The sequence below is a fragment of the Enterobacter sp. SGAir0187 genome (assembly GCF_002952735.2).
GTDB lineage: Bacteria > Pseudomonadota > Gammaproteobacteria > Enterobacterales > Enterobacteriaceae > Enterobacter > Enterobacter quasiroggenkampii.
In genome coordinates this window covers 3,995,069-4,225,754 of record NZ_CP025034.2, presented here as the reverse complement: position 1 = coordinate 4,225,754, position 230,686 = coordinate 3,995,069, and the positions used below count along the sequence as shown (strand labels likewise).

Here is a 230,686-nt window from a genome sequence, read left to right as displayed (position 1 = left end):
CTCTTTCTGCATCAGCGCGCGGAACTGCTGTCCGTGCGGGATCACCACGAAAGCAAACGACAGCGTGCGCATCAGCGGAGCGAGATCCGGGTTGTGCAGCACGCTGGCGATGGTATCGCTCAGCAGGAACACCAGTACAAACACGAAAATCCCCAGCCCTACGTTCAGCCAGTAGAGCGTGGTCAGCTCCAGATGGCTAATCTCTTTGCGCTGGATAATCGAGTTGGCAATACCAAAGTCAGACAGCGTATCGGCCAGCGCAATGATCACCAGCGAGACGGTCAGCAGGCCGAACTGGTGATTATCGATAATGCGCGCCAGCACCGTCATCTGCACCAGACCGAGGCCAATGATGACGATGGTCGCCATCGCTGACCACTTGGCGCCGCTGATGGTTTTTTCACGTAAGCTCATCTTAGTACGCCGCTTTGTTCACGAAACCTTTGAAGATGGTCAGAAAAACAATCTTGATATCGAACCAGAGGCTCCACTCGCGGATGTACTCCAGATCGAACTCGATGCGTTTTTCCATTTTTTCCAGCGTGTCGGTTTCGCCGCGCCAGCCGTTGATTTGCGCCCAGCCGGTGATGCCCGGCTTCACCTTATGGCGCAACATGTAGCCTTCAATCAGCGAGCGGTACTGCTCGTTATGCGCCACCGCGTGCGGACGCGGGCCAACAATAGACATGCCGCCGGTAAAGACGTTGATAAACTGCGGCAGTTCATCCAGCGAGGTGCGGCGCAGGAAGTTCCCGACGCGGGTGACGCGCGGATCGTTCTGCGTGGCCTGGGTCACGACCTTGTCGTTCTCCATCACCTTCATGGAGCGGAATTTCCACACCATAATCGGCTTACCGTCCATGCCGTAGCGGGTCTGACGGAAGATAACCGGTCCTGGTGAGCTCAGCTTCACCGCGAGGGCAATGCAGCACAGCACCGGGGAGATGAGCAGCAAAATCAGCGAAGAGAGCACGATATCTTCCAGACGCTTCAGCACGCGGTTAATACCGGACAGCGGCGTGTCGTACAGCGGTACGACCGGCACCCCGTTCACCTCTTCAATACGCGAATGAAGGATGTTGAAGGTAAACACGTCCGGGATCAGGATCACTGAACAGGTGGTATCCGCCAGCTCGCGCATCAGCTGCTTAATGCGGGATTCGTCTTTCATCTGCATGGCGATGTAGACGTTGTGAATTTTGCCGGCCTTGGCATCGTCAATCAGCTGATCGTAGTTGCCCGCCCAGTCGGCAGGCACGCCGCCAGGCTTTGCGTCGTGATAAATCCCGACCACTTCAAAGCCTAACCACGGTTCTTTACGGAAGCTGTCGAGCAGCACCCTGCCGACGGGCAGATCGCCTGCTACCGCCACGAAGCGACGATTATAGCCACGGTTGCGCAGCCAGCCTGCGCCAAAGCGGATCAGGGAGCGGCACACCACCATGCCGACGCTGCTCAACAGATACCAGCAGAGATAGGTCACGAGGCGATTGTCAAAATCATGGCTGAACGCCACCAGGCCTGCGCTGAAGATCAGGCTCAGGGTCCAGTTCTGCAGCAGCAGCATCAGTTCGGTGGTCATTTTGACGCCGCGCCACGAGCGGTAGAAATCGGTCATACCGCCGATCATTTGAAACACGACCAGCGCAATCAGGGCCATCAGCAGATGCATATATAAGAACGGCAGCCCGCTGATCCGACACACCGCCCACAATCCACCGACCATGATGGTGATATCAGAAAAACGCTGCACCATAGAGATTAACGATGCATTCGTTCTCGCTCGTTCGCGTTTTTTTAGATTCGTCATCGTTGTTCCTGTATTCGGTTCCCCCTCCCACCGGGAGGGGCAGTTATTACTGATTCAACAGCGCCAGAATGTCCTTCGTTCGGGCTTCCATGAGCGCGGTGTCAGCGCGGGACTCCACGTTCAGGCGCACCACCGGCTCGGTATTGGATGAGCGCAGGTTAAAACGCCACTGCGGGAACGCCATGCTGATGCCGTCGGTACGGTCAATTTCCAGCGCGTGAATCGCAAAGTGCTGCTCCACGCGGGCAATGGCCTCGGCCGGCTGCGCCAGCTTGCTGTTGATCTCCCCGCTCGCCGGGAACGCCGCCATGCGGTCGCGCACCAGCTCGCCCAGCGTCTGCCCCTTCAGGCACAGCAGCTCGGTGACCAGCAGCCACGGGATCATCCCGCTGTCGCAGTAGGCAAAATCACGGAAGTAGTGGTGGGCGCTCATCTCGCCGCCGTAGATGGCGTCTTCTTCGCGCATGCGCTCTTTGATGAAGGCGTGGCCGGTTTTGGACATCACCGGCGTGCCGCCCGCCGCGGACACCACGTCGACGGTGTTCCAGGAAAGGCGCGGGTCATGAATGATTTTCGCGCCCGGGTTTTTCTCGAGGAACGCTTCCGCCAGCAGGCCGACAATGTAGTAGCCCTCGATGAACTGCCCTTTCTCGTCGAACAGGAAGCAGCGGTCGAAATCGCCGTCAAAGGCGATACCCATATCCGCACCGTGCTCAATCACCGCGTTGCGGGTGTCGTCGCGGCACTCCGGCAGCAGCGGGTTAGGAATGCCGTTCGGGAAGTTGCCGTCCGGGGTGTTGTGCACTTTCACGAAGGTCACCGGCACGTTCAGTGCCTTAAAGCGGGCTTCCAGCGCATCCACCACCGGGCCAGCCGCGCCGTTACCGGAGTTGATCACCAGCTTCAGCGGCTTGAGGTTCGCCACGTTAATGTAGCCCAGCAGGTGGTCGATGTACTCTTTCTGCAGGTTGATTTTTTTGTAGCTACCGCGCTTCGCGTCGTTCACCGGCGGGAAGTCGTTGGCTTCCGCCAGACGCTGCACGTCGCGCAGGCCGGTGTCGCCGCTGATAGGGCGTGCGCCCTTGCGCACCAGCTTCATGCCGTTGTAGTCCATCGGGTTGTGGCTGGCCGTCACTTCGATACCGCCGTCCACGCCCAGGTGGAAGGTGGCAAAGTAAATCTCTTCGGTGCCGGAAAGACCGATGTCCAGCACGTCCACGCCCGCGTCCTGCAGCCCTTTCGCCAGCGCCAGCTTCAGGGATTCACTGGTCAGGCGCACGTCGCCGCCCAGCACGATGGTCTGCGGTTTTAAATATTCGCCGTACGCGCGGCCAATGCGCCACGCAATGTCTTCATTCAGCTCTTCGCCCAGCTTGCCGCGAATATCGTAGGCTTTAAAACAGGTTAATTTTTCCATGATGACCCCTTTTTCAGGCAACAGTCGGCCCTGACCACTAAATGGCCAAATTAATTTTTTTGTCATTCGTAGGCCCGGTAAGCGCAGCGCCACCAGGCATAATGCAGAGTGCTACACCCGCCCGTAGCGGTCCTGGAAGCGCACGATATCGTCCTCTTCCAGATACGAGCCGGAACGCACCTCAATTAAGTCGAGAGGAATTTTCCCTGGGTTCTCCAGACAGTGCGTCGCCCCCAGCGGAATATAAATGGACTCGTTTTCACCCAGCAGTTTGACTTCACCGTCGATAGTGACTTTGGCGGTACCCGCCACCACCACCCAGTGCTCGGCGCGGTGATGGTGCATCTGCACCGACAGCCCCTCGCCCGGCTTCACGGTGATGCGTTTCACCTGATAGCGGTCACCGGAATCAATGGAGTCATATTTCCCCCACGGACGGTACACTTCGCGGTGGATATGGTGCTCGTGGCGACCATCCGCCTTGATCTTCTCCACCACTTTTTTAACGTCCTGCACGGCGTTACGGTCGGCAATCAGCACGGCGTCTTTGGTCTGGACCACAACAAGATCTTTCACCCCGACCGTAGTGACCAGGCCAGACTCGGCGTAGACGTAGCTGTTTTCCGTTTTGTGGCTAATGACATCACCGTGATGGACGTTACCCTCCGGGGTATGGGCGCTGATCTCCCACAGGGAGGACCAGGAGCCGACATCGCTCCAGCCCGCATCCATCGGCACCACAACGGCATCTGCCGTACGCTCCATCACCGCATAGTCAATGGACTCTTCCGGACAGGCGAGGAAGGCCTCTTCATCCACGCGGATGAAGTCGAGATCCGGGTCCACCACCGCCATCGCTTTCTCGCAGGCGCTCAGAATATCCGGGCGATATTTGCGCAGCTCTTCCAGATAGCGTCCGGCGCGGAACAGGAACATCCCGCTGTTCCAGTAATACTCCCCACTGGCGACATACGCCTGCGCGGTTTCCAGATTCGGTTTTTCAACGAACTGCGCCACGTCAAACGCCACGCTGTCGCCTTCACCCGGCGTCACGTTGCCGCGACGGATGTAGCCGTAGCCGGTTTCCGGCAGATCCGGCACGATACCGAAGGTCACCAGCTTGCCGCTCTCAGCGTAAGGAATGGCCGCACGCACCGCGTCGCGGAAGGCCTCTTCCTGCTGGATCACATGGTCTGCCGCCAGCACCAGCATCAGCGGGTCACAGTCCGGGCTGCTGCGTTTCGCCGCCAGCGCCGCCAGGGCGATAGCCGGTGCGGTATTGCGTCCGGCAGGCTCCAGGATGATATTTTCTGTGAGTTTGTTCAGCTGGCGCAGCTGTTCGGCAACAATAAAGCGGTGCTGTTCGTTACAGATCACCACCGGGCTTTCACACTCCACGCCGTGGAGACGGTTTACCGTCGTCTGCAGCATGGTGAGATCCCCTTTCAGGCAGAGGAACTGCTTTGGATAGAGCACGCGGGACAGCGGCCACAACCGGCTACCAGAGCCACCAGCCATCACAACCGGATACAAAGTGGTTTGACTCATGATTTATCCCCGTATATCTGCAATAAATTGGCTCAGCACGTTCTCTTTCTCGAGCGTGCGTTCGGCATATTCACGTGCCACCGTGTTCACTTTTGGCATGGCAAGTGCCTGTTCAATGCCGGTGACCAGCGCCGGAACCGATTCCGGCTCTACGCACACGGCAATCCCCGTATAGCTGTCACACAGCTGGCCTAATTCTGTTTCGGCTTCGGCCGTAATCACCGCGTTACCGCCCACTGCCAGAATGTTGGTCAGCTTGGACGGCAGCACCGCATCCGCCGCGCCGCGCTTTTGCACCACCAGATGGCAGTCGCCCATCTTCAGCAGCGCAGGCAATACCTCGTAAGACTGAAGCGGGAAGAATTTCACGTTGGTCAGGCCGCGTTCGCTGACCATTTTTTCCAGCCGCGCTTTTCCACCACCCTGCCCGACAATCACAAACATCCATGGATGTTCGTTCAGCAGTTGAGCCGCTTCGATCACGCTCTCCAGCCCCTGCTTTTCGCCGATGTTGCCTGAGTAAAGAATGATTTTTTGATCTTCAGGCAAACCGAGCTGCGCGCGCAGCGCCTGAGCGTCTTGCTCTGTCACGTCGCGAAAACGCGCCACTTCGGACCAGTTCGGGAAGAAGATCACCTTCTCCGCCGGGACGCCTTTCTCCTGCGCCTTGTTCATCATCGAGCGCGAGATCGTTGAGACGTAATCCACGTTGTGTAAGCCACTGCGCTCAAACGCGCTGGCGAGCTTCGCCACCTTGCCGCCTTTGCTTTTGCCTGCCATCCCCAGGCCCAGCATGGCGTCAACTTCATAATCCTGAATGTGCAGCAGGGTGCGCGCGCCGGAGAGTTTGCCCAGCAGGCGCATGCCCGGCGTGCAAAACAGCGTTGGCACCACGCCGATGATGCGATCCGGCTTCCAGCGGCGCTGCGCCATCAGCGGGAAGAAACTGCTCAGGGCAAAGCTGCCGAGATGAATCAACCGTTTCAGCGTCGAGGGCTGCTTAGGCACATACAGCGGGCAGCGCCAGACGGTCGCTGCACCCTCTTCGCGACGGTAGCGCCAGCTTGAGTAGCGCTCCCCCACTTTCCATTCCGGGTAGTACGGCGGCGCGGTAATGACCCGCACGTCATGTCCCTGGCTCGCCATCCACTCGACCATCTCGCCGGTGTATTTCCCGATGCCGGTCAGCTCCGGCGAGTAGTTGATTCCGTATACAAGGATCTTCATAAGCCCGGCACCCCGGACTGACGTTCAGCGAGGAAATAGGCACGGCTGTTGTCGTGCACATTGTCGCTGTCCAGCAGCGCCTCTGGCGTCTGCCAGCGGTAGTCGTCATGCTGAGAATCAGGCAGACGCAGGTCTGCCTCACTCACCTTCAGGCGGAACCCCAGCACGATGTAGTGCGTGGTGAACCCGGTGCCTGAAAAGTTATCGTCATAGAAGTGCTGCCAGACCCCGTAAAACTGGCCCGCTGCCATCGGCAGTTGCAGACCCAGTTCCGCCAGAGTGAGACGCTCAAACGCATCGGTAAGCGTCTCATCCTTCTGCACGCGCCCGCCGGGCACGAACCAGAAGCCCTGCGCAGGACGGTTGGTTCGTTTCCCCAGCAAGAACTCGCCGCGTTCGTTCTCCACGATCAAGTCAATCGAGATGAGCGGAGTGGAACGCACTACCGTGGCAAAATCTTCCTGACTTAAAAACATCATTACCCCCGGAAGCGGTGCTGGTTTTCCAGGAACCACTGATAGGTGCTTGCCAGCCCCTGCTCCAGTGACACCTCGTGATACCAACCCAGCTGATGCAGACGGGTCACGTCCAGCAGTTTGCGCGGCGTGCCGTCCGGTTTCGTGGCGTCAAACACCACGCGACCTTTGTAGCCCACCACCTGCGCGATGGTCTGCGCCAGCTCGCGAATGGTGCAGTCCACGCCGGTGCCCACGTTGATGTGCGACAGCATCGGCTCGGTGTTCTCCTGCCACACCTCGCGATCCAGCTCCATCACGTGAATGCTGGCCGCAGCCATGTCGTCCACGTGCAGGAATTCACGCATCGGCGTACCGCTGCCCCACACCACCACGTCCGGTGCGTTCTCGGCGGTCGCCTCGTGGAAGCGGCGCAGCAGCGCCGGGATCACGTGCGAGTTGCTCGGATGGAAGTTGTCGTGCGGCCCATACAGGTTGGTCGGCATCACCGAACGATAGTCGCGGTTATACTGACGGTTGTAGGACTCGCACAGCTTGATCCCGGCAATTTTGGCAATCGCGTACGGCTCGTTGGTTGCTTCAAGCGTGCCCTGCAGCAGCTCGCTTTCGGCGATCGGCTGTTTCGCCATTTTCGGGTAAATACAGGATGAGCCGAGGAACAGCAGCTTGTTCACGTTGTGCAGATGCGCCGCGTGAATGATGTTGCTCTCAATCATCATGTTTTCGTAGATGAAATCCGCCGGGTAGGTGTTGTTGGCAACAATGCCGCCCACCTTCGCCGCCGCCAGATACACCTGGTCAATGCGTTCGTTAGCAAAGAAGTCCTGTACCGCACGGCTGTCGAGCAGGTTAAGCTCGTCGCGCGTGCGGACAACCACCTCTACGTCACCGCGCTGTTCGAGCTGGCGAACAATCGCGGAACCCACCATTCCGCGATGACCGGCGACAAAAATACGTTGTTTTGTCATTCTCAGGACTCCAGCGCGATGGCAACCTCGTAGCCATGAGACTTGAGCAGGGAGTGTTTTTTCGCTGCTTCAAGATCTTTGGCTACCATCTCGGAAACCATCTCCTGCAGAGTGGTTTCTGGTTTCCAGCCCAGCTTCTCGTGCGCTTTGGTTGGGTCGCCCAGCAGGGTTTCCACTTCAGCAGGACGGAAGTAGCGCGGGTCAACCTGCACAATCACGTCGCCTGGCTTCACGCCCGGTGCGTCATGGCCGGTCACGGAAACCACGATACCTTTCTCTTCCACGCCGGTACCTTCAAAGCGCAGTTTGATGCCCAGCTGCGCAGCAGCCATTTCAACGAACTGACGAACGGAGTACTGCACGCCGGTGGCGATCACGAAGTCTTCTGGCTGTTCCTGCTGCAGCATCATCCACTGCATTTTCACGTAGTCTTTGGCATGGCCCCAGTCACGCAGGGAGTCCATGTTGCCGAGGTGCAGGCACGATTCCAGACCCTGCGCGATGTTGGCGATAGCGCGGGTGATTTTGCGGGTCACGAAGGTTTCGCCGCGACGTGGAGATTCGTGGTTGAACAGAATGCCGTTACAGGCGTACATACCGTAGGATTCACGGTAGTTCACGGTGATCCAGTAGGCGTACAGTTTTGCTACCGCATACGGAGAGCGCGGGTAGAACGGCGTGGTCTCTTTCTGTGGGATTTCCTGCACCAGACCGTACAGCTCAGAGGTGGATGCCTGGTAGAAGCGAGTTTTCTTCTCAAGGCCGAGGAAGCGAATCGCTTCCAGCAGACGCAGGGTACCCATGGCGTCCACGTCAGCGGTGTATTCCGGAGACTCGAAGGAGACCGCAACGTGGCTCATCGCGCCCAGGTTGTACACTTCATCCGGCTGCACTTCCTGCAGGATACGGGTCAGGTTGGAGGTATCGGTCAGGTCGCCGTAGTGCAGGTGGAATTTCGGGTTCGCCGCGTGAGGATCCTGATAAATATGATCAACACGTTCGGTGTTAAATGAAGACGCACGACGTTTAATACCGTGTACTTCATAACCTTTTTCCAGCAGTAACTCTGCCAGGTAAGAACCATCCTGCCCGGTAACGCCGGTGATGAGAGCGACTTTAGACATGTTTATATTCCTCTACTTATGAATTTAATCAGTTTCAACGCGTTCGCGTATCACCACTGCGGGGTTGCCACGGCAAACTTTATTTGCCGGTAGCGATTTAAAAACGCTGCTGCGGGCACCAACGACCGTGCCATCGCCAACAGAAACACCCGGTGCAACAAAAACATCCGTTGCCAGCCAGCATTTTTCACCAATCACAATAGGCGAAGCGGTAATATCAAAATGCTGACTCATAAAGTCGTGGCTGCCGGTGCACAAATAACATTTCTGTGAAACCACCGAATTCGCCCCAATCGTAATCTCGCCCAGGGTATATAACACCGCGTCATCCCCTACCCAGGCGTAATCCCCAAGCGTTAATTTCCAGGGATAGGTAATTTTCACCGAAGGACGAATGACTACGTTTTTTCCTATTTTTGCGCCAAACAGACGCAATAAAAATGCTCGCCAGCGGTACAGTATTTGCGGTGACCAGGCAAATAAGGTGGCCTGAACCGCCCACCACAGCTGCACTTTAATACCGCCCGCGCCCCGAAAACCTTTCGGTACGGAGAAACCGTTCAGATCCTGCATTACGTTTCCTTATATTCAGGCTTTGTTATATAAGGCTTTCGTTTTACCCGTGGTGCGCACGCGTAATAAATAAGACAATTCCGCCCAGAATGCCGGCACGCGTAATATTTTACGCTGTACGTTTTTGGCATCCTGGCACAATTCCAGATTATTAGACGTTGACACGCCGCCCATTGAGAATTCAGATACCAGCCCTTTAATTCGACGGAACGGGTAACCTGATTTATACAGGCTGGCAGCCAGTGCATAATCGGATGACACTTTATACTGCAAATCGTAAGGCTGTTTTTTCAGGCCTTTTACCGGGAAGAAAATGGCCTGATGGCTGGCCGGTAAGCTATGGTAGATATACCAGCCCGGCTTCGCGCTGCGGCACACTTTATGTCCGTCGCCAAAATCAAGCAGCGCATCGCCAATATACATGGCGTCCTCTTTCTGGCGCGCCAGCTGACGGGCAAACAGCGCCACGTCGTCATGGAAAATATCGCCCGAATTCAGGAAGATGGCATAACGGCCTTGCGCCATGTTAATGCCTTTGTTCATTGCATCGTAGATGCCTTTATCTTTCTCGCTGATGTAGCGTAAGTTGAACTCACCGTTGAGTTTTTCCAGAAACTCTACCGTGCCATCGTTCGAGCCGCCGTCGACCACAATCCACTCAAAGGTGAGGCTTGGATCGCGCGCCAGATTGCGCAGCGAGCGCCAGGTTTTTACCACCCCTTCGTAATTACGAAAAGCGACAGTAATGACGCTAAGAAACATAAATCACCTCATTTCGTCATACGTGCGTAATATTAAGCGCTTTGCGCAGAATAAACGGACAGACAATCAAGAAAGCATATTCCGGGCTAAATATTGACCCGGTAAAAAACAGCGACACCGGCGTAAACAGATAAAGCTGCACGCGAAAGTTCTGGTTATCACCAAACGCGTTAATCATCATTTTGAAAACTTTAAACAGATACCACAGCGTCAACAGTACGGCGAACCACGAAAAATAAATAATTAATAGATACAGACCATTGTCTATGGTTTTACCGACATCCGCACCGTTAAAGATTCCGAATGATGCAACATATTCGTAAAGTGAGCCGAATCTTACTACCCCATCAATATGGGTTAAGGAATAACCCACCATCACCAGTGGTCCAATGATGCGATAATAGGACGAGGATCCTTCCGTTCCCAAATCACCCAGACGTTCTGAGATGTACGGGAAGGCAAATATCACGCCCACCATAAATACCGTCAGGGAGATAATCGCCAGCGGCAGTTTTTTCTTAATCGCATCTTTGTTCAGGTACTGAAACGCCCATTCCAGCAGGTAAAACAGGATAAATGTCATTACCCCTGAGAACGATCCAGACAGAACGATTCCTGCAAGAATCATAGCATCGGTCTTAGGTGTTTTGATACCAAACTGTTTGATACTGAGCCAAATTGAGATTAACGCCAAAGCGAAAAACGCCGGTTCAAAATAGAGGGCCGTGGTACGCTTCCCACCGAACTTGATGAAGTTCAATACATAGCTGTTGCTGTAAATGAGATATTTCGAAATTATCTCCATCAGGCTGCTGCCACCGGTGAGAATAATTTGCGCCATCTCCATAGCAGCAAGCATAACAATTAACGCAACGGCAATATAAAAGAACCTGAGGATTTTCCGATAATTGTGCGGAGAAATCGTTTTGAAGCGAATACTCCAGACCATTCCGATAATAATAACGATATAAACAAACAGCATGGTCGAGGTGACGTATTTACTGGCATCCAGCGACTGGCCAAAGATGTAGTTAAACAGCGTCAGGCCCGTGCCCAACCCTAAGGCAATCATCAGCTTCTTCAGGTTGATTTTATCGACATACAGCAGAAGCAGAACGGGCAAGAAGGTGACGATGGTTATCGGGAAGCTTTCGCCGAGCTGGGCAATTTTGACGTTGACCAGCAGATAGATCAGCGGAAGCAGCAGATAACTACAGATTCTGATAGAACGAGACATACTCCTCCAGCATCTGTTGTCCACTGTAGGCCTTGCGGCTGCGGTTGCGGAACGATTCCAGGTCAGTGCCAAAAACGGCCTGAGCGATCTGCGCCTTCGGCAGCTGCACCAGCGGCAGGACTTCCTGCTCCGCAAAAGTTTTCCCACCCGATTTTTCCAGCACTTCGCGTGCCGCATCGCTGTGGGTGGCAATCACCGGCACGCCGATGGAGAGCGCTTCACAGAGGATCAGCGGGTAGTTATCCACGCGGGAGCTGAATACCAGCGCATCCATTTCATTCAGCGCGCTCATCAGCTTGCGCTTATCGGTTTCAAACCCGTGGTTCACTACGTTAGCCCCTTCGAACGGTGAAAATTTGCCGAAGGTGTGAAGCTCAATTTTGTCACCCAGCGCCATCATGTCGCGCACCAGCTGCTGGTTGGTTTTCCCGTCGTAACGCAGGTCATGCGCAACAATAGCGATTTTCGGTTTGCCCACGGTTTCTGCCACCGGCGTCAGCTCGGCGAGAATGGCTTCCGTCGCCACGTCGATGCCGTTGTTAATAATCTGGCAGCGCCCTGCCCCGTACAGACTGTTGAAGGCATCGGCCACGTGCTGGCTCGGGGAGATAAACGTACAGCCGAGCGAGAGCATGTCGCGGAAAAGCTGGCGCTTGCCAGTCACCAGCGTGTGCGCGCGATCCACCTTCACCGGCGGATAGTTGCTCAGCGTCGGGCATTTCTGGCAATTGTTTTTCCAGCCTTCACAGCCGTCGGTAAACGCGCAACGGCCGGTTACGCTCCAGTGATCGTGCAGCGTCCAGACGAAGCGGGTGTCGGGCTTGTGGGCCTGCACCTTCTCACAAAACGCCACCACCTCTTCCAGATTCAGCCAATAGCTGTGCAACACGTGAAAATGCAGCACAACCGGGCCAGTAGTGCGTGTCACCGTGCGATAAAGCGTATTCAGGTTGCCAAACAGATCGCGGTTAAACAGACGGAACAACGCAATGTTGGCAATCGATGTCAGGCGCGGCGTGTGCTTATGCACCTGCGGGAAGTTATCGTGACTGACGCTTTTCTTGCCGCCCTTGCCATAACCATAAATAAAACGAGACTGAAGTCCTTTTTGCAGCGCGCGCTGGTGCAGATCCAGCGCCACCCCTGCCGCTCCGCCTTCTGCGAGGCGTACGTTAAATTGCAGAATGTTCATTTAATCACCTTCACGCGGGCTTTTTCTCCCACCACCAGCGCGTTATCCGGAATGGTGTCCAGCACCACGCTGCCCGCACCAATCGTGACGTTGTTACCAATCGTAATGTCACCAATGATCACCACGTTCGCGCCCAGCTCGACGTTATTGCCAATGACCGGGCAGGCCAGGCTGTCTGGCCCACGGTTGCCAATGGTCACCCCATGGCGGATGGTGAAATCATCCCCGGCGACCACGAACTTGTTGATCACCACCGCATAGCCGTGATGAATGGTAAAGCGGCGACCAATGGTGGCAGCGGCCTGAATTTCATAGCCAAAAAAGCATTCGGTAATGATGCGGTACAGCACCAGTACGGGGGCCGCCCAGATGTTGTTCAGGATATTTTTCTTACGCCACACCGAGCAAAAATGCGCGATGCGGTACGCCAGAACCATGCAGCACGGACGCAGGCTCCAGCTGTTAGCGCGGCAATCTTCCAGAAACATTATTTCCCCCGAAGTCCATCAGCCAGGCGCTTGCCGTTACGTATGGACAACAGCGTCAGCAGCGTGCGCCAGTTCATGCGCTTATTGCGGATCTGATAGAGGGTAAAGAGCTGATATTTACGGCTGGCACGGTCAAACTTGTCCTTGTGCTTGCGGTAAAAATGGAAGTAGCCCGAGAACTTTTTCGGCGAGGAGGTGATTTGCATCTCCCCGTGGTTGATATGCAGGATCTGCGTGGCCTCTTCCACTTTCCACGGCTCGCCATACTCCACCACCATCCGCAGGAAGATGTCGTAATCCTGCGCGGCCTTGAGTTCGGTATCGAACAGGCACTCTTTAAAACGCCACGCCCAGGTAAAGACCTGGTTACCAATAATGTTGCGCTTGTAGAACAGGCGGCGAGAGTACGGTGATTTCGGATAGAGCGGCAGGCTGGCAGGCTGCGAGTACACCTCGCCCTGACAAACATAGTCGTTGGCATACAGGAACGCGTGCGTGACCAGCTGCTCTTTATGCGACAGGAAGACAGACAGGCGGTTCGGCGTCCATTCGTCGTCGTCGTCGATGCCGGTCAGATACTGCCCTTTGGCCTGCATAATCGCCTGGTTACGCACAGCGCATGCGCCGGAATTAATGGCGTTATGCGTATAGACCACCCGCGGGTCGTTGAGGTCAGTCACAAACTTTTGCAGCTGTTCATACGAGGAAGAGCAGTCATCCACGATGATCAGCTCCCAGTTATCGTAATCCTGACGTAACACCGACTTGATTGCGCGGATCGCCAGCTGCTGACGATTCCATGTCGGCATATAGATTGAAACTAAAGGGCGTTGTGTGGTCATGGTCTTCCCCTTATCCCTCACCCCGCCCCTCTCCCGGGGGGAGAGGAAGAAAGCTGCTCTCCCCTCTGGGAGAGGGTTAGGGTGAGGGGGATTTTTATTTGCTGTCAGATTTATATTCGTACTCGTAATAGCCATAATCCTGGTACCCGGTCGCGCGGCGGAAGATGGAGTTCAGGATCACCCCTTTCACCTCGATCCCGTTTTGCTCGAAGCGGCTCAGGCTGGTTTCCACCTCTTTCAGGGTGTTGACCGCGTAACGCGCCACCATCAGCGTTGTACCCGCATGGCGGCCAACAACGGCCGCGTCGGTCACGGCCAGAATTGGCGGCGTATCGATCAGCACCAGGTCGTAATTTTTGCTCGCCCACTCCACCAGCTCGGTAAAGCGTTCGCTCATCAGCAGCTCGGACGGGTTAGGCGGCACCTGACCGCGTGGGATCAGGTCAAATTTCGGCACCGTTGTAGGTTTCGCGCTCTGGCTAATGTCGCCTTTGCCGAGCAGGATTTCCGACAGACCGTTAACGTTGTTGGTACCCAGTAGTTCGTGGGTATAGCCCTTGCGCATATCGCAGTCGATAAGCAGCACACGCTTGTTGGTCTGGCTGACCACCGCCGCCAGGTTGGCGCAGACGAAGGTTTTACCGATTGACGGGCTAACACCAGTTAACATCAGGACGTTGTTTTTGGCCTGCATCATGGCAAAGTGCAGACTGGTACGCAGGCTGCGGATCGCTTCGATAGCGAGGTCGGTTGGGTTACCCACCGCCAGCAGCTGGCTCTGTTTGTAACGCTTGACGCCTTTGATGGTTTTGACGCTGTCACGGGATTTTTGCCACTCAGACAGCGGAATGCTGGCATAGACGTTGATGCCGCTCTCTTCCAGCACCTGCGGGCTTTCGATACCACGGTTGAACAGCGAACGCAGCAGCACGCCAACGATGGAGAGCATCAGGCCGAGAATAATGCTGCCGAGAATGATCAGCGCTTTCTTCGGCTTCAGCACGCCAGGCTGGGTAATGGCCGGGTCGACGATGCGCACGTCACCCACGGTGCTTGCCTCGGTGATTTTCAGCTCCTGCTGCTTGTTCAGCAGCTGCATATAAACCTGCTGTCCGGACTCCACGTCGCGGGTCAGACGCACGATCTCCTGCTGCGTTTTTGGCATCGCTGTCACGCGGTCATTGAGCTTCGCTTTCTCTTCTTCCAGCGTACGGCGTTTCTCCAGCAGCGTGCGGTAGGCCGGGTGACGTTTGGTATAAAGCTTGGAAATCTCCGCCTCTTTGAAGGTCAACTCGTTAAGCTGCGCATCAATGTTGACCATCGAATCGAGGACCGATTTTGCCTCCAGCGGCAGGTCAACGGAGTCTTTATCCTGACGGTAGGCGTTCAGCTTGTTCTCGGCATCATCCAGACGGCCGCGTACTTCCGGGAGCTGTTTCGCGAGGAAGGCCAGGCTTTTCGCCGCTTCAGCCGACTTACGCTCGACGTTCTGCTCAAGATAGTTGCGGGTAATGCTGTTCAGGATGTCGCGGATCTGATCCTTATCTTCACCGGTAAAGGTCATGCTCAGCACGCCGGTATCCTTACCGTTTTCGGTGACGGTCAGGTTGTTTTGCAGATTGTTGATCATCCCCAGCGTCGAGAATTTCGTGACGGTGAATTCACCGCCCTCCTGGGCATTGATCGCGCTGACCATCATGCTGACGCCATCTTTGGTGAGCATCTGCCCAACTTCACCGCGCGCGCTAAAGCCCGCGTCGCTGGTCAGCTGGTACTGTTTCGGGCCAAGCACCGTCAGGGTAAAGGTCTGATCGGCGGCCCCTTTTGGCAGCACAAAGTCAGTGACCTTGACCGTGTCGTTGTTTCTGCCCATCAACCGATCCCAGCCCGCACCAAAGATCGGGAAGGTATTTTTGGTGACGGAGATATCAAGCCCAAGATCATGAACCGTTTTACCCAGCACCAGACGCGACTGGATCAGCTGAATTTCGGCGTCGGAGGCCGGCGGCTTGTTCGCCAGCGCGGAGCCGATATCCTGCACCAGCGAGTTGCCGGTATTCTGTTCAATCTGCACCAACGCGTCAGCACTGTAGATAGGCGTCGCAAAAAGCGTGTAGACGACGGCCGCCGCGGCGAACACGGCAGTAATGCCCAGCACCCACCACTTTGCTTCGATAACTGTGCCGACCAGGCGACCAATATCAATTTCATCACTGCCCGAAGTCGGGGCGGCAGAAGGTCTTGTTTTTTCTGTCATTGTTATCCCTGCTGAGCTTTCAGTGCCTGCGCCCACTGTTGGGCAGACTGATCAAGTAAGGTGTAAACCGCCTCGAAGGCCTCATGGCTTTTGCGATACGGATCGGGGATTTCGCGTTCATTGTCCCAGTGACCAAACAGCATCACCTTGCCGCGCATCTCCGGAGCGATATCGCACAGCGCATGAATATGGCGTTTTTCCATCGCCAGGATCAGGTCATACTCGCGGCACATGCGGCCAGTGACCTGGCGGGCGACATGCCCGTCGAGAGAGAGGTGATGATCCCGCGCCACGCTGATTGCGCGCTCATCGGCTCCTTTGCCCACCAGCGCCCCCAGCCCTGCGGACTCGACCGTTAACTCAGGCTGGTACTGTTTCAACAGCCGTTCAGCCGTGGGGGAACGGCAAATGTTCCCCACGCATACCACCAGAATTTTGTTAAACATCGCGGATTACCAGGTATGAATGTCGCGCGCCGTATCCGTCATGTAGCGAACGCCACTGATGGTTGGCAGCAACTGGTTGATCAGACGGTTCCAGCGGGCAACCGGTGCGGTGGTGACATACACCACATCGTAAGGCTGGAGACGGAACTCCGTTGCCATCACCAGAGAGGTCGCATCGGACATATCCAGCTGGTAGATGTTGGCAATCTTGCCCTTCGCACTGCCCTCCCCTTTCAGCGGACGGATCACGAAGATGCCGGTTGCGTTAGAGGTCGTCAGATCGATACCTTCAGCATTGCCCAGTGCTTCGGTCAGGGTCATACCGCTGAAGTCCATCTTGAGGGTGCTCTGTTTCTTCACTTCACCCATCACGAAGACTTTCAGATCGTCATTGCGCGGCACGTAGAGAATGTCGCCCGGGTAAAGCAGGCGGTTCTGGGTCAGATCGCCGTTTTGCATCAGCGCCTGCAGCGAAATACGCTGCTCCTTCCCGTTGTGGGTCAGTACCACGTTGCGCCAGTCGGCGCCGTCGGTTAACCCGCCCGCGGCGTTAATGGCATCCAGCACGGTCAGAGGAACGTTGGTGATGGCCTGCTGACCGGATTTGTTCACCTGGCCGGAGATGTAGGCTTTTTGCGAGCGGAATGCGGCGATATTAACGTCCACCTGCGGGTCGGCGATGTACTGCGCTAAGCGGCCGGTAATATCACTACGGATCTCAGCAAGCGTTTTCCCTGCCACATGGACTTTACCAATGTAGGGATAGAACATGGTGCCATCTGACTGCACCCAGTTACCGGTGTCGCTTGAGCTACGGTACTGGCCCGCTGGCGTGGTCAGTTCGGGGTGGTCCCAGACGGTCACGTTAATGACGTCTCCTGGCCCTACGCGATACTGGTAGGACGCAATTTCCTGGTCCAGTGACATATTCGGCTGGGCAACGTTTGGACGTGGGCGTAATTGTTCGACCAGACGAGGCGTAAGTGGATAAACATTCACCATTTTGTCGAGATCAAAATCGGCATCCTGTTGCTTGATCACATCCTTGCCCATTGTTGACATATTGCTGCCGGGAAAGACAGTGCAACCGCTCATCAAGGTCACAGACACCAATAATGGCATCAATTTCATTTTGGAGTTCATCATTGATTATTTATCACTTTGGCAGAGTAATTATCCTGTGCAATTTAAATACGTGTGAATCTAAAATGCATTAAGAATGTAGCTAATTAAATAAAAATATAACTAGCATCATTCCTAAAAAAAACGTTATTTGGCCAGTCACTGTTGACAACGGAATCATGGCTCATCCACACACATCCAGGCACGCTACCGCCCTTGGCTTCCAGCTACCAATACGCTATAACACGATGAATTGCAGGCGAAAAATCGCCAGATTTTTTTGCATTTGAAATAAATGGAGCATTCATAATACGCAGGCACTATTTCGTTAGTCGCTCAAAAAAAAACAACAACTAGTTACAGAAGATATCCTTTTTCAGGCTATTAATCTTGTAACAGCTAATCTCAAAACAGGCAAGAAAACGGGTTCCGAACACCAAATTTTAAGAATTTGTTTAGAAAAGCAGTTTATTTTTAAGAATTTCTTTATATTGACAGCGTTATCATTGAACATCTTTTAATGCGATATTTCTTAATTTTGTTATTTCGGATAAATACAGACTTTCTTGATGAATTAGACTTATTATTCCCGGTATTATTAATTTAATGATTATTGAGATAAATCTCATACTGACATTGCAATTTCCCCCAGCTTTATCCATGATCGAATTGTGTCATTCGTCATGTTACAGAAGGTATTGCTACTACTATGGAATGGATTGCCGATCCCTCAATCTGGGCCGGGCTGGTTACGCTGGTCGTCATCGAGTTAGTGCTCGGGATTGATAATCTGGTTTTTATCGCCATCCTCGCTGAAAAACTGCCCCCTTCCCAGCGCGACCGTGCGCGCGTGACGGGTCTGCTGCTGGCGATGGTGATGCGGTTACTGCTGCTGGCCTCTATCTCCTGGCTGGTCACGCTCACTCAGCCACTGTTCTCCATTCACGGTCTGAGCTTTAGCGCCCGCGATCTGATCATGCTCTTCGGCGGCCTGTTCCTGCTGTTCAAAGCCACCGTGGAACTCAACGAGCGGCTGGAAGGCAAAGACAGCGAGAACCCGACCCAGCGCCGCGAGGCAAAATTCTGGCCGGTGGTCGCGCAAATCGTGGTGCTGGATGCGGTCTTCTCCCTGGACTCGGTGATCACCGCCGTCGGGATGGTGGACCATCTTGCGGTGATGATGGCCGCGGTCATTATTGCCATCACGCTGATGGTCATGGCCAGTAAGGCGCTCACACGGTTTGTGAACAGTCACCCCACTATCGTGATCCTCTGTCTGAGCTTCCTGCTGATGATTGGCTTTAGCCTGGTGGCCGACGGTTTTGGCTTCCATATTCCGAAAGGCTACCTGTATGCCGCCATCGGGTTCTCCGTCATGATTGAAGCGCTTAACCAGCTGGCGATATTCAACCGCCGCCGCTTCCTGTCCGCAAATCAGACGCTGCGTCAGCGTACGGCAGAAACGGTCATGCGCCTGTTAAGCGGTAAGAAAGAGGATGCGGAGCTGGACGCCGAATCCTCCGCCATGCTGGCCGACCACAGTGACGGGCAGATCTTTGACCCGCAGGAACGACGAATGATTGAGCGGGTGCTCAATCTTAACCAGCGAACGGTCAGCAGCATTATGACGTCGCGGCATGATATAGAGCATATTGACCTGACGGCCCCGGAAGCGCACATTCGCGCCCTGCTGGATAAAAACCAGCACACACGCGTGGTGGTGACCGGCGGGGAAGCGGAAGAGGAGCTGCTGGGCGTGGTGCACGTCATTGATCTGCTCCAGCAGCAGCTTCACGGCGAGCCGCTCAATCTCCGCGTTCTGGTTCGCCAGCCGCTGGTCTTCCCTGAGGGGCTACCGCTGCTTTCCGCCCTTGAGCAGTTCCGTAACGCGCGCACGCACTTTGCCTTTGTGGTGGATGAGTTTGGGTCGGTGGAAGGACTGGTCACGCTCAGCGACGTGATGGAAACCATTGCCGGCAACCTGCCAAACGAGGTGGATGAGATTGATGCCCGCCACGACATTCAGAAAAACGCCGACGGCTCGTGGACGGCAAACGGCCATATGCCGCTGGAAGATCTGGTGCAATATGTCCCGCTGCCGCTGGATGAAAAGCGGGAATATCACACCATTGCCGGTCTGCTGATGGAGTATCTGCAGCGTATCCCGCAGCCGGGAGAAGAGGTTCAGGTAGGCGACTATCTGCTTAAAACGCTACAAATTGAAAACCATCGCGTTCAGAAGGTTCAGCTGATACCGCTGCGGGATGAGGAAGAACTGGATTTTGAGGTATAAAAAAGCCGGGTGGCGCAACGGCGTCAGGCTTTGTAGGCCGGGTAAGGCGAAGCCACCACCCGGCGCAACAGGCATCACAGCTTATCCAGCAGCTTCTTCACATCCTTGCCGTCCTGCGAATCTTTATTACGATCCGCCCAGCCGCTCAGCCGACGTTTCGCTTCATCCTGCAGATGCTTGCGCAGGATCTGATCCACCTGAAGGCTATAATTCAGAGCCTGCCATTTGCCGTATACGCTCAATGGGACCGGCGTCTCTTTCAGGAAGTCGATGAGCTTACTTTCTCCCTGCCAGCCGGAAAGTACCCGCACGTTAAAGCGCGTGTCCGCCGTCTCTTTGACCAGATCCAGCTTACCCTCGCCCGTTAATGATAAGAGTGAAGAGGTACCCTGCATTCCGTCGAGAGAGAGTTGTCCGTTGTCCAGCGTCAGGTCCGTGGTGAAGCTGTCGAGTCGCGTGGCGCTGTCATAGTTATCCTGCGCTTTCACATCGCTGCTGCGCTCCACCGCCTGCTGCACCAGCTGCTGGAAGTTGAGCCCTTCCATACGGGAGTTTTTCAGATCAAGATGCGCCTGCCCCTGCCACTCGCGACGGAAGGCGTCGGCATCAATTTTAGTGCCCGAAAAGTCACCGGCCAGCGTCAACTGCCCCGTCAGGGATATCGGGTAGTTAAACGCGGTCAGGATGGTCCCTATCTCAACGTTATCGAGACGCGGCTGGAATTCGGCGCTGGCAACGTCTTTACGGACATCCAGCGTGCCGGGCAGCGAGAGGTTCCCTGCGCCCATCTTACCGCTCAGTTCGGAGATCACCAGCAGACCATTATGGTTAAACATCTGGCTGCTCACGTCGGTAAAATCAATACCGCGCCAGCGCAGGCTATTGGCTTTCAGCAGAATATCTGCCGTGAATCCGCGCAGGGCGTTATAGTCAGGCTGATCGAGATTCGACGAAATAACCGGGCGTGATACCGCTGCCTGGCTTTGCCCCGTCTGCGTGGCATCGCTGTCCGTGGCGCTGGCTGGCAGAGGCGGCAAAAGATTTTCCAGGTTGAGCTTGTCAAACTGCAGATTCAGTACCCACTTCGGCTTTTCTTCGAGCGTGACGCTGGCCTGCCCTTTCAGACTACTGTCATTTGCCTGCAGGTTGAGGTTATCCAGCTCAATCTGCTTTTGTTCCTCGCGCCAAACGGCCTGCAGCGTTCCCTGTCCCGTAATACCCTGCGCAGGAAGATCGGCCCCCGTCAGCTGCCAGTTCAGCTGCTGGATGTCGGCCGTTAGCTGGTGCGGATAGTCAGACGCATTGACGCTGGCATTCAGCGACAGGGTCAGATCGCGCTGATCGCGGTTCACGCGCCCGCTGAACTCCACCGACGCAAGATGGTGCGCATCCTGTTCCATCTGCAGGTTAATGTTGCGAACGGTGACCTGCTCTTCGTGCTCATGCTGGAAAACCAGTACGCTATCGGCGACTTTCAGTTTGCCAATATCAAAGGACCAGCCTGTATCAGACGGTTCATCAGGCAGGGTATTTTCGCGCGGTGCCACCGGCGCGTTAGCATCACGCACGGCCTCGGTTTGCGGGGTGAGCTGAATCACCGCGCCTTTCAGCATCACCTGATTCACCTGCAGCTGATGGGAAATGAGCGGGATGAGCGCCACATCAAGGCGCATGTTGTCTGCGGAAACCAGCGGCTGGGATGCCCCCGGCGCCGTGAGCGACATGCGGCCAGAGAGAATACTGAGCTGCGGCCAGACGTGCCAGCGCAGCGGCCCGTCAAGCTTCAGTTGATAACCACTGCGTGCCTCGACCTGCCGAACCATGTAAGCGCGGAAGTCATTGGGGTTAACCAGCAGAACCAACGCCGAAAGGCCAGCCACCAGCACCACCAGCAAAATCATCAGCGTTGTCAGAACTCTTCTCATGGCATCCTCAATGGACTAACGATCAGTCTTTATCAATACGGCTGGCAACCGCACCCTGCTGGTCGCGATATTTTGCGTCCTGGCGGCGGTTATACGGCCTGTCTGCCGGGCCTGACAGCGGTTCAAAACTCAACGCGCCGATCATCATGCCCGGACGAAGCGCCAGCGGCAATTTACCGGCATTGAAGAATTCCAGCACGATACGTCCTGACCAGCCTGGATCGATACGGTGCGCGGTCACGTGGACCATCAGCCCCAGTCGCGCCAGCGAAGAGCGGCCATCAAGCCAGCCGACGAGGTCCGCAGGCAGGGTGACGGATTCAAATGTGACCGCCAGCGCCAGTTCACCCGGATGCAGATAAAAGGCTTCGCCGTCGTCGATAACGATTTCATCACTCATCACGCGATCGAGCGCGGCGCTGACTTCGTCCTTCGGACCGCTGAGGTCGATGAACGGTGCGGTATGGCCGCTAAAGGTGCGGAATTTATTCCCCAACCGGACATCAACGGTCACCCCATTGATACGTTCAACAGGTGGACGCGGGGTAATAGACAAACGGCCTTCATCCAGCCAGGCTTCTATATCGCGATCACAAAGACGCACGCCTCTTTCTCCTTTCATGCAACGTACCCTGAGTCGGTAAGCGCTCAGGGTAAAACCAGGTTATCTCTGAACGGTACACAATTCACGCGGCTTATTCAAAAAACTGGCTGATTTTCGCTTTTAAGATATCGATCGCAATGCGGTTTTTACCCCCGCGCGGCACGATAATATCGGCGTATTGTTTGGAGGGTTCAATAAACTGCAGGAACATTGGGCGGACCGTTTTCTGGTATTGCGCCATCACGGAGTCCATTGAACGGCCGCGTTCATTAACGTCACGCTTGATGCGGCGCATCAGGCAAATATCCAGCGGGGTATCGACGAAAATCGAGAAGTTCATGGATTCACGCAGGCGGGCATCGGTCAACAGCAGGATGCCTTCAAGGATAATGACCTTTTTCGGCTCGATGCGGATCGTTTCCTGGGTGCGGGTATGTTCGACATAACTGTAAACGGGCAGTTCGATCGCCTGGCCGCTCTTAAGCGCTTCTAAATGCTGGAACAGCAGGCTGTGATCCATTGCATTGGGGTGGTCATAGTTCGTTTTAACGCGCTCTTCCATCGACAGATGGGATTGATCTTTGTAATAGCTGTCTTCGGGAATGACGCCGATATGCTCATCACCTACTTGTTCACGCAGTTCGCGATAAAGCGTACTGGCAATTAGACTTTTACCTGAAGCCGATGCGCCGGCGATGCCTATAATGACGCACTGATGAGACTTATCAGTCATAAATTTAGCGACCTGATTAACCTGGATGTTAAGGAAGGACGACGCCGGAGCGTCAAACGCGGCAATTATAGGGATTTCGCGGGCGTGATACCAGTCGAATGCACAGGTTCTGCGAGACTGGCCGAAAAGTGACAACTTATTCCCTGAATGAAATTTAAATGACCACTTTTTCACCGTTTCACCGTTTTTTTTAACGGAGTAAGTATTTAATAAGTCTGTGGTGTCAAATTCTGAGCGGTCACCATATGAATTGTAAATTGTTTGTACTAGCATAAACCAAATTATCAAATTCACGCGTTCGGACATCTTCCCTGACGGCATGGCGTCTCTGGATAAAGCGGTAATGAATAAACAATACCAGCGGGTTTTGGTGACCACCCCACATCCTTTAACACGACTTGTCTGTCTGGGCCTGGTCACCTTTATCTTTACCTTATTTTCGCTGGAACTCACCCGCTTCGGCACCCTGCTGGCCCCGCTCTGGTTCCCCACCGCCATTATGATGGTGGCGTTTTATCGTCATGCTGGAAAAATGTGGCCGGGCATTGCCCTGGCCTGTTCGTTCGGCAATATTCTGGCCTCGTGGATGCTGTTCTCCTGGGGATCGGTCAGCCTCCTCTACCCTTCTGTTAACATCATTGAGGCCGTTATCGGCGCGCTGTTATTGCGCAGATTGCTCCCGTGGTACAACCCGCTGCAGAATCTGAACGACTGGCTCCGCGTGGCCATCGGCAGCGCGCTGGTGCCGCCGCTGGTAGGCGGTATTCTGGTGACCCTGCTGGCCCCCGGCCCAGAGCCACTGCGTAATTTCTTCGTCTGGGTGTTGTCAGAAGCGATTGGCGCGCTGGCGCTGGTGCCGCTAGGGCTGTTGTTTAAGCCGCATTATCTGCTGCGCCACCGCGATCCGCGATTGCTGCTGGAAACGCTGACCACGCTGGCCGTGACGTTAGCCCTCAGTTGGGCAGCCATCACCTGGCTGCCGTGGCCCTTCACCTGCGTGATCGTTCTGCTGATGTGGAGCGCCGTGCGCCTGCCGCGGATGGAAGCGTTCATGGTGTTTCTGGTCACCGTGATGGTTGTGTCGCTGATGATTGCCCGCAACCCTCTGGCGCTGACCACCCAGCACGCCGGGCCGATGCTGAACGCCCCCTGGCTGCCGTTCCTGATGCTGCTCCTGCCCGCTAACGTGATGACCATGGTGATGTACGCCTTCCGCGCCGAGCGCAAACACATCACCGAAAGCGAAGAGCGTTTTCGTAACGCAATGGAATACTCTGCCATCGGTATGGCGCTGGTCAGCATCGAAGGGAAATGGCTTCAGGCGAACAAGGCGCTGTGCAATTTCCTCGGCTACAGCCAGACGGAGCTCCAGTCGCTGACCTTCCAGCAGCTTACCTGGCCGGAAGATCTGAATACCGACCTGGAGCAGCTCGAACAGCTCATTAACGGCGACATCAATACCTATACCCTCGAAAAGCGCTATTACACGCGCGATGGGGAAGTGGTCTGGGCGCTTCTTGCCGTCTCCGTGGTGCGCCATGCCGACGGCTCGCCGCTCTATTTTATCGCCCAGATTGAAGACATTAACGACCTGAAGCAGACAGAGTGGGTCAATAAACGCCTGATGGAGCGCATCACCCTGGCAAACGAAGCAGGGGGCATCGGCATCTGGGAGTGGGATCTGGAACCCGACGTTATTAGCTGGGATAAGCGGATGTTTGAGCTGTATGAAATTCCGCCGCACATCAAGCCCACCTGGCAGCTATGGCACGACACGATGCTGCCGGAAGATCGCGCCCACGCAGAGAAGGTGCTGCGGGACTCTCTGATTTCCCGTCTGCCGTTTAAGCTGGAATTCCGCATTCGCGTGAAGGAAGGCGTGCGTCATATTCGCTCCCTGGCGAACCGGGTGCTCAATAAGCAGGGGGAAGTCGAACGGCTGCTCGGCATCAACATGGACATGACCGAGGTTAAGCAGCTTAACGAGGCGCTTTTCCAGGAAAAAGAGCGTCTGCACATTACCCTTGACTCCATCGGTGAAGCGGTGCTGTGCACCGATATCAACATGAACGTCACCTTTATGAACCCTGTCGCCGAGAAAATGAGCGGCTGGCTGCAGACCGAAGCTATTGGTCAGCCGATCCTGAAGGTGTTACACATCACCTTTGGTGAAAAAGGGCCGCTGATGGAGAATATTCACAGTGGCGATATGTCCCGTTCCGATATCGATCAGGACGTGGTGCTGAACTGCCGTACCGGCGGCAATTTTGATATCCACTACAGCATTACGCCGCTCAGCACGCTGGATGGACAGAATATCGGCTCGGTGATCGTGATTCAGGACGTGACCGAGTCGCGCAAAATGCTGCGCCAGCTCAGCTACAGCGCCTCCCACGATGCCCTGACCCATCTGGCTAACCGGGTTAGCTTCGAAAACCATCTCAAACGGCTCCTGCAGACCGTTCGCGAAACACGCCAGCGCCATGCCCTGGTGTTTATCGACCTCGATCGCTTCAAAGCCGTCAACGATACGGCAGGCCACGCGGCGGGCGATGCCCTGCTGCGGGAACTGGCTTCCCTGATGTTGACCATGCTTCGCTCCAGCGACGTGCTGGCGCGTCTGGGCGGGGACGAGTTCGGCTTACTGTTGCCGGACTGCAACCTGGAAAGCGCGCGCTATATCGCCGGTCGCCTGATTCATGCCATCAACGACTATCACTTTATGTGGGAAGGCCGCCTGCACCGGATCGGCGCCAGCGCCGGCATCACGCTGATTGATGAAAATAACCATCAGGCCTCGGAGATCATGTCGCAAGCGGACATTGCCTGTTATGCCTCAAAAAACAGCGGGCGCGGCATGGTGACGGTTTACGAACCCCAGCAGGAGCGGGATCACCACACGCGCAGCATGATGTCGCTTGATGAACAGTGGCACATGATTAAAGACAATCATCTGATGATGATTGCCCGCAGCGTCGCCTCACCGCGCATCCCTGAGAGCAGTAATTTCTGGCTGCTGTCGTTACGCCTGTGGACCAGCCAGGGCGAAGTTCAGGAAGAGCATGCCTTCCGCTCGGGCCTGGCCGAGCCAGAGCTTCTTCATGCCCTCGACAGGCGGATCTTTAGCGAGTTTTTCCGCACCTCAGCCGCCCAGATCGCCAGTAAAGGCATGGGTGTGGCGCTGCCGCTCTCAGAGGCCGGTTTAGCCAGCGTGACGCTGGTCGATGAACTGCTCGACCTGCTGGATAAAAGCCCGATGCCGGGCCGTCTGCTGCATCTGGTTATCTCTGCCGATGTGGTGTGCAATCCGGATAAGAACCTGCATCGGGGTCTGCAAAAGCTTCGTCAGGCGGGCTGCCGCGTGATCTTTAGCCAGGTGGGACGCGATATGAACGTCTTTACCCACCTGACCGCGAACATGGCCGACTATCTGATGCTGGATGCGGAGGTAGTAACCAACGTGTACGGCAATCTGATGGATGAGATGATGGTGACCATTGTTCAGGGCCACGCCCAGCGTCTGGGAATGAAAACCATTGCAGGCCCCTGTAACCAGCCCATCATGATGGATACGCTCTCCGGTATCGGCATCGATTTTATCTTTGGTGACACCATCGCCGAGCCGAAGCCATTAGATCTTCTTCTCAACACCAGTTATTTCGCGATCAACTGACGGTGCCCAGCCGTCGGTATACCAGATATGCAGCAGTGCGTAGGAGCGCCACGGCTTCCAGCGTTCGGCATGACGACGAATTTGCGCGGGCGTCATTCCGGCGAAGCGCTGTTTAATCAGGTAATCATCCGGCAGAAACACATCTTTCGCCTGCCAGCCGCGCAGGGCCAGATAATTTGCCGTCCAGCGCCCTATCCCCGGCCGCTGCTGTAACGCCTTCATCCCCTCTTCCATATTCGCGGGCGGGAAAAGCGGAAACGTTCCGTCGATAACCGACTGCGCCAGATGAATCAGCGACTCCGCGCGCTTTACCGGCATGCCCAACGCTTTCAGCGCCAGCGGGTCCACTGCCGCCAGCGCTTCCGGCGTGGGAAAGCAGAGATAGCCAGGGCAATCCGCAACGGGTTCACCGCACAGCGCCACCACGCGCGACGCCAGCTTCGCCGCCATCGCCACGCTCACCAGCTGTCCGAGAATTGCCCGGACGCCCTGCTCGTACGCGTCCATCGCTCCCGGCAAACGCAAGCCCGGCCTTGCAGCACCGAGTTCGCCCAGCGTTTCTGCTATTTGCTGCGGGTTACAGTGGAGATCGAACAGGCGTTCGATGCGCTCAAGGCACGGCTGTGCCACCGGAATTAACCCCGGGCTGAGGGTCACGGTCAGCGTGTGTGTTGCGATATCCGGCGTCACGCGGAAAATCCCCTGATGCCCCTCGTAGGCAAAACTGCGCTCATAGTAATCGTTGGTGACGGTTTCAATGCCCGTTACCGCGCGCGCGCCAAGAAAACCAAACATCCACTGCCAGTCATAAGGGGGAAGCCAGGTGAGGGTATACATCATTGCTCCTTTTTTAGTGTTATCAGCATAAACGTAAAGACCCTGTTTTGCCTTGCTTTCATATTCCTGTTGTCGCCATGCAGACATTTCGTTAAAGTCTCGCCCCTTCTCACCGGCATGGGGATTCATCGTGTTTATTGGATTTGACTACGGTACGGCAAACTGCTCGGTTGCGATTATGCAAAACGGGCAGCCACGGCTCCTGAAAATGGAAAAAGAGAGCACGCTACTGCCGTCAATGCTCTGCGCACCGACGCGTGAAGCGGTGAGCGAATGGCTGTTTCGCCACCATCAGGTTCCGGCCATGGCGGCGGAGACCCAGGCGCTGCTGCGTCGGGCGGTCAGTTTTAACCGCGAGGAAGATATCGACGTTACGCCGTCCAGCGTGCAGTTCGGCCTCTCCTCGCTCGGACACTACATTGAAGATCCCGAAGAGGTCTATTTCGTTAAGTCGCCAAAATCCTTCCTCGGCGCCAGCGGCCTGAAGCCGCAGCAGGTCGCGCTGTTCGAAGACCTGGTGTGTGCGATGATGCTGCACATCCGCAACCAGGCGCAGACGCAGGTCCCAGAGGCGATTACCCAGGCGGTGATTGGCCGTCCGATCAACTTCCAGGGGCTGGGCGGCGACGAGGCCAACCAACAGGCGCAGGGGATCCTGGAACGCGCGGCGCACCGCGCAGGCTTTCGCGACGTGGTATTCCAGTATGAGCCCGTTGCCGCAGGGCTGGACTTCGAAGCCACCCTGACGGAAGAAAAGCGCGTGCTGGTCGTCGACATCGGCGGGGGCACGACGGACTGCTCGCTGCTGCTGATGGGGCCGCAGTGGCATAACCGTCGCGATCGTGAAAACAGCCTGCTCGGGCACAGCGGCTGCCGCGTGGGCGGTAACGATCTGGATATCGCCCTGGCCTTCAAGAGCCTGATGCCGCTGCTCGGCATGGGGGGGCAAACCGAAAAAGGCATCGCCCTGCCGATCCTGCCGTGGTGGAACGCGATTGCCATCAACGATGTGCCTGCGCAGAGTGATTTTTACAGCACCGCGAACGGCCGCTTCCTTAACGATCTGGTGCGTGACGCGCAGGACGCCGAAAAAGTCGCCCTGCTGTATAAAGTGTGGCGTCAGCGCCTGAGCTACCGCGTGGTGCGTACGGCTGAAGAGAGCAAAATAGCCCTTTCCGATCGTACCGAGCATGCGGTCTCCTTGCCGTTTATCAGCGACGATCTGGCCACCGCGATTTCGCAGGACGGGCTGGAGACGGCGCTCGCGCAGCCGCTGCAGCGTATTCTGGAGCAGGTGCAGCTGGCGCTGGAGAACGGCAACGAGAAGCCGGACGTGATTTACCTGACCGGCGGTAGCGCCCGTTCGCCGCTGATCAAGAAAGCGCTGGCGGAACAGCTGCCGGGCATTCCGATTGCGGGTGGTGATGACTTCGGCTCCGTTACCGCAGGGCTGGCGCGCTGGGCGCAGGTGATGTTTAGCTAGTGCGGTTGTGCCGGGTGTCGGCTTCGCCTTTCCCGGCCTACAAAACCCTGGAAAGTAGGCCGGGTAAGCGAAGCGCCTCCCGGCAACACTCAGACAATTCCCGACAGTCTTCCATATTTCCTCCATTTTTCCGCTGTGTTAGCTGCCTAAACTAGTATCATTCCCCGAAGTATTCAGGATGAGAACGTATAACGATGAAAGGCAGTAACAAATCCCGCTGGGCAATCGCCGCTGGCATCATTGTGGTGGCCCTTGCCGCCGCCTGGTACTGGCACAGCCAATCCGCGAATTCCGCCGCACCCGCTGGTGCTACCAGCCAGGCACAGCGCCCGGCAGGCGGAGGGCGCCACGGCATGCGCGGCAGCGCGCTGGCGCCGGTCCAGGCGGCGACGGCGGTGAATAAAACCGTTCCTCGCTATCTCACAGGTCTCGGGACCATTACCGCCGCCAACACCGCCACGGTGCGCAGCCGCGTCGACGGCCAGCTCATCGCGATCCACTTCCAGGAAGGTCAGCAGGTGAAAGCGGGCGACCTGCTGGCGGAAATCGACCCGAGCCAGTTTAAGGTCACCCTCGCCCAGGCGCAGGGTCAGCTCGCGAAAGATAAAGCCACGCTCGCCAATGCCCAGCGTGATTTAGCGCGCTATCAGCAACTGGTGAAAACCAACCTCGTTTCGCGTCAGGAACTGGACACCCAGCAGTCGCTGGTGAGCGAAACGCAGGGCACTATCAAAGCCGACGAAGCCGCGGTGGCCAGCGCCCAGCTGCAGCTGGACTGGAGCCGCATCACCGCGCCGATTGACGGCCGCGTTGGCCTGAAGCAGGTCGATATCGGCAACCAGATCTCCAGCGGCGACACCACGGGCATCGTGGTGATCACCCAAACCCACCCGATTGATTTAGTCTTTACCCTGCCGGAAAGCGATATCGCGACCGTCATGCAGGCGCAAAAAGCCGGTAAAGGCCTGGTCGTGGAAGCCTGGGACCGCACCAACAAGCTGAAGCTGAGCGAAGGTTCGCTGCTCAGTCTGGACAACCAGATCGACACCACCACCGGCACCATCAAGCTGAAGGCGCGCTTTAATAACCAGGACGATGCCCTCTTCCCGAACCAGTTCGTCAATGCGCGCATGCTGGTAGCGACCGAAGAGAACGCGGTGGTGATCCCCACCGCTGCGCTGCAGATGGGCAACGAAGGTAACTTCGTCTGGGTGCTGAACAACGACAATAAGGTCAGCAAGCACCTGGTGAAAACCGGTATTCAGGACAGCCAGACGGTGGTCATCAGCGCAGGCCTTTCCGCAGGCGACCGCGTGGTCACCGACGGCATTGACCGTCTGACCGAAGGGGCCAAAGTGGAAGTGGTTGAACCTGCGAAACAGGGAGAGAAATCCTGATGCAGGTTATGCCCCCAGGCTCTACAGGTGGGCCGTCACGCCTGTTTATCCTCCGTCCTGTCGCCACCACGCTGCTGATGGTGGCGATCCTGCTCGCCGGGATTATCGGCTACCGATTCCTGCCCGTGTCGGCGCTGCCGGAGGTGGATTACCCCACCATTCAGGTGGTGACGCTGTATCCGGGCGCCAGCCCGGACGTGGTGACCTCCGCCATTACCGCCCCGCTGGAGCGCCAGTTCGGCCAGATGTCGGGGCTAAAACAGATGTCCTCCCAGAGTTCTGGCGGGGCATCCGTCGTGACGCTGCAGTTCCAGCTGACGCTGTCGCTGGACGTCGCCGAGCAGGAGGTGCAGGCCGCCATCAACGCCGCTACCAACCTGCTGCCGTCAGACCTGCCTAACCCACCGGTCTACAGCAAGGTGAACCCGGCGGATCCGCCGATCATGACGCTTGCCGTCACCTCCTCCGCCATGCCGATGACCCAGGTCGAAGACATGGTCGAAACGCGCGTGGCGCAGAAAATTTCTCAGGTGTCCGGCGTTGGCCTCGTCACCCTCGCGGGCGGCCAGCGCCCGGCGGTGCGCGTCAAGCTGAACGCGCAGGCCATTGCCGCGCTGGGGCTCACCAGCGAAACCATCCGCAGCGCCATCAGCAATGCCAACGTCAACTCGGCGAAGGGCTCGCTGGACGGCCCAACCCGCGCCGTGACGCTCTCCGCCAACGACCAGATGCAGTCCGCCGACGAATATCGTCAGCTAATTATCGCCTACCAGAACGGCGCGCCAGTGCGTCTGGGCGACGTGGCGACCGTAGAACAAGGCGCGGAGAACAGCTGGCTGGGGGCATGGGCCAACAAGCAGCAGGCGATCGTGATGAACGTGCAGCGCCAGCCGGGTGCCAACATCATCGAAACCGCCGACAGCATCCGCACCATGCTGCCGCAGCTGATCGAAAGCCTGCCGAAATCGGTCAGCGTGAAGGTGCTTTCCGACCGTACCACGAACATTCGCGCGTCGGTCACCGACACCCAGTTCGAGCTGATGCTGGCGATTGCGCTGGTGGTGATGATTATCTATCTGTTCCTGCGTAACGTCCCGGCGACCATCATCCCCGCCGTCGCCGTACCGCTCTCGCTGGTCGGCACCTTTGCGGTGATGGTGTTCATCGATTTTTCGATCAACAACCTGACGCTGATGGCGCTCACCATCGCCACCGGGTTCGTGGTGGATGACGCTATCGTCGTCATCGAGAACATCTCGCGCTATATCGAGAAAGGTGAGAAACCGCTGGCCGCCGCGCTGAAAGGCGCAGGAGAAATCGGCTTTACCATTATCTCGCTGACCTTCTCGCTGATTGCGGTGCTGATCCCGCTGCTGTTTATGGGCGATATCGTCGGGCGTCTTTTCCGCGAGTTTGCCGTGACGCTTGCGGTCGCCATTCTGATCTCCGCCGTGGTGTCGCTGACCCTGACGCCGATGATGTGCGCCCGCATGCTGAGCCATGCGTCACTGCGCAAGCAAAACCGCTTCTCGCGCGCCTCCGAGCGCATGTTCGAGCGCATTATTGCCGCCTACGGTCGCGTGCTGGCGAAAGTCCTCAACCACCCGTGGGCCACGCTCGGCGTGGCGCTCGGCACGCTGGCGCTCAGCGTGATGCTGTGGATTTTCATTCCGAAAGGCTTCTTCCCGATCCAGGACAACGGCATTATTCAGGGCACGCTTCAGGCCCCACAGTCGGTCTCCTTCGCCAATATGGCGCAGCGCCAGCAGCAGGTGTCTGACATCATCATGAAGGATCCGGCGGTCGAGAGCCTGACCGCCTACGTCGGCGTGGACGGTACCAACCCGTCGCTGAACAGCGCGCGTCTGCAGATCAACCTCAAGCCGCTGGATGAGCGTGACGATCGCGTCAACGCCGTCATTGAGCGGCTGCAAAACGCCGTGGCCCGCGTGCCGGGCGTTGAGCTTTACCTGCAGCCGATTCAGGATTTGACCATCGATACCCAGGTCAGCCGCACGCAGTACCAGTTCACGCTGCAGGCCACCACGCTGGATGCCCTCAGCACCTGGGTACCGCAGCTGGTGAATAAGCTTAACACGCTGCCGCAGCTCGCCGACGTCAGCAGCGACTGGCAGGACAAAGGGCTGGCGGCGTATGTGAACGTCAACCGCGATACCGCGAGCCGTCTGGGCATTACCATGTCGGATGTGGACAACGCCCTGTACAACGCCTTCGGTCAGCGCCTGATCTCCACCATCTATACCCAGGCCAACCAGTATCGCGTGGTGCTGGAGCACAACACCGAGAACACGCCCGGCCTGGCGGGGCTGGACTCGGTGCGCCTGACAAGCAAAGACGGCGGCATTGTGCCGCTGAGCGCTATCGCCACGGTGGAAGAACGCTATACCCCGCTGTCGATTAACCATCTGGATCAGTTCCCGTCCACCACCATCTCCTTTAACGTGCCGGACAATTACTCTCTGGGTGAAGCGGTGGAGGCCATTCAGGCGGCTGAAAAAGAGCTCAGCTTCCCGTCCGACATTCAGACCCAGTTCCAGGGCAGCACCCTGGCGTTTCAGGCCGCGCTGGGCAACACCATCTGGTTGATCGTGGCGGCGGTCGTGGCGATGTACATCGTGCTCGGCGTGCTGTATGAAAGCTTTATCCACCCAATCACCATCCTTTCTACCCTGCCGACGGCGGGCGTGGGGGCACTGCTGGCATTAATGCTGGCGGGCAGCGAGCTGGACGTGATTGCCATCATCGGCATCATCCTGCTTATCGGCATCGTGAAGAAAAACGCCATCATGATGATCGACTTTGCCCTGGCCGCCGAGCGCGAGCAGGGCATGTCGCCGCGCGATGCGATTTTCCAGGCCTGCCTGCTGCGTTTTCGTCCGATCCTGATGACCACGCTGGCCGCCCTGCTGGGTGCGCTGCCGCTGATGCTGAGCACTGGCGTCGGCGCGGAGCTGCGCCGTCCGCTGGGTATCGGCATGGTCGGCGGTCTGCTGGTGAGCCAGGTGCTGACGCTGTTCACCACGCCGGTGATCTACCTGCTGTTTGACCGCCTGGCGCTGTGGACCAAAAGCCGCTTCCCGAAACGTGAAGAGGAGGCATAAGTGAAGTTTTTCGCCCTCTTCATTTATCGCCCGGTGGCGACGATTTTAATCTCGCTCGCCATTACCCTCTGCGGCGTTCTGGGCTTCCGGCTGCTGCCGGTGGCGCCGCTGCCGCAGGTGGATTTCCCGGTGATCATGGTCAGCGCCTCGCTGCCGGGCGCCTCGCCGGAAACCATGGCCTCGTCCGTTGCCACGCCGCTGGAGCGTTCGCTCGGGCGGATTGCGGGGGTCAACGAGATGACCTCCAGCAGCTCGCTGGGCAGCACGCGCATCATTCTGGAGTTCAGCTTCGACCGGGATATCAACGGCGCGGCGCGCGACGTGCAGGCGGCCATCAACGCCGCACAGAGCCTGCTGCCGAGCGGGATGCCGAGCCGTCCTACCTACCGCAAGGCCAACCCGTCCGACGCGCCGATCATGATCCTGACGCTGACCTCGGATACGTACTCGCAGGGGCAGCTTTACGACTTTGCGTCTACCCAACTGGCGCAGACAATCTCACAAATTAACGGCGTCGGCGACGTGAGCGTCGGCGGGAGTTCCCTGCCCGCCGTGCGCGTGGGGTTAAACCCGCAGGCGTTATTCAACCAGGGCGTGTCGCTGGACGACGTGCGCTCCGCCATCAGCAACGCCAACGTGCGTAAACCGCAGGGGGCGATTGAGGACAACAGCCACCGCTGGCAGATCCACACCAACGACGAGCTGAAAACCGCGGCGGAATATCAACCGCTCATCATTCACTATAACAACGGCGCGGCGGTGCGCTTAAGCGACGTGGCCAGCGTCACCGACTCGGTGCAGGACGTGCGCAACGCCGGGATGACCAACGCCAAACCGGCGATTCTGCTGATGATCCGCAAGCTGCCGGAGGCCAACATTATTGAGACGGTGAACAGCATTCGCGCCCGTCTTCCGGACCTGCAGGAGACCATTCCGGCAGCAATCGATCTGCAAATTGCCCAGGATCGCTCCCCGACCATTCGCGCCTCGCTGGAAGAGGTGGAGCAAACGCTGGTGATCTCCGTCGCGCTGGTGATCCTGGTGGTCTTCCTGTTCCTGCGCTCTGGCCGCGCGACGCTGATCCCGGCGGTGGCCGTGCCGGTCTCGCTGATCGGTACCTTTGCCGCCATGTATCTGTGCGGGTTTAGCCTCAACAACCTGTCGCTGATGGCCCTGACGATTGCGACGGGCTTCGTAGTGGATGACGCCATCGTGGTGCTGGAGAACATTTCCCGCCATCTGGAAGCGGGCGTGAAGCCGCTGCAGGCTGCGTTGCAGGGCACGCGCGAGGTGGGGTTTACGGTGCTCTCCATGAGCCTGTCGCTGGTGGCGGTGTTCCTGCCGCTGCTGCTGATGGGCGGGCTGCCGGGCCGGTTGCTGCGCGAGTTTGCCGTCACCCTCTCCGTCGCGATCGGCATTTCGCTGGCGATCTCCCTAACGCTGACGCCAATGATGTGCGGCTGGATGCTCAAGCGCAGCAAACCGCACTCGCAGCCGCGGCGCAAAGGCTTTGGCCGTTTCCTGATGGCAATGCAGGAAGGCTACGGTAAATCGCTGAAGTGGGTGCTGAACCATACCCGACTGGTCGGCCTGGTGCTGATAGGCACCATCGTGCTCAACGTGTGGATGTATATCACCATCCCGAAAACTTTCTTCCCGGAGCAGGACACCGGCGTGCTGATGGGCGGCATTCAGGCGGACCAGAGCATTTCATTCCAGGCCATGCGCGGCAAGCTGCAGGACTTTATGAAGATCATTCGTGAAGACAAAGCCGTGGATAACGTGACCGGCTTTACCGGCGGGTCGCGCGTCAACAGCGGGATGATGTTTATTACCCTCAAACCGCGCGGCGAGCGCAACGAAACCGCCCAGCAGGTGATAGACCGCCTGCGGGTGAAGCTCGCCAAAGAGCCGGGGGCCAACCTGTTTTTGATGGCCGTTCAGGATATCCGCGTCGGCGGGCGACAGGCGAACGCCAGCTATCAGTACACGTTGCTCTCGGACGACTTAGCCGCCCTGCGCGAGTGGGAGCCGAAGATCCGCAAGGCGCTGGCCGCCCTTCCCCAACTGGCGGACGTGAACTCCGATCAGCAGGACAACGGCGCCGAGATGGCCCTGACCTACGACCGCGAAACCATGTCGCGTCTGGGCATTAACGTTGAAGCCGCCAATAGCCTGCTGAACAACGCCTTCGGCCAGCGCGAGATCTCCACCATCTACCAGCCGATGAACCAGTATAAGGTGGTGATGGAAGTTGACCCGCGCTACACCCAGGACATCAGCGCCCTGGACAAAATGTTTGTGATTAACAACGACGGCAAGGCGATTCCGCTCTCGTACTTTGCCAGCTGGCAGCCTGCCAACGCGCCGCTGTCGGTGAACCATCAGGGGCTTTCGGCGGCGTCGACCATCTCCTTTAACCTGCCCGCCGGTTCGTCACTGTCTGAGGCCAGCGATGCAATCAATCGCGCGATGACCCAGCTTGGCGTGCCGTCCACCGTGCGCGGCAGCTTCGCCGGGACCGCGCAGGTATTCCAGGAGACAATGAACTCGCAGGTGATTTTGATTCTGGCCGCCATCGCCACGGTCTATATTGTGCTGGGCGTACTGTATGAGAGCTACGTGCACCCGCTGACCATCCTCTCGACGCTGCCGTCGGCGGGCGTGGGGGCGCTGCTGGCGCTGGAGCTGTTCGGCGCGCCGTTCAGCCTTATCGCGCTTATCGGGATCATGCTATTAATCGGCATCGTGAAGAAAAACGCCATCATGATGGTGGACTTCGCGCTGGACGCCCAGCGCAACGGCAACCTCTCGCCGGAAGAGGCCATCTTCCAGGCCTGCCTGCTGCGCTTCCGTCCGATCATGATGACCACCCTGGCGGCGCTGTTTGGCGCGCTGCCGCTGGTGATCTCGGGCGGCGACGGCTCAGAGCTGCGCCAGCCGCTGGGGATCACCATTGTCGGGGGCCTGGTGATGAGCCAGCTGCTGACGCTGTACACCACGCCGGTGGTCTATCTGTTCTTCGACCGCCTGCGGCTGCGCTTTTCGCGTAAAAACAGAACCACGGTGACTGAGTAGATGACAGATCTCCCCGCTAACGTTCGCTGGCAATTATGGATAGTCGCCTTCGGCTTTTTTATGCAGTCGCTGGATACGACCATCGTCAACACCGCCCTCCCCTCCATGGCGAAAAGTCTGGGGGAGAGCCCGCTGCATATGCACATGGTGATTGTCTCCTACGTGCTGACGGTTGCCGTGATGCTGCCCGCCAGCGGCTGGCTGGCCGATAAGGTCGGCGTGCGGAATATCTTTTTTACCGCCATCGTGCTGTTTACCATCGGCTCGCTGTTTTGCGCGCAGGCCAATACCCTCGACCAGCTGGTCATGGCGCGCGTGCTGCAGGGCATCGGCGGGGCGATGATGGTGCCCGTCGGGCGGTTAACGGTGATGAAGATTGTGCCGCGCGAGCAGTACATGGCGGCGATGACCTTTGTCACCCTGCCCGGTCAGGTGGGGCCGCTGCTGGGTCCGGCGCTGGGCGGTATGCTGGTGGAGTACGCCTCCTGGCACTGGATCTTCTTAATCAACCTCCCGGTAGGCATCATCGGCGCGATTGCTACCCTGGCGCTGATGCCGAACTACAAAATGCAGACCCGGCGCTTTGATTTCTTTGGCTTTATCCTGCTGGCGGCGGGTATGGCCACGCTTACCCTGGCGCTCGACGGGCAAAAAGGACTGGGGATTTCGCCCCTGACGCTCGGGCTCCTAATCGCGCTCGGTGTTACCGCCATACTGTGGTATCTGTGGCACGCCAGAGGAAACGACAAGGCGCTGTTCAGCCTGGCGTTGTTTAAAAACCCCACTTACCGTCTGGGCCTGTCTGGCAGCTTCGCCGGACGCATCGGCAGCGGGATGCTGCCGTTTATGACGCCCGTTTTTCTGCAAATTGGCATGGGTTTTTCACCATTCCACGCGGGCCTGATGATGATCCCGATGGTGCTCGGCAGCATGGGAATGAAGCGCATTGTGGTGCAGGTGGTGAACCGCTTTGGCTATCGACGCGTGCTGGTGGCCGCCACGCTAGGGCTGGCGCTGGTGAGCCTGCTGTTTATGGCCGTGGCGCTGATGGGCTGGTACTACGTCCTGCCGCTGGTGCTGTTCTGCCAGGGGATCATCAACTCCATGCGCTTCTCGTCGATGAATACCCTGACCCTGAAAGACCTGCCGGACGATCTGGCGAGCAGCGGCAACAGCCTGCTGTCGATGGTGATGCAGCTCTCCATGAGCGTGGGCGTGACTATTGCGGGGTTACTGCTCGGGATGTACGGTCAGCACCACCTCAGCGTCGACACGCCGGTGGCGCATCAGGTCTTTATGTATACCTACCTCAGCATGGCGATCATCATCGCCCTGCCCGCTTTCATCTTCGCCAGAGTGCCGGATGATACCAGCAAGAACGTCGTGATTAGGCGCGGCAAAAGGAGTGGCTCATGAAATTCTGGCGTCCGGGTATTACCGGCAAGCTCTTTGTAGCGATCTTCGCCACCTGTATCGTCCTGCTGATCACCATGCACTGGGCGGTGCGGGTCAGCTTCGAGCGCGGCTTTATTGATTACATCAAGCATGGCAATGAGCAGCGTTTGCAGGGCCTGAGCGATGCGCTGAGTGAACAGTACGCCCAGCACGGCAACTGGCGTTTTCTGCGCAACAATGATCGCTTTATTTTCCAGATCCTGCGCTCGCTGGAGCACGATACCGGCGACGATCGTCCGGGCCCGGGCATGCCGCCGCACGGCTGGCGCACCCAGTTCTGGGTAATCGACCAGGATATGCGCCCCCTGGTTGGGCCGCGCGCGCCGATACCGCCGGACGGTACCCGGCGGGCGATTAAAGTGAATAACGCCACCGTTGGCTGGGTGATCGCCTCCCCGGTGGAGCGCCTGACGCGCAACACCGACATCAACTTTGACCGCCAGCAGCGTCGCACAAGCTGGCTGATTGTCGCGCTCTCCACGCTGCTCGCCGCGCTCGCCACCTTCCCGCTGGCGCGCGGTCTGCTCGCCCCGGTGAAACGCCTGGTGGAAGGCACGCACAAGCTCGCCGCCGGGGATTTCACCACCCGCGTCGATACCCGCAGCCAGGACGAGCTGGGCAAGCTGGCGCAGGACTTTAACCAGCTCGCCAGCACGCTTGAGAAAAACCAGCAGATGCGCCGCGACTTTATGGCCGATATTTCACACGAGCTGCGTACGCCGCTGGCGGTGCTGCGCGGCGAGCTCGAGGCCATTCAGGACGGCGTGCGCCAGTTTACGCCCGAATCGGTGGCTTCCCTGCAGGCGGAGGTGGGCACGCTCACCAAGCTGGTGGACGATCTCCACCAGCTCTCCATGTCCGACGAAGGCGCGCTGGCCTACCAGAAGGCGCCCGTAGACGTCATTAACGTGCTGGAAGTAGCGAGCGGCGCCTTCCGCGAACGCTTTGCCAGTCGCAACCTGAAAATCGACCTCTCCCTGCCGGACAGTGCGGTGGTGTTTGGCGACAAAGATCGGCTGATGCAGCTGTTCAACAACCTGCTGGAAAACAGCCTGCGCTACACTGACAGCGGCGGCGGGCTGCTGATTTCCGGCAGACAGGAAAACGGGCGCTTTGCCCTTACCTTCGCGGATTCCGCACCCGGCGTGCAGGACGCGCAGCTGGAAAAACTGTTTGAACGTTTTTACCGTACCGAAGGCTCCCGCAATCGCGCCAGTGGCGGATCCGGTCTGGGGCTGGCGATTTGCGTTAACATCGTCGAGGCGCATAATGGCACGATCCGCGCCGCCCATTCGCCTTTTGGCGGGGTAAGCATTACAGTAGAGTTACCTCTGGAACGGGATTTATCGAGAGAAGTATGACCGAGTTACCGATTGACGAAAACACGCCGCGCATTTTGATCGTCGAAGACGAACCCAAGCTGGGACAGCTGCTGATCGACTATTTACGCGCGGCCAGCTATGCCCCGTCACTGATAAGCCACGGCGACCAGGTGCTGCCTTACGTGCGCCAGACCCCGCCGGACCTGATCCTGCTGGATCTGATGCTTCCCGGGACCGATGGCCTGACCCTGTGCCGGGAAATTCGCCGCTTCTCCGACGTCCCGATCGTCATGGTCACCGCCAAAATTGAAGAGATTGACCGCCTGCTGGGGCTCGAAATCGGCGCGGACGACTATATCTGCAAGCCCTACAGTCCGCGCGAGGTGGTTGCCCGCGTGAAAACCATTCTGCGCCGCTGCAGGCCGCAGCGCGAGCTTCAGGTGCTGGACGCTGAAAGCCCGCTGATTGTGGATGAAAGCCGCTTCCAGGCAAGCTGGCGCGGCAAGCTGCTGGACCTGACCCCTGCGGAGTTCCGCCTGCTGAAAACCCTCTCCCACGAGCCGGGCAAAGTCTTCTCCCGCGAACAGCTGCTGAACCACCTGTATGACGATTACCGCGTGGTGACCGATCGCACCATCGACAGCCATATCAAAAACCTGCGCCGCAAGCTGGAGGCGCTGGACGCCGAGCAGTCGTTTATCCGCGCGGTGTATGGCGTGGGGTATCGCTGGGAAGCGGATGCGTGCAGGATTGCCTAGTCATCCGCGGGTCAATCCAGGCCGGGTAAGGCGAAGCCGCCACCCGGCACAATAACTTTACCTCCCTGCCCCGCGGCGCTACAATGCCCGCCCTTAAAGTGGGGGATCTCCCCTTACCGCTGCACCTGGTGCACGCGGATCTGACCTGTCATCAGAACGAGAACAAACATGTTTAAACCGGAACTCCTTTCCCCGGCGGGAACGCTGCAAAATATGCGTTACGCTTTCGCCTATGGCGCCGACGCCGTGTATGCGGGCCAGCCGCGCTACTCGCTGCGCGTACGTAACAACGAATTCAACCACGAGAACCTGCAGCTCGGCATCAACGAGGCGCACGCTCTGGGTAAAAAATTCTACGTGGTGGTCAACATCGCGCCGCACAACGCCAAGCTGAAAACGTTCATCCGTGACCTGAAGCCGGTGGTCGATATGGGGCCGGACGCGCTGATCATGTCGGACCCGGGTTTAATCATGCTGGTTCGGGAGAACTTCCCGGAGATGGATATCCACCTCTCCGTACAGGCTAACGCCGTCAACTGGGCAACGGTGAAGTTCTGGAAGCAGATGGGGCTGACCCGCGTCATCCTGTCTCGCGAGCTTTCGCTGGAAGAGATCGAAGAGATCCGCACCCAGGTGCCGGATATGGAAATCGAAATCTTCGTTCACGGCGCGCTGTGCATGGCCTATTCCGGCCGCTGCCTGCTTTCTGGCTACATCAACAAACGCGACCCGAACCAGGGCACCTGCACCAACGCCTGCCGCTGGGAATATAACGTTCAGGAAGGCAAAGAGGATGACATCGGCAACATCGTCCACAAGCATGAGCCGATCCCGGTAACCAACGTTGAGCCAACGCTGGGCATCGGCGCGCCAACCGACAGCGTGTTTATGATTGAAGAAGCCAAACGTCCGGGCGAGTACATGACCGCCTTTGAAGACGAGCACGGCACCTACATCATGAACTCGAAAGATCTGCGTGCCATCGCCCACGTCGAGCGCCTGACCCAGATGGGCGTGCACTCCCTGAAGATTGAAGGTCGCACCAAATCCTATTACTACTGCGCGCGTACCGCGCAGGTGTACCGCAAAGCCATCGACGATGCGGCCGCCGGTAAACCGTTCGATACCAGCCTTCTGGAAACTCTGGAAGGCCTGGCGCATCGCGGCTATACCGAAGGCTTTCTGCGCCGTCATACCCACGACGACTACCAGAACTACGAGCACGGCTACTCCGTATCCGAGCGCCAGCAGTTTGTCGGTGACTTCACCGGCGAGCGCAAAGGCGCGCTGGCGGCCGTCGCGGTGAAAAACAAGTTCACCAAAGGCGACAGCCTGGAGCTGATGACCCCGCAGGGCAACATGAACTTTACGCTGGAGCATCTGGAAAACGGTAAAGGCGAAGCGATTGAGGTCGCGCCGGGTGACGGGCATACCGTCTGGCTGCCGGTTCCTGAAGAGGTGGAGCTGAAGTTCGCGCTGCTGATGCGTAACTTCAACGGTGAAAGCACCCGTAACCCACACGGCAAATAGTCAATCAGGGAAATTTTTTCGCGCTGGGATAATTCTTAGAATCGGATCACATACCGCTTCGTTCAATACGGGTATTATCCCCCCGCTGAAAAACATAACCCATAAATGCTAGCTGTACCAGGAACCACCTCCTTAGCCTGCGTAATCTCCCTTACGCGGGCTTATTTTTTGCCTTTCATCCTGTTCTTACCCGCTTTTTTCCGCTCTGCTATACACTCTTACTAACGCTAAAAAAGGGAGCAGCGCGGATGGCAACCTATCCAGACAGTTTATTGATTCTCAATGGCAAAAGTGCGGGCAACGATCTACTGCGTCAGGCCATTCAGGATTTGCGTGACGACGGCGCGCGCATCCACGTCAGGGTAACCTGGGAAAAAGGCGATGCCGCAAGGTATATCAATGAAGCCCTCGGGCTTGGCGTCAATACCATCATTTCTGGCGGCGGCGATGGCACCATCAATGAGATCGCGTCAGCGCTGATCGACCTGCCCCCGGCAAACCGCCCGGTGATGGGTATTTTACCACTCGGCACCGCCAATGATTTTGCCACCAGCGCCGGGATCCCGGAGGCGTTAGAAAAAGCGCTCCAGCTGGCGATCCTCGGTAAAGCCACCGCGGTAGATATTGCGCAGGTGAATGACAAAACCTGCTTTATCAATATGGCTACCGGCGGGTTCGGCACGCGCATCACCAGCGAAACGCCGGAAAAACTGAAGGCGGCGCTGGGCGGCGTGTCATATCTGATCCACGGTCTGATGCGCATGGATACCCTCAAGCCTGACCGCTGCGAAATTCGCGGCGAGGAGTTTCAGTGGCAGGGTGACGCGCTGGTCATTGGCATTGGCAATGGTCGACAGGCAGGCGGCGGCCAGCAGCTGTGCCCGGAGGCGCTGATCAATGACGGCCAGCTACAGCTGCGGATTTTCACGGGCGATGGCCTGCTGCCCGCGCTGTTTACCACGCTGACGCAGCCGGAAGAGAGTCCGAATATCATTGACGGGAAATCCGCATGGTTTGAGGTCAATGCCCCGCACGGGATGACGTTTAACCTCGACGGAGAGCCGCTGAGCGGAACACAGTTCCGCATTGAGGTGTTGCCCGGCGCGCTGCAGTGTCGGTTGCCGCCGGACTGTGTGCTTTTGCGCTGATGGTCTTGCCGGGTGGCGGCTACGCCTTACCCGGCCTACGCTTCGCCCTCAGGTCAGGCAATTGTGACTTTACTGTCCAGATAGACGTCCTGCACTGCATTGATCAGCTTCACGCCGTCGGCCATCGATTTCTTAAACGCCTTACGGCCCAGGATCAGTCCCATGCCGCCCGCGCGTTTGTTAATAACCGCCGTACGTACCGCGTCTGACAGGTCAGTATCGCCGCCCGCCGCGCCGCCGGAGTTAATCAGCCCTGCACGGCCCATATAGCAGTTCGCCAGCTGGTAGCGCACCAGGTCGATCGGGTTATCGCTGGTCAGCTTGCTGTAAACGCGGTCATCGGTATAACCAAAGTTCACCGCTTTATAGCCGCCGTTATTCTCGGCCATTTTCTGCTTCACGATGTCTGCGCCAATGGTCGCCGCCAGATGGTTCGCCTGGCCGGTCAGGTCAGCCGACACGTGGTAATCCACGCCGTCTTTTTTGAACGCCGTGTTACGCAGATACGCCCACAGCACGGTTACCATACCCAGCTCGTGTGCGCGCTCAAACGCCGCAGAGATCTCTTCAATCTGACGACGGGACTGTTCAGAGCCAAAGTAAATCGTCGCCCCAACGGCAACCGCCCCCATATTGAACGCCTGCTCGACGCTGGCGTAGAGCGTCTGGTCATATTCGGTGGGGTAGCTCAGGGTTTCATTGTGGTTCAGCTTCACGAGGAACGGAATGCGGTGGGCATAGCGACGCGAGACGGAGGCCAGCACGCCGTAGGTGGAGGCCACGCAGTTACAGCCCGCTTCAATCGCCAGCTCAACAATGTTCTTCGGATCGAAATAGAGCGGATTCGCCGCGAAGGAGGCGCCCGCCGAGTGCTCAACGCCCTGGTCTACCGGCAGAATAGAAAGATATCCGGTGCCACCGAGCCGCCCGGTGTTGTAGAGCGTCTGCATGTTTCGCAAAACCGCAGGCGGACGGTTGTTATCGACCATCACGCGGTCGACGTAGTCGTGACCCGGCAAATAGAGCTGGTCGGCTGGAATGGTCATACAACGATGCTGTAAAAGGCTGTCGGCGTCTTTGCCAAGCAACTGCGCAATATCAGTCATGTGATACTCCCGTAAGTCCGACGTCGTGTCGGTGTGTGTTTATCCAGTCCCATTATTTATGGGCAGACTAAGCCTGGTACCGACTTAACAGATTTTCCACCTTTTGCATTTTTTTTCAGCACAATCTGCTGGCTCGATTCGTGTACAACAAAACTGTTACATTGATCAAACAATCGCCACAAAGGTATTTAAAAGGTATTATAGAATGGTATGTTAAAGGCGTACCCTCTCTGACATGCAGGATTAAAAAATGAAAACGAAAGTCCAACTGTCATTCATGATGTTTGTTGAATGGTTTATCTGGGGCGCGTGGTTTGTGCCGCTGTGGCTGTGGCTGAGCAAAAGCGGTTTTACCGCCGGGGAAATCGGCTGGTCTTATGCCTGTACCGCCATTGCCGCTATCCTCTCCCCCATTCTGGTCGGATCGCTGACGGACCGCTTCTTCGCCGCGCAGAAAGTACTGGCGGTGCTGATGTTTGCCGGCGCGATTCTGATGTACTTCGCCGCACAGCAAACCCAGTTCAGCACCTTCTTCCCGCTGCTGCTGGTTTACTCCCTGACCTATATGCCCACCATCGCGCTGACCAACAGTATTGCCTTCGCGAACGTGGATGACGTCGAGGCCGATTTCCCGCGTATCCGCGTGATGGGCACTATCGGCTGGATCGCCTCCGGGCTGGCGTGCGGCTTCCTGCCGCAGATGCTGGGCTATAGCGATATTTCCGATACCAATATTCCGCTGCTGATGACCGCAGCCAGCTCCGCCCTGCTCGGCGTGTTTGCCCTCTTCCTGCCGAACACACCGCCGAAAAGTACCGGCAAGCTGGACTTCAAAGTAATGCTGGGGCTGGACGCGCTGATCCTGCTGCGCGACAAAAATTTCCTCGTGTTCTTCTTCTGCTCGTTTCTGTTCGCCATGCCACTGGCCTTCTATTACATCTTCGCCAACGGCTATCTCACCGAAGTGGGAATGAAAAACGCCACCGGCTGGATGACGCTCGGCCAGTTCTCTGAAATCTTCTTTATGCTGGCGCTGCCGTTCTTTACCAAACGCTTTGGTATTAAGAAGGTCTTACTGCTGGGTCTGATCACGGCCGCCATCCGCTACGGGTTCTTCGTTTACGGCGGTGCGGAACAGTACTTCACCTACGCCCTGCTGTTCCTCGGCATTCTGCTGCACGGCGTGAGCTACGACTTCTACTACGTTACCGCGTACATCTACGTGGATAAAAAAGCGCCGGTGCACATGCGTACCGCCGCGCAAGGCCTGATTACGCTGTGCTGCCAGGGCTTTGGTAGCCTGCTGGGTTACCGCCTGGGCGGCGTGATGATGGAAAAAATGTTCGCATATAAAGAGCCGGTGAATGGGCTGACCTTCAACTGGGCCGGAATGTGGGCATTTGGCGCAATCATGATTGCCGTGATTGCCGTGCTGTTTATGCTGTTTTTCCGCGAATCGGACAAAGAGATCACTGCTATTGAGGTGGTTGATGGCGATACCGCGCTGACACAAGGGGAAGTTAAATGAAACAAGAACGTGTTCTCGGTGCCCTTTACGGGCAGGCGTTAGGGGATGCGATGGGCATGCCGTCGGAGCTGTGGCCGAGAAAGCGCGTCAAAGCGCACTTCGGCTGGATCGACCGCTTTTTACCCGGCCCGGCAGAAAATAACGCGGCCTGCTATTTCGGGCAGGCAGAGTTCACCGACGATACCTCAATGGCGCTGTGCCTCGCCGATGCGATCATTGAGTGCGACGGGGAGATTAACGCAGACGTTATCGGCAAGCATATCCTGAACTGGGCGCTGGATTTCGACGCGTTCAACAAGAATGTGCTCGGCCCGACCTCAAAAATCGCGCTTAATGCGATTCGTGACGGGAAACCGGTCAGCGAACTGGAAAACAACGGCGTGACGAACGGGGCGGCGATGCGCGCCTCCCCGCTGGGCTGCCTGCTCCCGGCGACGCGGCTGGAACACTTTGTTGAACAGGTGGCGCTGGCCTCCAGCCCGACCCATAAATCGGACCTCGCCATTGCCGGCGCGGTGGTGATTGCCTGGGCGGTTTCCCGCGCCATCGACGGCGAAAGCTGGCAGAACATCGTTGATGCCCTGCCGGGGATCGCCCGCTATGCGCAGGAGATGAAAACCACCACCTTCAGCGCGTCGCTGGCGGCGCGTATTGAGCTGGCGGTTAAGACCGTGCGGGAAGCCAACGGTATTGACTCCGCCAGCGAGCAGGTTTATCAGCTGATTGGCGCGGGAACCAGCACAATCGAGTCCGTTCCGGCGGCCATTGCGATGGTGGAACTGGCGGGAACCGACCCGAACCGCTGCGCCATTTTATGCGCCAATCTGGGCGGCGATACCGACACCATTGGCGCGATGGCGACGGCCATCTGCGGTGCGCTCCACGGCGTGCAGGCGATTGACCCGGCGCTCAAAGCCGAACTCGATGCCGTCAACCAGCTCAACTTCGGCCATTATTGCGAGAAACTGCTGCACTTCAGGGAGCAAAGGGAGGGCGTATGAATGCATTTGCCCAACGTCTCGACAATCTGCACGCCACGCGCCCGGTGACGGTGTTGGGCGCAGCGGTGATTGACGTCATCGCCGACGCCTACGCCCTGCCCTGGCGCGGGTGCGATATCGAGCTCAAACAGCAGGGCGTGAATATCGGCGGCTGCGCGCTGAACATTGCCATCGCCCTGAAACGGCTCGGCATTACGGCGCAAAACGCTTTACCCGTCGGGCACGGCGTGTGGGCGGACATCATTCGCAACGCCATGGCGAAGCAGGATCTGCACAGCGCCGTGGAGGCCGATACGGGCGATAACGGCTGGTGCCTGGCGCTGGTGGAGCCTGACGGAGAACGCACCTTTATGTCCTTTAGCGGCGTGGAGAACCAGTGGCAGCAGCGCTGGCTTGATGTGCTTAATATCCCGTCGAACAGCCTGGTCTATTTGTCCGGCTATCAGTTGGCCTCACCGTGCGGTGAACTGCTGACAGGCTGGCTGGAGGGATTACAGGACGTGACGGCCTTTATCGATTTCGGCCCACGCATCGCGGATGTTCCTGATGCGCTGATGGAGAGAATCATGGCCTGCAGGCCAATCGTGTCGCTCAATCGTCAGGAAGCGGGGCTCGCGGCTGAAAGACTGAGTATGGAGGCTGAAAACCTCGGTGCGGATTGGCAGCAGCGCTTCGGCACCGCGCTGATTGTGCGTCATGATAAAGACGGCGCCGCGTGGTATGACGGTAATACCTCGGGCATTGTTCCGGCGTTTCCGGCTACGGTTGTGGACACCATTGGCGCTGGCGACAGCCACGCGGGCGGCACGCTTGCCGGGCTGGCGGCGGGATGGTCACTGGCAGACGCCGTTCTGCTGGGGAATGCCGTGGCGTCCTGGGTAGTCAGCCACCGCGGCGGGGACTGCGCCCCAACTCGCGACGAATTACTCCTCGCACACAAAGACGTATAGATCGCTACGACAGTAGCTGATGCTGTACTCAATCGGCCGGTGCTGCTGGTCAAGCGCAACCTGCTTGATCACCAGCACCGGTATTTTTTCATCCATCTTAATGTGCGCCTGAAACTCGCTGTCCGGCATGCGGGCGCTCACCCTTGAGCGGGTGCGCTGCGGGAAGATATTCTGGCTGCGGAAGTAGTCGTAGAGCGAAATGCCAATCGCATCCGGGTCGGGAATTAACCCGACCGGGACCCAGGACTCTTCAATCGACACCGCATCGTCATCCACATAGCGAATGCGCTTGAGCAAAAAGACCTCGCTGTCCGGGGAGATCGACAGATGGTTCGCCACCTCTTCCGGGCATTTCACCACTCGCTTGTTAACCCAGAGCGTATTTGGCGTTTGGCCGCGCAGCACCACCTGCTGTGAGAAGCCGCGCGCCTCTTTCAGCGAATATTCGAAGATATTGTTGATTTGCGTCCCGTAGCCACGGACGCGCGTCACCACGCCCTCTTCCTCCAGCGCCTGCATCGCTTTACGCACGGTGATGCGCGACACGCCGGTTAACTGGCTCAGATCGCGCTCGCCGGGCAAAATATTCCCGTGCTCCAGCACCCCGCTGCGCACCGCATTTTTTACCGTTTCGGCAAACTTCAGGTACAGCGGCGTGTTATCGGGCGCGGCGATCCGTTCATTCAGTTGAGCGATTAACCGGGTATGCGCTTGTTCCATCTCTGTTTTCTCAGGCGTGGTGTTTCCTGCCAGTATACTGGCTTACCACCATGCATGAAAATGATGAACCGGCCCAATACCGTGACCGACTTCCAGAGTATCGGCTTTTGCCAGCGCCGCCGAGAGCCAGATTTTCGCCTCGCGCACCGTATCGGCCCAGCTGTCATGCCGTGGACGCAGCGCCGCCAGCGCGGCCGAAAGCGTACAGCCCGTACCGTGGGTGTTTTTGGTCTGCACGCGCGGCGCGGTAAAACGTACTTCGCCATCGCGGGTAAAGAGCCAGTCCGGACTTTCGGCATCATCCAGGTGCCCGCCTTTCATCAGTACCGCGCCGCAGCCCATTGCCAGCAGCGCGTTTCCCTGCGCTTTCATCTCGCGTTCCGTTTGCGCTTGCGATGTGCCTAACAGCGCGGCGGCTTCCGGCAGATTGGGCGTGATCAGCGCTACCTGCGGCAACAGCTTATTGCGCAGCGTCTCGACGGCGGAAGCGGAGAGCAGCGGGTCACCGCTTTTTGCCAGCATGACGGTATCCAGCACCACATTTTGCACCTGATAGCGTTTAAGCCGCTCAGCCACCGCTTCAACGATATCCGTCTCAGCCAGCATGCCGATTTTAGTGGTATCAATGCGCACGTCGCTGAATACCGAATCCAACTGCGCGGCGACAAAATCAGGCTCGATACGGTAGACCGACTGCACGCCACGCGTGTTTTGCGCCACCAGCGCGGTAATGACCGAGCAGCCGTACGCGCCAAGGGCCGAGAAGGTTTTCAGGTCAGCCTGGATCCCCGCGCCGCCGCTGGGATCGGTGCCTGCAATGGTCAGGGCGTTAATCCGCTTCATGCCTGCTCCTCCAGCGTGTAGAGCGCGTCGAGGAACGCGCTGGCAAAACTGCCCGGGCCACGCGACTGCGCAGCGGCGACCGTTCCGGCTCGTTTCAGCCATCCGCAGGCGGCAGCGATGTTATCCAGCCGGTCACCCGGCAGCGAGCAGCTTGCCGCCACAACGGCAGAAAGTGCGCATCCGGTTCCCACTACGCGCGTCATCAGCGGATCGCCGCCCGTAACCGTGCGGGTGCGTTGCCCGTCAGTGATGTAATCCACCTCACCGGTGACGACCACAACGGCATGGGTCTGGCGAGCCAGCGCCTGGGCAGCAGGCACCGCGCTGGCGGCGGTATCGGTCGTATCAACGCCACGCCCGCCGGCGCTCATCCCGGCAAGAGCAAGGATTTCAGAGGCATTGCCGCGAATGGCGGCCGGTTTCAGGGCAAGAATTTGATGGCAAAAGCGGGTGCGGAACGTCAGGGCGCCGACGGCAACCGGGTCCAGCGTCCAGGGCTTGCCTGCCGCCACCGTGCTTTCAATGGCACGACGCATCGCCTGGGCGCGCGGCGAGGTCAGCGTGCCAACGTTAATCAGCAGCGCATCGGCTACCGCGGCAAACTGTTCAGCCTCTTCGGCCTCAATCACCATCGCGGGTGATGCGCCAAGCGCCAACAAAACGTTGGCCGTAAAGGTCTGTACGACATCGTTGGTCATACAGTGGGTTAACGGAGAACAGGTTCGGAAGTGGTGTAAAACGTGTAAATCGAGCAGGTCAGGCTGCATGGGTTCGCTCCTGCCTTGCGTGAAGAAGCGATGACCGGGAAGGCATCTGACTTCCCTACGCTGGCATTATCCAGATCAGGTAATACGGGTATTTCTCAGCCTTCAACGAAGAAGGGCACCCCGAGTCATTTGGTAAGCATTAGCTTACTTTTTGCCAGATTAGGGGAAGTTGCTTGCTGACGCAAGCACGCCCTTCGGATGTTGATTCTTCATGCAAGGCAGGGGCGAAAGCAAAGGTCAGCAGCGCTGAATTTAAATTCTTCAGAATCAACTGAAACGCTCAAGAGGAGTAATATTACACAATCACGTTACAAGCAGAGCAAAACCCACCTTAATTATGTGGCCATTATACCCCTATTCCCGACTTCCCATTTCGTATAACAATCCTTTTACTTAATTATATAAAATTATGCCTATATACATTTCGCTTGAATTTTCAACATAAATATTTTTAGTAAAAAACTACAGGATTTTTGTCAGGCTCAACATTACTTTCATTCAAAGCATAAGAAGGGTTCAATAGCAAAACAGAGAGATATATACATTAACTTACATTAACTATTTCGCATATTTCGTACCTTTTTCGCCCTCTATACTTTAGATAGCTTAATGTATTTTTATTTCACACCTGTCACACAGCCAAATCAACTAAAAACCTATCCTATTGATTAAGTTAATGAAATTATATTTTTTCCCAAAAAACAAAATTAGCTATTAATGCGATACATGATTTAGATCAATAATCATAATTGCACATTCGCAGATAGTTACTACACGTTACGAAATAAGTTATCAAATCAAATTTCCCAGATTATCCAGATATAACAAGAGGTTGTATCTTCCTGCCAGGATAGCACTCTAACTTTAATTTTTTCTTGCATTGATGATGAGAGTTTTCAAATGAAATCTTTAAGTAAATCAGCTATCGTTTTTTTTGTATTTGGTGCTTTCTTTGCCTCGACCGTTAAAGCTGCCCCTGCTGCTTACGATCAATCATGGGGAGAGAGCGTAGAAACAACCGCTGATAGTGCAAAAAATCAAGCGTTATATGCTACTGATAAAGCTATTGATGCTCAGAATCAGGCTGCTCAAAATAGTCAGGATATTACCATCATTGAAGGTGGTTTAATGAATCTTGATACTACCGTGACTAACAATCAAAATGATATTGCTCAATTAAAGGGTAATGCGCAACAAACTTTTAATGAAATCAACGATATCAATAATAAGAACGATCAGCAGGATCAGGAAATTAATCAGCTCTCCGGCGGTATACAGCAAAACTATCAAAATATTCAGGGTTTAACCGATCGTCTGAATAACCTTCCTACGCCTAAAGATGGTGTAGATGGTAAGGATGGCAAAGACGGCGTTAACGGCAAAGATGGAGCTACAGGTGCAACGGGGGCTACCGGAGCGCAAGGTGTACAGGGCTTAGCTGGTGCTGCGGGTAAAGATGGCGCTAACGGCAAAGATGGTAGTAATGGTAAGAACGGTTCAGACGGTGTTACAACCACAATCACGAAAGTAGAAGTAGATCAGGCAACACAAAAGGCTGTAGCAGGTTTACAGCAACAGCAAGCTAAACAGGCTAATGCTTTCAAATCACTGAAAGATACCGTTGATAGTAATCATAAACAGGCTAATGCTGGTATTAGTGGCGCTATGGCTATGGCGGGGCTTCCTCAAGTGCAAACTAATCAGCGTGTAATGTTCTCTGCTGGCGGTGCTACATACAACGGTGAAAGCGCATTAGCTGTAGGTGGCTCTGTTAACTTTAACTCTCATGTAGTCGGTAAAGTGAGCTTCTCTGATGACACAGCAAATAATATGGGGGCTTCAGTCGGCGTGGGGATTGGCTTTTAATAAATAACCAGTATGACAAAATACATTGTTATCTCTGTAATAGTGTACCTGATGCTTATTATCGTTGGCGCATGGTTAGGTATTATGTATCAGGCTTATTATATTTGCGGCCATTAAACCTTCTTCTATAGAATATATTTCACCAAAGGTATCATCGTAATGATAAAGTTACTCTTAGCGGTATTAATAGCTGGTGCTGCCATCCTGCTTTCTGCGTGTACTTCAACTGCTCAGCGCATGGCCGAATGTGAGCGCCAGGGCATTAGCAAAGATACCTGCTACCTGGCTGAGCAAAATCGCCAGAATGCTTATAATGAAGCCGCACAAAATGCAGCATGGGCGAACGCGCGTGATGCCGCATCGGGAACGGGTATCTGGGCTAAAAAAGACGCGAAACAACATGCTCAGGCGGCCAAAGCGGTACACGCCTTTAAATGGGGAGGAATGAAGATCACAATTAAAGGCGAGATCCTGGATGTCGATGGCGTATTGGGCGCGCTGGATGAAAATGAGCCTCAGGCAAAAGTTTATTCACAAGGGCTATACACCTTCATTTACTATCCTGCTAAAGGCAAATTAGCGGTGAGTAAAGAAGGAAAGTTTGAAGGCTACGCAACAAAGATTAAATAGAAAACAGAGGCGACACCTGTCGCCTTTTTAATTTTCAGGCCTTAACGTATTACTCTAGCTGCCACGCCCCGGCCTCAATAAGCGATGCGGTTCCCGTCCAGGCAAACATTGCCAGTTCGCGCGCCCCTTCATCAGGATAAATGCGGCTGCTCAGGCACGCCTCCCCTTCATTGACAAACACTTCCACTGACGAGCTGTCAACGAACAGGCGCAGGCTTAGCGTGTCGTTCAGGTTCAGCGCGACGCTTCGGGTACCGCACAGGCCATACTGTGGATAGTGACGCTCCAGCACCAGGCGCTGCATCTGGGCATCAACATAGAGGCGTAGCCCGTCGCCGAGACGAATGCCGTATTGCTCCGCGCTGCTGTTCGTGCATTCCCATTGCAGAATGACCTCCATCGCATCGCAGCTTTCCACCTGAACGATCTGCTGATTGTTGAGCGTGCTCACCGGCCAGGGGAACCACGCTCCCCGCAAGCTTTCCACTTCTCTGGCTGGCCGCATCTGCAGGCGGTTATCCGCACTCAGCGTCAGCTCGCGCGGTAAAGAAAGCATACCCGCCCAGCCATCCTCCTGTTCCGGCAGCGGGGATTCCCACATGTCCAGCCAGCCGATGACGATGCGTCGGCCATCCGGCGTCAGGAAACTTTGCGGCGCATAGAAATCATGCCCGCGATCCATCTCCACAAATTCCCCTTCAGGCACGAAAGGTTGTCCGGGCTGCCATTCACCTACCAGATAGCCGCTCTGGAAAAGATTGCGATGTTTAAATCCGTCTGCGGTGAGTCCCTGAGGCGAAAACATCAGCACGCGTTTCCCACCGAGAGTGAAGAAGTCCGGGCATTCCCACATATAACCCATCTCTTTTTCAGCCACCGCGAGCACGCCCCTTTCCTGCCACTCGCGCAGATCCGCAGACCGGTACGCACGCACCTGGCCCGTATCACCCTCTCGCGCGCCAACGACCATGTACCACCACTCCCCTTCACGCCATACTTTCGGATCGCGGAAGTGATGCAGTCCAGCCGGTGTGTCAATGACGGTCCCATGCCGGACAAAGTGGATGCCGTCACGGCTGGTTGCCAGGCACTGAACCTGGTAGAGATTAGCTTCATCGCCAGGATCGCCGTGGAATTTGTGGCCGGTGTAGATCAGCGCCAGCGTGTCGCCATCCACCACGGCTGAGCCAGAAAAACAGCCGTCCTTGTCGTCTGGTCCTTCCGGTGCCAGCGCAACCGGGAGGTGCTCCCAGTGAACTAAATCTTTGCTGCGCGCATGGCCCCAGTGCATCGGACCCCATTGGGTCGAATAGGGATGATGTTGATAAAAGGCGTGATACCAGCCGTCAAACCAGACCAGGCCATTCGGGTCGTTCATCCAGCCAGCACGCGCAGCGAGGTGGTAACGGGGATACCAGCGCAGGTTGAGCCCTTCGCGTCTGGACTGAATTTCCTGTTCTGCTTTCGTAATGGAATACGTCATTTCTCTACTCTTTGATCAGATGGTGGAAGGTTGCGGCATAAGCGGGTCAGAAGAGGACTTACCCGAGCGCAACAGGAAGATGGAGATAAACGTGGTGCTGAAGACCAGTAGCCCCATGATGAGATAGGACTGGGCAAAGCCGTATTTCTCATAGCTGTAACCTGCCAGCGGCGACAGCACCGAGGCAATCACCGAGCTTGTACAGGCAAAGCCCACCAGATAGAGGGTGGAAGAGAGTCGCTTATCAAAATGCAGGCTGTTGTATTTGAAGATGGAGACCAGCAAAACGGGCAGCTCAACCGCATGCAATAGCTTGGTAATGGAGATCAATACCGGCCCCTCAACCAGACCCGATGCCACCATACGCATCGCCATCACCATTCCGGCGAAAATCAGGCCGTTTTTCGCACCGAGGCGATTCACCAGCCACGGGGCGCAAAACATGCCCGCCGCCTCCAGGAAAACCTGGAAGGAGTTGAGATAGCCATACATGGCGTTTCCTTCCTGCAGCGTCGGAAACTGTGAGGAGAAAAAGACCGGGAACTGCTGGTCATAAACGCCATAAATACAGGTTCCGATGACGAAAAACACCAGCGCCCAGAAGCGCGGCAGCGTCAGCAGGCGCAATGCATCCTCCAGCGTGACCTTACCGCCGGATACCGCTTCCTGCATGGCGTGCGGGGCGGAAGAGACCCTGAGGCGCGCCAGCAACACAAAAAACACCAGCCCGGCGCAGCTCGCCACCGCGAAGTTCAGCTTCGGATTAATGTTAAACAGGAGCCCCGCAAAAAAGGTTGCCGCCGCCCAGCCCAGCGATCCCCACATCCTCGCCCTGCCAAACTCGAACTGGCTCTGGCGGGCCACGCGCTCGGTGTAGGACTCCAGAACCCCTATTCCGCCGTTAAACGTCAGCCCGATATAAACCCCGCCGAAAATACTGCCGAGTAATACGTTAATTTGCAGCAGATAACCAAACAGCAGGAAGGCCGGACCGGAAAGAATGAGCAGACTGGTCAGAAACCAGAGCAGGTTTTTGCGCAGACCGAGCTTGTCCTGAATAAATCCGTAGCAGATTTGAGCAAAAAGCGCGGAGACGGAAAGCACGGCATAGATAACGCCGGTATCCCCCGCTTTTAAGCCCACTTCCTGATGAAGCCAGATGGAGAGTAACGAGCCGGAAGATGACCAGGTGACAAAAAAGAAAAACAGTAATGCGCTCAGTAAAGGGTAGCTGTGAGAGCGATGCGTTTTCATCATGACATTCTCATATTGGAGTAATGACACAATGGTAACGTTAACATAATTTCTTTCTCATGCTGTTTGGTGAAGATTTAAGATGTTAATCACGAAAGTTAACGTTAACATTAAGAGAGTGAGATCGCGATCAAATATTCATCACTGAGGTAAGCCTGACCTGGCCTGTGCATCAGCCTTCCTTTTACATCAGCGACTTAGTTGTATACCCTTTCACACAGAGCATTAACGGAGTAAAAAAATGGCTTCCCTGAAGGACGTCGCAAAGCTGGCTAACGTATCGCTGATGACGGTCTCCCGTGCGCTGAACAGCCCGGAGCGCCTTAAGCCGGAAACGCTGGCGCGCGTTCAGCGGGCTATTGAGCAGACCAGCTACGTGCCCGATCTTTCCGCCAAGAAAATTCGCGGCGCGCATGCCTCGCCTAAAACCATAGGCGTACTGGCGCTCGATACGGTGACGACGCCTTTCTCGGTGGAGATCACGCTGTCGATTGAAGAGACGGCCAGAATGCACGGCTGGAACAGCTTCGTGATGAATATGTTTACCGATGACAACCCGGACGCCATTGTCGACCTTCTCCTTTCTCATCGGCCTGACGGGATTATCTACACCACCATGGGGTTACGTCAGGTTCCTCTTCCGGCCAAATTACTCACCCTTCCCTGCGTGCTGGCCAACTGCGAAAGTGACGGCGAAAAGGTCGCCAGCTATATTCCCGATGATGAACAGGGGCAATATACCGCCGTGCGGGCGTTACTCGCGGAGGGTTATCGACGCCCTCTCTGCCTGCATTTGCCTGAGGGGCATCTGGCCACAACCCGACGTCGTCAGGGGCTGGAACGTGCATGCCGTGAAGCGGGGCTCGATCCGGACGGCCTGGCGCACAGCTATATGGCGTTCGGAGACGAGCACTATCGTGATATCCCGTCAGTGTTGCTGGCGCACGTGCAGAATGGCATTCCCCGGTTCGACTCCGTTATCTGCGGCAACGACCGTATCGCGTTTATGGTGTACCAGACGCTGCTGGCGCAAGGGCTTCGCATACCGGAAGATGTCGCCGTTATCGGCTATGACAATATGGTGGGCATTGGGGAGTTGTTCCTGCCTCCTCTCTCGACGGTTCAACTGCCGCACTATGAAATTGGTCGCCTGAGCGCCCTGCATATTATTAACGGTGAAGAACATCAGGAAACCACGCGCGTAGAAAGTCCTTTTTTACCGCGTGATTCCGTTGCGCATGCAACGTAACCGCCGTTTTTTGCCCAAGACGCAGAAACGGGAAGCGTCCCCCTCCTTTTATGCCGTGCGATGGCACGATTTGTCACACTCTTTTCTGTGACTTTACACACCGGGTAAACGGCCTGTAACGCGCTGTTTTTATTTGGCATAAAATGCAATTTTCATTTTAAAAATGGGGATATTTCCTCGTTACAGCCCCGTGTCACAAAACAGTAAACAAATTAACCATTGAGCCCCGTGGCAAAAGGCTCTATATTGGCGGCGTTTTTTTCAGGCCCCCATCTGTTTTTTAACTTTTTATTCAATCGTGGCTCATAACGAAGCGGCGGTTGTAGGAGTGATATGATGACGGATAAAGTCCGTATTGACACCGTAGATGCCCACAAAAGCAACGAAACCTATCTGGCCCGTCAGGCCGAGTTTGAATCTAACGTCAGGAGTTATCCGCGCAAACTGCCTTTAGCCATCACTAAAGCAGAAGGCGTGTGGATCACCGATGCAGATAATAAAGAATACCTTGACTGTTTAGCAGGCGCAGGGACCCTTGCGCTTGGCCATAACCATCCTGATGTGCTGAAAAGCATCCAAAATGTCATTACCAGCGGCTTGCCGTTACATACTCTGGATCTGACGACGCCTCTGAAAGACGCGTTTTCCGAATACCTGCTCTCTCTGCTGCCTGGTCAGGGCAAAGAGTACTGCCTGCAGTTCACCGGTCCATCCGGTGCTGACGCCGTTGAAGCGGCGCTGAAGCTGGCGAAAAAAGTGACCGGTCGTAGCGGTATCATCAGCTTCTCTGGTGGTTACCACGGTATGACCCACGGCGCACTGTCCGTGACCGGTAACCTGTCTCCGAAAGAAGCGGTTGACGGTATGATGCCAGAAGTCCAGTTCATGCCTTACCCGCACGAATACCGCTGCCCGCTGGGTATCGGTGGTGAAGCGGGCGTGAAAGCGCTGACGTACTACTTCGATAACCTGATCAACGACGTTGAAAGCGGCGTGCGCAAGCCTGCTGCGGTGATCCTGGAAGCGGTTCAGGGCGAAGGCGGCGTGAACCCGGCTCCGGCTGAGTGGCTGCAGCGCATCCGTAAAGTAACTCAGGAACACGGCATTCTGCTGATCCTCGACGAAGTTCAGGCTGGCTTTGCACGTACCGGTAAATTCTTCGCCTTCGAACACGCTGGCATTGAGCCAGACATCATCGTGATGTCTAAAGCCGTCGGTGGCGGTCTGCCGCTGGCCGTACTCGGTATCAAAAAGCAGTTCGATGCATGGGCACCAGGTCACCACACCGGTACCTTCCGCGGCAACCAGCTGGCAATGGCAACCGGTCTGACGACGCTGAAAATCCTGAAAGACCAGAACATCGCAGGCAAAGTGGCTGCACAGGGCGAATGGCTGAAAGGCCAGCTGAAAGAGATGGCGAAACGTTATCCGGTTATCGGTCACGTTCGCGGTCTGGGCATGATGATCGGTATTGAGATCGTTAAGCCGCACGAAGCCGCTGACCACATGGGCTGCTTCCCGGGCGACGGCGAGCTGTCTGCACTGATTCAGAAGAAGTGCTTCGAAGCCGGTCTGATTCTGGAGCGCGGTGGTCGTAACGGTATCGTTCTGCGTCTGCTGCCTTCTCTGCTGATCAGCGATGAAGAGCTGAAGATCTTCCTGGATAAATTTGAGCAGGCACTGCTTGCTGCGGGCGTTCGCCCGGCGTAACCGGAGTTGTTGATTACGATGTCTGATTCAAACCCAATTTTGTTCTCCTCTGCGCAGAGCATTGAAGCTTACCAGCTGGCGATTGAACAAAGCACTCAGGCTGTGATGCAGTGGCTGAAGCAGCCTGAGATGTACCAGGGCAAAACGGTCGCGGAACTGCGCGACCGTATTAAGCTGGATTTCACCCCGAAAGGGCTGGGCAACGAAGCGGCGATTGAACGCGCTGTCGAGTTCTTCCTGAAAGACAGCCTGTCCGTTCATCACCCGCAGTGTGTGGCGCACCTGCACTGCCCAAGCCTGGTCGTAAGCCAGGCGGCGGAAGTGCTGATCAACGCCACTAACCAGAGTATGGACTCCTGGGATCAAAGCCCGTCCGCAACCATCATTGAGATCAAACTGATCGAGTGGCTGCGTACCCGCGTGGGTTATCAGGCCGGCGACGCAGGTGTTTTCACCAGCGGCGGGACTCAGAGCAACCTGATGGGCCTGATGCTGGCGCGCGATGCGTTCTTTGCGCGTCAGGGTCACTCCGTTCAGCAGGACGGTCTGGTGGGCGATCTGCGTAAGATCCGCGTACTGTGCTCCGAAAACGCGCACTTCTCCGTGCAGAAAAACATGGCGCTGATGGGCCTGGGCTACCAGTCCGTGGTGCAGGTGAAAACGGACGACTTCTCCCGCATGGATCTGACCGATCTGGCGGCGAAAATTGAGCAGTGCAATGCGAACGGCGAGCAGATTCTGGCGATCGTCGCGACGGCAGGTACCACCGATGCCGGTGCTATCGACCCGCTGCGTGCGATTGCTGAGCTGGCGGCGAAGCAGAACATCTGGGTACACGTTGATGCGGCCTGGGGCGGCGCGCTGCTGATGTCTGAGCAGTATCGTCACTACCTGGACGGCATTGAGCTGGTGGATTCCGTCACTCTGGACTTCCACAAGCAGTTCTTCCAGACCATCAGCTGCGGCGCGTTCCTGCTAAAAGAAGCGCGCCACTATGAGCTGATGCGCTATCAGGCGGCTTACCTGAACTCTGAGTTCGACGAAGAAGCAGGCGTGCCTAACCTGGTCTCCAAATCTCTGCAGACTACCCGTCGTTTCGACGCGCTGAAGCTGTGGATGAGCCTGGAAGCGCTGGGTCAGGAGCAATATGCGGCGATCATCGATCACGGCGTGACCCTGGCACAGCAGGTTGCGGCGTACGTGAAAGCGCAGCCTGCGCTGGAACTGGTAATGCAGCCGCAGCTGGCAAGCGTTCTGTTCCGCTTCCGCGGACAGGTGCAGACGGATGAAGCGGGTATCGCCCTGCTGAACCAGAAAATTGGTGACGCGCTGCTGGAATCCGGCCGTGCAAACGTCGGCGTGACCGAGCATAACGGCGTGACCTGCCTGAAGCTGACGCTGCTGAACCCAACCGTGACGCTGGAAGATATTAAAATCCTGCTGTCTCTGGTTGAGCGCACCGCGCAGGAAGTTCTGGCTAAGTAATACAACACCCCTCTTCCGCCGGGAGAGGGGTTATTTTTATACGCCTGCCCACCACATCCTTAATTTTAATCCCCAGTAGCTCGTCCAGCCCGTTGTGGTACTGACCACGTTCCCCTTCGACACAACCACCAGCGTTGGCGTGACGCTCACCTGCCACTGCTGCGACAAAGCACCGTTTGCATCGTTAATGACCGGCATTTTCAGCTGTTTCTTATCAACCCAGCGCTCAAGCTTTGCGTTGTCACCGGAACGCATAGCGATACTCACCACGTTCCCGCCCTCTTCTGCCAGTTGATTAACCGCAGGCGTCGTGTAGCGGCATATGCTGCACCAGGTCGCCCAGACGTAGATCAGCAGCGGACGATCCTGGCTGAGTGCCGCGATATCGTGGATGTTGCCATCGATGCTCTGCATCGGAGTTGCACTAAAACTGGCGGGAAGTGTCGGTTTTCGGTATTGATCCACACCCCAGACGATCGCCAGCGTCAGTAAAAAGAGTATGACGCCTTCCCGCGCCCAGCGGCGCAGGCGACTGACTTTGCGGTTATCCATTGTGACCTCCTGTTTTAATGGAGGTCATCTTAGCGGGCCGCGCGCCGCCGCGCTGTAAAGAAGTGTCGCGCTATCGGGTGCGTAAGGTGTCAACCATCAGCGTAAAGCAGGATTCAATGAGCGGGGGAAGCGCCTGCGGTGCACGCATCAGCGCCACCGTGCGGGACAGTGCCGGCTGCTGAAGATGAACCACCTTAAGCTGCGGATCCTGCAGATGGGTAGTATAGAGCAGAGGCAATATCGCCACGGCCAGTTTCGAACGCACCAGGCCGTAGAGCGTCTCGATATAGTCCAGCTGATAGCGTGTCTGCAGCGAGAGACAATGGCTTTCAGCAAGCGCATTGACCAGCCGCTGGATATTGCCTTTGGAGAAGACGGCAATATCCCGGCCCACCAGCTGTTTCCATGGAACGTGCGCCGACGCGGCCAGCGGATCGTCGCAGTGGAACACCGCCACAAACGGATCCTCCTGCAGCGGGAACACGTCCAGCTCTTCGGGAACAGAGCTATCCAGCGCCCCGATACCAAAATCAATCTGCCGTTTCAGAAGCTGCGCCACCAGCGCGTCATTGGTTTGATCGTGAAACTCTACACGGAGGCGTGGAAAGGCCTGCGCAAGCGTCTGCGGCAGCAACGGAAAAAGCAGCGAGCTGACGGAAGGCACCAGGCCGATACGCACCGTACCGTCGCCGCCGGCCTGCACAATCTGCTGCATATCATCAAACGCTAGCTGCGCCACGCTGAGCACCCGCTGCGCGTGTGGCAAAATGGCGTTCCCCAGCTCGGTCAGCGTCACTGCCGACGCGGTACGGTTGACCAGCTTGCCGCCGAGTACCGTTTCGATTTGCCGCAGGGCGCTGCTGAGAGCAGGCTGGCTGATGGCCAGTTTACTGGCTGTATCCGTAAAATGACGCAGCTGCGCCAGGGTGACAAAATACTGTAGCTGTCGAAGGGAGAGCGCAGGCAAGCGCTGCCAGGGTTCCGTCATGATTATCCATACGCGCGTCAAAGAATAACCCGGAGTTATCGGGTGATAAATTTTATCAGCTGGGCAAACGTTTGCTGAGTGCATAGAGTAACGTCAATATTTCAATGCTGGAACAGTTAATTGCATGACTGCCGAAACCCGACGCCGCGCCATTCAGGCCGCACGAGGCGAAACGCCGTTTGACCTGCTGCTTACCCATACCCGAATTGTCGATATGGCAACCGGTGAGATCCGCGAGGCGGATGTGGGTATCGTCGGCTCGCTTATCGCCAGCGTCCACCCGCGCGGCGGCCGTGACGATGCGCTTCAGACACACGATCTGAACAACCAGTTCCTCTCTCCGGGCCTTATGGATACGCACGTTCACCTTGAAAGCTCGCACCTGCTGCCCGCGCGCTACGCGGAGATCGTGCTGGCCCAGGGCACCACGGCGGTCTTCTGGGATCCACACGAGCTGGCAAACGTGCTCGGGATGAATGGCGTCCGTTTCGCGATTGAGGCCAGCCGCAACCTTCCCCTGCAGGTGATGATCGCGGCGCCCTCAAGCGTACCATCCACTCCGGGGCTGGAGATGTCCGGCGCGGATTTTGCGGGCGAAGAAATGAATACTCTGCTCGGCTGGCCAGAAGTGCGCGGCGTGGCGGAGGTGATGGACATGCACGGGGTGCTGAACGGCAGCCAGCGTATGCTGGAGATCCTGCAGGCGGGCCTGGAAAGCGGGAAGCTCATCGAAGGCCACGCGCGTGGACTCAGCGGCGCCGATTTACAGGCGTATCTGGCGGCGGGCGTCACTTCTGACCATGAGCTCACCTCGGCTGATGACGCGCTGGAAAAGTTGCGCGCCGGGCTGACGCTGGAGATCCGCGGTTCGCATCCCTACCTGCTGCCCGAGATTGTCAGCGCCCTAAAAACGCTACCGCATCTCTCGTCACAAATCACGGTTTGCACCGATGACGTTCCGCCTGACGTGCTGCTGGAAAAAGGCGGTATTATCGCCCTGCTCAACCTCCTGATAGAACACGGTCTTCCGGCGACGGATGCGCTGCGGTTTGCCACCCTGAATGCCTCCCTTCGCCTGCAGCGCAACGATCTTGGGCTGATTGCCGCAGGTCGACGCGCGGACCTGGTGGTGTTCGACTCTCTGGAAAAACTGACGGCTCGCCGGGTGTACGTCGCCGGTAAATGCATTGCCCGCGACGGGGAGATGATCGAGCCGATCGTTGATACGCCGCTGGCGCTGCCGCGTGATACCGTACGCCTGTCGCCCCTGGCCGCCAGAGATTTTTCCATGCGAATCGATAACGCGAAACACGGCGTTGCGCGCCTGCGCCATATCAGCGGCGCACGTTTTACCCGCTGGGGCGAAACTGACGCCCGGGTTCGTCATGGACGCGTTGAAATACCGGCTGGCTTTAGCCTCATCTGGGTTCAGCACCGCCACGCGCGCCATGCGGCAACTCCGCAAATCGCGCTGCTGGAAGGCTGGGGAGAGCTGCGGGGAGCCATAGCCACCAGCTACTCTCACGACTCGCACAATCTGGTGGTGCTGGGTCGCGATCCCGACGATATGGCGCTGGCCGCCAACACGCTGCTCGAGAGCGGCGGCGGCATGGCGCTGGTCCAAAACGGTAGCGTCATCGCACATGTTGAGATGCCGATCGCGGGTATGCTGTCAGAACGTCCCCCTGCCGAGCTGGCCCGCCAGTTCAGGGAATTACGCGAACGCAGCAACCAGATTGCCGACTGGGAGCCGCCGTACCGTGTCTTTAAAGCCATTGAAGGAACCTGCCTTGCGTGTAACGCCGGGCCGCATCTGACCGATCTTGGACTGACCGACGGCAGCACGCGTCAGATTGTCAATCCGCTGATTTCTTACCGGGAAACCCCGGACACCACACAATGATACCGAAGGAGAGCCGGATAATGGCCGACAACACCGTGAATTCCCCAGCGCCAGGGAGCTGGATTGAACGTCGTTTTGCAATGCATACGCGCGGCAGTACCGTGCGTATCGAGTGTCTGGCAGGTCTTACCGGTTTTCTTGCCGCCGCCTACTTGCTGGTGGTCATCCCGGGGCTGCTGGCCGTGGGCGGGATGGATAAAGGGGCGGCGACCACGGGCACGATTTTAGTGTTTGTGGCCGGTACGCTGCTGATGGCGTTTTACGCCAACCTTCCGTTTATCGTCGGGCCGGGTATTGGTGGCTCGGTACTGGTCGGGGTGACGCTGGCCGGGAGTGAAGGCGTCGGCTGGCAAATCGGCCTGGGCATTGCCTGCTGGTCGGGGATTTTGTTCTTCCTTCTCACCCGCTTCGGCATGCGTGAAGTCGTGACCCGGTCCGTGCCGCAGTCCATCAAGCTAGGGCTCACCGCCTCTATCGGTCTGTTCGTCGCCATACTCGGCTTCCGCAATGCCGGGCTGGTGCTGGCCAACGCGAAAACCAACGCGCTGATGCTGGGGGATTTCCTGTCCCCCGGCGCCCTGGTGGCGCTCGCCGGACTGTTCCTGGCCATTGCCCTGCAGGCACGCCGTATTCCGGGTGCCATTTTGTGGGCCATTTTGTTTGCCACCCTCGTGGGCATTCCGATGGGGGTAACAAAACTTCCCGCCAGCTTCATCGATATGCCCCACTCGCTCACGCCGGTGCTGGGCCACATCGACATGCTGGGCGCATTGAATATTGCCTTCCTGCCGTTCCTGTTTGTCTTCTTTGCCTCGGAGTTTTTCTCCACTATGGGCACCACGCTGGCGGTAGGCGGTGAAGCCGGACTGCTGGATGAAGAGGGTAATATGGCCAATATCAATCGTCCGTTTATGGTGGACTCCATTGCCGCCGCGCTCGGCCCGTGGGTCGGCATTCCTGCCGCCACTGCGCTGATTGAATCCTCGGCGGCCGCTGAAGCGGGAGGGAAAACCGGCATGACGGCGCTGGCTGCCGCGTTCATGTTCCTGCTGATGCTGCTGTTTACCCCCGTTGCGCTGATGATCCCGAAAGAAGCCACTGCGCCCGCTCTGATCCTAATCGGCCTGAACATGTTCAGCGGCCTGCGTAAGGTGGATCTGGCGAACTTCACCGACGGGCTGCCAGTGTTGATGATGGTGATGATTACGCTTATTGCCAACAGCTTCGGGACAGGTATTGCAGGGGGACTGCTGTTTTACGTTGTGATTAAAGCAATTGCAGGAAAATGGCGAGAAATCCCTGTTGGGCTTTGGATCCTCGCCATCCCGCTGGTCTATTACTTTGCAACGCTGGTAAAGCATTAATCCTTACGCTGTTACCGTTTAGGGCTTTGACCATACTCGTAATGGCCATAGCCCATACGGTAATAAAGCGCAGCCGATTTCACCACGTCATTCAGCACGATACCGTTGATGCGCGCCCCAGTTTGTTGCAGACGCTTGATGCTGTTTTCCATCTCTTTCAGGCTGGTCTTATCAAAACGGGCAACCAGTATTACGGTTGCCGCCACCCGTGCGGCCACTGCGGAATCGGTAACGGCAAGCACCGGTGGCGTATCAAGGATCACGAGGTCATACTGTTCATCCGCCCATGCCATTACCGCTCTGAAGCGTTCGCTCATCAGCAGTTCTGCAGGCCTCTGCGGAACCGGCCCACAGGTCATTACATCAATATTGCCTTTTTCATAGCGCTGAATGGCCTCCTGACACTCGCACTGTCCCTCAAGTACGCCGGACAGTCCGGTGTGGTTCTTCAGGCCAAACACGTTGTGGACATAACCCTTGCGCATATCTGCATCAATAAACAACACCCGCTGTCCGGCCTGCGCCACAATCGACGCCAGCGAAGAACTCACCAGCGTCTTTCCGCAGTCCTGCGTGGGGCCAGACACCACGACAACCCGGTTTGTGGTATTCATCATGGTAAAATGTAGCCTGGTGCGCAGCCCGCGTATCCCCTCGACAAACGTATCAGTCGGGCACTCAATGGGCAGAAAAGGCACGTTGGTTATCTTGTGCTTCCAGCGGGAAGTAAGCTGGTTTCGCCTGCGCAGCTGCGTTTTTTTCCATAACCATGCCGAGCGCGGAAGCGTCGCCAGCAGCGGCATTCCGAGCTCTTCCAGCTGTTCAGACGACGTAATGCCCCGCTTAAAGGCTGAACGCACTAAAACCGTTCCGGTAGAAAGTATCAACCCCATCAGCATACCAAACACGATAACGAGTGCTTTACGCGGTTCAACCGGAGCAAGCTGCGTCATGGCCTGGTCAATAATCCGCACGTTCCCGATCGCGCTGGAGCGCGAGATGCTCAGCTCTTGCTGACGCGTCAGCAACTGCATGTATACGGTACGCCCGGATTCAACGTCACGACTCAGACGTAATATTTCCTGCTGCGTGGAAGGCATGGATGACACGCGGCTATTCAGACGTGCGCGCTCCCGTTCAAGGGTTTGTTTCTTCTCCCGTAAAGCACGGTAGGTCGGATGCTCTTTTTTGAACAGCTGAGAGACTTCTGCTTCGCGAAATATAAGCTCGTTAAGCTGATTTTCCACGTTAACCACCTGATCAAGCATCGACTTTGCCTCAAGAGATAAATCGACCGAATCGCGCTGCTCTCGGTAAGCATTCAGTCGTGCCTCGGCTTCATTCAGTTCGAGACTGATTTTAGGTAACTGATCCTGTAAGAACGCGAGGCTGCGGGAATCTCTAGCCTCCTGGCGCGCAATGTTCTGGCTGAGAAAATGTTCAGCAATCGAATTAAGTATCGTGGCGGTCTTGTCGGGATCGTCGCCCGTTAGCGTTAAGGCGATCATACCGCTCTGTTTCGCCGACTCTGCAATCGTAAGTCTGCTCTGAAGGGCGTTGATCGCGTCAAGCCTGGTCACGGTGTTGAGGGTAAATTGCGTTCCCGGTACCGCACTGAGGGATGTCACCAGAAGCAATACGCCCTCTTTAACCAGCGCTTTCCCGACAACGCCCTCTGCCTCAAGCGTTTTCCCCTCAAGATGATATCGCCCCTGCTCCTGAACGGTGAGTAAAAGCGTTTGCGGCTCACCTTCCACAAGAGGAATATTCAGCGAGCCAATCGTGATTTCCGCCGGTTTGCGGCCCTGCACGTGCTGCCAAAGCGCCCCGATAACGGGGAACATGCGCTGGCTAACCTCGTAGGTCAACCCTAATTGATCAACGGTCTCGCCGAGGACCATCCGTGACTTGAGGAGTAAAAGTTCTGGGGCAACATCGGGTGAAAGATCGGGCCTGAACGACGTCAGGTTCTTGAGCAGCGCGTTGCCCTGCTTCGCTTCGACCTGCACCAGGGCATCAGCCTGATAAACTGGCGTGGCGCTGAATGCGTAGATCCCCGCACACACCGTAAACAGAAGTGTCGCACACGCGATCGTTACCCAGTGATCGAACATCTCAGCAAGCAGCTGAATAAGATCCATTTCGTTATTCTGCGGCGTCGCAGCACGATAGTTGTCTGATTGAGAAGACGACATTACGGCTTCATTCCTTGTTAACTCAAACGGCAGGTCCATTCCTGACGGGCTTTTCCTGATTGCCCGAAAATAGCCGATCACCAAACGGTGAGCGGCACATATTGCCGGTGCAGACCACTAAGATTGAAGGGAACATTACTGCGGCCACGCTCTGATGTTGCGAACGGTTTCGGTCAGGTCATGTACGCCGCTGATGGTGGGTACCAGCTGGGAGATCACGCGATTCCAGCGTGATAGCGGTGCCGTGGTGACGTAGACAATGTCATACGGCTCAAGCTGAAATTCCGTACCCAGCACCATGGCTGACGCATCTTCCGCATTCAGCTGATAGATATTGGCGATTTTGTCGGTGTCGCCTTTTTTCGATACCTGCCGAATAACAAAAATGCCGGTTGCATCGGCCATATTTTGGTTAAGTCCCCCGGCATTCCCCAGGGCCTCGGCCAGCGTCATGCCGCTACGATCCATCTTAAGCGTGCTCTGTTTAATCACTTCCCCCATCACGAACACCTTCAGCGCGTCGTTCCGGGGCACAAACAGGATATCGCCAGGATAAAGCAGCTTATTTTGAGTCAAATCGCCATGCTGCATCAGGGCATAGAGGGAAAGGTGCGCGTCCTGTCCATTATGTGTGAGCACGACGTTCCGCCAGTCGGCATCCGCCGAGAGCCCACCCGCAGCGTTAACCGCGTCCATCACCGTCAACGGAATATTGGTTATCGGTTGTTGCCCTGATTTTTCCACCTCACCGGTGACGTAGGCTTTTTGTGAACGGAAGGCGGCAATGCTGACGTCCACCTGCGGGCTCTCAATAACGTTATCCAGCCGAGCGGTAATCTCTTCACGTACCTGTGAAACCGTTTTACCCGCCACCCGCAGCTTACCGACGTAGGGATAAAAGAGCGTACCATCGGCGTTGACCCAGTTGCCGGCATCGCTCGCACTACGATACTGTCCCGCGGGCGTCGTTAATTCAGGGTGATCCCAGACGGTGACTGTCAGGATGTCACCTGTGCCAATACGGTATTCCCAGTTTTTGATCTGCTCATCCAGATTAGGATTTGCCTGAGATTTCGATACGGGCGGACGCAGTTTTTCAATCAATTCCGGCGTCAGGGGAAAAATTTCCACGCGCTTTTCGAGCTGATAATTTGCCTCTTCCGGCGAAATAACGTTCTTCCCGGACACAGTTAAGTCCAGGCCTGGTGAAAACATACACCCCGTTAACTGACTCATACTCAGAAATAAGAGCGAAAATGCAGTTGTACTTTTCATTAATATAAATATTTCTTTTCAACGTTGCGTTTATCGTCAAGCCTGTAAAAAGACTTTAGCTAACATCATGAAATTTAATAGATTACCCTTTCCTGGAGTGAAATTGCTGGCATTATAAAACGCACTCCACCCGCTTTCTAAAAAGCAGAGCCTTTGCCTGGTCTTGTTAAAAAATGGAGGTAAGCACGCTGCACTCGAAGGCGATATTAAATGCTCTTCAGGCGGAAAGCATTCGCATCGCTTTCTAACTTTGATATGAAAAGTTATTTTCAGAATTAATAAATGAAATGATAAATATTAAAAATATAAGACACTGGCAATATTCCCGACACTGATAAACATCATGCAATTGGGCTACACAAAACCGTCCACTTTTGTTACATTTTTTTTCAAACATACCCTGCGTTGATACTTAAAATGGACTGTCTGCTTCGCTTTGCACGACCCGCAGACGAAAAGTATCTGTAACGATATCACTGGAGAAAAAATGGCTAAGCGTAAACTGCTGCTTCTGGGTGTATTACTGTCTCTGGCGGGATCTGCATTCTCTGCCCCGCAAACGGCCGCTGCACCCTCCGGCATCAAGGCCTATGAAGAACAAGAGTTCATCGCTGACTTCACGAAATTCAAGATTGGCGACACGGCGCCGGCGCAGTATCAAACGCCGGAGTACACCATCAAACAGTACCAGTTGCGTAATCTGCCGGCGCCGGATGCCGGAACCCACTGGACCTACATGGGCGAGAATTACGTGTTGATTGGCGATGCGGATGGCAAAATCTACAAAGCCTATAATGGAGATATTTTCTATCACCGCTAATACCATCCTGATCCGCCCCTGGCAGGAAAGCGATCGCCCTTTCCTGCGCACGCTCTTCCTCCACGCCCGGCGTGAAGCCTGGCCATGGCTGGACAGTTCAGACTGGCAGCTTGAAGACTTTGACGCGGCCACCCGTGACGAAGTGATTTGGGTTGCCACGCAGAACGGCCATCGCCTGGGTTTTGCCTCCGTCTGGACGAACGATAATTTTCTGCACAACCTCTTTGTTGACCCGCAGTATCAAAGCCACGGCGTCGGGAAAATGCTCCTGGAACAGGTGCAGAAGACGTTTACCAGTACGGGTTCGCTTAAGTGTCTGGTGAAGAATGCGCGGGCTGTCGCGTTTTACCAGCGGCACGGCTGGCACATTGAGGCGACGGGGGATTCTCCGGAGGGAGAGTATTATTTGATGCACTATCGGTTGGGTTAAAGTCGGGTGGCGGCTTCGCCTTACCCGACCTACGTGATAGTGCCAGTTGTAGGCCGGGTAAGCGAAGCGCCACCCGGCAATTCAACGCGAAGGCGTTACACCGCGCGGAACGCGATTTCGCCGGGGATCACTTCGCCCTGCCAGTAAAGCTGCGCCGCAACGCGACCCGCCAGTTGACGATACATCTCTGCAAATTCGCTGTCCGGACGGCTGACCACCGTCGGCTTACCGCTATCCAGATCTTCGCGCAGGGTAATGTGCAGCGGCATCTGTCCCAGCAGTTGGGTGTGATACTTCGCGGCCAGTTTTTCTGCGCCCCCCGTACCGAAGATAGGTTCGTGGTGACCGCAGTTGCTGCAGATGTGCATGCTCATGTTCTCCACGATACCGAGCACCGGCACTTCCACCTTCTCGAACATTACGATGCCTTTTTTGGCGTCGATCAGCGCGATATCCTGCGGCGTGGTCACCACAACGGCTCCCGTCACCGGAATGTTTTGCGCCAGCGTGAGCTGAATATCACCGGTGCCCGGCGGCATGTCCAGAACCAGATAATCCAGATCCGGCCACATCGTCTCCTGCAGCATCTGCAGCAGCGCTTTGCTGGCCATCGGGCCGCGCCAGACCATGGCGTTATCGTCAGTCACCAGGTAACCGATGGAGTTGGTCGCCAGACCGTGCGCCATGATTGGCGCCATGTGGGTGCCGTCCGGTGAGGTTGGACGCTGGTTTTCCGCACCTAACATATTTGGAATAGACGGACCGTAGATGTCGGCATCCAGAATACCGACCTTTGCCCCTTCCGCTGCCAGCGCCAGCGCCAGGTTTACGGCGGTAGAGGATTTTCCCACCCCGCCTTTGCCCGAGCTCACGGCAATGATGTTTTTCACGCCGTTCACGCCAGGCTGGTTTTTCACGCGTTTCAGCGTGGCAATGCTGTGGCTCAGCTTCCAGTCGATCGCCTTCGCGCCGGTCATGCGCAGCAGCTCAGAGCTGGTCTGCTCTTTCAGCGCGTCAAAGGCGCTGGTCCAGACGAACGGCATCTGCAGCTCAATGTGCAGCGTATCATCCAGCCAGGCAACGTGGTGTAACGCTTTCAGCGTAGTGAGATTATGCTTCAGGGTTGGATGCTGAAAGTTAGCCAGCGTCCCGGCGACCATTGCTCGTAAGGCTTCCGGTGATTTGGCCTGGGATTGAGAACTCATCCCGACTCCTTTGTTCTTGTGAATAAGACCTTAGATGAACAAGTTTACCTGAAAGGCCGTGGTTTGTGCTTACTTAATAATGCCCCTTTTGGTAATATCAAAAACCCTTTTCACAGTTAAAAGAAGTAATGCCTACTATGACTCAAGTCGCGAAGAAAATTCTGGTAACGTGCGCACTGCCGTACGCCAACGGCTCAATCCACCTCGGCCACATGCTGGAGCATATCCAGGCTGATGTCTGGGTCCGTTACCAGCGAATGCGCGGCCACGAGGTTAACTTCATCTGTGCGGACGATGCCCACGGCACGCCGATCATGCTGAAAGCGCAGCAGCTGGGGATCTCCCCAGAGCAGATGATTGCCGAAATGAGTCAGGAGCATCAGACCGATTTTGCTGGCTTTGACATCAGCTATGACAACTATCACTCCACGCACAGCGACGAAAACCGCGAGCTGTCGGAGCTGATCTACACCCGTCTGAAAGAGAACGGTTTTATTAAAAACCGCACCATCTCGCAGCTGTACGATCCGGAAAAAGGCATGTTCCTGCCGGACCGTTTCGTCAAAGGCACCTGTCCGAAATGTAAATCCCCGGATCAGTACGGCGATAACTGCGAAGTGTGCGGCGCAACCTACAGCCCGACCGAGCTTATCGAGCCGAAATCCGTGGTTTCCGGCGCCACGCCTGTGATGCGTGACTCCGAGCACTTCTTCTTCGACCTGCCGTCCTTCAGCGAAATGCTGCAGGCGTGGACCCGCAGCGGCGCGCTGCAGGAGCAGGTGGCGAACAAGATGCAGGAGTGGTTCGAATCCGGTCTGCAGCAGTGGGATATCTCCCGCGATGCGCCGTATTTCGGCTTCGAAATCCCGAACGCACCGGGTAAATACTTCTACGTCTGGCTGGACGCGCCAATCGGCTATATGGGCTCCTTTAAGAACCTGTGCGACAAGCGTGGCGATACCGTAAGCTTCGACGATTACTGGAAGAAAGATTCCACTGCCGAGCTGTACCACTTCATCGGTAAAGACATCGTTTACTTCCACAGCCTGTTCTGGCCGGCCATGCTGGAAGGCAGCAACTTCCGCAAGCCAACCAACCTGTTTGTTCACGGCTACGTGACGGTGAACGGCGCCAAGATGTCCAAGTCCCGCGGGACGTTCATCAAGGCCAGCACCTGGCTGAACCACTTCGACGCGGACAGCCTGCGCTATTACTACACCGCGAAGCTCTCTTCCCGCATCGACGATATCGACCTGAACCTGGAAGATTTCGTGCAGCGCGTGAATGCGGACATCGTCAACAAGGTGGTGAACCTGGCGTCCCGTAACGCGGGCTTTATTGCCAAGCGTTTTGACGGCGTGCTTTCTGCCGAACTGGCCGATCCCGAGCTGTATAAAACCTTCACCGATGCCGCCGCTGCGGTTGGCGAAGCCTGGGAAAGCCGTGAATTCGGTAAAGCGATTCGCGAAATCATGGCGCTGGCCGATGTTGCCAACCGCTATGTCGACGAGCAGGCCCCGTGGGTGGTCGCGAAACAGGAAGGCCGTGACGCCGACCTGCAGGCGATCTGCACCATGGGTCTGAACATGTTCCGCGTGCTGATGACCTGGCTGAAGCCGGTTCTGCCACAGCTGGCAGCCCGTGCTGAAGCGTTCCTGAACACCGAACTGACCTGGGATGCTATCCAGCAGCCGCTGCTCGGCCACAAGGTCAACACTTTCAAAGCGCTGTACAACCGCATCGAGATGAAGCAGGTTGAAGCCCTGGTGGAAGCCTCTAAAGAAGAGGTGAAGGCAGCAGCGGCACCGGTCACCGGCCCGCTGGCAGACGACCCGATTCAGGAAACCATTACCTTCGATGATTTCGCCAAAGTCGACCTGCGCGTAGCGCTGATTGAAAACGCGGAGTTCGTGGAAGGCTCTGACAAGCTGCTGCGCCTGACGCTGGATCTGGGCGGTGAGAAGCGCAACGTCTTCTCCGGGATCCGCTCTGCTTACCCGGATCCGCAGGTGCTGATCGGCCGTCAAACCGTGATGGTCGCCAACCTGGCGCCGCGTAAAATGCGCTTCGGCATCTCTGAGGGGATGGTGATGGCTGCAGGCCCTGGCGGGAAAGATATCTTCCTGTTAAGCCCTGACGAAGGCGCGAAGCCGGGTCAGCAGGTGAAATAACAAAAAAGCCGGAGATAATCTCCGGCTTTTTTTTGCCCGGCGGCGCTACGCTTGCACGGGCCTACGGGTTTTGTAGGCCGGGTAAGGCGAAGCCGCCACCCGGCTAAACATCACGCCTTCGGGTGATGCACCCGGTGGGTCAGCCCGCGCAGGAAATTACGCAGGAACTGGTCGCCGCACTCGCGGTAGTTTTTATGATCCGGCGCGCGCATCATGGCGGTCACTTCCGGCACAGATACACGGAATTTTTGCTCGGTCATGATCGCCACGATATCGTCCGTTTTCAGCGAAAACGCGATACGCAGCTTTTTCAGCACCGTGTTGTTGTTCACGCGACGCTCCAGCGCCAGCTCTGGCGCGGCCGGATCTTTGCCACGCTTATCGTAAATCAGGCCGTTCAGGAAACCCGACAGAATAATGTCAGGGCAGCGGACAAACCCCTCTTCGTCTTCTTTGGTCATCCACGTGTCAAAACTCGCAGACGTGGATTCCATATCGGACAGCGCAAGAATGCGCACCATGTCGTTATTGTTCGCTTTCAGGGTGTAGCGCAGGCTACGAAGAATATCGTTACTTAGCATAGAGCCTTCGAATGTCGATGATGCAATGGCGCGCAGTGTACCAGCTTTACAGCCCAATCGCCTCTTTCAAGCTCTTCAGATAGCGACGGCTGACGGGTACCGTTTGCCCGGCGCGCAGCACCAGCTCGGCCTGGCCGTTATCTTCCAGGCGGATCTCCTTCAAATGCGCCATATTCACCAGGTACTGACGGTGACAACGAATCAGCGGCGTGCGGCTCTCCAGCGTGCGCAGAGTCAGCTCGGTAAACCCTTCGTTGCCTTCCGCGCTGGTGACAAACACCCCACTCAGACGGCTGCTGACAAAGGCCACATCATCCATCTGCAGAAGATAAATCCGGCTGTGTCCGGTACAGGGGATAAACTTCAGCGGCTGCTGGTTTTCCGGCAGCAGCGTGACGTCCTGGACCGTGCGCTCCTGGCGTAAACGGGTGAGCGTTTTTTCCAGCCGCTTCTCCTCAATCGGCTTGAGCAGATAGTCAAACGCGTGCTCCTCAAAGGCCTTAACGGCATATTCATCAAACGCCGTCAGAAACACGATGTAGGGACGATGTTCCGGGTCGAGCATGCCGACCATCTCCAGCCCGCTGATGCGGGGCATCTGAATATCGAGGAACAGCACGTCCGGGCGCAGTTTGTGCACCGCGCCGATGGCCTCAATGGCGTTCGCGCACTCCCCCACAATCTCAATATCCGGCTGCTCCTGCAGCAGAACGCGCAGGTTTTCCCGTGCCAGCGGCTCGTCATCCACAATCAGCACTCTTAACATGCGTTTTCCTCCAGCGGCAGTCGTACGGTAATACGGGTAAATCGGTCGGGCTCGCAGGCGACGGTAATGCCACAGTCATCGCCAAAATGGGCGCGCAGGCGTTTATCCACCAGGCTCATCCCTAAACCGCCGGAGGCGGAAGGCTGGTAAAGCCCGGCGTTGTCTTCAATATCCAGCACCAGGTGGTGGTTGAATCGGCTGGCGGCAATGGTTATTTCCCCCGTTCCCAGCAGCTGTGATGTACCGTGCTTAATGGCGTTTTCCACAATCGGCTGCAGGGTAAAGGCCGGAAGATGCTGATACGCCAGCTCATCCGGTACGGAGAGCGACACCTGCAAACGAGACTGGAAACGCGCCTGTTCAATCTGCAGATAGGCATTCACGTGCTCAATCTCATCGGCGAGGGTGACGATCTCAGACGGTCGCTTCAGGTTTTTGCGAAAGAAGGTCGACAGAAACTGCACCAGCTGGGCGGCCTGATCGCTGTCGCGGCGGATCACCGCTTTAAGCGTATTGAGGGCGTTGAACAGGAAATGCGGATTGACCTGGGCATGCAGCAGTTTGATCTCAGACTGCGTCAGCAGGGCTTTCTGCCGCTCATACTGTCCGGCGAGGATTTGCGCGGACAGCAGTTGGGCGATCCCCTCCCCCAGCGTGCGGTTGATCGAGCTGAACAGACGGTTTTTCGCCTCATACAGCTTGATGGTGCCCATCACCCGCTGATTCTCGCCGCGCAGCGGAATCACCAGCGTGGAGCCCAGCTTGCACTGCGGATGCAGCGAACAGCGATAAGGCACTTCGTTGCCGTCAGCATACACCACCTCGCCGGTTTCAATGGCGCGCAGCGTATAGGCTGAGGAGATGGGTTTACCCGGCAGATGGTGATCGTCCCCGGTGCCGGTAAAGGCCAGCAGCCGCTCGCGGTCGGTGATGGCCACCGCGCCGATATCCAGCTCCTTGTAGAGCACCTGCGCCACCTTCATGCTGTTCTCTTCGTTAAACCCCTGGCGCAGGATCCCTTCGGTCGAGGCGGCGACCTTCAGCGCCGTGGCGGAAAACGCCGAGGTGTACTTCTCAAACATGGCGCGCTTGTCGAGCAGAATGCGCATAAACAGCGCCGCGCCCACGGTATTGGTCACCATCATCGGAGCAGCAATGCTGCTGACCAGGTGCAGCGCATCTTCAAACGGACGGGCAATGAGCAGAATGATCGCCATCTGCGCCATTTCGGCCACAAAGGTAATGGCACCGGCGGTGAGCGGGCTGAAGACTTTATCCGGGCGGCCGCGTTTAATCATGTAGCTGTGCACCAGGCCGCCAAGCAGACCTTCCACAATCGTGGAGATCATACAGCTCAGCGCCGTCATCCCACCCATGGAATAGCGATGCAGCCCCCCGGTTAAGCCGACAAGGCCACCGACGACGGGACCGCCCAGCAGCCCCCCCATCACCGCGCCAATCGCGCGCGTGTTGGCAATAGAGTCTTCGATATGGAGACCAAAATAAGTGCCCATGATGCAGAAAATAGAGAAGGTGACGTAGCAGAGCAGCTTATGCGGCAGACGTACGGTGACCTGCATCAGCGGGATAAACAGGCGCGTTTTACTCATCAGCCAGGCAATGACCAGAAACACGCACATCTGCTGAAGCAACAGCAGCACCAGATTAAACTCGTACATACTCAAAACCGCACACGCTAAAAACGCGTAACATACACGGATGCGGCTTAACTTTCTTTGAAGCATCCCATAAAAGCGCAAAATCGTGTCCGTTATCACACCTTTTTCTGAATATCGCGCATGCTTCGCATTGTTTGTTCAAAAATCAATCAATCCTTCCTGGTTCGGAAAAGTGGGTCTACAGTTAAGCTGGGGACGCGTAAGCCAGGGGGCGAATATGGCGCTTTACACGATAGGTGAAGTGGCACTCCTTTGTGATATCAATCCCGTTACCCTACGGGCGTGGCAGCGACGGTATGGATTACTCAAACCGCAGAGAACGGACGGTGGTCATCGCCTTTTCAATGAGGCCGATATCGACCGCATCCGCGAGATTAAGAGCTGGATCGACAACGGCGTGCAGGTCGGCAAAGTGAAGTCCCTTCTGAGCCACGACGACCCGGATACGCACCAACTCTGGCGCGAACAACAGGAAACCCTGCTGCGGCTCCTGCAGGCGGGCAACCTGCAGCGCCTGCGCGCATGGATAAAAGAGCAGGGCCGCGATTACCCGGCACAGACGCTGATCTCCCATCTTTTCATTCCGCTCCGTCGACGCCTGCAGTGCCAGCAGTCTACCCTGCAGGCGCTGCTCAGCATGCTCGACGGGGTGCTAATCAACTACATTGCCGTCTGCCTTGCCTCAGCGAAGAACAAAGCCGGAAAAGATGCGCTGGTTGTCGGCTGGAACGTACACGATACCACCCGCCTGTGGCTGGAAGCGTGGATTGCCACCCAGAAGGGCTGGCGCGTGGATGTCCTGGCGCACTCGCTGGCGCAGCTCAGACCTGAGTTTTTCGACGGCCAGACCCTGCTGGTCTGGTGTGGCGAAGTGCCGTCCGCCACGCAGCAACAGCTGCTGACGGAATGGCGTGAGAATGGTTACCCGGTTTATTCCCTTGGCCCGGATGAGCCATAACGGCATTTAATGGTTCATTAACAGCTGCGCTTCACCGTATAATTGTTCCGTTAACAACAGGAGCACATGATGAAGGCAACCAAACTGGCCATTATTACCCTTTTTGTCCTGATGGCCGTAAGCGGTATCGGCGGCGTGATGCTGGCAGGGTACTCGTTTATTGTTCGCGGCGGTGTCGGCTGAGGTACAGCGCGAGCCGCTCAAAAGCGCGATCGACGACGATTGCCGCCAGCGCGACCAGCACCGCTCCCTGCACAATATAAGCCGTATTAAACCCGCTTAAGCCGATAATGATCGGCGTTCCCAGCGTATTAGCACCGACCGTCGACGCAATGGTCGCCGTCCCGATGTTAATGATGACCGACGTGCGGATCCCGGCAATGATAACCGGTGCCGCAAGCGGCAGTTCAACCTTACGCAGCCGCTGGCCGCGACTCATCCCCACCCCTTCCGCCACGCTCAGCACGGACGCAGGTACCGCCGCGATGCCCGCCAGCGTGCCCTGCAGAACCGGCAGTACGCCGTATAATATCAGCGCAATGATGGCAGGCTGTTGGCCAAAGCCCATCACCGGAACCGCTATCGCCAGCACCGCCACGGGCGGAAACGTCTGTCCGATGGCCGCAATTGTCTCCACCAGCGGACGAAACTCCCGCCCCGCAGGCCGCGTGACCGCGATGCCCGCCCCCACGCCCAGCACAACCGCGATGGCGCTTGAGAGCGCCACCAGCCAGAGATGCGCCAGGGCGAGATTAATGAAGCTCTCCTGCTGATACACCGGCCGCGGCAGTCCGGGAAAGAGGCTGTTAAACAGCGCCGCGCTGTGGGGCATCAGAAACAGTAAAGCGACAAAGAGCGCTACCAGCCAGAGGAGCGGATCACGCAGTGCCTTCACGCGTCACCTCCCCGGCCAGCAGATCGCGAAAATGTAAGGTTCCGCACGGCGTCCCGCGAGCGTCCGAGACGGGCAATACCTCGCACTGGCGCGCGACAAACGCGGAGAGCGCATCCCGCAGGTTCATCTGCGCCTGCAGCGGTTCGCCGCTCACCGACACCGCATCCCGACGCATATAGTCGCTGACCGTTCGCAGGGAGAGCAGCCTGACGCCCAGCTCGCTGCGGCCAAAAAACTCGCGCACAAAGTCGTTCTTCGGCCAGGTTAACAGCTCAAGCGGCGAGCCCTGCTGCACCACTTCGCCATGATCCATCAGCACCAGATGGTCAGCCAGGCGCAGGGCTTCATCAATATCGTGCGTCACGAGTACGATCGTGCGTCCGAGAATGCGGTGAATGCGGGTCATCTCCGCCTGCAGCGCCCCGCGCGTAACCGGATCCAGCGCGCCAAAGGGTTCGTCCATCAGCAACACCTGCGGGTTGGCCGCCAGCGCGCGCGCCACGCCCACGCGCTGCTGCTGCCCGCCGGAAAGCTGGTGCGGATAGCGATCGCGCAGCGCGGGCTCTAACCCCAGCAGAGACATCAGCTCATCAACACGATCGGCGATTTTCACCCGCGACCATTTTTCCAGCTGCAGCACGGTGGCGATGTTCTGCGCCACCGTCCAGTGCGGAAACAGGCCGATAGATTGTATGGCATAGCCCATCCGACGGCGCAGCTCCAGCACCGGCAGACTGCGGATCTCTTCCCCGGCAAAGCGAATCAGCCCGCTGTCATGCTCAACCAGCCGGTTGATCATCTTCAGCGTGGTGGACTTGCCCGACCCCGAGGTGCCTATCAGTACGGAAAACGCCCCCTCGGCAAAGTTCAGGTTCAGGTGGCTCGCCGCCGGGCGACCGGCAAAGGTTTTACTGACATCATGAAATTCAATCATTGGCTCTTCTCCCGAGCAGCGCGAGCCATAAGGCAAACAATGCGTCGACGACCACCGCCAGCGCAATCGTGGGCACCACGCCCAATAACACCAGATCCAGAGCACTGCTCAGCAGCCCCTGGAACACCAGTGCGCCAAAACCACCCGCGCCAATGAGCGCCGCAATCACCGCCATGCCGACGGTCTGGACCGCCACCACCCGCAGGCTGCGCAGCAGCAGGGGCAGCGCCAGCGGGAGCTGAATTTTCCAGAAACACTGCCGCGCGCTCATTCCCATCGCATGGGCGCTTTCCAGCACGTCAGGTGCGACCTGGCCTAAACCTGCGACCACGCCGCGCACCAGCGGCAGCAGGGCATACAGCACCAGCGCGATAAGGGCGGGCGTTAGCCCCGTCCCGGCAACACCGAGCGTTCCGAGCACCGGGAATGACTTCACCAGCCCGGCCAGCGGCGCAATCAGCAGGCCAAACAGCGCAACGGAAGGAATGGTCTGGATCACGTTGAGCACGGCAAAAACCCCGCCCTGGCGTGAAGGATGGCGATAGCACCACATGCCAAGGGGGATCCCAACCAGCAGCGCCGGAACGAGCGTACCGAAGAGGATCGTCAGGTGCTGCGCGAGGGCATCATCAAACACCTCCTGACGGTTGGCGTACTCTTTTAACAGCGAGAGGTTGTTCAGTTCCCCGCTGAACAGCAGGAGTAAAGGAATACACCATATCTGCGCATTGAGCACCCAGCGCCAGACGGCGCTGGCGATGAGTCGACGAATGGCATCGCTGCAGGCCAGCAGGCAGAGCGCCAGCCACAGCCACAGGCCGCTGCCGATAGTGGTTCTCGCCAGCGGACTTTCCGCCGAGGCCATATGCGTCGCCGCCAGCCCGGCGCTCCAGAACAGGAGGATAAACAACCCTTCAGAGAGGAACAGCGTCAGCCACTGCGCTGGGCGTCCCTGCCAGAGCGACAGGATCACCCACGCGCCCAGCGATGCCACAAGCCACCCGGGCGTAAACGACCAGACCTGCCAGAGCGCTTTGCCCTCCCCCGACATCAGACGGTTTGGGGCAACATTGACAAACGGTAACGCGACCGCCGCGATGGCCACACAGGCCAGCAGCAGCAGGACGCGGTTATGACATTTTATTGGCACAGCCTTTTCCCGTTACTTCACAAGCCCTTGTTGCTTCAGGAAGTCGGCGGCCACTTTTTTGGCATCCAGTCCCTCGACGGCAATGCTGGCATTCAGCTGCTGCAGCGTTTTTTCATCCAGCTTTTCGAAGACCGGTTTGAGCCAGTCGGCAATCTCCGGATAGGCTTTCAGCACCGCCTCACGCACGACCGGGGTCGGGGCGTAAATCGGCTGTACGCCTTTAGGATCGGTCAGGGTTTGCAGGCCGAGCGCCGCCACCGGGCCGTCGGTGCCGTAGGCCATTGCCGCGTTAACGCCGGAGGTTTGCTGTGCCGCCGCTTTGATGGTCACCGCGGTATCCCCGCCCGCCAGCGAGAGCAGCTGCGCCTGGTCGAGCTTGAAGTCGTAGGCTTTTTCGAACGCCGGGAGCGCATCAGGACGCTCGATAAACTCCGCGGACGCCGCCAGCTTAAAGTCACCCTTCTCTTCCAGGTAGCGGCTGAGATCCGCCAGGGTGGTCAGCTTCCCTTTCTCCGCCACGTCCTTGCGCACGGCGATAGTCCAGGTATTGTTGGCCGGCGCCGGGGTCAGCCAGACCAGTTTGTTCTGTTCCGCGTCGAGTTTTTTGACTTTCTCATACCCGGCTTTGGCGTTTTTCCAGGCCGGATCGTTTTCATCTTTAAAGAAGAATGCGCCGTTGCCGGTGTATTCCGGGTAGATATCCAGCTCGCCGGAGGTAATCGCGCCGCGCACAACGGGCGTGGTGCCGAGCTGGACTTTATTGACCGTTTTCACGCCGTGGCTTTCCAGCACCTGCAAAATAATATTGCCGAGCAGCGCGCCTTCGGTATCGATCTTTGAGCCCACCTTTACCGGCTCCGCCGCCTGTAACGGCAGGCTCAGCGCCGCCAGTAACACCGCAGATCCCAACATCCCCTTTGCAATCGTCATTCCGCTATCCTCATTTTTTTGCTGCCTTTTTCAGAGGCTTGAGAGAAAAGCGTAGCTTAAAACGGCGGAATTAACCGTCAAAATGCCTTTTTAGCATAAGGTAAGACGCCTCCCCCGCAGGACGGGGGGAGGCAAAGGAGGGAAAGGTTACAGCAGCTCGAACTCGCCTTTATTCACGCGGGCGGAGTCCACACCGATAAAGACGTTAAATTTGCCCGGTTCCGCATCATATTTCATCTGCTGGTTCCAGAACTTCAGCGCATCTACGTCGATCGGGAAGCTGATGGTTTTGGTTTCCCCCGGCTTCAGGTTGACCTTCTCAAAACCGCGCAGCTGTTTCACCGGACGGCTCATCGACGCGGTGACATCCTGAACGTACATCTGAATCACTGTTGCCCCTTCACGCTTGCCGGTGTTGGTCACCTCAACGCTGGCGGTGACGTTGCCGTCACGCTTCAGGCTCGGCGACGACATTTTGACGTCAGAAACCTTGAAGGTGGTGTAGCTCAGGCCGTAACCAAACGGATACAGCGGGCCGTTAGCTTCGTCGAAGTAGCGAGAGGTGTACTTGTTCGGCTTGTCGGCGTTGTACGGGCGACCGGTATTCAGGTGGCTGTAGTAGACCGGGATCTGCCCAACGGAGCGCGGGAAGGACATCGGCAGCTTGCCCGACGGGTTGTAATCGCCAAACAGCACGTCGGCGATGGCGTTACCGCCTTCGGTACCGGCGAACCAGGTTTCCAGGATGGCGTCAGCCTGCTGGTCTTCTTTCACCAGCGCCAGCGGACGACCGTTCATCAGCACCAGCACCAGCGGCTTGCCGGTGGCTTTCAGGGCGGCGATCAGATCGCGCTGGCTCTGTGGAATGGTGATATCGGTCCGGCTGGAGGCCTCGTGTGCCATACCCTGCGCTTCCCCCACGACCGCGACAACGACGTCAGACTGCTTCGCGGCGTTCACCGCCTCGTCAATCATCTCCTTCGGCGTGCGCGGATCGACCTTGACCGCTTCCTCATACTGGTTGAGGAAGGTCACGATGTCTTTATCGTTGGTAACGTTCGCCCCTTTGGCGTAAACCACTTTGGCGTTTTCACCGACGGCACTCTTGATACCGGTCAGCACGGTCACCGACTGGTCCGCCACGCCCGCGGCAGACCAGCTGCCCATCACGTCGCGCTTGCTGTCGGCCAGCGGCCCCACCACGGCAATGGTGCCGGATTTTTTCAGCGGCAGCGTGTCGAGGCGGTTTTTCAGCAGCACCAGGCTTTCGCGCGCCACGTCACGCGCTTCTTTGCGGTGCAGGCGGCTTTCAGCATTGGTATCTGCCGGGTCAGACTCTTTCGGCCCCAGGTGGCTGTACGGATCGTTAAACAGCCCCATGTCGTATTTGACGTTCAGCACGTGACGGGTGGCATCGTCCAGCTCCGCCATCGTCACCTTGCCGCTCTTCACCAGCCCCGGCAGGTATTTGCTGTAATACTCGTCGCTCATGCTCATGTTGATGCCGGACTTGAGCGCGACGCGCACCGCGTCTTCCGGGTCGGAGGCGGTACCGTGTTTGATCAGCTCTTTAATCGCGCCGTGGTCGGAAACGGTGATGCCCTTAAAGCCCCACTGGTCGCGCAGCACGTCTTTCAGCAGCCAGGAATCAGAGGTCGCAGGCGTGCCGTTCAGCGAGTTCAGCGCTACCATCACCGCGCCGCTGCCCGCATCCAGACCGGCCTTGTACGGCGGCATGTAGTCGTTGAACAGGCGCTGCGGGCTCATGTCGACGGTGTTGTACTCTTTACCGCCCTCCACCGCGCCGTAGGCCGCAAAGTGCTTGACGCTGGTCATCACCGAGTAGCGGTCCGCCGGGCTTTTGCCCTGCATCGCTTCCACCATGGTTTTACCCATCGTGGAGGTTAAATACGTATCTTCACCAAAGCCTTCCGAGCCGCGGCCCCAGCGCGGATCGCGCGAGACGTCCACCATAGGCGCCCAGGTCATGTTCAGGCCGTCGTCCGCCGCTTCATAAGCCGACACGCGCCCGACGGTTTTCACCGCGTCGAGGTTAAAGGAGGAGGCTAAGCCGAGGCTGATGGGGAAGACGGTACGCTGGCCGTGCACCACGTCATAGGCAAAGAACAACGGAATTTTCAGGCGGCTGAGATCCATCACCTGGTCCTGCATCTTGCGGATATCCTGACGGGTGACGGTATTAAAGATGGCCCCTACCTGGCCGTCTTTGATCATCTCGCGGATGGCCTCTTTCGGGTTATCCGGGCCGACGCTGATCAGACGCAGCTGGCCGATTTTCTCATCGACCGTCATTTTCTTGAGCAATTCCGTGACAAACGCATCCCGCGCTTCAGGCGTGAGCGGGTGATTGCCAAACAAATCCTCTGCCAGCGCAGGTTGCAGCGCCAGGCTGACGGCGACACCTACAGAACATAGCCATTTCATGTCGTTTTACTCTCTCATCAATAACCGCCGGACGATCTCGGCCATACCGTGCGAAAAGCGCAGTGTGCCACAAACCCTCCGATCGTTGCAGGGTTATTCTCTGATTTTTCTCGTGAATACTCGACCGCTTAACAGTTAATCGCGCTATGCTTTACAGCGAGAAATTTGCCCCACCACAAGGAGTGGAAGATGTCTTCTGTTCGAACTGACGATAACAAAACATTTATTAACGAACTGTCGCGCCTGGTTGGCTCCTCTCACCTGCTTACCGACCCGGCTAAAACCGCCCGCTACCGCAAGGGCTTCCGCTCCGGTCAGGGCGAGGCGCTGGCAGTGGTCTTCCCCGGTACGCTGCTGGAGCTGTGGCGCGTGCTGAGCGCCTGCGTCGCCGCCGACAAGATTATTTTAATGCAGGCCGCCAATACCGGCCTGACCGAAGGCTCCACGCCGAACGGCAACGATTACGATCGCGACATCGTGATTATCAGCACCCTGCGCCTCGACAAGCTGCACCTGCTGGACAAAGGCGAGCAGGTGCTCGCGTTCCCCGGCACCACGCTTTACTCCCTCGAAAAAGCGCTTAAGCCGCTGGGTCGTGAGCCGCACTCTGTGATTGGCTCCTCCTGTATTGGCGCCTCGGTGGTCGGCGGGATCTGCAATAACTCCGGCGGCTCGCTGGTGCAGCGCGGCCCCGCCTACACCGAGATGTCGCTGTTTGCCCGTATTGACGAAAACGGCAAGCTGACGCTGGTGAACCATCTGGGGATCGATCTCGGCGTGACGCCGGAACAGATCCTCAGCAAGCTCGACGACGATCGCGTGAAGGACGAAGACGTTCAGCACGACGGCCGCCATGCGCACGACCATGACTACGTGACCCGGGTGCGGGATATCAACGCTGACACCCCGGCGCGCTATAACGCCGACCCGGATCGCCTGTTTGAATCCTCCGGCTGCGCGGGCAAGCTGGCCGTTTTTGCGGTGCGTCTCGACACGTTCCCGGCAGAGAAAAAGCAGCAGGTATTTTACATCGGCACCAACCAGCCTGAGGTTCTGACGGAGATCCGTCGTCATATTCTGGGCGAATTCACTCATCTGCCGGTGGCGGGCGAGTACATGCACCGGGACATTTACGACATCGCCGAGCGCTACGGCAAAGACACGTTCCTGATGATCGACAAGCTGGGCACCGACAAAATGCCGTTCTTCTTTACCATGAAGGGCCGCACCGACGCGATGCTGGAGAAAGTGTCGCTGTTCAAACCCCACTTCACCGACCGCTTTATGCAGAAGCTGGGCAACGTTTTCCCGGCGCATTTACCGGAGAGGATGAAAACCTGGCGCGACAAGTACGAGCATCACCTGCTGCTGAAAATGGCCGGAGACGGGATCGCCGAAGCGCAGGCCTGGCTGAGCGAGTTCTTCAAAACCGCCGAAGGGGATTTCTTTGCCTGTACGCCTGAAGAGGGCAGCAAAGCGTTTCTGCACCGCTTTGCCGCCGCTGGTGCCGCCATCCGATATCAGGCGGTGCATTCCGAAGAGGTGGAAGATATTCTGGCGCTGGATATCGCCCTGCGGCGTAACGACACCGAGTGGTTTGAACACCTGCCGCCGGAAATCGACAGCAAGCTGGTGCACAAGCTCTATTACGGCCACTTTATGTGCTATGTCTTCCATCAGGATTACATCGTCAAGAAAGGGGTCGATGCACACGAACTGAAAGAGCAGATGCTCGCCCTTCTGCGTGAACGTGGCGCACAATATCCTGCGGAACACAACGTCGGACATCTTTATAAAGCCCCTGACGCACTTAAGCAGTTTTATCGCAAGAATGACCCTACAAACAGCATGAATCCCGGTATCGGTAAAACAACGCGGAAGAAATACTGGAAAGAGAGCGCAGACGCGGAGCAGCGCATAACGCAAACGTCTGATTAATTCCTACAGCCAAATTTGAGAGATTGTTAAGCGCTCCTTAATCGTAATAGAGTAAATGCTCATCGCCGGAGAAACGTTTCTCCGGCATTCGATAACGAGGAGCAGGCACATCATGTCGGCTATTGATGTTTTATCCGAGACCGAGCTGGAAGTGCGCGATGCCCTTCCCGATGATGTGCATGCCATTGCCGCGATCTATGCCTGGCATGTACTTCACGGGCGCGCGTCATTTGAAGAAGTCCCCCCGACCATTGACGAAATGCGCCAACGTATGAAAAACGTGGCTGAGAACGGTTTACCGTGGCTTATCGCGCTGTATCGCGGCATCGTGGTGGGCTACTGCTATGCCACCCCTTACCGACCGCGACATGCCTACCGCTATACCCTGGAAGAGTCGATTTACGTGGATGCCAGCATCACTGGGCGCGGTTTTGGCACGGCACTGATGGATGCGCTGATTGAACGCTGCGAGCAAGGGCCGTGGCGGCAGATGATTGCCGTAGTGGGAGATGGCAATAACAATGCCGGTTCGTTACGCCTGCATAAAAAACATGGTTTCGTGATTGTCGGTCAGCTGCGCAGCGTAGGCTATAAGAAAGGAGACTGGCGGGATACGGTGATTATGCAGCGCCCGCTCAACGACGGTGACTGGACGCTGCCGGAATAAACGCAGTGCGGTCTGGTGCCCTCACCCCGGCCCTCTCCCACAGGGAGAGGGAGAAAACATAAAAAACGGTAACATGCGTTACCGTTTTGCTTTTACCTAATCGTTCTGCGCCGTCGCCATCTGCTCGGCTTTCTGCTTTTTATACGTCAATGCGGCGGCCGGAACGGGCTGCACTTTTCCTGTTTCAATCCAGGTACGCAGGCGGCTCGCATCCGCAAAGTGCGTGTATTTGCCGAAGGCATCCATCACCACCAGCGCCACCGGCTTACCGTTAAACACCGTGCGCATCACCAGACAGTGTCCTGCCGCGTTGGTAAAACCGGTTTTCGTTAACTGAATATTCCAGTTATCGCGGTAAACCAGATGGTTAGTATTGCGGAACGGCAGCGTATAGGCTGGGTTCGCAAAGGTCGCCATCTCTTCACGGGTGGTACTGAGCTGACCAATCAGCGGGTACTGTTTGCTGGCAATCAGCAGTTTCGTCAGATCGCGCGCCGTGGAGACGTTGTTGATCGACAGCCCCGTCGGTTCAACATAGTGCGTATTGTTCATCCCCAGCGCTTTGGCTTTGGCGTTCATCGCGCGGATAAAGGCGTCGTAGCCGCCAGGATAGTGGTGCGCCAGGCTCGCCGCCGCGCGGTTTTCAGACGACATCAGCGCCAGCAGCAGCATATTCTTACGGCTGATCTCACTGTTCAGGCGCACGCGGGAGTAGATCCCCTTCATCTCCGGCGTGTGGCTGATATCCACTTTCAGTTTTTCGTCCAGCGGCAGATGGGCATCAAGCACCACCATCGCGGTCATTAATTTGGTAATTGAGGCGATCGGTCGCACCAGATCCGGATGGCTGGCGTAAATCACCTTATTGGTGTTGAGATCGACAATCATCGCGCTGCCGGAAGCAATTTGCGGCTGAGCAGCGGTAGCAGTCACCGCGGGCGTTTTGGCGACGGCCGGCACGGCAGCGGACGCACCCAGCAACAGCGCCAGGCTAAGTAAAGAGACTCGGAATTTCAGCATGGTGAGACTTCTGATAATTATTCACGCACGTCATGACGTACACCGCCTGGGTCGACGGATAAACTCAGGCTGGCTTCGGCATCATAGCCGTCAGCGGGCGTTGTCGCCAGAGGATAATCGTGAACAGATGCTGCATTGCTGGCATTTACGCCAGCAATGCAGTGTGTTTAGAAGAGACGGTATCCATAACCCCAAAGAATCACCGTCAGCGCCAGTAGCGCCTCCAGCACCAGCACCCCGATGGCAAGCGTTGAACTGGAGAAGCTCAGGCCCTCTTCTTTATTGATATTCAGGAAGGTTGGAACCCCCAGATACAGCAGATAACCGGTGTAAAAGAGGGCAATAGTACCGATCAGCGCGCACAGCCAGACCAGTGGATAGAGCGCAACAATACCGCTTAAGAACAGCGGGGTTGCGACATACCCGGCAAAGACCATACAGTGCGCCAGCGATGGACGTTGCGGATAGTTACGCGCCATCCAGTGAATGACCCGCCCCATGACCGCCACGCCCGCCAGCATCAGGCCATAAAAGACGATGGCCAGATAGAGTCCGGTAAACCAGGAAAGCTGAACCACAGTGCCGTCACCGAAGTTCCAGCCGATTTGTGTCGTTCCGATAAAAGCGCATATTACCGGCACCGCAGCCATCAGCAGCACGTGGTGCGTGTAATGATGCGAGACCGTTTCGTTCTCACTTTTAATGACATGCATTTCACGATCGGGATGGGAGAAAAGTCCCCAGACATGGTTCATAGCGCCCCCTTGTTGTCGGCCCGTCAGCGATACCTTAAGTATAATGCAGGCTTTAGATTATTTTATGTACAGTGGGAAATTTCCGTTGATTTCCCCGCCGTTGATTCAAGGGGTATATGATTAAACGAGGCACGCAGAGGGAGAAAACCGTTACGTAATGGATATTAACGCACTCATTGAGCAATATGGCTATGCCGCGCTGGTGATCGGTAGCGTGGCAGAAGGTGAAACCATCACGCTGTTAGGGGGCGTCGCCGCGCATCAGGGGTTACTGAAGTTCCCGCTGGTTGTTGCCGCGGTCGCGCTGGGCGGGATGATAGGCGATCAGCTGCTCTACTTTCTGGGGCTGCGCTTTGGACCAACGCTGCTTAAGCGTTTCGCAAAGCATCAGAAGAAAATCCGCCGCGCTCAGCGGCTCATTCAACGTCATCCCTATCTGTTCGTCATTGGCACGCGCTTTATGTATGGCTTTCGCATTATCGGGCCGATACTGATTGGCGCAAGCCATCTGCCGCCCAAAATTTTTCTGCCGCTCAATATTGTGGGCGCGATTGCCTGGGCGCTGATCTTTACGACGCTCGGTTATGTAGGGGGCGAAGTGATTGCGCCCTGGCTGCATAATCTCGACCAGCACCTGAAGCACTGGGCATGGTTGATTCTGGTGGTCGTGGCGGTGATTGCGGTCAGGCTGTGGCTGAAGCATCGGGAAAAGACGCGGGATGAGGAGTAGCCGGGTGCGGCCTGATGCCCTCACCCTAACCCTCTCCCACAGGGAGAGGGAACTAAAAACACCCTCTCTCACAGGGAGAGGGGAACCTACCCCTCCGGCTTAAACTGCGGGTTCGCCAGCATAAAGCCCTCGTCGACGATAAACGATTGCCCCGTTGTATAGCTGGCGTCACTGTCACACAGCCACGCCACCAGGCTGGCAATCTCTTTCGTATGGCCCGGCCTTGCCAGCGGGATTTCCGGCATTGAACCCTCCTTCACTTCGCTGTCGTCCATGTCGTTCATCGGCGTGGCAATGGCACCCGGCGCGACGGCGTTCACCAGAATGTTGTGCTTCACCAGCTCCATCGCCATGGATTTGGTTAACCCGCCGAGCGCGTGTTTCGCCGCCGTATAGGCGCTGGCCTCCGGCAGGGGAGTGTGTTCATGTACCGAGGTGATGTTCACAATCCGCCCCCCTTCCCCCTGCTTCACCATCTGCCTTGCGGCTATCTGTGAACAGAGAAACGCCCCGTCCACGTCGACGGTGAAAATGTTTCGCCAGTCGTCAAACGGCATCTCGAGGAACGGCGCTTTGGTCATCGCCCCTGCATTATTAACCAGCACGTCCAGCCGGCCAAAACGCGCAATCAGCGTCTCTATTGCCTCAGCGCCTTCCGGCAGGGTGCTTAAATCAAGATGGACAGCCTCCGCGCGCTGCCCCTGCGCTTCGACTTCACGGCAGGTTTCCAGCGCCCCTTTCTCATCCGAGTGCCAGGTGACGCCAATATCAAACCCGCGCTCAGCCAGCATCAGGGCCGTGGTTTTCCCAATCCCGGAATCCGATGCGGTCACAATCGCTACTCTGGTCATACTCACCTCCTGAAAAACTGCAAAGAGGTAAGTATAGTTAATGACCTTTTTTAGCCATGATGATAGCCACCGCCCAGCGCCGAGGTCAGCTGCAGGGTAGCGTCGACATATTGCCCCTTCAGCAGCACGCCTTCGAGGTGCTCTTTGAGGGCCGGTATTCTGGCTTCACTGACCCGGGAGCCCGCAATAATCCCCGCGCTGAAACGCGCCTGAGCCAGCGCCACGACCCGTGCCGCATCTTTTTCAACCTGCTGCTGATGGCGGTTCTTCGCCATTAGCGTTTCGACTTCGCTGGCCGTGCGTGCCACCTGATTGACGGCCTCCACTACCGCTTTGTTGTAGTTGGCAACCGAGAGATTGTTCTGCGCCTGGGCGATATCCAGGCTGGCGTTCAGCCTGCCGCTGTCAAAAATTGGCAGCGTCAACCCGGCGGTCACGCCCATCTGCTGCGCGGATGAACGGAACAGATCGCTCAGGTGGAGGGCATCCTGCTGTAAGAACGCCATCAGGTTCACGTCAGGATAGAACGCTGCTCTGGCGGCCTCCACCTCGCTCATGGAGGCGTCGATATACCAGTGCGCCTCCTGAAGATCCGGGCGGCGTGCCAGCAGTTCATAGCCGAGCGTCGACGGTAACGAGGCTTCCACCGTCGGCAAGGCGTGCCGCGTCAGCTTCACGGAGGGGGCGTTGGTCAGCGCGACCAGGCGTGCCTCTATGGCTTTCATCTTCCCGTTGACCCCGGCCAACTGCTCTTCGGTTTTGCTGGCGTTGATGTCCGTTTCGACGCCCTCCACGGAGGAGGTGATGCCGTGTTGATAGAGCTCGCGGTCGGCGCCGATAATATTGTCCTGCTCATGTTTGATCTGCGCGAGGACCTCCCCCACGGCGGCCTGCGTTTGCCATTCCCAGTAAAGCCGCGCCACGCTGCTGGCCAGCAGCTGACGGGTCTGCTCCAGCTCCGCTTTTTGCGCATTCACTTTGCCTATCCGGGCTTCGACCTGCGCGCGATTTTTTCCCCACAGATCGAGATCCCAGCCTGCGGTCAGGCCAAAGGTGCCGTTGGTGTACCACGGCCCGGTGGTCCCTGCCGCCGGGTCGGTAATGGCAAAGGGCCCCATCAGCCCTTCGGCGGACATTTTTTGGCGTTCAGCATCCGCTGAAAAATCGATCTGTGGACCGTCGGCAGCCATAGCCGCTTTGGCCTGGGCTTCAGCGAGCGTAATGCGCTGACGGGCAATCTGCATATCCGGCGCATCGCTTAATGCTTTCGCAATAAGCCCGTTAAGTTCCGGATCGTTATATGCTTTCCACCACTCATTTTTCGGCCAGTCCTGATGAGCCAGAACCGTATTTACCGACGCCGCCGTGGTTTGCGTTTTAATGGGAGATACCGTGGCATGTTCAGGCGCGCAGGCAGCCAGAATAAATGCAAAGGGAACACTCAGAGATAAAATAAAAGAACGTTTCATTACGCCATACACTCAAAAAATAAAGGCGCAAATTACGCTTGATTCTCTTTATTTTTTTAGTAATGCGTGGCAATGCGTAAATTGTTATACATTTACATAATCAGAAAATTATTCACCAAATGAATAAATTACTTTGACTGAATAACCCGGGCAATATCAGCCGACGTCTGTAAAGTACGAATCTCCTGAAATAACTCCAGCGCTTCATCGTACTCTTTGCGTAAATAACTCAGCCACTGCTTAATTCGCGCGACGTGATACAAACCGGTGTCGCCCTGCTTTTCCAGACGGCTGTATTTTTGCAGCAGCGTGACGACGTCTGCCCACGGCATCCGCGGTTCGTTATATTTCACCACCCGGCTGAGGTTCGGCACATTCAGCGCGCCGCGGCCGATCATTACCGCATCGCAGCCGGTGGCCTGCAGACAGGCCTGCGCGCTATCGTAGTCCCAGATTTCGCCGTTGGCGATCACCGGAATGGTGAGGCGTTTGCGGATCTCACCGATCGCCTGCCAGTTAATGCGATCGGCTTTGTAGCCATCTTCTTTGGTACGGCCATGCACCACCAGCTCGGTGGCTCCGGCCTGCTGCACCGCATCGGCGATCTCGAACTGGCGGGCATCGCTGTCCCATCCCAGGCGAACCTTAACCGTCACCGGCAAATGCGAAGGCACGGCCTCGCGCATGGCTTTCGCGCCGCGATAAATCAGCTCAGGATCCTTCAGCAACGTCGCTCCGCCGCCGCTGCCGTTCACCAGCTTAGACGGACAGCCGCAGTTGAGATCTACCCCGTAAGAGCCCAGATCAACCGCGCGGGCGGCGTTTTCCGCCAGCCATTCCGGATACTGGCCGAGGAGCTGAATACGCACCAGCGTGCCGGAAGAGGTGCGGCTCTGGTTGTGCAGCTCGGGGCAAAGCCGGAAGAAGGATTTTACCGGCAACAGCATATCGACCACGCGCAGGAACTCCGTCACGCAGAGATCGTAGTCGTTCACCTCGGTCAGAAGCTCGCGCACGAGGGAGTCGAGCACGCCTTCCATTGGGGCCAGTAAAACACGCATAGCAGTACCTGTAAAAAAAGACGCGCTATAGTATCTGCTCTGTCTGTGTGTGGAAAGCACGACGTTCCATTCCGGAATGTCTGGTATGCTCAAAATTCATGATGTGATCCGTGGCACATTTTTAGGTTTAATTGTATGATGAATGCGTTTCAGTAAGGACTATCACCATGAGCAAATCATTGAACATTATCTGGCAATATCTGCGCGCATTCGTCCTGATTTACGCCTGCCTGTATGCCGGGATTTTCATCGCGTCGCTGCTGCCCATCACCATTCCCGGCAGCATTATCGGCATGCTGATCCTCTTCGTGCTGCTGGCGCTGCAAATCCTGCCTGCAAAGTGGGTCAATCCCGGCTGCTTCGTCCTCATTCGCTATATGGCGCTGCTTTTCGTGCCTATCGGCGTGGGTGTCATGCAGTATTTTGATTTGCTCAAAGCCCAGTTCGGCCCGATTGTTGTCTCCTGCGCGGTGAGTACGCTGGTGGTTTTCCTGGTGGTGAGCTGGAGTTCACATCTGGTGCATGGCGAACGTAACGTGATTGGGGAGAAAACAAAAAAATGATGGCCAATATCTGGTGGTCCCTGCCGCTCACCCTGGCAGTGTTCTTCGCCGCACGCAAGCTTGCCGCGCGTTTCAAAATGCCCTTGCTGAACCCCCTGCTGGTGGCAATGGTGGTCATTATTCCGTTCCTGCTGCTCACCGGCATTCCTTACGAACGCTACTTTGCCGGCAGCAAAATCTTAAACGACCTGCTGCAGCCCGCCGTTGTGGCGCTTGCCTTTCCTTTATACGAGCAGCTGCACCAGATCCGCGCCCGCTGGAAATCCATCATTACCATCTGCTTTGTCGGCAGCCTGGTGGCAATGATCACCGGCACGTCGGTGGCGCTGCTGATGGGGGCCTCGCCGCAAATTGCCGCCTCTATTTTGCCTAAATCGGTGACCACGCCTATCGCGATGGCTGTTGGGGGCAGCCTCGGCGGCATTCCGGCCATCAGCGCGATGTGCGTCATTTTCGTCGGTATTCTCGGCGCGGTGTTTGGCCACACCCTGCTGAACGCGATGCGTATTCATACTAAAGCGGCACGCGGGCTGTCGATGGGCACCGCCTCGCACGCGCTGGGCACGGCCCGCTGCGCGGAGCTGGATTATCAGGAAGGAGCGTTTAGCTCCCTGGCGCTGGTGATCTGCGGGATTATCACCTCCCTGCTGGCCCCGTTCATTTTCCCGCTGATTCTGGCAGTGATGGGCTGAAATTTGCGATGCGTCGCGCAAATTTCATTTTGATTTCATAAGTTGCATACATAATGAGAAGTGGATCACATATAAAGCCCTGACGGCTCCGTAAACTACCGATCCATTAACCTTTATGAGGCAAACGCCATGCACCCACGTTTTCAAGCTGCTTTCGCCCAGCTTGCAGAGAATTTGCAGTCAGCCCTTGCTCCCGTTCTGGCAGATGCGCACTTCCCCGCCCTGCTGACCGCGGAGCAGGTCACGATGCTGAAACAGGCAACGGGACTGGACGAAGACGCGCTGGCTTTCGCACTGCTTCCTCTGGCTGCCGCCTGCGCGCGGGCCGATCTCTCCCACTTCAACGTCGGGGCCATTGCACGCGGCGTCAGCGGCACCTGGTACTTCGGCGGCAACATGGAGTTCCTGGGCGCAACCATGCAGCAAACCGTGCACGCCGAGCAGAGCGCCATCAGTCACGCCTGGCTGCGCGGTGAAAAAGCGCTGAGCGCGATTACCGTTAACTACACTCCGTGCGGCCACTGCCGTCAGTTTATGAACGAGCTGAACAGCGGGCTGCAGCTGCGCATCAATCTGCCAGGCCGCGCGCCGCACACGCTGGCAGATTACTTGCCTGACGCGTTTGGCCCAAAAGATCTGGAGATCAAAACCCTGCTGATGGACGAGCAGAACCACGGTTTCGCCCTGTCCGGCGATGACCTGAGCCAGGCGGCGATTGCCGCCGCCAACAAGAGCCACACGCCGTACAGCAAGTCCCCGAGCGGCGTGGCGCTGCAGTGCCGCGATGGCCGAATCTTCACCGGCAGCTATGCGGAAAACGCCGCGTTTAACCCAACGCTGCCGCCGTTGCAGGGCGCACTCAACCTGCTGAGCCTGAACGGCTATGATTATCCTGACATTCAGCGCGCCATTCTGGCTGAAATTGCCGATGCGCCGCTGATTCAGTGGGATGCCACTGCCGCAACGCTCAAAGCGCTGGGCTGTACGACGATTGACCGCGTACTGCTGGCGTGATCCTTCCGGCGGGCAGAAATGCCCGCCAGTTTGCTGAAAAACCCCTCAGTTGAGTCGCTGTTTCTTGCGCTAACCAGGCGGGTAAAGTAGCCTGAGTTAAATTTCACCTTCGGTACGAGCCATCTGCATGTTAAAGCGCGTTTTTTACAGCCTGTCTGTCCTGGTCGGCATACTGCTGTTGATCGTGCTCGGTCTCGACCGCTGGATGAGCTGGAAAACCGCCCCCTACATCTTTGATGACCTGCAGGACCTGCCCTATCGTCAGGTTGGCGTGGTGCTCGGCACCGCCAAGTATTACCGCACCGGCGTCATCAACCAGTATTACCGTTACCGCATCCAGGGCGCGCTGAACGCCTACAACAGCGGCAAGGTGAACTATCTGCTGCTGAGCGGCGATAACGCGCTGCAAAGCTACAATGAACCGGTGACGATGCGTAAGGACCTGATTGCCGCGGGCGTGGATCCTGCCGATATCGTGCTCGACTACGCCGGGTTCCGCACCCTGGACTCCATCGTCCGCACGCGCAAAGTCTTCGACACCAACGACTTCATCATCATCACCCAGCGCTTCCACTGCGAGCGCGCGCTGTTTATTGCCCTGCATATGGGTATTCAGGCGCAGTGTTACGCGGTGCCGTCGCCAAAAGATATGCTGAGCGTGCGCGTGCGCGAGTTCGGCGCCCGCTTTGGTGCCCTGGCCGATCTGTATATCTTTAAGCGCGAACCGCGCTTTTTAGGCCCGCTGGTGCCGATTCCGGCGATGCACGAAGTGCCGGAAGACGCGCAGGGTTACCCGGCCGTCACGCCCGAGCAGCTGCTGGATATGCAGAAAAAAGAGAAATAACAGGGCCGCCTTTATACTTTCTTTACGCCGGGCCTGATGCTTTTTATCTCCCCTTTACGTCGGCTCTTTTAAGCTGAGTTCATTGCCGCTACGGCTTCATTGAAGAATGACTATGAACTCGATAATGAATGCGTTTTTCCTCAAAAGTCTCCGCCCATACTTTAACTTTCCCGGCTTATCACTCCCTGGCGCACTTAATTCTGGTCTCTGGCTGGATGAAAAAATTGACGCCCTGCAGCACAACGTTGCCGTGGAAGTGGCCGATTATCTGGAACGTTACCCGCAAACGAAACATGTAGACGTTTACCTGAACGATATCAACGGCACGATGCGCGGCAAGCGCCTCTCGGTAGAGAGCATGCTGAGCCTGGAAAAAGGCTGTTATTTTCCGCTTTCAGTCTACTCAATGGATCAGAAGGGAAACATCGCCGCCCCGCTTTATGATGAACCCGATCGACTGTGCGTCCCGGTCGCCGGCTCTTTGCGCCCCTGTCCGCAGGATCCGGAGCACAACGCGCAGATCCTGCTGACGATGAAAGACAGCGACGGTTACCCCTGCCCGCTTGAGCCGCGCGTGATACTGCAGAACGTCGTGGCCCGCTTCCACCAGCACGGTCTTTTCCCGGTCATTGCCCCGGAAATTGAGTTCTATCTGACGGGACAGGGCGAACGCGATCCGCAAAATCAGGGCTGTTTTCACATGGATACCTCGTCGGCGCATGCGGCGCTGTTTGACGAGCTGGAACAGCTGGCGCACCTGCAGCGCATCCCGCTGTCAGGGGTCGTAGCGGAAGCCGAGTCCGGTCAGTATGAATTAAACCTGAAGCACAGCCAGCGCGTCGTTGAGGTGTGCGATAACGTGCTGGCGCTGCGTCGCCTGACCCGCTATGTCGCTGAAAAGCACGGTCTTCAGGCCAACTTTATGGCTAAGCCTTTCAGCCAGCTGTCCGGCAGCGGTTTGCACATCCATTTCAGCCTGAACAACAGCCGTGGCGAAAACGTTTTTGCCTCGCCGGTGAACGCGCTGAGCAGCATGATGCGTTTGTGCATCGCGGGCCAGCTGGCGCTAATGCCCGCCTCCGTCGCCATTCTTGCGCCGGGGGTCAACGCGTTTCGTCGCCTGCGTAAAAACCTGACGGAACCCGTCTTTAACTCCTGGGGCTATAACACCCGCTCCGCCGCCTTGCGTATTCCCTGCTCGGATGAGAGTAACCGTCGTATCGAGTACCGGCTGGCCGGGGCCGATGCGAATCCGTATCTGGTGGCGGCCACTATCCTGACAGGCATGCTGTACGGGCTGGAACATATCGACGAGGGGGATCTCCCTGAGCCGCAGCACGACCAACCCGAACTGCCGCTGTTCCAGCAGGAGGCGATTGAGGCCTTTGCCCGCTGTCAGTATCTCACCGACAGCCTGGGCGATGCGTTTTCCGAACAGTGGGTCGCCTGCAAGCTTTCTGAACTCGACTGGTTTGAGCGCATTGTGACGCAGGAGGAGTCCCATCTGGCATAGGGCATAAAAAAGCCCGCTCGGTGAGCGGGCCGGGTATGGCGAGTAACGATTACTTCTTACGGGCGTACTTCAGTGAATCCAGCGCAACCGCGAAGATAATGATGGCGCCCTTGATGATGTACTGCCAGTACGGGTTCACGCCGATGTAGGTCAACCCGTAGTTGATGACGGTGAAGATAATCACACCGGTCACCACACCGAGCACCGTCCCCACACCGCCGCTGAAGGAGACGCCGCCCACCACGCAGGCTGCGATCGCATCCAGCTCGTACATGAAGCCAAGGTTGTTCGTTGCAGAGCCGATACGGCCCGCTTCCAGCATCCCGCCGAAGGCGTAGAACACCCCGGACAGGGCATAGATGATGAGCAGGTTCAGGGCAACGTTTACACCGGAGACTTTCGCCGCTTCCGGGTTACCGCCGATAGCGAAGATGTTTTTGCCAAAGCGCGTTTTGTTCCACAGGATCCATACGAAGGCGACCGCAATCAGCGCATAGAAGGTGATATACGACAGGCGGAAGCTGCCCAGCGCGATAAACCCTTGCGTAAAGGTCGAGAAGCCGCTGTCAAAGCCCGAGATGGGCGAAGCACCGACGAAGTCGTAGTACAGGGAGTTGATACCGTAAACGATGATCATCGTACCCAGGGTGGTGATAAATGGCGTCACGTTCAGGTAGGCGATGATGATACCGTTGATCAGACCAATCACCGCACCGATGGCGCAGACAATCAGGATCACCACGAAAATCGGCATGGTGGCCATTTCCGGGAAGACCTTGTTGGCGTTTTCCATCGACTGCAGCAGGGTTGCCGCGATAACCGCCGCCAGACCTACCTGACGCCCCGCGGAGAGGTCCGTCCCCTGGGTCACGATCAGGCCCGCCACGCCCAGCGCAATGATAATACGCACGGAGGACTGGGTCAGAATGTTACTCAGGTTCAGCAGGCTTAAGAACGTAGGGTCCTGGAAAATGATGATTGCCAGCAAGACTAAAAGAACAACGTAAATACCGCCTTCTTTCAGGTAAGTGAGAAAACTTTTTTTATTTAACGCACTCATGAGGAGCCCCTGATCTTAAAGGTGCAAAGACGCAAGACGCAAAATTTCATTTTGCGTTGTCGTTTTGGTGTCAACAATACCGGCGACGAGACCATTGCTCATAACCAGAATACGGTCCGTGATCCCTAACAATTCCGGCATTTCGGAAGAAATAATAATGATCCCTTTATTCTTTTTCGCCAGCTCGGCAATCAGCTGATAAATTTCAAACTTCGCGCCGACGTCAATACCGCGGGTCGGCTCATCCAGCATCAGAATTTCTGGCTGTGTTAATAACCAACGGCCAATAATGACTTTCTGCTGGTTACCGCCTGACAGCGAACCAATCTGGGTGCGGTGACCTGGCGTTTTCACGCGCATGGAGTCTATTACCCATTGGGTATCGCTCTTCATGCGGGAGTTATCCAGCAGCCCGACTTTGTTTTTGTAATTGCGAATGTTAGAAATTAACGAGTTAAAGTTAATATCCAGATAAGCATAAATACCGGTCGAACGACGTTCTTCCGTCACCAGCGCAAAACCGTTATTAATGGCTTCGTTGGCATTATGGTTGTTAATTTTCTTCCCGTGCAGCGTGATCGTGCCGTCGGCCTTCTCGCGAATGCCAAACAGGGTTTCTACGATGTCGGTACGCTTTGCCCCTACCAGGCCAGCAATGCCAAGAATTTCGCCTTTGTGAAGGTCGAAAGAAACATCGCGGATGGACGGCTGGCGCAGCGAGGTCAGATTGCGCACTTCCAGGATGACTTCACCCGGCTTGTTTTCTTTGTCCGGGAAGCGCTGGTTCAGGGAACGACCGACCATCATGGCGATGATCTTGTCCATGTCCAGCCCTTCCAGCGGCTGCGTGGCAATCCACTGGCCGTCGCGCAGGATGGTGATCTCATCGCACAGCTGGAAGATCTCTTCCATTTTGTGGGAGATGTACACAATGCCGCAGCCGCGTTCTTTCAGCTTACGAATAATGGTAAAAAGGTGGTTAACCTCTTTTTCCGTTAATGACGATGTCGGTTCGTCCATGATGACGATTTTCGCATCATAGGAGAACGCTTTGGCAATTTCGATCATCTGCATCTGGGAGACGGATAATGTTCCCACGCGGGCGCGCGGATCGATATCAATATCCAGCTCGTCGAAAATCGCCTTGGTGTCGCGATACATTTTATCCTGATCGACAAAGACACCTTTGGTGGGATAACGCCCCAACCACATGTTATCCATGACTGAACGCTGCAGCACCAGGTTTAATTCCTGGTGAACCATCGAGATACCGTTTTCCAGTGCTTCTTTCGCTGAATGGAAATCGATCTCTTTCCCCTGAAAAAGAATGCTGCCAGAATCTTTTTGATAGATCCCAAAAAGACATTTTAATAATGTTGATTTACCCGCACCGTTCTCCCCCATTAAGGCATGAATAGAGTGAGGACGCACTTTTAAATTAACATTATCGAGTGCCTTAACGCCGGGAAATGACTTGTTGATACCGCTCATTTCCAACAGGTATTCACCGGATGACTGAGTTGTTGTGCTGACCATAATTATACCTTGTTGGCCTCGCATATCGCGTTATAAAAGGGCGCAACGAATTGCGCCCAGTGGAGACAGTACCGCTTACTTATTTACCGATAAACTCAGCCAGGTTGGACTGGTCTACGCCCACGTAAGGTACGCGAACAATTTTGTTGTCAATTTTCCAGTTGGTGCCATCTGCCGCACCTTTGCCATCGGCCAGGTTTTTCGCCAGATCGAAGGTGGCTTTCGCCTGGTTGTTGGCATCGTTCAGCACGGTACCGGCCATCGCACCGGATTTAACCAGCGCCAGCGCTTCTGGCAGCGCATCCACACCGAATACCGGGATAGAGGATTTGTTGTGTGCTTTCAGCGCTTCTACCGCACCCATTGCCATCGCATCGTTGTTGGCGATAACCACTTCGATTTTGTTGGCGTTAGGGCCGGACAGCCACGCGTCCATCTTATCTTTCGCCTGAGCGGTATCCCACATCGCGGTATCTAACGCCAGCTGCTGGGTTTTCAGGCCCTTGTCGTTCAGCTCTTTGATAACGTAGGTGGTACGCGCTTCAGCATCCGGGTGGCCAGGTTCGCCTTTCAGCAGCACGAACTGAATCTGACCGTCTTTGTTCAGGTCCCAGTTCGGGTTCGCCGCCCAGTGTTTCGCGATCAGATCGCCCTGAATAATGCCGGACTCTTTGGAGTCGGTACCGACGTAATACGCTTTGTCATAGCTGTCCAGCGCTTTACGGGAAGGTTCTTTGTTGAAGAAGACGATTGGCACGTTCTGGCCGCGCGCTTTCTCAATAACCGTGCCTGCTGCAGCCGGGTCAACCAGGTTGATCGCCAGGGCCTTAACGCCTTTCGCCAGCAGAACGTCGATCTGGTCGTTCTGTTTGGACTGGTCATTCTGGGAGTCGTTCATCAGCAGCTGAACGTCTGGCGCTGCTTTCGCATCTTTCTCAATCGCTTTACGCACAACAGACATGAAGTTGTCGTCGTATTTATAGATGGTCACACCAATACGGGTATCCGCAGCGTGCGCTGCTGCACCAAAAAGCATGCTTGCCATTACAGCAGACAGGGTCAACACCTTCTTATTCATGGTATCTCCGGTTTTTTTTATGCAGGGTAGTTCTTGTGAATAACGAGCGGCGGGCAGATGTTAATAAAACGTTACTGACAGCCGAGGTTCACTTATAAAATTTCTCTCTTCCGTGTTCGGTAACGCTCCAGAAATGCGTTTTATTCGTTGTTTGCGGCACATTGGCTATAGTGAAAGTGAATAATCACTGTTACATAGCGTTTCAGCCCCTAAAACGCTGACATCATAGTCAGCGCCTTGTTAAGATACTGTGAATTTACTCACAGATTGAAAACGGTTACATCACCACATGTAATCAGTTAGTGATCGGAACCACAGTTTGCCGTGCCGCGACGGAGTGGCGACGCACTAAAGTCGGCATGAAACAGTGTGTTGCCCCCGGATCCAGCATGCCAGCAGCCCCCTGTAACGCCAGCTCAGTCGCCAGTTTCGCCATAGAGGCAATGGGGTAACGCACGGTTGTCAGCTGCGGGTCGGTGTAACGGGCAATCGGGATATCATCAAAACCAATGAGTGATAAATGCTGTGGCACCGCAATGCCGTTATCCTTCAGCGCCGTCAGGGCGCCTGCCGCCATGCTGTCGTTATAGGCAAACACCGCAGACAGCTGCAGATTGCGGCCCAGCAGCTCCACCATCGCCGCTTCACCGCCCTGCATGTCCGGCGTGCCGGTGCCCACCCAGCTTTCGGATGGCGTAATGCCGTGCTCTTTCAGGGCATTTTGCCACCCCTCGCGCCGCAGTTCGTCATCTTCAATCTGATGGCTGGAGGCCAGATAACCGATCCGCTGATGCCCGTTGTTGATGAGCATTTTCGTGGCCATCATGGCGCCGCTAACGTTATCCAGCCCGACGCAGCGGTGGGCATAGCCGGGGACGATGCGGTTGATCAGCACCATGCCCGGGATCTGCTCCATCAATCCGGTTAGCTCTTCATCGCTTAAGGCTTTTGAATGGACAATCAAGGCGTTACAGCGCTGGCGGATCAGCACTTCAATGGCATGACGTTCTTTTTCCGCCTCATGATAGCTATTGCCGATCAGGACATATTTCTGATGCTGCTGGGCGACCATATCGACCGCTTTCACCAGTGCGCCAAAAAAGGCATCTGAGACATCCATCACCACCACGCCGATGGTGTCGCTGACCTGCGTCGCAAGCGCCTGGGCATTGGCATTTGGCCGGTAACCGAGTTGGGTCACGGCCTTCATTACGGTTTCACGGGTTTCAGGGCTGACCAGCGCGCTATTGTTGAGCACGCGTGAGACGGTAGCCACAGAAACGCCCGCCTGACGGGCGACGTCACGAATGGTGATCATATTCACCATCCTTCAAAGGATTGCAGCAACTCACAGACACCCCCTGTGTTTAGCAAGGTGGCTATTTTGGCAGCGAGAGAAAGGGGACTACGTGAAGAAGCTCACAGTCATGAAAACGCTTACATCCGTTTTGTTAATGATTGTGATCCAGATCGTTATCTGGATGTATTTTTCAATGATATCCCTGAAGCACGTGCAGTTAACTGACGCCATACCCACTCCAGTGGTCCCTGGCGGAAATAGCGTAGCCAGAGCACAGAAAACGCCAGGTTTACTGCCCAGACCGGAATAACAAACGCCAGCAGCGTAAGGCGGTCGAATTTCATAAACAGGCCAAAGCGATAGAAAAGCGTGGTGCAGAGAAGCGTTTGCAGGAGGTAATTGCTTAACGCCATGCGGCCCACGCAGGCGATAGCGCTGACGATCCACAGGCGGGAAAGCGTTGGCCAGAAGCCATAGATCAGCGCCGCGTAGCCGATGGTCTGGAACGGTGCGCTCAGTTCGCGCGGCACCTGGAGCAGGAACGCGCACCAGCGGTAATCCCAGTGGATGTGCCACTGCGTAATGACCGCCGGGAGGTTAATCAACACGCCGAGCAGCACCAGCCCCACACCCGTTCGCCGATAGTGACGCAGGCTGAACTCCCCTTTCAGCCAGCCGGTGCGCATCAGTGACGCGCCCATCAGCATCATACCCGCCAGCTGCCAGCCGTATTGCGCGCCCAGCGCAAGGAGGTTGTCCCCCAGCATATCCGCGCGGTTGCTTATCGCTTCCGTACCGCCTTTTAGCTTCCAGAACTGCTCGTACTGCAGGTTAGCAGCATCCGGGATCCAGGCACGGTTTGTCGTCTCGCCGGAGATCATCCCCAGCAGCAACAGCACTACAAGCCCCATGACATAGAGCATCACCCCGGTGTTGAACAGGCTTTTAACGCTGTGCGCATCGCGAATGAGGCGCCAGCAGATGAGCCCGACTAACCCATAGGCAAGAAGAATATCGCCGTCCCAGAAGAACAGGCCATGGATAAAGCCGAGGATAACCAGCAGCGTCAGGCGCGACTGGATCCAGCGCGTGCCGCGTTTGAGGAGAAGCTGCAGGCCTGCGCCAAACAGCAGGGCAAAGAGCGTGAGGAATTTGACCTGCGCAAAGAGATCGAGGATTGCCCAGGTCCAGGCATCACTGCGGGTGATGTCGCCATACCACGCGGGATTGAGATACGCCGCCTTCGGCAAACCGAAGGCGGCGATATTAAGCAGCAGGATACCGAGAATGGCGACGCCGCGAACAAAATCGAGCGTGACGTTTCGCTCCATGGTCCCTGCCCTGTAAGACTTAGTTGTGGTGACGTACGGCGCGCAGGAACTCCTGGCGGGTATTCTGGCTCGATTTAAACAGACCGCCCAGCGAGGTTGTGGTGGTCGCACTGGTGGCATCGCGCACGCCGCGCGCTTTCACGCAGTAGTGAACCGCGTCGATAGAGACGGCCACGTTATTGGTGCCCAGCAGCGTTTGCAGCGCGGTCAGGATCTGCTGGGTCAGGCGCTCCTGCACCTGCGGACGCTGAGCGAAGAACTGCACGATGCGGTTGATCTTCGACAGGCCAATCACCGTGTCTTTAGGGATATACGCCACGGTCGCTTTACCGTCGATGGTCACGAAATGGTGTTCGCAGGTGCTGGTCAGCGTGATATCGCGAACCGTCACCATCTCATCCACTTTCATCTTGTTTTCAATGACGGTGATTTTCGGGAAGTTGGCGTAATCCAGACCCGAGAAAATTTCGTCGACGTACATTTTCGCGATGCGGTGCGGCGTCTCCATCAGACTGTCGTCACTCAGATCGAGATTCAGCAGCTCCATGATGTCGGTCATATGACCGGCAATCAGACGCTTGCGGGTTTCATTGTCCAAGTCCTGTACGGGCGGACGCAGTGGCGTTTCAAGACCGCGCGCAACCAGGGCTTCGTGGACCAGGGCAGCTTCTTTACTGAGTGATGACATTTTGTTCTCCTGCAGGTGTGGCGTCTTTTGCCCTCGTTGTGGCAAAAGTATGCGTTCATTGTGCGTGAGGCGGCGCACATAATCCAGTATTCACGACGATAATTATTGCAATTGCTGTTGCCTTTCAGCGTGACGATTCCAGACCAGGGCTCCTCCAACGAACAGCGCCACGCCCGCCAGCCCCAGCGCCGGCTCCAGCCGGTGGGTAAGCCAGGTTGATAACGCCGAGGTGACGGGGCCAATCAACTGCCCAATCGCATACCCGGTGGTGAGCAGGCCCGCCATATAGCGCGTGTGGTTTGGCGCCAGCTCGCGACCGTATAAAAGAGAGAGCTGCACGGCACACAAAAAGCCACCGCCCACCAGCAGCCCGCCCGTCAGCAACCCGCCAATCCCCGGCAGCAGCCAGGCCGCCAGCACGCCCGCCCCCTGTAACCACAGTACGATAGCCAGCCTGCGATTAGCCGTTGAGGTATGGCGTAACAGAATACTGAGCGCAATCCCCACCACCGCGGAGAGACCAAAAATCGGCCAGACAAACTGGGCAAACAGGCTGCCGGGAAAACGCACGGCCGCAATTTGCGACAGGAAGGTCGCCGGGAGGATATAGCCAAACCCGGCCAGGCTGTAGCTCCAGACCAGACGCGTTAAATCCGCCGTCAGCACCAGCGGCTCCGGCGCGGTGCCGGGTCGATGGAGCTGCCCGGATCGCGGCAGGTAGCGCGCCACCAGGGCAATCAACACCAGCGCCAGCACGCCGTAGATTTGCCATGCCGCCCCGGCCGACAGGGACTTCGCCTGAATATAGACGGCGAGCAGCCCGCTCAGGGCAATACCCGCCCCCGGTCCGGCAAACACCGCAGCGCTCAGGCCCGGTTTACCCAGCTGTCCCAGCCGTTCGTTAGTCCAGGCGGCAATGAGTACCATCGACCAGCCGCTCATGCAGCCGATGACAAAACGCAGCAGGCCGTGCACGACGGCGTTCTCCGCCGCCGCGGAGAGCAGCGTCAGCGCCACCGCGCCGGTAATGCCAAGCCAGAGGCGCGTTTCAACGAAGCGGTGCGCACGCATCGCATCCCACGCGCCCACCAGATAGCCCAGATAGTTCATCGCCGCCACCAGACCCGCGCTGGTCAGCGTAAGCTGTCCGGCAGCAATCATCAGCGGCACCTGGGGCGTAAAGGCAAAGCGCCCTATCCCCATCGCCACCACCAGCACGACAAACCCACTGAGCGCAATACGCAGCGCCATGACCGCTCCAATTGTTAAAGAAAAGTAAATTTATGATGCAGCATCTCGACGTCTGGCGAAAGTGAAAGTTACTCACAGGTCAATGAAAAGGCTGTATTATGGTCGTTATGAATACGCATTCTCATTAAGGAGCCCTGCATGGAACTGCTCGAAGAGCACCGTTGTTTTGAAGGTCGACAGCAGCGCTGGCGGCACGACTCCACCACCCTGAACTGTGCAATGACGTTCAGCATTTTCCTGCCGCCGACGGAAAATCCACCGGTTCTGTTCTGGCTTTCCGGCCTGACCTGCAACGACGAAAACTTCACCACCAAAGCGGGCGCGCAGCGTATTGCCGCCGAGCTGGGCATTGCGCTGGTGATGCCAGACACCAGCCCGCGTGGCGACGATGTGGCCGACGATGCCGGATACGACCTGGGCAAAGGCGCCGGGTTTTATCTCAATGCGACCGAGCAGCCCTGGGCGCGCCACTACCGCATGTATGATTACCTTCGCGATGAACTTCCTGCGCTGGTGCAGTCGCAGTTTGTGGTCGGCGAGCGCTGCGCAATCAGCGGCCACTCAATGGGCGGACACGGGGCGCTCATCATGGCGCTGAAAAATCCGGAGAAATACGTCAGCGTGTCGGCATTTGCACCGATTGTGAACCCAACACAGGTGCCGTGGGGGCAGAAAGCCTTCACACACTATCTGGGTGAGGATGCGGAAAAATGGCAGGCATGGGACAGCTGCGCGCTGATGCTGGCCAGCAAAGCTGAAGAGGCCATTCCCACCCTTATCGATCAGGGTGATGCGGACCAGTTCCTCGCCGGACAGCTGCAGCCTGCGGTGCTGGCAGAAGCGGCACGCCAGAAGGACTGGCCGCTGACGCTGCGCATTCAGCCGGGATACGATCACAGCTATTACTTCATTGCGTCCTTTATTGAGGATCATCTCCGCTTCCATGCGGAGCATTTGTTCGGATAAGTGCGGCCGATTGCCGGGTGGCGGCTTCGCCTTACCCGGCCTACATTCGCGGATTTTGTAGGCCCGGTAAGCGAAGCGCCACCGGGCATAAAGGTTACATCAGAACTTATAATCCACACCGACAAAGTAGCGACGGCCATCTTCCGTGTAGCTGTAATCGTCGCGGCTCAGATCTTTGTCCAGCAGGTTCTGCACGCCCGCACGCAGCTTCACGCTTTTCGTCGCCTGCCACGCGGCCCCGGTATTCCAGATGACATAGCCCCCCGGCGTTGGGTCGCTGCTGGTCAGCGCGCGTTTCTCACCGGTGTAGTTGCCCTGAACATAGAACGACCAGTCCTGCGTTGCCTTCCAGTCAACGGTCCCGTTGGCGGTGTGGAACGGCAGATCGGACAGCGGCTTGTTGCCGCCGTTGCTGATATCACGACCGTCGTTGTAGGTGTAGTTCAGCGTCACTTTCCAGTCGTCCGCCAGCGGGAATTTCAGCTCGGTCTCCACCCCGCGGATGCGCGCCTTGTTGACGTTGTAGTAGCGGAATATCGGTTCACCGTCCGCATTCAGGCCAACGTAGTTAGGGTAGCTCTGCGCCTGCTTCGCATTGGCCGTACGGCTGATGCTGATGCGGTCATCGACGTTATTCTGGAAGGTGGTGACGCTGGCCTGCACGCCCTCTAACCAGCCCTCTTCCCCGCTGTAGTACAGACCGAACTCGAAGCTCTCGCTGGTCTCCGGTTTCAGATCCGGGTTACCGACAATCTCACAGGCACCGCGGCACGAGCCGGTGACCCAGTCCGGGCTCAGCTGCAGCAGTGACGGCGCTTTAAACGCGGTCGCCCAGCCCCCTTTCACCGTGACGGTATCGGTCGCGTTGTAGACCAGATAGGCGCGCGGGCTCCAGTGGTCGCCGTAGGTATCATGGTCGTCCATACGGATGCCGGTGGTCAGCGCCAGAGGTTCAACAATACGCCACTCGTCCTCCAGGAACAGGGCATACTGGCTTGTCGACGTACTGCTGCTTGAACCGCCCGTCAGGTTGACCGGATCCTTCAGCTTATCGTGACGCCATTCGCCGCCGAAGGTCATCAGCTGGTTGATGTCGCCCAGCGGCAGCACGTATTTTCCGTCCACCGCGTTGCTCTCGGAGGTGATCGTATTGCTGTTGCCCGGGTTTTTGTTATCCACCTTCTCGCCGTACACCTTCAGCTCGCTGTTGCCGACGCCCCAGCGGCCGTTGTGGCTGAGAGAGTAGTTCTGACGCTCAAGGCGGTTTTTGTCGAGGGAATCCGAGTCACGATCCTGACGGTCGAAACCGTAGCCCGCCGTAAAGTCATGATTTTCAGACGGCGTCCAGGCGAACTCCACATTCGCATCGCGGCTGGTGAAGCCTTCAATACGCGGCGTTTCACCGCTCGTCGTGGTAGAGGACTTCTGCTGACCGTCTTTCTCACGCTTAGCGAGGCTACCGTAGGCTTTCAGCCCCAGCAGACCGTCCACCAGCGGACCACTGGTATAGAATTGACCGTTGTAGGTGTCTCCACGGTCGCGATGTTCCTGAATTGTGGAATCGGCGCTCAGGGTACCCGTCCATTTCTGGCCGATTTTTTTGGTGATAATGTTTACCACGCCGCCCAGCGCATCGGAGCCGTAAAGAGAAGACATCGGCCCACGCACCACTTCAATTCGTTCGATGGCGTCAACCGGCACCCAGTTGAGGTCGAAATCATTATGGCGGAACACCGCGTTACGGGAATTGACGCGCTTGCCGTCGATCAGGATCAGCGTGTAGCTGCTGTCCAGTCCGCGAATACTTACCCCTTTACGGTTGTCCCCTTCGCTCGTGAGCTGCACGCCCGGCACATCCCGTAACACATCTTTCAGGTTCTGAACGGGTTTGCGCTGCAAATCTTCCTGGGTGATGACGCTGATGCTTGCCGGTGCGTCTTTCAGGTTTTGCTCGGTCGCGGAAGCCGTGACAACCATTGTGTCGCCGGATTCCGCTGCGATAACAGGCAGGGCCAGGGACATTGCGGACGCGCAAAGTCCTCCCCTGACGAAGGGATTCAACCTAAACATTCCATATCTCCATGAGGTAAATACAACTCAATCAAATCATCATTGCTCACAGCGTCTTCCTGGCCGCCCACATCTCCGGTGGGTCGGTGACACGCTTGTTTTTTGATAACGATAAAGCAAACGATAATTATTATCAATTAAATTGTTAAGAAATATATCTTTGTTTCAGGATGCGGGCATAAAAAAACCCGCTCGAATGAGCGGGTTAAAAGAGAGGAAGTGCGGTTATTGTTTAAATCGTTCCGGGAATTCCATTTCACTGTAGCGAACGAAGTGTGTTCCTTTCGTCAACTTGTAACCAAACCAGATGACGAGGAACAGCGGAATGCCAATGTAGGTTGCCGTGACGGCGCCCCAGTCAATGGTGTCCGCCAGGAACGCTTCATAGTTCTGTCCCAGCGTAATGATCAGGCACAGAATAAAGGCGAAAATGGGCCCCAGCGGGAAGAAGCCGGAGCGATACGGCAGTTGGTTAACGTCATAACCCTGTTTGACGTAGCCACGGCGGAAACGATAGTGGCTAATGGCAATCCCCAGCCAGGCAATAAAGCCCGTCATCCCGGAGGTGTTAAGCAGCCACAGGTACACCGTCTGGTTGCCAAACATAGAAGTCAGGAAGCACAGACCGGCGATCACCGTAGTGGCGTACAGCGCGTTACGCGGTACGCCACCACGGGACAGCTTCGCGAAAATACGCGGTGCTTTACCGTCGCATGCCAGCGTGTAGAGCATACGGGTGGACGCGTACATCCCGGAGTTCCCGGCTGACAGCACGGCGGTCAGTATAACGGCGTTCATCACTGCTGCGGCAGAAAGCAGACCGGCGTGCTGGAAGACCAGCGTGAACGGGCTAACGCTAATGTCTTTCACGTCATTACGCAGCAGGCTTGGATCGGTGTACGGAATGATCAGGCTGATAATCAGGATCGCGAACACATAGAACAGCAGGATACGCCAGAAGACCTGACGAACCGCGCGCGGAATATTCTTCTCCGGGTTCTCTGACTCACCGGCAGCAATGCCAATCAGCTCGGTTCCCTGGAAGGAGAAGCCGACAATCATTGCCACGCCAATCATTGCCGACAGTCCACCGGCAAACGGCGCATCGCCTGTTGTCCAGTTACTCCAGCCCGCAGGTTCTGCGCCTTTGAAAATACCAACGATCATCGCCACACCGACGACGATAAAGATGATGACGGTTGCCACTTTGATCAAAGAGAACCAGTATTCCGCTTCGCCGAAACCGCGCACGGAGATGTAGTTCAGCAGGAAGATGACGGCCAGGAACAGGGCGCTCCAGATCCAGCCCGGCGTATCCGGGAACCACCAGTTCATCACCAGCTGCGCGGCGACAAGGTCAACGGCGATAGTGACCGCCCAGTTGTACCAGTAGTTCCAGCCCAGCGCGAAGCCGAAGCCTTCTTCAACGTATTTTTGACCGTAGGTCGAGAACGAACCGGATACCGGCATGTACGCGGCCAGTTCGCCGAGACTGGTCATCAGGAAGTACACCATCAGGCCAATCAGGATATAAGAGAAAAGTGCCCCACCCGGGCCGGCTGCCGAAATCGTTGCGCCAGAGGCAACGAAAAGACCTGTACCGATTGAGCCGCCAATGGCGATCATCGTCAGGTGACGCGCCTTGAGTTCACGACGTAGCGTGGGCGCTTCTGTGGTTTTAATTTCTGAAACCATATGAAAATGCTGTCCATTTAATAAATGAGGCGCGATTGTAGCAGACGATCCGCGTTCCTTCCGGCAGAAATACTCAGTTATAAGAGAGCTTCATGACGCGGCCAGGATTATAAGTAAAGCATAATTTTTCCCTCTCCCCTTTGGGGTGAGGGACGCTGTCAGATTTCGCAATAGCGCAGAAAACGCTGCAGCGAGCTGGAAAGGTGTTTCTGACGATGATGAATGCACCACAGCGTGCGCACCAGCTTCGGCAGCGGGATGGGGATTTCCACCAGCGATCCGGTTTCCAGCTGTTCGGCAATAACGCGCCGGGAAAGACAGCTGATACCCAGCCCGTGGCGCACCGCGTGCTTAATCGCCTCTGAGTTCCCCAATTCCATCCCCAGCTGGAAATGCGGCAGATGGGAAAGCAGCAGATAATCGACAATTTCACGCGTGCCGGAGCCCTGCTCGCGCAGGATCCACTGCGCCTGCGCCAGCCGTTCCAGCGTCACCTCTCCCTGCAATAACGACGAGGCCGGGGACGCAAACACCACCAGCTCGTCTTCCAGCCAGGGCTCGGCAATGATATCGACGTTATGGCAGGGACCTTCGATGAGGCCGATATCCACGCGGAAGTCGATCACTGCGTTGATGACGTCCTGGCTATTGCCCACGCTCATCTCCAGCGGCAGGCTCGGGAAATCCCGGCGGTAGCGGGCAATCACTTCCGGCAGAATGTAGTTCCCAATGGTGCTGCTGGCGTAAACGCGGATCGCACCGTTGTCTTCGCGGAACAGCTGCTCGATTTCGATTGCCTGCTCGAGCAGCGCCAGCGCGCGCGGATAAAGAAGACGACCGTGCTCGTTGACCACCAGACGCTTCCCTACCCTGTCAAAAAGCTGAACGCCCAGCTGTCCTTCAAGATCGGTTAACGCCGCGCTGACCGCAGACTGTGAGAGCGCCAGCATTTGTGACGCCTGGGTCGTCGAGCCGCTTTTCAGCACCTCGGCAAACACTTCCAGCTGACGCAGAGTAATGTGCATGGTTGCTTACCACTTATATAGATTGATTATAAGTATATAATCAATTTTATTTTTAAGCCAGAGCGCCGTAACCTTTAGCCAGACAAAGGAGAAGGTTATGTCAGAAATCACCTTACAACATCATCGTACAGTGTGGCACTTCGTGCCGGGTCTTGCGCTCAGCGCTGCAGTCACCGCCGTAGCACTATGGGGCGGCAGCATCCCGGCCATCGCAGGCGCAGGTTTCAGCGCGCTGACGCTCGCCATTTTGCTCGGCATGGTCGTGGGTAACACCGTTTACCCGCATATCTGGAAATCCTGCGACGGCGGCGTGATCTTCGCCAAGCAGCATCTGCTGCGTCTTGGGATCATTCTTTACGGATTCCGTCTCACCTTTTCGCAGATTGCGGATGTGGGCGTGAGCGGGATCGCCATCGACGTTCTGACCCTGACCAGCACCTTTTTGCTGGCCTGCTTTATCGGCCAGAAAGTGTTTGGCCTGGACAGGCAAACCAGCTGGCTGATCGGTGCCGGGAGCAGTATCTGTGGCGCAGCGGCGGTGCTGGCCTCAGAACCCGTCGTGAAGGCCGAAGCCAACAAGGTAACGGTGGCGGTAGCGACGGTGGTGATCTTCGGTACGCTGGCGATTTTCCTCTACCCGGCCATGTATCCGCTGGTTGCCCACTGGTTTAGCCCGGAAACCTACGGCATCTATATCGGCTCGACCATGCACGAAGTGGCCCAGGTGGTCGCAGCAGGACACGCCATTAACCCTGACGCTGAAAACGCAGCGGTGATTGCCAAAATGCTGCGCGTGATGATGCTGGCGCCGTTCCTGATTTTCCTGGCCGCACGGGTTAAACAACTGGCTCCGGCGGGCGGCAGCGAGAAAAGTAAAATCACCATTCCGTGGTTTGCGATCCTGTTCATCGTGGTCGCTATCTTTAACTCCTTCCACCTGCTGCCGAAAGCGGTGGTGGAGATGCTGGTGACGCTGGATACGGTGCTGCTGGCGATGGCGATGGCGGCGCTGGGGGTGACCACGCACGTCAGCGCGCTGAAAAAAGCCGGTGCGAAGCCGCTGCTGATGGCGCTGGTGCTCTTCATCTGGCTGATTGTCGGCGGCGGTGCGATTAACCTCGCCGTGCACAGCCTGATGGCATAAACCACTACGTCCTTCTCCTGTTAACCCGCTATCATAAGCGTTTCGGGTTAACAGGAGTTTTTTTATGAAATACGTTGGAGCGCATGTCAGCGCTGCAGGTGGCCTTGCGAATGCCGCCATTCGTGCCGCCGAAATTGAGGCGACCGCTTTCGCCCTGTTCACCAAAAATCAGCGCCAGTGGCGTGCCGCACCGCTCACCGCTGAGGTGATTGATGATTTCAAAGCCGCCTGTGAGAAATACCACTACGGGCCCGGCCAGATCCTCCCCCACGACAGCTACCTGATCAACCTCGGTCACCCGGTTGAAGAGGCGCTGGAAAAATCCCGCGAGGCGTTTCTTGATGAAGTACAGCGCTGCGAACAGCTGGGGCTGACGCTGCTGAACTTCCATCCGGGCAGCCATCTGATGCAGATCGACGAAGATGCCTGCCTGGCGCGTATTGCCGAGTCCATCAACATCACGCTGGACAAGACCAAAGGCGTCACCGCGGTGATTGAGAATACCGCCGGTCAGGGCAGCAACCTCGGCTTTAAGTTCGAACATCTGGCAGCGATTATCGACGGCGTGGAGGACAAATCCCGCGTCGGCGTGTGCATTGATACCTGCCACGCGTTTGCCGCCGGTTATGACCTGCGCACCACCGAGGCAACGAAAAACACGTTTGATGAGTTCGAGCGCATTGTGGGCTTTAAGTACCTGCGCGGAATGCACTTAAACGATGCGAAAAGCGCCTTTGGCAGCCGCGTTGACCGCCACCACAGCCTGGGCGAAGGCAACATTGGCCACGATGCGTTTCGCTTTATCATGCAGGACGCTCGCTTCGACGGTATTCCGATGGTGCTGGAAACCATTAATCCAGATATCTGGGCAGAAGAGATTGCCTGGCTGAAGGCTCAACAAACCGCTGAACAGGCGGCATAAAAAAAGCCGGGTTGCATTAGCACCCGGCTTTTTTATTGCTTACCGCTTACGCTGCTTTCGCCACCACTTCCGCTTCCGGACGTTTCAGCACCGCGTAAGAGAGGCCCGCCACCAGCGTACCGGCAACAATCGCCAGCAGATAGCCCAGTACCGGGGTGATGGCGCCAGGGATCAGCAGCACGAACAGACCGCCGTGTGGTGCCATCAGCTTCGCGCCAATCGCCATGGAGATCGCCCCCGTTACCGCACCACCCACGATACAGCACGGCAGCACACGCATTGGGTCACGCGCCGCGAACGGAATCGCCCCTTCGGTAATGAAGCACAGACCCAGCACCAGCGCGGCTTTACCGCCTTCCTGCTGCGCTTTATCGAACTTACGACGGGCAATAATCGTCGCCAGGCCGAGCGCCAGCGGAGGCACCATTCCAGCTGCCATGATCGCCGCCATCGGCGCGTAAGTCTGGGTACTCAGCAGGCCCACACCAAAGGCGTACGCCGCTTTGTTCACCGGACCACCCATGTCGGTACACATCATGCCGCCGAGGATTGCACCCAGCAGAACCGCATTCGCGGTACCCATGGTTTGCAGCCAGTGGGTCAGACCCGCCAGGATGCCCGCTACCGGCTTACCAATCAGGTAAATCATCGCCAGACCGACCACCAGGCTGGAAATCAGCGGGATGATCAGAATCGGCTTCAGCGCTTCCATACTCTGCGGCAGCTTCAGCTTCGAGCTAATCAGCTTCGCGACGTAACCGGCGAGGAAGCCCGCAATAATACCGCCGATAAAGCCGGAACCGGTGCTCACGGCCAGCATACCGCCGATAAGACCCGGGGTCAGACCCGGACGGTCAGCAATGGAGAAGGCAATAAAGCCCGCCAGTACCGGCACCATCAGAGCGAAGGCTGAGCCACCGCCGATCTGCATTAGCGCAGCCGCCAGCGTGCCTTGTTCTTTAAACGCCGTGATACCAAACGCGAACGAGAGCGCGATACACAGACCGCCCGCGACCACCATCGGCAGCATGTAAGACACACCGGTCAGCAGGTGGCGATAGGCGCCTGCGGACTCTTTCTTCCCTTCCGTCGCGGTCTGACGCGCGCCGGTTGCCTGATACGGCTTAGCTTCTACCAGCGCTTTATCAAACTCCTGCGCGGTCTTTTTCAGCGCCAGGCCGGTGGAGGTACGGTACATTGGCTTACCGGCAAATTTCGCGAGGTCCACTTCGATATCCGCCGCCACAATCACCAGATCGGCCTCCGCCACTTCATCAGGGGTGATCGCGTTGCCGGCACCGACGGAGCCGCGCGTTTCAACTTTTACCCACCAGCCGCGTTTTTTCGCTTCGGTTTCAATAGCTTCAGCCGCCATAAAGGTGTGAGCCACCCCCGTCGGGCAGGCCGTCACCGCCACAATGCGTTTTGGCCCCGTGGCCGCAGCCTGTGCCGTCGCGACAGGCGCGCTGTAGACAGACGCGTGACCTTTCGCTTCGCTCAGGAACAGTTCCGGGTGCGCCACCGCGCGATTAATATCGCCCAGCCACACTTTTTTACCGTTCAGCGCACTGTCAGCCGGGATTTTGTCACCCAGGACAATGGCCAGTTCTGCATCACCTGGATTATCGATAATCTCCAGATGTGCTTTTTGTGCCGCCGCGCCCAGCAAGGTCTTCGCCATATAGGCGCGAGCCTGTCCGAGACCGGAGTCAATGATCAGCAGCGTTTTCATTATTCCTCTCCTGCTGTTAGTTAAAAGGTTTTAAGTCAACGCGCGCCATCATCGCGGCTAACTGGGTACGATCGGTAATACCGACATTGCTCTGGCTGACGGCCAGGGCAGCAACGGCAGTGGCAAGACGTAAGGTATGTTCACTGGATTCCCGCATCAGCAGACCATAAATCAGGCCGCCAACCATGGAATCCCCTGCGCCAACGGTACTCACAACTTCCATTGACGGCGGTTTGGCGATCCATTCGCCAGACGCGTTAACCCACAACGCGCCTTCTGCACCAAGCGAGATCACCACGTGAGCGATACCCTGCTCGCGCAGCGCATGGGCAGCGTCAATCACATCTTTTAATTCTGGCAGCTTACGGCCCGCCCAGATCTCCAGCTCGCGGCGATTCGGCTTCACCAGCCACGGTGAGGCTTTCAGGCCCGCAACCAGCGCGTCACGGCTGCTGTCAAAAATAATGCATGGGCACTGGCTGCGCAGGCGCGTCATCCAGTCGGTAAACGCCTCTGGGCTGACGCCGGACGGCAGGCTGCCGCTGACGCAGACCATGTCAAACTGCCCCAGCCAGGTCAGCGAGTCGTTGACAAAGCGTTCCCAGTCTGACGGCGTCACTTCGAAGCCCGAGAAGTTCAGATCGGTTACTTCACCGTCTTTCTCCGTCAGCTTAACGTTGATACGAGTACGGCCCTGAACAACCTGAAAACGGTTGGCAATGCCCAGCTCGCTGAACAACTGCTGGAACCCATCCTGGTTGTCTTTACCGAGGAATCCGCCCACGGTGACATCAATACCGAGATCCTTGAGCACTTTCGCGACGTTAATCCCTTTGCCCGCAGCATGCAGGCCGGTGGTACGCACGAGGTTGACTTCGCCGCGCTCAATTTCCGGGCAAAATCCTACCAGGTCATAAGCCGGGTTCAGCGTAATAGTCGCAACACGTCTGCTCATTATGCGCCCTCCCCCAGACCCGCCGCGATGGCATCGCCAATCGCTTTCAGTGCCTGTTCAGCATCGGTACCCTGCGCGGTGAAACGCAGACGGTGGCCTTTCTTCACGCCCAGCGCGACCACTTTCATCAGACTACGGCCGTTGGCCGGTTTGCCCGTGCCGTCAAGATTCGCCACGGTAATCTCGCTCTCGAATTGTTTAATGGTATTCACCAACATGGTGCCCGGACGGGCATGCAGGCCGTGTTCGTTACGCACCACGAACTCCGCGGTTTGCACGTCATCCGTCAGCGCATCATCACTGGTCAGCAGTGCCAGTACGGTGGAGGCATCAGCGTTCAGCAGCTTTTCAGCTTTGTTGTTCAGTAGCAGGTCGCCCAGACGCTTCAGCACGGAAACAGGCTGTTCATTAGCCATCGCCACGGTCACCAGCATGGCCGCGCGTTCGCCTTCTACGTCAAATGCATTGGCCGCACGGCTCACGGCAATCGCACTGCGCAGGTTGCCTTCAGCACTGTCGTTCAGCCAGATGCCCTGACCCAGATTCAACGGCTTATCGTTAATCACGCGCGTCACAAAGGTGGCATCCGCCGCGCCGGCTTCTTTCAGGCGGCCCGCGTTCAGCGCCTGCAGCGTCACCAGATCGGAGGCAACCACATCCAGCGTCAGCGTTTCATTATCCAGTTTCAGCGCTTCGCTCTGTTTTTCGCCCATCAGCAACGCACGCAGCTCTTCCGCGGTGGTGGCGGATTTAAGCTGTTCAGCCACCGCGTCATCGCTCAGGACATGCGTCAGCTGACGCAGCAGACCTAAGTGTTCGTCACTGCTGGCCGCGATACCGATGGCCACATAAGCCACCTGACCGTCTCCCCAGAGCACGCCCTGCGGGAACTGGTAAACCTTAACGCCGGTTTTCAACACCTGATCGCGGGTGTCGGTGGTGCCGTGCGGAATGGCGATCCCATTGCCGAGGAAGGTTGAGGTCTGCTGCTCGCGCGCCAGCATGCCGTTGACATAGCCGTCCGCGACGTTACCCGCCTGCACAAGCGCAGCGGCAACCTGGCGAATAGCCTCTTCTTTATCCCCGGCCTGAGCGCCCGGGTGGATATCCTGAACAGATAACTGGAACATGGTTCTCCACTCCTGCTGAACTTGAATCGTTTCAGCTTTAATGAGAAAAAATGCGCTAGCCTGCTCCGTTTGTTAAAACAAGATAGCGCTGAAACGTTTCAAAAAGTCTTGCGCTTTCTGCAATGCCTTGCAAGAAAACTCGTATTTCAGATTGCAGAATTTAGAGATACAGCACATTTCTTCTTCGTTCAGCTGAATTTTGCTGAAGTTCAGCAAGTCAGTTTCAGCTAAGGTCAGCCGATGTGGATGCAAGATGAAATGCCATTTTGATTTTTCGTGGCATCATTGACCGCACCCACTGTTTATTTTTTAGCTGACGGCGTACACTCCGCCCCTCTCTGTTACTCGTTAATTATAAAACATGCATAACACCTCTGCGGCTGCCTCGCCGAAGCCCTTTGATTTGACCTCAGCGGCCTTTCTGATTGTTGCCTTCTTCACAGGCATTGCCGGTGCGTTACAGACGCCGACGCTGAGCTTATTTTTGACCAATGAAGTTCATGTTCGTCCGGCGCTGGTTGGCTTCTTTTTTACCGGAAGCGCCATCATCGGCATCCTGGTCAGTCAGTTCCTGGCGGGGCGATCCGACAGAAAAGGCGATCGTAAAAGCCTGATCGTTTTCTGCTGCCTGCTGGGGGTTTTGGCCTGCGTTCTGTTTGCCTGGAACCGCAACTACTTCATTCTGCTTTTCGTCGGGGTATTCCTGAGCAGCTTTGGTTCGACGGCGAACCCACAGCTGTTCGCGCTTGCCCGCGAACACGCCGACCATACTGGACGTGAAGCGGTGATGTTCAGCTCTGTCCTGCGTGCACAGGTGTCGCTGGCGTGGGTGATTGGCCCGCCGCTGGCTTACGCGCTGGCGATGGGTTTTGGCTTTACGGTGATGTACCTGAGCGCGGCGGTCGCGTTTGTGGCGTGCGGCGCGCTGGTGTGGTTCTTCCTGCCGTCCATGCGCAAAGAGCCCAAAGTGGCAACGGGCGTGCTGGAAGCGCCGCGCCGTAACCGCCGCGATGCCCTGCTCCTGTTCGCGATCTGCACGCTGATGTGGGGCACCAATAGCCTGTATATCATCAATATGCCGCTGTTTATTATTAATGAACTGCACCTGTCGGAGAAGCTGGCGGGCATCATGATGGGTACCGCAGCCGGGCTTGAGATCCCGACCATGCTTATCGCAGGCTATTACGCGAAGCGCTTCGGGAAACGTTTTTTAATGCGCATCGCCGCCGTCGCCGGTCTGCTGTTCTATCTCGGCATGCTGACGGTACATACGCCTGAGCTATTGCTGGCGTTACAGCTGCTGAACGCCATCTATATTGGCATTCTCGCCGGGATAGGCATGCTCTATTTCCAGGACCTGATGCCGGGCCAGGCAGGCTCTGCCACCACCCTTTATACTAATACCACCCGTGTGGGCTGGATTATTGCCGGCTCAATGGCCGGTGTTGTGGCCGAAATCTGGAACTATCACACGGTGTTCTGGATTGCGCTGGCGATGTGTACGCTGACGATGGGCTGCCTGGCGAAGATTAAAGACGTTTAAGGTGCGGTGAGCGATTCAAGCTCAAGAAGGTACGTCATCGCCTGCTCGCGCGTGCTGCCACACATTTCGGCCGTGGGCTGAAGCCCGGAGCAGACCTTCGGACGCAGCGGTGAGCCAAAGATCATGCACAGGTTGGTTTCCGAGAGCTGAACGCAGCGGGTATTGGCAGGCTTGCCCTCGGGCATTCCTGGAATGGGGCTTGAAATGGACGGTGCAGTACAGCACGCGCCACAATCGGGACGGCAATCCATAAATGCTCTCTTTCGCTGGCGGATGCCCGTACAGTCGGGCATCGCGCGCACAGTAACACCTTTTGTGTATTGATAGCAAAAGCCACGAATTCCTCTTGCCTGAAAGGCCGCGCGCGAGTAATTTGGCGCGATATTTTTTACCTCCCGTAAACAGGATTACTGCAATGCCAAGAGCGAACGAAATTAAGAAAGGTATGGTACTGAATTACAACGGCAAACTGCTGATTGTGAAAGATATCGATATTCAGGCACCAAGCGCCCGTGGTGCAGCTACGCTGTACAAAATGCGTTTCGCCGATGTGCGTACCGGCCTGAAGGTGGAAGAGCGCTTTAAAGGTGACGATATCGTCGATACCGTCACCCTGACCCGTCGCTATGTTGATTTCTCCTATATCGACGGCAACGAATATGTGTTCATGGACAAAGAAGATTACACCCCGTACATCTTCACCAAAGATCAGATTGAAGAAGAGCTGCTGTTCATCCCGGAAGGCGGTATGCCAGACATGCAGGTTCTGACCTGGGACGGCGTGCTGCTGGCGCTGGAACTGCCTCAGACGGTCGATCTGGAAATCGTTGAAACGGCACCTGGCATCAAAGGCGCATCCGCAAGTGCCCGCAACAAACCGGCGACCCTGACGACCGGCCTGGTTGTGCAGGTACCGGAATACCTCTCTGCTGGCGAGAAGATCCGCATCCATATCGAAGAAAAACGCTATATGGGCCGCGCTGACTGATTGCGGCATTTGTCGGGTGGCGCTACGCTTACCCGACCCACGAAAAAACCGGCCCTGAAGCCGGTTTTTGTGTTTTCGTAGGCTGGGTAAGGCGAAGCCGCCACCCGGCAATGCCGGTTACAGCAGCTCCGGATACTTCGTCATCTTCAGCGCCAGCTCAACGCCGCGCACTTCCGCCATCCCTTTAAGACGGCCAATCGCCGAATAACCCGGGTTAGTTTTCTTACGCAGATCATCCAGCATCTGATGGCCGTGGTCAGGACGGAACGGAATAGGACGCACATCGCCAATCTGCTTGCGACGCGCCTCTTCCGCCAGAATGGCGTCTACCACCGCCACCATATTCACATCACCGCCCAGGTGCGCCGCCTCATGGAAGGTTTTTGGATTCTCTTCACGGCAGGTCGCACGCAGATGCGTGAAGTGGATACGATCGCCGAAGGTTTCAATCATCCGCACCAGGTCGTTATCCGCCCGCACACCGTAGGAGCCGGTACACATGGTGAAGCCGTTATAGATGCTGTCGACCGTCTCTTTCAGCCACTGCATATCTTCAATCGTGGACACGATACGCGGCAGGCCGAGGATTGGACGCGGTGGATCGTCCGGATGTACGGCCAGGCGAACCCCTACCTCTTCCGCAACCGGCACGATAGCGCGCAGGAAATACGCCATGTTTTCACGCAGCTGCTGCTTATCAATATCGCCGTATTCCGCCAGGCGGGCGCGGAACTGATCCAGCGTATACCCTTCTTCAGCCCCAGGCAGGCCCGCAATAATATTACGGGTCAGCTTTTCGATATCTGCGTCACAGGCGGCGTTAAACCACGCGAGCGCCTGCTGCTGCTCATCCGCGGTGTAATCCGCTTCTGCGCCAGGGCGTTTCAGAATGTGCAGTTCGAATGCCGCAAAGGCAATCTGATCGAAGCGCAGCGCTTTCGAGCCGTCCGGCATCTGATATTCAAGGTCGGTTCGTGTCCAGTCCAGGATAGGCATAAAGTTGTAGCAAACCGTATCAATGCCGCAGGCCGCAAGGTTACGGATGCTCTGCTGGTAGTTAGCAATCCAGGTCTGGTACTCCCCTGAATGGGTTTTGATGTCTTCGTGAACCGGAATGCTTTCTACCACAGACCAGGTTAATCCCTTCTCCGCCAACAGCGCCTGACGCGTCTGTATTTCCTCTACCGGCCAGACCTGACCGTTAGGAATATGATGCAGCGCCGTGACGACACCCGTTGCGCCAGCCTGACGCACATCATCAAGAGAAACCGGATCGTTCGGCCCGTACCACCGCCAGGTTTGTTCCATTGCCTCACCCTCTTAAGTTGTTATACCAATATGTGCTACTGCAATGACGACTACCATACATGTTTGCCGTGAAGGGTCAATACACCGCCACACATTGATTGATCAAACTCACATAACGGGGATATTTACGGCTCACCAATTTAATTTGCTGTCATATAACTTTACACTGACATTGTTAATTAATAGTTAATCAGGTGTGTATCTCATGAAGACAATTGCCTCCACCGCCCTTCCTGCCCAGGTTCAGCAACCTCGCTACGATCGCCAGTCATTACGCTCCCGCATCGTCCACTTTGGCTTTGGCGCGTTTCACCGTGCGCACCAGGCATTGTTAACAAATCGGGTGCTGAATGAAAAAGGCGGCGACTGGGGGATTTGTGAGATTAGCCTTTTCAGCGGCGATGTGCTGATGAGCCAGCTGCGCGCGCAGGATCATCTGTTCACCGTGCTGGAAAAAGGGGCTGAAGGAAATGAGGCCATTATCGTCGGTGCTGTCCATGAATGCCTGAACGCAAAGCTGGACTCCCTGCCCGCCATTATTGAGAAATTTTGCGAGCCTCAGGTTGCGATTGTCTCGCTCACCATCACGGAAAAAGGCTATTGCATCGATCCCGCGACCGGAAAACTCGATCTGAATAACCCCCGGATCGTCCACGACCTTGAAAACCCCTCCGAGCCACATTCGGCCCCTGGCATCCTGGTCGAAGCCCTCCACCGCCGCCGCGAGCGCGGCCTGCCTGCGTTTACCGTGCTGTCCTGCGACAATATCCCTGACAACGGGCACGTGGTGAAAAACGCGGTGCTGGGCATGGCGCAAAAACGTTCCGCCGGGTTATCTGAATGGATTGATAGCCACGTGAGTTTCCCGGGGACGATGGTCGACAGGATTGTGCCCGCCGCGACGGAGGCCTCGCTGGCGGAAATCACCAACGCGCTCGGCGTGGAAGATCCGTGCGCCATCAGCTGCGAGCCGTTCATTCAGTGGGTCATAGAAGATAATTTTGTCGCCGGGCGTCCCGAGTGGGAAGTGGCGGGTGTCCAGATGGTGCAGGATGTGCTGCCGTGGGAGCAGATGAAATTACGCATGCTTAACGGCAGCCACTCTTTCCTGGCGTATCTGGGGTACCTCGCGGGCTACGCTCATATAAATGAATGCATGGAGGACGCGGCATTCCGTGAAGCCGCCCGTCGGCTGATGCTGGACGAACAGGCCCCCACGTTGCGCATTAAGGATGTCGACCTCACCGCATACGCCGATAGCCTGATCGAACGCTTTGCCAACCCGGCCCTCCAGCATCGGACCTGGCAAATCGCGATGGACGGTAGCCAGAAGCTGCCCCAGAGAATGCTGGACGGGATCCGCGTTCATCTTGAGCGAAATACGCCGTGGTCGCTGCTGGCGCTGGGCGTGGCCGGCTGGATACGCTACGTCAGCGGTACCGACGAACGCGGAAACGCGATTGACGTTCGCGATCCCCTCAGCGATAAAATCCGCGCCATCGTCAACGCCAGCAGCGACGCTGACCGCGTCCACGCGCTGCTGGGGCTGAGTGAGGTCTTCGGTCACGATCTTGCGCGTAATCGCGTTTTTGTGGAGGCTGTCAGCCAGGCCTATGAGCGCATTACCCGCCACGGCGCGCGTCAGGCTGTTATCGAAACGTTAAATCTTTAACGATTATTGCGCTTAATGCGAACGGATGAGGCCTCCGTTCGCCCTTCCCCTTCTCACGGGGCCCGTTTTTCGCCAGGATAGAGAACAGTGTTATCGCATCACAATTCTCATCCGGAGCGCACGTGACCAAAACCAACCTCATCACCGGTTTTCTCGGCAGCGGTAAAACGACCTCAATTCTCCACCTGCTGGCGAATAAAGATCCGGCCGAGAAGTGGGCCGTGCTGGTCAATGAATTTGGCGAGGTGGGCATTGACGGCGCGTTGCTGTCATCCAGCGGTGCGATGATTAAAGAGATCCCTGGCGGATGCATGTGCTGCGTTAATGGCCTGCCGATGCAGGTCGGGCTCAATACCCTGCTGCGTCAGGGCAAACCTGACCGCCTGCTGATTGAACCCACCGGGCTGGGTCACCCGAAGCAGATCCTCGATTTATTGACCGCCCCGGTTTACGAGCCGTGGATCGATCTGCGCGCCACCCTGTGCCTGCTCGATCCGCGTCAGCTTCTGGATGACAAGGCGTTGGCCAACGAGAACTTCCGCGATCAGCTCGCCTCGGCGGACGTTATCGTCGCCAACAAGGAAGATCGCGCCACGCCAGAAAGCCAGGCCGCGCTGGAGGCGTGGTGGCACCATTTTGGCGGCAATCGCACGCGGGTGCAGGCCACCCAGGGGAATATTGATAGCGCCCTGCTTGACCTGCCTCGTCTGAATCTCACCGAGCTGCCCGCCAGCGCGGAGCATGCGCACAGTCATCCGGTTAAGCAGGGGCTGGCAGCCCTGAGTCTGCCGGAGCACCAGCGCTGGCGTCGTAATCTGAACAGCGGTCAGGGATATCAGGCCTGCGGATGGATTTTTGATGCTGAAACCGTTTTCGACACCATTGGGATCCTGGAGTGGGCCCGCCTTGCGCCCGTCGATCGCGTGAAAGGGATCATGCGTACGCCGGACGGACTGGTGCGGATCAACCGCCAGGGCGACGATTTCTTTATTGAAACGCAAAACGTGGCGCCGCCCGACAGCCGAATAGAGTTAATTAGTGCGGTTAACGCCGACTGGAATGCCCTCCAGTCCAGCCTGTTGAGGATTCGTTTAAGTTCGGGCGGCTAACGTTGCCCCAGTTTTCACTCAATGCAGAACGTTATGACAACTCGATTTCCCCTGATATTACTGCTTAATGTCGCCGGTCTGGCGCTTTTCTTCTCCTGGTATATCCCGGTGAATCATGGTTTCTGGTTCCCACTGGATTCTGCCCTCTTCCACTTCTTCAACCAGGAGCTGGTAAAGAGCAATGCGTTCCTGTGGCTGGTGGCCATCACCAACAACCGCGCCTTTGACGGCTTCTCGCTGCTGGCGATGGGCTGCCTGATGCTCTCTTTCTGGCTGAAAGAAGATAAAGCAGGACGCCGACGTATTCTGATTATCGGTCTGGTGATGCTGCTGTTTGCTGTCATCATTAACCAGCTGGCCACCGCGATTATTCCGGTTAAGCGTTCCAGCCCAACGCTCTTTTTCACCGATATTTATCGCGTCAGTGAGCTGCTGCATATTCCAACAAAAGACGCGTCGAAGGAGAGTTTCCCTGGCGATCACGGCATGATGCTGCTTATTTTTTCCGCAATTATGCTTCGCTATTTCGGCAGAAAAGCGTTTGCCATAGCCCTGATTATTTTTGTGGTTTTTGCCTTCCCGCGCGTAATGATTGGCGCTCACTGGTTCACCGATATTGCCGTCGGTTCGCTCTCCGTTGCGCTGATTGCGCTGCCGTGGTGTTTGATGACCCCACTGAGCGACAGGATAATAGCGCTGTTCGATCGCTACCTTCCCGATAAAGCGCAACAATAATTGAACAAATAACTAACCTAAATTAACGTGAGCTATCAGGGATCGACATGATCCCCGATAGCCTTCCCGCCACGATCTTTTCCCAGTGTCATATTCTTGTCATCACATTCATGATAAAAATGAAGCAATTGCGCGATAAAGCCTCGGATCTGACCGCATTTTAAGCAATTACGGATTTTTACTTTCTGTATCACATTTTCTTATAAAAAAAAGGCTTTTTTTACTCGCAATACCCCTGGCAATCGGTTAATCTCGAACTCGTTTTGCCCCATAGGGATAATTATTTCGATGGTGAATAATTTTGTGCGCTATGCCACAAATGTGACCAGAAAGAATTGTCTCGATGTGAACAGATAATTAGTCTCGTCACGTTTGGCATTTTTATAACGATATTTGTCGTTAAGGACTTCAAGGGAAAATAAACAAAATGGTCAAATCTCAACCGTTTCTGAGATATATCTTACGGGGGATCCCGGCGATAGCAGTCGCGGTACTGTTATCTGCATGTAGTACATCGAACACCGCGAAGAATATGCATCCTGAGACGCGTGTTGTGGGAATGGAAGATTCCTCTTCACTGCAAGCCTCTCAGGATGAATTTGAAAATATGGTACGTAATCTGGACGTGAAGTCCCGCATTATGGACCAGTATGCTGACTGGAAAGGCGTGCGTTATCGTCTTGGCGGCAGCACGAAAACAGGTATTGATTGTTCCGGTTTTGTACAGCGTACGTTCCGCGAGCAATTTGGGTTAGATCTTCCGCGTTCGACCTATGAACAGCAGGAGATGGGCAAGTCGATTTCACGTACCAAACTGCGCACCGGTGATTTAGTTCTGTTCCGTGCCGGTTCGACAGGTCGACATGTTGGCATCTACATTGGTAATGACCAGTTTGTACATGCCTCCACCAGCAGCGGTGTGACCATTTCCAGCATGAACGAACCGTACTGGAAGAAGCGTTATAACGAAGCGCGCCGCGTACTGACCCGCAGTTAATATGATGATTGTATCGCTGGTTATCCCTTGGCTGGCGATACAATAAAAAAAAAGCACTGCTTCGGCGGTGTTTTTTTTTGCCCGTTACACTGAATACATCCAGCGGCATTTCAGGAATCACGACGTTTATGCTTACCCGCTACTTCTCCAGTCAAAGAAAGATACTGATCCTCAGCATTATTACTGGCCTGGTCACAGCCCTTCTCCTGGGTTCATTGCAGTTTTTCTGGAGCTACCACAAGCGGGAAGTCCGGTTCGATACGCTGATTAAGGACGTGCGCATCTACATGGAGAACTATTTCGAGGAGCTGAAAACCTCTATCGATGTGCTCCAGCCGCTCACGCTAAATAATTGCCAGGACGTTAACGCGGAGCTTACCTCGCGTGCAGCCTTCAGCATCAACGTGCGCGCCTTCCTGCTGGTCAGAAACAAACTGGCCTTCTGCTCGTCAGCCACAGGGCCAATGAATACCCCGATGGAGGAGCTGATACCCGAACTGCACATCAACAAGCCGCTTGATATCGCACTTCTGCCCGGCACGCCCATGTTGCCCCATAGACCTGCCATTGCCATCTGGTATCGTAATCCTTTAGTAAAAGACGGCGGCGTGTTCACCTCTGTGAATCTCAACCTGACGCCGTACCTGCTTTATACCGCACGCCAGGACGAGTTTGCCGGCATCGCGATTATCATCGGCGACAAGGCATTATCCACCTCGTCGAGCAACATTGTCAGGGCGAGTGATTTACATCAAACGCCAGCGCGAACCGCGACGATCAAAGAAGTCCCTCTGACCATCAAACTGTACGCCAGGGAGTGGACAAGCGCGGAGATCCTTTTTGCCCTGTTCTTCGGGCTATTATGCGGCATTGCGGCTGGGTCGCTTAACTTCTATATCCTCACCCTGCGTCTCAACCCGGGTAAAGAAATTTTAAGCGCCATCAAGCGCGGTCAGTTTTATGTGGTTTATCAGCCCGTCGTCGATGCCAAATCGCTCAGGATGACCGGGCTTGAAGTCCTGATGCGCTGGAAACATCCGACAATGGGAGAAATTCCGCCGGACGCGTTTATTAATTTTGCCGAAGCGCAGAAGCTGATTGTCCCGCTGACGCTGCATCTCTTTGATCTTATCATTCACGACGCTCCCGTATTACAAACGCTGTTACCTCCGGGCGCAAAGGTGGGCATCAACATTGCGCCGGGTCATCTGCATGCGGAAAGCTTTAAAGACGATATGCGCACCTTCAAAGCGTTATTGCCGCCGGATTATTTCCAGATCGTGCTGGAAATTACCGAGCGCGATATGCTTAACCATCGGGAAGCCAACAGCCTCTTCGAATGGCTGCATAACGAAGGGTTTGAAATCGCCATCGATGATTTTGGAACCGGCCACAGCGCGCTGATTTACCTTGAGCATTTCACCATGGACTACCTCAAAATCGACCGTGGTTTTGTGAATGCGATCGGCACTGAGACCGTGACGTCGCCGGTGCTGGATGCCGTTCTGACGCTGGCAAGACGACTGAATATGTCGACCGTCGCCGAAGGGGTAGAGACGCCGGAACAGGCGGCCTGGCTGCGCGAACACGGCGTTAACTTCCTGCAGGGATACTGGATTAGCCGTCCGATGCCGCTGGCGCAGTTCCGCGAATGGCGGCCTGATATTTCGCCCGAGGGCGATTAATTTCACATTGTCCGCGACGTCACTTATTATTCAGCTTAACCGAGCCGGTCTGTAAAAGAGGGAGCTGCCGCGAGATGCTTATGCGCTTTATGTTGCTGATGTTGGCATTCACGAGCCTGTCCAGCCAGGCGCAAGCCATCAAAGAAAATATCGCCTTCGCGGTGATTGGCGAGCCGAAATACGCGGTCAATTTTACGCACTTTGATTACGTCAACCCTGCCGCGCCGAAGGGCGGTAAGGTCACGCTTTCCGCCACGGGAACCTTCGACAACTTCAACCGCTACGCCCTGCGCGGCGTGGCGGCCGCGCGGACGGAATCCCTTTACGATACGCTCTTTGTCACCTCCGATGACGAACCTGGCAGCTATTATCCGCTGATTGCCGAGAACGTGCGCTACGCCGATAACTTTGCCTGGGCGGAAATCTCGCTGAACCCGCGAGCACGTTTTCACGATGGCACGCCGGTTAAGGCCAGCGACGTTGCGTTCACCTTCCATAAATTCATGACCGAAGGCGTGCCCCAGTTCCGCATCGTGTATAAAGGCGCATCGGTCAGAGTCATTGCGCCGCTCACCGTGCGCATCGAACTGAGCGACCCCAACAAAGAGAACATGCTGAGCCTGTTCTCGCTGCCGGTGATGCCGGAATCGTTCTGGAAAGATCATAAGCTGAGCGACCCGCTCTCAACGCCACCACTGGCTGGCGGCCCCTACCGCATCACCGACTGGCGCATGGGGCAATATCTCGTCTATTCCCGCGTCAAAGATTACTGGGCGGCCAATCTGCCGGTAAACCGCGGGCGCTGGAACTTCGACACCCTTCGTTATGATTACTACCTCGACGATAACGTGGCGTTTGAGGCGTTCAAAGCCGGGGCATTCGATTTGCGCGTCGAGAATAGCGCCAAAAACTGGGCGACCCGCTACATCGGCAAAAATTTTGCTAAAGGCTATATCGTCAAAGACGAGCACAAAAATGCGTCTGCGCAAGACACGCGCTGGCTGGCGTTTAATATTCAACGTCCGGTATTTAATGACCGCCGGGTGCGGGAAGCCATCTCCCTGGCCTTTGATTTTGAGTGGATGAACAAAGCGCTGTTTTACGGTGCCTACAGCCGCGCCAACAGCTATTTTCAGAATACCGAATACGCCGCGCGCGATTATCCGAAAGCCGACGAACTGGTTCTGCTGGCGCCGCTAAAAGCGGAGGTTCCGCCACAGGTGTTCACCACCGTATTTCAGCCGCCCGCATCGAAGGGTGACGGCTACGACCGTGACAACCTGCTGAAGGCCAGCAAGCTGCTGGATGACGCGGGCTGGCACCTCAAGAATCAAAAACGTGTGGATGCCAAAACGGGCAAGCCGCTCAGCTTTGAGCTGCTGCTCTCATCCGGAGGCAACGATCAGTGGGTGCTGCCGTTTAAGCACAATCTTGAGCGGCTGGGCGTGACCATGAACATTCGCCAGGTGGATAACGCGCAGATCACCAGCCGCATGCGCAGCCGTGATTACGACATGATGCAGCGCCTGTGGCCCGCCCAACCGTGGCCCAGCTCGGACCTGCAAATCTCCTGGGCCTCCAGCTACATCGACTCCTCCTACAATGCGCCGGGGGTAAAAAGCCCGGCGATTGATGCGCTGATTGCGAAAATCGTGGCGGCGCAGGGGGATAAAGAAAAGCTCCTGCCGCTCGGGCGCGCCCTCGACAGGGTCTTAACCTGGAACTACTACATGCTGCCAATGTGGTATATGGGCGAAGATCGCCTTGCGCGCTGGGATAAGTTCTCCGTGCCTGCCGTGCGCCCTGTCTACTCCCTGGGCTTTGATACCTGGTGGTATGACGTTAACAAAGCCGCCAGACTTCCTGCTGAGCGGCGATAAGGAATTATCATGGGTGCCTATCTTCTCCGCCGTCTGCTGCTGGTCATCCCTACCCTGTGGGCCATCATCACGATTAACTTTTTTATCGTGCAAATCGCCCCCGGTGGGCCGGTCGATCAGGCCATTGCCGCCATTGAATTTGGCAACAGCGGCGGCATGCCCGGCGGCGGCGGTGAAGGGATGGGTGCCAGCCATGCGCGAACCGGCGTAGGGAATATCAGTGAAAGCCACTACCGCGGCGGACGCGGGCTGGATCCGGAAGTGATCGCCGAGATCACCCACCGCTACGGCTTTGACAAACCGATTCACGAGCGCTATTTCAAAATGCTCTGGGATTACATCCGCTTTGATTTTGGCGATAGCCTGTTTCGCAGTGCGTCAGTGCTGACGCTGATCAAGCAAAGCCTGCCGGTTTCGATCACGCTGGGGCTGTGGGGTACGCTTATCATCTATCTGGTCTCTATTCCGCTCGGGATCCGCAAAGCGGTGTACAACGGCAGCCGGTTCGATATCTGGAGCAGCACGTTCATCATTATCGGCTATGCCATCCCGGCGTTTCTGTTCGCCGTTCTGCTGATCGTCTTTTTTGCCGGGGGCAGTTATTTTGATCTCTTCCCGCTGCGAGGGCTCGTCTCCGCCGATTTCAGTTCCCTGCCCTGGTACCAGAAAATTACCGACTATCTCTGGCATATTACGCTGCCGGTTCTGGCAACGGTCATTGGCGGGTTTGCGGCCCTCACCATGTTGACCAAAAACGCCTTTCTCGATGAAATTCGTAAACAGTACGTCGTCACGGCCCGCGCCAAGGGCGTGAGCGAGAAGCAGATCATGTGGAAACACGTGTTCCGCAACGCCATGCTGCTGGTGATCGCCGGGTTTCCGGCCACGTTCATCAGTATGTTTTTTACCGGCTCGCTGCTGATAGAGGTGATGTTCTCGCTCAACGGTCTGGGACTGCTGGGCTATGAGGCCACGGTGTCGCGCGATTATCCGGTAATGTTTGGCACACTCTATATATTTACCCTGATTGGCCTGCTGCTGAATATCATCAGCGATATCAGCTATACGCTGGTCGATCCCCGAATCGATTTTGAGGGCCGATGATGCCGCGTTTAAGCCCCGTCAACCAGGCCCGCTGGGCCCGCTTTCGCCACAACCGCCGCGGCTATTGGTCGCTGTGGATTTTTGCCGTGCTGTTTGTCTTAAGTCTGTTTTCAGAACTGATCGCCAACGACAAACCGTTGCTGGTACATTTTAACGATCGCTGGTACGTGCCGGTCATCGCCAATTACAGCGAAAGCGACTTTGGCGGCCCGTTTGCGACACCGGCGGAGTATCAGGATCCGTGGCTTCGCCAGCAGATTGAGCAGCACGGCTGGGCGCTCTGGGCGCCGGTACGTTTTGGCGCAAACAGCATTAACTTCGCCACCACAAGCCCCTTCCCTTCCCCGCCCTCCGCGCAAAACTGGCTGGGAACGGATGCTAACGGTGGCGACGTGCTGGCACGCATCCTGTACGGCACGCGAATCTCGCTTCTCTTTGGACTGATGCTGACGCTCTTCTCAAGCGTGATGGGCGTCGTGGCGGGCGCCGTTCAGGGTTACTACGGCGGGAAGATTGACCTGTGGTGTCAGCGGATTATTGAAGTCTGGTCAGGCATGCCGACGCTGTTTCTTATCATCCTGCTTTCCAGCGTCGTACAGCCCAACTTCTGGTGGCTATTAGGCATCACCGTCCTGTTCGGCTGGATGGCGCTGGTCGGCGTGGTAAGGGCCGAGTTTCTGCGCACCCGTAATTTCGACTATATTCGCGCCGCGCAGGCGCTTGGCGTGAGCGACCGCGGGATCATTTTCCGCCATATGTTGCCCAACGCCGTGGTGGCAACGCTCACCTTCCTGCCGTTTATTCTGTGTAGCTCCATCACCACCCTCACCTCACTGGATTTTCTCGGTTTCGGGTTACCGTTGGGTTCCCCATCGCTTGGTGAACTGCTGCTGCAGGGCAAGAACAACCTGCAGGCGCCGTGGTTAGGCATCGCCGCCTTTCTTTCCGTGGCCGTGCTGCTGTCGCTGCTGATTTTTATTGGCGAAGCCGTGCGCGATGCCTTTGATCCGAACAAGGCGGTATAAGATGACCCAGCCCCTGCTCAGTATTGATAACCTGTCGATTGCCTTTTCCAAACAGGACGAGACGCGCACCGTGGTCAGCGATCTGACGCTGCAGATCCAGCGCGGTGAAACGCTGGCCCTGGTGGGTGAATCGGGTTCAGGCAAGAGCGTTTCGGCGCTCTCCATCCTGCGGCTGCTACCCTCTCCGCCAGTGAGCTACCCGCAAGGGGATATTCTCTTTCACGGCCGTTCGCTGCTGCACGCCGACGAACAGACCCTGCGCGGCATTCGCGGCAACAAAATCGCGATGATCTTCCAGGAGCCCATGGTGTCGCTTAACCCGCTGCACAACCTGGAAAAACAGCTCTATGAAGTGCTCTCCCTGCACCGTGGGATGCGCAAAGAGGCCGCGCGGGGAGAAATTCTGGATTGTCTTGAACGCACAGGCATACGCAATGCGGCTAAACGACTGAATGATTTTCCGCATCAGCTCTCCGGCGGCGAACGCCAGCGCGTGATGATCGCCATGGCCCTGCTCACGCGCCCCGAACTGCTGATAGCCGACGAGCCCACAACGGCGCTGGACGTGACGGTACAGGCGCAAATACTGACGCTGCTGCGGGAACTGCGTGACGAGCTGAACATGAGCCTGCTGTTTATCACGCACAACCTGAGCATTGTCAGAAAGCTGGCCGACAGCGTGGCGGTGATGCAGAACGGGCGCTGTGTTGAACAGAATACGGCATCAACACTGCTGAGCGCGCCGCAGCACCCCTATACGCAGCGCCTGCTTGATAGCGAACCCTCCGGCGACCCGGTTCCTCTCGATGCGGACAGCACGCCGCTGCTGCGCGTTGAGGATCTGTCCGTCTCGTTCCCGATCCGCAAAGGTATTCTACGACGCATTGTCGATCGCAATCCGGTGCTGAAAAACCTCCGCTTCTCGCTGCGCCCGGGGGAATCCCTGGGGCTGGTGGGCGAATCCGGCTCGGGTAAAAGCACCACCGGTCTGGCGCTGCTGCGCTTAATTGCCTCCCAGGGCGAGATCCTGTTTGACGATATGCCGCTGCACCGCTGGAACCGCCGCCAGATGCTGCCCGTGCGTCCCCGCATGCAGGTGGTGTTTCAGGATCCCAACTCCTCACTTAACCCACGGCTCAGCGTGTTACAGATTATCGAAGAGGGTCTGCGCGTCCATCAGCCCGGCCTGAGCGCGCAGCAACGCGAGCAGGAGGTCATGCGGGTCATGACCGAAGTGGGCCTGGATCCCGAGACCCGCCACCGTTATTCGGCTGAATTCTCCGGCGGCCAGCGCCAGCGTATTGCCATCGCCCGCGCGCTGATCCTGAAACCGGAGCTGATTATTCTGGATGAACCCACGTCGTCGCTGGACAGGACCGTTCAGGCGCAGATCCTGGCGCTACTGAAAGGGCTTCAGGAAAAGCACCGGCTGGCCTATATCTTTATCAGCCATGATTTACAGGTGGTGCGGGCGCTATGCCATCAGGTGATTGTGTTGCGTCAGGGAGAGGTGGTCGAGCAGGGTGATTGCCAGCGCGTATTTAGCGCGCCAACGCAGCGCTACACGCGCCAGCTGTTGTCGTCAGACTAGCGCTCAGAACGGGTACTGGCCGGAGAAAGGCTCGGCAATGGCAACGCCAAAATTTTTCAGACGGCAGGTGGCAGCAAACTCGTCCTGGCTTTTCACAAACAGGCACGGCTCACCTTCGCACTCCAGTACGGAGCTGTCCACTTCGATATCTGTCAGGGCCTGACTGAGACGCTCCATCACCCGCCAGGCATTTTCGTCACTCGGGCTTAACAGCTTGAGCGCCACCAGGCAGTTTTCACAGCCCGCGACGTTTTGCGGAATCGGTTCAACTTTCGAACCAGCAAAACCCGCCGACCAGCGATAGCTCTGGGGCAAGCGATGGACAATAGAAAGTTGTAATGTATTCACGTTCGTTCCCCGGAAGCAAAATTTACTTCACAATTTATTTACATTTATAGTAACACATCATCGTCAGCCTGCACTATTCAGCACTTTTTTATCGGTATTCAGGCTCGCGTCGGCGCTATATGTACCCGTTTCTGCGATCTAACTCAACCTTTTTGAATACAATGATGTGACTTTTTACACAAATAGATTTTACATAAAATAAACAAACACAGCATAAACGAACGGGGTTTGGTTGATATGCATCAACAAAAAAGGCCCTGCCGGGCCCTCCAGACTGCTGGCAATGTCTCCTGGCTGAAAAGTCAGTCTAAAGCTGACGTGAATTTGCGCATGCGCAAATCACTAACCTTTCTCTCCGGTTTCTGACACGCTGCTTTTATACCGACTAATCACTATTGCCCCGCAAGTAGTTTTATCTCCCTGCAGAACGCGACGTTGACCATTAACAGTGACATGGCTCGACCCAATTAACATGGCCTCTTTACCGCATTGAGGGCAATCGAACTTATGGCCGGTAACGACCATTGGAGCACGGTCAACGGTGTGCGTGTAAATGCCCTGTACAATTGAACCGCCGTGCGTCGTGGTATCTCCCACTAAAATAAATCGCTGATTCATTCGTATCCGTCCTTGAATGAAATGTCTTTAAGTACAGTTAAAATTATGATGAAGCATATTTATACAGATAACCATTCAAAATCAATGGTCTTAGGTTGTATAGTTTGCAACCTATCGTGAACTTAATGCAAATTCACGATTGCTGAAAGATCAGTCATGTGACTGTAAAGGACACCTATGAATGGACGCGAAATACGGTTATCTACTGAACCGGTGGTATTCAATCCAGAAGAAAGTCTGAATAAATACCTCCTGAACATCAGCCGTTCTGACTTGATTGCCGATGTGGAATCATTCACCGGCGAAGAAGCACTGAGTACCCCCTATCGTTACACCATCCGTTTTACCTCAACCACAGCTGATGCTGAAGCCTTTCATATCGTGCAGAAAGAAGCATCATTTATTCTTCGAGCCAACAACCCTGCCTGGTCGACCTATTTTCCCGATCGCGGGAAATGGGTGGCTTTGCGTAAAATCCCTGGTGTCATAACCGAGATCAGCAGGATCAGTAGCAGCGCTGACGAAACGCTGTACGAAGCCGTGCTGGAACATCCTCTGGCACTACTAAACGCCCGGTATCGCAGCGCTATCTATCAGAATGTCTCTGTACCCGAACTGGTTAAGCGCATCCTCAAAGAACACTACTTTGAGGGGTACGAAATCAATTTTGACCTGCTTCACTGGGAATATCCGCAGCGGGAGATGATCGTTCAGTGGAAGGAGAGCGATCTGGCGTTCATCCAACGCTTGCTGTCTGAAGTGGGAATATGGTTCCGGTTCGAACTGCATCCCGACCATGACAATATTGTTGTTATCGTGTTCGGAGATTCCGGGGCGCACTATGTGCACAACCACAAGATCGCGGCAATCAACCCGGCAGGAACCACAGGCAATAGCTACAGCCTGCGAAAAATGACAACCAGGCATGCCATCGTACCCGGCTCGGTCGACGTGCGTAACTACAACTATCGGGAGAGTCGACGTTTCAGGACACTCGAAACCCAGGCCGATAAATCCCGACAGCCAGAACTGGTTTACGGTGGCGAATATCACTACGCGGATAATCATCTGGTATCCGGCGATCGTTACGCGACAGGCAAAGGCCAACAGGCCGAAACCAGTTGGCACTTTGCCCGAATTCGTCATGAATGCCTGCTTAGCAATATGATTACGCTGGAAGCCGTAGCCGACGATCCCGCTATTGTGCCGGGCTTCGATCTCGATATCACCGGCACCAAACCAGCCGCCTTTGACAAAGGGATGGTTGTTACCAGCATTCGCTCTACAGGGTCACGAAAGAGCAGTTTTCAAAGTGAAATTAAAGGGGTTCCCTACAGCGAGATCTGGTGCTATCGCCCTGAGCGTCTGCCACGCCCAATCATCGCAGGCACAATCCCGGCGAGAGTATCAGGGATAAGTCTTAACGATCGGCTTTCGCGAATTGATAATCATGGCCGTTATCGGGTGCACTTTAACTTTGACCAGGCTGAATGGAAAAAGGGGCTGGAGAGTATGCCTGTCAGGTTAGGGAGACAATACGCCGGTGATACTTATGGGATACATTTCCCGCTCCTCGATAATACGGAAGTTGGCATTGCGTTTGAAAATGGCGACCCGGAACGTCCGTTCATAGCGCATGCCTTCCATGATGATATTAATCCTGATTTAGTCACTGACCGAAACAGCACGCGAAACATCATCAGGACGCCACGAAATAACAAACTTCGGATGGAGGATAAGAAAGGCCAGGAACACATCAAAGTTGCGACGGAGTACGGTAAGTCACAACTGAACCTGGGCCACCTGGTAGACGCATCTGGCAAGCCGCGAGGCGAAGGCGTTGAGTTACGTACAGACAAGCAGGCTTCATTGCGTTCTGCTGAAGGTTTTCACATCACCACAGAAGCACAATCAAAAGCGACCGGCCATCAAAATGACATGGCCGCGACCATAGCGCAGCTTGAATCTGCGTTACAACTGGCCCGCTCGCTTCAGGCGAGTTCGGAAATAGCTGACACGCCAGCCGCCGATCTGTCGCCGGTGACTGAACTTCGGCAGCGAGTCGCAAAACCAGAAGATGCCACGCTCTCCCTGCATGGTGAAACCGGCATAGCGCTCACCTCTCCTCAATCAGTCTTGCTGCATGCCGGAGAGAACATGATCACAACGGCCAGGCAGGACATGAATGCCAACGCCTTCCGTCGCATGACTCTGGCCGCAGGGGAAGTTTTCTCCGTATTCGTTCGCAAAGCAGGTATGGTGCTTACCGCTGCAAAAGGGTCGATTCGCCTGACTGCTCAGAAGGGGGAAATTAACGCCGTTGCGAATCAGAACATTAATCTGACCAGTTCACAGGGCAAAATTGTCCTGAATGCGAAGGATGAATTGTTGTTGATGTGCGCAGGCGCGGGCATTCGTCTTAAGCAGGGTGAAATCGAATTTATTGCCCCGCATTACGTCCGTTTTAAAGCTCCTGCCGTCGATTACATGGCGAAGGCAAGTCTCGACCATCTGAAACCTACCTTTGCTGAAGGTGAGTTGGCTCAGCAGTTCCGGCTACATGCTCCTGACGACCCGGATCATATTCTCAAAGGTCAACGTTTCAGGCTCCATAAAAAGGGCGAAGTCATTGAGGGGATCACCGATGATAACGGTGAATCGCCGCTCCTGAACACGTCTGAACTTGAAACCAGGTCACTCGAATTAGTCCATGAGTCAGAAGCCCCGGAGGGAACCGTATGAGTGAGTCAACTGATGCGCAGAACGCCAACCCATTTGATGAGGCCCCAGAGTCTCACGATCCGCAAAGTTACGGCGCACATAACAAGCGTTTCCTGGCGCAGCAGTGTATCGGTGTTCCGGTAAATGCGGGTAAATCAATGTACACCACGAACTGCCCCGTTCACCGTCCAATGCCAGGCATTGTGATCCTGGTTCATGGTGTGAATGACGTGGGGGAAGCCTATCAGAACCAGGAGCGCGGCATCATCGAAGGGCTGAAAAAGCGGCTTGGCCGCGATGATTTATGGCCGCATGAGTGGGAAGAAAAAACCTACAAAATCCGTAACGCAGAAGGAGTAATGGAGGATTGTACCGATACACAGAAAAAACAAATGGTCTGCTCCAGTACTCCCGTGCGTTCGCCGGTGATCCCGTTTTATTGGGGCTATCGCCCTGTTGATAAGGCTATGTGGGAGGATGACCAGCGCCAGTACCGCGAAGCCATGCGCAAGAGCGGTAATAGCTCAGAAACCCCCTTACCCTATGATGCTTATCGTGAAAACGACCCGGCGATCTTAAAACGATTCGGCGGTAAGTATGCGATGGACTGCTTTCACAATACTCTGGACTTGAATGGCGTCTGGGGAGGTGGAACGTTCGCCAATGCCACGACCAGCATCCCTGATATGCTTGGGCCGGGAGCTGGTGGCACAGCGCTGGGCGCGGTGGGCTTTTTGAGCCGGAGTGAACTGGCAAATGGCGGTGACTTTACCCATCCGGTATACGGCAACCCACACCGTATTTATCAGTTTTATGCCGCGCAGCGGCTGGCAAATCTGATAATAACAATTCGGCGAACCCCGGCAACGCGCAACGACACGATTAACATTGTTGCGCACAGCCAGGGAACTATTATCACGATGTTGGCAAACATGCTGGTCAAGCAAGCAGAACTGGCCCCAGTTGATTGCGTTATCCTCAATCACTCTCCGTATTCTCTTGAAAATCGCTGGCTGGAGAACGGTCAGCCAGGCCACCACCAGACTGACGCCGCCCGTCAGCAAACCTTTGAGAATTTCTGCCGTCTGATGGCAACGAATGAAAAATATGCGACCAGCGGCGACGGCCTGATGACTGCCGCAGATCAACAAACGCTGCTCGACACAATGGCCCTCCCGCGCAAGGAGTTCAGCCGTAACTGGTATGATTCGCCTTTAAATCAGCGTAATAACTTCGGCAAAGTCTATAACTATTTCTGCCCGAATGATGGAACCGTATCACTGCTTCCCATTCAGGGTTTCGGCTGGCGCGGGGTACCACAAAAGCTGGCCGACACCATCCCCAATTTACGCCAGCGCGTTTTTTTCCAGAACAGCAGTGTTGGTCTTGCGCCTGATGGAAAACCGTTCCGTAAGCCTGCTGCGGGAAAAGGTGATTTCTCCTATTCAGCACTGACAAACGCAACCTGGGATTACAGCGATGTGGTGCCTAACGGCGAAGCCCTGCCTGAGCCGTTTATTTTCACGCTGATGGGGCAACTAAACCCGCTCGATACCAATGCTGATAAAGATAACGCCTACAAAGCCCCTGTCGGGGGGAATGACGTTATGGTTTCGTATAACGCCAAAGCAGGAGCAACCAGCAACTTCCGACGAACAAAGGAGGAGGTTTTTGACTGCCCCCCGTATGAACCGTTCAAACATCTACGGCCCGGTCATGTACTGACGAAAAACGAAATCAGCACGCTCAAGTATTGGCGCAATATCGATATCGTCAGCGGTGAAGTTATCGGCGTTAACGATGCCAACAAAAAAATCGTTGTACGCCGGAATTTGACCGAAGCCGAGCTGCACAAGCTATTCAGTTCTTCAGATGATGTGATGTTCAGCCAGCATTCATCTATCGTCATGTCGCCTAAAGTGCCTGAACTGGCGATGGCCTATGACCTGGCAATTGGCCCCTGTAAGTCGTTTGATTTTGAGCATGGTGCATTTTGGCGGGAATTAATCGCATTGGCCGACTGGCGCAGTTGGTCAACAGACAGTTATGCAAGGAATTATTATCGAACGGGTGAGCTACGATTTGAAACAACCAAAAAGTATATGAATAAACCGGATTCAGTCTTACCTACCGGCGAGTATGGGGTGGTGAACCAGTTTATGAATGCAACACGTGTGATTCCTGCTCGCTATCCGGAAGTTCATAACCGTGAAGTGGCAAATCTTCAATGGCCAATGCCTCCCGTTGAAGGATTTAACACAGTCCCCTCTGAACCGAAAAGGAAAGTCGGATGATGAATAAAACAGCTGCTCATGCAATGCTGGCCGGGCTGATGCTATTGTCGGGATGCACACAGGCGCAGGACGCGCCGACGCAGGTTATTTACCGCTTTGACGACCATCGTTACCTGGAACTGAAGGGATGGAACTGTGAGGGCGCGTTGTACTACGTTGACCCGGTGCGCGGTATCCGTTCTGAAGTCGCCAGCCAGTTTTACCGGGCATTTGCTGACAAGTATGTGCATCCCTCCGAGCGTTATATTGCCATTCCTGGGTGGGAAACCGATGCCTTCCTTGTTTCAAAAAACTACGGTGAGACATGGCAAGTTGCGCCATTTAACACCGGTTTTCATACGATCGAACCGGACGGCTCAAACAGCCCATCCAGAGAAAACATGCTCTCGTTCACGGTCGTTAACGATCAGGGCTTTCTCTTAACCCGCCAGGGCAATCTCTACATGAGCTCAAAGCCCTTCGATGACCCGCGGATTTTGCCCGGTGGTCCGGGTATTGATTATGTCGATGAAGACGGTGATAAGCATCACCTTCGACCGGGTTTTGCCGGACCAAAATGGGGGCTGACATATATTCCACCCAAAACAATCGACCTACTAACTGACCAGTTTCTGACGAACTGGCAGGACTTGCCGACCCGCGTACCAGAGGTGCGTAACTATAAGGGCTGGGATCATATGCAGTGCAACCCGGATAAAGGGCTTGAGCGGTGAGCGCCCTGATTCGGGCACGCCTCCCGTTAAAGGATTTAGCAAAATCTCCCCTGCGCCGAGAAGGAAAGCCGGATGATGAATAAACGAGTGGGCCTGGCAATGTTGGCCGGGCTGATGTTGATGGCGGGATGCACACTGGCGCAGGACGCGCCTACGCAGGTGATATACCGCTTTGACGATTATCGTTACCTTGAACTGAAAGGATGGAACTGCCAGGGCGCGTTGTACTACGTTGACCCGGTGCGTGGTATCCGCTCTGAAGTCGCCAGCCAGTTCTACCGGGCATTTGCTGGCAAATATGTGCATCCTTCCGAGCGCTACATTGCCATTCCGTCCTGGGATACGGATGCCTTTGCAGTTTCAAAAGATTACGGAAAAACCTGGAAATCAGCACCGTTTAACACTGGTTTTCATACGGTCGAACCGGACGGCTCAAACAGCCCATCCAGAGAAAACATGCTCTCGTTCACGGTCGTTAACGATCAGGGCTTTCTCTTAACCCGCCAGGGCAATCTCTACATGAGTTCAAAACCCTTCGATGACCCGCGGATTTTGCCCGGTGGTACGGGTATTGATTATGTCGATGAAGACGGTGATAAGCATCACCTTCGACCGGGTTTTGCCGGACCAAAATGGGGGCTGTCATATATTCCACCCAAAACAATCGACCTACTAACTGACCAGTTTCTGACGAACTGGCAGGACTTGCCGACCCGCGTACCAGAGGTGCGTAACTATAAGGGCTGGGATCATATGCAGTGCAACCCGGATAAAGGGCTTGAGCGGTGAGCGCCCTGATTCGGGCACGCCTCCCGTTAAAGGATTTAGCAAAATCTCCCCTGCGCCGAGAAGGAAAGCCGGATGATGAATAAACGAGTGGGCCTGGCAATGTTGGCCGGGCTGATGTTGATGGCGGGATGCACACTGGCGCAGGACGCGCCTACGCAGGTTATTTACCGCTTTGACGACCATCGTTACCTGGAACTGAAGGGATGGAACTGTGAAGGGGCATTATTCTACATTGACCCGCAGCGCGGTATACGTTCAGAAGTTTCCAGCCAGTTCTACCGGGCATTTGCTGGCAAATATGTGCATCCTTCCGAGCGCTACATTGCCATTCCGTCCTGGGATACGGATGCCTTCGCTGTTTCAAAAGATTACGGAAAAACCTGGCAATCAGCACCATTTAACACCGGTTTTCATACGGTCGAACCGGACGGCTCAAACAGCCCATCCAGAGAAAACATGCTCTCGTTCACGGTCGTTAACGATCAGGGCTTTCTCTTAACCCGCCAGGGCAATCTCTACATGAGTTCAAAACCCTTCGATGACCCGCGGATTTTGCCCGGTGGTACGGGTATTGATTATGTCGATGAAGACGGTGATAAGCATCACCTTCGACCGGGATTTGCCGGAGCAGCCTGGGGGCTATCGTACATTCCTCCGAAGTCTCTTAAATACCTAACGGCTTCTGAGTTGTCATACTGGAAGGACTTGCCGACCCGCGTACCAGAGGTGCGTAACTATAAGGGCTGGGATCATATGCAGTGCAACCCGGAGAAAGGGTTTGAGCCATGAGTTACTGATGCGGGCCTTCAGACTGTTGATAAAGTGCATTTAGTGAGTTTCGCCCGGCGGCGCTACGCTTGCACGGGCCTACGATGAATGATGCAATTTATTGATATTGTTGAGATATGTATGCCTGGCAAGCGCAGCATCACCCGGCAAGAAACCAGCAGCATAATGAATAGCGGGGTTTGTCATCAATCTGAAGGCCCTGACGGGCCTTCTCTGTGTTTCAGTGAGCCGCTTTTCGCGGTCGACTGGCGTAAAGATAGAAGAGTATCGAGCTGGTTGCGCAAAAAGCCATCGCCCACAGCATCGGCCATGCCGTCGTAAAGGTGGCCATCGAAAGCAACGCCCCAACGATAGCGCCGATGCCGAAGCGAAACGTCCCCGCCAGGGAGGATGCGGTTCCCGCCATATGCGGGAACTCATCCAGGATCACCGCCATCGCATTGGATGACACCATCGACACGCAGCCGACAAAGGCCGCCACGCCAACCACCAGCGCCCAGAAGCCCACGCCCAGAAACGCGCTCACCACCAGCCAGATCGCCATCACAAACTGGATCCACAGCCCGGCGCGGAACATGTTCAGCGCCCCCACCCGTCGGACAAAGCGGCTGTTGATGATGGTCATGATGAACAGGAAGACGATGTTAAGCGCAAAGTAATAGCCGAAGTGCTGCGGCGACACGTGGTTAAGCTCGATGTAGACAAACGGCCCGGCGCTCAGGAAGGAGAACATCCCGGCGAAGCTGAACCCGCTTGCCAACATATAGCTCAGCACCCGCTTGTGGCGAAACAGCGAGGCAAAGTTACCGATGGTGGTTCGGATGTGAAACTTCTGGCGGCGCTCGACGGGAAGCGTTTCATCAATAAAGAAGAAGATCATCGCGGAGGCCAGCAGCGCGGCCAGGGCCAGGATCCAGAAAATCACATGCCAGCTGAACCACACCAGCACCGCACCACCGGCCATCGGGGCCACCAGCGGTGCAATCGTCGTCACCAGCATGACAAACGACATCATGCGGGAGAACTCTTCTTTCGGGTAGATATCGCGCATCAGGGCGTTAATCACCACGCTTGCCGCTGCCGCCGCCAGACCGTGGAAGAAACGCATGATAATCAGATGATCGATGGTCTGCGCCAGCGCGCAGGCAACCGCTGCGGCCGCAAAGACCAGCGTCCCGCCCAGAATGACCGGCTTGCGTCCAAGGCTGTCCGCCATCGGGCCATAAAACAGCTGGCCGAGGGCAAAGCCGAGAATATAGGTGCTGAGCGTCATCTGCGCGCTGCCCGCCGGGACGCCAAACTGTGCAGAAATCACCGGCAGCGCGGGCAGGTACATATCAATAGACAGCGGCATCAGCATGGCCAGCAGGCCAAGAATGAAGACGATTTTGAACGACGAGTGTGGCCTGGTGGTCACAGAGTTCTCCTGAAATTAGTGCGAAGGCAGACCGACGCTGGCGATCTCTTCTTCCGTTAACGGGCGATATTCGCCAGGCGCCAGGTCGGGATCGAGTTCAATCGCACCAATCCGTTCGCGATGCAGGCCAACAACGTGGTTCCCCACCGCGGCAAACATACGTTTCACCTGATGATAGCGCCCTTCGCTGATGGTCAGGCGGACCTCGGTCGGGGTGATGACTTCGAGCACCGCCGGTTTGGTCAGATCTTTTTCATTATGCAGCTGAACGCCTTTCGCGAAGTGCTCTGCCGTGTCATCCGACACCGGTGACTCCAGCGTCACGAGATAGGTTTTCTCGCAGTGGTGGCGTGGAGAGGTGATGCGGTGCGACCACTGACCGTCGTCGGTCATCAGCACCAGCCCGGTGGTGTCGATATCGAGTCGACCTGCGGCGTGCAGCTTGTGCGCCACCGGCTCGTCGAGGAAATAGAGCACCGTCGGGTGATCCGGATCGTCCGTTGAGCAGACGTAGCCTTCCGGCTTATTGAGCATGAAGTAGCGAGGACCGTGCTGCTGGGTCAGCGGATTGCCGTCATACTCCACCTGATGGTCAGGTTGCAGTTTGAACGCGCTGTCTCTCACAATGTCGCCGTCCACGGTAACGCGGCTGGCGCGAATTTCGCGCCCGGCAATAGCGCGGCTTACGCCGAGTTGCTGAGCGATAAACTTATCAAGTCGCATGAAATCTTTTTAGCCTTAATGGTGCAGGAAGTCGGACAACAGGTCCGAAAAAAGAAGCAGTCTGGAACGGTTCAGTATAATGGTCTGGTTGCGCCACTCAAGGGAAAAAGTTTCGTGGCATACTATATGCGGATTAACGAAACCGAGACCCCATGACTTTTACACTTCGTCCCTATCAGCAGGAAGCCGTTGACGCCACCCTCGCCTGGTTCCGTAAACATCGCGAGCCGGCGGCGATTGTGCTCCCGACCGGTGCAGGCAAAAGCCTGGTCATTGCCGAACTGGCGCGTCTGGCCCGCGGCCGCGTGCTGGTGCTGGCGCACGTTAAAGAGCTCGTCGCGCAAAACCACGCCAAGTATTGTGCGCTTCGACTGGAAGCCGACATTTTCGCCGCCGGTCTAAAGCGTAAAGAGAGCCACGGCAAGGTGGTGTTTGGCAGCGTGCAGTCGGTGGCCCGCAATCTGGATCTGTTTCGCAGCGAGTTTTCGCTGCTGATTGTCGACGAGTGTCACCGCATCAGCGATGACGACGACAGCCAGTATCAGCAAATCCTGTCCCACCTGAAAGAGGTGAATCCTCACCTGCGCCTGTTGGGCCTGACGGCGACCCCGTTTCGTCTGGGGAAAGGCTGGATCTATCGCTACCATTATCACGGCATGGTGCGCGGCGATGACAAGGCCCTGTTTAGCGACTGCATCTACGAGCTTCCGCTGCGCTATATGATTAAACATGGCTACCTGACGCCGCCTGAACGACTGGATATGCCGGTGGTGCAGTACGATTTCAGCCGCCTGCAGGCGCAGAGCAACGGGTTATTCAGCGAAGCGGATCTTAACCAGGAGCTGAAAAAGCAAAAGCGCATTACGCCGCATATCATCAGCCAGATTGAGGAGTTCGCCGCGACGCGCAAAGGGGTGATGATCTTTGCCGCCACCGTTGAGCACGCCCGCGAAATCACCGGGTTACTGCCCTCCGGCGACGCGGCGCTCATCACCGGCGAGACGCCCGGCCCGGAGCGCGACCGCCTGATTGAGGCCTTTAAAGCCCAGCAGTTCCGCTATCTGGTTAACGTATCGGTATTGACCACCGGCTTCGATGCCCCGCACGTCGATCTGATCGCCATTTTGCGCCCTACCGAATCGGTCAGTCTGTATCAGCAAATTGTGGGCCGCGGCCTGCGTCTGGCGCCGGGGAAAACCGACTGCCTGATTCTGGATTATGCCGGTAACCCGCACGATCTCTATACGCCTGAGGTCGGCGCACCAAAAGGGAAAAGCGACAACGTGCCCGTGCAGGTCTTTTGCCCTGCCTGCGGGTTTGCCAACACCTTCTGGGGCAAAACCACCGCCGACGGCACGCTGATCGAACATTTTGGCCGCCGCTGTCAGGGCTGGTTTGAAGATGATGACGGGCATCGCGAGCAGTGCGATTTTCGTTTCCGCTTTAAAAACTGCCCGCAGTGCAACGCCGAAAATGACATTGCCGCTCGCCGCTGTCGGGAGTGCGACACGGTGCTGGTTGACCCGGACGACATGCTGAAAGCGGCGCTAAAGCTGAAAGATGCGCTGGTGCTGCGCTGTTCCGGCATGGCGTTGCAGCCCGGCGCCGATGAAAAAGGCGAATGGTTGAAAATCACCTATTACGATGAAGACGGGGCGGACGTCAGCGAGCGCTTCAGGCTTCAGACGCCAGCTCAGCGAACGGCCTTCGAACAGCTGTTTATCCGCCCGCACACCCGCACTCCGGGCGTGCCCCTGCGCTGGATCACCGTGGCCGATATCGTGCGCCAGCAGGTGCTATTGCGCCATCCGGATTTTGTCGTCGCCCGCAAAAAAGGCCAGTTCTGGCAGGTGCGCGAAAAACTCTTCGACTACGAAGGTCGCTTCCGTCGCGCCAACGAATTGCGCGGGTAGCGGGACTTTTCATTGATGTGAGGGGCATTTGAGTATAAAATGCCGCCCGCTTCACATCCGTGAGGCAGAACACTCACCTGCTGCTGGGTCGCCTGTAGTAGGGTTTTAAATACAGAGAGAAATCAATGTTTACTATCGAAGCAGAAGTACGTAACGTGCAGGGTAAGGGTGCGAGCCGCCGCCTGCGTACCGCTAACAAGTTCCCGGCTATCGTTTACGGTGGCGAAGCTGCTCCAGTTGCAATCGAACTGGATCACGACAAACTGTGGAACCTGCAGACCAAAGCTGAATTCTACAGCGAAGTTCTGACCATCGTTGTTGGCGGTAAAGAAGAAAAAGTGAAAGTTCAGGCTGTTCAGCGTCACGCGTTCAAGCCAAAACTGACTCACATCGACTTCGTTCGCGCGTAATCGCAAACCTGTCGAAAAAAACCCCGCTTCTGCGGGGTTTTTTGTGCCTGCTATTTACCGCCCGAGGTGCGGCGCTGAAGCTGATCGCGCAGATTCGGCGGCGTCCCCTTAATGGTCAGCGTATCAGTGGCCGGATCCCAGAAGATACGTTCCCCCAGCAGCATCGCATCAAAGTTGATGGTTAACCCACCGCCGCTGCCAGCAAACTTGGTTAACTGACGTAGCGTGCTGCGATCCGCCGGGAAGCTCTCTTCAAGCTCATAGCCCTTCTCTGCGGTAAATTCCTGGAAGCTGACTTCGCTGACGCCCGCCAACTCTTTTGACAGCGACTCCAGCTCAATCTCTTCCCCAGCCTGCAGCTGTTCGTTGCAGTAGCTGTAAACCTGCTGGCGCACCGTCTGGCGCTCAGATTTATCGAGCTGCGCTTCGGCTGTGAAATCGTCCACCGCCTGGAGCAGCCCTTTGTTCTGCGCTTTGGCGTTAAGCCCTTCACTGGCACCGAGGAAGTCCATGAAGAAATCCGCCACTTTGCGGCCCACGCGCCCCTTCAGGAAAGTCAGGTAGCGGGTCGATTCCGGGTTGGTTTCCCACTCGGTCAAATCAATACGCGCCACGATATCCGCATGGTTAATGTCCAGATAGTGCGTCGAGCTGATATCCAGCTGCTCGTTCACGCGCATGCTGCTTAAGTTATTCAGCACGGTAACCAGCAGATACTCGACCGCCAGGTAGCGGTAGTGGCAGAACAGCACGATCCCACCGTCCGCGAACGGATATTTCGCCAGCTCGTCGCGCAGACGCCCGGTTGCCGCACGGCTAAACGCCAGGAAATCCTCTTCACCCTTGCGCTGCAGGCGCAGGCTATCGGCCAGTTCACTCTCTTCGCTGAACAGCCCATAGGCTTTATTTTTGGCGCTGTAGACGCGATGCAGCTCTGCCATCATCTCCACAACGGTCGCCGTAGGTTCCAGTAACGAATCGCGTAGCACCACTTCAAGGGTTTGCTCATCGCGCTTGATAAGCTGGTGCAAGGCAATCTGGTTGATTTCCAGACTCATGATAAACTCTCCTTTTAGACCGGGCGGTATTCAACCACCACCAGGACATGTGTGCAACAACAGATAAAAAAGGGGAAAAAAAGCTGTTGCTACGGTAATATGTTGCCCTTTCATCAACAAACTGATTTTGATTTATGCCACAACATTCCCGCTACAGTGATGAACACGTTGAACAACTGCTCAGTGAGCTGGTCAACGTACTGGAAAAACATAAAACGCCGACCGATCTCTCCCTGATGGTTTTGGGAAATATGGTCACCAACCTGATTAACACCAGCGTTGCTCCGGCTCAGCGTCAGGCGATCGCAAAATCTTTCGCCCAGGCTTTACAGTCGTCCGTCAGCAACGACCCGGCCCATTAAGGGATACGAACAACAGTTTATGGTGACGAATCGTCAGCGCTACCGTGAAAAAGTCTCCCAGATGGTCAGCTGGGGGCACTGGTTTGCCCTGTTCAACATTCTGTTGGCGACGGTCATTGGCTGTCGTTATCTGTTTGTCGCAGACTGGCCAACAACGCTCACCGGGCGTATCTACTCCTGGATAAGCGTTGTCGGTCACTTTAGCTTTTTGGTTTTCGCCACCTATCTGCTGATCCTGTTCCCCTTGACGTTTATCGTCATGTCGCAGCGTCTGATGCGATTTTTGTCCGCCATCCTTGCAACGGTGGGGATGACGCTGCTGCTTATCGACAGTGAAGTGTTCACCCGCTTTCACCTGCATCTCAACCCCATCGTCTGGGAACTGGTGATTAACCCCGACCAGAACGAAACGGCCCGTGACTGGCAGCTGATGTTTATCAGCGTCCCGGTGATCCTGTTGATTGAGATGCTGTTCGCCACCTGGAGCTGGCAAAAACTGCGTAGCCTGACCCGGCGACGTCATTACGCGAAGCCCGTCGCCGCGCTCTTCTTCGTCTCCTTTATCAGTTCGCACATCATGTATATCTGGGCGGATGCGAACTTCTATCGCCCTATTACCATGCAGCGCGCTAACCTGCCGCTCTCGTACCCGATGACGGCCCGTCGCTTCCTCGAGAAACATGGCCTGCTTGATGCGCAGGAGTACCAGCGCCGTCTTATCGAGCAGGGTAACCCGGAAGCCGTCAGCGTGCAGTATCCGCTGAGCGACCTCCGCTATCGAGATATGGGCCGCGGGCAAAACGTCCTGCTGATCACCGTCGATGGCCTGAACTATTCCCGTTACGAGAAGCAGATGCCTGCGCTGGCCGATTTCGCGAGTCAAAACGTCACGTTTACTCAGCATATGAGCTCCGGTAACACAACCGACGCGGGCATCTTTGGCCTGTTCTATGGCATTTCTGCCGGATACATGGACGGCGTGCTGTCTGCGCGCATTCCTGCGGCGCTGATCACCGGGCTTAATCAGCAGGGCTATCAGTTAGGGTTGTTCTCATCCGATGGCTTTAACAGCCCGCTCTACCGCCAGGCGCTACTGTCCGATTTTTCACTGCCAGCGGCACAAAATCAGTCCGATGCGCAGACCGCCAGCCAATGGATAAACTGGCTGCAGCGCTATGCCCAGGAAGATAACCGCTGGTTCTCATGGGTTTCCTTTAACGGCACTACGCTTGCTAACAGCAATAAGAGTGATTTCGCGCGCCGCTACGGCCGCGCGGCGGGTGAAGTTGATGCACAGATTGGCCGCGTGCTTGACGCGCTACGTGAGTCCGGCAAGCTGGATAACACCGTGGTGATCGTGACCGCAGGCCATGGCGTCCCGTTAGGTGACGAGACGAAGAGCATGAGCTGGTCACGCCCGAACCTGCAGGTTCCGCTGGTCATCCACTGGCCGGGTACGCCGGCGCAGCGCATCAATATGCTTACCGAGCATAAAGATGTGATGACCACCCTGATGCAACGCCTGCTGCATGTCAGCACGCCAGCCAACGAGTATTCTCAGGGGCAGGATCTCTTCAGCGCCGCGCGCCGCCATAACTGGGTCACGGCTGCGGGGAATAATACGCTGGTGGTGACTACGCCGAAGCTGACGCTGGTGCTGAACAACAATGGGAATTATCAGACGTATAACCTGCAGGGTGAACGGCTTAAAGACCAGAAACCGCAGCTGAGCCTGCTGCTGCAGGTCCTGACGGATGAGAAGCGCTTCGTCGCTAACTGATTAATAATAAACCAGTTAGCGACGGATTCCCTTGCATTCGAAACGGAATCGAGTAGTATTCTTTCTATGCGTCGGCACGTAGCGCAGCCTGGTAGCGCACCGTCATGGGGTGTCGGGGGTCGGAGGTTCAAATCCTCTCGTGCCGACCAAAAACACATTGAAAACCAGCCTTTTATGGCTGGTTTTTTTATTTCGCCTCGTCCGGCGTTTTGCGCAGGTACACCAGCGTAACCAGGCAAATTACCGCTCCGGCATAGAACGTATATTCTGCGCCAAACGTTTCCCAGATGACCCCGGCGCCCAGGCTGGCGACTAACAATCCCACGCCGCTGACCAGACTAAAAATGCCGTAGGCGGTACCGCGCAGATCCGCAGGCGCCGTTTTCGCAATCATTGCCGCCAGCAGCCCCTGCGTCATCCCCATATGCACTCCCCAAAGCGCAACGCCCAGAAGCATTCCAGCCCAGTGGGTGCTCAGCGCCAGCACGACATCTGCCCCAATCAGCATCACCAGCCCCCACTGCAGTAATCGGGTGTGGCTCATCCCGTCCGATAACTTGCCAAACGGATAGGCAGAGAGGAAATAGAGCAGATTCATGGCTACCATCACCAGCGGGATCAGCGCTAGCGGCACACCCGACTGCTGAGCGCGAAGCACAAGAAATGCCTCACTGAATCGTGCGAGCGTGAAGATGGCCCCCAGACCAATAACCCACCAGCAGCCTTTCCCGAGGCGCCTGAGGTTCTCTTTTTTGATGGGGTTCGTGCGTTGATGTTCGACGGGCGTTTTCGGCTCATGCAGGCCGAAGAAAAGCAGCGCCACGGCGAGCACGCCGGGGATCACCGCGATCCAGAAAATGGTACGAAAATCATCGTTCTACAGCAGCATTAATCCTACGGCCAGCAGCGGCCCGAGAAATGCGCCGACGGTGTCCATCGACTGACGCAGCCCAAAGGCCGCGCCGCGAAGTTCCGGCGGCGTAACGTCAGCAACCAGCGCATCGCGCGGCGCACCCCGGATCCCCTTCCCTACCCGGTCGATTAAGCGCGCCCCAAGGATCATGCCGGAGGAAGAGGCAATAGCAAACAGCGGTTTACTCAACGCGCCAAGACCGTAGCCCAGCACCGCCAGTCCTTTACGTTTGCCCAGATAGTCACTGATGGCGCCGGAAAACACCTTGATAAACAGCGCCGTAGCCTCAGCCAGGCCTTCAATCAAACCAATGAAAATCACGCTGGCGCCCAGCGTCGTCACCATAAACAACGGCAGCAGGCTATGAATGATCTCCGAAGAGATATCCATCAGCATACTGACGCCACCCACCACCCAGACGCCTTTCGGGATCCGGCTGAGCGTTGCAAACCGGGATAACATTGCGCATCTCCTGCTTCATGTTGAACTGTCTTGTTCGAAACAGAATATCCTGGAAATGCGAATAAAAATTATTAGACATAAAAAAAGCCACCCCGCAGGATGGCTTCGATATCGCAAATCGGCGTCTAGTGTTTATCACGTCCGCCCAGGAAGAAAATGCCCAGCGGGATGGCCAGCAGAACGGTGAACACCAGGCTGTAGACAAAGATCATCGCCGATTGCAGGACATACATGCTGGTTGTCCAGGCTGAGAGTGGAATGTTGTACTGTTCGATGACGCCAACAATGGTGGCCCGCCCCACGCACGCGGCAGCAATCATAAACACAACCAGCAGCGCCAGGAGGAATTTGCGGCCTTCAGGCGTTTTCATTTTTGCACGAACCATCTCTCTTCCCTTTTACAGATGAATAACATTATAGAGGGTCTAAAATAACACAAACGCCAGCCGGACTCCATGTCAGTACAAACACCTACAAAAATGGTAAATATGTGGTTTATTATGCTATTTACATTAAAAATGTAAGTAAATAACACCAACCATTTATAGTTGATATGTTAACCTGTACAGGATCGTTTTGACATAAAGGAATGACAATGAAAAACGCACCTAAATTTGCCCTCGCACTCATCGCCGCCGCGTGTGTCAGCACCAGTGCTTTCGCCAGCGAAACCCCTAAAGAGCAGCCGCTGGAAAAAGTCGCGCCGTATCCGAAAGCGGATAAAGGGATGAAGCGTCAGGTGATCCAGCTGCCGGCACAGCAGGATGAAGCGAATTTCAAAGTAGAGCTGTTAATTGGCAAGACGCTGGAAGTGGATTGCAACCAGCATCGCCTGGGTGGCCAGCTGGAGAGCAAAACCCTGGAAGGCTGGGGTTACGACTACTACGTCTTTGATAAAGTGACCTCGCCGGTCTCCACCATGATGGCCTGCCCGGATGGCAAGAAAAAGAAGAAATTTGTGACAGCGTATTTGGGCGACAATAGCCTGCTGCGCTACAACAGCAAGTTGCCGATCGTGGTTTATACGCCTGAAAACGTGGAAGTGAAGTATCGCGTGTGGAAGGCGGACGAGAACGTTGGACAAGCGGTAGTACGTTAAAAATAAGTCGGGTGGCGGCTTCGCCTTACCCGACCTTCAAAATAACATCGAACATAGGCCAGGTGGGCGTCAGCGCCACCCGGCTTTTTTACATTACAGCGCGATATCCGCAACCGGTTTGTTTTCCTGCTGAGGCTTCAGCTCCGCTTTTGGCGCAGCATCCGCAGCCTGCGGTTTGATGTACTGCAGCTGCAGTACGCGGCTGGTGTATTCCAGCTCCTGCTCCGTCGCGCTCACGTTACCGTTCAGCTTCGTGCCGTAGGATGGAATAATGGTCTTCAGCTTCGCCTGCCATTCCGGGCTGGCGACTTTATCTTTAAACACTTTTTCCATCAGGTGCAGCATGATTGGCGCAGCGGTAGATGCACCCGGTGACGCACCCAGCAGCGCGGCGATGGTGCCGTCCTTATCGCTCACCACTTCGGTGCCCAGACGCAGCACGCCACCCTCTTTCGGATCGCGCTTGATGATCTGTACACGCTGACCCGCCTGCCACAGACGCCAGTCTTCTTTCTTCGCCTGTGGATAGTACTCTTTCAGCGCCTCGAAACGGTCGTCGTCAGAGAGCATCACCTGGCTAATCAGGTATTTCACCAGATCGAAGTTATCCAGCCCCACGTCCATCATCGGCTTGACGTTAGAGGTAGTAGTTGCGCTCAGCAGATCCCACAGGGAGCCGTTTTTCAGGAACTTCGTGGAGAAGGTCGCGAACGGTCCAAACAGCACCACGCGTTTGCCGTCGAGCATACGGGTGTCGATGTGCGGAACAGACATTGGCGGCGCGCCCACGGAAGCCTGACCGTACACTTTTGCCAGATGACGGTTCACCACTTCCGGGTTATCGGACACCAGGAACTGACCGCCCACCGGGAAGCCCGCGTAGTCGTCCGCTTCCGGAATACCGGACTCCTGCAGCAGCTTCAGCGCCGCGCCGCCCGCACCGATAAAGACAAACTTGGCCTTGATGACGTGCTCGGCTTCGTTGTTTTTCAGATCGGCAACGGTCACGCTCCAGCTGTTATCCGCGTTACGCTTGAAACCGCGCACTTCGGTGCTGAGCTGCAGGTTGAAGTTCTCTTTTTTCTTCAGAGACGTCACCAGCTGACGGGTAATTTCACCGTAGTTAACGTCGGTACCAATTTCGGTACGGGTCGCCGCCACTTTCTGGTTCGGGTCACGACCTTCCATGACCAGCGGAGCCCACTCTTTAATCTGCGCGTGATCTTCAGAGTATTTCATCCCGCGGAACAGCGTGCTCTGCTGCAGTGCGGCGTAGCGCGCGCGCAGGAAGTTGACGTTCTGCTCGCCCCACACAAAGCTCATGTGCGGTACGGTATTGATAAAGGAGTGCGGGTCGTGCAGCACGCCGCTGTTGACCTGGTGAGACCAGAACTGACGAGAAACCTGGAACGCCTCGTTGATCTCTACCGCTTTCTCGATACTAATGGAACCGTCCTTTTTCTGCGGCGTATAGTTCAGTTCCATGAGTGCCGAATGGCCGGTACCGGCGTTGTTCCAGCCGTTCGAACTCTCCTGCGCCACGCCATCAAGGCGCTCGACCATGGTCATTGACCAGTCCGGCTGCAGTTCTTGCAGATAGGTTCCCAGCGTGGCGCTCATGATACCACCACCGATTAAAAGGACGTCCGTTTCCTGCTCTTTTGGTGCGTCAGCTTTCGCCGCCATGGAGACGGTATTAAGCCCCACGGCCAGAGAAAAGAGCATGGCAGTCATTTTTTTCATAATTTATGCCTTAGTGTAAAAGTGCTTGATGCGTGGAAATTGCAGGTGAAAAAAGCTGCGGGGGCACGGTAACAACTTTTAAATATTGTTTAAAGGTTACGAAATTATTGTAATTGTGAAATTTAATGATGGATTGTTTGTGAGGAATTATCGATGCGTCTGGTAAAGCGCGGTTTTACTGGCTAGTATGTTGCGTTTTGTGATCGCGCGCACGGAAGCCTGCCCTAACCAGCGAACTGTTATGTCCTTACCCCATTCTGATGTATCCCCCGAAGACCGCGTAGCCAACGTACTGCGTTCCCCTAAGCAGCTGACGCGTGAAACGCTGGCGGGCGTAATTACCGCCCTGGCGCTGATCCCCGAGGTCATCTCATTTTCCGTGGTGGCGGGCGTTGACCCGAAGGTCAGCCTGATCGCTTCCGTGGTGCTCTGTCTCGCCCTGTCTGTACTGGGCGGCCGCCCGGCGATGGTCACGGCCGCGGCCGGTTCCGTGGCGCTGGTTATTGGGCCCATGGTGCATCAGCACGGCGTACAGTACATTCTTCCCGCCGTGCTCATGGCTGGCGTAATTCAGATTCTGTTTGGCGTGCTGGGCATGGCAAGGCTGATGCGCTTTATTCCCCAGTCGGTCATGACCGGGTTTGTTAACGCCCTCGGGATATTGATTTTCTTTGCGCAGGTTCCCCATTTCTGGAGCCGAAGCCCGCTGATTGTGGGCCTGTTCGTGCTGACGGTACTGATCGTGCTGTGGGTGCCGCGCTATATCAAAAGCATCCCTTCCCCACTGATTGCGATTGTGCTGTTAACCTTGTTTACCGTTTCAACCGGGCAAAGCCTGCCGACCGTGGGCGATGAAGGCGCCATGAGCGGCGGCTTGCCGGGCCTTAGCGAACTTCTGGTCCCTCTCAATCTCCAGACGCTGAGCATAATCTGGCCGTGCGCGTTGAGCATCGCGTTTGTCGGCCTGCTGGAATCCCTGCTGACGGCAAAGCTGGTGGATGAGCTGACCGCGACACCGTCAAGTAAACGCCGCGAAAGCATTGGATTAGGCGTCGGCAATATCCTGGCCGGATTTTACGGTGGTATTGCGGGCTGCGCGATGATCGGACAAACCATCGTTAACGTGGAGATGGGGAAAGGCCGAAGCCGCATTTCAACCTTCGCTGCGGGCATCGTGCTGCTAATACTGGTGACGGCACTCAGCGACGTGATGGCCAACATTCCGATGGCGGTGCTGGCGGGGATTATGGCGATCGTCGCCGTCAAAACCTTCAGCTGGCACAGCCTTCAGCCGGCCACGCTGAAAACGGCGCCGATTGCAGAAGCGGTCGTCATGCTGGTGACCGTTGCCGCCACGGTATCCACCGGCAATCTGGCGATTGGCGTGCTGGGCGGGATTATCGTCATGGTGCTGCTTCCCGCCCGCATTAAGCGTCGGCTTAAAGCAGAAAAATCGTCGCCAGCCCAAGAAAAATAAAGAAACCGCCGGTATCGGTGATGGCGGTGATCATCACGCTCGACCCCACCGCGGGGTCGCGACCCAGTTTGGTCATGGTCAACGGGATAATAACGCCCATCATCGATGCCACCAGCAGATTCAGCACCATCGCCAGCATCATCACCCCACCCAGCGCCATATCGTCATACAACCACCAGGTGATGCCCCCCATAATCCCGCCCCAGACCAGGCCGTTGATCAGCGCCACCCCCATCTCTCTGAAGATCAGAAAGGCGAAGTTGCCGGGCTGAATATTCTCCAGCGCCAGCGCGCGAACAATCATCGTGATAGTCTGATTGCCGGTATTACCGCCAATCCCGGCCACAATCGGCATCAGCGAGGCCAGCGCCACCAGCTGCGAAATGGTGTGTTCAAAACCGTCAATCACGCGGGAGGCGATAAACGCGGTACAGAGGTTAATGGCCAGCCACGCCCAGCGCGTTTTCACCGCCTTGCCGACGGAGGCATGGACGTCATCTCCCGCACTGATCCCCCCCAGCGCGCGCAGGTCGTTATCGGTCTCTTCATAAACCACGTCAACGATTTCATCGATGGTCAGACGGCCCATCAGCTTGCCAACGGAGTCTACGACCGCCGCACTCACAAGGTCATCACGTTCAAAGGTACGCGCCGCTTTTTCCGCATCGTCTTCCGGGGAGAAGACCATCGGCTCGTTTTCCATCACCTCACTCACCCGCTGCTGGGCGCTGTTGAGCAGGATGGTTTTCAGCTCCAGCTCGCCGAGCAGGGTTTTATCCCGCGAGGTGACAAACAGCTTATCGGTGTTGTCAGGCATTTTGCCCAGACGGCGCAGGTAGCGCTGCACGGTACCGAGCGTGACGTCCGGACGTACCGTGATAACGCCGAACTCCATGATCGCGCCGACGCTGTTTTTCTCGTAGTGCATCACCTGACGCACGCGCGCACGTTCATCGGCAGGCAGAGAGGCCAACAGGCGGCCGGTCAGGTTACGCGGCAGATGCTGTACAAGGTAAATCTGCTCGTCGATATCCAGGGTTTGCAGAGCGTCGAGAATGTCCCGGTCGCTCATCTCGTCGATCAGGTCGTCCCAGACGTTTTCGGAGGCCTCAAGCAGCACCTGCCCGCGCTCGTGATCCTGCACCAGGCGCCACAGGGCGTGACGTTCTTCCGAGGGAAGCGCTTCCAGGGTATCCGCCAGATCCGGCGGCGGTAAATGAGCAACCAGCGCACCTACCTCAGCAATATCGTCGGCCAAGGTGCCGACATCATATTGCTCAGCCAGGGTCAGTTTGCCTAATAGCGTAGACGTGACCGCTTTATCGGTCGTGAGAAGCCAGATCAGTCGCGCACGTTCCTGGTCACGCTGTCTGGCGCTGTTTTTCTTTAATACCGACATCAATCATAAATCCATGAAATAAGTTGGTATTAAGCATAGCGCGAGGATATGTAAATAAGAATAAACAACGGGGCGGGATGGAGAAAAAAGCGGCATTACGGCCACGATTATCCCCTCTCCCTGTGGGAGAGGGTTAGGGTGAGGGCATCAGGCCGTACGCGCCACCGCGTCACGCGAGGCTGCATCGCGCTCTTCACCGGTCAGCTCGCTCAGCCTGCCGTCGCGCATCTCCAGCAGACGGTCGGCATGAATAAAGTAATGATCGTCGTGGCTGATGGCGAAAATGGTTTTACCCATCTGCTGCATCAGCGGCAGCAGCACCTGATAAAACTCGCGGCGGAAGTGCGGGTCCTGATCCGCCGCCCACTCATCCAGCAGAATGATGTCACGCTCTTCCGCCAGCGCCAGCAGCAGCGCCACGCGCTTTTTCTGCCCTTTGGAAAGCTTCAGATTGAGAATTTTACCGTCCTGAAGTTCCAGCTTGTGGGACATCTGTAGCTGCGTCAGCCATTTTTCCACCAGTGCAGGATTGGCCTGCTGCCCTTCCGGACCCAGCAGTTGCTCAAACAGCCAGACGTCGGTGAACACCGCCGAGAAAAGCTTGCGGTAATCCTCGGGCTTCTCCGCGCTCAGCGCTCTGCCATCCAGTAAAATCTCGCCCGACTGCGGCTGATAAAGCCCGGTGAGCAGCATCGCCAGCGTCGATTTACCGCTACCGTTGCCGCCAATCAGGAACAGCAGCTCGCCGCGGCGGATCGTCAGGTTGACCGGCCCCACGGAGAAGGCGCTGTCCTGATAGCGGAACGTGACGTTACGCAGCTCCAGCGTCTGCCAGTCAGGGAAGGCTTGCGGGCGTGGGAATTCGGCTTTAAACGGCGCGAGATCGAATTTGTTGAGCTTATTAAAGGCCACCTGCGCACTCAGTAAGGTGGGCAACGCGCCGACCGCCGAGAGCAGCGGCGTGCGCAAAAACAGCAGCGTCAGCGAGTAGGTTGCCGCGACGTTGGTGTCCGCCCAGCCCAGACTGTTCGCCATCCAGAATACCAGGCCAATGGCGCCCAGCATCATAATGTTTGACCAGTTCACCGCGCTCAGGTGGAAGGTATCGGCGCGAATGATGTGATGCCGGTACTCGCGTGCGTCCGGAATATAGAGATGGTTAAAGATGTACTCGGCGCGCTCGCGGTTCAGGGTGAGTTCTTTGCGCCCTTCCAGTACCGTCTGATAGTCGTTATAGAGCTTGTCTTCGGTTTCACGCAGCACCGCCATGTGTTTGTAAACGCGCGACACCAGCACAAAACCGCCCCAGATGGTGATGGCGATCCACAGCGCAGTCACCGCCAGCATTTTGCTGGAGAGCCAGGCGAGATAGGCCGCCGAGCCAAAGGTCAGAATGATCCCCTGCACCAGCTCGGGCAGACGAACGAACGCGATGGTAATGGCGCGTACGTCGCTGGTCAGCCCCGCCAGCAGGGAGGCGCTGCCGAGCTGCTCAACGCGCTCGACCTGGGTGTCCAGGATCCGCTTGATAAACTCACTGCGCAAACGAAAAACGAAATGGTGGCCGAGCGCGGTCAGCGCCAGCTGGGAGCCGAGCGTCACCGCCATCAGCAGCAGCAGCAGGCCAAGAAACTCCGGCAATACGGAGAGCGAGGTGTCGACCATTTCAATCAACCGCACGTTGATAAACGCGATCAGGCCAATACCCAATGCGGCGCTGGCAAGGCTTAACGCCATAACGGCGACGAAGGGCCAGCGGTACTGACGCCAGACGAGGAGAAGTAGTTGCATGCAGGCAATCCGGACAATAAAAATCAGCGAGCAGTGTAAACTGCCCTGCGCGGACATCAAGAATAATTCTTATTTTAGTTTACGCATCCCCGCCTGACGGAAGGTCAGATTAAAGCGGTACTCCCCCGTGAGGGGGTGGACGCCGGGTTTCAGCGGCTGAATGCCGTGATAATAAAGCCGCGATTCCCTGCCCCACACCACCACATCGCCATGTTCCAGCATGATGCGTTTGAGCGGATCGTTGCGGCGTAATCCCCCAAACTGAAAGACGGCGGGCAGACCTAACGATACCGAAACGATAGGCGCGCGCAGATCGGGCTCATCCTTGTCCTGATGCAGCGAGAGCTTCGCACCGACGGCGTAGCGGTTAATAAGACAGGCATCAGGACGAAAATCCGGATAATCCGCCGCCACGGCAGCCTCGTGACAAAGTGCCTGAAAAACAGCAGGCATGGGAGGCCACGGCCGGTCGGTCGTGGGATCGTTTGGAGCATACACATATCCACGTTCGTTTGTCGCCCAGCCCAGTTCGCCGCAGTTGGCCATGGCCACCGACATGGTGTAGCCGCCCGGCGTCACCATATGGCGAAACGGTGAAACCGCCGTGACCTCTTCAATACCGGCAAGCAACGCCGCTGCACGGGAGAGTGCAAAGCGGCGGAGGATCACCGCCCCTGGCGCAAGCGGTTCCTGCCAGGGTTCAGCATCCGCAAAAAAATCGAGCATTATTCCTCCCGGTGTTTCGCCTCACGTTTCAGTAATAGCGCTTTTCGCGCCGTCCCCCAGCGATAGCCCGACAGCGCACCGTCGTTGCGAACCACGCGATGACAGGGGATCACAATTGCGAGCGTGTTTGCCGCACAGGCGCCTGCTACGGCGCGTACCGCACTGGGTTGGCCAATCGCCTGCGCCACCTGCTGGTAGCTTGCCGTTTCGCCGCAGGGAATAGTGCGAAGGGCCTGCCAGACGCGCTGCTGGAACGCGGTACCGCGAATATCCAGCGGCAGCGCAAGCGGTACGTCGCGGTTATCAATACTGGCAATGACCTGATGGATCCGCTGCACAAAGGCGTCGTCCAGCGGCGCGTGCGTAGCTTTTGGAAACTGTGTGGCAAGCTCTGCGGTGACTTCCGCATCGGTGTCACCCAGCAGAATCGCGCAGATCCCCCGCTCGCTTTCGGCGACCAGACAGCGTCCTAACGAACAGTCATCAATGGCATACCGCACGGCCACTTCTCCTTTACGGTACTGCTTCGCCGTCATGCCCAGCGCATCGTTGGCTTTACGATAATAGCTGCTGCTGTCGGGAAATCCCGCCGCCAGCACGGCATCGGTAATTTTGTCTCCCTGCGCAAGCGCGGTGCGCAGACGCTGACCCCGCGCCGCCTGCTGCCAGGCTTTTGGCGTCATGCCGGTCACCGACTTAAACAGGCGGTGGAAATGGAAAGGACTCATGGCAACCTGCTCCGCCAGCCTCTCCAGGGTTAACGCGGGATCCTGCTCCAGAAGCCGGCAGGCATGTTCCACTTTTGCCAGCTTCTGCGCCTGCGGATCGCGTTTGTCCGGCATGCAGCGCTTGCACGGACGAAAACCTGCCTGAGCGGCATGCCGGGCATCAGGATAAAAACGGACATTTTTACGCAGCGCGTGGCGGGCACGGCATGACGGGCGGCAGAAAATACCCGTCGTCTGCACGGCGAAGACAAACTGATCGTCAGCGAGCGGATCGCGGGCCAGCACGGCCTGCCAGCGATCCTCATCGGTCATTAAGGTTGGGTTTTTCATGATCGGCTCCTCGTATAAGCATACATAGAGCGTGCCTGAGCGCCACTGATAAAAAACCCGCAACCTTGCTTTTTAATTTTTGTCGCTGACCAGGAAACTGTTGAACTGCGGCGAGCTCCAGGTTTTGAACCCGTCGCCCTCTTTGGTGATCATATAAACCGCCAGCCCTTCCTGACGGACCACCTCTTTGGCTTTTTCCGGGCCGAGAACCATTAATCCGGTATCCCAGGCATCCGCTTCCAGCGCGGTGGGGGCAATGACCGTTACCGAGACCAGGTTATGCGTGATGGGGCGTCCGGTCTGCGGATCAATCACGTGCGAAATACGCTTCCCGTCAAGCTCGTAATAGTTGCGATAGCTTCCGGAGGTGCTGATGCCATGTCCGTTGATATCCACTATCGCCTGCACGGCATTTTGCCGATCGGTTGGTTTTTGAATCGCTACGCGCCACGGCTTATCGCTGGCGTTCATACCCCGGCTGACCAACGCGCCGCCCACCGAGACCAGATAACGGGAAATTCCTTCCTGCGCCATCAGTGCAGCAAGATGATCCGCCGCATAGCCTTCCCCGACCGTCGACAGATCGACAAACAGATCGGGGATATCTTTTTGCAGGTACTGCTGCCCGTACTGGTTGATCACGGTCAGATGCTGTAGCCCTGTCCGGGCGCGGGCGTCATCAATGGCCGCCTGTTCGGGCGTGGTCACCGGCTGTTTATTCGGGCCAAATCCCCAGAGGTTCACCAGAGGACCGACGGTCACATCCATCGCCCCGTTGGTTTTATAACCCACGCGCATTGCCTCGGTCACGATATCGGCCATCGCCTCGCTCACCGGCCACAGAGAGGTGCTGGTTGAAAGGTTAAAGCGCATCAGCGCAGAGTCATTTTTATAGGTCGACAGCAGCTGATCGTCGGCGTCCAGCTGCGACTGGATTTTGCCGCGAAGTTCATCCGTGCGTGTTTTATCGAGGTTCATCACGCTGACGCGCCAGAAGGTCCCCATCGTTTTGCCTTCGAGCACCGTCGCGGCGGGTGCGTCGGTTTTCGCCACGGGTGTGGGATCGTTACACGCGGTCAGGAAAAAAAGCATAGCCAGAAAGCTGGCGCGTAAAAAAGTCATGTCCATTCATTATTATCCTCATGCCAGGGCGGCAAGAGTACACCAAAACAGGAGCGTTGTGAGAATCTGAGAAGCACAAAAAAAAGGGGCCATCAGGCCCCTTACGTCACACGATGACGCGATTAGAACTGGTAAACCAGGCCCAGCGCGACGATATCGTCAGTACCGATACCCGCCTGACGGGTGAAGTCATTTTCATCAACCAGGTTGATTTTGTAATCCACGTAGGTGGACATGTTTTTGTTGAAGTAGTAAGTCGCACCTACATCAACATATTTCAGCAGATCCTGATCGCCGTAACCTTCGATGTCTTTGCCTTTAGACTGCAGGTAAGCCACGGATGGACGCAGGCCGAAGTCGAACTGGTACTGAGCAACCACTTCGAAGTTCTGCGCTTTGTTGGCCCAACCCAGATCGCCTGCGCGAGTCGCGTTGTAGGTCTGAGTATACTGCGCAGCCAGGTAGATGTTGTTCGCGTCGTATTTCAGACCGCCGGTGTAGGTTTCAGCACGGTCGCCAGTACCGAAGCCCATGTCGTTCTGGGAACTGGTGCGCTTAGAGCTGGACACGGCAGTACCAATACCGAAGCCTTCGCCCAGGTTATAAGTGATAGAACCGCCAACGCCATCACCGTTCTGACGCAGTGCTTCACGACCGTTGTTGGTCTGGTCCTCACCGCTTACGCTACCGTTTTTACCTTGATACTGAACAGCGAAGTTCAGGCCATCAACCAGGCCGAAGAAATCGCTGTTACGGTAGGTCGCAAAGCCGTTACCACGCTGCTGCATGAAGTTGTCAGAACCGTAGGTGTCACCGCCGAATTCTGGCAGAACGTCGGTCCAGGAAGTTACATCGTAAACTACGCCGTAGTTACGACCATAGTCGAAAGAACCCGCGTCACCAAATTTCAGACCGGCAAACGCCACACGGGTCCAGGCGTTGTTTTCATTCTCACCTGAGTTACCCTGAATCTGGTATTCCCACTGGCCGTAACCGGTCAGTTGATCGTTAACCTGGGTTTCGCCTTTGAAGCCAAGACGCATGTAGGTCTGGTCGCCATCAGCGCTGTCGTCATCGGAGAAATAGTGCAGACCATCAACTTTACCGTACAGATCTAATTTGTTGCCATCTTTGTTATAAATTTCGGCCGCATTTGCTGCGCCTGCCACCAGGAGTGCTGGTACCAGGAGGGACAGTACTTTAACTTTCATTTTATTAACCCTCTGTTATATGCCTTATAATTGCCACTGCTTACTGGTTAACCCTCATTAACCAGTCGGCAATTTCATTCTCCGCAAAATTACAGAATAATCCAACGCGAATATGATACGAAAACTTTGAAGATGTTTCATTTATCCGTCAACATGTTTCAAAATGTAAATATCAAGGAACTTTTACAAAGCACAAATAGCTTAGAAATTTAGCACTTATAATCAAAAGAAAAATCATACCCACACAAATCAATAACTTATAATAAAAATCGTTACAGCACTGAATGACAAAACAAGATCGCACCTAATCTCTAAAATATCTCTCGCTATCATCATTAACTTTATTTATTACCGTCATTCAGTTTTGAATGTCTGTTTATCCCTAATTGAGCCGGATGCTTCGCATTCGGTTTTTTTTTTACCTTTCTTTACGTAACTTCTCATTTTTTGTGCTACCGCGCCGAAATTGTAACGACTATTAACTAAATTCTCACCGGCGTTCGTTCGCTAACACACAATTGATGTAAAACTTAATTTCTTGTTAATTCGTGCTATTTTCTGACCAGGCGCACTTTTTATTTGTACGCGCGGGACGCGGTTGTACATGTTTACCGCGCCACCCGCCGCCGATATTGTCCGTTGAAAAAGTCGCCTGTTCCCGGACGGTGGCGCTGGAAATTCAGTTATTACCCTTTATACTGCCCTATCGCCACAGAGCATGACCATGACGGGTTAAAGATATCAATGAGTCAGACTGAAACCACCGCCCCGAGCAAATTCTCCCTCCTCCCCGGGAGCATCACCCGTTTCTTTCTTCTTTTGATCGTTGTGCTGTTAGTGACCATGGGGGTGATGGTACAAAGCGCGGTTAATGCCTGGCTGAAGGACAAGAGCTATCAGGTCGTCGATATCACCCACGCCGTGCATAAGCGCATCGATACCTGGCGCTACGCCACCTGGCAGATTTACGACAATATTGCAGCTGCACCGGCCTCCTCATCCGGAGATGGGCTTCAGGAGACACGGCTTAAGCAGGATGTCTATTACCTCGAAAAACCGCAGCGTAAGACTGAGGCGCTTATTTTTGGCTCTCACGACAGCGCGACCCTTGAGATGACGCAGCGTATTTCGACCTATCTGGATACCCTCTGGGGTGCCGAAACGGTGCCATGGTCGATGTACTATCTGAACGGTCAGGACAACAGCATGATCCTGATCTCAACGCTGCCGTTAAAAGATCTCTCTTCCGGGTTTAAAGAGACCACCGTGGGCAGCATCGTCGATTCCCGCCGGGCAGAGATGTTGCAGCAGGCAAATGCCCTTGATGAACGTGAGAGCTTCTCTTCCCTGCGTCGTCTGGCCTGGCAAAACGGTCATTATTTTACTCTGCGCACCACCTTCAACCAGCCAGGACATCTGGCGACGGTGGTCGCCTTCGATTTACCCATTAATGATTTAATCCCGCCTGACATGCCGCTCGATAGCTTCCGTCTGGAGCCCGACAGCAGCACCCAGAACATGCGTGCGGCGTCTGACAAAGAGGCCGCAGAGAGCGTATCGATCTCCTTTAACGGTTCAAAAATCGAAATTGCCTCATCCCTGAACTCGACCGGTATGCGTCTGGTGTGGCAGGTGCCGTTTGGCACGCTGTTACTCGACACGCTGCAAAATATCCTGCTGCCTCTACTGCTGAATATCGGTCTGCTGGCGCTGGCGCTGTTTGGCTACAGCACCTTCCGCTTCCAGTCGGGACGTCAGAGCGACGCCGCGGCGGTCCCGGCCGGTACCAGCAATGAGCTGCGCGTATTACGTGCATTGAATGAAGAGATTGTTTCCGTGCTGCCGCTTGGGGTCTTAGTTCACGATCAGGAAGCAAATCGTACGGTAATGAGCAATAAAATTGCCGATCATCTGCTGCCGCATCTTAACCTGCAGAACATCACCACTATGGCGGATCAGCACCAGGGGGTGATTCAGGCCACCATCAACAATGAACTGTACGAGATCCGCCAGTTCCGCAGCCAGGTGGCTTCACGTACGCAAATCTTCATCATCCGCGATCAGGATCGCGAAGTGCTGGTGAATAAAAAGCTCAAGCAGGCGCAAAGACTGTATGAGAAAAACCAGCAGGGGCGCGCCGCCTTTATGCAGAACATTGGCGATGCCTTCAAGCAGCCGTTAAAAACGCTGGCGACCCAGGCGGCGGCGTTAAATACGTCAGAAAGCCACCAGCTTGCCTGTCAGGCCGACTCGCTGGTCAGAATGGTTGATGAGATCCAGCTGGCGAACATGCTGGAGAATGATTTCTGGAAGGGAACTCCCACTCTCTTCTCCATTCAGGATCTGATCGATGAAGTGGTTCCGGAAGTTCTGCCCGTGATTAAGCGCAAAGGGCTGCAGTTGCTGATCAATAACAATCTCCCGGCAAATGACGAGCGCCACGGCGATCGTGAAGCGCTGCGCCGCATATTGTTGATGATTATTCAGTACGCGGTGACCACCACGCAGATCGGCAAGATCACCCTCGAAGTCAGTACGGAGGAGTCGGCAGAAGACCGCCTGACGTTCCGCATCCTGGACACCGGGGAGGGCGTCACCACGAGTGAAATTGATAATCTGCACTTCCCGTTCCTGAATGACACGCAAAGCGATCGCTACGGCAAGGCAAATGCCCTCACCTTCTGGCTGTGCGATCAGCTGGCGCGTAAGCTCGGCGGCCATCTCAATATCAAGGCCCGTGAATCTCTCGGCACCCGCTATTCTCTGCACGTGAAAATGGCGGCCAATCCGCAGGAAGAAGATGAAGAGCGTCTGCTGGATGATGTCGTGGTGATGGTCGATGTTACGTCGAACGAGATCCGCAATATTGTCGTTCGTCAGTTAGAAAACTGGGGTGCGGCCTGCATCACGCCGGATGAAAGACTTGCAAGTCAAGAATTTGATCTGTTTTTAACTGATAATCCGTCTAATCTTACTGCCTCCGGCTTGCTTTTAAGCGATGATGAGTCAGGCGTGCGGAAAATCGGCCCTGGCCAGCTGCGCGTCAACTTTAATATAAGCAATGCGATGCAGGAAGCTGTACTACAACTAATAGAAGAGCAGCTGGCGCAGGAAGAGATAGCGGAATCACCGTTAGGCGGTAATGAAAATGCCGAGCTTCACGCCAGCGGATACTATTCACTCTTTGTTGATACAGTACCAGATGATGTTAAGCGGTTGTATACTGAGTCCGCTGCGAATGATTTTGCAGCGCTGGCACAGACAGCACACCGGCTTAAAGGGGTGTTTGCCATGCTTAATCTGGTTCCCGGCAAGCAGTTATGTGAAACGCTGGAACATCTAATTCGTGAGAAAGATGCCTCTGGCATTGAAAAATACATCAGCGACATTGACGCCTACGTCAAAAGCTTGCTGTAGCAAGGTAGCCTTATACATGAACAATATGAACGTAATTATTGCCGATGACCATCCGATTGTACTGTTCGGTATTCGCAAATCACTTGAACAGATCGAGTGGGTGAATGTAGTCGGTGAATTTGAAGACTCTACAGCACTGATCAATAACCTCCCAAAGCTTGATGCACACGTGCTCATTACCGATCTCTCCATGCCTGGAGACAAATACGGTGATGGGATCACGCTCATCAAATATATTAAACGTCACTTCCCGGATATCTCGATCATTGTTCTGACCATGAACAACAACCCGGCGATCCTGAGCGCGGTACTGGATCTGGACATCGAAGGGATTGTGCTGAAACAAGGCGCACCGACCGATCTGCCTAAAGCGCTTGCGGCGCTGCAGAAAGGCAAGAAGTTCACGCCTGAAAGCGTTTCTCGTCTGCTGGAAAAAATCAGCGCGGGTGGCTACGGTGACAAACGCCTGTCGCCGAAAGAGAGTGAAGTTCTGCGCCTGTTCGCAGAAGGTTTCCTGGTGACCGAGATTGCCAAGAAGCTGAACCGCAGTATTAAAACCATAAGCAGCCAGAAGAAATCAGCGATGATGAAGCTGGGCGTGGATAACGATATTGCTCTGCTGAACTATCTCTCCTCCGTCACGCTGAGCGCAACCGACAAGGATTGATCTCCGCTGTAAACGCCGGGTGGCGCTCGCGCTTACCCGGCCTGCAGAACCCGTAGGCCCGCGCAAGCGCAGTGCCGCCGGGCAAATAAAAAAGGCCCTTGCGGGCCTTTTTTATATCCGCGTTTTTCTCACGCGCTCCGCGTAAATCGACAATGTCTGCTTCAGCACGTCCAGCGTCACCGGTTTCGACAGACAGCTGTCCATGCCTGACTCCAGACAGCGCTGTTTCTCTTCCGCCAACGCGTTCGCCGTTACGCCCACCACCGGCAGCGTCAGGCCAAGCTGTCGGATGCGCTGCGTCAGACGGTAGCCGTCCATGTTAGGCATGTTGACATCGCTCAGCACGATATCAATATGATTTTTACTCAGCACGTTCAGCGCATCCACGCCGTCGTTGGCGGTTTTGCACTGGTAACCCAGCGATCCAAGCTGGTCAGCCAGCAGGCGACGGTTAATCGGATGGTCATCCACCACCAGAATCATCATATCGTCATTCACCGACGCCAGAGACTCCGGTGACGGCAGTCCGCCCGCGCCGTCGCTCTCTTCCAGTTCCACTTTGTAGATGCGTGCCAGCAGGCTCAACAGCTCGTGCGGGGTGGCGACACTGTGTACCCACTCTCCTGGCGCACGCTCAACCGGGATACCGATGTGGCGACGGCAGAAGAGCACTGACCCTCTCCCCTGCCACGGCTGTTCCGGCATCTCGTCGGCGATCAGCACATCGTCCACGTCCGGTGTTTGACCTTCATAGCGGCACACCCTCACGCCGCTATGGGTAAGCAGCGCCGTCAGATAGTCATTCAGCGAGGCGTTATGCACCGCCAGCCAGCAGCGCTTATCGCTCAGCCCGTCTACCGTGGCTTTTGCCGGATACTGCGCCGAATAGAGCGGAATGCGGATGGTGAACTGGCTGCCCATGCCGGGCTCGGTATCCACGGAGATATCGCCATCCATCATGCTGACGAGCTTCTCACAAATCGCCAGCCCCAGTCCGGTGCCCTGGAAGTTACGCTGCACGCCGGTACCGACCTGGAAGAACGGGTCGAACAGACGAACCACCTCCTTCGCCGGGATGCCGACGCCCGTATCGCGCACGCGGATGCTCAGGTAATCCCCCGCCCGACAGACGTGCAGCACAATACAGCCGGTATCGGTGAATTTAATGGCGTTGCTGAGCAGGTTAGAGATGACCTGCTGCAGGCGCATCGGATCGCCATGCAGCGTCAGCGGCACGTCCGGCTCAATAAAGCAGTAGAGCCCCAGCTGTTTACGCACCACCAGCGGGAGATAGTTGGCGCTGATATGGTTCATGACCTCGCGCGGCGAAAACTCGCGCGGCTCGATTTTCAGCTGCTCGGACTCGATTTTAGAGAAGTCGAGAATATCGCTGATGATCTTCAGCAGCAGGCTGGAGGAGTTGTTCATCGCCGTCACCAGCCGGTCGACGCCTTTCGGCAATTCCTTGGTCTGCAGCAGATCGAGGTTACCGATAATCCCGTACAGCGGCGTGCGCAGCTCGTGGCTGACGGTGGCAAGGAACATGGACTTCGACTGGCTGGCCTGCTCTGCCGCCTGCGCCATCTCCTGCAACGACTCTTCCATTTTCACGCGCGCGGAGACATCCACCAGCACGCAAATCGCCACGTTTTCATTGCGATAGCGGGAATGCACAAAGCTAATCTGCAGGTTGGTGTGCGTGCTGGTGAGCACGTCGACAAAGTTAACCTGCTGACCGCAGATAATTTGCGTCAGCCTTTGCCGGTCCTCATGCGTCAGCATGTTCAGGTAGTTATGTGCCAGTTCGTTACTCAGGATATTGGTCCCGTCCTGAGTACGCAGAATACAGATCCCCACCGGCGCCGAGGCAACAATCTTGCGGTTAAACTGCTCGTGTTCCTCCAGTCGCTGGGCGTCGCTTTCGGCAGGAATAAAGATTTTCCGCTCATACATGCGCGCCAGCGTAAACAGCGCGCCCCCCGCCAGCAGGTTGAGCAGAATCGCATTCATGATAAGAATGCGTATCCGCTCAAGCACCATATCCACCGGCAGCGAATAGACGATACTGAGCGACGAAGGCGGCAGGCTCTTCTTCAGCACCAGCTCGCGGAAACCTGAGGTATAGCCAAACCACGACCGCTCCTGCATCCAGTGCGGTTCGACGTTTAGACGGTTATCAGGCCCGGCAAGCGAGATCAGCTGATGACCGTTTTCATCCAGAATGGTCACGCCCATGGGCAGGCTGCCCGGGGTGAAGAAGTTTTCCATGCGAATGGTCTGCTCAATCCCCAGCAGCGCCTGCAGGCGATTGCCCAGATAAACCGGCGTCAGCGCGTAGAAATAGCCCACGCCCGGACGCGGGCCCTGGCTCACCCAGAAGATGTTATTCCCGCGCTCGTCCTGCGGTGCATTGCGATATTTCACAATACGTTCATGCAGGCTTTTCAGCGCATCGTCACGCTCAACGGGTACGTCGCGCAGGCCAAAGTCAGCCATGCAGAGATTCTCGCTGCCAATCAGGAAGACGCGGTTCAGGTCATAGGCGGCGGAGAAATTGTCGCGCCAGTAGCGCATAAACCAGGCGAGCGATTCCAGAGAGCCGCGCCAGGTATTGCTCATGGTGGAACAATCGGAATCCGGGAACAGCGGCTGGAAATCCGGGACTTCGGTTTTGTCATCACGCCCGCGAAGCGCAAGGATACCGTTTTCCGCCGTCAGACGATTTTCGGCAATATACTTCAGCTCCTTCATCACGTCAGACGTTCGCTGAATGTAGCGCTGGGCCTGATCGGAGCTTAAGTTAAACTCCTGGCGGATCTCCGCTTCTTTCTGGTGCAGGGCGTTAACGATGTAAAACACCGAGAACAGGGCCACCAGCAGCCAAAGCAGGAGCGCCAGCGCCCGAAACAGATAGCGAGAGACTTTCAGCGTAGTACGAAAGGAGACGAGGTATTTCAAGGGGGCGAGGCTCCGCCGTCGGGGTCAAAAGAATGTGGTTAAGGTAGCGGTAAACGCGCCAGGTCGCAACGTTGACTTATCTGCTTGTGCAAAAGAAAAGGGCCGGAATCCGGCCCTTTTTTGCATCAGGAGACATTACTCGTCAGCGTCGTCCGCTACGTCATCGTCAGTGTCGGCTTCCGGCGCGATATCCTCATCGCCTTCCGCGACGCTACCGTCGATGGAGTCGAGCTCTTCGTCATCCACCGGCTCGGCAACGCGCTGCAGACCCACCACGTTTTCATCTTCCGCTGTACGGATGAGGATCACGCCCTGGGTGTTACGACCCACCACGCTGATCTCAGACACGCGGGTACGCACCAGCGTACCGGCATCGGTGATCATCATGATCTGGTCGGCATCGTCTACCTGCACCGCGCCGACAACGGAACCGTTGCGCTCGGTCACCTTGATGGAGATTACGCCCTGCGTGCCGCGAGACTTGGTTGGGTATTCCCCTTCCGCCGTACGTTTACCGTAACCATTCTGCGTGACGGTCAGGATAGCCCCTTCACCGCGCGGAATAATCAGAGAAACAACGCTGTCTTCGCCAGCCAGTTTGATACCACGAACGCCCGTCGCGGTACGGCCCATTGCACGGACGGCGTCTTCTTTGAAGCGCACCACTTTACCGGCCGCAGAGAAGAGCATGACTTCATCAGAGCCCGAGGTCAGATCCACGCCAATCAGCTCGTCGCCTTCGTTCAGGTTCACGGCGATAATACCGGCAGAACGCGGACGGCTGAATTCGGTCAGCGCGGTTTTCTTCACGGTACCGCTGGCGGTCGCCATAAAGACGTTCACACCCTCTTCATACTCGCGTACCGGCAGGATAGCGGTGATACGTTCGTTCGCTTCCAGCGGCAGCAGGTTAACGATTGGACGACCACGCGCGCCACGGCTTGCTTCCGGCAGCTGATAGACTTTCATCCAGTACAGACGACCGCGGCTGGAGAAGCAGAGGATCGTGTCATGGGTGTTCGCCACCAGCAGGCGGTCAATGAAGTCTTCTTCTTTAATACGTGCTGCAGACTTACCTTTACCGCCACGACGCTGTGCTTCGTAGTCGGTTAACGGCTGATACTTCACATAGCCCTGGTGCGACAGGGTCACAACAACGTCTTCCTGGTTGATCAGGTCTTCGATGTTGATGTCCGCGCTGTTGGCGGTGATTTCAGTGCGGCGCTCGTCGCCAAACTGATCGCGGACCAGCTCCAGCTCTTCGCGGATCACTTCCATCAGGCGCTCTGCGCTGCCCAGAATGTGCAGCAGCTCAGCAATCTGTTCCAGCAGCTCTTTGTATTCGTCGAGCAGTTTTTCATGCTCAAGGCCGGTCAGTTTCTGCAGACGCAGATCCAGAATCGCCTGAGCCTGCTGTTCCGTCAGGTAGTACTGACCGTCACGCACGCCGAACTCAGGTTCCAGCCACTCAGGACGCGCCGCGTCATCGCCCGCACGTTCCAGCATCGCGGCAACGTTGCCCAAATCCCACGGACGGGAAATCAGCGCAGTTTTCGCTTCTGCCGGGGTTGGTGCACGACGGATCAGTTCGATGATCGGGTCGATGTTGGCCAGCGCAACCGCCAGCGCTTCAAGGATGTGCGCACGGTCGCGCGCTTTGCGCAGTTCGAAGATAGTACGACGGGTCACCACTTCACGGCGGTGACGGACGAACGCACTCAGGATCTCTTTCAGGTTCATGATCTTCGGCTGACCATGGTGCAGTGCAACCATGTTGATACCGAAGGAGACCTGAAGCTGCGTCTGGGAGTACAGGTTGTTCAGGACAACCTCACCCACTGCATCGCGTTTGATCTCAATCACGATGCGCATACCGTCTTTGTCAGACTCGTCACGCAGCGCGCTGATGCCTTCAACACGTTTTTCTTTTACCAGCTCGGCGATTTTTTCAATCAGACGCGCTTTGTTCACCTGATACGGGATCTCGTGAACAATGATGGTTTCACGGCCGGTTTTGGCGTCCGCTTCCACTTCGGCGCGGGCACGGATATAAATCTTGCCGCGGCCGGTACGGTACGCTTCTTCAATACCGCGACGACCGTTGATGATCGCCGCCGTCGGGAAGTCCGGGCCCGGAATGTGTGTCATCAGCCCTTCAATGCTGATGTCTTCATCATCGATATAGGCCAGACAGCCGTTGATCACCTCGGTGATATTGTGCGGCGGAATGTTGGTTGCCATACCGACCGCGATGCCGGACGAACCGTTCACTAACAGGTTCGGGATCTTGGTGGGCATCACATCTGGGATGCGCTCGGTGCCGTCGTAGTTATCGACGAAATCAACGGTCTCTTTTTCCAGGTCGGCCATCAGCTCATGAGCGATTTTCGACATACGGATTTCCGTATAACGCATCGCCGCAGCGGAGTCGCCGTCGACTGAACCAAAGTTACCCTGGCCATCTACCAGCATGTAGCGCAAGGAGAATGGCTGCGCCATACGAACGATGGTGTCATAAACGGCGGTATCACCATGCGGGTGATATTTACCGATGACGTCACCGACGACGCGGGCAGATTTTTTATAGGCTTTATTCCAGTCATTGCCCAATACGTTCATGGCGTATAGTACGCGACGGTGTACCGGCTTCAGGCCATCGCGGACGTCCGGCAGCGCACGGCCAACAATGACCGACATCGCATAGTCCAGATAGGAGCTCTTCAGCTCTTCCTCGATGTTAACCGGTGTAATTTCTCTCGCAAGGTCGCTCATCTAACCGCTATCCCTCTACTGTATCCCGGATTCAAAGGTCGCAAATTATAACACAGCCGAGGTGATTGAGGTAAACCTATACGCTTTATTCACAGGGATTGCCTGATATACTCATTCGTCTTGCTAAATAAGGAGTAAAAGCGCCCATGAATGCCGAAAAATCCCCGGTGGCTCACAACGTTGACCACGAAGAGATTGCCAAATTTGAAGCGGTGGCGTCCCGCTGGTGGGATCTCGAAGGTGAGTTCAAACCGCTGCACCGTATTAACCCGCTGCGTCTGGGCTATATCGCGGAGCGTTCCGGCGGTCTGTTCGGTAAAAAAGTGCTCGATGTCGGCTGCGGCGGCGGTATCCTGGCGGAAAGCATGGCGCGCGAAGGGGCGAACGTCACGGGCCTGGATATGGGTTTTGAACCGCTGCAGGTTGCCCGTCTTCACGCACTGGAGTCTGGCATACAGGTAGACTACGTGCAGGAAACCGTGGAAGAACACGCGGCAAAACATGCCCATCAGTACGATGTGGTGACCTGCATGGAGATGCTGGAGCACGTTCCCGATCCGCAGTCCGTGGTGCACGCCTGTGCAAAACTGGTGAAACCGGGCGGCCAGGTCTTCTTCTCAACCCTCAACCGCAACGCTAAAGCCTGGCTGATGGCCGTTGTCGGCGCGGAGTATGTGCTGCGCATGGTGCCGAAAGGCACGCACGACGTGAAGAAATTCATCAAGCCGGCGGAGCTGTTAAGCTGGGTTGACCAGACGTGGCTCAAGGAGCAGCACATCACCGGCCTGCACTACAATCCGCTGACCAATAAATTCAAACTCGCACCGGGGGTTGATGTTAACTATATGTTGCACACAACCGCCAAAAACGACTAACGTCATTCGTTATTCTTATAAAGATTGCGCGACATCATGTTGCGCAATTCTGACCTCCCGTTGAAGAAATCAGCACTCGATCAAATTTTGAATTTTTTTTCTTAATTATTGACATGTCTTCCAGGCCTTACGGTACGAGGACTTAGCCTTTTTTACCCTTTCACAACCTCAATTTAACGTCAAAATCAACTCTTGTGCTGAAAAGATTCGATACTAGAATACTCACCATATAGCGTTTTTCTTATCGCAAACCCCCTATATGTAGTATTTATCCACAGAGTTAGTCACAAGACGGTTCTGTGGATAAGCGGGGGATATTTTTTATTTCACGGACAGGTAAACCCCACATGAATCAGAGTCTGCTGGTGACAAAGCGCGACGGTACTACCGAGCGTATCAATCTGGACAAAATCCATCGAGTTCTCGACTGGGCAGCAGAAGGACTGAACAACGTATCTATCTCCCAGGTTGAACTGCGTTCTCATATTCAGTTCTACGACGGCATCAAAACGTCTGATATCCACGAAACCATCATCAAAGCGGCGGCGGACCTGATCTCCCGCGAAGCACCGGATTATCAGTACCTGGCTGCACGTCTGGCGATTTTCCACCTGCGTAAAAAAGCCTACGGCCAGTTTGAGCCGCCGAAGCTTTACGATCACGTGGTAAAAATGGTTGAGCTGGGCAAATACGACACGCATCTGCTGGAAGACTATACGGAAGAAGAGTTCGAGCAGATGAACGGGTTTATCGATCACTGGCGCGACATGAACTTCTCCTACGCGGCGGTGAAGCAGCTCGAAGGCAAATACCTGGTTCAGAACCGTGTAACCGGTGAGATCTACGAAAGCGCCCAGTTCCTTTACATTCTGGTGGCCGCCTGCCTGTTCTCAAACTACCCGCGTGATACCCGTCTGGATTACGTGAAGCGTTTCTACGATGCGGTATCGACGTTCAAGATTTCTCTGCCTACGCCAATCATGTCTGGCGTGCGCACCCCTACCCGTCAGTTCAGCTCCTGCGTGCTGATCGAGTGTGGTGACAGCCTGGATTCCATCAACGCCACCTCCAGCGCCATTGTGAAATACGTTTCCCAGCGCGCCGGTATCGGCATCAACGCCGGCCGCATCCGTGCGCTGGGCAGCCCGATTCGCGGCGGTGAAGCGTTCCACACCGGCTGTATCCCGTTCTATAAGCACTTCCAGACGGCCGTAAAATCCTGCTCTCAGGGCGGCGTACGCGGCGGTGCTGCGACCCTGTTCTACCCAATGTGGCACCTGGAAGTGGAAAGCCTGCTGGTTCTGAAAAACAACCGTGGTGTCGAAGGCAACCGCGTGCGTCACATGGACTACGGCGTGCAGATCAACAAGCTGATGTACACCCGTCTGCTGAAAGGTGAAGACATCACCCTGTTCAGCCCGTCCGACGTTCCAGGCCTGTATGACGCGTTCTTCGCCGATCAGGACGAGTTCGAGCGTCTGTACACCAAATATGAAAAAGACGACAGCATCCGCAAGCAGCGCGTGAAGGCGGTCGATCTGTTCTCCCTGATGATGCAGGAACGTGCCTCTACGGGCCGTATCTACATCCAGAACGTTGACCACTGCAACACCCACAGCCCATTCGATCCGGTCGTTGCGCCAGTGCGCCAGTCTAACCTGTGCCTGGAGATCGCCCTGCCGACCAAACCGCTGGAAGACGTGAACGACGAAAACGGTGAAATCGCGCTGTGTACGCTGTCCGCATTCAACCTGGGCGCGATTAAGAGCCTGGACGAGCTGGAAGAGCTGGCCGTGCTGGCGGTTCGTGCCCTCGACGCCCTGCTGGACTACCAGGATTACCCAATCCCGGCAGCGAAACGCGGTGCGATGGGCCGCCGTACCCTGGGTATCGGCGTGATCAACTTCGCCTACTGGCTGGCGAAAAACGGCAAGCGTTACTCTGACGGCAGCGCGAATAACCTGACGCACCAGACGTTCGAAGCCATTCAGTACTACCTGATGAAAGCGTCCAACGAGCTGGCGAAAGAGCAAGGCGCGTGCCCGTGGTTCAACGAAACCACCTACGCAAAAGGCATTCTGCCGATCGACACCTACAAGAAAGACCTGGATGCGATCGTCAGTGAGCCGCTGCATCTCGACTGGGAAGGCCTGCGCGAGTCCATTAAAACGCACGGCCTGCGTAACTCCACGCTCTCTGCCCTGATGCCGTCTGAGACCTCTTCGCAGATCTCTAACGCCACCAACGGTATTGAGCCACCGCGCGGCCACGTCAGCATCAAAGCGTCGAAAGACGGCGTGCTGCGTCAGGTGGTACCGGATTACGAGACGCTGGGTGACAACTACGAGCTGCTCTGGGAAATGCCAAACAACGACGGCTACCTGCAGCTGGTGGGTATCATGCAGAAGTTTATCGACCAGTCGATCTCTGCCAATACAAACTATGACCCGACGCGCTTCCCGTCAGGCAAGGTCCCGATGCAGCAGCTGCTGAAAGACCTGCTCACCGCCTACAAATTTGGCGTGAAAACGCTGTACTATCACAACACCCGTGATGGTGCGGAAGACGCGCAGGACGACCTGGTTCCGTCAATTCAGGACGATGGCTGCGAAAGCGGCGCATGTAAGATCTAAGCACTTCGCCGGGTGGCGCTACGCTTACCCGGCCTACGGTTTTGTAGGCCCGGCAAACGCAGTGCCGCCGGGCAATAAAATCTCAACAGGACTCACCGCAATGGCATATACCACCTTTTCACAGACGAAAAACGACCAGCTCAAAGAGCCGATGTTCTTCGGCCAGCCGGTCAACGTGGCACGCTACGATCAGCAAAAATATGACATCTTCGAAAAGCTGATTGAAAAGCAACTCTCCTTCTTCTGGCGTCCCGAAGAAGTGGACGTCTCCCGCGACCGTATTGATTACCAGTCGCTGCCGGATCACGAAAAACATATCTTCATCAGCAACCTGAAGTACCAGACGCTGCTGGACTCCATCCAGGGCCGTAGCCCGAACGTGGCGCTGCTGCCGCTGATCTCGATTCCAGAGCTGGAAACCTGGGTGGAAACCTGGGCGTTCTCCGAGACGATCCACTCCCGCTCTTATACCCACATTATCCGCAACATCGTGAACGATCCGGCGGTAGTGTTTGACGATATCGTCACCAACGAGCAGATCCAGAAGCGCGCGGAAGGCATTGCCCATTACTACGACGAGCTGATCGAGATGACCAGCTACTGGCATCTGCTGGGCGAAGGCACCCACCACGTGGATGGCAAAACCATCACCGTGAACCTGCGTGCGCTGAAAAAGCAGCTGTATCTGTGCCTGATGAGCGTTAACGCGCTGGAAGCGATCCGCTTCTATGTGAGCTTCGCCTGCTCCTTCGCCTTTGCCGAGCGTAAGCTGATGGAAGGCAACGCCAAGATCATCCGTCTGATTGCCCGTGATGAAGCCCTGCACCTGACCGGTACCCAGCACATGCTGAACCTGCTGCGCAGCGGTACGGACGATCCTGAGATGGCGGCAATCGCCGAAGAGTGCAAGCAGGAGTGCTACGACCTGTTCGTGCTGGCGGCCCAGCAGGAGAAAGAGTGGGCAGACTACCTGTTCCGCGACGGCTCCATGATTGGCCTGAACAAAGACATCCTGTGCCAGTACGTGGAGTACATCACCAACATCCGCATGCAGGCGGTCGGTCTCGACCTGCCGTTCCAGACGCGCTCTAACCCTATCCCGTGGATCAACACCTGGCTGGTATCCGATAACGTGCAGGTCGCGCCGCAGGAAGTGGAAGTGAGTTCTTATCTGGTCGGTCAGATTGATTCTGAAGTCAACACCGACGACCTGAGCGATTTCCAGCTCTGATGACGCGCGTCACGCTGAGCCTTTCGGGTACAGAAGTGCTGTGCCAGGAAGAGCACCCTTCCCTGCTGGTGGCGCTTGAAGCGCATCAGGTGGAGGTCGAGTACCAGTGTCGTGAAGGCTATTGCGGCTCGTGCCGCTGCCGTCTGGTCGCCGGCCAGGTGGACTGGCTGACCGAACCGCTGGCCTTTATCAACGAAGGGGAAATTTTGCCCTGCTGCTGCCGGGCAAAAGGCGATATCGAGATCGAGATGTGAATGTGTCGGGTGGCGCTTCGCTTACCCGACCTACAAAACCGCAGTTCGTAGGCCGGGTAAGGCGCAGCCGCCACCCGGCAATTTCAGCGTTAATCCTTCAAAAAGCTCACCGCTTTATCCGGGAAATCCGTAAACAGTCCGTCCACGCCCGCCTGGTTATATAACACCTCATAAAGCTGATTCACGTCCGTGGCATACGGCGGCAGCTGGTCAGCACGCACCGTGTACGGGTGCACCTGCATCTTGCTGGCATGCGCCTCTTTCACCATCGCCGTCAGCTTCACGTGACCCGGCGTTGAGCCTTCCGCCACCAGCATATGGTAATCCGGCCCAATGCCGTCGGCATACTGCGCAATCTGCTTCATCGCGCCCGGCTTAAACATCCAGTCGTAGCTGTAGTTCACCCACGTCCCGTCCGGCTGTTTCTCCTGAGTTTCATTCCAGTCAGTGTAGGCAATCAGCTGCACAAGGTTGAGGTTCATGCCCATCTTCGGCTCCAGCTCGGTTTTGATGCGCTTCAGCTCGGCGGCATCAAAACACTGCAGGTAGACCTTGTCCTTCTTGCTGGTGTAGCCGTACTGTTTCAGCACCTCCAGCGTCTTCGCAGCAATGTCCTTCCCTTCCTGATGATGGAACCACGGCGCTTTGATCTCCGGGTAGATACCGATATTTTTACCGGTGGAGTGGTTCAGCCCCTGAACAAACTCAATCTCTTCCTGGAAGGTATGGATCCGGAAGTCAGATTTGCCCATCGGGAAACGTCCCGGATAGACCTGCACCTTCTTGCCGTTTTCAATCTCGAAGCCTTCGGTAAACTTCAGGGAGCGGATCTCCGCCAGCGTGAAGTCGATGGCATAGAAGCGGCCATCTTTACGGGCGCGGTCCGGGAAGCGCTCCGCCACGTCCGTCACGCGGTCAAGATAGTGATCGTGCAGGACGACCAGCTGGTCGTCCTTCGTCATCACCAGATCCTGCTCCAGGTAATCCGCACCCTGCGCATAGGCCATCGCTTTCGCCGGCAGCGTATGCTCCGGCAGATAGCCGCTCGCGCCGCGGTGGGCAATAACGATTTTATCCGCCGCCAGCGCGGACCCGGTCATCAGGCCCGCCAGCAGCAGGCCTGTCGCTAACTGAGTTAATTTCATCGCAAAGCTCCTTATTGACGACGTGCCAGCACTTCAGCGTGGTGACGTTTTTCCCCGATCATCACAACAATCAGCAGCAGTACCGCCAGCACGCTACCGCCGATCATCACCATAAAGCCGCCGTCCCAGCCGAAGAAGTCAACGGTGTAGCCCACAATGGCGCTCGCCGCAACCGAACCGCCAAGGTAGCCGAACAGGCCGGTAAAGCCCGCCGCCGTGCCCGCCGCTTTTTTCGGCGCCAGCTCCAGCGCGTGCAGACCGATCAGCATTACCGGACCATAAATCAGGAAGCCGATGACGATCATGCAGGCCATATCTACTGATGGGTTACCCGGCGGATTGAGCCAGTACACCACGGTCGCAATGGTCACCAGCGTCATAAAGAACACGCCCGTCGCACCGCGGTTACCTTTAAACACTTTGTCCGACATCCAGCCGCAAAGCAGCGTGCCCGGGATCCCGGCGTATTCATACAGGAAGTACGCCCAGGAAGATTTATCCAGCGCGAAGTGCTTCACCTCTTTCAGGTAGGTTGGCGACCAGTCGAGGATGCCGTAGCGCAGCAGGTAAACGAACACGTTCGCGACCGCGATGTACCACAGCAGCTTGTTCGGCAGCACGTACTTCATGAAGATCTGTTTTGCGGTCAGCTCTTCTTCATGCTCCTTGCTGTAATCATCCGGATAGTCGTTTTTGTACTCTTCAATCGGCGGCAGGCCGCAGGACTGCGGCGTATCGCGCATCAGGGCGAAGGCAATAATCGCCACCAGAATGGCGCCAAAGGCAGGCATGTAGAGCGCCGCGTGCCAGTCGTTGAACCAGGCCATCCCCAGCAGGAACAGCAGCGGCGGAATACCGCCGCCCACGTTATGGGCGCAGTTCCACACCGACACGATGCCACCGCGCTCTTTCTGCGACCACCAGTGCACCATGGTACGCCCGCACGGTGGCCACCCCATCCCCTGGAACCAGCCGCAGAGGAACAGCAGCACGAACATGATGGCAATGCTGGAGGTTGCCCACGGCACAAAGCCCATGAACAGCATCACCGCGGCCGCCAGGATCAGACCGGCAGGCAGGAACACGCGCGGATTCGAGCGATCCGACACGGAGCCCATGATGAATTTGGAAAAACCGTAGGCGATAGAGATCCCCGACAGCGCGAACCCCAGATCGCCGCGGGAAAAGCCCTGCTCCACAAGATACGGCATGGCGAGCGCGAAGTTTTTACGTACAAGGTAGTACGCCGCGTACCCGAAGAAGATCCCCAGGAAGATTTGCCAACGCAGACGGCGATAGAGCGGATCTATTTCTGCCTCTGGCAGACGCGTCCGGTGGGGCGCAGGTTTGAAGATACTGAGCATAACAGCCTCCGTGGCCTTGAAATGAATGAGCAGGTGGCTCGCACCTGAATTCCAGAGGCGGGGATGTTAAGAAATCACGGTGATTGTTACTGTGAATCAACGCACAGATTGTTACAGAAATATGACAGAATGCGCAAAAAAGCGCATGGAATCACGTTTCACTTTCGAATTCCGCGCGTTTATGTTCGAAATCAAACAAACCACAAAATTAATATGGCTAAATGATAAAAAACGAACATAGAGGGTAAACAATGACCAGTCACGATCCTCGTTATAGTGATGTGATAATCATTGGTGGTGGCGCAACCGGCGCCGGGATCGCACGCGATTGCGCCCTTCGCGGCTTAAGCGTCACGCTTCTGGAACGCCATGATATCGCCACGGGCGCAACCGGGCGTAACCACGGCCTGCTGCATAGCGGCGCCCGGTATGCGGTCACCGACGCGGAATCCGCACGCGAATGTATTGCTGAAAACCAGATCCTCAAGCGTATCGCCCGACACTGCATTGAGCCGACCGACGGCCTCTTTATTACCCTTCCTGAAGATGAGCTCGCCTTTCAGGACACCTTTATTACCGCCTGCAGCGCCGCGGGCATTCAGGCTGAAGCCATGGATCCGGCGCTGGCGCGGCGGCTGGAACCGTCGGTTAACCCGGCGCTTATCGGCGCGGTGAAAGTCCCTGACGGCACCGTCGATCCGTTCCGCCTGACCGCCGCCAACATGCTGGACGCGCGTGAGCATGGCGCACATATCCTCACCGGGCACGAAGTGACCGGCCTTATCCGCGAAGGCCATCGCATCTGCGGCGTGCGGCTTTTTAATGCGCAATACAATGAACACAGCCAGCTGTATGCCACCGTGGTGGTCAACGCGGCGGGGATCTGGGGGCAGCGGATTGCAGAATACGCTGACCTGTCGGTACGCATGTTCCCGGCGAAAGGCTCGCTGCTGATCCTCGACCACCGCATCAATAACCACGTGATCAACCGCTGCCGCAAACCGTCCGACGCCGATATCCTCGTCCCGGGCGACACCATTTCGTTAATCGGTACCACTTCAACCCACGTCGACTACAGCGAAATTGACTATAACCGCGTTACCGCTGAAGAGGTGGATATCCTGCTGCGCGAAGGGGAAAAACTGGCCCCGGTGATGGCGCAGACGCGCATTCTGCGCGCCTACGCGGGCGTGCGTCCGCTGGTCGCCAGCGACAACGATCCGAGCGGACGTAACGTCAGCCGGGGCATCGTGCTGCTCGATCACGCCGCGCGCGACGGCATGGACGGGTTTATCACCATCACCGGCGGCAAGCTGATGACCTACCGCCTGATGGCCGAGTGGGCGACCGATGCCGTCTGCCGCAAGCTCGGAAATACCGAGCCGTGCGTCACGGCAGAACAGCCGCTGCCGGGATCGCGGCAGTCCACCGAAAAAACGCTGCAGAAAATCATCTCCCTGCCCGCGCCGCTGCGCGGGTCCGCGGTATACCGCCACGGCGACAGAACGCCACCGTGGCTTGGTGAAGGAAGATTGAGCCGCAGCCTGGTGTGCGAGTGCGAAGCCGTGACGGCCGGTGAAGTGCAGTACGCGGTGGAGAACCTGACGGTCACCAGCCTGCTCGATCTTCGCCGCCGCACCCGCGTCGGAATGGGGACCTGCCAGGGCGAATTGTGCGCCTGTCGCGCCGCCGGGCTGTTACAGCGTTTTCACACCACCACCGCTACCCAGTCGCTCGATCAGCTCAGCGCGTTTTTAAACGAGCGCTGGAAAGGTATTCAGCCTGTCGCCTGGGGCGATGCCCTGCGTGAAAGTGAATTTACCCGCTGGGTCTACCAGGGGCTTTGCGGTCTTGAGAAGGAGCAACACGATGAAATTTGATACCGTGATTGTCGGCGGCGGGCTGGCGGGCCTGCTCTGCGGCATTAAGCTCACGAAGCAGGGGCTGCGCTGCGCCATTATCACCCGGGGCCAGAGCGCTCTGCACTTCTCGTCGGGCTCGCTGGATCTGGTGGACGAAGCGTACCGCGATAAGCTGCCGCCGGAGCACCCGTATCACCTGATTGGCGCGCAGCATATTGACCGCTTTGCGCTGGAGACCGAAGCGCTGCTGGCGGACTGCGGAGCACGTCTGCAGGGCAGCGCCCGGCTCAATCATCAGCGCGTCACGCCGCTCGGCACCCTGCGTTCCGCGTGGCTCAGCCCGGAGGAGGTGCCCGTTGCCCCCATTCGCGCGGAACGCGTGCGGGTGGTAGGGATTAGCGGCTTTCTGGATTTCCAGCCCCATCTCGCGGCGGCGTCGCTCTGTCGCCAGGGCGTTAACGCCGAAACGGCAGAGATAGAACTGCCTGAGCTTGATGTCCTGCGCGATAACCCGAGCGAGTTTCGCGCGGTGAATATCGCCCGTTTTCTGGATAACGAAGAGAAATGGCCGCTGCTGTATGACGCCCTCAGGCCGCTTAGCAACAACTGTGACGCCCTGCTGATGCCCGCCTGCTTCGGTTTACGCGACAACCGGCTCTGGCGCTGGCTCTCGGATCGTCTGCCCTGCTCGCTCGGCCTGCTGCCAACGCTGCCCCCTTCTGTACCCGGCATTCGCCTGCATACCCAGCTCCAGCGTCAGTTTGTCGCGCAGGGCGGCGTGTGGATGGCGGGTGATGAGGTGAAAAAAATCACCCTGACCGACAGCGCGGTAAGCGAAATCTGGACGCGAAACCACGAGGATATTCCGCTTCGCGCCCGCTATACGGTGCTGGCAAGCGGCAGTTTCTTCAGCAACGGGCTGCTGAGCAACCGGGAAGGCATTCGGGAAGCCATTATGGGGCTGGATGTTCGCCAGCATGCCTCACGCGCGGACTGGTATCAGAGTGATTTCTTCTCGCCGCAGCCCTGGCAACAGTTCGGCGTGATTGTCGATAACCAGCTGCATCCGCAGCTTTCCGGTAAACCCGTCAGGAATCTCTTTGCCATCGGCTCGCTGCTGGGCGGGTACGATCCTATTGCCCAGGGATGCGGTGGCGGGGTCTGCGCCGTCACGGCGCTGTATGTGGCAGAGCAGATTAGCCAGCGCACGGAGGCTGAACAATGAACGACACCCGTTTTGAAAGCTGCATCAAATGCACGGTGTGTACCACCGTCTGCCCGGTCAGCGGCGTTAACCCACGCTATCCCGGACCAAAGCAGGCCGGGCCGGACGGCGAGCGCCTGCGCCTGAAGGACGGCAAGCTGTACGATGAAGCGCTGAAATACTGCATTAACTGCAAACGCTGCGAAGTCGCCTGCCCGTCGGATGTGAAAATCGGCGATATCATTCAGCGCGCCCGGGCGCGCTACAGCACGCAAAAGCCGACGCTGCGGGACACGATCCTGAGCCACACCGATCTGATGGGCAGCGTCTCGACGCCGTTTGCTCCGCTGGTGAATGCCGCGACCTCGCTCAAACCAGTGCGTCAGTTGCTGGATGCCACGCTGAAGATAGACCATCACCGCAGCCTGCCGAAATATTCTCACGGCACCTTCCGCCGCTGGTACAAATCCGTCGCGGCGCAACAGGCGAAGTACGCCGACCAGGTGGCCTTTTTCCACGGCTGCTATGTGAACTACAACCACCCACAGCTGGGTAAAGATCTGCTGAAGGTGCTGAACGCCATGGGCACGGGCGTTCAGTTACTGAACAAAGAGAAGTGCTGCGGCGTACCGCTGATTGCCAACGGATTTACCGATAAAGCGCGCAGGCAGGCTCAAAGCAATGTCACCTCCCTGCGCGAAGCCATCGTCGACAAGGGCATAGCGGTGCTGGCGACCTCGTCCACCTGTACCTTCACCCTGCGCGATGAGTATCCGCATCTGCTGGACGTGGACAACACCGGCCTGAGAGAGCATATCGAGCTGGCAACACGCTTCCTGTGGCGCAAGCTGGACAGCGGGCAGACGTTGCCGCTGGGGAAATTGCCGCTGAAAGTGGTGTATCACACGCCGTGTCATATGGAGAAGATGGGCTGGTCGCTCTATACGCTGGAGCTGCTGCGGTTAATCCCGGGGCTGGAGCTGACGGTGCTGGACTCGCGCTGCTGCGGGATTGCGGGAACCTACGGCTTTAAGCGAGAAAACTACGAAACGTCGCAGGCGATCGGCGCCCCGCTGTTCCGTCAGATTGAGGAGAGCGGCGCGGATATCGTGGTGACGGACTGCGAAACCTGCAAGTGGCAGATTGAGATGTCCACCAGCAAGCGCTGCGAGCATCCGATTACGCTGCTGGCAAAGGCGCTCGGGTGAACATGGCCGGGGCGAAAGGCCCCGGCACAGGCGTTACTCCACGAACAGCGACTCAACCACGTTAATCCAGCCGTGCTCGCTGGCCACCTCTTTGCCATTCAGCCAGCGGCGCAACATGTTCAGCGCCATCATAGCGCACACCTCCTGACGCACCGCCAGACTGTGGCGGGTAATGCTCATTTTTACCCGCAGGGCGTGGGTGCCCTCGGGCGTCGCCAGCGCGAAGTTGAGGTGTTCTTCATCCAGCCCGCCGACAAACAGCGCCAGACCGGCAAAATGCTTCACCCTTCTCTCGGACGCCCAGCGGGCGGTCTGCGCCAGGGTCTCCTGCTGGAACGGCACCACTTCGCTCGCCAGCAGCGGCGCGTTGACGCGCGACAGCTGAAGTGCCAGCAGGCCACCGGTGAACTGCTCGCTTAAGGTCACGCTCAGTTGACGCGCCTGCAGCTGCTTCGCAATCTGCGCGGGCAACCCTTCCGTACCTTCAAAGATCAGGCTTTCGCCCGCCACGCGCTGCACCTCGGGCCACAACGCCAGCATCGCCTCTTTCTGTGCGGCCGGGCCTGTCAGCTTAAGTTCAATGATCGGCATGGAGGAGCGATAGCCCATGGACACGCCCGGCGGCAGCTGAAGGTGATCGAGGCTCTGGGCCAGATCGCTTTCCGAGCGGCCAAAGGTGGTCAGACGCAGGCACAGCGGCGGTTCCGGCAGGGTAAAACGATCGCGAAGGCGCGGCAGGATCTGCTGCTCGACCATCACTTTAAATTCTGAGGGCACGCCCGGCGTGAAGAACATCAGACAGCGGTTCAGCTGCATGGCAAACCCACACGCGGTACCAACCGGGTTATCGACCAGTTCAGCACTGGCGGGAATTTCAGCCTGTTTGCGGTTGCTGGGGGCCATGACGCGGCCACGTTCGGAGAAAAAACGCGCCATCTGCGAGAGCCACGCCTCATGCAGCACCAGCCCTTCGCCTTTTGCGGTCGCGGCGGCCAGGGCACTGAGATCGTCACTGGTGGGGCCGAGCCCGCCGTTCACAATCAGCACGTCGCACTGTTCACTGCGCTCGCGCAGAACAGCGACCAGTGACTCAAGATTGTCGCCCACCGTATTGCGGCGCGTTAACGGTAATCCTTGCTCAAAGAAAAGATCGGCCAGCCAGGCAGCATTGGTATCAATAATTTGTCCATGCAGCACTTCGTCGCCGGTGGATAACATCTCCACATTAATCATTGTGTTCTCCCGCTTATTTGGTCAAAACACTATAGCGCAAACGCGGGGTGGAGCAGAGAGAAACTGGCGCGACAGCATGCCGCGCCGGAGAGATTAGAAGCCTGCGCTGACGCCCACGTACGGGCCGTCGGCCAGCGCGTTATCGCGGTTACCGTCTTTGCCGGCCAGGTTCAGGTAGCGATAGCCTGCTTCGATGGTGATTGGACGCATGATGGTCCAGCGTGCGCCAGCGTTGGCCTCTTCATAGCTGTCGATACCGCTTGAGAGGGAGTCTGGAGAGTAGTAGTACTCACCAAACAGGCCAAAGCTGTCGCCAATTTTCCACTGCAGACCGCCGCCCACTGCCGCCGCGTACCCTTCATCACCGTCATTTGGGTTGGTATAGATACCTTTACCACCGACGGTCGCCAGGAACGGGCCAAGAGGAACGTTGAGACCCAGGCCGAGGCTGGCCGCGTCGCCGTCGTCATCGTTATGCGTCCAGCCGCCGGTCATCGCCAGACCGGATGTCTCGGTACCCATGCCAAAGCCCAAGTGGGTATAATCCTGACCCGCCGAGCCGTTAATGCTAATGGCGTTCGCCGCCGCAGATACAACCATCAGGCCGAAGCCCAGTAATGCCACTTTTTTCATTGTCGTGATCCCGCACAATTTTTATAGAGAAGTCCCAAAACCGCGAGATTTTAACCTGGGTCTTCCGGGGATCAAGCACTCTGCGTGCGGCCGGTCAGTAGATTGTAACTATTTGAAACGGCTATTATCCCTTCAGCGTTGCGTTAACCCACTCCTGCAGCGCGCGGCGCGAAACTTTAATGCCGCCATTTTTGAGTTCGGTCGGCAGCAGCAGCCAGCGGACGGGTTGCTCAAAACGCGCCACCTTGTCCCTGACCCAGTCGGGTAAGCAGGTGATATCCGTTCCCGGCTCGCACTCCACTACCGCCACCGGACGTTGCCCGAATTCAGCGTCGTCCAGCGGAACGATAAACACCTGGTTAACCTGCGGGTGCGTGGCGATAACGCGCTCCAGCGATTCCGGCTGGATCCCTTCTCCGCCGCTAAAAAAGAGGTTGTCCATGCGGCCAAGGATCGTCAGACGGCCGTCATGCCATTCGCCGCGATCGCGTGTGGCGAACCATCCCTGCGCGTTGGTCAGCGGAATCAGTTCGCCATCCCGCCAGTAGCCTGAGGCCATGCTTTGCGCCCGGATCCAGACTTCACCGTTAACGACCTGCACCTCTCTGCCCGGCAGCGCACAGCCCACGTCCGGTTCGCCGTCCGCCTCTTTCGCACAGACGGTAGAGGCAAACTCGGTCAGACCATAGCCGCAGAAGGTGCGTATATCCTGCTCTCGCGCCTGTTCGGTCAATTCAACAGGGATGGCCGCCCCACCCAGCAGCACCGCTTTCAGTGCGACAGGCTGGTGCGCATTCAGCAGACGCCAGAGCTGGGTTGGCACCAGCGAGGCGTGGGTGCAGCCGCGCAACGCCTGCTCAAGAGGCTGTTTCTCGCGTACGGTTAACCGCGCGCCGGCCTGCAGCCAGCGCCATAAAATCCCCTGGCCGGAAACGTGAAACAGCGGCAGCGAAAGCAGCCAGTCGTCGTCTTCACCGTAGGGCATCAGCGACAAAACGCCGCGCGCGCTGGCGAGATGCGCCTCGCACGTATGCACCGCTGCCTTAGGCAGCCCGGTGGAGCCGGAGGTCAGCGTCATGGAGGCCAGCCGTGCCGGTTGCCACGCAGCGCAATACGCATCGGCTGTCTTGTGTATGCGCAGGGCAGGAAGAGCGTCGTAGCTGCCGTCCAGCACCAGCGCAAAGCGCAGCGTCATCTGCGGGAGCAGCACGTCCAGCAGCGGGCGCGGCAGCTGCGGATTAACGGGAAGAATACGCGCCCCGCACTGGAGCAGCGCCAGCCACGCCAGCAGGGTGTGCGGATGATTATGGGCCTGCAGCAGCACGCCGCAGCCCTCCTCCACGCCCTGCCGGTGAAAGCCTGCCGCAAGGCTGTCGATGCGCGCGCACAGCTGTTGCCAGCTGAGCACCTCGTCGTTCAGCCTCAGGGCCGGTTTATCGGCAAACAGCGCGCTCCAGTGTCGCCACGGCCAGTCGGTAAAACTCATCGCAACGGCTCCAGCGCCTCGGAGCCCAGGCACGGCAGCGCGCTGTCCGGCCACGGGCGGAGAAGCTGAGCCTGCATCAGGTTCAGCGTGTCGAGGCCAGGAACCGTATCCGGCGTTAGCCAGGCGGCAATACGCGCCAGCTGGGTTAGCCCAAGGCTGGACTCAATCGACGAACTGATGACCGCCGTCAGCCCCAGGGCATGCGCTGCTGCGACCTGCTCGCGCACCTTCGCCAGACTGCCGGTCAGCGTCGGTTTAATCACCACCGCGCTGACGCCGGGCTCGGCGAAAAATTCAAAATCGGCCTCGCGCAGGCTTTCATCCCAGGCGATGGCAATCCCGGTTTCGCGGGCAAACGCGCGGGAATCGTCACGGGTTTTGCACGGCTCTTCCAGGAAGGCAATGCGGCTGCGGTAGGCCGGGTTGACGTACTTCGCAAACTGCTGCGCCTTGAGCGGCGTCCAGGCGCGGTTGGCGTCCAGACGCAGATGCAGATCGGGGATCGCCTCCAGCAGCAGGTTGGCGACCATGCCGTCACGCACCGCTTCATAGAGCCCAACTTTGATTTTCGCGACTTTCTCGCCCGGCATGGCGGAGAGCAGTGCGAACAGCTCGTCCGGATCGCCCGTGCAGAGCGGCGCTGCGCGGTAATTCCCCGCTTCCGGCAGACTGCCATCCAGCTCGGCCAGTGCGCAGCTGATACCAAAGGCCGCGGAAGGCACCTCCGGCAGCACCGGATCCGCCCCCCCGCGCCACGCGTCCGCCCACGCCAGCAAGGCCGTCTGCGCGTCATCCAGCGACTCCAGGCTAAAGCCCGGCAGAGGCGCAATCTCGCCCCAGCCTTCCCGCTCGCCCTGCTGCAGATGCACGAAGAAGCCGTCACGGGTTTTTAACCGCCGTTCACGCAGCACCACGCCCGCGTCCATCGGTATCTGCCAGCGGTAAACCTGCGCGCGACGCATTACGGATTCCGTTTGTATTTGCTGAAGTCTGGCTGGCGTTTTTCGTTAAACGCGTTGCGCCCTTCCTGACCCTCTTCGGTCATGTAGAACAGCATGGTGGCATTGCCCGCCAGCTCCTGCAGACCCGCCTGGCCGTCGCAGTCGGCATTGAGCGCGGCCTTCAGACAGCGCAGCGCCATCGGGCTGTTTTGCAGCATTTCACGGCACCAGCGTACGGTCTCTTTTTCGAGCTCGGCAAGCGGCACCACCGTGTTCACCAGGCCCATATCCAGCGCTTCCTGCGCGTTGTACTGACGGCACAGGAACCAGATTTCGCGGGCTTTTTTCTGCCCGACGATGCGCGCCATGTAAGAGGCACCCCAGCCGCCGTCGAAGGAGCCCACTTTCGGGCCGGTCTGGCCGAAGATGGCGTTTTCAGCAGCGATGGTCAGGTCGCACATCATGTGCAGCACGTGGCCGCCGCCGATGGAGTAGCCCGCCACCATCGCCACCACCGGTTTCGGGCAGGTGCGGATCTGACGCTGGAAATCGAGGACGTTCAGGTGATGCGTGCCCGCGTCATCCTGGTATCCGCCGTAGTCACCGCGCACTTTCTGATCGCCACCGGAGCAGAACGCTTTCTCGCCTTCGCCGGTCAGGACAATCACACCAATGTTGTCGTCATAGCGCGCATCCGCCAGGGCCTGAATCATCTCTTTCACGGTCAGCGGACGGAAAGCGTTACGCACCTGCGGGCGGTTGATGGTGATTTTGGCAATGCCGTCGGTGGATTTGTGGTAACGAATGTCGGTGTAGCCTTCGGAGCAGTCCTGCCATTCAACCGGGGCGTAAAGCATGTTTTCATCAGGGTAGATCATAGAGTGTCCTTTATTCGAAGACGCAGTATCTGAGCCAGACTTGCCGCAACCGCATCGGGATTTTCCCGGTGGGCGTTGTGTCCGGCGTTGGGAATTGCATGGCGAACGGCGTTCACTTCCGCGGCAAGGGCCGCGAACTTCTCGTCACGTTCGCCATAGAGATAATCAAAAGAGAAATCGCGCGCGCTCAGGGCAGCACGCAGGTCGGGCTGCACGGCCAGCGACGTTGCCTCGAGCATCATCGCCAGCGCCGCGCCGCTGTTCTGGCTGCGCAGGGTAATCAGCGCCTCGCGCTGGGCGTCCATGAGGGAGGAAAACACGGGCTGTTGATACCAGTCAGCGAACACCTTCTCCAGCGGTTCGCTGCGAAAACGCGTTGCCCAACGACGGTCGGATGCCAGCCGCGCCTGTCGCGCATCGGCATCCTGCAGGCCCGGATGTCCTCCCTCCACTATCACGCCCTGCAGCCCCTTTACCTGCTGGCAGGCATGGAACATCGCAATGCGGCCGCCGAGGGAGTACCCGATGAGCCAGAAATTCAGTATGTTGTAACTAATAAGAGTTTGGGTGAGTAGCCTGCTCATCTCGTCAAAGCCCGCGACGCCCAGATTCCGGGATCCACCGTGCCCCGGCAGATCCAGATACAGCCGGGGGTAGTCACGGAGTCGCTCACCAACAACCTGCCACTCGCGGCAATCTCCGGAAAAACCGTGCAAAAAGACCAGCCAGGGATAGCCTGGTTTTCCGACCTGCTGCACGCCCGAGAGGATCACAGCTGGCTCACCTGCGCCAGCAGGCTTTGCAGGGTCTGCGCACCGTCAGCATCGTTTACCACCAGCTCAATCAGTGTCGCACCCGGCTGCTTCCAGGCGCTGCTTAACGCCGCGTCCAGCTGTTCCCAGCTTTCCGGGCGATGATATTTCAGGCTGAACATAGCCGCGGCGTGTTCGAACTGCACGTTCTGCGGCATCAGATAGAAGCGCTCGCGCTCGCTCTGCGGCGTAGGCAGCAGGGAGAAAATCTGCCCGCCGTTGTTGTTGACCACAATCAGCACAAACGGGGCTGACGCCTGACGCAGCAGCGCCAGCGCGTTGAGATCGTAGAGCGCGGAGAGATCGCCCACTATCGCCAGCGTTGATTTCGCGCTGGCGCGCTGCACGCCCGCCGCCGTGGAGATCAGCCCGTCGATACCGCTGGCGCCACGGTTGCTGTACACCGGGTAGCCCGCGGGCAGCTTCGAAAAAGCGTCAATCAGCCGCACGACCAGGCTGTTGCCGACAAACAATTGCCCCTGTTCAGGCAGGCACTGGCGAATACGGTGCGCCAGCCCGGCCTCGCTAAACGCCTCACAGTGCGCTTTGGTCAGTTCCCACGCCTGGCGCGAAAGGTCCGGGATGGCCACCGCCCAGGGCTTGCGTTTTTCAGCCGGATGGAGCGCCAGCCAGGCGTCGATACGGCTGACCAGACGACGACCGCGATGGTGCGCAGGGTCAAGACGCCCCTCCAGCGCGTCCACCAGCCAGTATTCGTCCGGTGTGCAGGTGGCCTGCCACTGCAGTAACCGTTTGCCGGTTAAACTCGATCCAAGCTGGACCACAATCTGCGCCTGCGACAGCTCGGTGACCGCTTTGGCATTACCCAGCCAAAGGTCGGCGCACGGCAGCGGCTGACCGGTCTGGGAAAGCACGTCGCCTATCAGCGGCCAGCCCAGGGTTTGCGCCCATTCGGCAACCAGCTTGCCTTCGGCGGCGCTCATGCGCCCGGCAATCACCACGCCGCGCTTCTGCCGCCAGAAGAACCAGTCGCGCTGTTTCGCGCTCTCAAGGTGCGTCTGCTCGCGCAGCCACGGTTTCTCACTCTGCCACCAGTCGCCGAGGGTCTGCTGCCAGTCAAGACCCGTATCGTCCAGCTCGCCGTACAGCGGCTCGGCAAACGGGCAGTTAATATGCAGCGCCCCGCTGCGCAGCGTCTCCATGGCATGATCGACGGTGGAGACCAGCCAGCTTGCCGGAATATCCTGGGTGGGACGGGGCAGCGAAATCGTCTGCGAAGGGTGCGAAGAAAAGAGTCCCGGCTGACGGATGGCCTGATTGGCGCCGCAGTCGATAAGCTCAGGGGGACGATCGGCCGTCAGCAGAATCAGCTTTTCACCGGTTAACCCGGCTTCAATCAGAGCCGGATAGAGGTTCGCCACGGCAGTACCGGAAGTGACAATCACCGCCACGGGTTCTTTGCTGACCTTCGCCAGACCCAGCGCGAGATGCCCGAGGCCACGCTCATCAAAGTGGGTGTGATGAATCAACGCCCGGTTTTCGGCGGCCGCCAGCGTCAGCGGCGTTGAGCGAGAACCCGGTGCAATACACACGTGCCTGACGCCGTGGCGCGTCAGGGCTTCAAGGATCACCGCCGCCCAGCGTCGGTTAAAAGAACTTACTGACATGAGATTGTCCGGTATCAAGAATGCGACACAGTATAAATAATAGAAAAAATTGGAATTTTGATATGAATCGGGATTGCGCGAATCAGTATTAATCCCTAAGGAGCAGAGAGCGCAACCCGGCCGCTTTGTTTTCGATCTCCTGCCACTCCTGTTCCGGGTCAGACCCGCTGACAATGCCGGCCCCGGCGTAGAGCCGCAGGGAGTCATCCTGGACGCGGGCGGAGCGCAACGCCACGCAAAATTCACTCTGGTCAGGCGATAAATACCCGGCAGAACCGGCGTACCACTCGCGGTTAAAGGGCTCAACCTTCTGAATAAATTCGCGCGCAGGCTGTCGCGGCAAACCGGCAACGGCCGCCGTCGGCTGTAGCATATGCAGGCACTGCTCGTCGTCGGCCTGTTTGAGTTCGGTCCAGATACAGCGGCGCAAATGCTGCACTTTACGCAGGCGCACCACCTGGGGGGGCAGTACCTCAAGCGTCTGCGTGTAGTGCTGAAGACGCTGGCAAATATCTTCCACGACCAGCATATTTTCACGCTGGTTTTTATCGTCGTTCAGCAGCCACTCGCCGAGACGCTGCGCCTCGCCATCATCGGCATGGCTGGCGACGGTGCCCGCCAGCGCTTCGGTGCGCAGCAGCGTGCCGCGCCGCCGCCAGAGACGCTCGGGCGTCGAGCCGAGAAACGCATTGCTGGCGTCGAAAATCATGCAGAAATGGTAGCAATGTAAATTCAGGGCGCGGCTGGCCGCCATCAGCGCGACAGGGTTAACGCGCTGTGTAAACCGGATATCGGTTGCCCGGGCGAGAACCACCTTTTCGAAATCACCGCGCGCGATGGTCTCTGTCGCTCTGCGGATAAGCGTCAGCCATTCGGCCTGCTGCGGCTGATGGGTTTCATGCTCAACCTGAACGGACAGCGGACGGATAGATCTCGCAGGACGGAGTTGCTGTAAAAAATCCCGCGCGGCGAGGGCATCTTCCTGAAGTGAATAATCACTCCACAGCTGCAGACGCAGCGTCGCGGTGCCGGCGGTACGTCGCCAGAGCAGCCGCGGTAAAAAGAGGCTGCCCTGCTCCGGAGTAAAAGCGTTCAGGCCACAGATACGGGTATCACCTGCCGCGTTTTGCTCGCGCAAAAACTGCGTGGCTAACGCCAGAGAGGAAAAGGGGATCACCGCCCCCAGCGCAGCCAGCTCTTCATCGCCGTTACGCTGCTGCCAGTAAAACTGAGGATAGCACTGCTGCGCCCCAAGCCAGGCGAGAGGGTCGAAGGCGTCGTTTAACGGGAAAGAGACGTCGAAATGACGTATGCCGGGTGTTGCGGGTAACGCTTGCGAAAGCTGGGTACGCAATTGCTCCAGCGCGAGGAAAATCGAATTCACGCGAACCTCTCCCTGTTAAAACCTCGTATTATACGGGGTACTGGCAATAAATAGCAGTACCCACGTATAGGGAGTGGTTAAGCGGCTTAACGACGGGCCAACAGCAGCCCCAGTACCAGCCCGACGGCAGCACCGACTCCAATACCCTGCCACGGTTTTTCATGCACGTAATCATCGGCACGGTACACCGCTTTTTTGGCGCGGTAGTAGTAGGTATCAGACGCATGGCTGACGCGATTTTTCACTTCATGCAGCGCCTGCTCGGCGCGGGCTTTTAGCTCAATATATTTCTGATCGGCAGGGTCGCCCGAGGAACGTAACACCTCTTCCAGCGTTTCGCTCAGTAAGGCCAGGTCGTCGTCGATACGGGTATCCCAGGATTGAAATGACATATTTTTCTCCATGTTAGTACACCAGTCCGCTAACTATAGCCAACGACTCGTCATTACGCCTGCTTCGCTTCCCGCGCCATGCCGATGTGGGGAATGCCGTCTTCATCGTACACCTCGGTGACCGGCGCGAAACCAAAGTGGCCGTAGAAGGACTGCAGGTGCGCCTGCGCGCCCAGGTATAACGCCTTGTTCGGCCACTGTTTCTGGCATGCCTCCAGCGTTTTCTCCATCAGCTGATAGCCCAGTTTTTCACCGCGCACTTTGCCGCTGATGATGACGCGGCCAATGACGACAGGCTCAAAATCGTCTTCGCTTTTCAGAATCCTCGCATACGCCACCAGCTCGTTATCCCGCCAGCCGAGGATATGGCGGTTCTCGCCGACGAGATCGTCGCCGTCGATGTCCTGATACGGGCAGGTCTGTTCAACCACAAACACTTCACAGCGCAGCTTCAGCAGGGCGTAAAGTGAACGAACGGTGAGGTCACTATGGTGTAAATCTTGCCACTGGATCATGTCAGTCTCCTTCCTGGGGTTCATCACGTTATACTAAACCCCTCCCCGTTCGGCAAAGGGCTGATTGCGTTATGGAACTGATTTTTCTGGGTACGTCCGCTGGCGTGCCAACCCGCTCACGAAATGTGACGGCGATTCTGCTGGATCTTAAACACCCCACCCGCGGCGGGCTGTGGCTGTTCGACTGTGGTGAAGGGACGCAGCATCAGCTGTTACACACCGCTTATCACCCCGGCAAGCTGGATAAAATTTTTATCACCCATCTGCATGGCGACCATCTGTTTGGCCTTCCCGGCCTGCTGTGCAGCCGCTCGATGGCCGGTAACGCCAACCCGCTGACGATTTACGGGCCTGCGGGTATTCGTGAATTTGTTGAAACTACGCTGCGCCTGAGCGGGTCGTGGACGGATTATCCGCTGGAGGTCGTTGAGATTAGCGAAGGCCTGGTTTTCGATGACGGCGATTATAAGGTGAGCGCTCAGCCGCTCAATCACCCTGTCGAGTGCTATGGCTATCGCATTGACGCGCATGACAAACCCGGCGCGCTGGACGCCGCCGCGCTAATGGCCGCTGGCGTAAAACCCGGACCGCTGTTCCAGCGCCTGAAGCACGGTGAGACCGTCACGCTGGAGGACGGGCGCGTCATCAACGGCCAGGATTATCTCGCCGCACCGCAGCCCGGCAAGAAGCTGGCGATTTTTGGCGACACGGCCCCGTGCCGGGCGGCGCTCACGCTGGCCCAGGGCGTGGACGTGATGGTACATGAAGCGACCCTCGAAACAGCGATGGAAGAGAAAGCCAACAGCCGGGGCCACAGCTCCACGCGACAGGCGGCGCAGCTTGCCCGTGATGCGGGCGTCGGGAGGCTCATCGTCACCCACGTCAGCTCGCGCTACGACGCGCGGGGCTGTGAAAAGCTGCTGGCAGAGTGTCGCGCGCTGTTCCCGGAATGTGAGCTGGCCGAAGATTTCGCTAAGGTCAGCGTTTAGCCCTTCATTTTTCTCTCAGAATGCCGATAACGATTAAAAGGTCAGCATTTCTCTCGAGGGTAAAATGGATAATTTCCAGAAAGATATTGATGACAGGGCGAATCTGACCCTGTCGAACCGTTTTGAACTGTTGCTGTTCCGTCTTGGCACCTCTCTTAACGAAAATAAATCCGAGCTGTTTGGCATTAACGTCTTTAAGCTGCGTGAAATTGTGCCGATGCCGGAGTTCACGAAACCCGCCGGGATGAAATCACCGCTGATGGGAATGGTGAATATTCGCGATCAGGTGATCCCGGTGATCGACCTGGCCGCCGTGGCGGGCTGTAAGCCCACCACCGGGCTGAATATCCTGCTGATCACCGAATACGCGCGCAGCGTGCAGGCGTTTGCCGTGGAGTCGGTTGAGAACATCATGCGTCTGGACTGGAAGCAGGTGCACGCGGCGGAAACCGCCGTCAGCGGTCGCTACATCACCAGCATTGCGTGTCTTGACGAGAAGAGCGATACCAACGATCTGGCGATGGTGCTGGACGTTGAGCAGATCCTGTATGACATCACCCCGGCCAATCACGATCTGCACGCCACCAATCTGAAAACCACCAAATTCCATATCAAGCCGGGCGCGGTCGCCATCGTCGCGGAAGACTCCAAAGTGGCGCGCTCGATGCTGGAGAAAGGCCTGCAGGCAATGGAGATCCCGGCCCAGCTGCATATCACCGGCAAAGAGGCGTGGGAGAAAATTGGCGTGCTGGCGGCACAGGCCCAGGCTGAAGGGGTTCCCATCACCGATAAGATCGCGCTGGTGCTGACCGACCTCGAAATGCCAGAAATGGACGGCTTTACGCTGACGCGCAAAATCAAAACCGACCCGGTATTGAAAGATATTCCGGTGGTGATCCACTCTTCCCTTTCCGGCAACGCCAACGAAGACCATATTCGTAAGGTGAAAGCGGATGGCTACGTCGCGAAGTTTGAGCTGAACGAGCTGTCGTCAGTGATTGAGGAAGTGCTGGACCGCTCTATGAAGAAGATTGACGGGCCGTTGATTAGCCGGAAGCAGCTGGCTTAAGCCCTGTGCGGGCTGGTGCCCTCACCCCGGCCCTCTCCCACGGGGAGAGGGAGAAAACCATAAAAAAACCCGCCGAGGCGGGTTTTTTGTTTTTACATTAATGGCATCGCTCGCTGCACGATATCAATCAGCGGTTGCGGATAGATACCGAAGATCAGCACCAGCAGCGCGGAGATAAGCACCACGATACCACCGGCGCTGTACTGCCAGTTGGATGGCGCATCGCGGTTGAGCTGCTGAGGTGCGTTCAGGTACAGGCTCACGGCCACGCGCAGGTAGTAGTAGAGACCAATCGCGGAGCCGATCACCACGCCCGCAGTCAGCCACCACAGGTGCGCCTGCACACCGACAGCCAGCACGTAGAACTTACCGATAAAGCCGAGCGTCATCGGAATACCTGCCAGAGAGAGCATCATCACGGTCATTACCGCGGACAGGATCGGACGGTGCCAGAACAGACCACGGTAGGAGAACAGTGAATCGGCGTCCGGGCCACGGTACGGGCTGGACATCAGGCTCACCACGCCGAAGGCGCCGAGGCTGCTGAACAGGTAGCCGGCCAGATACACGCCCACGGCTTCCATTGACATCTCACCGCTCTGTAGCGCAATCAGCGCCACCATCAGGTAGCCCAGATGAGAGATAGACGAGTAGCCCAGCAGACGCTTGATGTTGGTCTGGCTCAGCGCCATCAGGTTACCGAAGATGATGGAGACGAACGCGATGATGCCCAGCACCACGCGAACCGCTTCGCTGTCACCTACCGGTGCGTACAGGAACAGACGCATGACCACACCAAAGATAGCGATTTTACTCGCCGTCGCCAGGAAGGTCGACACCGGAGCCGGAGCGCCCTGGTATACGTCTGGCGTCCACAGGTGGAACGGCACCAGAGAGAGTTTAAAGCCGAGACCAACGATCATCATGCCCAGACCCGCCAGCAGCAGCGGCTCATGCAGCATGCCGTCACCAAGGCTCTTGCCGAGCGCCATAAAGGAGAGGTTACCGGACTGTGCGTACACCAGCGCAATACCAAACAGCAGGAACGAGGACGCCGCCGCAGACAGGATGGTGTACTTGATGCTTGCTTCCAGGGAGCGCTTCTGGCGGAAGGCGTAACCAATCAGACCGAACAGCGGCAGAGAGATCAGCTCAATGCCGAGGAACAGCGCGGCCAGGTGGTTCGCATTCGCCAGCAGAATGCCGCCCAGCGCGGCAATCAGAACCAGCAGGTAAAACTCTTCTTTGTTGTCGTTGTAGCCTTCGAGCCACGGGTACGCAAAGGTACAGGTTGCCAGGCTCGCCAGCAGCACCAGACCGGTATACAGCATGGCGTAACCGTCAACGCGCATCAGCGGCGTGACGTCCATCGCCCCACCCTGGCCAACAAACCAGAGAGAGACTAACGCGGCGTTCAGGCCGATGACCGACAGCGTGGCATTCAGGAAGTGATTGCGTCGCCACGCAATGGAGAGCATCACAACCACCACCGTCAATCCGACGATCAGCAGCGGTAGCAGCGCGATCAGTTGTTGTGGAGTTATTGTCATGGCGAATTACGGCCTTGTAGTAGAAACAGAATTAACAAACCACTGCTGGATATTGCCCATCGCGCTGTGCGAGGTATCCAGAATCGGCTGCGGGAAGAAGCCCAGCAGCACCAGCAGTACGACCAGCAGCAGGATGATGAACAGCTCACGCAGCGACATCCCCGGCAGTTCTTGTGCAGCAATTTCGCTCTTCGCTTTACCGAAGTACGCGCGGTGCAGCATCGCCAGCGAGTAGACGGAAGCGAACACCAGACCAAAAGTGGAGATCACGGTAATCACCGGTACCACTTTGAAGCTGCCGAACAGAATCATAAATTCGCCGACGAAGTTACCGGTGCCCGGCATCCCCAGAGTCGCCACCGCGAAGAACATGGAGAGCGCTGGCAGCCACTTAATTTTGCTCCACAGACCGCCCATCATACGCATGTCGCGAGTGTGCAGACGTTCATACAGCTGGCCGCACAGGATGAAGAGGCCGGCTGCGGACAGACCGTGCGCAATCATCTGGATCACCGCGCCCTGGTACGCCAGCTGGCTGCCGGTATAAATAGCAATCAGAACGAAGCCCATGTGGGAAACGGAGGTGTAGGCAATCAGACGCTTGATGTCGTACTGGGTGAAGGCCATCCAGGCACCGTAGAAGATACCGATCACACCCAGCCACATGGCAATCGGTGCGAACTCTGCGGAGGCATTCGGGAACAGCGGCAGTGCGAAACGCAGCAGACCGTAGGCCGCGGTTTTCAGCAAGATGCCCGCCAGGTCAACGGAACCCGCCGTTGGTGCCTGAGAGTGCGCGTCTGGCAGCCAGCCGTGCAGCGGAACCACCGGCATTTTCACCGCAAACGCGATGAAGAAGCCCAGCATCAGCAGGTATTCCACGCCGTGGGACATTGGGGTCTTCAGCAGGTCTTCGTAGTTGAAGGTCCAGGTTCCGGTCGCGTTGTGGTGAACAAACACCAGCGCCAGAATGGCAATCAACATCACCAGACCACTCGCCTGGGTATAGATGAAGAACTTGGTTGCCGCCGTGATACGCGTTTTACCGTCGGACGCCTTGTGGCCCCACAGCGCGATCAGGAAGTACATCGGCACCAGCATCATCTCCCAGAAGAAGAAGAACAGGAACATGTCGATAGCAAGGAACACGCCGATCACGCCGCCCAGGATCCACATCAGGTTCAGGTGGAAAAAGCCCTGGTATTTTTCGATTTCACGCCAGGAGCAGAGTACCGCCAGAACGCCGAGCAGACCGGTCAGCACCACCATCAGCAGTGAGAGACCGTCAATCGCCAGGTGGATCGTAATGCCGAAACGTGGGATCCACGGCAGGATGAACTCAGACTGCCACTGCGGAATGCCCGCAGACTGGGTCAGTGAGTAACCGCCCTGCAACCACAGTTGCAGGCCAAGCGCGAGCGTCAATCCCATGGTGATCAGCGCGATCCAGCGCGGCATCTTCACGCCAAAGCGTTCAGTCTGCCAGCACAGGAAGCCGCCGATGAAGGGAATTAATATTAGCCAGGGTAGTAACATGGCGATTTACATTCCTTTTTAAGGCCCCCAGCAGGGGCCTGATTTTCAACGAATTCGAATAAAATTCACTTAACGATCAACGCAACACCATCAGCAGCGCCAGCACGACAACCGCACCGATGCTCATGGACGCCACATACCAGCGCAGGTAACCGTTCTCGCTGTACAGCAGGCCTTTGCCTGCAAAGCGGGAAAGGATCGCCGGGATATTCATCAGGCTGTTCAGCGGGTCGCGCTTCAGCAGCCACGCGATGCCCAGGAACGGCTTAACGAAGATCATGTCGTACAGCCAGTCGAAGCCCCACGCGTTGTACCACCAGGTGCCCAGCAGGCGGCCCGGCGCACTGTTGGCCACGGCAGTGACCAGCGTACGTTTACCCAGCCACAGCCATGCGGCAATCAGGATGCCCGCGATAGCGACCACACCGGAGGTGATTTCAAGCGTCAGAACGCGACCGTGCTCAAGCTCGGTGGTGTCTGGCAGTACGCCCTGCAGCGGAGGCACAATCATCGCGCCAACGAAGGTGGACAGTACCAGCAGCACAATCAGCGGCAGATGATGGGTAATCCCCTTCCCTGCGTGAGCGTGAATTTGTTCTTTACCGTGGAATACGATGAAAATCATACGGAAGGTATACAGGGAGGTCATGAACGCACCGACCAGACCCGCAACCATCAGATTGATATGACCATTCGCCATGGCACCCGCAAGGATTTCGTCCTTACTGAAGAAGCCCGCGGTGATCAGCGGCAGTGCCGCCAGCGCCGCGCCGCCCACCAGGAAGCAGACATAGACCAGCGGGATGGACTTACGCAGTCCGCCCATTTTGAAGATGTTCTGCTCGTGATGGCAGGCCAGAATCACGGAACCGGATGAGAGGAACAGCAGCGCTTTAAAGAACGCGTGCGTCATCAGGTGGAAAATGGCCGCGTCCCACGCCTGAACGCCCAGCGCGAGGAACATGTAACCAATCTGGCTCATGGTTGAGTACGCGAGAACGCGCTTGATGTCGGTCTGCACCAGCGCGGCAAAGCCTGCCAGCACCAGCGTGACCGCACCGACGATACCCACCAGATGCAGAATTTCCGGGGTCATCAGGAACAGGCCATGGGTACGCGCAATCAGGTAGACACCAGCGGTAACCATGGTCGCAGCGTGGATCAGCGCGGAGACAGGTGTTGGACCCGCCATCGCGTCGGCCAGCCATGTCTGCAACGGCAGCTGCGCGGATTTACCCACGGCACCACCCAGCAGCATCAGCGTTGCCCACCACAGCATGTTGTTGCCTGCGGCGAAGTGCGCTGGCGCCAGTTCCACCATTTCGCGGAAGTTCAGCGTGCCCAGTTCGTTGTAAAGAATGAACAGCGCGAAAGCGAGGAAGACGTCACCCACGCGGGTCACGACGAACGCTTTCATGGCCGCTGCGCCATTCTTCGGATCGGTATAGTAGAAACCGATCAGCAGGTAAGAACACAGACCCACGCCTTCCCAGCCCAGATACATCAGCAGCAGGTTATCTGCCAGGACCAGAACCACCATGCTGGCGATAAACAGGTTGGTGTAGGCGAAGAAGCGGGAGTAACCCTCTTCACCGCGCATATACCAGGAGGCGAACATGTGGATCAGGAAGCCGACGCCGGTGACCACGGAGAGCATGGTCAGGGAGAGACCATCCAGCACCAGGTTGAAACCGATGTTGAAATCACCGACTGACATCCAGGTCCACAGCGGCACGCTGAAAGGCTGACGTCCGTTGTTAAAGAAGTCGATACCCGCATACGCTGTGACCAGCGCGGCCAGGCCGACAGAGCCCATGCCAACGGTCGCGGACAGATTCTCAGACCAGCGGCCGCGAGAAAACGCCAGCAGCACGAAGCCAATCAGCGGAAAAATAATGGTTAAGGCAAGCATGTTCATCCACGCAACTCACTTACTGAATCGATGTTCAGATTCTGGCGGCGACGATGGAGCTGCAGCAACAGCGCCAGGCCAATACTCGCTTCGGCAGCCGCGAGGCTGATGGCGAGAATGTACATCACCTGACCATCGGTCTGGCCCCAGTAGCTTCCGGCGACCACGAAGGCCAGCGCGGAGGCGTTAATCATGATTTCCAGCCCGATCAGCATAAACAGCAGATTGCGGCGGATAACCAGACCGGTCAGACCCAGAACGAATAAAATCGCAGCGAGGATCAGTCCATGTGTTAAGGGGATCATGCGCGCTCCTCCGTTTTTCTTTTCGCGCGGTCGTCAGTGCGGTTGCTCAGCACCTCGCCAGCACGCTCTTCGCGGCCAACGTGGAAAGCCACAACCAGACCAGCCAGCAGCAGCATTGAGGCCAGTTCCACTGCCAGAACGTATGGGCCAAAGAGCGTGATACCCACCTCTTTCGCGCCAATCGGCGTGCCGTCGATGCCCTGATCGTTAACACCCAGAATGGCGTAAACGATCACCACCAGCATGATGGCCGACAAAATTGCCGGGCCGATCCACACCTGCGGTTTTAACCACTGACGTTCCTGCTCAATTTCAGAGCCGCCCAGGTTCAGCATCATCACCACGAACACGAACAGCACCATGATGGCCCCGGCGTAGACGATGATTTCCAGCGCACCGGCGAAGTGCGCGCCCAGTGCGAAGAACACCCCGGAAATGGCCAGCAGCGAGATGATTAAGTACAGCAGCGCATGCACCGGATTGGTGTGCGTGATCACTCGCAGCGTAGCCAGGATGGCGATAAGGCCACAGATATAAAAAGCGAATTCCATTGCCCTCTCCTTACGGTAACAGGCTCTTGACGTCGATAGGCTTAGCTTCGTTCTCTGCTTCGCCCTTATCTTTGCCGTCGATTGCCATACCCGCCATCCGGTAGAAGTTATATTCCGGGTATTTGCCCGGACCGGAAATCAGCAGATCCTCTTTCTCGTACACCAGGTCCTGACGCTTGTACTCACCCAGCTCGAAGTCTGGAGTCAGCTGAATCGCCGTGGTTGGGCACGCTTCTTCACACAGACCGCAGAAGATGCAGCGTGAGAAGTTGATGCGGAAAAACTCAGGGTACCAGCGGCCGTCTACCGTCTCGGCTTTCTGCAGAGAGATACAGCCGACCGGGCACGCTACCGCACACAGGTTACAGGCGACGCAGCGCTCGGAACCGTCCGGGTCGCGCGTCAGCACGATACGGCCACGGTAGCGCGGCGGCAGATATACCGGCTCTTCCGGGTACATCCGGGTTTCGCGTTTGGCAAACGCATGCAGGCCGATCATCCAGATACTGCGTACCTGGGTACCGAAGCCTACCAGTAATTCTTTTAAGGTCATGGTCTATTGCCCCTTATGGCTGCTGCCAGAGAATGACAGCGGCCGTTACCAACAAGTTGACGAGCGTCAGCGGCAGGCACACTTTCCAGCCGAAGGACATTACCTGGTCATAACGCGGACGCGGTAACGCTGCGCGAATCAAAATGAACATCATCATGAAGAACGCGGTTTTCAGCGCGAACCAGATGAACGGCGGTAAGAACGGGCCATGCCAGCCACCGAAGAACAGCGTTACCATCAACGCGGAAATGGTGACAATACCGATGTACTCGCCCACGAAGAACAGACCGAATTTCATACCGGAATATTCGATGTGGTAACCGTCGGCCAGTTCCTGTTCGGCCTCTGGCTGGTCAAACGGGTGACGGTGACACACGGCCACGCCCGCGATGGCAAAGGTAATAAACCCAAAGAACTGCGGAATAACGTTCCAGATGTCGGCCTGGTTGTTGACGATGTCGGTCATGTTGAATGAACCGGCCTGCGCCACCACGCCCATCAGGGAGAGCCCCAGGAACACTTCGTAGCTCAGGGTCTGCGCGGAAGCACGCATCGCACCCAGCAGCGAGTATTTGTTGTTACTGGACCAGCCTGCGAACAGGACCGCGTAAACCGCGAGGCCTGCCATCATCAGGAAGAACAGAATGCCGATGTTCAGGTCAGCGACCACCCAGGTCGGGCTGACCGGCACGATAGCAAACGCCAGCAGCAGCGAGGTGAAGGCGATCATCGGTGCCAGAGTAAAGATCACGCGATCAGAGAAGCGCGGGATCCAGTCCTCTTTAAAGAACATCTTGATCATATCCGCGACCAGCTGGAGTGAACCACCCCAGCCCACGCGGTTCGGTCCGTAACGGTTCTGGAACAGACCGAGCAGACGACGTTCACCAAAGCTCATGAACGCGCCGCAGGTGACCACCACCAGCAGGATAACAATCGCTTTCAGAATGCTCAGCAGGATGTCGATAAGATCCGGCGTTAACCAACTCATGCTTTTGCCTCCTGCAGATTATCAAGACGCGCACCCGCCAGAACCGGCGCGATGCCAGGCATACCCATCGGCAGACCGACCTGCCCTGCTGTCAGACTTTCAGAAATAATCAGCGGCAGGCTGATGGTCTGGCCGTCATAGCTAAAGGCGATGTTCGCACCCGCGTTAACGCCAAGCTTCGCGGCATCCGCCGGGTTAAGCTTGATGTACGGCTGCGGCATACGGGTCTGGAAGACCGGTGAACGCTGGGACAGCTCGTCGCTACCGAACAGGTGGTAGTACGGCGCAATACGCCAGCTACCGTCCTGCGGCTGGAAGCTCGCCGGTACGGTGGTGAAGAAGTCCAGACCGGTTTCGGAAGCTTCAATCAGACGCACGCCCGGATCGCCGTGGCGCAGGGAGCCGCCCACTTCAGCCTGGAACTTGTTCCATGCCTGCGGGGAGTTCCAGCCCGGTGCCCATGCGAACGGGATTTGCGAACGCGGCGCAGACGGCTGGTTGTTCCCTTCCATGGAGAAGGCGAACATGGTGTCTTTATCCTGCGGCTGGCGCGGTTCGTGCACGCTGATATTGGCGCGCATTGCGGTACGGCCACTGTAACGGTGCGGTTCACGCGCCAGTTTCTGGCCACGAATGCGGAAGCTCGCTTCAGGCGCGGCATCTTTAATGCCTGCCAGCTGAGGCAGTTTTTCCACCACCGCGTCGATAACGTGGTCGAGCTGCGTCCAGTCCACTTCACTGCTCTGCACGGTGCTGTGCAGGGAGTGCAGCCAGCGCCAGCTTTCCAGCATCACGGTGTTGCTGTCGTAGTAAGCCGGGTCATAAACCTGGAAGAAACGCTGCGCGCGGCCTTCGTTGTTGATAACGGTACCGTCGCTTTCTGCGAAGCTTGCCGCAGAGAGCACCAGGTGCGCTTTGTCCATAATCGCGGTGCGCTGATGGTCAATCACCATCACCAGCGGCGCTTTGGAGAGCGCGGCGTCTACGCGAGCGGCAGAAGCATGACGATGCAAGTCGTTTTCCAGCACCACCACGGCGTCAGCGGCACCGGATTCCAGTTCGCTTAACGCTTCTTCCAGCGAGCCGCCGCCAATCATGCCCAGACCAATGCTGTTCACCGCACGGGCAATCATGGTCACACCGACGTCAGCGCCGCGGCCTTTCAGGGCTTTGGCCACGTTGGCTGCGGCCTGAATGATCTCTGCGCTACCGGCGTTGGTACCGGAAATAATCAGCGGTTTCTTCGCACCGGCCAGGGCCTGAACAATCACGTCAACCTTGTTTTGCAGGTCGCGATCCAGCTCAACGGCCGGTGAGTTGTTGTCCAGCGCGTGGGCAATGGCAAAACCAAGACGCGCCTGATCTTCAACCGGTGCGCAGTAGGTCCACGCCGCGATATCGTCCAGACGGGTGTTGTCGACGTTGGTCACAAACAGAGGATGCTTCGCGCGCTGACCGATGTTCAGGATCGCCGCAATCTGCCAGTCAGCCACTTTTTGCGCCGCTGCCATTTCACGTGCTTTACCCTTCACCGCCTGACGAACCGCCAGAGCTGCGCGGGCGCCGGTCTGGGTCAGGTCTTCACCCAGCACCAGGACCGCATCATAGGATTCGATTTCGCGCAGCGCAGGGGTATGGATACCGCCTTCACGCAGCACTTTCAGTACCAGCTGCAGACGTTCCTGCTCGCCCTGGGCGATGCCGGTATAGAAGTTTTCCGCCCCGACCAGCTCGCGCAGCGCGAAGTTGCTTTCGATGCTGGCGCGCGGGGAGCCGATACCGATCACTTTCTTCGACTGGCGCAGAATATCTGCCGCGCCCTGCATCGCCTGTTCTGCGTTCAGGGTAATGAAGTCGTCGCCACGACGCTGAACCGGCTGACGCGGACGGTCTTTCAGGTTCACATAGCCATAGCCGAAACGACCGCGGTCGCACAGGAAGTAGTGGTTAACGGTACCGTTGTAGCGGTTTTCGATACGACGCAGTTCGCCGTAGCGCTCACCCGGGCTGGTGTTACAGCCGAGGGAACACTGCTGGCAGATGCTTGGCGCAAACTGCATGTCCCATTTACGGTTGTAACGCTCGGAGTGAGTTTTATCCGTGAAGACGCCGGTCGGGCAGATTTCTACCAGGTTACCGGAGAATTCGCTCTCCAGCACGCCGTCTTCCGGACGACCGAAGTAGACGTTGTCATGCGCGCCATACACGCCCAGATCCTGACCGTCTGCATAGTCTTTGTAGTAACGCACGCAGCGATAGCAGGCGATGCAGCGGTTCATTTCGTGAGAGATGAACGGCCCCAGATCCTGGTTACGGTGGGTACGCTTGGTAAAGCGATAGCGACGGAAGCTGTGACCGGTCATCACGGTCATATCCTGAAGGTGGCAGTTACCGCCCTCTTCACAAACCGGACAGTCGTGCGGGTGGTTGGTCATCAACCACTCCACCACGCTTTCGCGGAACTGTTTGGCTTCTTCGTCATCAATCGAAATAAAGGTGCCTTCGGTGGCTGGCGTCATACAGGACATCACCAGGCGACCACGCGTGTCTTCCGCGTTTTGATATTGCTTCACCGCACACTGGCGGCAAGCACCGACGCTGCCCAGCGCCGGATGCCAGCAAAAGTACGGAATATCGAGGCCAAGAGACAGACAAGCTTCCAGCAGGTTGTCCGCCCCGTTGACTTCGTATTCTTTGCCGTCTACATGAATCGTAGCCATTAGCATGCTTCCAGTTGGCTCGGTCGAAACCGAGCGTTAATCAAAATTCTTGTCGTTACCAGCGCGCTTTAAGCAGGTTCGGCTGAATCCCATTGATCGCATGGGTATTGCTGAACGGCTGCTTGATGCCTGCTTCGAACTCGTCGCGGAAATATTTGATCGCGCTCTGCAGAGGTTCGACGGCACCCGGTGCGTGGGCACAGAAGGTTTTACCCGGGCCTAAGAATCGACACAGTTGCTCAAGTGTTTCGATATCGCCAGGCTGACCTTCGCCACGTTCGATTGCACGCAGGATCTTCACGCTCCACGGCAGACCATCACGGCACGGTGTACACCAGCCGCAGGACTCACGGGCGAAGAACTCTTCCAGGTTACGCACCAGCGAGACCATGCCGATCTCGTGGTCGACGGCCATCGCCAGCGCCGTACCCAGACGGCTGCCTGCTTTACCAATGCTTTCGAATTCCATCGGCAGGTCAAGGTGGGCTTCGGTCAGGAAGTCTGTCCCTGCCCCACCCGGCTGCCAGGCTTTGAATTTCAGGCCATCGCGCATGCCGCCGGCGTAGTCTTCAAGAATTTCGCGCGCGGTAGTACCGAACGGCAGTTCCCAGACGCCAGGATTTTTCACGCGACCGGAGAAGCCCATCAGCTTGGTACCGGCATCTTTGCTTGAGGAGATGCCCTGATACCACTCCACGCCGTTCGCGAGGATAGCCGGAACGTTACACAGGGTTTCGACGTTGTTTACGCAGGTCGGTTTCCCCCACACGCCGGAGCTGGCCGGGAACGGTGGCTTGGAACGCGGGTTCGCGCGGCGGCCTTCCAGGGAGTTAATCAGCGCGGTCTCTTCACCGCAGATATAGCGCCCGGCACCGGTGTGCACGAACAGTTCGAAGTCAAACCCGGTGCCCAGGATGTTTTTGCCCAGCAGTCCCGCTTCGGTGGCTTCGGCAATCGCGCGACGCAGGTTTTCCGCTGCTTCGATGTACTCACCGCGCAGGAAGATGTAGCCACGGTACGCTTTCAGCGCAAACGCGGAGATCAGCATACCTTCCACCAGCAGGTGCGGCAGCTGCTCCATCAGCAGGCGGTCTTTATAGGTGCCCGGCTCCATTTCATCGGCGTTACACAGCAGGTAACGGATGTTCATGGATTCGTCTTTTGGCATCAGACTCCACTTCAGACCGGTGGAGAAGCCCGCGCCGCCGCGGCCTTTCAGGCCAGACTCTTTTACCGCGTTAACGATGTCGTCCGGCGCCATGCCGCCAAGGGCTTTACGCGCACCGGCATAGCCGTTTTTGCTCTGATATTCGTCGAGCCATACCGGCTGTTTGTCATCACGCAGACGCCAGGTCAGCGGATGCGTCTCAGCAGTACGAATTACAGTTTTCATTTGTACTGCTCCAGCAGGTCAGGAATCGCTTCCGGCGTCAGATGACTGTGAGTGTCCTCATCAATCATCATGGTCGGCCCCTTGTCGCAGTTACCCAGGCAGCAGGTCGGCAGCAGAGTAAAGCGTCCATCGAACGTGGTCTGGCCCGGCTTGATATTGAGCTTCTTCTCAATTGCAGCCTGAATGCCCTGATAACCGGTGATGTGGCAGACCACGCTGTCACAGTAGCGGATCACATGGCGGCCTACCGGCTGACGGAAGATCTGGCTGTAGAACGTGGCTACGCCTTCTACGTCACTTGCCGGAATACCCAGCACTTTCGCGATCGCATAGATCGCCCCATCCGGCACCCAACCACGCTGTTTCTGTACGATTTTCAGCGCTTCAATGGACGCCGCACGCGGGTCTTCGTAGTGGTGCATCTCGTGCTCAATGGCGGCACGTTCTGCTTCACTCAGCTCAAAAGCCTCGGTTTGTGGTTGTTGATTCTCGTGCATAATTAGCGGTCCACATCTGACATAACAAAATCGATACTACCCAGATACACAATCAGGTCGGAGACCAGACTGCCGCGGATGGCGGACGGGATCTGCTGCAGGTGCGCAAAGCTCGGCGTACGCACGCGGGTACGGTAGCTCATGGTGCTGCCGTCACTGGTCAGGTAGTAACTGTTAATACCCTTGGTCGCTTCAATCATCTGGAAGGATTCTTGCGCCGGCATGACCGGACCCCAGGAAACCTGCAGGAAGTGGGTGATCAGGGTTTCGATATGTTGCAGCGTGCGCTCTTTCGGTGGCGGCGTCGTCAGCGGGTGATCCGCCTTGAACGGGCCTTCCGGCATGTTGTTGAGGCACTGCTCAAGGATGCGCAGACTCTGGCGCAGCTCTTCTACTTTTAGCATCACGCGGGTGTAGCAGTCGGAAACACCGCCGCCCACCGGGACTTCAAAGTCGAAGTTCTCATAGCCAGAGTAAGGACGGGCTTTACGCACGTCGAAATCAATACCGGTCGCACGCAGACCTGCACCTGTCGTCCCCCACTCCAGCGCTTCTTTCGCGCCGTAGGCAGCAACGCCCTGGGAACGGCCTTTCAGGATGGTATTGCGCAGCGCGGCTTTCTCGTAAGAGGCCAGACGTTTTGGCATCCAGTCGAGGAATTCACGCAGCAGACGGTCCCAGCCGCGCGGCAGATCGTGTGCCACACCGCCGATACGGAACCAGGCCGGGTGCATACGGAAACCGGTAATCGCTTCCACCAGATCGTAGATTTTCTGACGGTCGGTAAAGGCGAAGAAGACCGGGGTCATCGCGCCGACGTCCTGAATGAAGGTGGAGATATACAGCAGGTGGCTGTTGATACGGAACAGCTCTGACAGCATGACGCGAATCACGTTAACGCGATCCGGCGTAACAATACCTGCCAGTTTCTCAACGGCCAGCACGTATGGCATTTCGTTGACGCAGCCGCCGAGGTACTCGATACGGTCGGTATACGGAATGTAGCTGTGCCAGGACTGACGCTCGCCCATCTTCTCAGCACCACGGTGGTGGTAGCCAATGTCAGGCACGCAGTCGACAATCTCTTCGCCGTCGAGCTGAAGAATAATACGGAATGCACCGTGCGCAGACGGGTGGTTTGGACCGAGGTTGAGGAACATGAAGTCCTCGTTGTCGGTACCGCGCTTCATGCCCCAGTCTTCCGGCTTGAAGGTCAGCGCTTCCATCTCCAGATCCTGCTTGGCTTTGGTCAGCTCAAACGGATCGAATTCGGTGGCACGTGCCGGGTAGTCTTTACGCAGCGGGTGACCGGTCCAGGTCTGCGGCATCATGATGCGCGTCAGGTGTGGGTGGCCGTCGAAAGTCATGCCGAACATTTCCCAGGTCTCACGCTCGTACCAGTTGGCGTTCGGGAAAAGTTTGGTGATCGTCGGCAGATGCATGTCGTTTTCAGACAATGCCACCTTGAGCATGATATCCGTATTACGGTCTATTGAGATCAGGTGGTAGAAAACGGAAAAATCCGCAGCAGGGAGACCCTGACGGTGTGTTCTGAGACGTTCATCCATGCCGTGTAAGTCAAACAGCATGACGTACGGTTTTGGCAATTTCTTGAGGAAATCGACAACTTCCAGCAATTGTTCACGCTTCACCCAAACAACGGGTACCCCGGTGCGGGTAGCCTGAACAGTAAAGGCATCCGGCCCAAAACGGTTGCGCAGTTCGCCAATGACGGGGTCATCCAGATGATCCCTTGTCTGCCAGGCGGCTTCTTGCGCGGTTAAGTCGGTCATATTGTTCACCATTGCAAATGGTCCGTGGTGACTGTTGAGCCTGGCTTCGCGCTATTTGAGTAGTGATATGCGAAGGTGTTCTCCAGGCCTACAGGCGCAAATTAAATTTCGTCAGGCGTACGCAGATTGGTGACGGCAATACGTTCACCACGTTTACGCTCGCGCTCAGACTGCATGTTCGCGCGATACACACCCTGATCGCCAACGACCCACGACAGTGGGCGACGCTCTTTACCGATAGACTCCTGCAGCAGCATCAGCGCCTGCATGTAGGCTTCCGGACGAGGCGGACAACCCGGGATGTACACATCCACTGGGATAAATTTATCTACGCCCTGTACGACGGAATAGATGTCGTACATACCGCCAGAGTTTGCACATGCGCCCATGGAGATAACCCATTTTGGCTCCAGCATCTGGTCATAAAGACGCTGAATAACAGGTGCCATCTTGGTAAAGCAGGTACCGGCTACCACCATCAGGTCAGCCTGACGTGGGGAAGCACGCAGTACCTCTGCCCCAAAACGCGCAACGTCATGCACCGCAGTGAATGACGTCACCATTTCAACGTAGCAGCAAGAAAGGCCAAAGTTGTAAGGCCAGATGGAGTTCTTACGACCCCAGTTGACCATATCGTGCATGGCATGTTCGAGTTTGCCCATGTACACGCTTTTATTGACTTCTTGCTCCAGGGGGTCGGTTACGATCTCCTGTTTTTGCAGGGGGTAACGGTCATTCTCACCGTTAGGATCTATGCGGGTGAGCGTATAATCCATCTTATTGCCTCGCTGTTACTGCTGACGATTAGAGATACTGTTTTCCGGGTTGATGTGTTCACGACGTGAACGCGCAGGCGTCCAGTCAAGCGCGCCAATACGCACCAGATAAACCAGACCGGCCAGTAGCACTAAAATGAAAATTGCGGCCTCGACAAAGCCCACCCAACCACTTTCGCGAATGGAGGTCGACCATGCGAAAAGGTAAAGCGCTTCCACGTCAAAGATGACGAAGAACATGGCTACCAGGTAAAACTTGGCAGACAGGCGTAAGCGAGCGGTACCTACTGAATCAATACCTGATTCGAAAGGTGTGTTTTTGTGCCTTGCACGGGCGCGACCGCCCAGGAACCAGCCGCCGACTAACATCAGGCAGCACAGGCCAATGGCTACAATAAGAAAGATTGCGAATGCCCAGTGATGAGCGATGACTTCTGTGGATGTTGACATACTCATTGCTTACTCATCAAAAGTGATACCAACGACACTGCTCTTGCTGGCAGATGGGCATCACATCGATTCATGGGGAGGAACAAATAACCTTACACTAACTGTCAGAAATGAGACGTAGACAGCAAAATGATGGGGTTTTTTACTCCTTTCTATAACCTATTGTCAACTTTAACAAAGGTTTCTTCACATTAAATTACATCGAGCGATTCTCATTAACATTTGGTGCCCTTTAACCCTGGTGGGTTCATGACTTTCCGTCAAATGTATGTTGTTGAATCGTGTCCGTTTCGGAAGTAAAAAAAATAACCCTCCTATTTTGACAGGATTTGCCAACGATTCCTCCCCCCAAATAGGAGTATTTTCTTGATCTGCGACACGCTTTTGTTAATTCAACCTGGAAAACGGCAACATATTTCCTGTTTTTTTAACATAGGAGGGATATGGATGAAGTTAGAACGGAAAACGGACAAGTTTTAAGCAAAAGCATTTAGCTTATTGATAAATAGAGAATATCCTGAAAATCCATGCGCCATAAGCGGGTATTTTTGCTAAAAAAAAGCCACTGCATGTGAAAATCACACGAGTGGCTTTTTTTTACACTTACATTTTGTTACCAGAATTCTGAGCGGGCGATCACTCAAAATCCCCTTCAACGATCAGGGAGTCATCCCCCCCTTCGGAGGTAACGCGCTCGAACTGCCACGGGTTATGGTAGTTTTCCATCGCCTCGAACACCACCTTCGCCAGTTCGTTATGACTGGACGAATTGTGGCAGAGCAGATACTCCGTATCCGGCAGTGCAGGCAGGCCATCGGATTTGCCCAGAACGCGCAGATCGGGGCTCATCATTTCTACCGGACGGGCGGTGACACCCAGACCGGCTTTCACGGCGGCACGCACCGCTGGCAGCGTGGATGCCACATACGCCAGACGCCACGGAATATTGGCCTCATTCAGCGCCGTCAGTACCATATCGCGGAACGGGCTCGGGTCATCCAGCAACACCAGCGGCACCGGCTCCCCTTTTTGCAGCACGTATTCGGCCGCGCAATACCAGTGCGTAGGCGATGTACGCAGCGTCAGGCAGTCAAACTGCCCGGGACGATGCGTGGTGACCACCAGGTCGACTTTATTCTCATTTAACATCTCAACCATAAAAGCATTGCGCTTTACGCTCACGTCCAGCGCAAGCTTCGGATAAACCGAACTAATACGATTGAGAAGAAACGGCAATATAGTATCCGCTGACTCATCAGATGCACCTAACGTTAGCACGCCCTGAAGGTTGCTAAACATTAATGACATACATGCTTCATCATTAAAGCGAAGAATTTTCCTGGCATAACCCAGAAGCTGAATACCGTGTTCCGTTAAGAGCTTATTACGCCCGTGACGGGCAAAAAGCTCTTTACCAACCAGTTGCTCCAGCCGCTGCATTTGCTGGCTGACGGCGGACTGAGTTCGGCAAACGGCGGCAGCAGCTGCTGCAAAAGTGTTGAGATCGGCGACCGCAACAAACGTTCTCAGCAGATCGAGGTCGAGATTCATTATCGGACGATTTGCATTTATCATATCTATTCACTTTCAGGTTGCTCGTGCGGAGCTGCCCGGGTTGAAGCTGTGTGTGTACAGTTAAGCAATTCCCTCTGAAGATTTTCCCTCGCATCCCGGCCCGGCAGACTGCCTGACAGATAGTTATTGTGCTGCTTTATATCAACAGTCAGAAAGCACGTTTCATGACGATATTTTTATTCTCTTAAACGTTCAGGATATTTAGATGTTCGCAGGTTTATGTAAATTACATTAAAGGTATAACACCTTTTCTGCCATCTGTATCGCAGCGCTGTCAACGTAGCAGGAGATGTGCGACACATTCCAGCCAGAGATAACTCTAACAATAACAATCAATTAATGAGAAAAACCAGTCACAGACATACAAAAAACGTGTTTCTGCACTCAGCTTTCCTGGAAGACATCTTAACCCAAATCCACTTTATTTATAAGTCTTATTGCAATATTGAGGATTAAAGAAGAATGTTAAGCTTCTAAACTAATTTTATTAAAATTAACTAAAGTTGCATTTTATAGGTTAATAATAAATAAATTTTAATTTAGATTAAGACCATTCATTAATGGCACTTAACATTAATTTCACATGGGTAACTTTTATCCACAGTATGCTATTACAGAAACAGGTCACAAGCATTCAGGTTTTACGAAAAGTCACTCAGGGTGACTGCCACCGCTGTCCAGCTCATCACTTATTTTTAACAGCACATTATACAGTATTTTTGTAAATGAATAGCACATTTAACCGAAGTTCTCGCTATGTGCACAACGTTAAGACAGTGAAAAAGCGTACGCACAGCGAAAAAGATTCATCAAAAATTTGCACCCCGCACAAAATCTTCTACTGCACACCCTTCAAAACGAAGCGAGGGGGGAGTACATTATTCCGTGCTGACTTCCACGGCAGGGAGCGGCAATAATAGCGAAAAGGTTAAAGGTTCATGTCCCCTATCGAAAAATCCAGCAAGCTAGATAACGTCTGTTATGACATCCGCGGCCCGGTTCTGAAAGAGGCAAAACGCCTTGAAGAAGAAGGCAACAAGGTTCTGAAACTCAACATTGGTAACCCTGCGCCATTTGGTTTTGAAGCGCCGGATGAAATTCTGGTTGATGTGATCCGCAACCTTCCCACTGCACAAGGCTATTGCGATTCAAAAGGACTTTACTCCGCACGTAAAGCCATCATGCAGCACTACCAGGCACGTGGTATGCGCGATGTTACCGTTGAGGATATCTATATCGGCAACGGCGTCTCCGAACTGATTGTGCAAGCCATGCAGGCCCTGCTGAACAGCGGGGACGAAATGCTGGTCCCTGCGCCGGACTATCCGCTGTGGACGGCTGCCGTGTCGCTGTCCAGTGGTAAAGCGGTGCACTATCTGTGCGACGAATCCTCTGACTGGTTCCCGGACCTGGACGATATTCGCGCAAAAATTACGCCCCGCACGCGCGGTATCGTGATCATTAACCCGAACAACCCGACGGGCGCGGTCTACTCAAAAGAGTTGCTGATGGAGATCGTCGAGCTGGCGCGTCAGCACAACCTGATCATCTTCGCCGACGAAATTTACGACAAGATCCTGTACGACGCGGCGCAGCACCACTCCATCGCCGCGCTGGCCCCGGACCTGCTGACCGTTACCTTTAACGGCCTGTCCAAAACCTATCGCGTGGCCGGTTTCCGTCAGGGCTGGATGGTGTTAAACGGTCCGAAAAAACATGCCAAAGGCTATATTGAAGGGCTGGAGATGCTGGCCTCCATGCGTTTATGCGCCAACGTTCCGGCACAGCACGCGATCCAGACCGCGCTCGGCGGCTATCAGAGCATTAGCGAGTTTATCGTGCCCGGTGGTCGCCTGTACGAACAGCGTAACCGCGCGTGGGAACTGATTAACGATATCCCGGGCGTCTCCTGCGTGAAGCCGAATGGCGCGCTCTACATGTTCCCGAAAATTGACGCGAAGCGCTTTAATATTCACGACGACCAGAAAATGGTGCTTGATTTCCTCCTGCAGGAAAAAGTGCTGCTGGTTCAGGGCACAGCGTTTAACTGGCCGTGGCCGGATCACGTGCGTATCGTGACGCTGCCGCGCGAAGATGACCTGGAAATGGCCATCAGCCGCTTCGGGCGCTTCCTCTCCGGATACCATCAGTAACGTTGCCTTTCTGCCGGGTGGCGCTGCGCTTACCCGGCCTACAAAATCCGCAAATTTGCATCTTACCTCCCCTCCCCGCACAATGAACGCCTGTCGCAGTGAAGACAAAAGGTAACCTATGAGTCAGAGTCATTTCTTTGCCCACCTCTCCCGCCTGAAACTCATCAACCGCTGGCCGCTGATGCGCAATGTTCGCACGGAAAATGTGTCAGAGCACAGCCTGCAGGTCGCGATGGTCGCTCACGCGCTGGCCGCCATTAAAAACCGCAAATTCAACGGTCAGGTCAATCCAGAGCGCATCGCCCTGCTGGCGATGTACCACGATGCGTCAGAAGTGCTGACCGGCGATCTGCCTACGCCGGTGAAATATTTCAACTCGCAAATTGCGCAGGAATATAAGGCCATTGAAAAAATTGCCCAGCAGAAGCTGATTGAGATGGTGCCCGAAGAACTGCGTGATATCTTCGAGCCGCTTATCAACGAGCATCAGTACACGGAAGATGAAAAGTCGCTGGTCAAACAGGCCGACGCGCTCTGCGCCTACCTCAAGTGTCTGGAAGAGTTGTCCGCGGGGAATAACGAATTTTTACTGGCAAAAACGCGTCTGGAAAAAACGCTGGAATCCCGCCGCAGCGAAGAGATGGATTACTTTATGCAGGTGTTTGTACCGAGCTTCCATCTGTCGCTGGATGAGATTAGCCAGGATTCGCCACTCTGATTTTCGCCCAGCGGCGCTGCGCTTGCAGGGCCTACGGGATTGTAGGCCGGGTAAGGCGTAGCCGCCACCCGGCAAAATGCTCAGAACGGGAACAGAACCGGTATCAATACCACGCACACCACCATCACCAGCACGGTGAACGGCACGCCCAGCTTCACGAAATCACTGAATCGATAGTTCCCCGGCCCCAGCACCAGCGTGTTTACCGGTGAAGAGACCGGCGTCATAAATGCCGCTGAGGCCGCCATTGCGACCATCATCGCAAAAGGATACGGCGACACGCCCATGGATTTGGCCATCGCCAGCGCAATCGGCGCCATCAGTACCGCCGTCGCGGTATTGGAGATAAACAGACCGATGGTGGCACACATGATAAACAGGCAGACCATCATCATGTACGGCCCATACCCGCCGCCCACGTCCATTAAGCCTTTAACGATCAGATCCACCCCGCCGGTTTTTTGCAGCGCCAGGGCGAAGGGCATCATCCCGACAATGAGAATGATGCTCGGCCAGTGAATGGCTTTATAGGCGCTTTCGGCGTCAATACAGCGGAATTTGCCCATCAACAGGCAGGCAATAATTGCCGCGACCGGATTGGGGATCTCATCGGTCAGCATCAGCGCCACCATCAGCACCAGACAGAAAATTGCGTGCGGGGCCTGGCTGTGGGCCGGGGAGGCATCGCTCTCCTCAACAGGCATGTTGAGCACCACAAAATCGCGCCCTTTTTGTCCGAGCTGGCTAATGAGCTTCCAGTTACCGACGACGAGAAAGATATCGCCCAGCAGGATCGGCTCATCCACCACCGCCCCTTCCATCGCTACGCCATCGCGCTTCAGCCCCACGACGTTCAGGCCATAGCGGGTACGGAACCCCATCTCCCGCACGGTTTTACCCAGTAGTTCCGACTCCGGGATCAGCGACACCTCGGCCATGCCGACATCCAGCGCCTGATCGGAGAAATATTCCCCACGTAAGACCATCGGCTCCAGCAGCTGTTCGCTGCAGAATTCGCGCAGGTCCACATCCGCGGTGGACATATCAATCAGCAGGACGTCACGGGCGCGGAATTCCGACACCCCGTTAACGTTGACGATCACCCGACGAAACCGTCGCCAGCGCTCTACGCCGATCACATTCGCGCCATAGCGCTCACGCAGCTTCAGGTCATCCAGCCGCTGTCCCACCATCGGCGAGCCAGGACGAATAGCCAGACGGCGCGCGCGCCCGGTAAGGCGGTACTCTTTAATCAAATCGCGGAAGGTGCGTCGCTTCCACCCTTCTTTATTTTTTTCCTGTTTTTCACCTTTCAGGGCAAACCGGGTCAGCAGCATGTAGACCACGCCCAATACCAGAATGACCAGCCCCAGCGGGGTGACGCTGAAAAAGCTGAAGCCCTCAAATCCTTCCCGGATCAGTTCGCTGTTGACGACCAGGTTCGGCGGCGTGGCCACCAGCGTCATCATGCCGCTGATCAAACCGGCAAAACTCAGAGGCATCATCAGGCGTGACGGCGAGCTCTGCATCCGCATGGAGACGCTCAACACCACCGGGATAAAGATGGCGACCACGCCCGTGGAGCTCATAAACGCCCCCAGCCCGGCGACGGTCACCATCAGGTAGATCAGCATCTTGGTTTCGCTGTTGCCAGCCACCTTCACCAGCCACGACCCCATAATGGTCGCCACACCGGTGCGCACCAGCCCATCGCCGATGATAAACAGGGCAGCAATCAGGATAACGTTGGGATCGCTAAATCCGGCGAAGGCTTCCGGTAGCGTGAGCGTACCGCTCAGCACAAACGCGACGATGACAAACAGGGCGACGGCGTCCATGCGTACCTTGCCCGTTGCAAAAAGAATGATGGCGATTAAAAGCAGGCTCAGGACCCAAATCAGTTCACCGTTCACAACTTATCCTTGTCAGTGGAAGATGAGGAATTTTGCCATAAAAAAGCCCCAGCAATGTGGGGCCATATCATGGGATTACACTTTTAGCGAGACGGTTACAACTCCGTCAGAGGCTTTTGAAACAGACAGTGCCGTCAGTGAATCCAGCACCAAATCTGCCTCGTCCAGCCGGGGGGATCCGGCCGGAACGTTAACAGCGATGACGTGACTTCCTGCGTTCAACCCGGCCAGTACGCCAGCCGCCGCATCTTCCACCACCACGCACTCTGCAGGGGCGAGGCCCAGCAGTTCAGCGCCCAGTAAAAATGCGTCAGGCTCCGGTTTACCCCGCTTCACGCGCTCCGCCGTGATAAACACGTCCGGCGTCGGCAACCCTGCCGCCTTGTGCCGGGCGTGGGCAACCGGCACGGAACCGGAGGTGACGATAGCCCACGGGATCTGCGCCTCGTTCAGATGCTCAAGCAGTTCGCGCGCGCCCGGTAACGCGGTGATGCCGTCCGTATCGGTGGCTTCAATGTGTTCCAGGTATTTGAACTCCGCCTGAATGTCGTCCTCAGAGCGTCCGGCCAGGAAGTGCCGTAGCGAGGTGATGGCCTGTTTGCCATGGATAAAATTCAGCACGTCCTGATGCTCGATGCCATGTCTGTCAGCCCAATGACACCAGGAACGCTCCACAACCGGCAGCGAATCCACCAGCGTACCGTCCAGATCAAACAGAAAACCTCTACACTGCACACGCACCTCCGTCAGGCATTAATGATTTGTTGAATTTCGTTGCTGCTTAAATGGTACTGACGCGGGCAGGCATGCCACGCGCTCAGCATGCGCTGATATTTATCCCACATCGGGGTCTGCGCGTTGAAGCCGTGGGTACCCGCGTCAAAGTGGGTATAACGTCCTTCTGTATTCACCATAAAGCGAACATAGCTGAGATAACGCGCTTCCGTTGCGGCATCAAAGCCTAAGAAGGTGACGCGGCGCTCGTCAATGGACTGTTGATCTTTGAGATTCGTCCAGGAGACGTGCAGGGCGTGATACATCTCCATAATGTCGATCACGATGCGACAGGTTTCTTCTTTCAGCTCGCCAAACTCGCGGTCCAGTTCGCGCATTTGCAGACCAAAGCCGCGTTCGACGATGGTTTGCAGGCGGCTGTAGCGCGCAGCGTTATCGGGATCAAGCATAGTCATCATCTTGTACTGGTTGGACAAAATCAGACGTTGAGCATGGGTCATTTCCATCTTTCGACTCCTGTAGCGCATTGCACTTAAAAAAAAGACACGGTAACTGATTGTTACTGTGCCTTCTTTTCGTCGTCGTTTCGATGATCAATCACAAATCATCGAGGAATGTTTTATCCAGTTGCTTAAAAGCACGCTTTAACGTGTCCGCCAGCGCCTGGTAATCCGGCTTGCCTTCCACCGGGGCGAGCGCCTGACCGGCCTCTTCCAGCTTACCGCGCACTTCATAAAACCAGTGTAAAATAGAAGGAGGAAGTGGCGTGATGGACCGTTTACCTAACCACCACAGGCCCTGCATCGGCAGGCTTAATGCGAAGAGCGCCGTGGCAACGGCAGGTCCAAGCTGCCCACCCAGCGCAATCTGCCAGCACAGCGTAAAGATAGCGACAGGCGGCATAAAGCGAATCGCATAGCGCGTGGCGCGAATGGTGCGATTCTCAATAAACATCGGCGCAAGGCGCTTTTCCATTGGCCACGTCTTTGCGTAATGCTGTCCCCGACGAAACAGACTGAAGAAATTTACGGACGGGTTCTCTGGTGTCGACATGGCTGTACCTCAACTTCACATATAAAAATTAAAATTTTCGTGCAAAACCACAACAAGCTATGACAACGTTCAAAATATTTTGTCATCTCTACCCCGTATCGGGTATCCTGTGCCAGCCTGATAGGGCCATAGACGAGAATCATTAGCTCGTCAAATTATTGCATATTATGCCATTGGCTGAAAATTGTGCAAAATGGCATAAAATCATAGTTATTTCTTCCATCATGCCACAATGTTCGTTTGGCATGATGTTAATCATAAATGTCCGAGTCATCATGCGTTACGCTGTTAGACTCACTGACGTTTTTTTAGCCACGTATCAATAATAGGTACTTCCATGTCGAGTAAGTTAGTACTGGTTCTGAACTGCGGTAGCTCCTCACTGAAATTCGCCATCATCGATGCGCTCAACGGTGACGAATACCTCTCTGGTTTGGCCGAATGTTTCCATCTGCCTGAAGCACGTATCAAGTGGAAGATGGACGGCAGCAAACAAGAAGCGGCTTTAGGTGCAGGCGCCGCTCACAGTGAAGCGCTGAACTTTATCGTTAACACTATTCTGGCACAAAAACCAGAACTGTCTGCTCAGCTGACTGCGATTGGTCACCGTATCGTCCACGGCGGCGAAAAATACACCAGCTCCGTCGTGATCGACGACTCTGTGATCCAGGGCATCAAAGACTCTGCCTCTTTCGCACCGCTGCACAACCCGGCTCACCTGATCGGTATCGCTGAAGCGCTGAAATCCTTCCCGAATCTGAAAGACAAAAACGTGGCCGTATTTGATACCGCGTTCCATCAGACCATGCCGGAAGAGTCTTACCTCTATGCCCTGCCATACAGCCTGTACAAAGAGCACGGCGTACGTCGTTACGGCGCGCACGGCACCAGCCACTTCTATGTGACTCAGGAAGCGGCAAAAGTGCTGAACAAGCCGGTTGAAGAACTGAACATCATCACCTGCCACCTGGGCAACGGTGGTTCTGTATCGGCTATCCGCAACGGTAAATGTGTTGATACGTCCATGGGTCTGACCCCGCTGGAAGGTCTGGTGATGGGTACCCGTTCCGGTGACATCGACCCGGCGATCATCTTCCACCTGCACGACACCCTGGGCATGAGCGTTGACCAGATCAACAAAATGCTGACCAAAGAGTCTGGCCTGCTGGGCCTGACCGAAGTCACCAGCGACTGCCGTTACGTTGAAGACAACTACGCAGAGAAAGAAGACGCTAAACGTGCAATGGACGTTTACTGCCACCGTCTGGCGAAGTACATCGGCTCTTACACTGCGCTGATGGAAGGCCGTCTGGACGCGGTTATCTTCACCGGTGGTATCGGTGAGAACGCGGCAATGGTTCGTGAACTGTCCCTGGGCAAACTGGGCGTTCTGGGCTTCGAGGTTGATCACGAGCGTAACCTGGCTGCCCGCTTCGGCAAGTCTGGCTTCATCAACAAAGAAGGCACCCGCCCTGCTCTCGTTATCCCAACTAACGAAGAACTGGTCATCGCGCAAGACGCGCACCGTCTGACTGCCTGATTCCACACCGCCAGCAATGCTGGCGGTGCTGTTTTGTAACCCGCCCCATTTGGGCGGTAACGAAAGAGGATAAACCGTGTCCCGTACTATTATGCTGATCCCTACCGGAACCAGCGTCGGCCTGACCAGCGTCAGCCTTGGCGTGATCCGTGCTATGGAACGCAAAGGCGTTCGTCTGAGCGTCTTTAAGCCAATCGCCCAGCCACGTGCCGGTGGCGATGCGCCAGACCAGACCACCACCATCGTTCGCAAAAACTCCAATCTGCCAGCGGCTGAACCGCTGAAGATGAGCCACGTTGAGTCTCTGCTCTCCAGCAACCAGAAAGACGTGCTGATGGAAGAGATCATCGCCAACTACCATGCTAACGCGCAAGACGCGGAAGTGGTGCTGGTTGAAGGTCTGGTGCCAACCCGCAAACACCAGTTTGCCCAGTCCCTGAACTTCGAAATTGCGAAAACCCTGAACGCAGAGATCGTTTTCGTGATGTCTCAGGGCACCGACACCCCGGAACAGCTGAACGAGCGTATCGAACTGACGCGCAGCAGCTTCGGCGGCGCGAAAAATACCAACATCACCGGCGTGATCGTCAACAAGCTGAACGCGCCAGTGGATGAGCAGGGCCGTACTCGCCCTGACCTGTCCGAGATCTTCGACGACTCGTCCAAAGCGAAAGTCATCAAAGTTGACCCGGCTAAGCTGCAGGAATCCAGCCCGCTGCCAGTACTGGGCGCGGTGCCATGGAGCTTCGATCTGATTGCCACCCGTGCAATCGACATGGCGCGTCACCTGAACGCGACCGTGATTAACGAAGGCGACATCAACACCCGTCGCGTGAAGTCCGTGACCTTCTGTGCGCGTAGCATTCCGCACATGCTGGAACACTTCCGCGCAGGTTCCCTGCTGGTGACTTCCGCAGACCGTCCTGACGTTCTGGTTGCAGCCTGTCTGGCCGCAATGAACGGCGTGGAAATCGGTGCGATCCTGCTGACCGGTGCCTACGAGATGGACCCACGCGTCAGCAAGCTGTGCGAACGCGCGTTCGCTACCGGCCTGCCGGTCTTCATGGTGAACACCAACACCTGGCAGACCTCCCTGAGCCTGCAGAGCTTCAACCTGGAAGTGCCGGTTGATGACCACGAGCGTATCGAGAAAGTTCAGGAATACGTTGCGGGCTACATCAACGCAGACTGGATCGAATCCCTGACCGCGACCTCCGAGCGCAGCCGCCGTCTGTCTCCGCCAGCATTCCGTTACCAGCTGACCGAGCTGGCGCGTAAAGCAGGCAAACGCGTTGTTCTGCCAGAAGGCGACGAACCACGTACCGTTAAAGCGGCTGCTATCTGTGCAGAGCGCGGCATCGCGACCTGTGTGCTGCTGGGTAACCCGGATGAGATCAACCGCGTAGCGGCCTCTCAGGGCGTTGAGCTGGGCGCAGGCATCGAAATCGTTGACCCTGAAGTGGTTCGCGAAAGCTACGTTGCCCGTCTGGTTGAGCTGCGTAAGAGCAAGGGCATGACCGAAGCCGTTGCGCGTGAGCAGCTGGAAGACAACGTGGTGCTGGGCACGCTGATGCTGGAGCAGGACGAAGTTGACGGCCTGGTTTCCGGTGCGGTTCACACCACGGCGAACACCATCCGTCCACCGCTGCAGCTGATCAAAACTGCGCCAGGCAGCTCTCTGGTGTCTTCTGTGTTCTTCATGCTGCTGCCTGAACAGGTTTACGTTTACGGCGACTGCGCGATCAACCCGGATCCAACCGCAGAGCAGCTGGCTGAGATCGCTATCCAGTCCGCAGACTCCGCGACCGCTTTCGGTATCGAGCCGCGCGTGGCGATGCTCTCCTACTCCACCGGCACCTCAGGTGCAGGTAGCGACGTAGAGAAAGTGCGTGAAGCGACCCGTATTGCGCAGGAAAAACGTCCTGATCTGATGATCGACGGCCCGCTGCAGTACGACGCCGCGGTCATGGCTGACGTTGCGAAATCCAAAGCGCCGAACTCACCGGTTGCTGGTCGCGCTACCGTGTTCATCTTCCCGGATCTGAACACCGGTAACACCACCTACAAAGCGGTACAGCGTTCTGCCGACCTGATCTCCATCGGGCCAATGCTGCAGGGCATGCGCAAACCTGTGAACGACCTGTCTCGTGGCGCACTGGTAGACGATATCGTCTACACCATCGCGCTGACCGCGATTCAGTCTTCACAGCAGCAGCAGTAAGCTAAAAAGCCCGGTGGCGCTAGCGCTTACCGGGCCTACGGTTTTGTAGGCCGGATAAGCGAAGCGCCATCCGGCAAGAAAGGCGACCACTAAACCGGTCGCCTTTTTTATTTACAGCAGTTCGCGCGCCGCCGATACAATGTCATGTGCCGTCAGGCCATACTCCTTCTGCAGGAAATCCTGCGTCCCTACCTGACCGTAGCGCTCCTTGACGCCCACCCGCCGCATCGGCACCGGGCAGGTTTCCACCAGCACTTCCGCCACCGCCGACCCCAGGCCGTTGTGAATGCTGTGGTTTTCACAGGTGACGATGCGCCCGGTTTTCTCGGCGTAGTTTTTCACCAGCATCCGGTCGATGGGCTTCAGGGTAAACATATCGATGACCGCCGCGCTGACGCCCTCCTGCTCAAGCTGGCGAGCGGCTTCCAGCGCTTCCGCCACCATGATGCCGTTGGCAATCAGGGTGATATCGCTCCCCTCGCGCAGCACGTTGCCTTTTCCGATGGTGAAGGTGGAGCCCGGGGCATAGACGCTCGGCGCCTGCTTACGGATGGTCCGCACCCAGTAGAAGCCGTCGAGATCGATAAGCTGGCGCAGCACGTCATCAAACATCACCGCATCGGTGACTTCGAGCACCACTGAGTGCGCCAGACCGCGCACGATGCCCATATCCTCAAACGACATATGCGTTCCGCCGTTGTGGCAGGCCGTCACGCCCGCGTCCGAGGCAATCACCTTCACGTTGTTGCGCTGATAGTCCAGGGACATAAACAGCTGGTCAAAGCAGCGACGGCTGGCAAACGCGGTGAAGGTGTGCACGAACGGTTTACGTCCGGTCAGCGACAGCCCGGCTGCCGTGCCAATGACGTTGGCCTCCATAATGCCGCAGTTAATCACGTGCTGCGGATAATCTCGCGCTACGCCGTCCATCGCCATCGAGCTCATCAGGTCTGCTTCGAGCGCAATGATGTCACTTCCGGCCTCAATCTGTTTTGCCACGAAGCCAGCGTAGACCTTACGCATCTCAACGGCGTCTTTCTGTCCTGCCGGTGCAACCTTAATCATGTGAAGCCTCCAGTTGGCGAATCGTCTCGTTGAGGGCCGCTTTGCTCTCTGCGGTCAATCGCAGGTGGTGTGAGTTACTGAGCTGCTCCAGATACGGCACCCCCTGGCCTTTGATGCTGTCGAGGATGACGACTAACGGACGCGCATCGGCTGCCGGGATGCGTGATGTCACTGCCAGCAGACCCGGAATGTCGTCCCCCTTCACCGTCGCCACGTCAAAGCCAAAGGCGCGGAATTTGCCCTCCAGGTCAAACGCGCTGATGATCTCGTCCAGCTCGCCGTCGAGCTGCTGTTTGTTCCAGTCGACAAATACCGTCAGGTTGTTCAGGCGATGGTGGGCGATAAACTGAAACGCCTCCCAGCACTGCCCTTCGTTCAGCTCGCCGTCGCCGACGATGCAGAAGACCCGATTCGGTCGCCCGGCCAGCCTGTGCGACAGCGCCATACCGCCCGCGATGGAAATCCCCTGCCCCAGCGAACCGGTAGTGGCGTCCACGCCGCGCGTTTTCAGGCGGTCCGGGTGGCTGGGCAGGCGCGTGCCGTTCTGGTTCAGCGTGCTCAGCTCTTCTGTCGGGAAGTATCCCTTGATCGCCAGCGTGCTGTAGAGCGCCGGACCCGCATGACCTTTCGACAGAACAAAGTAGTCGCGCTCCGGCCAGTCCGGATCCGCCGGGTCGATTTTCATCACCGCGCCGTACAGCACGGCCAGGGTTTCTACCACCGACATGCTGCCCCCGTAGTGGCCAAAGCCCAGCTGCGTCAGGGATTTCAGCGTCTCAAGACGGATCTGACGCGCGAGTTCGGTTATCTCTTTCTCATTCATGATTTGGCTCCGGTGTTTTCCTGCGCGTTACCGCCGGCAGGTTTGTTTTTCGCGAAGACGTTGTACGCCACCAGCAGCGCGAACAGCGCCACGACCAGCCCGGTGATGGCCAGCGGCGACAGGAAGCGCGCCAGGTTGCCGAGGACAATCCCGACCGCGCCGAAGTCGGCGTCAGAGAAGGTGGTGTTCGCAAAACCAATGGCGCCCAGTACCGGTAGCAGCAGGACCGGCAGGAAGGTAATCAGCAGGCCGTTGGCAAAGGCGCCAATCATTGCCCCGCGACGTCCGCCGGTGGCGTTACCGAACACGCCCGCCGTTGCGCCGGTGAAGAAGTGCGGCACCACGCCCGGGAGGATCAGCACCCAGCTAAACTGACCGCAGATGAACAACCCCACAATCCCGCCGAGGAAGCTGAACAGGAAGCCAATCAGCACCGCGTTAGGCGCATAGGGATAGACCACCGGGCAGTCCAGCGCAGGACGCGCGTTCGGCACCAGTTTTTCCGAGAAGCCGGTAAAGGCCGGAACGATTTCCGCCAGAATCAGGCGTACGCCCTGCAGAATGATGAACACCCCCGCCGCGAAGGTGATCGCCATGATGATGGCGTAGACGAGGTAGTTCTGGCCGGCGCTGAAGGTGGCCTCGACGTACTCGCGCCCGGCGCTCACCGCCATGATCAGGTAGATAATCATCATAGTCAGTGAGATGGAGATCGAGCTGTCGCGCAGGAAGCTCAGGTTCTTCGGCAGGTTCATCTCTTCCGTTGAGCGGGATCCTTTGCCGACCTTGCTGCCAATCCAGCCGGACAGCACGTAGCCCAGCGTGCCGAAGTGGCCGAAGGCAATCTCATCGTTGCCGGTAATACGCTTCATGTAGCGCTGCGCAATCGCCGGGAAGAAAGCCATGATCAGGCCAAGTATCAGCGACCCGGTAAAGACCAGCCCCACGCCCTCAAAGCCCGCCACCGTCAGGATCACGCCAATCATGCACGCCATATAAAACGTGTGGTGTCCGGTCAGGAAGATATACTTCAGGCGGGTAAAGCGGGCGACGATAATATTCGCCACCATCCCGAAGGCCATAATCAGCGCGGTCGCTGCACCGTATTTTTCCAGTGCAATGGACACGATCGCTTCATTGTTTGGAATAATGCCCTGGATAGTAAAGGCATGTTCAAACATACCGCCTAAGGGATTTAATGACCCGACCAGCACCGTGGCGCCGCCGCCCAGTACAATAAAGCCCAGGATGGTTTTAATGGTCCCTTTCACCACGTCGGAAAACGCTTTTTTCTGCGCAACCAGACCGATTAACGCAATTAAACCCACCAGCACCGAAGGGACTTTTAAAATATCAACAACGAAATTCAGCGTTTCAAGGATAAACATATCCACCTCGCCTTATCAGGGTTATTGTCTTTCGAACCAGCCGCGCAGCTGCGCTTCAAGTTCGTTGATGTCGATGATGTTGTTGATCACTACCAGCTGGCTTTCCGGCACGCTGGCGCTTGCGGCAATGTCTTTTGCCATCACGAACAGATCGGCCGCGCCCGGCGTGGCTGAGGAGAGATCGGAGTGTTCAACCTCAGCTTCAATCTCCAGCTTTTTGAGCACCTTTTTAATATTCATTTCGACCATAAAACTACTGCCCAGGCCAGAACCGCAAATAGCCATGATTTTCATTGTTGTCCCCTTATTTTGAGTAGAGTACGCCCCATCACGCTGACGCGTAATGTTGTGAAAAACCGGATTACAGAATTAAATCAGAAGCGGTTAATAATCGTTTTAATTTCCTCCAGGGTATTCGCCTGATGCAGTTTCTCCATATCCTCGTCGCTGGAAAATAATTCTGCGAGTGCGGATATCATTTCGATATGGCTATGTTTGTCCGGTGCCGCGAGCATAATAATGACGTCGACAGGGTCAAACTCACCGGCACCAAACGAGACGCCCTGTTTTAGTTTTAATAACGACAACCCCAGTCCTTTGGCGCCTTCCTCCGGCCGCGCATGCGGCATCGCCAGCCCTGGTGCCAGCACATAATAAGGTCCTAACGTGTGGTGCTGCTGGATGATGGCCGTGACGTATTCAGGCTCAATCACCTGCAAATCCAGCAGCGGCTTCGCGCACAGCTCCAGCGCCTGCGGCCAGTCTTCCACGCTCTCCTGCAGCGTGATGGTTGTATCATATATCCATTTTTTGAGCACTTTTCACTCCCGCGACACGCTTAAGATGAGCAAACTTTATTCAACGCATCACTGATTGACTGCGATCGCGATCACAAAGATAGCGCTACCAATGGTTATCATGCAGAAATGTGATAGCGCTATCAAATTGCAATCACGTTGCTAAATCACAGCAACAAAAGGGATTTAAGGCGTATACTGCCTGTCACGTGAAACGAAGGAAAATAAGAACGCGTCTGGTCAGCAGGAAGGTGTATGTCTCTAATCCGAAAACGGCGCAGTACTGGTAAAGTGACACTCGCCGATGTCGCACAGCTTGCCGGTGTGGGCACGATGACCGTGTCCCGTGCGCTTCGCACGCCCGAACAGGTTTCCGATAAACTACGAGAAAAAATTGAAGCTGCCGTGCAGGAACTGGGTTATATGCCTAATCTTGCCGCCAGTGCCCTGGCCTCGGCGTCGTCATGGACGATAGCCATGGTGGTGCCCAACCTCTCCGAAGCAGGCTGCTCTGAGATGTTCGCCGGGCTACAGCAGGTGCTGCAACCTGCCGGGTATCAGATCATGTTGGCTGAGTCCCAGCATCGTCTTGAGCAGGAGGAGAAACTGCTGGAGACGCTGCTGGCGTCGAACATTGCCGCCGCTATCCTGCTCAGCGTTGAACATACCGACACTGTTCGCCACTGGCTGAAAAACGCCTCAATTCCGGTGATGGAGATGGGCGCCATGCGCGCCGATCCGATTGATATGAATATCGGGATTGATAACGTGGCGGCCATGTATGAGCTCACGGAGATGGTCATTAAGCGCGGCTATCAGAATATTGGCCTGCTGTGTGCCAACCAGGAGCAGTGGATTTTCCAGCAGCATCTGCAGGGCTGGTACAAAGCCATGCTTCGCCACCATATGTCGCCGAACCGGGTCATTAACGCGGCGATGCCGCCGAGCTTCTCGACCGGCGCGGCGCAGCTGCCCGAGTTCCTGCTGGCCTGGCCGGAGCTGGATGCGCTGGTGTGCGTCTCTGACGAGCTGGCCTGCGGCGCGCTGTACGAGTGCCAGCGCAGGCGAATCAAAGTGCCGGACGATCTGGCGGTGGTAGGTTTTGGCGATAGCGACGTGAGCCGCGTCTGTCAGCCGCCGCTGACGACCATGGCGGTGCCGCATCGTAAGATTGGAATTGAAGCCGGGAAAGCGTTACTGGAGCGCCTGAATGGCGGAGACTGGCGCGATCAAAAACCCATCGCGTCCAGTCTGTGTCTGAGAGAGAGTTGCTGAAGCTTACTCAGCCTCTTCCTCTTTCTCTGATTTGGTCGATTCGTTATTGGCGTTGCGGGTCATCCACAGCGCCAGCGCTTTTAACGAATCCGGCGTGAACTCGTCGCAGCGCGCGGTAATCTCCTCCGGCGTCATCCAGTTCACTTCGCTGACTTCTTCTTCCTGCAGGGCGAACGGGCCGTGAGAGACGCAGCTAAACAGCCCGCCCCAGACGCGACAGTGTTCATCCTCGAAGTAGAACTGCCCGTGCTCGGCAAACGGCACACCGGCAATGCCTAACTCTTCTTCCGCTTCACGACGCGCGGAATCCAGCAGCACTTCATCCGCCTGGACGACGCCACCTGCAGTAGCATCCAGCATACCCGGGAGAAAATCTTTCGTGTCCGTGCGGCGCTGAACCAGAATTTTACCCATACCGTCATGCACAACGATATATGTCGCACGGTGACGCAGGCGCTCCGCACGCATTTGCTCGCGGCTGGCCTGCGCGATCACTTCATTCTCTTCGTTGACAATGTCAACCCACTCTGTACTTGCCAAATGACTCTGCTCCACCATCGGGAAACCTTCTCTTCTAAGCGCTCTTTCGGCGCGTTTGCAGTTGAGGTGTAACTTACGGATTAATCGCTACCTGCGCAATAACTTGCTGATCATTAAGTGCGATAACGCTCAGGGTATTTCCTTCCAGCATGCCGTAGCTCGCAGGATACCCGCCTTTTGGGATGCTGATCGAGCCCGGATTAAAGTGATAAATCTCACCGCGTTTTTCCGCAACCGGAATATGAGTATGACCGTAAACCAGGACATCGCCAGCCGCGAGGGCCGGAAGATTATCCGGGCTGAAAAGATGCCCGTGGGTCAGGAACAGGCGGTGTTGTTCAAGCAGCACCTGTTGCCACGGAGCGGTAAGGGGGAAATGCAGCAGCATCTGGTCCACTTCGCTGTCGCAGTTGCCGCGAACGGCAATGATGCGCGAGGCGAACTGGTTGAGTTTTTCCGCGACCTGCGCAGGGGCATAGCCCTCCGGCAGCGCGTTGCGCGGGCCGTGATTCAACACGTCGCCCAAAATAATCAGCCACTGCGCACCGCTTTGTGCAAACAGGGAAAGGACACGCTCGGTTGCGGGCAGCGATCCATGGATATCCGACGCAAACATCAGTTTCATCAGTCACTCCTCGGGAAAACAGACTGCCCCCATCATACCTGAAGCGGCAGGGCTTATCAGCCCGCGCGCTTAGCCGAGAGTGCCACATAGCGCTGCACGGAGGCACGCTGCCACTGGAACGCGGCATAATCCACCAGCAGCTGCGGCACCTCATCACCGTTGAGGATCAGGCGGTTTAACATCAACGCCAGATCGGCATCGGCAATGCACCACTCGCCGAACAGGTTTGGGTTGCCATGGGCGAGCAGCGAGGTGGCGGTTTCAATCAGCTTCTGCGCGCTTTCTGCACCTTCTGCGCTGAGAGGTGGCTTTTTCACCCCGGCAAACACAACGTCCGTGGAGCGTTCGACGCGAATCGGCACCAGATCGCTTCGCAGCCACGCCTGGATCTGCCGCGCCCGGGCGCGCTTTTGCAGATCGTGAGGATAGATACGTTCCCACTCCGGGGGGGCGAACCGATCTTCCAGATACTCATCGATCGCCGACGATTCGCTCAGGGCAAATCCATCAATCTCCAGCACCGGCACGCGTCGGGTCAGATCGTAGCCCTGCCACTGCGGTTTAAGATGCTCACCACCGTCAAGATCAACGGTCTTCAGCGTAAAGGTGAGCCCTTTTTCGGCCAGCGCAACGTATACGCTCATAACATAGGGGGAAAAGAAGTTCGCATCGGACCACAACGTGATGACGGGCTGGTTCATAACATCCTCATAGGCTGATCGGTTTTTACTCAACATATAATCTCTTTGCCTCGCTGTCACTTGATGAAAACTCACGATTTACAACAACCACCTATACTCATTTGTCATGGCACCACTCTTCGCATGGACAGGAGTTGAGAATGATCGACCTTTATTACGCCCCTACCCCAAACGGCCATAAGATCACCCTCTTTCTTGAAGAAGCCGAGCTGGATTATAGGATCATTCGCGTGGATATCAGCAAAGGCGAACAGTTCAGCCCTCTTTTTCTGGCTATCTCGCCGAACAATAAAATCCCGGCCATTATTGATAACCAGCCAGCGGACGGGGGCAGACCGTTGAGCCTGTTTGAATCCGGTGAAATTTTGCTCTATCTGGCAGAGAAAACCGGCAAGCTGCTGAGCGGCGAGCTGCGTGAGCGTCACCATACCCTGCAGTGGCTTTTCTGGCAGGCGAGCGGGCTGGGCCCCATGCTGGGTCAAAATCATCACTTTACCGCTTACGCCCCGCAGCCCATTCCTTACGCGATAGAACGCTATCAGGTCGAGACGCAGCGGCTCTATGACGTTCTGAACCGTCGGCTGAAGAAAACGCCGTGGCTCGGAGGCGATCATTACAGTATTGCCGATATCGCCTGCTGGCCATGGGTGAATACGCATGAAAAACACCGAATTGACCTGGCCTCTTACCCGGCGGTAAACAACTGGTTCGAGCGCATCCGAACCCGCCCGGCGACCGAGCGGGCGATGCAAAAAATCCAGCAAATTTAACCCGGTATGAGGCTGGGTGCCGGTGAGGCACTCATGTATTATGGGCAGGAAATACTGACACGGAGAAGACCTGCAATGTCACAGCCAGACGCCATTATTCGTATAAAAAATTTACGCCTGCGTACCTTTATCGGTATCAAAGAGGAAGAGATCGCCAACCGTCAGGATATTGTCATTAACGTGGTGATTCACTATCCCGCAGACAAAGCGCGCGCCAGCGAAGATATCAATGACGCGCTGAACTATCGCACAATCACCAAGAACATTATCCAGTTTGTGGAGAATAACCGCTTCTCTCTGCTGGAAAAATTAACTCAGGATGTGCTCGATATCGCACGCGAACATCACTGGGTCACTTATGCTGAAGTTGAGATCGATAAACTTCACGCCCTGCGCTACGCCGATTCCGTCTCCATGACGTTAAGCTGGCGGCGCCAGGCGTAAACCTGGAGGTTGTATGAAGATTTTGCTGACCGGCGGTACAGGCCTGATTGGTCGTCACCTCATTGCGCGTCTGCAGGCCTTGCATCACGACATTACCGTCGTGACGCGCAGCCCGGAGAAAGCGCGTCAGGTGCTGGGGGCGGGTGTCGATATCTGGAAAAATCTGGCCGATCAGCAAAATCTGGACGGCTTCGACGCCGTCATTAACCTCGCGGGTGAACCCATCGCCGATAAGCGCTGGACGGAAGAGCAAAAACAGCTGTTATGCAGCAGCCGGTGGAACATCACCGAAAAGCTGGTCGAGCTGATCCGCAACAGCCACACGCCGCCTTCCGTGCTGATTTCGGGTTCCGCCGTGGGCTATTACGGCGATCTTGGCGAGGTGGTGGTGACCGAGGAAGAGCCGCCCCATAACGAGTTTACCCACAAACTCTGCGCCCAGTGGGAGCGTATCGCCAGTGCGGCGCAAAGCGATCGAACCCGCGTCTGCCTGCTGCGGACCGGTGTCGTTCTGGCACCGAAAGGCGGCATCCTGGCGAAGATGCTTCCCCCTTTCAGGCTCGGACTCGGGGGCCCCATTGGTAATGGCCGTCAGTATATGGCCTGGATCCATATCGACGATATGGTCAACGGGATTCTGTGGCTGCTGGATAACGATCTGCGCGGGCCGTTCAATATGGTTGCGCCGTATCCGGTGCGTAATGAACAGTTTGCCCACGCGCTGGGACATGCCCTGCACCGTCCGGCAATTTTGCGCGTGCCTGCCACGGTCATTCGTCTGCTGATGGGTGAAGCGTCTGTTCTGGTATTAGGCGGACAGAGAGCGCTTCCAAAACGGCTGGAAGCGGCCGGGTTTGCGTTCCGCTGGTATGAATTAGAAGAGGCGCTTGGGGATGTGGTGCGGTGAATATGGTACAGTGACAGGCCATTTCCCGAAGATATGGCGTCACAATGGCAACCATCACCACACCCCGGCTTCACCTCACCCCTTTCGAACCCTCTGACTGGGCCTTCTTCCGCTCGCTGCGTGAAGATCGCGCCATCATGCGCTATATGGCCGCCATCGCCCCGGAAAAAGAGACCCGACGCGTGTTTGCCGCGCGACTCGCTGCTGCTCATGTGTTTGTTATTCGCGCCCGGGATGATGATACGCCGCTGGGCGATATCGGCCTGCAAATCAGCGCAGAGAATCGTGAAGAGGCGGATATCGGCTATACGGTTGTGCCTGCCGCGCAAGGGAAAGGTATCGCCAGCGAGGCGCTGCGCGCGGTGTGTGATTATGCGTTCAACCAGACCGGCGTGAAGGCGATTAACGCGTACGTGCTGGCGGACAACGGTGGGTCGGTGCGGGTGCTGGAGAAAGCCGGTTTTGTGCGTATGCAGGTGCTGGAAAAAGCGTATGAGATTGACGGCGTGCGCTATGACGACTGGGTGTACCGGCTGGAATATGCCGGCCGACAACGGAATTAGTAGGCCCGGTAAGCGAAGCGCCACCGGGCGATTAGGCTGCACTGCGGTCT

At 56.5% G+C, this 230,686-nt stretch carries 193 protein-coding genes, 1 tRNA gene, 1 pseudogene and 1 riboswitch (1 of these 196 only partly in view); of the genes and pseudogenes, 80 read left to right on the top strand and 115 right to left on the bottom strand.

Translation table 11 applies throughout. The features are described from left to right. The 17 genes from wzxC to CWR52_RS20160 all read right to left on the bottom strand — a co-directional run. On the bottom strand, nucleotides 1–414 hold the 5' end (the start) of the coding sequence (gene wzxC / locus CWR52_RS20240) for a colanic acid undecaprenyl disphosphate flippase WzxC (RefSeq protein ID WP_025913264.1). 1,065 nt of this gene lie to the left of the window's left edge; 414 of the gene's 1,479 nt are visible here — the first part of the coding sequence; it begins with the start codon at nucleotides 412–414; its stop codon lies off the left edge, out of view. 1 nt (nucleotide 415) lies between these two features. Next, complete coding sequence (wcaJ, locus tag CWR52_RS20235; RefSeq protein WP_104950553.1) at nucleotides 416–1,810, bottom strand: undecaprenyl-phosphate glucose phosphotransferase; 1,395 nt, start codon at nucleotides 1,808–1,810, stop codon at nucleotides 416–418. 46 nt (nucleotides 1,811–1,856) lie between these two features. Further along, nucleotides 1,857–3,227: a colanic acid biosynthesis phosphomannomutase CpsG gene (cpsG, locus tag CWR52_RS20230; RefSeq protein ID WP_023312395.1), complete on the bottom strand. Its 1,371-nt coding sequence runs from the start codon at nucleotides 3,225–3,227 to the stop codon at nucleotides 1,857–1,859. 111 nt (nucleotides 3,228–3,338) lie between these two features. Further along, complete coding sequence (gene cpsB, locus CWR52_RS20225; RefSeq protein WP_104950552.1) at nucleotides 3,339–4,775, bottom strand: mannose-1-phosphate guanyltransferase; 1,437 nt, start codon at nucleotides 4,773–4,775, stop codon at nucleotides 3,339–3,341. A 3-nt stretch (nucleotides 4,776–4,778) separates the two neighbouring features. Then, a complete protein-coding gene (wcaI, locus tag CWR52_RS20220; RefSeq protein ID WP_104950551.1) occupies nucleotides 4,779–6,002 on the bottom strand; it encodes a colanic acid biosynthesis fucosyltransferase WcaI in 1,224 nt (407 codons plus the stop codon). Then, the gene (locus CWR52_RS20215) at nucleotides 5,999–6,478 is read right to left on the bottom strand and encodes a GDP-mannose mannosyl hydrolase (RefSeq protein WP_104950955.1); all 480 of its coding nucleotides are present in this window, start codon (nucleotides 6,476–6,478) and stop codon (nucleotides 5,999–6,001) included. The genes wcaI and CWR52_RS20215 overlap by 4 nt, the downstream gene beginning before the upstream one ends. 2 nt (nucleotides 6,479–6,480) lie before the next feature. Further along, nucleotides 6,481–7,446, bottom strand: coding sequence for a GDP-L-fucose synthase (fcl, locus tag CWR52_RS20210; RefSeq protein WP_013097874.1), 966 nt, complete (start codon nucleotides 7,444–7,446; stop codon nucleotides 6,481–6,483). Between the two features lie 2 nt (nucleotides 7,447–7,448). Continuing rightward, on the bottom strand, nucleotides 7,449–8,570 hold the full coding sequence (gmd, locus tag CWR52_RS20205) for a GDP-mannose 4,6-dehydratase (RefSeq protein ID WP_003863514.1): 1,122 nt from the start codon (nucleotides 8,568–8,570) through the stop codon (nucleotides 7,449–7,451). Nucleotides 8,571–8,594: 24 nt separating this feature from the next. Continuing rightward, nucleotides 8,595–9,143, bottom strand: coding sequence for a colanic acid biosynthesis acetyltransferase WcaF (wcaF, locus tag CWR52_RS20200; protein ID WP_045908623.1), 549 nt, complete (start codon nucleotides 9,141–9,143; stop codon nucleotides 8,595–8,597). Nucleotides 9,144–9,158: 15 nt separating this feature from the next. Next, nucleotides 9,159–9,905, bottom strand: a complete 747-nt coding sequence (gene wcaE / locus CWR52_RS20195) for a colanic acid biosynthesis glycosyltransferase WcaE (protein WP_104950550.1) — start codon at nucleotides 9,903–9,905, stop codon at nucleotides 9,159–9,161. Nucleotides 9,906–9,921: 16 nt separating this feature from the next. Beyond that, entirely contained in the window at nucleotides 9,922–11,142 is a 1,221-nt protein-coding gene (gene wcaD / locus CWR52_RS20190; RefSeq protein ID WP_008499419.1) for a colanic acid polymerase WcaD, read from the bottom strand. After that, a complete protein-coding gene (gene wcaC, locus CWR52_RS20185) occupies nucleotides 11,117–12,334 on the bottom strand; it encodes a colanic acid biosynthesis glycosyltransferase WcaC (protein WP_104950549.1) in 1,218 nt (405 codons plus the stop codon). Before wcaC ends, wcaD begins: the two co-directional genes overlap by 26 nt. Next, nucleotides 12,331–12,822 carry a colanic acid biosynthesis acetyltransferase WcaB gene (wcaB, locus tag CWR52_RS20180; RefSeq protein ID WP_008499417.1) on the bottom strand — a complete coding sequence of 164 codons (492 nt, stop codon included), beginning with the start codon at nucleotides 12,820–12,822 and terminating at the stop codon, nucleotides 12,331–12,333. The genes wcaC and wcaB overlap by 4 nt, the downstream gene beginning before the upstream one ends. Continuing rightward, on the bottom strand, nucleotides 12,822–13,664 hold the full coding sequence (gene wcaA, locus CWR52_RS20175; RefSeq protein ID WP_104950548.1) for a colanic acid biosynthesis glycosyltransferase WcaA: 843 nt from the start codon (nucleotides 13,662–13,664) through the stop codon (nucleotides 12,822–12,824). Before wcaA ends, wcaB begins: the two co-directional genes overlap by 1 nt. Nucleotides 13,665–13,758: 94 nt before the next feature. Beyond that, on the bottom strand, nucleotides 13,759–15,921 hold the full coding sequence (gene wzc / locus CWR52_RS20170; RefSeq protein ID WP_104950547.1) for a tyrosine-protein kinase Wzc: 2,163 nt from the start codon (nucleotides 15,919–15,921) through the stop codon (nucleotides 13,759–13,761). Nucleotides 15,922–15,923: 2 nt separating this feature from the next. Further along, entirely contained in the window at nucleotides 15,924–16,367 is a 444-nt protein-coding gene (gene wzb / locus CWR52_RS20165) for a low molecular weight protein-tyrosine-phosphatase Wzb (RefSeq protein ID WP_104950546.1), read from the bottom strand. Nucleotides 16,368–16,373: 6 nt separating this feature from the next. After that, nucleotides 16,374–17,513 carry a polysaccharide export protein gene (locus CWR52_RS20160; protein WP_008499413.1) on the bottom strand — a complete coding sequence of 380 codons (1,140 nt, stop codon included), beginning with the start codon at nucleotides 17,511–17,513 and terminating at the stop codon, nucleotides 16,374–16,376. 685 nt (nucleotides 17,514–18,198) lie between these two features. Between CWR52_RS20160 and CWR52_RS20155 the strand changes: the two genes are divergently transcribed. After that, nucleotides 18,199–19,782 (top strand): TerC family protein, encoded by a 1,584-nt coding sequence (locus tag CWR52_RS20155; protein WP_104950545.1) that lies wholly within the window; start codon nucleotides 18,199–18,201, stop codon nucleotides 19,780–19,782. A 74-nt stretch (nucleotides 19,783–19,856) separates the two neighbouring features. Here CWR52_RS20155 and asmA read toward each other — a convergent pair whose 3' ends face one another. The 3 genes from asmA to udk all read right to left on the bottom strand — a co-directional run bounded on the left by asmA (nucleotide 19,857) and on the right by udk (nucleotide 23,044). Next, nucleotides 19,857–21,707 carry an outer membrane assembly protein AsmA gene (asmA, locus tag CWR52_RS20150; protein ID WP_104950544.1) on the bottom strand — a complete coding sequence of 617 codons (1,851 nt, stop codon included), beginning with the start codon at nucleotides 21,705–21,707 and terminating at the stop codon, nucleotides 19,857–19,859. Nucleotides 21,708–21,729: 22 nt separating this feature from the next. Further along, nucleotides 21,730–22,311: a dCTP deaminase gene (dcd, locus tag CWR52_RS20145; protein WP_024908111.1), complete on the bottom strand. Its 582-nt coding sequence runs from the start codon at nucleotides 22,309–22,311 to the stop codon at nucleotides 21,730–21,732. A gap of 91 nt (nucleotides 22,312–22,402) precedes the next feature. Beyond that, a complete protein-coding gene (udk, locus tag CWR52_RS20140) occupies nucleotides 22,403–23,044 on the bottom strand; it encodes a uridine kinase (protein WP_008500855.1) in 642 nt (213 codons plus the stop codon). A 343-nt stretch (nucleotides 23,045–23,387) separates the two neighbouring features. Between udk and CWR52_RS20135 the strand changes: the two genes are divergently transcribed. Next, entirely contained in the window at nucleotides 23,388–26,717 is a 3,330-nt protein-coding gene (locus CWR52_RS20135; RefSeq protein WP_104950543.1) for a diguanylate cyclase, read from the top strand. On the opposite strand, the gene alkA is transcribed toward CWR52_RS20135, so the two are convergent. Further along, entirely contained in the window at nucleotides 26,676–27,554 is an 879-nt protein-coding gene (alkA, locus tag CWR52_RS20130) for a DNA-3-methyladenine glycosylase 2 (RefSeq protein ID WP_104950542.1), read from the bottom strand. The two genes, CWR52_RS20135 and alkA, sit on opposite strands and share 42 nt — an antisense overlap. Before the next feature lie 130 nt (nucleotides 27,555–27,684). Between alkA and yegD the strand changes: the two genes are divergently transcribed. From yegD to yegS, 9 genes are all read left to right on the top strand, one after another. Continuing rightward, the gene (gene yegD, locus CWR52_RS20125) at nucleotides 27,685–29,037 is read left to right on the top strand and encodes a molecular chaperone (protein WP_104950541.1); all 1,353 of its coding nucleotides are present in this window, start codon (nucleotides 27,685–27,687) and stop codon (nucleotides 29,035–29,037) included. A gap of 194 nt (nucleotides 29,038–29,231) precedes the next feature. Continuing rightward, complete coding sequence (locus CWR52_RS20120) at nucleotides 29,232–30,434, top strand: MdtA/MuxA family multidrug efflux RND transporter periplasmic adaptor subunit (RefSeq protein ID WP_104950540.1); 1,203 nt, start codon at nucleotides 29,232–29,234, stop codon at nucleotides 30,432–30,434. Continuing rightward, nucleotides 30,434–33,556: an MdtB/MuxB family multidrug efflux RND transporter permease subunit gene (locus tag CWR52_RS20115; protein ID WP_104950539.1), complete on the top strand. Its 3,123-nt coding sequence runs from the start codon at nucleotides 30,434–30,436 to the stop codon at nucleotides 33,554–33,556. Before CWR52_RS20120 ends, CWR52_RS20115 begins: the two co-directional genes overlap by 1 nt. Further along, nucleotides 33,557–36,634, top strand: a complete 3,078-nt coding sequence (gene mdtC / locus CWR52_RS20110; protein WP_048224040.1) for a multidrug efflux RND transporter permease subunit MdtC — start codon at nucleotides 33,557–33,559, stop codon at nucleotides 36,632–36,634. Beyond that, a complete protein-coding gene (locus CWR52_RS20105) occupies nucleotides 36,635–38,050 on the top strand; it encodes an MFS transporter (protein WP_104950538.1) in 1,416 nt (471 codons plus the stop codon). Continuing rightward, nucleotides 38,047–39,450 (top strand): two-component system sensor histidine kinase BaeS, encoded by a 1,404-nt coding sequence (gene baeS / locus CWR52_RS20100; protein ID WP_039025016.1) that lies wholly within the window; start codon nucleotides 38,047–38,049, stop codon nucleotides 39,448–39,450. The genes CWR52_RS20105 and baeS overlap by 4 nt, the downstream gene beginning before the upstream one ends. Continuing rightward, a complete protein-coding gene (gene baeR / locus CWR52_RS20095) occupies nucleotides 39,447–40,169 on the top strand; it encodes a two-component system response regulator BaeR (protein WP_046092904.1) in 723 nt (240 codons plus the stop codon). The genes baeS and baeR overlap by 4 nt, the downstream gene beginning before the upstream one ends. Before the next feature lie 168 nt (nucleotides 40,170–40,337). Then, complete coding sequence (gene yegQ / locus CWR52_RS20090) at nucleotides 40,338–41,699, top strand: tRNA 5-hydroxyuridine modification protein YegQ (RefSeq protein ID WP_008500866.1); 1,362 nt, start codon at nucleotides 40,338–40,340, stop codon at nucleotides 41,697–41,699. A gap of 248 nt (nucleotides 41,700–41,947) precedes the next feature. Then, nucleotides 41,948–42,847: a lipid kinase YegS gene (yegS, locus tag CWR52_RS20085; protein WP_104950537.1), complete on the top strand. Its 900-nt coding sequence runs from the start codon at nucleotides 41,948–41,950 to the stop codon at nucleotides 42,845–42,847. 53 nt (nucleotides 42,848–42,900) lie between these two features. On the opposite strand, the gene fbaB is transcribed toward yegS, so the two are convergent. Continuing rightward, a complete protein-coding gene (gene fbaB, locus CWR52_RS20080) occupies nucleotides 42,901–43,953 on the bottom strand; it encodes a class I fructose-bisphosphate aldolase (protein WP_104950536.1) in 1,053 nt (350 codons plus the stop codon). Nucleotides 43,954–44,203: 250 nt separating this feature from the next. Between fbaB and CWR52_RS20075 the strand changes: the two genes are divergently transcribed. The 3 genes from CWR52_RS20075 to CWR52_RS20065 are packed head-to-tail and all read left to right on the top strand — an operon-like array spanning nucleotide 44,204 to nucleotide 47,432. After that, nucleotides 44,204–45,481 (top strand): nucleoside permease, encoded by a 1,278-nt coding sequence (locus CWR52_RS20075; protein ID WP_045908640.1) that lies wholly within the window; start codon nucleotides 44,204–44,206, stop codon nucleotides 45,479–45,481. Next, a complete protein-coding gene (locus CWR52_RS20070; RefSeq protein WP_104950535.1) occupies nucleotides 45,478–46,482 on the top strand; it encodes an ADP-ribosylglycohydrolase family protein in 1,005 nt (334 codons plus the stop codon). Before CWR52_RS20075 ends, CWR52_RS20070 begins: the two co-directional genes overlap by 4 nt. After that, complete coding sequence (locus CWR52_RS20065; RefSeq protein WP_104950534.1) at nucleotides 46,479–47,432, top strand: PfkB family carbohydrate kinase; 954 nt, start codon at nucleotides 46,479–46,481, stop codon at nucleotides 47,430–47,432. Before CWR52_RS20070 ends, CWR52_RS20065 begins: the two co-directional genes overlap by 4 nt. Here the strand turns inward: CWR52_RS20065 and CWR52_RS20060 are convergent. The 3 genes from CWR52_RS20060 to thiM are packed head-to-tail and all read right to left on the bottom strand — an operon-like array spanning nucleotide 47,406 to nucleotide 49,762. After that, a complete protein-coding gene (locus CWR52_RS20060; protein ID WP_104950533.1) occupies nucleotides 47,406–48,152 on the bottom strand; it encodes a GntR family transcriptional regulator in 747 nt (248 codons plus the stop codon). The genes CWR52_RS20065 and CWR52_RS20060 overlap by 27 nt on opposite strands. A gap of 42 nt (nucleotides 48,153–48,194) precedes the next feature. Next, nucleotides 48,195–48,995 (bottom strand): bifunctional hydroxymethylpyrimidine kinase/phosphomethylpyrimidine kinase, encoded by an 801-nt coding sequence (thiD, locus tag CWR52_RS20055; RefSeq protein WP_104950532.1) that lies wholly within the window; start codon nucleotides 48,993–48,995, stop codon nucleotides 48,195–48,197. Beyond that, entirely contained in the window at nucleotides 48,992–49,762 is a 771-nt protein-coding gene (gene thiM, locus CWR52_RS20050) for a hydroxyethylthiazole kinase (RefSeq protein WP_104950531.1), read from the bottom strand. Before thiM ends, thiD begins: the two co-directional genes overlap by 4 nt. A 35-nt stretch (nucleotides 49,763–49,797) precedes the next feature. Beyond that, nucleotides 49,798–49,895: riboswitch (TPP riboswitch) on the bottom strand. A 767-nt stretch (nucleotides 49,896–50,662) separates the two neighbouring features. On the opposite strand from thiM, the gene CWR52_RS23530 reads away from it, so the two are divergent. Then, the gene (locus CWR52_RS23530) at nucleotides 50,663–51,628 is read left to right on the top strand and encodes a YadA C-terminal domain-containing protein (RefSeq protein ID WP_282558158.1); all 966 of its coding nucleotides are present in this window, start codon (nucleotides 50,663–50,665) and stop codon (nucleotides 51,626–51,628) included. 159 nt (nucleotides 51,629–51,787) lie between these two features. Continuing rightward, nucleotides 51,788–52,258, top strand: a complete 471-nt coding sequence (locus CWR52_RS20040; RefSeq protein ID WP_104950530.1) for a hypothetical protein — start codon at nucleotides 51,788–51,790, stop codon at nucleotides 52,256–52,258. A gap of 49 nt (nucleotides 52,259–52,307) precedes the next feature. On the opposite strand, the gene CWR52_RS20035 is transcribed toward CWR52_RS20040, so the two are convergent. Both CWR52_RS20035 and CWR52_RS20030 read right to left on the bottom strand, forming a co-directional pair. After that, nucleotides 52,308–53,741, bottom strand: a complete 1,434-nt coding sequence (locus CWR52_RS20035) for a glycoside hydrolase family 32 protein (protein WP_104950529.1) — start codon at nucleotides 53,739–53,741, stop codon at nucleotides 52,308–52,310. A 15-nt stretch (nucleotides 53,742–53,756) separates the two neighbouring features. After that, nucleotides 53,757–54,998: an MFS transporter gene (locus CWR52_RS20030; RefSeq protein WP_104950528.1), complete on the bottom strand. Its 1,242-nt coding sequence runs from the start codon at nucleotides 54,996–54,998 to the stop codon at nucleotides 53,757–53,759. Nucleotides 54,999–55,236: 238 nt separating this feature from the next. Here CWR52_RS20030 and CWR52_RS20025 point away from each other — a divergent pair, with 238 nt between their 5' ends. The 3 genes from CWR52_RS20025 to CWR52_RS20015 all read left to right on the top strand — a co-directional run bounded on the left by CWR52_RS20025 (nucleotide 55,237) and on the right by CWR52_RS20015 (nucleotide 59,439). Beyond that, nucleotides 55,237–56,244: a LacI family DNA-binding transcriptional regulator gene (locus CWR52_RS20025; RefSeq protein ID WP_104950527.1), complete on the top strand. Its 1,008-nt coding sequence runs from the start codon at nucleotides 55,237–55,239 to the stop codon at nucleotides 56,242–56,244. Nucleotides 56,245–56,577: 333 nt separating this feature from the next. Next, nucleotides 56,578–57,954, top strand: coding sequence for a diaminobutyrate--2-oxoglutarate transaminase (locus CWR52_RS20020; protein WP_014884533.1), 1,377 nt, complete (start codon nucleotides 56,578–56,580; stop codon nucleotides 57,952–57,954). 18 nt (nucleotides 57,955–57,972) lie between these two features. Beyond that, complete coding sequence (locus CWR52_RS20015) at nucleotides 57,973–59,439, top strand: pyridoxal phosphate-dependent decarboxylase family protein (RefSeq protein WP_104950526.1); 1,467 nt, start codon at nucleotides 57,973–57,975, stop codon at nucleotides 59,437–59,439. A 36-nt stretch (nucleotides 59,440–59,475) separates the two neighbouring features. Here the strand turns inward: CWR52_RS20015 and CWR52_RS20010 are convergent, their stop codons facing one another. Continuing rightward, entirely contained in the window at nucleotides 59,476–59,991 is a 516-nt protein-coding gene (locus CWR52_RS20010; RefSeq protein WP_104950525.1) for a protein disulfide oxidoreductase, read from the bottom strand. Between the two features lie 70 nt (nucleotides 59,992–60,061). Continuing rightward, a complete protein-coding gene (locus tag CWR52_RS20005; protein WP_167467805.1) occupies nucleotides 60,062–60,982 on the bottom strand; it encodes a LysR family transcriptional regulator in 921 nt (306 codons plus the stop codon). Nucleotides 60,983–61,103: 121 nt separating this feature from the next. Here CWR52_RS20005 and CWR52_RS20000 point away from each other — a divergent pair, with 121 nt between their 5' ends. Both CWR52_RS20000 and CWR52_RS19995 read left to right on the top strand, forming a co-directional pair. Continuing rightward, on the top strand, nucleotides 61,104–62,882 hold the full coding sequence (locus CWR52_RS20000) for an adenine deaminase (protein WP_104950523.1): 1,779 nt from the start codon (nucleotides 61,104–61,106) through the stop codon (nucleotides 62,880–62,882). Nucleotides 62,883–62,902: 20 nt separating this feature from the next. Continuing rightward, complete coding sequence (locus CWR52_RS19995; RefSeq protein ID WP_104950522.1) at nucleotides 62,903–64,246, top strand: NCS2 family permease; 1,344 nt, start codon at nucleotides 62,903–62,905, stop codon at nucleotides 64,244–64,246. A gap of 11 nt (nucleotides 64,247–64,257) precedes the next feature. Here CWR52_RS19995 and CWR52_RS19990 read toward each other — a convergent pair whose 3' ends face one another. From CWR52_RS19990 to CWR52_RS19980, 3 genes are read right to left on the bottom strand one after another with little or no spacing between them, the layout of a single operon-like run. Further along, nucleotides 64,258–66,441 (bottom strand): polysaccharide biosynthesis tyrosine autokinase, encoded by a 2,184-nt coding sequence (locus CWR52_RS19990; protein WP_104950521.1) that lies wholly within the window; start codon nucleotides 66,439–66,441, stop codon nucleotides 64,258–64,260. Between the two features lie 22 nt (nucleotides 66,442–66,463). Then, nucleotides 66,464–66,541: a hypothetical protein gene (locus tag CWR52_RS23610; protein ID WP_414650402.1), complete on the bottom strand. Its 78-nt coding sequence runs from the start codon at nucleotides 66,539–66,541 to the stop codon at nucleotides 66,464–66,466. A 35-nt stretch (nucleotides 66,542–66,576) separates the two neighbouring features. Continuing rightward, complete coding sequence (locus CWR52_RS19980) at nucleotides 66,577–67,716, bottom strand: polysaccharide export protein (RefSeq protein WP_104950520.1); 1,140 nt, start codon at nucleotides 67,714–67,716, stop codon at nucleotides 66,577–66,579. Between the two features lie 487 nt (nucleotides 67,717–68,203). Between CWR52_RS19980 and CWR52_RS19975 the strand changes: the two genes are divergently transcribed. Together CWR52_RS19975 and CWR52_RS19970 are read left to right on the top strand one after the other, a co-directional pair. Next, complete coding sequence (locus CWR52_RS19975; RefSeq protein WP_008500887.1) at nucleotides 68,204–68,536, top strand: RcnB family protein; 333 nt, start codon at nucleotides 68,204–68,206, stop codon at nucleotides 68,534–68,536. Beyond that, on the top strand, nucleotides 68,487–68,966 hold the full coding sequence (locus CWR52_RS19970) for a GNAT family N-acetyltransferase (RefSeq protein WP_045908655.1): 480 nt from the start codon (nucleotides 68,487–68,489) through the stop codon (nucleotides 68,964–68,966). The genes CWR52_RS19975 and CWR52_RS19970 overlap by 50 nt, the downstream gene beginning before the upstream one ends. A gap of 95 nt (nucleotides 68,967–69,061) precedes the next feature. On the opposite strand, the gene apbC is transcribed toward CWR52_RS19970, so the two are convergent. Then, nucleotides 69,062–70,171, bottom strand: a complete 1,110-nt coding sequence (gene apbC, locus CWR52_RS19965) for an iron-sulfur cluster carrier protein ApbC (protein WP_045908656.1) — start codon at nucleotides 70,169–70,171, stop codon at nucleotides 69,062–69,064. Between the two features lie 137 nt (nucleotides 70,172–70,308). On the opposite strand from apbC, the gene metG reads away from it, so the two are divergent. Further along, the gene (metG, locus tag CWR52_RS19960; protein WP_063622084.1) at nucleotides 70,309–72,342 is read left to right on the top strand and encodes a methionine--tRNA ligase; all 2,034 of its coding nucleotides are present in this window, start codon (nucleotides 70,309–70,311) and stop codon (nucleotides 72,340–72,342) included. 110 nt (nucleotides 72,343–72,452) lie between these two features. Here the strand turns inward: metG and CWR52_RS19955 are convergent, their stop codons facing one another. From CWR52_RS19955 to CWR52_RS19945, 3 genes are read right to left on the bottom strand one after another with little or no spacing between them, the layout of a single operon-like run. Beyond that, nucleotides 72,453–72,923 carry a DUF1456 family protein gene (locus CWR52_RS19955; protein ID WP_008500891.1) on the bottom strand — a complete coding sequence of 157 codons (471 nt, stop codon included), beginning with the start codon at nucleotides 72,921–72,923 and terminating at the stop codon, nucleotides 72,453–72,455. Nucleotides 72,924–72,969: 46 nt separating this feature from the next. Further along, nucleotides 72,970–73,689, bottom strand: coding sequence for a two-component system response regulator BtsR (btsR, locus tag CWR52_RS19950; protein ID WP_024908144.1), 720 nt, complete (start codon nucleotides 73,687–73,689; stop codon nucleotides 72,970–72,972). Further along, on the bottom strand, nucleotides 73,683–75,368 hold the full coding sequence (locus CWR52_RS19945) for a sensor histidine kinase (RefSeq protein ID WP_024908145.1): 1,686 nt from the start codon (nucleotides 75,366–75,368) through the stop codon (nucleotides 73,683–73,685). Before CWR52_RS19945 ends, btsR begins: the two co-directional genes overlap by 7 nt. 217 nt (nucleotides 75,369–75,585) lie before the next feature. Between CWR52_RS19945 and mlrA the strand changes: the two genes are divergently transcribed. Further along, nucleotides 75,586–76,326, top strand: coding sequence for an HTH-type transcriptional regulator MlrA (gene mlrA, locus CWR52_RS19940; protein ID WP_104950519.1), 741 nt, complete (start codon nucleotides 75,586–75,588; stop codon nucleotides 76,324–76,326). A gap of 69 nt (nucleotides 76,327–76,395) precedes the next feature. Next, nucleotides 76,396–76,509: a protein YohO gene (locus CWR52_RS19935; RefSeq protein WP_008500895.1), complete on the top strand. Its 114-nt coding sequence runs from the start codon at nucleotides 76,396–76,398 to the stop codon at nucleotides 76,507–76,509. On the opposite strand, the gene CWR52_RS19930 is transcribed toward CWR52_RS19935, so the two are convergent. The 5 genes from CWR52_RS19930 to bglX all read right to left on the bottom strand — a co-directional run bounded on the left by CWR52_RS19930 (nucleotide 76,484) and on the right by bglX (nucleotide 82,680). Then, nucleotides 76,484–77,221: an ABC transporter permease gene (locus CWR52_RS19930; protein WP_048028250.1), complete on the bottom strand. Its 738-nt coding sequence runs from the start codon at nucleotides 77,219–77,221 to the stop codon at nucleotides 76,484–76,486. The genes CWR52_RS19935 and CWR52_RS19930 overlap by 26 nt on opposite strands. Further along, the gene (locus tag CWR52_RS19925; protein ID WP_104950518.1) at nucleotides 77,205–78,155 is read right to left on the bottom strand and encodes an ABC transporter ATP-binding protein; all 951 of its coding nucleotides are present in this window, start codon (nucleotides 78,153–78,155) and stop codon (nucleotides 77,205–77,207) included. Before CWR52_RS19925 ends, CWR52_RS19930 begins: the two co-directional genes overlap by 17 nt. Continuing rightward, on the bottom strand, nucleotides 78,148–79,305 hold the full coding sequence (locus CWR52_RS19920) for an ABC transporter permease (RefSeq protein ID WP_048028246.1): 1,158 nt from the start codon (nucleotides 79,303–79,305) through the stop codon (nucleotides 78,148–78,150). Before CWR52_RS19920 ends, CWR52_RS19925 begins: the two co-directional genes overlap by 8 nt. A gap of 12 nt (nucleotides 79,306–79,317) precedes the next feature. Then, the gene (osmF, locus tag CWR52_RS19915) at nucleotides 79,318–80,235 is read right to left on the bottom strand and encodes a glycine betaine ABC transporter substrate-binding protein OsmF (protein WP_104950517.1); all 918 of its coding nucleotides are present in this window, start codon (nucleotides 80,233–80,235) and stop codon (nucleotides 79,318–79,320) included. Between the two features lie 147 nt (nucleotides 80,236–80,382). Next, nucleotides 80,383–82,680 carry a beta-glucosidase BglX gene (gene bglX / locus CWR52_RS19910; protein WP_048028242.1) on the bottom strand — a complete coding sequence of 766 codons (2,298 nt, stop codon included), beginning with the start codon at nucleotides 82,678–82,680 and terminating at the stop codon, nucleotides 80,383–80,385. A 189-nt stretch (nucleotides 82,681–82,869) separates the two neighbouring features. On the opposite strand from bglX, the gene dld reads away from it, so the two are divergent. Both dld and CWR52_RS19900 read left to right on the top strand, forming a co-directional pair. After that, complete coding sequence (gene dld / locus CWR52_RS19905; RefSeq protein WP_104950516.1) at nucleotides 82,870–84,618, top strand: D-lactate dehydrogenase; 1,749 nt, start codon at nucleotides 82,870–82,872, stop codon at nucleotides 84,616–84,618. Nucleotides 84,619–84,730: 112 nt separating this feature from the next. Next, nucleotides 84,731–85,285 (top strand): GNAT family N-acetyltransferase, encoded by a 555-nt coding sequence (locus tag CWR52_RS19900; protein ID WP_104950515.1) that lies wholly within the window; start codon nucleotides 84,731–84,733, stop codon nucleotides 85,283–85,285. A gap of 96 nt (nucleotides 85,286–85,381) precedes the next feature. Here CWR52_RS19900 and pbpG read toward each other — a convergent pair whose 3' ends face one another. Beyond that, a complete protein-coding gene (gene pbpG / locus CWR52_RS19895) occupies nucleotides 85,382–86,305 on the bottom strand; it encodes a D-alanyl-D-alanine endopeptidase (protein ID WP_045908667.1) in 924 nt (307 codons plus the stop codon). A gap of 167 nt (nucleotides 86,306–86,472) precedes the next feature. Beyond that, nucleotides 86,473–87,060: a Yip1 family protein gene (locus CWR52_RS19890; RefSeq protein WP_023312454.1), complete on the bottom strand. Its 588-nt coding sequence runs from the start codon at nucleotides 87,058–87,060 to the stop codon at nucleotides 86,473–86,475. A gap of 157 nt (nucleotides 87,061–87,217) precedes the next feature. Between CWR52_RS19890 and CWR52_RS19885 the strand changes: the two genes are divergently transcribed. Then, the gene (locus CWR52_RS19885) at nucleotides 87,218–87,790 is read left to right on the top strand and encodes a DedA family protein (protein ID WP_008500905.1); all 573 of its coding nucleotides are present in this window, start codon (nucleotides 87,218–87,220) and stop codon (nucleotides 87,788–87,790) included. Nucleotides 87,791–87,876: 86 nt separating this feature from the next. Here the strand turns inward: CWR52_RS19885 and CWR52_RS19880 are convergent, their stop codons facing one another. The 3 genes from CWR52_RS19880 to dusC all read right to left on the bottom strand — a co-directional run bounded on the left by CWR52_RS19880 (nucleotide 87,877) and on the right by dusC (nucleotide 91,171). Next, a complete protein-coding gene (locus tag CWR52_RS19880) occupies nucleotides 87,877–88,641 on the bottom strand; it encodes an SDR family oxidoreductase (RefSeq protein WP_104950514.1) in 765 nt (254 codons plus the stop codon). A 50-nt stretch (nucleotides 88,642–88,691) separates the two neighbouring features. Beyond that, nucleotides 88,692–90,110, bottom strand: a complete 1,419-nt coding sequence (gene mdtQ, locus CWR52_RS19875) for a multidrug resistance outer membrane protein MdtQ (protein WP_104950513.1) — start codon at nucleotides 90,108–90,110, stop codon at nucleotides 88,692–88,694. 128 nt (nucleotides 90,111–90,238) lie between these two features. Beyond that, the gene (gene dusC / locus CWR52_RS19870) at nucleotides 90,239–91,171 is read right to left on the bottom strand and encodes a tRNA dihydrouridine(16) synthase DusC (protein WP_104950512.1); all 933 of its coding nucleotides are present in this window, start codon (nucleotides 91,169–91,171) and stop codon (nucleotides 90,239–90,241) included. A gap of 167 nt (nucleotides 91,172–91,338) precedes the next feature. Between dusC and CWR52_RS19865 the strand changes: the two genes are divergently transcribed. The 5 genes from CWR52_RS19865 to CWR52_RS19845 all read left to right on the top strand — a co-directional run bounded on the left by CWR52_RS19865 (nucleotide 91,339) and on the right by CWR52_RS19845 (nucleotide 95,797). Then, nucleotides 91,339–91,734, top strand: coding sequence for a CidA/LrgA family protein (locus CWR52_RS19865; protein ID WP_014884558.1), 396 nt, complete (start codon nucleotides 91,339–91,341; stop codon nucleotides 91,732–91,734). After that, nucleotides 91,731–92,426 (top strand): CidB/LrgB family autolysis modulator, encoded by a 696-nt coding sequence (locus tag CWR52_RS19860; RefSeq protein ID WP_024908161.1) that lies wholly within the window; start codon nucleotides 91,731–91,733, stop codon nucleotides 92,424–92,426. The genes CWR52_RS19865 and CWR52_RS19860 overlap by 4 nt, the downstream gene beginning before the upstream one ends. A gap of 129 nt (nucleotides 92,427–92,555) precedes the next feature. After that, nucleotides 92,556–93,440 carry a cytidine deaminase gene (gene cdd / locus CWR52_RS19855; protein WP_046091540.1) on the top strand — a complete coding sequence of 295 codons (885 nt, stop codon included), beginning with the start codon at nucleotides 92,556–92,558 and terminating at the stop codon, nucleotides 93,438–93,440. 127 nt (nucleotides 93,441–93,567) lie between these two features. Continuing rightward, nucleotides 93,568–94,284, top strand: a complete 717-nt coding sequence (sanA, locus tag CWR52_RS19850) for an outer membrane permeability protein SanA (protein WP_008500918.1) — start codon at nucleotides 93,568–93,570, stop codon at nucleotides 94,282–94,284. Nucleotides 94,285–94,408: 124 nt separating this feature from the next. Beyond that, nucleotides 94,409–95,797: a glutamine synthetase family protein gene (locus tag CWR52_RS19845; RefSeq protein ID WP_104950953.1), complete on the top strand. Its 1,389-nt coding sequence runs from the start codon at nucleotides 94,409–94,411 to the stop codon at nucleotides 95,795–95,797. 49 nt (nucleotides 95,798–95,846) lie between these two features. Here CWR52_RS19845 and mglC read toward each other — a convergent pair whose 3' ends face one another. The 7 genes from mglC to CWR52_RS19810 form a co-directional block, all read right to left on the bottom strand. Beyond that, complete coding sequence (gene mglC, locus CWR52_RS19840) at nucleotides 95,847–96,857, bottom strand: galactose/methyl galactoside ABC transporter permease MglC (protein WP_008500921.1); 1,011 nt, start codon at nucleotides 96,855–96,857, stop codon at nucleotides 95,847–95,849. A gap of 15 nt (nucleotides 96,858–96,872) precedes the next feature. Beyond that, a complete protein-coding gene (gene mglA / locus CWR52_RS19835) occupies nucleotides 96,873–98,393 on the bottom strand; it encodes a galactose/methyl galactoside ABC transporter ATP-binding protein MglA (protein WP_104950511.1) in 1,521 nt (506 codons plus the stop codon). A gap of 79 nt (nucleotides 98,394–98,472) precedes the next feature. Beyond that, complete coding sequence (gene mglB / locus CWR52_RS19830; protein ID WP_008500923.1) at nucleotides 98,473–99,471, bottom strand: galactose/glucose ABC transporter substrate-binding protein MglB; 999 nt, start codon at nucleotides 99,469–99,471, stop codon at nucleotides 98,473–98,475. A 295-nt stretch (nucleotides 99,472–99,766) separates the two neighbouring features. Then, a complete protein-coding gene (gene galS, locus CWR52_RS19825; protein WP_032675202.1) occupies nucleotides 99,767–100,789 on the bottom strand; it encodes an HTH-type transcriptional regulator GalS in 1,023 nt (340 codons plus the stop codon). 155 nt (nucleotides 100,790–100,944) lie between these two features. Continuing rightward, a complete protein-coding gene (gene yeiB, locus CWR52_RS19820) occupies nucleotides 100,945–102,102 on the bottom strand; it encodes a DUF418 domain-containing protein YeiB (protein ID WP_104950510.1) in 1,158 nt (385 codons plus the stop codon). Nucleotides 102,103–102,121: 19 nt separating this feature from the next. After that, complete coding sequence (gene folE, locus CWR52_RS19815) at nucleotides 102,122–102,790, bottom strand: GTP cyclohydrolase I FolE (protein ID WP_008500927.1); 669 nt, start codon at nucleotides 102,788–102,790, stop codon at nucleotides 102,122–102,124. A 102-nt stretch (nucleotides 102,791–102,892) separates the two neighbouring features. After that, nucleotides 102,893–104,041, bottom strand: coding sequence for a YbfB/YjiJ family MFS transporter (locus tag CWR52_RS19810; protein WP_104950509.1), 1,149 nt, complete (start codon nucleotides 104,039–104,041; stop codon nucleotides 102,893–102,895). A gap of 138 nt (nucleotides 104,042–104,179) precedes the next feature. On the opposite strand from CWR52_RS19810, the gene fghA reads away from it, so the two are divergent. Then, entirely contained in the window at nucleotides 104,180–105,007 is an 828-nt protein-coding gene (gene fghA, locus CWR52_RS19805) for an S-formylglutathione hydrolase (RefSeq protein WP_104950508.1), read from the top strand. A 99-nt stretch (nucleotides 105,008–105,106) separates the two neighbouring features. On the opposite strand, the gene cirA is transcribed toward fghA, so the two are convergent. The 3 genes from cirA to yieE all read right to left on the bottom strand — a co-directional run bounded on the left by cirA (nucleotide 105,107) and on the right by yieE (nucleotide 109,797). Further along, nucleotides 105,107–107,077: a catecholate siderophore receptor CirA gene (gene cirA, locus CWR52_RS19800; protein ID WP_104950507.1), complete on the bottom strand. Its 1,971-nt coding sequence runs from the start codon at nucleotides 107,075–107,077 to the stop codon at nucleotides 105,107–105,109. A gap of 225 nt (nucleotides 107,078–107,302) precedes the next feature. Then, on the bottom strand, nucleotides 107,303–108,772 hold the full coding sequence (locus CWR52_RS19795; protein WP_104950506.1) for an amino acid permease: 1,470 nt from the start codon (nucleotides 108,770–108,772) through the stop codon (nucleotides 107,303–107,305). A 158-nt stretch (nucleotides 108,773–108,930) separates the two neighbouring features. Continuing rightward, complete coding sequence (gene yieE, locus CWR52_RS19790; RefSeq protein WP_045908684.1) at nucleotides 108,931–109,797, bottom strand: DNA-binding transcriptional regulator YeiE; 867 nt, start codon at nucleotides 109,795–109,797, stop codon at nucleotides 108,931–108,933. Between the two features lie 97 nt (nucleotides 109,798–109,894). Between yieE and CWR52_RS19785 the strand changes: the two genes are divergently transcribed. Both CWR52_RS19785 and nfo read left to right on the top strand, forming a co-directional pair. Continuing rightward, nucleotides 109,895–110,941, top strand: coding sequence for a YeiH family protein (locus CWR52_RS19785; RefSeq protein ID WP_104950505.1), 1,047 nt, complete (start codon nucleotides 109,895–109,897; stop codon nucleotides 110,939–110,941). A gap of 64 nt (nucleotides 110,942–111,005) precedes the next feature. After that, a complete protein-coding gene (gene nfo, locus CWR52_RS19780) occupies nucleotides 111,006–111,863 on the top strand; it encodes a deoxyribonuclease IV (protein WP_104950504.1) in 858 nt (285 codons plus the stop codon). Between the two features lie 46 nt (nucleotides 111,864–111,909). Here nfo and fruA read toward each other — a convergent pair whose 3' ends face one another. From fruA to fruB, 3 genes are read right to left on the bottom strand one after another with little or no spacing between them, the layout of a single operon-like run. Next, complete coding sequence (gene fruA / locus CWR52_RS19775; protein WP_104950503.1) at nucleotides 111,910–113,595, bottom strand: PTS fructose transporter subunit IIBC; 1,686 nt, start codon at nucleotides 113,593–113,595, stop codon at nucleotides 111,910–111,912. A 16-nt stretch (nucleotides 113,596–113,611) separates the two neighbouring features. Further along, the gene (gene fruK, locus CWR52_RS19770) at nucleotides 113,612–114,550 is read right to left on the bottom strand and encodes a 1-phosphofructokinase (RefSeq protein WP_008500936.1); all 939 of its coding nucleotides are present in this window, start codon (nucleotides 114,548–114,550) and stop codon (nucleotides 113,612–113,614) included. Then, nucleotides 114,550–115,680: a fused PTS fructose transporter subunit IIA/HPr protein gene (gene fruB / locus CWR52_RS19765; protein WP_104950502.1), complete on the bottom strand. Its 1,131-nt coding sequence runs from the start codon at nucleotides 115,678–115,680 to the stop codon at nucleotides 114,550–114,552. The genes fruK and fruB overlap by 1 nt, the downstream gene beginning before the upstream one ends. A 361-nt stretch (nucleotides 115,681–116,041) precedes the next feature. Here fruB and setB point away from each other — a divergent pair, with 361 nt between their 5' ends. Next, on the top strand, nucleotides 116,042–117,223 hold the full coding sequence (gene setB, locus CWR52_RS19755; protein ID WP_104950501.1) for a sugar efflux transporter SetB: 1,182 nt from the start codon (nucleotides 116,042–116,044) through the stop codon (nucleotides 117,221–117,223). On the opposite strand, the gene CWR52_RS19750 is transcribed toward setB, so the two are convergent. Beyond that, the gene (locus CWR52_RS19750; protein WP_045908692.1) at nucleotides 117,220–117,474 is read right to left on the bottom strand and encodes a YkgJ family cysteine cluster protein; all 255 of its coding nucleotides are present in this window, start codon (nucleotides 117,472–117,474) and stop codon (nucleotides 117,220–117,222) included. The genes setB and CWR52_RS19750 overlap by 4 nt on opposite strands. 164 nt (nucleotides 117,475–117,638) lie before the next feature. On the opposite strand from CWR52_RS19750, the gene yeiP reads away from it, so the two are divergent. Next, nucleotides 117,639–118,211: an elongation factor P-like protein YeiP gene (gene yeiP, locus CWR52_RS19745; protein ID WP_008500940.1), complete on the top strand. Its 573-nt coding sequence runs from the start codon at nucleotides 117,639–117,641 to the stop codon at nucleotides 118,209–118,211. A gap of 117 nt (nucleotides 118,212–118,328) precedes the next feature. Here the strand turns inward: yeiP and uxuA are convergent, their stop codons facing one another. After that, entirely contained in the window at nucleotides 118,329–119,519 is a 1,191-nt protein-coding gene (uxuA, locus tag CWR52_RS19740; RefSeq protein ID WP_104950500.1) for a mannonate dehydratase, read from the bottom strand. A 205-nt stretch (nucleotides 119,520–119,724) separates the two neighbouring features. Here uxuA and CWR52_RS19735 point away from each other — a divergent pair, with 205 nt between their 5' ends. The 9 genes from CWR52_RS19735 (at nucleotide 119,725) to yejF (ending at nucleotide 131,317) form a co-directional block, all read left to right on the top strand. Then, nucleotides 119,725–121,191 carry a mannitol dehydrogenase family protein gene (locus CWR52_RS19735; RefSeq protein WP_104950499.1) on the top strand — a complete coding sequence of 489 codons (1,467 nt, stop codon included), beginning with the start codon at nucleotides 119,725–119,727 and terminating at the stop codon, nucleotides 121,189–121,191. Nucleotides 121,192–121,313: 122 nt separating this feature from the next. Beyond that, nucleotides 121,314–122,300 (top strand): CobW family GTP-binding protein, encoded by a 987-nt coding sequence (locus CWR52_RS19730; RefSeq protein WP_104950498.1) that lies wholly within the window; start codon nucleotides 121,314–121,316, stop codon nucleotides 122,298–122,300. Nucleotides 122,301–122,333: 33 nt separating this feature from the next. Next, nucleotides 122,334–123,035, top strand: coding sequence for a phosphatase PAP2 family protein (locus CWR52_RS19725; protein ID WP_167467784.1), 702 nt, complete (start codon nucleotides 122,334–122,336; stop codon nucleotides 123,033–123,035). A gap of 427 nt (nucleotides 123,036–123,462) precedes the next feature. Further along, on the top strand, nucleotides 123,463–124,032 hold the full coding sequence (mepS, locus tag CWR52_RS19720; RefSeq protein ID WP_008500946.1) for a bifunctional murein DD-endopeptidase/murein LD-carboxypeptidase: 570 nt from the start codon (nucleotides 123,463–123,465) through the stop codon (nucleotides 124,030–124,032). Nucleotides 124,033–124,160: 128 nt separating this feature from the next. Next, nucleotides 124,161–125,717, top strand: coding sequence for a cyclic di-GMP phosphodiesterase (locus CWR52_RS19715; RefSeq protein WP_104950496.1), 1,557 nt, complete (start codon nucleotides 124,161–124,163; stop codon nucleotides 125,715–125,717). 74 nt (nucleotides 125,718–125,791) lie between these two features. Continuing rightward, a complete protein-coding gene (locus CWR52_RS19710) occupies nucleotides 125,792–127,597 on the top strand; it encodes an extracellular solute-binding protein (protein WP_104950495.1) in 1,806 nt (601 codons plus the stop codon). Between the two features lie 9 nt (nucleotides 127,598–127,606). Next, entirely contained in the window at nucleotides 127,607–128,701 is a 1,095-nt protein-coding gene (locus tag CWR52_RS19705) for a microcin C ABC transporter permease YejB (protein WP_008500949.1), read from the top strand. Further along, nucleotides 128,701–129,726, top strand: coding sequence for an ABC transporter permease (locus CWR52_RS19700; protein WP_048224178.1), 1,026 nt, complete (start codon nucleotides 128,701–128,703; stop codon nucleotides 129,724–129,726). Before CWR52_RS19705 ends, CWR52_RS19700 begins: the two co-directional genes overlap by 1 nt. A gap of 1 nt (nucleotide 129,727) precedes the next feature. Next, nucleotides 129,728–131,317, top strand: coding sequence for a microcin C ABC transporter ATP-binding protein YejF (yejF, locus tag CWR52_RS19695; protein WP_104950494.1), 1,590 nt, complete (start codon nucleotides 129,728–129,730; stop codon nucleotides 131,315–131,317). A 3-nt stretch (nucleotides 131,318–131,320) separates the two neighbouring features. On the opposite strand, the gene CWR52_RS19690 is transcribed toward yejF, so the two are convergent. Continuing rightward, the gene (locus CWR52_RS19690) at nucleotides 131,321–131,665 is read right to left on the bottom strand and encodes a YejG family protein (protein WP_008500952.1); all 345 of its coding nucleotides are present in this window, start codon (nucleotides 131,663–131,665) and stop codon (nucleotides 131,321–131,323) included. A gap of 342 nt (nucleotides 131,666–132,007) precedes the next feature. Then, nucleotides 132,008–132,283 (bottom strand): PAAR domain-containing protein, encoded by a 276-nt coding sequence (locus tag CWR52_RS23605; RefSeq protein ID WP_104950493.1) that lies wholly within the window; start codon nucleotides 132,281–132,283, stop codon nucleotides 132,008–132,010. A 177-nt stretch (nucleotides 132,284–132,460) separates the two neighbouring features. Between CWR52_RS23605 and CWR52_RS19680 the strand changes: the two genes are divergently transcribed. The 5 genes from CWR52_RS19680 (at nucleotide 132,461) to CWR52_RS19660 (ending at nucleotide 139,589) form a co-directional block, all read left to right on the top strand. Beyond that, entirely contained in the window at nucleotides 132,461–135,025 is a 2,565-nt protein-coding gene (locus CWR52_RS19680) for a DUF2345 domain-containing protein (protein WP_104950492.1), read from the top strand. Next, entirely contained in the window at nucleotides 135,022–137,298 is a 2,277-nt protein-coding gene (locus CWR52_RS19675; RefSeq protein ID WP_104950491.1) for a T6SS effector phospholipase Tle3 domain-containing protein, read from the top strand. The genes CWR52_RS19680 and CWR52_RS19675 overlap by 4 nt, the downstream gene beginning before the upstream one ends. Next, a complete protein-coding gene (locus tag CWR52_RS19670) occupies nucleotides 137,298–138,011 on the top strand; it encodes a T6SS immunity protein Tli3 family protein (protein WP_167467804.1) in 714 nt (237 codons plus the stop codon). Before CWR52_RS19675 ends, CWR52_RS19670 begins: the two co-directional genes overlap by 1 nt. 75 nt (nucleotides 138,012–138,086) lie before the next feature. Further along, nucleotides 138,087–138,800 (top strand): T6SS immunity protein Tli3 family protein, encoded by a 714-nt coding sequence (locus CWR52_RS19665; protein WP_422653405.1) that lies wholly within the window; start codon nucleotides 138,087–138,089, stop codon nucleotides 138,798–138,800. A gap of 75 nt (nucleotides 138,801–138,875) precedes the next feature. Next, nucleotides 138,876–139,589, top strand: a complete 714-nt coding sequence (locus CWR52_RS19660) for a T6SS immunity protein Tli3 family protein (protein ID WP_252152201.1) — start codon at nucleotides 138,876–138,878, stop codon at nucleotides 139,587–139,589. Nucleotides 139,590–139,809: 220 nt separating this feature from the next. On the opposite strand, the gene CWR52_RS19655 is transcribed toward CWR52_RS19660, so the two are convergent. Both CWR52_RS19655 and rsuA read right to left on the bottom strand, forming a co-directional pair. Next, nucleotides 139,810–141,006: a Bcr/CflA family multidrug efflux MFS transporter gene (locus CWR52_RS19655; protein ID WP_008500953.1), complete on the bottom strand. Its 1,197-nt coding sequence runs from the start codon at nucleotides 141,004–141,006 to the stop codon at nucleotides 139,810–139,812. A gap of 15 nt (nucleotides 141,007–141,021) precedes the next feature. Beyond that, nucleotides 141,022–141,729 carry a 16S rRNA pseudouridine(516) synthase RsuA gene (gene rsuA / locus CWR52_RS19650; RefSeq protein ID WP_021241522.1) on the bottom strand — a complete coding sequence of 236 codons (708 nt, stop codon included), beginning with the start codon at nucleotides 141,727–141,729 and terminating at the stop codon, nucleotides 141,022–141,024. Between the two features lie 152 nt (nucleotides 141,730–141,881). On the opposite strand from rsuA, the gene CWR52_RS19645 reads away from it, so the two are divergent. Both CWR52_RS19645 and rplY read left to right on the top strand, forming a co-directional pair. Then, nucleotides 141,882–143,642, top strand: a complete 1,761-nt coding sequence (locus CWR52_RS19645; protein ID WP_104950490.1) for a DEAD/DEAH box helicase — start codon at nucleotides 141,882–141,884, stop codon at nucleotides 143,640–143,642. Nucleotides 143,643–143,767: 125 nt separating this feature from the next. Beyond that, nucleotides 143,768–144,052, top strand: coding sequence for a 50S ribosomal protein L25 (gene rplY, locus CWR52_RS19640; protein WP_008500956.1), 285 nt, complete (start codon nucleotides 143,768–143,770; stop codon nucleotides 144,050–144,052). Nucleotides 144,053–144,102: 50 nt separating this feature from the next. Here the strand turns inward: rplY and yejK are convergent, their stop codons facing one another. Next, the gene (gene yejK / locus CWR52_RS19635) at nucleotides 144,103–145,110 is read right to left on the bottom strand and encodes a nucleoid-associated protein YejK (RefSeq protein WP_104950489.1); all 1,008 of its coding nucleotides are present in this window, start codon (nucleotides 145,108–145,110) and stop codon (nucleotides 144,103–144,105) included. A 134-nt stretch (nucleotides 145,111–145,244) separates the two neighbouring features. Between yejK and CWR52_RS19630 the strand changes: the two genes are divergently transcribed. The 3 genes from CWR52_RS19630 (at nucleotide 145,245) to CWR52_RS19620 (ending at nucleotide 147,401) form a co-directional block, all read left to right on the top strand. After that, nucleotides 145,245–145,472, top strand: coding sequence for a YejL family protein (locus CWR52_RS19630; RefSeq protein WP_008500958.1), 228 nt, complete (start codon nucleotides 145,245–145,247; stop codon nucleotides 145,470–145,472). Nucleotides 145,473–145,491: 19 nt separating this feature from the next. After that, nucleotides 145,492–147,252, top strand: coding sequence for an LPS biosynthesis-modulating metalloenzyme YejM (yejM, locus tag CWR52_RS19625; RefSeq protein WP_104950488.1), 1,761 nt, complete (start codon nucleotides 145,492–145,494; stop codon nucleotides 147,250–147,252). Between the two features lie 72 nt (nucleotides 147,253–147,324). Further along, nucleotides 147,325–147,401, top strand: a tRNA-Pro gene (locus tag CWR52_RS19620). A 38-nt stretch (nucleotides 147,402–147,439) separates the two neighbouring features. Here CWR52_RS19620 and CWR52_RS19615 read toward each other — a convergent pair. After that, nucleotides 147,440–148,627, bottom strand: a pseudogene (locus CWR52_RS19615) (MFS transporter). Between the two features lie 125 nt (nucleotides 148,628–148,752). After that, the gene (locus CWR52_RS19610; protein WP_104950487.1) at nucleotides 148,753–149,013 is read right to left on the bottom strand and encodes a DUF2534 family protein; all 261 of its coding nucleotides are present in this window, start codon (nucleotides 149,011–149,013) and stop codon (nucleotides 148,753–148,755) included. Nucleotides 149,014–149,222: 209 nt separating this feature from the next. Between CWR52_RS19610 and eco the strand changes: the two genes are divergently transcribed. Next, nucleotides 149,223–149,726 (top strand): serine protease inhibitor ecotin, encoded by a 504-nt coding sequence (eco, locus tag CWR52_RS19605; protein ID WP_104950486.1) that lies wholly within the window; start codon nucleotides 149,223–149,225, stop codon nucleotides 149,724–149,726. A 93-nt stretch (nucleotides 149,727–149,819) separates the two neighbouring features. On the opposite strand, the gene mqo is transcribed toward eco, so the two are convergent. Next, a complete protein-coding gene (mqo, locus tag CWR52_RS19600; protein WP_104950485.1) occupies nucleotides 149,820–151,469 on the bottom strand; it encodes a malate dehydrogenase (quinone) in 1,650 nt (549 codons plus the stop codon). 187 nt (nucleotides 151,470–151,656) lie between these two features. Between mqo and CWR52_RS19595 the strand changes: the two genes are divergently transcribed. Further along, nucleotides 151,657–152,946, top strand: a complete 1,290-nt coding sequence (locus tag CWR52_RS19595; protein ID WP_104950484.1) for a SulP family inorganic anion transporter — start codon at nucleotides 151,657–151,659, stop codon at nucleotides 152,944–152,946. On the opposite strand, the gene mgtE is transcribed toward CWR52_RS19595, so the two are convergent. From mgtE to CWR52_RS19565, 6 genes are all read right to left on the bottom strand, one after another. Further along, entirely contained in the window at nucleotides 152,909–154,345 is a 1,437-nt protein-coding gene (gene mgtE / locus CWR52_RS19590; protein WP_104950483.1) for a magnesium transporter, read from the bottom strand. The two genes, CWR52_RS19595 and mgtE, sit on opposite strands and share 38 nt — an antisense overlap. 147 nt (nucleotides 154,346–154,492) lie before the next feature. Next, nucleotides 154,493–156,136 (bottom strand): multidrug ABC transporter permease/ATP-binding protein, encoded by a 1,644-nt coding sequence (locus CWR52_RS19585; RefSeq protein ID WP_104950949.1) that lies wholly within the window; start codon nucleotides 156,134–156,136, stop codon nucleotides 154,493–154,495. Between the two features lie 69 nt (nucleotides 156,137–156,205). Then, on the bottom strand, nucleotides 156,206–156,862 hold the full coding sequence (gene alkB, locus CWR52_RS19580; RefSeq protein ID WP_104950482.1) for a DNA oxidative demethylase AlkB: 657 nt from the start codon (nucleotides 156,860–156,862) through the stop codon (nucleotides 156,206–156,208). Continuing rightward, a complete protein-coding gene (gene ada / locus CWR52_RS19575; protein WP_104950481.1) occupies nucleotides 156,862–157,920 on the bottom strand; it encodes a bifunctional DNA-binding transcriptional regulator/O6-methylguanine-DNA methyltransferase Ada in 1,059 nt (352 codons plus the stop codon). The genes alkB and ada overlap by 1 nt, the downstream gene beginning before the upstream one ends. Before the next feature lie 72 nt (nucleotides 157,921–157,992). Continuing rightward, complete coding sequence (apbE, locus tag CWR52_RS19570) at nucleotides 157,993–159,048, bottom strand: FAD:protein FMN transferase ApbE (protein ID WP_104950480.1); 1,056 nt, start codon at nucleotides 159,046–159,048, stop codon at nucleotides 157,993–157,995. 116 nt (nucleotides 159,049–159,164) lie between these two features. Beyond that, entirely contained in the window at nucleotides 159,165–160,253 is a 1,089-nt protein-coding gene (locus tag CWR52_RS19565; RefSeq protein ID WP_032663173.1) for a porin OmpC, read from the bottom strand. A 744-nt stretch (nucleotides 160,254–160,997) separates the two neighbouring features. On the opposite strand from CWR52_RS19565, the gene rcsD reads away from it, so the two are divergent. Further along, on the top strand, nucleotides 160,998–163,670 hold the full coding sequence (gene rcsD, locus CWR52_RS19560; protein ID WP_045908706.1) for a phosphotransferase RcsD: 2,673 nt from the start codon (nucleotides 160,998–161,000) through the stop codon (nucleotides 163,668–163,670). 16 nt (nucleotides 163,671–163,686) lie between these two features. Next, nucleotides 163,687–164,337 carry a response regulator transcription factor RcsB gene (gene rcsB, locus CWR52_RS19555; protein ID WP_003859405.1) on the top strand — a complete coding sequence of 217 codons (651 nt, stop codon included), beginning with the start codon at nucleotides 163,687–163,689 and terminating at the stop codon, nucleotides 164,335–164,337. Between the two features lie 111 nt (nucleotides 164,338–164,448). Here the strand turns inward: rcsB and rcsC are convergent, their stop codons facing one another. Then, nucleotides 164,449–167,295, bottom strand: coding sequence for a two-component system sensor histidine kinase RcsC (gene rcsC, locus CWR52_RS19550; protein ID WP_104950479.1), 2,847 nt, complete (start codon nucleotides 167,293–167,295; stop codon nucleotides 164,449–164,451). Between the two features lie 135 nt (nucleotides 167,296–167,430). Then, the gene (gene gyrA / locus CWR52_RS19545) at nucleotides 167,431–170,067 is read right to left on the bottom strand and encodes a DNA topoisomerase (ATP-hydrolyzing) subunit A (protein WP_048224205.1); all 2,637 of its coding nucleotides are present in this window, start codon (nucleotides 170,065–170,067) and stop codon (nucleotides 167,431–167,433) included. Between the two features lie 146 nt (nucleotides 170,068–170,213). On the opposite strand from gyrA, the gene ubiG reads away from it, so the two are divergent. The 4 genes from ubiG to yfaE all read left to right on the top strand — a co-directional run bounded on the left by ubiG (nucleotide 170,214) and on the right by yfaE (nucleotide 175,060). Further along, nucleotides 170,214–170,942, top strand: coding sequence for a bifunctional 2-polyprenyl-6-hydroxyphenol methylase/3-demethylubiquinol 3-O-methyltransferase UbiG (ubiG, locus tag CWR52_RS19540; RefSeq protein WP_045908709.1), 729 nt, complete (start codon nucleotides 170,214–170,216; stop codon nucleotides 170,940–170,942). Nucleotides 170,943–171,289: 347 nt separating this feature from the next. Then, a complete protein-coding gene (gene nrdA / locus CWR52_RS19535; RefSeq protein WP_045908710.1) occupies nucleotides 171,290–173,575 on the top strand; it encodes a class 1a ribonucleoside-diphosphate reductase subunit alpha in 2,286 nt (761 codons plus the stop codon). 100 nt (nucleotides 173,576–173,675) lie between these two features. Beyond that, on the top strand, nucleotides 173,676–174,806 hold the full coding sequence (nrdB, locus tag CWR52_RS19530) for a class Ia ribonucleoside-diphosphate reductase subunit beta (protein ID WP_045908711.1): 1,131 nt from the start codon (nucleotides 173,676–173,678) through the stop codon (nucleotides 174,804–174,806). After that, the gene (gene yfaE, locus CWR52_RS19525; RefSeq protein WP_025757202.1) at nucleotides 174,806–175,060 is read left to right on the top strand and encodes a class I ribonucleotide reductase maintenance protein YfaE; all 255 of its coding nucleotides are present in this window, start codon (nucleotides 174,806–174,808) and stop codon (nucleotides 175,058–175,060) included. Before nrdB ends, yfaE begins: the two co-directional genes overlap by 1 nt. Before the next feature lie 89 nt (nucleotides 175,061–175,149). On the opposite strand, the gene glpQ is transcribed toward yfaE, so the two are convergent. Together glpQ and glpT are read right to left on the bottom strand one after the other, a co-directional pair. Then, entirely contained in the window at nucleotides 175,150–176,205 is a 1,056-nt protein-coding gene (gene glpQ / locus CWR52_RS19520) for a glycerophosphodiester phosphodiesterase (RefSeq protein ID WP_104950478.1), read from the bottom strand. Between the two features lie 11 nt (nucleotides 176,206–176,216). Next, a complete protein-coding gene (gene glpT, locus CWR52_RS19515; RefSeq protein WP_104950477.1) occupies nucleotides 176,217–177,569 on the bottom strand; it encodes a glycerol-3-phosphate transporter in 1,353 nt (450 codons plus the stop codon). Nucleotides 177,570–177,820: 251 nt separating this feature from the next. On the opposite strand from glpT, the gene glpA reads away from it, so the two are divergent. From glpA to glpC, 3 genes are read left to right on the top strand one after another with little or no spacing between them, the layout of a single operon-like run. Continuing rightward, a complete protein-coding gene (glpA, locus tag CWR52_RS19510) occupies nucleotides 177,821–179,449 on the top strand; it encodes an anaerobic glycerol-3-phosphate dehydrogenase subunit A (protein ID WP_104950476.1) in 1,629 nt (542 codons plus the stop codon). Continuing rightward, a complete protein-coding gene (glpB, locus tag CWR52_RS19505) occupies nucleotides 179,439–180,656 on the top strand; it encodes a glycerol-3-phosphate dehydrogenase subunit GlpB (protein ID WP_104950475.1) in 1,218 nt (405 codons plus the stop codon). The genes glpA and glpB overlap by 11 nt, the downstream gene beginning before the upstream one ends. Then, entirely contained in the window at nucleotides 180,653–181,843 is a 1,191-nt protein-coding gene (gene glpC / locus CWR52_RS19500) for an anaerobic glycerol-3-phosphate dehydrogenase subunit GlpC (protein ID WP_104950474.1), read from the top strand. Before glpB ends, glpC begins: the two co-directional genes overlap by 4 nt. Nucleotides 181,844–181,876: 33 nt before the next feature. Here glpC and CWR52_RS19495 read toward each other — a convergent pair whose 3' ends face one another. From CWR52_RS19495 to CWR52_RS19450, 10 genes are all read right to left on the bottom strand, one after another. Then, the gene (locus tag CWR52_RS19495; protein WP_104950473.1) at nucleotides 181,877–183,076 is read right to left on the bottom strand and encodes a nicotinamide mononucleotide deamidase-related protein YfaY; all 1,200 of its coding nucleotides are present in this window, start codon (nucleotides 183,074–183,076) and stop codon (nucleotides 181,877–181,879) included. Nucleotides 183,077–183,169: 93 nt separating this feature from the next. Beyond that, nucleotides 183,170–183,709: a YfaZ family outer membrane protein gene (locus CWR52_RS19490; protein WP_023616384.1), complete on the bottom strand. Its 540-nt coding sequence runs from the start codon at nucleotides 183,707–183,709 to the stop codon at nucleotides 183,170–183,172. Between the two features lie 124 nt (nucleotides 183,710–183,833). Beyond that, complete coding sequence (gene menE / locus CWR52_RS19485; RefSeq protein ID WP_104950472.1) at nucleotides 183,834–185,195, bottom strand: o-succinylbenzoate--CoA ligase; 1,362 nt, start codon at nucleotides 185,193–185,195, stop codon at nucleotides 183,834–183,836. Further along, nucleotides 185,192–186,157 carry an o-succinylbenzoate synthase gene (menC, locus tag CWR52_RS19480; protein WP_104950471.1) on the bottom strand — a complete coding sequence of 322 codons (966 nt, stop codon included), beginning with the start codon at nucleotides 186,155–186,157 and terminating at the stop codon, nucleotides 185,192–185,194. Before menC ends, menE begins: the two co-directional genes overlap by 4 nt. After that, nucleotides 186,157–187,014: a 1,4-dihydroxy-2-naphthoyl-CoA synthase gene (menB, locus tag CWR52_RS19475; protein ID WP_104950470.1), complete on the bottom strand. Its 858-nt coding sequence runs from the start codon at nucleotides 187,012–187,014 to the stop codon at nucleotides 186,157–186,159. The genes menC and menB overlap by 1 nt, the downstream gene beginning before the upstream one ends. Next, nucleotides 187,011–187,787 carry a 2-succinyl-6-hydroxy-2,4-cyclohexadiene-1-carboxylate synthase gene (menH, locus tag CWR52_RS19470; RefSeq protein WP_104950469.1) on the bottom strand — a complete coding sequence of 259 codons (777 nt, stop codon included), beginning with the start codon at nucleotides 187,785–187,787 and terminating at the stop codon, nucleotides 187,011–187,013. The genes menB and menH overlap by 4 nt, the downstream gene beginning before the upstream one ends. Then, nucleotides 187,784–189,454, bottom strand: coding sequence for a 2-succinyl-5-enolpyruvyl-6-hydroxy-3-cyclohexene-1-carboxylic-acid synthase (menD, locus tag CWR52_RS19465; protein WP_104950468.1), 1,671 nt, complete (start codon nucleotides 189,452–189,454; stop codon nucleotides 187,784–187,786). Before menD ends, menH begins: the two co-directional genes overlap by 4 nt. A gap of 88 nt (nucleotides 189,455–189,542) precedes the next feature. Next, the gene (gene menF / locus CWR52_RS19460) at nucleotides 189,543–190,838 is read right to left on the bottom strand and encodes an isochorismate synthase MenF (protein ID WP_104950467.1); all 1,296 of its coding nucleotides are present in this window, start codon (nucleotides 190,836–190,838) and stop codon (nucleotides 189,543–189,545) included. A gap of 86 nt (nucleotides 190,839–190,924) precedes the next feature. Next, the gene (elaB, locus tag CWR52_RS19455) at nucleotides 190,925–191,230 is read right to left on the bottom strand and encodes a stress response protein ElaB (protein WP_008500219.1); all 306 of its coding nucleotides are present in this window, start codon (nucleotides 191,228–191,230) and stop codon (nucleotides 190,925–190,927) included. Between the two features lie 53 nt (nucleotides 191,231–191,283). Then, complete coding sequence (locus CWR52_RS19450; RefSeq protein ID WP_104950466.1) at nucleotides 191,284–191,745, bottom strand: GNAT family N-acetyltransferase; 462 nt, start codon at nucleotides 191,743–191,745, stop codon at nucleotides 191,284–191,286. 71 nt (nucleotides 191,746–191,816) lie between these two features. On the opposite strand from CWR52_RS19450, the gene rbn reads away from it, so the two are divergent. Further along, the gene (gene rbn / locus CWR52_RS19445) at nucleotides 191,817–192,734 is read left to right on the top strand and encodes a ribonuclease BN (protein ID WP_104950465.1); all 918 of its coding nucleotides are present in this window, start codon (nucleotides 191,817–191,819) and stop codon (nucleotides 192,732–192,734) included. Between the two features lie 64 nt (nucleotides 192,735–192,798). Continuing rightward, nucleotides 192,799–193,803 (top strand): chemotaxis protein, encoded by a 1,005-nt coding sequence (locus CWR52_RS19440; protein ID WP_032652809.1) that lies wholly within the window; start codon nucleotides 192,799–192,801, stop codon nucleotides 193,801–193,803. A gap of 92 nt (nucleotides 193,804–193,895) precedes the next feature. On the opposite strand, the gene nuoN is transcribed toward CWR52_RS19440, so the two are convergent. The 14 genes from nuoN to lrhA form a co-directional block, all read right to left on the bottom strand. Beyond that, the gene (nuoN, locus tag CWR52_RS19435; protein ID WP_104950464.1) at nucleotides 193,896–195,353 is read right to left on the bottom strand and encodes an NADH-quinone oxidoreductase subunit NuoN; all 1,458 of its coding nucleotides are present in this window, start codon (nucleotides 195,351–195,353) and stop codon (nucleotides 193,896–193,898) included. Nucleotides 195,354–195,359: 6 nt separating this feature from the next. Next, complete coding sequence (gene nuoM / locus CWR52_RS19430) at nucleotides 195,360–196,889, bottom strand: NADH-quinone oxidoreductase subunit M (RefSeq protein ID WP_008500214.1); 1,530 nt, start codon at nucleotides 196,887–196,889, stop codon at nucleotides 195,360–195,362. A 76-nt stretch (nucleotides 196,890–196,965) separates the two neighbouring features. Continuing rightward, on the bottom strand, nucleotides 196,966–198,807 hold the full coding sequence (gene nuoL / locus CWR52_RS19425) for an NADH-quinone oxidoreductase subunit L (RefSeq protein ID WP_023325763.1): 1,842 nt from the start codon (nucleotides 198,805–198,807) through the stop codon (nucleotides 196,966–196,968). Further along, the gene (gene nuoK / locus CWR52_RS19420; RefSeq protein ID WP_003861496.1) at nucleotides 198,804–199,106 is read right to left on the bottom strand and encodes an NADH-quinone oxidoreductase subunit NuoK; all 303 of its coding nucleotides are present in this window, start codon (nucleotides 199,104–199,106) and stop codon (nucleotides 198,804–198,806) included. The genes nuoL and nuoK overlap by 4 nt, the downstream gene beginning before the upstream one ends. Beyond that, nucleotides 199,103–199,657 carry an NADH-quinone oxidoreductase subunit J gene (gene nuoJ / locus CWR52_RS19415; RefSeq protein ID WP_008500212.1) on the bottom strand — a complete coding sequence of 185 codons (555 nt, stop codon included), beginning with the start codon at nucleotides 199,655–199,657 and terminating at the stop codon, nucleotides 199,103–199,105. Before nuoJ ends, nuoK begins: the two co-directional genes overlap by 4 nt. Before the next feature lie 10 nt (nucleotides 199,658–199,667). Then, nucleotides 199,668–200,210 carry an NADH-quinone oxidoreductase subunit NuoI gene (nuoI, locus tag CWR52_RS19410; RefSeq protein ID WP_003861491.1) on the bottom strand — a complete coding sequence of 181 codons (543 nt, stop codon included), beginning with the start codon at nucleotides 200,208–200,210 and terminating at the stop codon, nucleotides 199,668–199,670. Nucleotides 200,211–200,223: 13 nt separating this feature from the next. Next, nucleotides 200,224–201,201: an NADH-quinone oxidoreductase subunit NuoH gene (gene nuoH, locus CWR52_RS19405; RefSeq protein WP_008500211.1), complete on the bottom strand. Its 978-nt coding sequence runs from the start codon at nucleotides 201,199–201,201 to the stop codon at nucleotides 200,224–200,226. Continuing rightward, nucleotides 201,198–203,921 (bottom strand): NADH-quinone oxidoreductase subunit NuoG, encoded by a 2,724-nt coding sequence (nuoG, locus tag CWR52_RS19400; RefSeq protein WP_129546964.1) that lies wholly within the window; start codon nucleotides 203,919–203,921, stop codon nucleotides 201,198–201,200. Before nuoG ends, nuoH begins: the two co-directional genes overlap by 4 nt. A gap of 55 nt (nucleotides 203,922–203,976) precedes the next feature. Next, nucleotides 203,977–205,314, bottom strand: coding sequence for an NADH-quinone oxidoreductase subunit NuoF (gene nuoF / locus CWR52_RS19395; RefSeq protein ID WP_008500209.1), 1,338 nt, complete (start codon nucleotides 205,312–205,314; stop codon nucleotides 203,977–203,979). Next, a complete protein-coding gene (gene nuoE, locus CWR52_RS19390) occupies nucleotides 205,311–205,811 on the bottom strand; it encodes an NADH-quinone oxidoreductase subunit NuoE (RefSeq protein ID WP_008500208.1) in 501 nt (166 codons plus the stop codon). The genes nuoF and nuoE overlap by 4 nt, the downstream gene beginning before the upstream one ends. A 2-nt stretch (nucleotides 205,812–205,813) precedes the next feature. Continuing rightward, complete coding sequence (gene nuoC / locus CWR52_RS19385) at nucleotides 205,814–207,616, bottom strand: NADH-quinone oxidoreductase subunit C/D (RefSeq protein ID WP_023312537.1); 1,803 nt, start codon at nucleotides 207,614–207,616, stop codon at nucleotides 205,814–205,816. An 89-nt stretch (nucleotides 207,617–207,705) separates the two neighbouring features. Next, nucleotides 207,706–208,380, bottom strand: a complete 675-nt coding sequence (nuoB, locus tag CWR52_RS19380; protein ID WP_003861482.1) for an NADH-quinone oxidoreductase subunit NuoB — start codon at nucleotides 208,378–208,380, stop codon at nucleotides 207,706–207,708. Nucleotides 208,381–208,395: 15 nt separating this feature from the next. Then, complete coding sequence (nuoA, locus tag CWR52_RS19375) at nucleotides 208,396–208,836, bottom strand: NADH-quinone oxidoreductase subunit NuoA (protein ID WP_006176516.1); 441 nt, start codon at nucleotides 208,834–208,836, stop codon at nucleotides 208,396–208,398. A gap of 630 nt (nucleotides 208,837–209,466) precedes the next feature. Then, nucleotides 209,467–210,405: a transcriptional regulator LrhA gene (gene lrhA / locus CWR52_RS19370; protein ID WP_021241557.1), complete on the bottom strand. Its 939-nt coding sequence runs from the start codon at nucleotides 210,403–210,405 to the stop codon at nucleotides 209,467–209,469. A gap of 938 nt (nucleotides 210,406–211,343) precedes the next feature. Between lrhA and alaA the strand changes: the two genes are divergently transcribed. Beyond that, nucleotides 211,344–212,558 (top strand): alanine transaminase AlaA, encoded by a 1,215-nt coding sequence (alaA, locus tag CWR52_RS19365; RefSeq protein WP_008500204.1) that lies wholly within the window; start codon nucleotides 211,344–211,346, stop codon nucleotides 212,556–212,558. Nucleotides 212,559–212,676: 118 nt separating this feature from the next. Then, the gene (yfbR, locus tag CWR52_RS19360) at nucleotides 212,677–213,276 is read left to right on the top strand and encodes a 5'-deoxynucleotidase (protein WP_008503531.1); all 600 of its coding nucleotides are present in this window, start codon (nucleotides 212,677–212,679) and stop codon (nucleotides 213,274–213,276) included. A gap of 80 nt (nucleotides 213,277–213,356) precedes the next feature. Here the strand turns inward: yfbR and CWR52_RS19355 are convergent, their stop codons facing one another. From CWR52_RS19355 to yfbV, 4 genes are all read right to left on the bottom strand, one after another. Further along, nucleotides 213,357–215,189 carry an SLC13 family permease gene (locus tag CWR52_RS19355; protein WP_104950462.1) on the bottom strand — a complete coding sequence of 611 codons (1,833 nt, stop codon included), beginning with the start codon at nucleotides 215,187–215,189 and terminating at the stop codon, nucleotides 213,357–213,359. Nucleotides 215,190–215,264: 75 nt separating this feature from the next. Beyond that, nucleotides 215,265–215,924, bottom strand: a complete 660-nt coding sequence (locus CWR52_RS19350; RefSeq protein WP_104950461.1) for a sugar phosphatase — start codon at nucleotides 215,922–215,924, stop codon at nucleotides 215,265–215,267. A gap of 11 nt (nucleotides 215,925–215,935) precedes the next feature. Further along, nucleotides 215,936–216,430, bottom strand: coding sequence for a YfbU family protein (locus CWR52_RS19345; protein ID WP_008502874.1), 495 nt, complete (start codon nucleotides 216,428–216,430; stop codon nucleotides 215,936–215,938). Nucleotides 216,431–216,521: 91 nt separating this feature from the next. Beyond that, on the bottom strand, nucleotides 216,522–216,977 hold the full coding sequence (gene yfbV / locus CWR52_RS19340) for a terminus macrodomain insulation protein YfbV (protein ID WP_008502875.1): 456 nt from the start codon (nucleotides 216,975–216,977) through the stop codon (nucleotides 216,522–216,524). A gap of 337 nt (nucleotides 216,978–217,314) precedes the next feature. Here yfbV and ackA point away from each other — a divergent pair, with 337 nt between their 5' ends. Both ackA and pta read left to right on the top strand, forming a co-directional pair. Further along, nucleotides 217,315–218,517, top strand: a complete 1,203-nt coding sequence (ackA, locus tag CWR52_RS19335; RefSeq protein ID WP_045334289.1) for an acetate kinase — start codon at nucleotides 217,315–217,317, stop codon at nucleotides 218,515–218,517. 76 nt (nucleotides 218,518–218,593) lie between these two features. Further along, nucleotides 218,594–220,738 (top strand): phosphate acetyltransferase, encoded by a 2,145-nt coding sequence (gene pta, locus CWR52_RS19330; protein ID WP_104950460.1) that lies wholly within the window; start codon nucleotides 218,594–218,596, stop codon nucleotides 220,736–220,738. 111 nt (nucleotides 220,739–220,849) lie between these two features. Here pta and CWR52_RS19325 read toward each other — a convergent pair whose 3' ends face one another. The 5 genes from CWR52_RS19325 to CWR52_RS19305 all read right to left on the bottom strand — a co-directional run bounded on the left by CWR52_RS19325 (nucleotide 220,850) and on the right by CWR52_RS19305 (nucleotide 224,832). Beyond that, on the bottom strand, nucleotides 220,850–221,803 hold the full coding sequence (locus CWR52_RS19325; RefSeq protein ID WP_104950459.1) for a transketolase family protein: 954 nt from the start codon (nucleotides 221,801–221,803) through the stop codon (nucleotides 220,850–220,852). Next, the gene (locus CWR52_RS19320; protein WP_045908730.1) at nucleotides 221,796–222,626 is read right to left on the bottom strand and encodes a transketolase; all 831 of its coding nucleotides are present in this window, start codon (nucleotides 222,624–222,626) and stop codon (nucleotides 221,796–221,798) included. Before CWR52_RS19320 ends, CWR52_RS19325 begins: the two co-directional genes overlap by 8 nt. After that, nucleotides 222,623–224,014: a PTS ascorbate transporter subunit IIC gene (locus CWR52_RS19315; protein ID WP_023617386.1), complete on the bottom strand. Its 1,392-nt coding sequence runs from the start codon at nucleotides 224,012–224,014 to the stop codon at nucleotides 222,623–222,625. Before CWR52_RS19315 ends, CWR52_RS19320 begins: the two co-directional genes overlap by 4 nt. Nucleotides 224,015–224,035: 21 nt before the next feature. After that, nucleotides 224,036–224,308: a PTS sugar transporter subunit IIB gene (locus CWR52_RS19310; RefSeq protein ID WP_024908960.1), complete on the bottom strand. Its 273-nt coding sequence runs from the start codon at nucleotides 224,306–224,308 to the stop codon at nucleotides 224,036–224,038. A gap of 80 nt (nucleotides 224,309–224,388) precedes the next feature. After that, nucleotides 224,389–224,832, bottom strand: coding sequence for a PTS sugar transporter subunit IIA (locus tag CWR52_RS19305; protein ID WP_104950458.1), 444 nt, complete (start codon nucleotides 224,830–224,832; stop codon nucleotides 224,389–224,391). 234 nt (nucleotides 224,833–225,066) lie between these two features. Between CWR52_RS19305 and CWR52_RS19300 the strand changes: the two genes are divergently transcribed. Beyond that, the gene (locus CWR52_RS19300; protein ID WP_104950457.1) at nucleotides 225,067–226,086 is read left to right on the top strand and encodes a LacI family DNA-binding transcriptional regulator; all 1,020 of its coding nucleotides are present in this window, start codon (nucleotides 225,067–225,069) and stop codon (nucleotides 226,084–226,086) included. Between the two features lie 3 nt (nucleotides 226,087–226,089). Here the strand turns inward: CWR52_RS19300 and yfcD are convergent, their stop codons facing one another. From yfcD to yfcF, 3 genes are read right to left on the bottom strand one after another with little or no spacing between them, the layout of a single operon-like run. After that, the gene (yfcD, locus tag CWR52_RS19295; protein WP_104950456.1) at nucleotides 226,090–226,644 is read right to left on the bottom strand and encodes an NUDIX hydrolase YfcD; all 555 of its coding nucleotides are present in this window, start codon (nucleotides 226,642–226,644) and stop codon (nucleotides 226,090–226,092) included. A gap of 55 nt (nucleotides 226,645–226,699) precedes the next feature. Next, nucleotides 226,700–227,251 (bottom strand): phosphodiesterase, encoded by a 552-nt coding sequence (yfcE, locus tag CWR52_RS19290; protein WP_129546963.1) that lies wholly within the window; start codon nucleotides 227,249–227,251, stop codon nucleotides 226,700–226,702. Between the two features lie 56 nt (nucleotides 227,252–227,307). Further along, nucleotides 227,308–227,952, bottom strand: coding sequence for a glutathione transferase (yfcF, locus tag CWR52_RS19285; protein ID WP_104950454.1), 645 nt, complete (start codon nucleotides 227,950–227,952; stop codon nucleotides 227,308–227,310). A gap of 140 nt (nucleotides 227,953–228,092) precedes the next feature. On the opposite strand from yfcF, the gene yfcG reads away from it, so the two are divergent. The 4 genes from yfcG to CWR52_RS19265 all read left to right on the top strand — a co-directional run bounded on the left by yfcG (nucleotide 228,093) and on the right by CWR52_RS19265 (nucleotide 230,636). Beyond that, the gene (gene yfcG, locus CWR52_RS19280; RefSeq protein WP_032646621.1) at nucleotides 228,093–228,722 is read left to right on the top strand and encodes a GSH-dependent disulfide bond oxidoreductase; all 630 of its coding nucleotides are present in this window, start codon (nucleotides 228,093–228,095) and stop codon (nucleotides 228,720–228,722) included. A gap of 75 nt (nucleotides 228,723–228,797) precedes the next feature. Further along, on the top strand, nucleotides 228,798–229,166 hold the full coding sequence (gene folX, locus CWR52_RS19275) for a dihydroneopterin triphosphate 2'-epimerase (protein WP_023616057.1): 369 nt from the start codon (nucleotides 228,798–228,800) through the stop codon (nucleotides 229,164–229,166). Nucleotides 229,167–229,179: 13 nt separating this feature from the next. Beyond that, nucleotides 229,180–230,073, top strand: a complete 894-nt coding sequence (locus CWR52_RS19270) for a TIGR01777 family oxidoreductase (protein ID WP_045908733.1) — start codon at nucleotides 229,180–229,182, stop codon at nucleotides 230,071–230,073. A gap of 44 nt (nucleotides 230,074–230,117) precedes the next feature. Further along, nucleotides 230,118–230,636: a GNAT family N-acetyltransferase gene (locus CWR52_RS19265; RefSeq protein WP_104950453.1), complete on the top strand. Its 519-nt coding sequence runs from the start codon at nucleotides 230,118–230,120 to the stop codon at nucleotides 230,634–230,636. Nucleotides 230,637–230,686: the final 50 nt, after the last annotated feature.

Bases quoted from the DNA above. Each gene is read 5' to 3' on its own strand.
- glpB (WP_104950475.1), top strand. From the start codon at position 179,439: ATGAAATTTGATACCGTGATTGTCGGCGGCGGGCTGGCGGGCCTGCTC.
- CWR52_RS19490 (WP_023616384.1), bottom strand. From the start codon at position 183,709: ATGAAAAAAGTGGCATTACTGGGCTTCGGCCTGATGGTTGTATCTGCG.
- CWR52_RS19970 (WP_045908655.1), top strand. From the start codon at position 68,487: ATGGCAAAATCTACAAAGCCTATAATGGAGATATTTTCTATCACCGCT.
- CWR52_RS20215 (WP_104950955.1), bottom strand. From the start codon at position 6,478: ATGTTTTTAAGTCAGGAAGATTTTGCCACGGTAGTGCGTTCCACTCCG.
- nuoC (WP_023312537.1), bottom strand. From the start codon at position 207,616: ATGGTGAACAATATGACCGACTTAACCGCGCAAGAAGCCGCCTGGCAG.
- CWR52_RS20015 (WP_104950526.1), top strand. From the start codon at position 57,973: ATGTCTGATTCAAACCCAATTTTGTTCTCCTCTGCGCAGAGCATTGAA.
- baeS (WP_039025016.1), top strand. From the start codon at position 38,047: ATGAAATTCTGGCGTCCGGGTATTACCGGCAAGCTCTTTGTAGCGATC.
- wzc (WP_104950547.1), bottom strand. From the start codon at position 15,921: ATGACAGAAAAAACAAGACCTTCTGCCGCCCCGACTTCGGGCAGTGAT.
- glpC (WP_104950474.1), top strand. From the start codon at position 180,653: ATGAACGACACCCGTTTTGAAAGCTGCATCAAATGCACGGTGTGTACC.
- baeR (WP_046092904.1), top strand. From the start codon at position 39,447: ATGACCGAGTTACCGATTGACGAAAACACGCCGCGCATTTTGATCGTC.
- CWR52_RS19715 (WP_104950496.1), top strand. From the start codon at position 124,161: ATGCTTACCCGCTACTTCTCCAGTCAAAGAAAGATACTGATCCTCAGC.
- yfcF (WP_104950454.1), bottom strand. From the start codon at position 227,952: ATGAACCAGCCCGTCATCACGTTGTGGTCCGATGCGAACTTCTTTTCC.
- ubiG (WP_045908709.1), top strand. From the start codon at position 170,214: ATGAATGCCGAAAAATCCCCGGTGGCTCACAACGTTGACCACGAAGAG.
- CWR52_RS19860 (WP_024908161.1), top strand. From the start codon at position 91,731: ATGATGGCCAATATCTGGTGGTCCCTGCCGCTCACCCTGGCAGTGTTC.
- cpsB (WP_104950552.1), bottom strand. From the start codon at position 4,775: ATGAGTCAAACCACTTTGTATCCGGTTGTGATGGCTGGTGGCTCTGGT.
- CWR52_RS19345 (WP_008502874.1), bottom strand. From the start codon at position 216,430: ATGGAAATGACCCATGCTCAACGTCTGATTTTGTCCAACCAGTACAAG.
- nuoE (WP_008500208.1), bottom strand. From the start codon at position 205,811: ATGCACGAGAATCAACAACCACAAACCGAGGCTTTTGAGCTGAGTGAA.
- yfbR (WP_008503531.1), top strand. From the start codon at position 212,677: ATGAGTCAGAGTCATTTCTTTGCCCACCTCTCCCGCCTGAAACTCATC.
- rplY (WP_008500956.1), top strand. From the start codon at position 143,768: ATGTTTACTATCGAAGCAGAAGTACGTAACGTGCAGGGTAAGGGTGCG.
- nuoJ (WP_008500212.1), bottom strand. From the start codon at position 199,657: ATGGAATTCGCTTTTTATATCTGTGGCCTTATCGCCATCCTGGCTACG.
- fbaB (WP_104950536.1), bottom strand. From the start codon at position 43,953: ATGACTGATATTGCGCAGTTGCTTGGCAAAGACGCCGACAGCCTTTTA.
- nfo (WP_104950504.1), top strand. From the start codon at position 111,006: ATGAAATACGTTGGAGCGCATGTCAGCGCTGCAGGTGGCCTTGCGAAT.
- CWR52_RS19300 (WP_104950457.1), top strand. From the start codon at position 225,067: ATGTCTCTAATCCGAAAACGGCGCAGTACTGGTAAAGTGACACTCGCC.
- yegQ (WP_008500866.1), top strand. From the start codon at position 40,338: ATGTTTAAACCGGAACTCCTTTCCCCGGCGGGAACGCTGCAAAATATG.
- nuoN (WP_104950464.1), bottom strand. From the start codon at position 195,353: ATGACAATAACTCCACAACAACTGATCGCGCTGCTACCGCTGCTGATC.
- nuoM (WP_008500214.1), bottom strand. From the start codon at position 196,889: ATGTTACTACCCTGGCTAATATTAATTCCCTTCATCGGCGGCTTCCTG.
- CWR52_RS19270 (WP_045908733.1), top strand. From the start codon at position 229,180: ATGAAGATTTTGCTGACCGGCGGTACAGGCCTGATTGGTCGTCACCTC.
- elaB (WP_008500219.1), bottom strand. From the start codon at position 191,230: ATGTCATTTCAATCCTGGGATACCCGTATCGACGACGACCTGGCCTTA.
- glpQ (WP_104950478.1), bottom strand. From the start codon at position 176,205: ATGAAATTAACTCAGTTAGCGACAGGCCTGCTGCTGGCGGGCCTGATG.
- bglX (WP_048028242.1), bottom strand. From the start codon at position 82,680: ATGAAATGGCTATGTTCTGTAGGTGTCGCCGTCAGCCTGGCGCTGCAA.
- yegS (WP_104950537.1), top strand. From the start codon at position 41,948: ATGGCAACCTATCCAGACAGTTTATTGATTCTCAATGGCAAAAGTGCG.
- CWR52_RS19925 (WP_104950518.1), bottom strand. From the start codon at position 78,155: ATGATTGAATTTCATGATGTCAGTAAAACCTTTGCCGGTCGCCCGGCG.
- CWR52_RS19325 (WP_104950459.1), bottom strand. From the start codon at position 221,803: ATGATTAAGGTTGCACCGGCAGGACAGAAAGACGCCGTTGAGATGCGT.
- CWR52_RS20070 (WP_104950535.1), top strand. From the start codon at position 45,478: ATGAAACAAGAACGTGTTCTCGGTGCCCTTTACGGGCAGGCGTTAGGG.
- nuoH (WP_008500211.1), bottom strand. From the start codon at position 201,201: ATGAGTTGGTTAACGCCGGATCTTATCGACATCCTGCTGAGCATTCTG.
- lrhA (WP_021241557.1), bottom strand. From the start codon at position 210,405: ATGATAAATGCAAATCGTCCGATAATGAATCTCGACCTCGATCTGCTG.
- CWR52_RS19980 (WP_104950520.1), bottom strand. From the start codon at position 67,716: ATGAAAAGTACAACTGCATTTTCGCTCTTATTTCTGAGTATGAGTCAG.
- CWR52_RS19320 (WP_045908730.1), bottom strand. From the start codon at position 222,626: ATGAATGAGAAAGAGATAACCGAACTCGCGCGTCAGATCCGTCTTGAG.
- yfcG (WP_032646621.1), top strand. From the start codon at position 228,093: ATGATCGACCTTTATTACGCCCCTACCCCAAACGGCCATAAGATCACC.
- setB (WP_104950501.1), top strand. From the start codon at position 116,042: ATGCATAACACCTCTGCGGCTGCCTCGCCGAAGCCCTTTGATTTGACC.
- CWR52_RS23530 (WP_282558158.1), top strand. From the start codon at position 50,663: ATGAAATCTTTAAGTAAATCAGCTATCGTTTTTTTTGTATTTGGTGCT.
- yfcD (WP_104950456.1), bottom strand. From the start codon at position 226,644: ATGGTGGAGCAGAGTCATTTGGCAAGTACAGAGTGGGTTGACATTGTC.
- nrdB (WP_045908711.1), top strand. From the start codon at position 173,676: ATGGCATATACCACCTTTTCACAGACGAAAAACGACCAGCTCAAAGAG.
- CWR52_RS19660 (WP_252152201.1), top strand. From the start codon at position 138,876: ATGAATAAACGAGTGGGCCTGGCAATGTTGGCCGGGCTGATGTTGATG.
- CWR52_RS20040 (WP_104950530.1), top strand. From the start codon at position 51,788: ATGATAAAGTTACTCTTAGCGGTATTAATAGCTGGTGCTGCCATCCTG.
- CWR52_RS20035 (WP_104950529.1), bottom strand. From the start codon at position 53,741: ATGACGTATTCCATTACGAAAGCAGAACAGGAAATTCAGTCCAGACGC.
- wcaF (WP_045908623.1), bottom strand. From the start codon at position 9,143: ATGCAGGATCTGAACGGTTTCTCCGTACCGAAAGGTTTTCGGGGCGCG.
- nuoA (WP_006176516.1), bottom strand. From the start codon at position 208,836: ATGAGTATGTCAACATCCACAGAAGTCATCGCTCATCACTGGGCATTC.
- CWR52_RS20000 (WP_104950523.1), top strand. From the start codon at position 61,104: ATGACTGCCGAAACCCGACGCCGCGCCATTCAGGCCGCACGAGGCGAA.
- nrdA (WP_045908710.1), top strand. From the start codon at position 171,290: ATGAATCAGAGTCTGCTGGTGACAAAGCGCGACGGTACTACCGAGCGT.
- yieE (WP_045908684.1), bottom strand. From the start codon at position 109,797: ATGCACATTACTCTGCGTCAGCTGGAAGTGTTTGCCGAGGTGCTGAAA.
- CWR52_RS23610 (WP_414650402.1), bottom strand. From the start codon at position 66,541: ATGTGCCGCTCACCGTTTGGTGATCGGCTATTTTCGGGCAATCAGGAA.
- apbC (WP_045908656.1), bottom strand. From the start codon at position 70,171: ATGAGTTCTCAATCCCAGGCCAAATCACCGGAAGCCTTACGAGCAATG.
- rcsD (WP_045908706.1), top strand. From the start codon at position 160,998: ATGAGTCAGACTGAAACCACCGCCCCGAGCAAATTCTCCCTCCTCCCC.
- wcaC (WP_104950549.1), bottom strand. From the start codon at position 12,334: ATGAACATTCTGCAATTTAACGTACGCCTCGCAGAAGGCGGAGCGGCA.
- wcaJ (WP_104950553.1), bottom strand. From the start codon at position 1,810: ATGACGAATCTAAAAAAACGCGAACGAGCGAGAACGAATGCATCGTTA.
- CWR52_RS19495 (WP_104950473.1), bottom strand. From the start codon at position 183,076: ATGATTAATGTGGAGATGTTATCCACCGGCGACGAAGTGCTGCATGGA.
- CWR52_RS19700 (WP_048224178.1), top strand. From the start codon at position 128,701: ATGCCGCGTTTAAGCCCCGTCAACCAGGCCCGCTGGGCCCGCTTTCGC.
- asmA (WP_104950544.1), bottom strand. From the start codon at position 21,707: ATGAGAAGAGTTCTGACAACGCTGATGATTTTGCTGGTGGTGCTGGTG.
- CWR52_RS19890 (WP_023312454.1), bottom strand. From the start codon at position 87,060: ATGAACCATGTCTGGGGACTTTTCTCCCATCCCGATCGTGAAATGCAT.
- yejM (WP_104950488.1), top strand. From the start codon at position 145,492: ATGGTGACGAATCGTCAGCGCTACCGTGAAAAAGTCTCCCAGATGGTC.
- fruB (WP_104950502.1), bottom strand. From the start codon at position 115,680: ATGTTCCAGTTATCTGTTCAGGATATCCACCCGGGCGCTCAGGCCGGG.
- alaA (WP_008500204.1), top strand. From the start codon at position 211,344: ATGTCCCCTATCGAAAAATCCAGCAAGCTAGATAACGTCTGTTATGAC.
- CWR52_RS20020 (WP_014884533.1), top strand. From the start codon at position 56,578: ATGATGACGGATAAAGTCCGTATTGACACCGTAGATGCCCACAAAAGC.
- CWR52_RS19710 (WP_104950495.1), top strand. From the start codon at position 125,792: ATGCTTATGCGCTTTATGTTGCTGATGTTGGCATTCACGAGCCTGTCC.
- osmF (WP_104950517.1), bottom strand. From the start codon at position 80,235: ATGACGATTGCAAAGGGGATGTTGGGATCTGCGGTGTTACTGGCGGCG.
- CWR52_RS19945 (WP_024908145.1), bottom strand. From the start codon at position 75,368: ATGTACGAGTTTAATCTGGTGCTGCTGTTGCTTCAGCAGATGTGCGTG.
- CWR52_RS20025 (WP_104950527.1), top strand. From the start codon at position 55,237: ATGGCTTCCCTGAAGGACGTCGCAAAGCTGGCTAACGTATCGCTGATG.
- glpA (WP_104950476.1), top strand. From the start codon at position 177,821: ATGACCAGTCACGATCCTCGTTATAGTGATGTGATAATCATTGGTGGT.
- CWR52_RS20160 (WP_008499413.1), bottom strand. From the start codon at position 17,513: ATGATGAACTCCAAAATGAAATTGATGCCATTATTGGTGTCTGTGACC.
- cirA (WP_104950507.1), bottom strand. From the start codon at position 107,077: ATGTTTAGGTTGAATCCCTTCGTCAGGGGAGGACTTTGCGCGTCCGCA.
- fcl (WP_013097874.1), bottom strand. From the start codon at position 7,446: ATGACAAAACAACGTATTTTTGTCGCCGGTCATCGCGGAATGGTGGGT.
- wcaE (WP_104950550.1), bottom strand. From the start codon at position 9,905: ATGTTTCTTAGCGTCATTACTGTCGCTTTTCGTAATTACGAAGGGGTG.
- CWR52_RS19750 (WP_045908692.1), bottom strand. From the start codon at position 117,474: ATGGATTGCCGTCCCGATTGTGGCGCGTGCTGTACTGCACCGTCCATT.
- CWR52_RS19680 (WP_104950492.1), top strand. From the start codon at position 132,461: ATGAATGGACGCGAAATACGGTTATCTACTGAACCGGTGGTATTCAAT.
- folX (WP_023616057.1), top strand. From the start codon at position 228,798: ATGTCACAGCCAGACGCCATTATTCGTATAAAAAATTTACGCCTGCGT.
- mgtE (WP_104950483.1), bottom strand. From the start codon at position 154,345: ATGTCGGTATTAAAGAAAAACAGCGCCAGACAGCGTGACCAGGAACGT.
- CWR52_RS19735 (WP_104950499.1), top strand. From the start codon at position 119,725: ATGAAGACAATTGCCTCCACCGCCCTTCCTGCCCAGGTTCAGCAACCT.
- rbn (WP_104950465.1), top strand. From the start codon at position 191,817: ATGGAACTGATTTTTCTGGGTACGTCCGCTGGCGTGCCAACCCGCTCA.
- menC (WP_104950471.1), bottom strand. From the start codon at position 186,157: ATGCGTCGCGCGCAGGTTTACCGCTGGCAGATACCGATGGACGCGGGC.
- wcaB (WP_008499417.1), bottom strand. From the start codon at position 12,822: ATGTTTCTGGAAGATTGCCGCGCTAACAGCTGGAGCCTGCGTCCGTGC.
- nuoI (WP_003861491.1), bottom strand. From the start codon at position 200,210: ATGACCTTAAAAGAATTACTGGTAGGCTTCGGTACCCAGGTACGCAGT.
- CWR52_RS20155 (WP_104950545.1), top strand. From the start codon at position 18,199: ATGGAATGGATTGCCGATCCCTCAATCTGGGCCGGGCTGGTTACGCTG.
- thiM (WP_104950531.1), bottom strand. From the start codon at position 49,762: ATGCAGCCTGACCTGCTCGATTTACACGTTTTACACCACTTCCGAACC.
- CWR52_RS20115 (WP_104950539.1), top strand. From the start codon at position 30,434: ATGCAGGTTATGCCCCCAGGCTCTACAGGTGGGCCGTCACGCCTGTTT.
- CWR52_RS19995 (WP_104950522.1), top strand. From the start codon at position 62,903: ATGGCCGACAACACCGTGAATTCCCCAGCGCCAGGGAGCTGGATTGAA.
- CWR52_RS19795 (WP_104950506.1), bottom strand. From the start codon at position 108,772: ATGGTTTCAGAAATTAAAACCACAGAAGCGCCCACGCTACGTCGTGAA.
- cpsG (WP_023312395.1), bottom strand. From the start codon at position 3,227: ATGGAAAAATTAACCTGTTTTAAAGCCTACGATATTCGCGGCAAGCTG.
- btsR (WP_024908144.1), bottom strand. From the start codon at position 73,689: ATGTTAAGAGTGCTGATTGTGGATGACGAGCCGCTGGCACGGGAAAAC.
- cdd (WP_046091540.1), top strand. From the start codon at position 92,556: ATGCACCCACGTTTTCAAGCTGCTTTCGCCCAGCTTGCAGAGAATTTG.
- CWR52_RS19900 (WP_104950515.1), top strand. From the start codon at position 84,731: ATGTCGGCTATTGATGTTTTATCCGAGACCGAGCTGGAAGTGCGCGAT.
- CWR52_RS19865 (WP_014884558.1), top strand. From the start codon at position 91,339: ATGAGCAAATCATTGAACATTATCTGGCAATATCTGCGCGCATTCGTC.
- eco (WP_104950486.1), top strand. From the start codon at position 149,223: ATGAAAAACGCACCTAAATTTGCCCTCGCACTCATCGCCGCCGCGTGT.
- CWR52_RS19810 (WP_104950509.1), bottom strand. From the start codon at position 104,041: ATGGCGCTGCGTATTGCGCTCAGTGGGTTTGTCGTGCTGGTGGTGGCG.
- nuoB (WP_003861482.1), bottom strand. From the start codon at position 208,380: ATGGATTATACGCTCACCCGCATAGATCCTAACGGTGAGAATGACCGT.
- metG (WP_063622084.1), top strand. From the start codon at position 70,309: ATGACTCAAGTCGCGAAGAAAATTCTGGTAACGTGCGCACTGCCGTAC.
- mlrA (WP_104950519.1), top strand. From the start codon at position 75,586: ATGGCGCTTTACACGATAGGTGAAGTGGCACTCCTTTGTGATATCAAT.
- CWR52_RS19880 (WP_104950514.1), bottom strand. From the start codon at position 88,641: ATGACCAGAGTAGCGATTGTGACCGCATCGGATTCCGGGATTGGGAAA.
- CWR52_RS19725 (WP_167467784.1), top strand. From the start codon at position 122,334: ATGACAACTCGATTTCCCCTGATATTACTGCTTAATGTCGCCGGTCTG.
- alkB (WP_104950482.1), bottom strand. From the start codon at position 156,862: ATGCTCGATTTTTTTGCGGATGCTGAACCCTGGCAGGAACCGCTTGCG.
- fruA (WP_104950503.1), bottom strand. From the start codon at position 113,595: ATGAAAACGCTGCTGATCATTGACTCCGGTCTCGGACAGGCTCGCGCC.
- rcsB (WP_003859405.1), top strand. From the start codon at position 163,687: ATGAACAATATGAACGTAATTATTGCCGATGACCATCCGATTGTACTG.
- CWR52_RS23605 (WP_104950493.1), bottom strand. From the start codon at position 132,283: ATGAATCAGCGATTTATTTTAGTGGGAGATACCACGACGCACGGCGGT.
- mdtQ (WP_104950513.1), bottom strand. From the start codon at position 90,110: ATGAAACGTTCTTTTATTTTATCTCTGAGTGTTCCCTTTGCATTTATT.
- CWR52_RS19885 (WP_008500905.1), top strand. From the start codon at position 87,218: ATGGATATTAACGCACTCATTGAGCAATATGGCTATGCCGCGCTGGTG.
- sanA (WP_008500918.1), top strand. From the start codon at position 93,568: ATGTTAAAGCGCGTTTTTTACAGCCTGTCTGTCCTGGTCGGCATACTG.
- folE (WP_008500927.1), bottom strand. From the start codon at position 102,790: ATGTCATCACTCAGTAAAGAAGCTGCCCTGGTCCACGAAGCCCTGGTT.
- gyrA (WP_048224205.1), bottom strand. From the start codon at position 170,067: ATGAGCGACCTTGCGAGAGAAATTACACCGGTTAACATCGAGGAAGAG.
- ada (WP_104950481.1), bottom strand. From the start codon at position 157,920: ATGAAAAACCCAACCTTAATGACCGATGAGGATCGCTGGCAGGCCGTG.
- gmd (WP_003863514.1), bottom strand. From the start codon at position 8,570: ATGTCTAAAGTCGCTCTCATCACCGGCGTTACCGGGCAGGATGGTTCT.
- CWR52_RS19585 (WP_104950949.1), bottom strand. From the start codon at position 156,136: ATGCAACTACTTCTCCTCGTCTGGCGTCAGTACCGCTGGCCCTTCGTC.
- CWR52_RS19645 (WP_104950490.1), top strand. From the start codon at position 141,882: ATGACTTTTACACTTCGTCCCTATCAGCAGGAAGCCGTTGACGCCACC.
- menE (WP_104950472.1), bottom strand. From the start codon at position 185,195: ATGAGTTTTACCGACTGGCCGTGGCGACACTGGAGCGCGCTGTTTGCC.
- menB (WP_104950470.1), bottom strand. From the start codon at position 187,014: ATGATCTACCCTGATGAAAACATGCTTTACGCCCCGGTTGAATGGCAG.
- wcaI (WP_104950551.1), bottom strand. From the start codon at position 6,002: ATGAAGATCCTTGTATACGGAATCAACTACTCGCCGGAGCTGACCGGC.
- CWR52_RS19315 (WP_023617386.1), bottom strand. From the start codon at position 224,014: ATGTTTATCCTTGAAACGCTGAATTTCGTTGTTGATATTTTAAAAGTC.
- CWR52_RS19975 (WP_008500887.1), top strand. From the start codon at position 68,204: ATGGCTAAGCGTAAACTGCTGCTTCTGGGTGTATTACTGTCTCTGGCG.
- wcaD (WP_008499419.1), bottom strand. From the start codon at position 11,142: ATGTCTCGTTCTATCAGAATCTGTAGTTATCTGCTGCTTCCGCTGATC.
- nuoL (WP_023325763.1), bottom strand. From the start codon at position 198,807: ATGAACATGCTTGCCTTAACCATTATTTTTCCGCTGATTGGCTTCGTG.
- CWR52_RS19935 (WP_008500895.1), top strand. From the start codon at position 76,396: ATGAAGGCAACCAAACTGGCCATTATTACCCTTTTTGTCCTGATGGCC.
- wcaA (WP_104950548.1), bottom strand. From the start codon at position 13,664: ATGACCACACAACGCCCTTTAGTTTCAATCTATATGCCGACATGGAAT.
- CWR52_RS20135 (WP_104950543.1), top strand. From the start codon at position 23,388: ATGAATAAACAATACCAGCGGGTTTTGGTGACCACCCCACATCCTTTA.
- CWR52_RS19665 (WP_422653405.1), top strand. From the start codon at position 138,087: ATGAATAAACGAGTGGGCCTGGCAATGTTGGCCGGGCTGATGTTGATG.
- dld (WP_104950516.1), top strand. From the start codon at position 82,870: ATGTCTTCTGTTCGAACTGACGATAACAAAACATTTATTAACGAACTG.
- nuoF (WP_008500209.1), bottom strand. From the start codon at position 205,314: ATGAAAACTGTAATTCGTACTGCTGAGACGCATCCGCTGACCTGGCGT.
- glpT (WP_104950477.1), bottom strand. From the start codon at position 177,569: ATGCTCAGTATCTTCAAACCTGCGCCCCACCGGACGCGTCTGCCAGAG.
- apbE (WP_104950480.1), bottom strand. From the start codon at position 159,048: ATGGACATGACTTTTTTACGCGCCAGCTTTCTGGCTATGCTTTTTTTC.
- CWR52_RS19785 (WP_104950505.1), top strand. From the start codon at position 109,895: ATGTCAGAAATCACCTTACAACATCATCGTACAGTGTGGCACTTCGTG.
- dusC (WP_104950512.1), bottom strand. From the start codon at position 91,171: ATGCGTGTTTTACTGGCCCCAATGGAAGGCGTGCTCGACTCCCTCGTG.
- CWR52_RS19845 (WP_104950953.1), top strand. From the start codon at position 94,409: ATGAATGCGTTTTTCCTCAAAAGTCTCCGCCCATACTTTAACTTTCCC.
- CWR52_RS19990 (WP_104950521.1), bottom strand. From the start codon at position 66,441: ATGTCGTCTTCTCAATCAGACAACTATCGTGCTGCGACGCCGCAGAAT.
- CWR52_RS20065 (WP_104950534.1), top strand. From the start codon at position 46,479: ATGAATGCATTTGCCCAACGTCTCGACAATCTGCACGCCACGCGCCCG.
- thiD (WP_104950532.1), bottom strand. From the start codon at position 48,995: ATGAAGCGGATTAACGCCCTGACCATTGCAGGCACCGATCCCAGCGGC.
- CWR52_RS19705 (WP_008500949.1), top strand. From the start codon at position 127,607: ATGGGTGCCTATCTTCTCCGCCGTCTGCTGCTGGTCATCCCTACCCTG.
- CWR52_RS20010 (WP_104950525.1), bottom strand. From the start codon at position 59,991: ATGGATAACCGCAAAGTCAGTCGCCTGCGCCGCTGGGCGCGGGAAGGC.
- udk (WP_008500855.1), bottom strand. From the start codon at position 23,044: ATGACTGATAAGTCTCATCAGTGCGTCATTATAGGCATCGCCGGCGCA.
- yejF (WP_104950494.1), top strand. From the start codon at position 129,728: ATGACCCAGCCCCTGCTCAGTATTGATAACCTGTCGATTGCCTTTTCC.
- ackA (WP_045334289.1), top strand. From the start codon at position 217,315: ATGTCGAGTAAGTTAGTACTGGTTCTGAACTGCGGTAGCTCCTCACTG.
- CWR52_RS19450 (WP_104950466.1), bottom strand. From the start codon at position 191,745: ATGATCCAGTGGCAAGATTTACACCATAGTGACCTCACCGTTCGTTCA.
- CWR52_RS20075 (WP_045908640.1), top strand. From the start codon at position 44,204: ATGAAAACGAAAGTCCAACTGTCATTCATGATGTTTGTTGAATGGTTT.
- mqo (WP_104950485.1), bottom strand. From the start codon at position 151,469: ATGAAAAAAATGACTGCCATGCTCTTTTCTCTGGCCGTGGGGCTTAAT.
- yeiP (WP_008500940.1), top strand. From the start codon at position 117,639: ATGCCAAGAGCGAACGAAATTAAGAAAGGTATGGTACTGAATTACAAC.
- menD (WP_104950468.1), bottom strand. From the start codon at position 189,454: ATGTCAGTAAGTTCTTTTAACCGACGCTGGGCGGCGGTGATCCTTGAA.
- fghA (WP_104950508.1), top strand. From the start codon at position 104,180: ATGGAACTGCTCGAAGAGCACCGTTGTTTTGAAGGTCGACAGCAGCGC.
- CWR52_RS20120 (WP_104950540.1), top strand. From the start codon at position 29,232: ATGAAAGGCAGTAACAAATCCCGCTGGGCAATCGCCGCTGGCATCATT.
- mglB (WP_008500923.1), bottom strand. From the start codon at position 99,471: ATGAATAAGAAGGTGTTGACCCTGTCTGCTGTAATGGCAAGCATGCTT.
- CWR52_RS19310 (WP_024908960.1), bottom strand. From the start codon at position 224,308: ATGAAAATCATGGCTATTTGCGGTTCTGGCCTGGGCAGTAGTTTTATG.
- CWR52_RS19610 (WP_104950487.1), bottom strand. From the start codon at position 149,013: ATGGTTCGTGCAAAAATGAAAACGCCTGAAGGCCGCAAATTCCTCCTG.
- yeiB (WP_104950510.1), bottom strand. From the start codon at position 102,102: ATGGAGCGAAACGTCACGCTCGATTTTGTTCGCGGCGTCGCCATTCTC.
- alkA (WP_104950542.1), bottom strand. From the start codon at position 27,554: ATGTATACCCTCACCTGGCTTCCCCCTTATGACTGGCAGTGGATGTTT.
- CWR52_RS19675 (WP_104950491.1), top strand. From the start codon at position 135,022: ATGAGTGAGTCAACTGATGCGCAGAACGCCAACCCATTTGATGAGGCC.
- nuoK (WP_003861496.1), bottom strand. From the start codon at position 199,106: ATGATCCCCTTAACACATGGACTGATCCTCGCTGCGATTTTATTCGTT.
- wzb (WP_104950546.1), bottom strand. From the start codon at position 16,367: ATGTTTAACAAAATTCTGGTGGTATGCGTGGGGAACATTTGCCGTTCC.
- pbpG (WP_045908667.1), bottom strand. From the start codon at position 86,305: ATGCTGAAATTCCGAGTCTCTTTACTTAGCCTGGCGCTGTTGCTGGGT.
- CWR52_RS20060 (WP_104950533.1), bottom strand. From the start codon at position 48,152: ATGGAACAAGCGCATACCCGGTTAATCGCTCAACTGAATGAACGGATC.
- yejK (WP_104950489.1), bottom strand. From the start codon at position 145,110: ATGAGTCTGGAAATCAACCAGATTGCCTTGCACCAGCTTATCAAGCGC.
- yfcE (WP_129546963.1), bottom strand. From the start codon at position 227,251: ATGAAACTGATGTTTGCGTCGGATATCCATGGATCGCTGCCCGCAACC.
- CWR52_RS19955 (WP_008500891.1), bottom strand. From the start codon at position 72,923: ATGCTAAGTAACGATATTCTTCGTAGCCTGCGCTACACCCTGAAAGCG.
- mepS (WP_008500946.1), top strand. From the start codon at position 123,463: ATGGTCAAATCTCAACCGTTTCTGAGATATATCTTACGGGGGATCCCG.
- fruK (WP_008500936.1), bottom strand. From the start codon at position 114,550: ATGAGCAGACGTGTTGCGACTATTACGCTGAACCCGGCTTATGACCTG.
- mglC (WP_008500921.1), bottom strand. From the start codon at position 96,857: ATGAGTGCGTTAAATAAAAAAAGTTTTCTCACTTACCTGAAAGAAGGC.
- CWR52_RS19630 (WP_008500958.1), top strand. From the start codon at position 145,245: ATGCCACAACATTCCCGCTACAGTGATGAACACGTTGAACAACTGCTC.
- galS (WP_032675202.1), bottom strand. From the start codon at position 100,789: ATGATCACCATTCGTGACGTCGCCCGTCAGGCGGGCGTTTCTGTGGCT.
- rsuA (WP_021241522.1), bottom strand. From the start codon at position 141,729: ATGCGACTTGATAAGTTTATCGCTCAGCAACTCGGCGTAAGCCGCGCT.
- CWR52_RS19565 (WP_032663173.1), bottom strand. From the start codon at position 160,253: ATGAAAGTTAAAGTACTGTCCCTCCTGGTACCAGCACTCCTGGTGGCA.
- CWR52_RS19265 (WP_104950453.1), top strand. From the start codon at position 230,118: ATGGCAACCATCACCACACCCCGGCTTCACCTCACCCCTTTCGAACCC.
- yfaE (WP_025757202.1), top strand. From the start codon at position 174,806: ATGACGCGCGTCACGCTGAGCCTTTCGGGTACAGAAGTGCTGTGCCAG.
- mglA (WP_104950511.1), bottom strand. From the start codon at position 98,393: ATGGTCAGCACAACAACTCAGTCATCCGGTGAATACCTGTTGGAAATG.
- CWR52_RS20030 (WP_104950528.1), bottom strand. From the start codon at position 54,998: ATGATGAAAACGCATCGCTCTCACAGCTACCCTTTACTGAGCGCATTA.
- uxuA (WP_104950500.1), bottom strand. From the start codon at position 119,519: ATGGAACAAACCTGGCGGTGGTACGGGCCGAACGATCCGGTTTCTCTT.
- CWR52_RS20105 (WP_104950538.1), top strand. From the start codon at position 36,635: ATGACAGATCTCCCCGCTAACGTTCGCTGGCAATTATGGATAGTCGCC.
- nuoG (WP_129546964.1), bottom strand. From the start codon at position 203,921: ATGGCTACGATTCATGTAGACGGCAAAGAATACGAAGTCAACGGGGCG.
- yfbV (WP_008502875.1), bottom strand. From the start codon at position 216,977: ATGTCGACACCAGAGAACCCGTCCGTAAATTTCTTCAGTCTGTTTCGT.
- CWR52_RS19670 (WP_167467804.1), top strand. From the start codon at position 137,298: ATGAATAAAACAGCTGCTCATGCAATGCTGGCCGGGCTGATGCTATTG.
- CWR52_RS19595 (WP_104950484.1), top strand. From the start codon at position 151,657: ATGTTGCGTTTTGTGATCGCGCGCACGGAAGCCTGCCCTAACCAGCGA.
- CWR52_RS19440 (WP_032652809.1), top strand. From the start codon at position 192,799: ATGGATAATTTCCAGAAAGATATTGATGACAGGGCGAATCTGACCCTG.